Origin of the sequence: Streptococcus sp. 343_SSPC (assembly GCF_001072385.1) — a bacterium.
Taxonomy (GTDB): Bacteria; Bacillota; Bacilli; order Lactobacillales; family Streptococcaceae; genus Streptococcus.
Genome location: NZ_JVKU01000026.1, coordinates 1 through 194,925, shown reverse-complemented (window position 1 = coordinate 194,925; position 194,925 = coordinate 1). Strand labels below are relative to the sequence as shown.

174 protein-coding genes, 1 tRNA gene, 1 other RNA gene and 1 pseudogene are annotated in these 194,925 nt (G+C 43.3%); 27 read left to right on the top strand and 150 right to left on the bottom strand.

Going from position 1 to position 194,925, the window contains the following annotated elements:
• A partial coding sequence (locus ADH27_RS10385) for a hypothetical protein (RefSeq protein ID WP_204372982.1) occupies positions 1–209 on the top strand: 209 nt, incomplete at its 5' end.
• 162 nt (positions 210–371) lie between these two features.
• Here ADH27_RS10385 and rfbB read toward each other — a convergent pair.
• The 7 genes from rfbB to yghU all read right to left on the bottom strand — a co-directional run bounded on the left by rfbB (position 372) and on the right by yghU (position 6,854).
• On the bottom strand, positions 372–1,418 hold the full coding sequence (gene rfbB / locus ADH27_RS08560; protein WP_048717358.1) for a dTDP-glucose 4,6-dehydratase: 1,047 nt from the start codon (positions 1,416–1,418) through the stop codon (positions 372–374).
• A 268-nt stretch (positions 1,419–1,686) separates the two neighbouring features.
• Positions 1,687–2,280 carry a dTDP-4-dehydrorhamnose 3,5-epimerase family protein gene (locus ADH27_RS08555; protein ID WP_006596503.1) on the bottom strand — a complete coding sequence of 198 codons (594 nt, stop codon included), beginning with the start codon at positions 2,278–2,280 and terminating at the stop codon, positions 1,687–1,689.
• A complete protein-coding gene (gene rfbA / locus ADH27_RS08550) occupies positions 2,280–3,149 on the bottom strand; it encodes a glucose-1-phosphate thymidylyltransferase RfbA (RefSeq protein WP_048717356.1) in 870 nt (289 codons plus the stop codon). The genes ADH27_RS08555 and rfbA overlap by 1 nt, the downstream gene beginning before the upstream one ends.
• 260 nt (positions 3,150–3,409) lie before the next feature.
• Positions 3,410–4,501 (bottom strand): NAD(P)/FAD-dependent oxidoreductase, encoded by a 1,092-nt coding sequence (locus tag ADH27_RS08545; RefSeq protein WP_048717354.1) that lies wholly within the window; start codon positions 4,499–4,501, stop codon positions 3,410–3,412.
• A gap of 6 nt (positions 4,502–4,507) precedes the next feature.
• Positions 4,508–5,305 (bottom strand): Nif3-like dinuclear metal center hexameric protein, encoded by a 798-nt coding sequence (locus ADH27_RS08540; RefSeq protein WP_048717353.1) that lies wholly within the window; start codon positions 5,303–5,305, stop codon positions 4,508–4,510.
• Positions 5,292–5,981 (bottom strand): tRNA (adenine(22)-N(1))-methyltransferase, encoded by a 690-nt coding sequence (locus ADH27_RS08535; RefSeq protein ID WP_048717351.1) that lies wholly within the window; start codon positions 5,979–5,981, stop codon positions 5,292–5,294. The genes ADH27_RS08540 and ADH27_RS08535 overlap by 14 nt, the downstream gene beginning before the upstream one ends.
• An 81-nt stretch (positions 5,982–6,062) precedes the next feature.
• Positions 6,063–6,854: a glutathione-dependent disulfide-bond oxidoreductase gene (gene yghU / locus ADH27_RS08530; protein ID WP_048717349.1), complete on the bottom strand. Its 792-nt coding sequence runs from the start codon at positions 6,852–6,854 to the stop codon at positions 6,063–6,065.
• Between the two features lie 138 nt (positions 6,855–6,992).
• On the opposite strand from yghU, the gene add reads away from it, so the two are divergent.
• Entirely contained in the window at positions 6,993–8,012 is a 1,020-nt protein-coding gene (gene add, locus ADH27_RS08525; protein WP_048717348.1) for an adenosine deaminase, read from the top strand.
• A gap of 38 nt (positions 8,013–8,050) precedes the next feature.
• Here add and ADH27_RS08520 read toward each other — a convergent pair whose 3' ends face one another.
• The 5 genes from ADH27_RS08520 to recJ form a co-directional block, all read right to left on the bottom strand.
• Positions 8,051–8,737, bottom strand: coding sequence for a DnaD domain-containing protein (locus ADH27_RS08520; RefSeq protein WP_048717346.1), 687 nt, complete (start codon positions 8,735–8,737; stop codon positions 8,051–8,053).
• Positions 8,738–8,746: 9 nt separating this feature from the next.
• Positions 8,747–9,691 carry a homoserine O-acetyltransferase MetA gene (metA, locus tag ADH27_RS08515; protein WP_048717344.1) on the bottom strand — a complete coding sequence of 315 codons (945 nt, stop codon included), beginning with the start codon at positions 9,689–9,691 and terminating at the stop codon, positions 8,747–8,749.
• A gap of 101 nt (positions 9,692–9,792) precedes the next feature.
• Positions 9,793–10,305 carry an adenine phosphoribosyltransferase gene (locus ADH27_RS08510; protein WP_003002788.1) on the bottom strand — a complete coding sequence of 171 codons (513 nt, stop codon included), beginning with the start codon at positions 10,303–10,305 and terminating at the stop codon, positions 9,793–9,795.
• Positions 10,306–10,460: 155 nt separating this feature from the next.
• Entirely contained in the window at positions 10,461–11,054 is a 594-nt protein-coding gene (locus ADH27_RS08505) for a TipC family immunity protein (RefSeq protein ID WP_048717343.1), read from the bottom strand.
• On the bottom strand, positions 11,054–13,267 hold the full coding sequence (recJ, locus tag ADH27_RS08500) for a single-stranded-DNA-specific exonuclease RecJ (RefSeq protein ID WP_048717341.1): 2,214 nt from the start codon (positions 13,265–13,267) through the stop codon (positions 11,054–11,056). Before recJ ends, ADH27_RS08505 begins: the two co-directional genes overlap by 1 nt.
• 578 nt (positions 13,268–13,845) lie before the next feature.
• Here recJ and ADH27_RS08495 point away from each other — a divergent pair.
• On the top strand, positions 13,846–15,702 hold the full coding sequence (locus tag ADH27_RS08495) for a Cna B-type domain-containing protein (protein ID WP_239681783.1): 1,857 nt from the start codon (positions 13,846–13,848) through the stop codon (positions 15,700–15,702).
• A gap of 221 nt (positions 15,703–15,923) precedes the next feature.
• Here ADH27_RS08495 and ADH27_RS08490 read toward each other — a convergent pair whose 3' ends face one another.
• The 9 genes from ADH27_RS08490 to miaA form a co-directional block, all read right to left on the bottom strand.
• Positions 15,924–17,282: a hypothetical protein gene (locus tag ADH27_RS08490; RefSeq protein ID WP_048717339.1), complete on the bottom strand. Its 1,359-nt coding sequence runs from the start codon at positions 17,280–17,282 to the stop codon at positions 15,924–15,926.
• A 445-nt stretch (positions 17,283–17,727) separates the two neighbouring features.
• On the bottom strand, positions 17,728–18,510 hold the full coding sequence (locus tag ADH27_RS10355) for a hypothetical protein (protein WP_193389726.1): 783 nt from the start codon (positions 18,508–18,510) through the stop codon (positions 17,728–17,730).
• 334 nt (positions 18,511–18,844) lie between these two features.
• Positions 18,845–19,249 carry a GNAT family N-acetyltransferase gene (locus tag ADH27_RS08480; protein ID WP_048717338.1) on the bottom strand — a complete coding sequence of 135 codons (405 nt, stop codon included), beginning with the start codon at positions 19,247–19,249 and terminating at the stop codon, positions 18,845–18,847.
• 1 nt (position 19,250) lies between these two features.
• Positions 19,251–19,961: a class I SAM-dependent methyltransferase gene (locus tag ADH27_RS08475; protein ID WP_048717336.1), complete on the bottom strand. Its 711-nt coding sequence runs from the start codon at positions 19,959–19,961 to the stop codon at positions 19,251–19,253.
• Positions 19,962–19,971: 10 nt separating this feature from the next.
• Positions 19,972–20,727, bottom strand: a complete 756-nt coding sequence (locus ADH27_RS08470) for an SDR family NAD(P)-dependent oxidoreductase (protein ID WP_048717334.1) — start codon at positions 20,725–20,727, stop codon at positions 19,972–19,974.
• A gap of 1 nt (position 20,728) precedes the next feature.
• Entirely contained in the window at positions 20,729–21,658 is a 930-nt protein-coding gene (gene rnz / locus ADH27_RS08465) for a ribonuclease Z (RefSeq protein ID WP_048717333.1), read from the bottom strand.
• Between the two features lie 10 nt (positions 21,659–21,668).
• Complete coding sequence (locus ADH27_RS08460) at positions 21,669–22,289, bottom strand: cystathionine beta-lyase (protein WP_048717331.1); 621 nt, start codon at positions 22,287–22,289, stop codon at positions 21,669–21,671.
• Positions 22,273–23,523, bottom strand: a complete 1,251-nt coding sequence (hflX, locus tag ADH27_RS08455; protein WP_048717330.1) for a GTPase HflX — start codon at positions 23,521–23,523, stop codon at positions 22,273–22,275. Before hflX ends, ADH27_RS08460 begins: the two co-directional genes overlap by 17 nt.
• On the bottom strand, positions 23,510–24,400 hold the full coding sequence (gene miaA / locus ADH27_RS08450) for a tRNA (adenosine(37)-N6)-dimethylallyltransferase MiaA (protein ID WP_048717327.1): 891 nt from the start codon (positions 24,398–24,400) through the stop codon (positions 23,510–23,512). The genes hflX and miaA overlap by 14 nt, the downstream gene beginning before the upstream one ends.
• 83 nt (positions 24,401–24,483) lie before the next feature.
• On the opposite strand from miaA, the gene ADH27_RS09755 reads away from it, so the two are divergent.
• Complete coding sequence (locus ADH27_RS09755; RefSeq protein WP_003002781.1) at positions 24,484–24,654, top strand: DUF3042 family protein; 171 nt, start codon at positions 24,484–24,486, stop codon at positions 24,652–24,654.
• A 318-nt stretch (positions 24,655–24,972) separates the two neighbouring features.
• Here the strand turns inward: ADH27_RS09755 and ADH27_RS08445 are convergent, their stop codons facing one another.
• The 4 genes from ADH27_RS08445 to ADH27_RS08430 all read right to left on the bottom strand — a co-directional run bounded on the left by ADH27_RS08445 (position 24,973) and on the right by ADH27_RS08430 (position 33,289).
• Positions 24,973–25,278, bottom strand: coding sequence for a DUF4298 domain-containing protein (locus ADH27_RS08445; protein WP_048717326.1), 306 nt, complete (start codon positions 25,276–25,278; stop codon positions 24,973–24,975).
• Complete coding sequence (gene addA / locus ADH27_RS08440; RefSeq protein WP_048717324.1) at positions 25,275–28,958, bottom strand: helicase-exonuclease AddAB subunit AddA; 3,684 nt, start codon at positions 28,956–28,958, stop codon at positions 25,275–25,277. The genes ADH27_RS08445 and addA overlap by 4 nt, the downstream gene beginning before the upstream one ends.
• The gene (gene rexB, locus ADH27_RS08435; RefSeq protein WP_048717322.1) at positions 28,955–32,233 is read right to left on the bottom strand and encodes an ATP-dependent nuclease subunit B; all 3,279 of its coding nucleotides are present in this window, start codon (positions 32,231–32,233) and stop codon (positions 28,955–28,957) included. Before rexB ends, addA begins: the two co-directional genes overlap by 4 nt.
• Positions 32,234–32,524: 291 nt before the next feature.
• Complete coding sequence (locus ADH27_RS08430; protein ID WP_048717320.1) at positions 32,525–33,289, bottom strand: CPBP family intramembrane glutamic endopeptidase; 765 nt, start codon at positions 33,287–33,289, stop codon at positions 32,525–32,527.
• 239 nt (positions 33,290–33,528) lie between these two features.
• Here ADH27_RS08430 and ADH27_RS10445 point away from each other — a divergent pair, with 239 nt between their 5' ends.
• Entirely contained in the window at positions 33,529–33,717 is a 189-nt protein-coding gene (locus ADH27_RS10445; RefSeq protein ID WP_239681785.1) for a hypothetical protein, read from the top strand.
• Here the strand turns inward: ADH27_RS10445 and ADH27_RS08425 are convergent.
• The 7 genes from ADH27_RS08425 to ADH27_RS08395 all read right to left on the bottom strand — a co-directional run bounded on the left by ADH27_RS08425 (position 33,629) and on the right by ADH27_RS08395 (position 42,816).
• The gene (locus ADH27_RS08425; protein ID WP_048717318.1) at positions 33,629–34,303 is read right to left on the bottom strand and encodes a potassium channel family protein; all 675 of its coding nucleotides are present in this window, start codon (positions 34,301–34,303) and stop codon (positions 33,629–33,631) included. The genes ADH27_RS10445 and ADH27_RS08425 overlap by 89 nt on opposite strands.
• A gap of 9 nt (positions 34,304–34,312) precedes the next feature.
• Positions 34,313–35,695: a TrkH family potassium uptake protein gene (locus ADH27_RS08420; protein ID WP_048717316.1), complete on the bottom strand. Its 1,383-nt coding sequence runs from the start codon at positions 35,693–35,695 to the stop codon at positions 34,313–34,315.
• A 31-nt stretch (positions 35,696–35,726) separates the two neighbouring features.
• Positions 35,727–36,491 (bottom strand): nucleoside phosphorylase, encoded by a 765-nt coding sequence (locus tag ADH27_RS08415; protein ID WP_048717314.1) that lies wholly within the window; start codon positions 36,489–36,491, stop codon positions 35,727–35,729.
• A 247-nt stretch (positions 36,492–36,738) separates the two neighbouring features.
• Positions 36,739–37,776: a zinc-binding dehydrogenase gene (locus tag ADH27_RS08410; protein ID WP_048717312.1), complete on the bottom strand. Its 1,038-nt coding sequence runs from the start codon at positions 37,774–37,776 to the stop codon at positions 36,739–36,741.
• Positions 37,777–37,865: 89 nt separating this feature from the next.
• Positions 37,866–38,960 carry a ferrochelatase gene (gene hemH / locus ADH27_RS08405; protein ID WP_048717310.1) on the bottom strand — a complete coding sequence of 365 codons (1,095 nt, stop codon included), beginning with the start codon at positions 38,958–38,960 and terminating at the stop codon, positions 37,866–37,868.
• A 319-nt stretch (positions 38,961–39,279) separates the two neighbouring features.
• On the bottom strand, positions 39,280–41,805 hold the full coding sequence (locus ADH27_RS08400; RefSeq protein WP_048717308.1) for an ATP-binding cassette domain-containing protein: 2,526 nt from the start codon (positions 41,803–41,805) through the stop codon (positions 39,280–39,282).
• A 111-nt stretch (positions 41,806–41,916) separates the two neighbouring features.
• Complete coding sequence (locus tag ADH27_RS08395; protein WP_048717307.1) at positions 41,917–42,816, bottom strand: cation diffusion facilitator family transporter; 900 nt, start codon at positions 42,814–42,816, stop codon at positions 41,917–41,919.
• A gap of 144 nt (positions 42,817–42,960) precedes the next feature.
• Here ADH27_RS08395 and ADH27_RS08390 point away from each other — a divergent pair, with 144 nt between their 5' ends.
• Both ADH27_RS08390 and ADH27_RS08385 read left to right on the top strand, forming a co-directional pair.
• Complete coding sequence (locus ADH27_RS08390) at positions 42,961–43,506, top strand: TetR/AcrR family transcriptional regulator (protein WP_048717365.1); 546 nt, start codon at positions 42,961–42,963, stop codon at positions 43,504–43,506.
• A 31-nt stretch (positions 43,507–43,537) separates the two neighbouring features.
• Complete coding sequence (locus ADH27_RS08385; RefSeq protein ID WP_048717305.1) at positions 43,538–43,870, top strand: hypothetical protein; 333 nt, start codon at positions 43,538–43,540, stop codon at positions 43,868–43,870.
• 162 nt (positions 43,871–44,032) lie between these two features.
• On the opposite strand, the gene ADH27_RS08380 is transcribed toward ADH27_RS08385, so the two are convergent.
• The 13 genes and pseudogenes from ADH27_RS08380 to ADH27_RS08320 all read right to left on the bottom strand — a co-directional run bounded on the left by ADH27_RS08380 (position 44,033) and on the right by ADH27_RS08320 (position 57,458).
• Positions 44,033–44,971 carry an AEC family transporter gene (locus ADH27_RS08380; RefSeq protein WP_048717303.1) on the bottom strand — a complete coding sequence of 313 codons (939 nt, stop codon included), beginning with the start codon at positions 44,969–44,971 and terminating at the stop codon, positions 44,033–44,035.
• Between the two features lie 148 nt (positions 44,972–45,119).
• A pseudogene (gene pnuC / locus ADH27_RS08375) lies at positions 45,120–45,614 on the bottom strand (nicotinamide riboside transporter PnuC); the annotation flags it as partial.
• A 134-nt stretch (positions 45,615–45,748) separates the two neighbouring features.
• The gene (locus ADH27_RS08370) at positions 45,749–46,549 is read right to left on the bottom strand and encodes an energy-coupling factor ABC transporter ATP-binding protein (protein ID WP_048717301.1); all 801 of its coding nucleotides are present in this window, start codon (positions 46,547–46,549) and stop codon (positions 45,749–45,751) included.
• A complete protein-coding gene (locus ADH27_RS08365; RefSeq protein WP_048717299.1) occupies positions 46,536–47,372 on the bottom strand; it encodes an ABC transporter ATP-binding protein in 837 nt (278 codons plus the stop codon). The genes ADH27_RS08370 and ADH27_RS08365 overlap by 14 nt, the downstream gene beginning before the upstream one ends.
• Entirely contained in the window at positions 47,348–48,139 is a 792-nt protein-coding gene (locus ADH27_RS08360; protein ID WP_193389728.1) for an energy-coupling factor transporter transmembrane component T, read from the bottom strand. The genes ADH27_RS08365 and ADH27_RS08360 overlap by 25 nt, the downstream gene beginning before the upstream one ends.
• Complete coding sequence (locus ADH27_RS08355; RefSeq protein ID WP_021153833.1) at positions 48,139–48,741, bottom strand: hypothetical protein; 603 nt, start codon at positions 48,739–48,741, stop codon at positions 48,139–48,141. Before ADH27_RS08355 ends, ADH27_RS08360 begins: the two co-directional genes overlap by 1 nt.
• Before the next feature lie 448 nt (positions 48,742–49,189).
• Positions 49,190–50,710, bottom strand: a complete 1,521-nt coding sequence (locus ADH27_RS08350) for an ABC transporter permease/substrate-binding protein (protein WP_048717295.1) — start codon at positions 50,708–50,710, stop codon at positions 49,190–49,192.
• On the bottom strand, positions 50,703–51,431 hold the full coding sequence (locus ADH27_RS08345; RefSeq protein ID WP_048717293.1) for an ABC transporter ATP-binding protein: 729 nt from the start codon (positions 51,429–51,431) through the stop codon (positions 50,703–50,705). Before ADH27_RS08345 ends, ADH27_RS08350 begins: the two co-directional genes overlap by 8 nt.
• Positions 51,432–51,602: 171 nt before the next feature.
• Positions 51,603–52,751, bottom strand: a complete 1,149-nt coding sequence (locus ADH27_RS08340; protein WP_048717291.1) for a DUF4767 domain-containing protein — start codon at positions 52,749–52,751, stop codon at positions 51,603–51,605.
• Between the two features lie 280 nt (positions 52,752–53,031).
• Entirely contained in the window at positions 53,032–53,616 is a 585-nt protein-coding gene (locus ADH27_RS08335; protein ID WP_048717289.1) for a DUF1307 domain-containing protein, read from the bottom strand.
• Positions 53,617–53,743: 127 nt separating this feature from the next.
• Entirely contained in the window at positions 53,744–54,742 is a 999-nt protein-coding gene (gene galE, locus ADH27_RS08330) for a UDP-glucose 4-epimerase GalE (protein ID WP_048717287.1), read from the bottom strand.
• Positions 54,743–54,806: 64 nt separating this feature from the next.
• Positions 54,807–56,279, bottom strand: a complete 1,473-nt coding sequence (galT, locus tag ADH27_RS08325; RefSeq protein WP_048717285.1) for a UDP-glucose--hexose-1-phosphate uridylyltransferase — start codon at positions 56,277–56,279, stop codon at positions 54,807–54,809.
• Between the two features lie 12 nt (positions 56,280–56,291).
• Complete coding sequence (locus ADH27_RS08320; RefSeq protein ID WP_048717283.1) at positions 56,292–57,458, bottom strand: galactokinase; 1,167 nt, start codon at positions 57,456–57,458, stop codon at positions 56,292–56,294.
• A 141-nt stretch (positions 57,459–57,599) separates the two neighbouring features.
• Between ADH27_RS08320 and ADH27_RS08315 the strand changes: the two genes are divergently transcribed.
• Complete coding sequence (locus ADH27_RS08315) at positions 57,600–58,601, top strand: LacI family DNA-binding transcriptional regulator (RefSeq protein ID WP_048717281.1); 1,002 nt, start codon at positions 57,600–57,602, stop codon at positions 58,599–58,601.
• Positions 58,602–58,630: 29 nt separating this feature from the next.
• Positions 58,631–59,572 (top strand): bifunctional biotin--[acetyl-CoA-carboxylase] ligase/biotin operon repressor BirA, encoded by a 942-nt coding sequence (gene birA / locus ADH27_RS08310; RefSeq protein WP_048717280.1) that lies wholly within the window; start codon positions 58,631–58,633, stop codon positions 59,570–59,572.
• Between the two features lie 1,054 nt (positions 59,573–60,626).
• On the opposite strand, the gene ADH27_RS08300 is transcribed toward birA, so the two are convergent.
• The 5 genes from ADH27_RS08300 to udk form a co-directional block, all read right to left on the bottom strand.
• A complete protein-coding gene (locus tag ADH27_RS08300) occupies positions 60,627–60,839 on the bottom strand; it encodes a DUF3272 family protein (protein WP_048690913.1) in 213 nt (70 codons plus the stop codon).
• 38 nt (positions 60,840–60,877) lie between these two features.
• Positions 60,878–62,554, bottom strand: a complete 1,677-nt coding sequence (dnaX, locus tag ADH27_RS08295) for a DNA polymerase III subunit gamma/tau (RefSeq protein WP_048717277.1) — start codon at positions 62,552–62,554, stop codon at positions 60,878–60,880.
• Entirely contained in the window at positions 62,554–63,051 is a 498-nt protein-coding gene (locus tag ADH27_RS08290; protein ID WP_048717275.1) for a GAF domain-containing protein, read from the bottom strand. Before ADH27_RS08290 ends, dnaX begins: the two co-directional genes overlap by 1 nt.
• 150 nt (positions 63,052–63,201) lie before the next feature.
• Positions 63,202–63,873 carry a YoaK family protein gene (locus ADH27_RS08285; protein WP_048717274.1) on the bottom strand — a complete coding sequence of 224 codons (672 nt, stop codon included), beginning with the start codon at positions 63,871–63,873 and terminating at the stop codon, positions 63,202–63,204.
• Between the two features lie 66 nt (positions 63,874–63,939).
• Entirely contained in the window at positions 63,940–64,575 is a 636-nt protein-coding gene (gene udk / locus ADH27_RS08280; RefSeq protein WP_048691384.1) for a uridine kinase, read from the bottom strand.
• Positions 64,576–64,782: 207 nt separating this feature from the next.
• Between udk and ADH27_RS08270 the strand changes: the two genes are divergently transcribed.
• On the top strand, positions 64,783–65,760 hold the full coding sequence (locus ADH27_RS08270; RefSeq protein WP_048717272.1) for a Gfo/Idh/MocA family protein: 978 nt from the start codon (positions 64,783–64,785) through the stop codon (positions 65,758–65,760).
• 1 nt (position 65,761) lies between these two features.
• Positions 65,762–66,850, top strand: a complete 1,089-nt coding sequence (locus ADH27_RS08265) for a DEAD/DEAH box helicase (protein WP_048717271.1) — start codon at positions 65,762–65,764, stop codon at positions 66,848–66,850.
• Positions 66,851–66,882: 32 nt separating this feature from the next.
• Here the strand turns inward: ADH27_RS08265 and ADH27_RS08260 are convergent, their stop codons facing one another.
• The 5 genes from ADH27_RS08260 to ADH27_RS08240 all read right to left on the bottom strand — a co-directional run bounded on the left by ADH27_RS08260 (position 66,883) and on the right by ADH27_RS08240 (position 71,846).
• Positions 66,883–68,253, bottom strand: coding sequence for a polysaccharide deacetylase family protein (locus ADH27_RS08260; protein ID WP_239681782.1), 1,371 nt, complete (start codon positions 68,251–68,253; stop codon positions 66,883–66,885).
• Positions 68,254–68,462: 209 nt separating this feature from the next.
• Complete coding sequence (locus ADH27_RS08255; RefSeq protein WP_023022851.1) at positions 68,463–68,849, bottom strand: VOC family protein; 387 nt, start codon at positions 68,847–68,849, stop codon at positions 68,463–68,465.
• Between the two features lie 250 nt (positions 68,850–69,099).
• A complete protein-coding gene (locus ADH27_RS08250; RefSeq protein ID WP_048717269.1) occupies positions 69,100–70,473 on the bottom strand; it encodes a sensor histidine kinase in 1,374 nt (457 codons plus the stop codon).
• Positions 70,463–71,137: a response regulator transcription factor gene (locus ADH27_RS08245; RefSeq protein ID WP_006596563.1), complete on the bottom strand. Its 675-nt coding sequence runs from the start codon at positions 71,135–71,137 to the stop codon at positions 70,463–70,465. Before ADH27_RS08245 ends, ADH27_RS08250 begins: the two co-directional genes overlap by 11 nt.
• Before the next feature lie 112 nt (positions 71,138–71,249).
• Positions 71,250–71,846: a hypothetical protein gene (locus ADH27_RS08240; protein WP_048717267.1), complete on the bottom strand. Its 597-nt coding sequence runs from the start codon at positions 71,844–71,846 to the stop codon at positions 71,250–71,252.
• 210 nt (positions 71,847–72,056) lie between these two features.
• On the opposite strand from ADH27_RS08240, the gene ADH27_RS08235 reads away from it, so the two are divergent.
• A complete protein-coding gene (locus ADH27_RS08235; RefSeq protein ID WP_048717266.1) occupies positions 72,057–72,599 on the top strand; it encodes a biotin transporter BioY in 543 nt (180 codons plus the stop codon).
• Between the two features lie 53 nt (positions 72,600–72,652).
• Here the strand turns inward: ADH27_RS08235 and ADH27_RS08230 are convergent, their stop codons facing one another.
• The 13 genes from ADH27_RS08230 to truB form a co-directional block, all read right to left on the bottom strand.
• Entirely contained in the window at positions 72,653–75,196 is a 2,544-nt protein-coding gene (locus tag ADH27_RS08230; RefSeq protein WP_048717265.1) for a M1 family metallopeptidase, read from the bottom strand.
• A 131-nt stretch (positions 75,197–75,327) separates the two neighbouring features.
• Positions 75,328–75,981, bottom strand: a complete 654-nt coding sequence (phoU, locus tag ADH27_RS08225) for a phosphate signaling complex protein PhoU (RefSeq protein WP_006596567.1) — start codon at positions 75,979–75,981, stop codon at positions 75,328–75,330.
• 14 nt (positions 75,982–75,995) lie between these two features.
• Positions 75,996–76,754 carry a phosphate ABC transporter ATP-binding protein PstB gene (gene pstB / locus ADH27_RS08220; protein WP_048717263.1) on the bottom strand — a complete coding sequence of 253 codons (759 nt, stop codon included), beginning with the start codon at positions 76,752–76,754 and terminating at the stop codon, positions 75,996–75,998.
• Positions 76,755–76,790: 36 nt separating this feature from the next.
• Positions 76,791–77,594, bottom strand: a complete 804-nt coding sequence (gene pstB / locus ADH27_RS08215) for a phosphate ABC transporter ATP-binding protein PstB (RefSeq protein WP_048689960.1) — start codon at positions 77,592–77,594, stop codon at positions 76,791–76,793.
• A gap of 11 nt (positions 77,595–77,605) precedes the next feature.
• The gene (gene pstA, locus ADH27_RS08210) at positions 77,606–78,490 is read right to left on the bottom strand and encodes a phosphate ABC transporter permease PstA (protein ID WP_006596570.1); all 885 of its coding nucleotides are present in this window, start codon (positions 78,488–78,490) and stop codon (positions 77,606–77,608) included.
• The gene (pstC, locus tag ADH27_RS08205) at positions 78,480–79,391 is read right to left on the bottom strand and encodes a phosphate ABC transporter permease subunit PstC (protein WP_048717261.1); all 912 of its coding nucleotides are present in this window, start codon (positions 79,389–79,391) and stop codon (positions 78,480–78,482) included. Before pstC ends, pstA begins: the two co-directional genes overlap by 11 nt.
• Positions 79,392–79,408: 17 nt before the next feature.
• Complete coding sequence (locus ADH27_RS08200; protein ID WP_048717260.1) at positions 79,409–80,275, bottom strand: phosphate ABC transporter substrate-binding protein PstS family protein; 867 nt, start codon at positions 80,273–80,275, stop codon at positions 79,409–79,411.
• A gap of 130 nt (positions 80,276–80,405) precedes the next feature.
• The gene (locus ADH27_RS08195; protein ID WP_048717257.1) at positions 80,406–81,710 is read right to left on the bottom strand and encodes an RsmF rRNA methyltransferase first C-terminal domain-containing protein; all 1,305 of its coding nucleotides are present in this window, start codon (positions 81,708–81,710) and stop codon (positions 80,406–80,408) included.
• Complete coding sequence (locus ADH27_RS08190; RefSeq protein WP_048717256.1) at positions 81,707–82,480, bottom strand: inositol monophosphatase family protein; 774 nt, start codon at positions 82,478–82,480, stop codon at positions 81,707–81,709. The genes ADH27_RS08195 and ADH27_RS08190 overlap by 4 nt, the downstream gene beginning before the upstream one ends.
• Entirely contained in the window at positions 82,470–82,748 is a 279-nt protein-coding gene (locus ADH27_RS08185) for a UPF0223 family protein (RefSeq protein ID WP_023026658.1), read from the bottom strand. Before ADH27_RS08185 ends, ADH27_RS08190 begins: the two co-directional genes overlap by 11 nt.
• A gap of 1 nt (position 82,749) precedes the next feature.
• Positions 82,750–83,151: a Spx/MgsR family RNA polymerase-binding regulatory protein gene (locus tag ADH27_RS08180; RefSeq protein ID WP_040803090.1), complete on the bottom strand. Its 402-nt coding sequence runs from the start codon at positions 83,149–83,151 to the stop codon at positions 82,750–82,752.
• Positions 83,152–83,278: 127 nt separating this feature from the next.
• Positions 83,279–84,196, bottom strand: a complete 918-nt coding sequence (locus tag ADH27_RS08175; RefSeq protein WP_048717254.1) for a bifunctional riboflavin kinase/FAD synthetase — start codon at positions 84,194–84,196, stop codon at positions 83,279–83,281.
• A gap of 4 nt (positions 84,197–84,200) precedes the next feature.
• Entirely contained in the window at positions 84,201–85,097 is an 897-nt protein-coding gene (gene truB / locus ADH27_RS08170) for a tRNA pseudouridine(55) synthase TruB (protein WP_048717252.1), read from the bottom strand.
• A gap of 181 nt (positions 85,098–85,278) precedes the next feature.
• Here truB and ADH27_RS08165 point away from each other — a divergent pair, with 181 nt between their 5' ends.
• Positions 85,279–86,595 carry an FAD-containing oxidoreductase gene (locus tag ADH27_RS08165; RefSeq protein ID WP_048717251.1) on the top strand — a complete coding sequence of 439 codons (1,317 nt, stop codon included), beginning with the start codon at positions 85,279–85,281 and terminating at the stop codon, positions 86,593–86,595.
• A gap of 37 nt (positions 86,596–86,632) precedes the next feature.
• Here ADH27_RS08165 and ADH27_RS08160 read toward each other — a convergent pair whose 3' ends face one another.
• From ADH27_RS08160 to pcrA, 4 genes are all read right to left on the bottom strand, one after another.
• Positions 86,633–87,433, bottom strand: a complete 801-nt coding sequence (locus ADH27_RS08160; protein WP_048717249.1) for an alpha/beta fold hydrolase — start codon at positions 87,431–87,433, stop codon at positions 86,633–86,635.
• A 32-nt stretch (positions 87,434–87,465) separates the two neighbouring features.
• Complete coding sequence (locus ADH27_RS08155; RefSeq protein ID WP_048717248.1) at positions 87,466–87,909, bottom strand: GNAT family N-acetyltransferase; 444 nt, start codon at positions 87,907–87,909, stop codon at positions 87,466–87,468.
• Between the two features lie 9 nt (positions 87,910–87,918).
• Complete coding sequence (locus tag ADH27_RS08150) at positions 87,919–89,190, bottom strand: DUF2130 domain-containing protein (RefSeq protein WP_009732651.1); 1,272 nt, start codon at positions 89,188–89,190, stop codon at positions 87,919–87,921.
• A 337-nt stretch (positions 89,191–89,527) separates the two neighbouring features.
• Positions 89,528–91,813, bottom strand: a complete 2,286-nt coding sequence (gene pcrA, locus ADH27_RS08145; RefSeq protein ID WP_048717361.1) for a DNA helicase PcrA — start codon at positions 91,811–91,813, stop codon at positions 89,528–89,530.
• A gap of 190 nt (positions 91,814–92,003) precedes the next feature.
• Between pcrA and ADH27_RS08140 the strand changes: the two genes are divergently transcribed.
• Positions 92,004–93,197 carry a cation diffusion facilitator family transporter gene (locus ADH27_RS08140; protein ID WP_048717246.1) on the top strand — a complete coding sequence of 398 codons (1,194 nt, stop codon included), beginning with the start codon at positions 92,004–92,006 and terminating at the stop codon, positions 93,195–93,197.
• A gap of 89 nt (positions 93,198–93,286) precedes the next feature.
• Here ADH27_RS08140 and lepB read toward each other — a convergent pair whose 3' ends face one another.
• The 11 genes from lepB to dnaG all read right to left on the bottom strand — a co-directional run bounded on the left by lepB (position 93,287) and on the right by dnaG (position 105,640).
• Positions 93,287–93,844, bottom strand: a complete 558-nt coding sequence (gene lepB, locus ADH27_RS08135) for a signal peptidase I (RefSeq protein WP_048717245.1) — start codon at positions 93,842–93,844, stop codon at positions 93,287–93,289.
• A 152-nt stretch (positions 93,845–93,996) separates the two neighbouring features.
• Positions 93,997–95,502, bottom strand: coding sequence for a pyruvate kinase (gene pyk / locus ADH27_RS08130; protein WP_048717244.1), 1,506 nt, complete (start codon positions 95,500–95,502; stop codon positions 93,997–93,999).
• 60 nt (positions 95,503–95,562) lie between these two features.
• Positions 95,563–96,576 carry a 6-phosphofructokinase gene (pfkA, locus tag ADH27_RS08125; RefSeq protein WP_048689104.1) on the bottom strand — a complete coding sequence of 338 codons (1,014 nt, stop codon included), beginning with the start codon at positions 96,574–96,576 and terminating at the stop codon, positions 95,563–95,565.
• A gap of 84 nt (positions 96,577–96,660) precedes the next feature.
• Positions 96,661–99,762 (bottom strand): DNA polymerase III subunit alpha, encoded by a 3,102-nt coding sequence (locus ADH27_RS08120; RefSeq protein ID WP_048717242.1) that lies wholly within the window; start codon positions 99,760–99,762, stop codon positions 96,661–96,663.
• A gap of 129 nt (positions 99,763–99,891) precedes the next feature.
• Positions 99,892–99,979 (bottom strand) — tRNA-Ser (locus tag ADH27_RS08115).
• A gap of 132 nt (positions 99,980–100,111) precedes the next feature.
• Positions 100,112–100,459, bottom strand: a transfer-messenger RNA (tmRNA) gene (gene ssrA, locus ADH27_RS09750).
• Positions 100,460–100,535: 76 nt separating this feature from the next.
• Positions 100,536–101,336: a hypothetical protein gene (locus tag ADH27_RS08110; RefSeq protein ID WP_048717241.1), complete on the bottom strand. Its 801-nt coding sequence runs from the start codon at positions 101,334–101,336 to the stop codon at positions 100,536–100,538.
• Positions 101,337–101,345: 9 nt separating this feature from the next.
• Positions 101,346–102,053, bottom strand: a complete 708-nt coding sequence (locus tag ADH27_RS08105; protein WP_006596589.1) for an ABC transporter ATP-binding protein — start codon at positions 102,051–102,053, stop codon at positions 101,346–101,348.
• Positions 102,054–102,209: 156 nt separating this feature from the next.
• A complete protein-coding gene (locus ADH27_RS08100; RefSeq protein ID WP_006596590.1) occupies positions 102,210–102,539 on the bottom strand; it encodes a metal-sulfur cluster assembly factor in 330 nt (109 codons plus the stop codon).
• 198 nt (positions 102,540–102,737) lie between these two features.
• Positions 102,738–103,850, bottom strand: a complete 1,113-nt coding sequence (rpoD, locus tag ADH27_RS08095) for an RNA polymerase sigma factor RpoD (RefSeq protein ID WP_048689399.1) — start codon at positions 103,848–103,850, stop codon at positions 102,738–102,740.
• A gap of 2 nt (positions 103,851–103,852) precedes the next feature.
• Positions 103,853–105,640, bottom strand: coding sequence for a DNA primase (dnaG, locus tag ADH27_RS08090; protein WP_048717240.1), 1,788 nt, complete (start codon positions 105,638–105,640; stop codon positions 103,853–103,855).
• A 238-nt stretch (positions 105,641–105,878) separates the two neighbouring features.
• Between dnaG and mscL the strand changes: the two genes are divergently transcribed.
• The gene (gene mscL / locus ADH27_RS08085) at positions 105,879–106,259 is read left to right on the top strand and encodes a large conductance mechanosensitive channel protein MscL (RefSeq protein WP_048717238.1); all 381 of its coding nucleotides are present in this window, start codon (positions 105,879–105,881) and stop codon (positions 106,257–106,259) included.
• A gap of 102 nt (positions 106,260–106,361) precedes the next feature.
• On the opposite strand, the gene rpsU is transcribed toward mscL, so the two are convergent.
• From rpsU to gla, 3 genes are all read right to left on the bottom strand, one after another.
• Positions 106,362–106,538, bottom strand: a complete 177-nt coding sequence (gene rpsU / locus ADH27_RS08080) for a 30S ribosomal protein S21 (RefSeq protein WP_000048054.1) — start codon at positions 106,536–106,538, stop codon at positions 106,362–106,364.
• A 143-nt stretch (positions 106,539–106,681) separates the two neighbouring features.
• Positions 106,682–106,993: a hypothetical protein gene (locus tag ADH27_RS08075; protein WP_048717237.1), complete on the bottom strand. Its 312-nt coding sequence runs from the start codon at positions 106,991–106,993 to the stop codon at positions 106,682–106,684.
• A 79-nt stretch (positions 106,994–107,072) separates the two neighbouring features.
• Positions 107,073–107,942 (bottom strand): aquaglyceroporin Gla, encoded by an 870-nt coding sequence (gene gla / locus ADH27_RS08070; protein WP_048717236.1) that lies wholly within the window; start codon positions 107,940–107,942, stop codon positions 107,073–107,075.
• Positions 107,943–108,147: 205 nt separating this feature from the next.
• Here gla and ADH27_RS08065 point away from each other — a divergent pair, with 205 nt between their 5' ends.
• Positions 108,148–109,116, top strand: a complete 969-nt coding sequence (locus ADH27_RS08065; protein ID WP_048717235.1) for an NAD(P)/FAD-dependent oxidoreductase — start codon at positions 108,148–108,150, stop codon at positions 109,114–109,116.
• Positions 109,117–109,153: 37 nt separating this feature from the next.
• Here the strand turns inward: ADH27_RS08065 and whiA are convergent, their stop codons facing one another.
• The 11 genes from whiA to cdaA all read right to left on the bottom strand — a co-directional run bounded on the left by whiA (position 109,154) and on the right by cdaA (position 118,928).
• Positions 109,154–110,074 (bottom strand): DNA-binding protein WhiA, encoded by a 921-nt coding sequence (gene whiA / locus ADH27_RS08060; protein WP_048689373.1) that lies wholly within the window; start codon positions 110,072–110,074, stop codon positions 109,154–109,156.
• Complete coding sequence (locus ADH27_RS08055; protein WP_048717234.1) at positions 110,071–111,048, bottom strand: YvcK family protein; 978 nt, start codon at positions 111,046–111,048, stop codon at positions 110,071–110,073. Before ADH27_RS08055 ends, whiA begins: the two co-directional genes overlap by 4 nt.
• Positions 111,045–111,941 (bottom strand): RNase adapter RapZ, encoded by an 897-nt coding sequence (gene rapZ / locus ADH27_RS08050; protein WP_048717232.1) that lies wholly within the window; start codon positions 111,939–111,941, stop codon positions 111,045–111,047. The genes ADH27_RS08055 and rapZ overlap by 4 nt, the downstream gene beginning before the upstream one ends.
• A gap of 111 nt (positions 111,942–112,052) precedes the next feature.
• Positions 112,053–112,430 (bottom strand): RidA family protein, encoded by a 378-nt coding sequence (locus tag ADH27_RS08045; RefSeq protein WP_048717231.1) that lies wholly within the window; start codon positions 112,428–112,430, stop codon positions 112,053–112,055.
• A gap of 16 nt (positions 112,431–112,446) precedes the next feature.
• On the bottom strand, positions 112,447–112,608 hold the full coding sequence (locus ADH27_RS10350; protein ID WP_048717230.1) for a hypothetical protein: 162 nt from the start codon (positions 112,606–112,608) through the stop codon (positions 112,447–112,449).
• A 23-nt stretch (positions 112,609–112,631) separates the two neighbouring features.
• Entirely contained in the window at positions 112,632–113,945 is a 1,314-nt protein-coding gene (gene obgE, locus ADH27_RS08035; protein WP_048717228.1) for a GTPase ObgE, read from the bottom strand.
• A gap of 45 nt (positions 113,946–113,990) precedes the next feature.
• Positions 113,991–114,122 (bottom strand): DUF4044 domain-containing protein, encoded by a 132-nt coding sequence (locus ADH27_RS09745; protein ID WP_006596603.1) that lies wholly within the window; start codon positions 114,120–114,122, stop codon positions 113,991–113,993.
• Positions 114,123–114,315: 193 nt separating this feature from the next.
• The gene (locus ADH27_RS10440) at positions 114,316–115,917 is read right to left on the bottom strand and encodes an Ig-like domain-containing protein (protein ID WP_414717668.1); all 1,602 of its coding nucleotides are present in this window, start codon (positions 115,915–115,917) and stop codon (positions 114,316–114,318) included.
• A gap of 42 nt (positions 115,918–115,959) precedes the next feature.
• Positions 115,960–117,315, bottom strand: a complete 1,356-nt coding sequence (gene glmM / locus ADH27_RS08025; protein ID WP_048717227.1) for a phosphoglucosamine mutase — start codon at positions 117,313–117,315, stop codon at positions 115,960–115,962.
• Between the two features lie 27 nt (positions 117,316–117,342).
• Positions 117,343–118,083, bottom strand: coding sequence for a CdaR family protein (locus ADH27_RS08020; RefSeq protein WP_048717225.1), 741 nt, complete (start codon positions 118,081–118,083; stop codon positions 117,343–117,345).
• On the bottom strand, positions 118,080–118,928 hold the full coding sequence (gene cdaA, locus ADH27_RS08015) for a diadenylate cyclase CdaA (RefSeq protein ID WP_048717224.1): 849 nt from the start codon (positions 118,926–118,928) through the stop codon (positions 118,080–118,082). The genes ADH27_RS08020 and cdaA overlap by 4 nt, the downstream gene beginning before the upstream one ends.
• Positions 118,929–119,109: 181 nt before the next feature.
• Here cdaA and murT point away from each other — a divergent pair, with 181 nt between their 5' ends.
• The 3 genes from murT to ADH27_RS08000 are packed head-to-tail and all read left to right on the top strand — an operon-like array spanning position 119,110 to position 121,538.
• Complete coding sequence (gene murT, locus ADH27_RS08010; RefSeq protein WP_048717222.1) at positions 119,110–120,450, top strand: lipid II isoglutaminyl synthase subunit MurT; 1,341 nt, start codon at positions 119,110–119,112, stop codon at positions 120,448–120,450.
• Positions 120,450–121,238 carry a lipid II isoglutaminyl synthase subunit GatD gene (gene gatD, locus ADH27_RS08005; RefSeq protein WP_048717220.1) on the top strand — a complete coding sequence of 263 codons (789 nt, stop codon included), beginning with the start codon at positions 120,450–120,452 and terminating at the stop codon, positions 121,236–121,238. The genes murT and gatD overlap by 1 nt, the downstream gene beginning before the upstream one ends.
• Before the next feature lie 9 nt (positions 121,239–121,247).
• The gene (locus ADH27_RS08000; RefSeq protein WP_048717218.1) at positions 121,248–121,538 is read left to right on the top strand and encodes a LapA family protein; all 291 of its coding nucleotides are present in this window, start codon (positions 121,248–121,250) and stop codon (positions 121,536–121,538) included.
• Between the two features lie 293 nt (positions 121,539–121,831).
• Here ADH27_RS08000 and ADH27_RS07995 read toward each other — a convergent pair whose 3' ends face one another.
• The 25 genes from ADH27_RS07995 to ADH27_RS07875 form a co-directional block, all read right to left on the bottom strand.
• Positions 121,832–123,019: an MFS transporter gene (locus ADH27_RS07995; RefSeq protein WP_048717217.1), complete on the bottom strand. Its 1,188-nt coding sequence runs from the start codon at positions 123,017–123,019 to the stop codon at positions 121,832–121,834.
• 108 nt (positions 123,020–123,127) lie between these two features.
• Positions 123,128–124,306, bottom strand: coding sequence for an MFS transporter (locus ADH27_RS07990; protein ID WP_048717216.1), 1,179 nt, complete (start codon positions 124,304–124,306; stop codon positions 123,128–123,130).
• Between the two features lie 21 nt (positions 124,307–124,327).
• Positions 124,328–125,203: an XRE/MutR family transcriptional regulator gene (locus ADH27_RS07985; RefSeq protein WP_048717215.1), complete on the bottom strand. Its 876-nt coding sequence runs from the start codon at positions 125,201–125,203 to the stop codon at positions 124,328–124,330.
• Positions 125,204–127,111, bottom strand: a complete 1,908-nt coding sequence (locus ADH27_RS07980) for an ABC-F family ATP-binding cassette domain-containing protein (RefSeq protein WP_048717214.1) — start codon at positions 127,109–127,111, stop codon at positions 125,204–125,206.
• An 82-nt stretch (positions 127,112–127,193) separates the two neighbouring features.
• Entirely contained in the window at positions 127,194–127,565 is a 372-nt protein-coding gene (locus ADH27_RS07975) for a hypothetical protein (protein WP_048717212.1), read from the bottom strand.
• 2 nt (positions 127,566–127,567) lie between these two features.
• The gene (locus ADH27_RS07970; RefSeq protein WP_048717211.1) at positions 127,568–128,287 is read right to left on the bottom strand and encodes a matrixin family metalloprotease; all 720 of its coding nucleotides are present in this window, start codon (positions 128,285–128,287) and stop codon (positions 127,568–127,570) included.
• Between the two features lie 166 nt (positions 128,288–128,453).
• Complete coding sequence (locus tag ADH27_RS07965; RefSeq protein ID WP_185759936.1) at positions 128,454–129,266, bottom strand: DNA/RNA non-specific endonuclease; 813 nt, start codon at positions 129,264–129,266, stop codon at positions 128,454–128,456.
• A gap of 105 nt (positions 129,267–129,371) precedes the next feature.
• A complete protein-coding gene (locus ADH27_RS07960) occupies positions 129,372–129,560 on the bottom strand; it encodes a DNA-directed RNA polymerase subunit beta (RefSeq protein WP_048717208.1) in 189 nt (62 codons plus the stop codon).
• Positions 129,550–130,833 carry a UDP-N-acetylglucosamine 1-carboxyvinyltransferase gene (murA, locus tag ADH27_RS07955; protein WP_048717206.1) on the bottom strand — a complete coding sequence of 428 codons (1,284 nt, stop codon included), beginning with the start codon at positions 130,831–130,833 and terminating at the stop codon, positions 129,550–129,552. The genes ADH27_RS07960 and murA overlap by 11 nt, the downstream gene beginning before the upstream one ends.
• Positions 130,834–130,899: 66 nt before the next feature.
• Positions 130,900–131,130, bottom strand: a complete 231-nt coding sequence (locus ADH27_RS07950) for a DUF1146 family protein (protein ID WP_048717204.1) — start codon at positions 131,128–131,130, stop codon at positions 130,900–130,902.
• A gap of 86 nt (positions 131,131–131,216) precedes the next feature.
• A complete protein-coding gene (locus ADH27_RS07945; protein WP_006596621.1) occupies positions 131,217–131,636 on the bottom strand; it encodes a F0F1 ATP synthase subunit epsilon in 420 nt (139 codons plus the stop codon).
• A gap of 13 nt (positions 131,637–131,649) precedes the next feature.
• The gene (gene atpD, locus ADH27_RS07940; RefSeq protein WP_006596622.1) at positions 131,650–133,056 is read right to left on the bottom strand and encodes a F0F1 ATP synthase subunit beta; all 1,407 of its coding nucleotides are present in this window, start codon (positions 133,054–133,056) and stop codon (positions 131,650–131,652) included.
• 88 nt (positions 133,057–133,144) lie between these two features.
• Positions 133,145–134,026: a F0F1 ATP synthase subunit gamma gene (locus ADH27_RS07935; RefSeq protein ID WP_006596944.1), complete on the bottom strand. Its 882-nt coding sequence runs from the start codon at positions 134,024–134,026 to the stop codon at positions 133,145–133,147.
• Between the two features lie 15 nt (positions 134,027–134,041).
• Positions 134,042–135,547, bottom strand: coding sequence for a F0F1 ATP synthase subunit alpha (atpA, locus tag ADH27_RS07930; protein ID WP_048717202.1), 1,506 nt, complete (start codon positions 135,545–135,547; stop codon positions 134,042–134,044).
• 15 nt (positions 135,548–135,562) lie between these two features.
• A complete protein-coding gene (locus tag ADH27_RS07925; protein WP_048717200.1) occupies positions 135,563–136,099 on the bottom strand; it encodes a F0F1 ATP synthase subunit delta in 537 nt (178 codons plus the stop codon).
• Positions 136,099–136,593, bottom strand: a complete 495-nt coding sequence (gene atpF, locus ADH27_RS07920) for a F0F1 ATP synthase subunit B (RefSeq protein ID WP_023026624.1) — start codon at positions 136,591–136,593, stop codon at positions 136,099–136,101. The genes ADH27_RS07925 and atpF overlap by 1 nt, the downstream gene beginning before the upstream one ends.
• Positions 136,594–136,611: 18 nt before the next feature.
• Positions 136,612–137,328 (bottom strand): F0F1 ATP synthase subunit A, encoded by a 717-nt coding sequence (atpB, locus tag ADH27_RS07915; protein ID WP_048717198.1) that lies wholly within the window; start codon positions 137,326–137,328, stop codon positions 136,612–136,614.
• Positions 137,329–137,360: 32 nt separating this feature from the next.
• Complete coding sequence (locus ADH27_RS07910) at positions 137,361–137,561, bottom strand: F0F1 ATP synthase subunit C (protein WP_023022742.1); 201 nt, start codon at positions 137,559–137,561, stop codon at positions 137,361–137,363.
• Positions 137,562–137,833: 272 nt separating this feature from the next.
• The gene (locus ADH27_RS07905; RefSeq protein ID WP_048717195.1) at positions 137,834–143,773 is read right to left on the bottom strand and encodes a ZmpA/ZmpB/ZmpC family metallo-endopeptidase; all 5,940 of its coding nucleotides are present in this window, start codon (positions 143,771–143,773) and stop codon (positions 137,834–137,836) included.
• 245 nt (positions 143,774–144,018) lie between these two features.
• Positions 144,019–145,446: a glycogen synthase GlgA gene (gene glgA, locus ADH27_RS07900; protein ID WP_048717193.1), complete on the bottom strand. Its 1,428-nt coding sequence runs from the start codon at positions 145,444–145,446 to the stop codon at positions 144,019–144,021.
• Complete coding sequence (glgD, locus tag ADH27_RS07895) at positions 145,446–146,582, bottom strand: glucose-1-phosphate adenylyltransferase subunit GlgD (RefSeq protein WP_048717191.1); 1,137 nt, start codon at positions 146,580–146,582, stop codon at positions 145,446–145,448. Before glgD ends, glgA begins: the two co-directional genes overlap by 1 nt.
• A complete protein-coding gene (locus tag ADH27_RS07890; RefSeq protein WP_048717190.1) occupies positions 146,572–147,714 on the bottom strand; it encodes a glucose-1-phosphate adenylyltransferase in 1,143 nt (380 codons plus the stop codon). Before ADH27_RS07890 ends, glgD begins: the two co-directional genes overlap by 11 nt.
• Before the next feature lie 117 nt (positions 147,715–147,831).
• Positions 147,832–149,733 (bottom strand): 1,4-alpha-glucan branching protein GlgB, encoded by a 1,902-nt coding sequence (gene glgB, locus ADH27_RS07885; protein ID WP_048717188.1) that lies wholly within the window; start codon positions 149,731–149,733, stop codon positions 147,832–147,834.
• 386 nt (positions 149,734–150,119) lie between these two features.
• Complete coding sequence (ptsP, locus tag ADH27_RS07880; protein WP_048689268.1) at positions 150,120–151,853, bottom strand: phosphoenolpyruvate--protein phosphotransferase; 1,734 nt, start codon at positions 151,851–151,853, stop codon at positions 150,120–150,122.
• A gap of 2 nt (positions 151,854–151,855) precedes the next feature.
• Positions 151,856–152,119 carry a phosphocarrier protein HPr gene (locus tag ADH27_RS07875; RefSeq protein ID WP_006596636.1) on the bottom strand — a complete coding sequence of 88 codons (264 nt, stop codon included), beginning with the start codon at positions 152,117–152,119 and terminating at the stop codon, positions 151,856–151,858.
• 431 nt (positions 152,120–152,550) lie between these two features.
• Between ADH27_RS07875 and nrdH the strand changes: the two genes are divergently transcribed.
• The 3 genes from nrdH to nrdF all read left to right on the top strand — a co-directional run bounded on the left by nrdH (position 152,551) and on the right by nrdF (position 156,144).
• A complete protein-coding gene (gene nrdH / locus ADH27_RS07870) occupies positions 152,551–152,769 on the top strand; it encodes a glutaredoxin-like protein NrdH (RefSeq protein ID WP_006596951.1) in 219 nt (72 codons plus the stop codon).
• Positions 152,770–152,901: 132 nt separating this feature from the next.
• A complete protein-coding gene (gene nrdE / locus ADH27_RS07865; RefSeq protein WP_048717186.1) occupies positions 152,902–155,061 on the top strand; it encodes a class 1b ribonucleoside-diphosphate reductase subunit alpha in 2,160 nt (719 codons plus the stop codon).
• 123 nt (positions 155,062–155,184) lie between these two features.
• Positions 155,185–156,144, top strand: a complete 960-nt coding sequence (gene nrdF, locus ADH27_RS07860) for a class 1b ribonucleoside-diphosphate reductase subunit beta (RefSeq protein WP_037608336.1) — start codon at positions 155,185–155,187, stop codon at positions 156,142–156,144.
• Positions 156,145–156,294: 150 nt separating this feature from the next.
• Here nrdF and ADH27_RS07855 read toward each other — a convergent pair whose 3' ends face one another.
• The 12 genes from ADH27_RS07855 to ADH27_RS07800 all read right to left on the bottom strand — a co-directional run bounded on the left by ADH27_RS07855 (position 156,295) and on the right by ADH27_RS07800 (position 170,971).
• Positions 156,295–156,951 (bottom strand): CPBP family intramembrane glutamic endopeptidase, encoded by a 657-nt coding sequence (locus tag ADH27_RS07855; protein WP_048717184.1) that lies wholly within the window; start codon positions 156,949–156,951, stop codon positions 156,295–156,297.
• Positions 156,952–157,231: 280 nt separating this feature from the next.
• On the bottom strand, positions 157,232–159,850 hold the full coding sequence (gene alaS / locus ADH27_RS07850; protein ID WP_048717182.1) for an alanine--tRNA ligase: 2,619 nt from the start codon (positions 159,848–159,850) through the stop codon (positions 157,232–157,234).
• Positions 159,851–159,886: 36 nt separating this feature from the next.
• On the bottom strand, positions 159,887–160,369 hold the full coding sequence (locus ADH27_RS07845) for an LURP-one-related/scramblase family protein (protein WP_006596642.1): 483 nt from the start codon (positions 160,367–160,369) through the stop codon (positions 159,887–159,889).
• Between the two features lie 290 nt (positions 160,370–160,659).
• Complete coding sequence (locus ADH27_RS07840) at positions 160,660–161,601, bottom strand: peptidylprolyl isomerase (RefSeq protein WP_048717181.1); 942 nt, start codon at positions 161,599–161,601, stop codon at positions 160,660–160,662.
• 77 nt (positions 161,602–161,678) lie between these two features.
• On the bottom strand, positions 161,679–162,392 hold the full coding sequence (locus ADH27_RS07835; protein ID WP_048717179.1) for an O-methyltransferase: 714 nt from the start codon (positions 162,390–162,392) through the stop codon (positions 161,679–161,681).
• A gap of 1 nt (position 162,393) precedes the next feature.
• On the bottom strand, positions 162,394–164,196 hold the full coding sequence (gene pepF, locus ADH27_RS07830; RefSeq protein ID WP_048717177.1) for an oligoendopeptidase F: 1,803 nt from the start codon (positions 164,194–164,196) through the stop codon (positions 162,394–162,396).
• Between the two features lie 69 nt (positions 164,197–164,265).
• Complete coding sequence (locus ADH27_RS07825; protein WP_048717175.1) at positions 164,266–165,216, bottom strand: competence protein CoiA; 951 nt, start codon at positions 165,214–165,216, stop codon at positions 164,266–164,268.
• A 310-nt stretch (positions 165,217–165,526) separates the two neighbouring features.
• The gene (locus ADH27_RS07820; RefSeq protein ID WP_048717173.1) at positions 165,527–166,081 is read right to left on the bottom strand and encodes a hypothetical protein; all 555 of its coding nucleotides are present in this window, start codon (positions 166,079–166,081) and stop codon (positions 165,527–165,529) included.
• Positions 166,082–166,221: 140 nt separating this feature from the next.
• The gene (locus ADH27_RS07815) at positions 166,222–167,511 is read right to left on the bottom strand and encodes a D-alanyl-D-alanine carboxypeptidase family protein (protein WP_048717172.1); all 1,290 of its coding nucleotides are present in this window, start codon (positions 167,509–167,511) and stop codon (positions 166,222–166,224) included.
• 80 nt (positions 167,512–167,591) lie between these two features.
• Positions 167,592–168,755, bottom strand: coding sequence for an MFS transporter (locus ADH27_RS07810; protein ID WP_048717170.1), 1,164 nt, complete (start codon positions 168,753–168,755; stop codon positions 167,592–167,594).
• Positions 168,756–168,827: 72 nt separating this feature from the next.
• Positions 168,828–170,162 carry a DUF1958 domain-containing protein gene (locus tag ADH27_RS07805; protein WP_048717168.1) on the bottom strand — a complete coding sequence of 445 codons (1,335 nt, stop codon included), beginning with the start codon at positions 170,160–170,162 and terminating at the stop codon, positions 168,828–168,830.
• 107 nt (positions 170,163–170,269) lie between these two features.
• Positions 170,270–170,971, bottom strand: coding sequence for a glucosamine-6-phosphate deaminase (locus ADH27_RS07800; protein ID WP_048689227.1), 702 nt, complete (start codon positions 170,969–170,971; stop codon positions 170,270–170,272).
• Between the two features lie 203 nt (positions 170,972–171,174).
• Here ADH27_RS07800 and queA point away from each other — a divergent pair, with 203 nt between their 5' ends.
• Together queA and ADH27_RS07790 are read left to right on the top strand one after the other, a co-directional pair.
• Positions 171,175–172,203 (top strand): tRNA preQ1(34) S-adenosylmethionine ribosyltransferase-isomerase QueA, encoded by a 1,029-nt coding sequence (gene queA / locus ADH27_RS07795; protein ID WP_048717166.1) that lies wholly within the window; start codon positions 171,175–171,177, stop codon positions 172,201–172,203.
• Between the two features lie 12 nt (positions 172,204–172,215).
• Positions 172,216–172,686 (top strand): arginine repressor, encoded by a 471-nt coding sequence (locus tag ADH27_RS07790; RefSeq protein WP_048689219.1) that lies wholly within the window; start codon positions 172,216–172,218, stop codon positions 172,684–172,686.
• Between the two features lie 47 nt (positions 172,687–172,733).
• Here ADH27_RS07790 and ADH27_RS07785 read toward each other — a convergent pair whose 3' ends face one another.
• From ADH27_RS07785 to ADH27_RS07720, 14 genes are all read right to left on the bottom strand, one after another.
• The gene (locus ADH27_RS07785; RefSeq protein ID WP_048717164.1) at positions 172,734–174,074 is read right to left on the bottom strand and encodes a dipeptidase; all 1,341 of its coding nucleotides are present in this window, start codon (positions 174,072–174,074) and stop codon (positions 172,734–172,736) included.
• A gap of 19 nt (positions 174,075–174,093) precedes the next feature.
• Entirely contained in the window at positions 174,094–175,608 is a 1,515-nt protein-coding gene (locus tag ADH27_RS07780; protein ID WP_048717163.1) for a YfcC family protein, read from the bottom strand.
• Positions 175,609–175,812: 204 nt separating this feature from the next.
• Entirely contained in the window at positions 175,813–176,757 is a 945-nt protein-coding gene (gene arcC / locus ADH27_RS07775; protein ID WP_048689208.1) for a carbamate kinase, read from the bottom strand.
• Between the two features lie 85 nt (positions 176,758–176,842).
• Positions 176,843–177,859 carry an ornithine carbamoyltransferase gene (argF, locus tag ADH27_RS07770; protein ID WP_048689206.1) on the bottom strand — a complete coding sequence of 339 codons (1,017 nt, stop codon included), beginning with the start codon at positions 177,857–177,859 and terminating at the stop codon, positions 176,843–176,845.
• Between the two features lie 95 nt (positions 177,860–177,954).
• A complete protein-coding gene (gene arcA / locus ADH27_RS07765) occupies positions 177,955–179,184 on the bottom strand; it encodes an arginine deiminase (RefSeq protein WP_006596658.1) in 1,230 nt (409 codons plus the stop codon).
• A gap of 266 nt (positions 179,185–179,450) precedes the next feature.
• Positions 179,451–180,137, bottom strand: coding sequence for a Crp/Fnr family transcriptional regulator (locus tag ADH27_RS07760; RefSeq protein ID WP_048717161.1), 687 nt, complete (start codon positions 180,135–180,137; stop codon positions 179,451–179,453).
• A gap of 144 nt (positions 180,138–180,281) precedes the next feature.
• Positions 180,282–181,334, bottom strand: coding sequence for a serine hydrolase (locus ADH27_RS07755; protein ID WP_048717160.1), 1,053 nt, complete (start codon positions 181,332–181,334; stop codon positions 180,282–180,284).
• 142 nt (positions 181,335–181,476) lie between these two features.
• Positions 181,477–182,949, bottom strand: coding sequence for a helicase HerA-like domain-containing protein (locus ADH27_RS07750; RefSeq protein ID WP_048717158.1), 1,473 nt, complete (start codon positions 182,947–182,949; stop codon positions 181,477–181,479).
• A gap of 254 nt (positions 182,950–183,203) precedes the next feature.
• On the bottom strand, positions 183,204–183,809 hold the full coding sequence (sodA, locus tag ADH27_RS07745) for a superoxide dismutase SodA (RefSeq protein WP_048689195.1): 606 nt from the start codon (positions 183,807–183,809) through the stop codon (positions 183,204–183,206).
• Between the two features lie 71 nt (positions 183,810–183,880).
• Positions 183,881–184,918 (bottom strand): DNA polymerase III subunit delta, encoded by a 1,038-nt coding sequence (holA, locus tag ADH27_RS07740; protein ID WP_048717157.1) that lies wholly within the window; start codon positions 184,916–184,918, stop codon positions 183,881–183,883.
• The gene (locus ADH27_RS07735) at positions 184,896–185,561 is read right to left on the bottom strand and encodes a DUF805 domain-containing protein (RefSeq protein WP_048717156.1); all 666 of its coding nucleotides are present in this window, start codon (positions 185,559–185,561) and stop codon (positions 184,896–184,898) included. The genes holA and ADH27_RS07735 overlap by 23 nt, the downstream gene beginning before the upstream one ends.
• Before the next feature lie 62 nt (positions 185,562–185,623).
• Positions 185,624–187,864, bottom strand: a complete 2,241-nt coding sequence (locus ADH27_RS07730; protein WP_048717155.1) for a DNA internalization-related competence protein ComEC/Rec2 — start codon at positions 187,862–187,864, stop codon at positions 185,624–185,626.
• Positions 187,848–188,531 carry a helix-hairpin-helix domain-containing protein gene (locus tag ADH27_RS07725; protein ID WP_048717153.1) on the bottom strand — a complete coding sequence of 228 codons (684 nt, stop codon included), beginning with the start codon at positions 188,529–188,531 and terminating at the stop codon, positions 187,848–187,850. The genes ADH27_RS07730 and ADH27_RS07725 overlap by 17 nt, the downstream gene beginning before the upstream one ends.
• Positions 188,532–188,634: 103 nt before the next feature.
• On the bottom strand, positions 188,635–189,378 hold the full coding sequence (locus tag ADH27_RS07720; RefSeq protein ID WP_048717150.1) for a lysophospholipid acyltransferase family protein: 744 nt from the start codon (positions 189,376–189,378) through the stop codon (positions 188,635–188,637).
• A gap of 137 nt (positions 189,379–189,515) precedes the next feature.
• On the opposite strand from ADH27_RS07720, the gene ADH27_RS07715 reads away from it, so the two are divergent.
• The 3 genes from ADH27_RS07715 to ADH27_RS07705 all read left to right on the top strand — a co-directional run bounded on the left by ADH27_RS07715 (position 189,516) and on the right by ADH27_RS07705 (position 192,974).
• Positions 189,516–191,855, top strand: coding sequence for a cation-translocating P-type ATPase (locus tag ADH27_RS07715; RefSeq protein ID WP_048717149.1), 2,340 nt, complete (start codon positions 189,516–189,518; stop codon positions 191,853–191,855).
• 98 nt (positions 191,856–191,953) lie between these two features.
• Entirely contained in the window at positions 191,954–192,700 is a 747-nt protein-coding gene (locus ADH27_RS07710; protein ID WP_048689404.1) for a tRNA1(Val) (adenine(37)-N6)-methyltransferase, read from the top strand.
• Positions 192,690–192,974: a GIY-YIG nuclease family protein gene (locus ADH27_RS07705; protein WP_048717147.1), complete on the top strand. Its 285-nt coding sequence runs from the start codon at positions 192,690–192,692 to the stop codon at positions 192,972–192,974. Before ADH27_RS07710 ends, ADH27_RS07705 begins: the two co-directional genes overlap by 11 nt.
• 64 nt (positions 192,975–193,038) lie before the next feature.
• On the opposite strand, the gene ADH27_RS07700 is transcribed toward ADH27_RS07705, so the two are convergent.
• Both ADH27_RS07700 and lacD read right to left on the bottom strand, forming a co-directional pair.
• Positions 193,039–193,677 carry a GNAT family N-acetyltransferase gene (locus ADH27_RS07700; protein ID WP_048717145.1) on the bottom strand — a complete coding sequence of 213 codons (639 nt, stop codon included), beginning with the start codon at positions 193,675–193,677 and terminating at the stop codon, positions 193,039–193,041.
• Between the two features lie 250 nt (positions 193,678–193,927).
• A complete protein-coding gene (lacD, locus tag ADH27_RS07695) occupies positions 193,928–194,908 on the bottom strand; it encodes a tagatose-bisphosphate aldolase (RefSeq protein ID WP_048717143.1) in 981 nt (326 codons plus the stop codon).
• Positions 194,909–194,925: the final 17 nt, after the last annotated feature.

The window sequence follows — 194,925 nt, the reverse complement described above, 5'->3', positions numbered from 1 at the left end:
GGAAGTTTGACGCAGAATCTTTAGATTCTAGGAGAACTTATCTTTTTGACACAATCCGCAGCCTGTGTTCAATTCGTTTTGAACCCCCTCGCTCTTTAATTTCCGGGCTCAGGCTAAAACAGTTTCCCAAACTGTTTTACTCCCAAAACTCCCGAGTGCTTGAAACATTATTGTTTCAAGCACTTTTCTCACAGCGGAAAGTTTTATAACTACATAAATGAATCAAACCATCAAACATCACCTTTTTAAAAAAATTAACTAGTTATTTTATCAAAAAAAGTTTGTATGCATTCTAAAAAACAGTATAGTCTATTTTAAAAATATAGAAAAGCCTCTGTCGACCAGAAATCCTGATCAACAGAGGCTAATTTTTATTTGATCACTTCTTGTGTCTTCGCGTAATTGGCTTCGACAGCTTCTTTTTCAGCTTTCCACCAGTCTTGGTTGTCTGTGTACCACTTGATGGTTTCTTCTAAACCTGCTTCGAAGTTTGTGAATTGTGGTTCCCAACCCAATTCTTCACGCAATTTTGTTGAATCAATAGCGTAACGCAAATCGTGACCAGCACGGTCTGTTACACGGTCGTAAGCATCTTTTGGTTGTCCCATTTTTTCAAGGATGAGCTCAAGCACTTCCTTGTTATTCTTTTCACCGTCAGCACCGATCAAGTAAGTTTCACCAATACGACCCTTAGTAAGAATCGCCCAAACACCAGTTGAGTGGTCGTTGGTGTGAATCCAGTCACGGACGTTCTTGCCTTCACCATAAAGTTTTGGTTTGATACCAGACAAGATATTGGTAATTTGACGTGGGATGAACTTTTCGATGTGTTGGTATGGTCCATAGTTGTTTGAACAGTTTGAAATGGTTGCCTTAACACCGAAGGAACGAACCCAAGCCTTCACGATCAAGTCTGAAGCAGCCTTGGTTGATGAATAAGGGGATGATGGGTTGTATTTGGTTTCTGCAGTGAATTTTTCACCAGGACCTTCCCCATGTCCAGGAAGATCTTCGCGCAATGGAAGGTCTCCATACACTTCGTCTGTTGACACGTGGTGGAAACGAATATCGTATTTACGAGCAGCTTCCAAGAGTGTGTAGGTACCAATGAAGTTTGTGTGGATAAATGGTGATGGGTCATTCAATGAATTGTCATTGTGGCTTTCAGCCGCATAGTGAACGATCGCATCAGCCTTAGCAGCCAGTTGGTCAACCAATGCTGCGTCAGCAATGTCACCCACAACCAATTCAACACGGTCCCCAAGGATTTCTTCGATGTTGGCACGGTTACCTGCGTAAGTGAGTTTGTCAAGGACAATCACATGCACGTCTGGATGGTTGTTGTAGACATAGTGTACGAAGTTTGAACCGATGAAACCAGCGCCACCGGTTACGATGATGTTTTTGTATTCAGTCATTTTTTCTCCAAAAATATTAGTTTTTTAATCGTTCCTTAAATCAATCTTTTTTTAGCTTTCCTTAGGTGAGTACGGACGTCAGCGAACTTCGAAGAAGTTCCATGACTAAGTTTTGAGCCTAGTGTCTCAAAACTTCCGAGCACCTGAAATATTATGGTTCAGGTGCTTTTCTCACGGCGGAAAGCTAAGCATATAGCTCGCTTCGCTCGTTTATAGCAAAGCTAAAAACTATATAATGATGTACTTGATTGTTTTAAGAGCTTCATTTTTACAAATCTTCTGCTTTTAGGGGTTTGACGTCTTTGAGCAATGGGTGGTTCTTATCTGCTTCTGAGACTTCTGCTTCTTCCAAGTTTTCCCATTGGATGTCTAGGCTTGGGTCTGCATAGTTGACAAAGGCATATTTTGGCTTGAGCTCCAATGCCCAGTAGTCATTGACCAAATAGCTGTAGGCTACTTTGTCAGACAAAACTTGGAAACCATTGGCTACGCCACGAGGAACAAAAATCCCTTTAGAGGCATCGATCACAGTTTGATAGGTATTCCCAAATGTTTCACCTTCACGAAGGTCTACCCAAGTGCCAAGAACCTTTCCTTCATCTGCCACAGAGATGTACTTGTCCCAAGGTTCTGCATGCAGACCACGTAATACATGCTTGCGCGAGAAAGAAACGTTATTTTGCAACTTGCCTTCGGCAAAGAAGCTTTCAGGAAATCCAAGAGGAAGCATTTTTTCCTTTTGGAAGTTCTCCTTGAACCAACCACGGTTGTCCCCATGAACTGGAATATCAAACTCCAACAAGCCTGGGATGGCTTCAATCTTGCGGGCTGCTAATTCTTTTCCGAAAAATTGTTCTGTCATTAAGCTTCTCCAATCAAACGGAGCAAGTATTGTCCGTATTCATTTTTCTTAAGAGGTTGCGCCAATTCATGGACTTGTTCTTTGGTGATATAACCCATGCGATAGGCGATTTCTTCAAGGTTGGCAACTTGGACGTTTTGCAAGCGTTGAACAGTTTCGATATATTGAGAAGCCTGCAAGAGACTTTCGTGAGTTCCTGTATCCAACCAAGCAAAACCACGACCCATGAGCTCAACAGAGAGGTCTCCACGCTCCAAATAAGCCTTGTTGACATCGGTGATTTCAAGCTCTCCACGAGGACTTGGTTTGATGTTTTTAGCAATCTCTACTACATCATTGTCATAGAAGTAAAGTCCTGTCACCGCAAAGTTGGATTTTGGATGTTCTGGTTTTTCTTCGATAGAGATAGCATTCATATCTGCATCAAACTCTACCACACCAAAACGTTCTGGATCTTTAACTTGGTAACCAAAGACAGTTGCCCCTTTTTCTTTTGCTTCAGCCCGTTGCAACATCTTGGTTAGGCCATTTCCATGGAAGATATTATCTCCAAGAACGAGGGCAACATGATCGTCACCAATGAACTCTTCACCAATGATAAAGGCTTGTGCTAAGCCGTCTGGGCTTGGTTGCTCTGCATAAGAGAGGGAAATACCAAGTTCAGAACCATCTCCAAGAAGCTCTTCAAAACGAGGAAGATCTTGCGGAGTTGAGATGATCAAGATTTCTTTGATCCCTGCTAACATAAGAGTTGACAATGGGTAGTAAATCATTGGCTTGTCGTAAATGGGCATCAACTGTTTGGAAGCGGCACGAGTCAAAGGATACAAACGAGTACCCGAACCACCAGCTAAAATAATACCTTTCATAATGTTAGGCCTTTCTACGTATTCATTACCCCTATTTTATCATGTTTATATAAAAAAGTCACCTTGCATTTGTGTTGCAAGGTGATGACCGGAGATGAGAGTTGTAGAATTGTTAGCAGTGGTCTTACTCATAATTCAAATAGATTACTGCTCCTTGACTGAGTCGTCTGAAAGCCTTACCTTGTAGTAGAGCCCACTCAACCACTGCGTCTTGCTCGATAATCCAAAGACAATTGAGAGGCTAGGACTTTTGTCCCAGCCTACTTCTTCACATATTGTTCAACTGGATAATCTGCTGGATCTAAGCGTAGGTTTCCTCCTGCCACTAGTTGGGCTAGATGCCAACCAATGAGGGGACCTGTTGTGAGGCCGGACGAACCTAGGCCACTGGCAACATAAATACCAGCTTGATCGGGAAGAGCCCCCCAGAATGGTGAAAAGTCACTGGTGTAGGCCCGTGTTCCCACGCGCTCGCCGACAACTGTCGCTTGAGCTAGTTCTGGATAGTAGGCCAAAGCTTCTGTTTCCATCTGATTTAGCTGAGCTTGATCCACCGTCAGGTCAAAGCCCATCTCATTCTCATGAGTGGCTCCCATACTGATTTTGCCCTTTTGGAAGGGAATGATATCCAGCTCTCCTTCTGGCATGACCACAGGATAGTCATCAGTATCTAGGTCTAGCTGATAATCCCGCAACTGTCCTTTTTGGGGACGGACATCGACTTGGTAGCCAAGTGGCTCGAGCATTTGTCCCAGCCAGGCTCCTGTTGCTAGGATGACTTGGTCATAGTTTTCTCCTGCAATCTGATAGCCATGATCCGAGACTGAGAGAGCAACCTCTTCCTTAATCACTCTTGCCCCACTGGCTTTAAGGAGAGTTTCCGTGAGAAGCGCTCCTTCAACATGAGCTCCACCTGAGGCATAAAGGAGCTGTTCAAAACCATTTAGACCTGGGAATTGCTGGGCCACCTCTTCTTTGTTTAAAATCGCCAAGTCTCCAATCAAGGGAGATTCTTCCCGACGGCTCAGCGCCAACTGATAGAGTTCGTCTAATTTGTCCTCCTTTTTCTTGAGGAGATAGACACCGGTCTGCTGGTAAAAATCTGTTTTAATTCCGTCCTTGGCCAGGTCTTCTACCAATTCTTGGTAAAAATCAGCTCCCAGACGAGCGAGGCGATACCAGGCCTTGTTCCGCCGTTTGGAAAACCAAGGGCTAATAATGCCTGCCGCTGCCTTAGTTGCTTGGCCGACTCCATGGTCATAGACAGTCACATCCACTTGTGCTTCTTTGGATAAATAATAGGCTGCAGTGGATCCTACGATCCCTGCACCGATAATGGCTACTTTCATCATGACCCCTTAGATATGGTAAAAAGGATTGGTGCTAGCTTGACTGCCAATCACTTCAATCTCCCACGCTTCCTCAGCCTTCCACTGATTGAGCTTTTCTACTAGTTTCGAGACAAAGAGAACTTCGATATGGTGCCCTGGATCCAAGGCCAAGAGCCCATCGCTCAGCATGTCTTGAGCCGTGTGGTAGTAGATATCTCCTGTGATATAGACCTCAGCCCCTTTAGCGAGAGCATCCTTATAAAAGGACTGGCCACTTCCTCCACAGATGGCGACACGCGTAACAACCCGATCCAAATCAGTCTGGTCATAACTGACCAAGCGCAAAGCATCTAGTCCAAAAGTTTCTTTGACCTTTTCAGCCAACTGACCAAAGGTTTGGGCGGACACCTGACCAATCCGGCCGATTCCGAGTCCTTCCCCTGTCATGCTGAGGGGCTCTGTATCTTCAATGTCCAAGAGTTGGCAGAACCAATCGTTGAGACCATCTGGGACAATGTCAATATTGGTATGGCTGACATAGACTGCGATATCATGCTTGATCAGGTCAATATAGATCTGATTTTGAGCCCGATCTGCTACCAGATCTTTGATGGGACGGAAAATCGGTGCGTGCTTGACGATGATCAAGTCTACCCCATGGGCGATAGCTTCTGCCACCGTCTGCTCCCGAATATCTAAGGCTACCATGACCTTATGGATGTCTTTATGCAGCGTGCCGACTTGTAGACCACGGACATCTCCCTCCATGGATAGTTCCTGAGGACAGTAGGCTTCATAGCGTTTGATGACTTCACTTGCTAGCATTTAGGACCTCCTTGATTTGTGCGATGCGCTCTTCTAACGATGCTCTGGCAGATTGATTCTCAACTGGGACTTGCTCCAAGGCAAAGGCCAATTTTTCCACTTCCTTGGACCACTTTTGGACAAAGGCTGGAGTTTGTTCCCGCATCAAATAGGGACCAAAGCGCAGTTCCATAGCTGTCAACTCTTGAGAACCCTGTTCCACTACAAGGATCTCATAGAACTTCTCATTTTCTTCCAAGATCGCTTCATCAACAATGCGGAAATCATGGTCTACTAACCAAGCCCGCAATTCATCCTCTCGATTATTGGGCTGGAGGACCAAGCGGGAGACATTGGCTAATTTTTCAAGGCCTGCCGCTAGGATATCCGCAATCAAGCGTCCTCCCATACCTGCAATAGTGATACAAGAAATGCCGTCTGCTGGTTCAAAGGCAGCCAAACCATTGGCCAGGCGGACTTCAATCTTGTCCTCTAAGCCATTATCGGCGACATTTTGCAGGGCAGACTGATAGGGTCCCTCTACCACTTCACCAGCAATAGCAGCCTCAATCTTACCTTCTTGTAAGAGGGCGATTGGTAGATAAGCATGGTCACTCCCCACGTCCAACAGACGCGCTCCAGCTGGGACGAAGCTAGCCACTAAGTCCAAGCGATTTGATAATTTTGTAAATTCCATGTGCTACTTTCTAAACTTTTATTCCATCCCTTAGTATACCATGTTTGCACCATTAAAAAAAGGCGCGACGGCGCCCTTTTCTTATGCATTAATTTCCTTATAGTCCACTTCCAAGCCACGTTTCACAGCTGGGCGATTGGCGATTTTCTCTGTCCAGGCTTGCAAATGCTTGTATTCCTTCACATCTAGGAAAATTCCGGCACGATCCCAGACCTTGTCTTGGGCTAGACGGCCATACCAAGACCAGATGGCAATATCTGCAATGGTATAGTCATCCCCTGCGATATAAGGTTTGGTCGCCAATTCCTTGTCCAGCAGGTCCAATTGGCGTTTGGCTTCCATGGCAAAACGGTTGATGGCATACTCAATTTTTTCAGGAGCATAGTGGAAGAAATGACCAAAGCCTCCACCTAAGAATGGTGCCGCACCCGTCTGCCAGAAGAGCCAGTTGAGCACTTCTGTCCGCTTAGCAGGATCTGTCGGGATTAAATGGCCAAATTTCTCCGCTAGATACAAGAGAATATTGGCTGATTCAAAGACCCGAATGTCTCGGTCGCCTGATTGATCCAACATGGCTGGAATTTTTGAGTTGGGATTGATGGCTACAAAGTCACTACCAAACTGATCTCCCTCACCAATCTTGATGCGATAAGCGTCGTAGCCTGCATCCACTCCCAACTCTTTTAATTCTTCCAGCATAATGGTCACCTTAATCCCATTTGGAGTTGGAAGGGTATAGAGTTGGAAAGGATGATCCCCTTTTGGAAGAGTTTGTTCAAAGCGGGCACCTGCTGTTGGTTGGTTCAAGCCACCCCAGGCTCCTCCCATTTGGTTTGGTGCTTCCCATACTTCTGGTAATTGATAATCTGACATCTCTTTTCTCCTTTGTCTATGTTACTACTAGCATATCAAATCCAGTCGCTACTTTCAAAAATCTGCTACGCTGGCTTTACTTGACATTTCTTGGCAAAATGATAGTATAGAAAAAATACATTTTGAAGGAGAAAAAACATGTCCACGATCGACTTTCATAGTTTGGCAAAGACAGAACTACACTGCCACTTAGACGGTTCCTTGTCTCTTCCGACCATTCGCCAATTGGCAGCCATGGCCAATATTGACCTCCCTGCTAGTGATGAAGAGCTCAAGCACCATGTCACTGCACCTGCCCACTGTGAGAATCTTTTGGACTATTTGGAGGCCTTTGACTACATTCGCCCTCTCCTTCAAACCAAGGAAGCCTTGACCCTTGCTGCTTACGATGTGGCCAAGCAAGCTGCTCTCGAAAATGTCGTCTACATTGAGGTTCGTTTTGCCCCAGAATTGTCCATGGACCAAGGGCTCACTGTCCCAGAAACAATCGATGCTGTCTGTGAAGGACTGCGCCAAGCCCAGGATGAATTTGGCATTGTTGCAAAAGCCCTCGTCTGCGGCATGCGCCAGTCGGATCAAGAACTCACCTCTCGTATCCTAGCAGAAGCCAACCAAGTTAGGGATCAAGATTTTGTCGGCTTTGACTTCGCTGGGGATGAACACCACTACCCACCACAAGCCATTGATGCCCTCATCCAACAGGTTAAAAGTTACAACCGTCCCATGACACTGCATGCTGGCGAGTGCCACTGTCCAGCCAACGTCGCTCAATCCATGGCCTATGGCATCAAACGAAATGGTCACGTGACCTTGCTAGCGGATGAACAAGAGCTTCTAAAAGAGTTTGTGAAAAATGGTGTTACTGGTGAGCTCTGTTTGACTAGTAACCTTCAAACCAAGGCAGCTGCCACTGTGGCGGACTTCCCTTACCTCAAGATGAAGGAAGCACAAGCCCATATCAGCATCAACACCGATAACCGCACCGTCTCTGATACCGACCTGACCAAGGAATATGCCCTCTACCATCGCCACTTCCATACGACGCCAGCTGACTTTTACCAGCACAATGTCGATGCCATCCAAGCTTCCTTTGCTAGTGATGAGGAAAAACAAGAACTCCTAACCAAACTAGAAAAGGCTTACGCGGACTATTTATAAACAAAAAAAGCTAGCACTTTATGAGTGCTAGTATTTTTTTAATCTTTCCACAAATCCATCGCCTGTAAGAAATCATCTGAAACTGTGACATTTTCAGGCTGAAGGGCTTCCCGTTCTTGTTGTTTGATTTTTAATTGTGTCAAACTGGTAATGCCCTCCCGTCGCCAATTGCGCAGGATGGCCTGAATGTATTTCCAGTGAGGTTTGCCATTAAAGACAGCTTCTCTCAAGGCAGCCTTCACAATATCAGGGTCTGTTTGGTCCTGCTTGACTGTCTGCGTCAAATCTTCGATTTCAAATGGCGTCAACAAACGTCCTAACTCCTGCTCAAAAGTTTTGACCAAATTAGCCAGTTCATTTTCTGCTTGCTTATCTTGCCCGCGCTGTGCTACTTCTGTCTTACTTTGAAGCAGGTCATCCAAGCGTTCGAGGGCAATGGTCGCATCAAAAAGAACTTCAATCTCCCCATCTAGCTCAATGGTCCGATATTGGAGCAACCCTTGGTTGGTCAGGCGAGACATGGACTGGTTGACTTCTGCGACAGACTTGCCAATTGCATCTGCAATTTGATTAGGTGTGAGGCTGGATTGGTTGGTCGTGTTTTGCAAATAAAAGAACTGCCAAACCAGAAAATCCTCTGCGTCTTTAAATAAATGCTGATAATGGAAAAGTAAAGCACTTGGTAAAACCAAATTGCCCGACTTAAATGCTTGTGAATATGTCATACTACCCCTTTATAGGTAACCATAAAATGAAATATCTTTTTCTAACTCCTCCAAACGATAAGGAGTTTCTTGGTAAACTGCATAATTGATCCAATTACTAAAGAAGTTGGCTGCCGCTAAGTTCCACCGCATCCGTGGGTCACGACTACTGTCATCCTGATCGTAATAATTCTTCGGAAGATCTGGATTCAAGCCTGCTTTGACATCCCGCTGGTATTCCTTGGCCAAGGTATCACGGTCATATTCCAAATGGCCAAAACTATAGACCTCTCGAAGGTCTGGACTGGCCAGGATGGATAATCCTACTTCACCCCCCTGAGCCAGGACTTGCAAGTTACTCTTCTCTAGCACTTCCTTGAGGGGGACATCTGTATAACGTGAGTGAGGGGCCAAAAAAGCATCGTCAAAGCCACGCATCAAGCGATTCTGCGGATTCATAACTGTTTGCTCATAGATCCCTGATAGCTTGTCGCAGAGGGCTACTTTTTCAATCCCATAGCGGTAATAGAGACCAGCTTGCGCACCCCAACAAAGATGCAAGGTTGAAAAAACATGTCGTTTCGACCAAGCAAAAACCTTTGTTAACTCCTCCCAGTAATCCACTTCCTCAAAGGCTAATTTCTCTACTGGAGCTCCCGTAATAATCAAGCCATCATAATAGTTCTCTTTAATATCCTCGAAGGATTTGTAGAAGACTTCCATATGTTCTGCCGCTGTCGTCTTGGACTCATGGCTGGTCATATAGAGAAAATCCACATTGATCTGCAAGGGAGTATTGGCCAGGAGGCGTAAGAGTTGAGTCTCAGTGGCTACCTTAGTCGGCATGAGATTCAAAATCAGAACATTCATCGGACGAATATCTTGGTGAGTTGCCCGAATATCATCCATGACAAAAATATTTTCTGAGCGAAGAATATCAACTGCTGGTAATTTCTTATCTAAGGTAATTGGCATAAAAAGCTCCCATCTTACAAGTTGTTACCTCTTATTATAAGACAGGAGCATATAGTTTTCAATTATGGTTTTTCTCTATCTAGATATAGCTCTAAACTATATTAGTAATGCATCAAGACCTTGTAATCGTAGTCTCCGATCGCTTCGCGGCCTTTGAGATCATCGAGCTCGATCAAGAAGGCACAACCTGCAACCACTCCACCGAGTTTTTCGATCATTTCGATGGTTGCTTTAACGGTACCACCTGTTGCCAAGAGGTCATCGACGATGAGAACGCGTTGACCTGGTTTGATAGCATCAGCGTGCATGGTTAAGGTATCCACACCGTATTCTTTTTCGTAGTCAGCTGAGATGACTTCACGAGGCAATTTGCCAGGTTTACGAACAGGCGCAAAACCAATTCCCAATTCAAAAGCAACCGGACATCCAACGATGAATCCACGCGCTTCAGGGCCGACGATCATATCGATCTTCTTATCCGTCGCGTATTGAACGATTTCACGAATCGCATAACTATAAGCATTGCCATCTGCCATCAAAGGGCTGATATCACGGAAGGTAATTCCTTCTTGTGGATAGTTCTCAATGCTTGCAATGTAATCTTTTAAATTCATGGTTAACTTTCTTTCATAAAAAATTTTTACATTCCATTATACCATGAATTCTACTAACGTGCATCATTTTTTACTAAATCATTTTCCCACCCTCCTACAAAGAAAGCAAAATCCCACATCCTCAAAAGATGTGGGATTGGATTCGAAAAAATCTCTTACTTCTTTTCTACCAATTCATTGTACTGGATTGTCATATCGCCCAGATTTTTCAAAGAATAGCGCGAGCTACCATTCTTGAACCAGGTACCAAGGATGTATTGTTCAGCGACCTTCTTGCTTTGGTTTCGAAGCCAAGTGAGGTCTTTGCCGTAGGTGGCAAGTTTCTGTAAAAAATCACTCCCCTCGACCGTTTGATCATCCTCGTAAAGATACACTTTTTCTTGAATCAATGCTATTTTTTTAGAATTGTATTTGAAGGTCATCCAAACGTATGCATTTTCGTTTAGATGGTATTCATACCAGTAAACCCATTCAGAACTGTCTCGAAACATCATGACAGATAGGTCTTCCTGACCACCAACGATGTCATCTGAATAGGGATAGGACTGAAATCCTTCATCCTCCTTCCAGATGCGATCACTCCCGATCGTTTCTGTAAAGGGCCTAAACATCAGATAGCGCATCCAGCTGCCATTTTCAGCGTAGTTGATTTCTTCCATGGGATTTCTCAAACTCCAGTAGATCCCCAGCCAATAGAGGGCAAAAAGGATGAAAGGGCTGAGCCAGAGAAATATTTTCTTCTTGTTCATTAAATCGATTCCGTTAAATAGTCATAGATTTCTTGCACAGATCCTAAAGCCATGAGTTCCTGGTCTTTGACCGTCTGCACCAAGTCCTGATAGATGGAACTCGAGGTAATCTCCTTCTTCTCCGCGTCCTTATTGACCGTCATGATGCCATTTTCAATCTGGACAAAGCCTAACTCTTGGAAGATTTGGATCATCTTGATCAACAAAACTTGTGGAATCTTGAGGTAGTCAGATAGTTGGCTGAGCTTATGGCGAATATCAAACTCAGGGAACTGATACAGTGTTTTGTAGAGTTTGGCATACTGATCCCGACTACCATAGCCAGTCAAATAATAGGCCTTGTCTAGGTGATTTTTAAAATAGACCGCTTGGAAGCTCTGTTCTTGGAAGAGGGCTTTTAAGTCAGCCAGGTCATCCGGTATGCGATCGATGACAATGGCAGGAGAATCTTCCCCTTCTTCCAACTGACTAAAGAGGGGAATAGCTTGTGGGAGAGGAGCATTTTTCCCTCGGATATTATAGAGCTGTACTCCTTCTACACGGGCATCCACCACCATCAGTTGCAGGGTGGTCTGTCCATTCCACTGATTGACGGACAAGGATACCACCAACTCCAAGTTTTTCGCTTGGGAGTACTCCAATTCCAAATGGCCCTGACCAAAAGCCACCACATCAAAACGGGCATCGCCTTTTTGAATCTTCAACTTCAGATGGCTATTGCCGGCCCCCATAGTCCGGCTAGACTCAACTTGAAAATCACGAATGTAAAAGACTGGTTTCTTATGGTCCATCCCAAAAGGAGCGAGACGGTCGAAACTCTTCAAGGTATCCAAAGTCAGCTCTTCTAGGTCCAACTCCTCATCCACAAAGAGTGTGGATTTGGCCGTCAGGTCAATCCCTTTTTCTACAATATAGTCAGAAAAAATCTCGGTCAGACGAGGGAGCTTGTCAACTTCCAGAGTCATACCAGCTGCACCCGCATGGCCTCCAAAGGCGATAAAGAGATCACGATGGGGATCTAGGGCTTCAAAAATATGAACACTTTCAGGGCTACGTGCGCTCCCCTTGGCCTTGCCTTGGTCTATGGTGAGGACGATAATGGGCTGATGGAGCTCTTCAAGTAGTCGACCGGCCACGATCCCTAAGACACCTGGATTCCAGCCTTCCTTGGCCAAGATTTGGACGGGAAGACTTGGATCAACCATGGCTTTAGCTTCATCATAGATGGCTTGGACAATTTCCTTGCGCTCTTCATTCTTGGCTTGAATCATCAGCGCAATTTCTAGCGCTTCTTCGTCATCAAAACCTGTCAAGAGTTCAACCGCTGGATTTGGGTCATCTAAGCGCCCCAGCGCATTGAGACGAGGGGCAATCTGAAAACCAACTGTTTCTTCATTTACATCTTGAGGGGCGATGGAGGCCAGCTTGAGCATTTCCTGGAGGCCGATCCGTTGGGTTTGACGAAGGACACCAAGGCCATACTTGACTAGGATGCGGTTTTCATCTGTCAGACTGACCATATCCGCAATGGTCCCAATGGCCACCAAATCAAGGAAATCTAGGGGCACCTCTTCTAGGAGGGAACAAGCCAACTTAAAGGCAACCCCGCATCCTGCTAGGTGCTTGAAAGGATAGTCGGCATCTGGATGCTCGGGATGAATGATGGCATAGGCATCGGGCAAGACTTCTGGCATGGCATGGTGGTCTGTCACGATGACATCTACTCCCATGCTTTGGGCCAATTCAATGGCTTCGTGTCCAGCTACCCCATTGTCCACCGTGATGATGAGGGAAATCCCCTGCTGTTCGATAAAGTACTTGTAGACACTGGCATTGGGACCATACCCATCTGTAAAGCGGTTAGGCAGATAGACGGCTACTTCCGCCCCCATCTGCTCCAGGGTTTCCTTCATGATAGAAGCGGCCGTCATCCCGTCTGCATCATAGTCTCCGTAGATCAGGATCTGCTCATAATCTTCGATGGCCCGTCTGATGCGATCCACTGCCTTGTCCATATCGTGAAGCAGGTAGGGATCATGCAGATCTTCTAGCCGAGGTTCAAGAAAACGATCCAGCGCCTCTTCCGTCTGGATCCCTCGTTCTCCCAGTAACTTGGCTGCAGATGCTTCTAATCCTCTCTTCTTTGCTTGCGCCAAAAAAGTATCATCTGAAAAGGGCGCAGCAAATTGCCATTCATATTTTGACGTGATCATCTCGGTCCTTGTCTCCTGTTTTTCTTATCAGCATATTATAACATGAAAGCCGGGAATCCGGAAAATGAAAGCTAGCTTTGAATCAGTAGGGGTAAAATCTTTTATCCAAGGTCATAAAAATCAAGCTTAGTCCAGCTCCCAAACTGCCTCTGTTACAAGCCTTCTTCCTATTTTTTCTACCTTTTGATCTAACGATAATACTTCCCTATAAAAAAATCTTACTAAATTTTAGTATTTCGTTACAAATTACTTGACACTGCAAAGGATTGTAATATAATATAAGAGGCCTAAAATTATAGGGAAACAAAGCGATCGGTTTTTCAGCCGTCTTGGTTTGAAACTCTTGACTTTATGGCCCTTGGAGTTATTAATTCTGTGTGTGGAAAGGACAATCAGTTTTTTATTTTAAGATGTCACAGTCGACTTTCGCTTTTCTCTGGCTACAACGATGGTCTCTACCATTCAGTCCTAGCAGAAAAACCGTCATAAACATCTAGCCGACTTTTTGTCGGTATAGAACTGGACACGCTTAAAATGTGTGGAAAAAAAGTGATATACTTCCAAACCAGGAAAAAGGAATGGAGGAACAAGTGAAAACTTTCTATAAAAAATTATTCGCGTTTGTAGCAATGATTAGTGTAGTTGCTCTTGGCTTGTCAATCATTAAGCCAGTTTCTGCAGCAACTGTTACACCAACCATTACAAACCTTAAAGCAGATACATCTGGTCAAAAGGTCAATTTTTCTTTTGACTGGGACTTAACAGGTATTTCTGTTAAGGAAGGTGATACGTTTACTATCGACGCTCCAGAAGGTGTCAATATCACCAAACTTGCAACGGAGTCACTTCAAGCAAACGGTGCTGAAGTAGCTACCTTGTCGATGACAGACAAAAAGATTACTTTTACCTTTAAAAAAGCAATCGAATCCATGAACCAAAACGTTAAGGGTGGTTTCTCATACCAAGCAGTGTGGGATAGTACTCCAGGAAATCCTGGAAACAAAACCGCAACTTCTAAAGTTGGTTCAGAATCCGTTGTCATCACTCGTCCTGATGGACCTGGCGTATTTGAATCTGTTTTGAACAAGTACAACCTTACTGGTGACTATGTATCTAAAGAATTCAAACTCGATGCATCAGAAAACTATGCATGGATGAACGTTGGCGATGACTACTACCTTACAAAATGGTTCATCCGTATCAATGGCGATGGTAAAAAACAAGCCATCACAAATCCTGTTGTATCAGATAAAATCCAAGCTTCAGCTGTAGATTACTCAAAAATCACTTTTAAAACACCTGCTAATCACGCTGCAAGTGAATTCTTCGTTGGAACTTACTTGAAACCATCCTTCACATTAAGAAAAGGTGGACAAGTGGTTGCTTCCGGATGGGACTTCTGGCAACATGTGACATTTGATCCAGACGGTAATGGATTTACTGTGAACTTATCAGATGTCAGTGATGTCTTTAAAACAGCTTCAGATGAAGAAATCATTGTTGAATACCAAACAATCATTCCTAAAACAACTATCCGTGTTGATAACAACGCTACCTTGAAAGCTGACGAAATCACAACACCTCAAACAGACCCAGCATTCTGGAACAATACAGAGTTGAAATTCTGGGTATCTGGTGATACAACTGTGACAGTTCAGAAAGAGTGGGTTGGTGACGAAGAAGCTGACCGTAAAGATATCACTGTTCAATTGTATGCTGACGGCAAAGCTTTAGAAGGAATGACACAAACTCTTACAAAAGCTTCTGGTTGGCAAGCAGCATTTACGAAATTGCCAGGTATCAAAGACGGTAAGAAGATTGAGTACTCAGTAGTGGAAACAAATACACCTGAAGGTTACACTTCTAAAGTTGAAAAAATTGATGATGCAAACGTGATTAAGGTCGTCAACACATCAAACAAACCAACTACAACGACTACAACAACCACTACTACTACAACCACTACTACAACAACTACTACGCCTGGTGAGCCTAAGACTACAGTAACTACTACGCCTGATGAGCCTAAGACTACAGTAACTACTACGCCTGATGAGCCTAAGACTACAGTAACTACTACGCCTGGTGAGCCTAAGACTACAGTAACTACTACACCTGGAACTCCTGCTACAACTGTTTCTACAAAGGAGCCTAAGACTACAGTAACTACTACGCCTGGAACACCACCTACACCATCTACAACACCTGAAGGACCTAGTACAACACCTAGTACAACGCCTGAAGGACCTAAAAAGAATGGTTCTACTACCACTACACCTGAAAATCCAACTGGACCGAACGCTGGAGGCAATGGTGGCGGACGTAAGAAACTTCTTCCAAGTACAGGTGAAGTTGTCGCAACAGGTCTTGTTCTTACAGGAGTATTGGTCTTGGCCGGTGCCGTTGTATTAAAACGTAAAATGACTGATAACTAATTCAGTTCAGAAAACTACTATTAGCTTGCACTAGCTCCACCTCCTAGTCACTAATAGCACGAGAGAGAATCACATTCTCTCTCTTTTTTATGAACCTATGACGATAGAATACACTAGAAAACCAAGTCCTACCTCATTCTCATTTTTCTGTCCTAGAGTTTATATAAAAGAGCCTGTGAAAACTTCACTAGGCTCTTTTGTATCTTCACTTATATTCCAGTCTATTTCATATATGGGAATGTTTCTATTATTTTCTTCCTTAATTTTTCATTTTCTATCTTTTCAATATTGAGGACCTTTTGAAATTGGAGCACATCTTGAATCACATGTTCTTGCCCATCTTTTGAAAACTCGGCGGGAATGGTTAAATTTTTAAAAAGATCTCTCCTTATGTATCCTTCTGGTGTTTCTTCGTAAAATATATTCATAAGAGCCAACTCAAAATTAGTACTGTTTTTTTGAGGCTGAGATTTGAAGTATTGAAGAAATTCTTCTTTATTCTGAACAAGGTGCTCTTGCCCATCTATTGAAAAATCAGCAGGAAGCGTGAAATCTTTAACAAATGAATTATAGGGACTTGTTAGTAATTCTAAAAAGGAGAGACGAAACTCTACATCTTCCTCGCCTAAGAAATACAAAACTGAGCGATAGTGATTTTTCAACATCTGATAGGCCTTTGGATAGGCTGCTGCTAGAGATATTTTGTACCTTTCAGTTTCCCTAAAACTTTGATTAAACCTAAGTTGTAATCCTCTAGAAATGTAGTCATTTCCTCCGGAACCAGATAATCTCGTTTTTGGCATAAGAGCGAATGGATGTCTATTCTCAAGTCTCTGTTTTGACTCCGTTTTAACTTCTTCAACACTTTTACCAGAGGAACTCTTTTTAGATATTTTTCCTGTTTTTGCATCAATCAGCCCCTCCTCAACCGGATACTGTGAAGTCTCGTTAAACCCCTCCGTAACAACTTTCATAGTTCCATTTTCAATCACTGCTTTTGATTCCTTGGGTGCTAACATAGTAATAAGAAAGTAGGCTTCATTATCCTCTGTTTCATATATTTCTCCTGAAATATCGAGTGGGATATATTTCTTATTATAGTCACGCACCATTTTAAAGACATCATAGGTTTTAGGTTTTAGTTTTCGATCCTTCGTGTCGTATACATCAATCAACCAATACTCCCCTTCTTTGGGCTCATTGTAGCTTAGATAAGGCGCCGAATCTGGTGCAGTACGATAGCGTGAAAACTTATCACTACTCGCTTTTAACTTATAACTTTCTTGCATGATATAGCGCTCACCACTTGCACCATCATGTGTATTAAGTTGGTACGCAAATTCTGGTTTACCTTTATTAACTTCTTCAATTAATTCTCTCTCATCACCATCGTCCCATTCGATGACTAGTGCTTCCCCGTTATGAATAAATTCATAGTCCTTAATTACTGGCCTCGGTTTCCATTGAACATACTGACGCAATTCTCTTATACGAATTTGTTCTTTGATAGAAGAGATTGATCCAACCACCACGACGAATAAAGTAAATAAAAACAACTTTGACTTAAATAACTTGGGCATAAACAACTCCTCCTATTCACTAGCTCCTACCAACTATTTTACCATGATTCTTATAAAGTGTCAGTGGTTGAAAAAAAGGATTTCTACTCTTGGAAATCCTTGCATTATGTGAATACTGTCTGATAGAAAAACTCAAAGTAAACAAACATGAGACTGGACCGACTCTTCTAGTCCATCAATTCCATCTTTTGTCAGTCAAATAAATAATTGGCTGAGACAAAAGTCCTAGCCTCTCAATTGTCTTTGGATTGTCGAGCAAGACGCAGTGGTTGAGTGGGCTCTACTACGCTGATTTCATCAGCTTTTATAGCCCTACTCAACTGTGCGGAGGTGGGACGACGAAATCGAATTCTAACGAATTACCGATTTCTGTCCCACTCTCATTTAAGTAGTATTATAAACGTAGGTTTGTTAAAGCTTACTAGGTTGCTCAATCATACTCTTTTTAGTTTTGATCTTCTAGTCCGTCCTGTTGATCTTCATAAAAAACAACTTTCCCATCTTTCACTTTGAAGGAGTAACTGAGCGTGTCTTCCGAATCATCTTTATGATTGGAATAGTAGAAACTATAGGAACCATTCGGTAGTTTGCTCGCATCTAGCTTTTTAGCTGCTTCTTCTAGGTCTTGCTCCTTAACGGACACGGCATCATCTACATAAATGGTCATACGGATTAACTCCTGATCGATCAAGGTTTGAAAAGGAATTTGATAGTAGCCGGCAAAGTCTTTTTTCCCTTCTTTGAGATTTTGTCTTGCAATGCTATCTAGGATTTCCTCTTTTTCTTCCTGATAAAAGTTACTTAAAAAGATAGAGAATTCAATTGGAAGGCCGAGAGATTGCTTCTTTATTTCCTTCTCTAGTTTTTCCTCGATATTTTTTATGGATTTCTGCTCTAAAAACACTTTCTTATAGTCTGGAAGAAAAATAATAGATGAACTTGACCAGTCATCATGAAAAGTTGTTTCATTTTCCAATCGTACCGTTTGATCATCGTAGGTTTTCTCAGAGTAGGTGTAGCTTACATGATAAGTTGGGAATTCTAGGGCAGTCCAAGATAACTTGGTGATGGTTACTTTTCCATGAAGACCAGCTTGAGCAAGCTCACTGCTAACAACTTCTTTAGCCTTTTTGTAATCACTCGATGTCATGATCTTACAACTGGTTAGAACCATCGTTAAGAATAAAATGGGAACTAGGAGTAAAAGGGAATAACCTTTGTTTTTCATAGGTCTACCTCCAAAAATAGAAAACTTCCAAAAGTTAGATAGAGGACTATATAGGATGAAAGATTCTCACAAGTTGAATTACTCATCAACGTATTTATTTATCTAGCTCTATTCTACCATTATTTACAAGGAATGTCAGGAAAAACAAGAAAAGAGGCTGGGACAAAAGTCCTAGCCTATTAATTGTTTTTGGATTGTCGAGCAAGACGCAGTGGTTGAGTGGGCTCTACTACGCTGGTTTCATCAGCTTTTACAGCCCTACTCAACTGTGCGGAGGTGGGACGACGAAATCGAATTCTAACGAATTACCGATTTCTGTCCCACTCTCTCTCCGTCAATTACTATAAATCATCCCTGTACAGGCTTGCTCTGAAAGTTCAACAAAGCCCAGGGATTGGTAAAAGGCAAGATTCTTCTCGCTCCGTTCAGTGGCGAGGAGTCGTTGGTAGACAGTGGGAAAGGTCGCTAAAGCCTCTTTTAAGAGTTTCCTTCCGATACCTTGGCGCTGGTGATCTGGTCGTACCAGGAGGTCCTGCACAAAAATGACTGAGTGACCATCTCCTACCAAGCGGATGTAGGCAACGAGCTCTTTCTCATCATAGACGGCCAACTGCCAGAGACTGGCTTTGACAGCTTCTGCTAGCATAGATGGGTTCTTGGTATAATTGGTCCAGCCGACCGAGCTGTAAAGTGCGACTAAGTCTGCCATCGCTGGAATCTCTTGTTTGTACTCTAACATCTTAACTCCTTTTTAAGGTATAGTGCTGGAAGAAGGCTATATCCCGATAAGGGGACTCCTGACAAACGGCCAGCTCCATCTGAAGCATGGACTCTCGCCAGCCTTCTTGGCCTTTGAAGCGATTGTCCTGCAAGGAATAAAAGACACGAATTCCCTGGTAGTCCTGTACTTCGAGGGTTAGATCTTCTACTACTGCACCGAGATCATAGGCCTGTGCCAAGCCCATGGAGTGGGTTTCCAGATTTTGGCCGGCTAAGAGATCAAGCGCCTTCTGAGTATCATTTTCAAAGACGACAGTCTGTAGGACGCGCCCAACTTCATTGTGCTTGACAATGGAGAGCAGGCCACCTGGTTTCAAGAGCCGGGTGAATGCCTTGAGGACAGCCTCGCGATTCCCTACATACTCCAAGACATTGTGGCAGAGGATGACCTCAAAGCTGGCATCTTCAAGACTTGCCAACTGATCCAGACTTCCGACCAGTTGCTGGTAGGGATGGTCTTGGTCCCGCAAGGCCAACATTTCTTCATTTGGTTCCACAGCAAGGACCTCATTGTCTTTCGCTAGGTGGTTGGCCACCAGTCCAAAGCCACTGCCAAAATCAAGCACCCGTTTTCTCTTGATGTCTTTTAATTGAGCAAAAAGAATATCATAATAGATCTGTCCCCAGGGTTGCCGGAGGTTTTCTAAATAAGCTTGAATATTTGCTGCCATCTGGCTCCTCCTATTTGTAATTGAACATTTTGCTGGCTAGCTTGTCCGAGATACGAGGGAAAAGGGTATAGAGCTTGTGGGTCAGGTTCAAGAGCCAAGGCAAATTGAGCTCACGTTTTGCTTTTCCAAAGTGTTTGACAATCTTCTTAGCCACGAAGTCTGGTTCCAAAATATAACGGTCTACAGCCTTGACATAGCTTCCATCGGGGTCTGCCTGGTCAAAGAAAGCGGTCCGAATAGGGCCTGGATTGACCGTCGTCACATGGACACCAAAGGGCATGAGTTCCAACCGCAAGGCGTTAGAAAAACCAATGGCCGCAAATTTGGTCGCCGAATAAAGGCTGGATTTGGCAGTTGCGACGAGACCCGCCATGCTGACGATATTGACGATGTGACCCTTACCTGCTTCCTTCATGCGGGCACCAATTAAGCGTGAGAGATTCATCAGGGCAAAGGTATTGACTTCAAACATGGCATGGATCTGCTCATTGGTAATCTTGTCAAACTCTTCAAAGATCCCATAGCCTGCATTGTTGACCAAGACATCAATCTGCCCATAGCGCTGATAGAGGTCTTCTACCAAGTCTTGGACAGCTGAGGAATCCGTGATATCGATCCCAATGCATACTTTCTTAGGATGTTCAGCATAGACTTGTTCCAGTTTTTCTTGATTTCTGCCTAAGAGAATAAGCCGGTCCTCAGGAAGGAGCTTGACCATTTCCTGGGCTAAGCCTCCACTCGCTCCTGTGATGATGATAGTTCGCATCTTAGATCTCCACTTCTTCCAAGTCCTTGACCACATGGACCTTCTCAAACACAGTCGCGGCATCCTTGCGCAATTGACTGACGTCCTTGGAGAGGAAGCGGGCACTGATATGGTTGAGTAGAAGGCGTTTGGTTCCTGCTTCACGCGCCACTTCTGCCGCCTGCATATTGGTCGAGTGGCCATGCTTACGAGCAATCTTCTCATCGCCCTTGCCATAGGTAGACTCATGCACGAGAACATCTGCATTAACGGCAAGTCTGACGCTGGCATTGGTCTTCCGGGTATCGCCCAGGATGGTGATGATCTTACCAGGTCGAGGGGCGGAGATATAATCCGCAGCAATGATCTTGGTGCCATCTTCCAGGGTAACATCTTGGCCATTTTTGACCTGGCCAAAAAGTGGTCCAAATGGAACCCCTGCTGCCTTGAGCTTGTCTGCGTCGAGGGTCCCTTCCAAATCTTTCTGCATGACCCGGTAGCCGACACAGAAAATGGTGTGATCCAAGGCGTCGGCATAGACCGTGAACTTATCGGTCTCCATGATTTTCCCAAGTGAACCTTCATCGAACTCATGAAAATGGATCTTGTAAGGCAGGCGTGAACCGGAAACTCGAAGGCTGGTCAAGACAAAGGATTTGATCCCAACCGGTCCATAAATCTCTAGATCCGTCTGCTCTTCATTGGCCTGAAAGGCGCGGCTAGAGAGGAAACCTGGCAAGCCAAAGATATGGTCCCCGTGTAAGTGGGTGATAAAGATCTTGCTAACTTTTCGAGGACGGATGCTGGTTTCTAAGATTTGATTTTGTGTCCCTTCTCCACAGTCAAAGAGCCAAACTTCATTGATCTCATCCAAGAGTTTGAGCGCTAGACTTGAGACATTACGAGATTTGGACGGCTGGCCCGCACCCGTTCCTAAAAATTGAATTTCCATTGTATTCTTTCTAACTAATATAGATCATAGCAGTCCGATTCTTCGATCGAACGGCGATTTTTCCTGGGTAGGCCCTAGCTAATTGAGCCAATTCGTCCTGGTTGTAGCCAGTCAGGCGGATGCTCCCATCTGCCAACTCTTCAAGATTAGATAGAGGTGACAATTCCTTGGTCTCCACCACCTCTTGATCGTTCACCGGACGCATCAAGACCAAGCCTTCCTCTTCATAGACCAGGTAGTGAGGAAAGATCTGCGCAATCTCAAACAAGAGGTCCATACGAATGGTTTCTGCTTGCTGGGCAAAGACTTGAGCCAATCCTTTCTCTCGGTAGCAAAATCCATAGGCCTTGCCAGAGAGATTGAGACGGACAAAGGGTTTGTCCTCCTCAAAGCTGGGACTGGTCTGATAGAGTTCAAAGGTCTCAGTGACTTGTTCATAGTAGTCAGTTGCTGCTTCGGGGCTCTTCTTTTGGTAAAGCTCAGCAAAATAGGCATTGATAACACTGGGCGGTGGCGTGATAAACTGGAGCTTTTGCTCTTCTGTCAATCCCGCTAAGACCCGCTCCAAATAGACCTTGTCTAGACTGGTATAGCCTCCATAGCTGAGAGCGATATTAAGATAATCCATGATGATAAAACTCCTCTAGTCTCCATGCATTTTTAGGGGCGATGTAGCCTGTTATGACCTCACCAGTTTCCTCATAGGAACGCTCAGCCAATATGGCAATGGTCTCCAATTCATGGATGCGGTAGGCTTGATCAAAAGGAACCTGAATCGTAAAGGGATGGAAGAGCTCCTGCATCTTTTCAAGCAGAATCTCCTGCAGCTTAGTCCGACTATCGGGATCCTTGGCTGAAACCAGACGATAAGGTGTCTGAGTCGGAGTAAAGTCCGCGACTTTATCAGCTTTATTGTAGAGAGTTAAGCGTGGAATCTCCAGCATCTCCAAATCCTTCATAATCTGAAGAACTGTCTTTTCATGCTCTTCATGGTTGGGATCAGAGGCATCGATGACATGGACCAAGAGATCCACATTCTTGCTTTCTTCCAGGGTCGACTTAAAACTGGTCACCAACTCTGTCGGTAAGTCCTGAATAAAGCCGACTGTATCTGTCAGAGTTACTTGTAGATTGCCTGTTAGATGAATACTCTTGGTGGTCGCATCCAAGGTCGCAAAGAGTTCATCTGCCTCGTATTGGGTCTTACTGGTCAAGGCATTCATAATGGTTGATTTGCCGGCATTGGTATAGCCAATCAAGCCAATCTTAAAGATGGGGGATTCTAGGCGTTTTTCCCGTACCACTTCACGGTTCTTCTCGACCACCTTGAGTTGACGCTCGATATCGGTGATTTGATTGCGGACACTCCGGCGGTTCAACTCCAGCTGACTTTCTCCCGGTCCACGGGAACCAATCCCCCCGGCCTGACGGCTGAGCATGATCCCTTGACCCACGAGACGGGGCAAGAGGTACTTGAGCTGGGCCAGATGAACCTGGAGCTTACCTTCGTGGCTTCGTGCCCGCATGGCAAAGATATCCAAAATCAACTGCATCCGGTCGATGACCTTTACACCTAAGATTTCTTCTAAATTCACATTCTGGCGAGGGGTCAAACGGTTGTTAACGACAACTGTCGAAACCTCATCTGCATCGACCATTTGGGCAATCTCTTCTAGCTTTCCAGAGCCGACAAAAGTCTTGCTATCGTACTTTTCTCTCTTTTGGGTGTAGATCCCTACGACTTCTGCTCCGGCTGTCTTGGCTAGACTGGCCAACTCCTCCATGGACATGTCAAAGTTCTCCATACCTTGGAGCTCGACACCAACAATGAGGACCCGCTCCTGTTTTTTCTCAGTTTCTATCATCTAAAAATCTTTCTATATTTTGAAGAACCCGCTCCTTGAAGCCTTCTTCTCCAATCTGGTAAAAATGAACTGTCATCCGATTGCGAAACCAGGTCAACTGGCGCTTGGCAAAACGGCGCGTATTTTGCTTGAGCTGTTCAAGAGCCTCTTCTAAACTTTGCCCCCCCTTGAAATAAGGAAAGAGCTCCTTGTAGCCAATCCCTTTCGCAGCCTGAACCTCAGGATGGTTGTCATAGAGCCACTGGGCTTCTTCTAACAAGCCCTGCTCAACCATGAGATCCACCCGTCGATTGATGCGGTCATACAAGGCTTGGCGATCATCGTCTAGACAAATGATATAGGGTTCATAGGCTGGAGCTTGATTTTCCAAGTCCTGACCGAAATGGGAGATTTCCAAGGCCCGCATTGCTCGTCTACGATTGATCTGCGGAATTTCAATTCCCTCTTTTGCTACTCGATCAAACAGTTCTTCATCAGTGAGAGGGGACAAGGACTCCCGATAGGCTAGAATGTCCTCGTGGGCAACATCCCCTCCTAGGTGATAGCCTTCTAAGAGACTCTGGACATAGAGGCCTGTCCCTCCAGCAATAATAGGAAGGTGGCCTCGTTCTTGAATCTCCTCGATGGCTTGGCTGGCTTCTGTCACAAAATCGTAGGCTGAGTAAGTATCTGTCACCTCGCGGACATCGATCAGATGATGGGGAGCTGCTGCCTGCTCTTCTGGACTAGCCTTGGCCGTTCCAATATCTAGGGTGCGGTAGACCTGCTGGCTATCTCCGCTGATGACCTCCCCCTGAAAGCGCTGGGCCACCTCGATAGCGAGGGCTGTTTTCCCAACAGCGGTCGGTCCCACTATCACAATTATCTTGTTTTTCATCGTTTTTCCTTGCAAAAATCGCATTTTTTCGTTACCATATATTATAACATAAAAATTTAAAGTTCTAAAAAGGAGAAATTCTCATGGCTAAAGGATTTGGTAAAGGTTTTGTTACTGGTGTTGCTGGTACAGTTGCTGCTGTAGCAGGTGCAGTTTACACATTCAAGAAAAAAGTAATCGAGCCTGAAGAACAAAAAGCAGCTTTCATCGAAGAAAACCGCAAAAAAGCAGCACGTCGTCGTGTATCACACTAATCAAAAGAAAAAACTCCGGGAAACCGGAGTTTTTTTTGTGAATGTAGACAAACTATTTTTACATTACTAGCTAGATAATTTTTTCAAAAAAGTTATTTATTATTTAAGATTTTAAGCAAGTCAAAAACTTTCCGCTGTGAGAAAAGTGCTAGAAACACGATTGTTTCTAGCACACGGGAGGTTTGGAACCTTAGGTCCAAAACTAAGTCATGGAACTTCGTAGAAGTTCGCTGACGTCCGTACTCACCTAAGGAAAGTTTTTCAGAAGAATTTATCTTTAATCTAAAAACTCCGGAAAACCGGAGTTTTTTTGTGTTCTTATCGTTCTTTCAACATCTTGGTGGCAAGGTCTAGCATCTCTACCGCCTTTTGGTAGTGCTCGTCCAACAAATCGTAGACGGCATCTTCCGATAAGACTCCACAGTAGACCTCTTCAGGGAAGTCTGGCTGGTTGGACAATTCGACATCGTCCATGTAGACCTGGCTAGTGTAGTAATCACGAAGGGCGATATAGCTAGACTGGCCAGCTTCTACCCGTTTCAAACATGCTTCGAGCTCTTCGATTAAACCTTGGTAGGTGTTGAGATGGCCTTCCATCTCTTGGATTCGTTCAATTGGAGTCATGAGTTGTCCTTTCTATCTGCTAGAGAAACGACTTGCAACTGCTCGCCACCCAGTAAAATCAAATAGGATTCAACCTGGTCCACAGCATATGAGCGGCGGAGGGCTTCTGCGTAGAGTTCCAGTTGGGCTTGGTAGCGATCCAGCAATTCTTGAGGGTTCCGGTAACGGTCTGTCTTGTAGTCAAAGAGAAGAATCCGATCTTCCAACAGTAGGTAGCCGTCTAAGATCCCCCGGACCACAAAGTCCTGGCCACTAGCTGGATCTGTCTTGAGCATGGCAAAGGGCGCTTCACGATGGACCTTGTCGGACTCTTTTAGCAAGAGTTGGCCCAAGTCGGTCTGGAAGAAGGCCAAAACCTTCTTGAGGTCGATCCGCTTCTTGACAGCCGGACTGGCATTGACCTCTTGGAGGACCATTGCTAGGCTCTCCATGGTTGGAACCGTCGTCAATGGGATCCGTTGCATCAATTCGTGCAGGGCACTACCGACTGCTGCTCCTGTCACAGCTTCTTCCTTGCCAAAGGTTGGAAAGTCAAAGCTTGGTAAGGCAAGATCCGCTTTTTCCATGAAGTCCACTCCTTCGGTATCTTGGATAGGTTCATAGAATTTCTTAATTTGGCTCGGAGTCCGCACACTCGGAAGTTGGATGGCTGCTTGGTACTGGGTGTTGAGCCGGTCCACTGATTCTATGACATCTAAGGCTCGGCGGATCTCATCTGATTGGCGGTTGTCCTTGAGGTCATCAACTGGGAGAGAAGACTTCAACTCCAAGTGACCGATTTGCTCCGGCGTCAAGTCTTGGTCGGTCACAAAGCGGGTCTGATAGGACAAGTGTTGCTGGGCAAAGACTGCCTGGATGGCATAGAGCCAGTCTTGGAAACAATTGATCTCCTTACGAAGGGCTGGACTCAAGCGTCCATTGACACTGGCTCCCCATTTTTTCTCTTCTAACTTATCCTGCCGGCCCTTGCCTACCAGATAGAGCTTGCGCTCTGCCCGGGTCATAGCGACATAGAGGAGGCGCATCTGCTCCGACAAGGCTGCTAAACGAATTTCCTCGTCATTCCGCTGGTAAGGCAGGGTCTCAATGACCAAGCGTACCGACTCGGGAAGTCCCTCTTGATCAGACTCGATGGGGAGATTCGCAACATACTTGATCCCGACCCCATTTTTCCGACTAATGACAGCATTGGTAGATAGTTCCTTGCCGACAAACTTTTTGTCAGTATTGAGGATAAAGACATAAGGAAACTCAAGTCCCTTGCTCTTATGGATGGTCATGAGTTGGACAGCATCCTTAGGAACTGCTTGGGCGACATTGGCCAAGTCGTGTTGGTTTTCCAAAATCTTATCAATCATGGAGATAAAGCGTGGCAAACCTTTGAAACTAGAGCTTTCAAAGTCATTTGCCCGAAGGGTCAAGGCATAGAGATTGGCCTGCCGTTGAGCTCCGTTTGGTAAGGCACCTACATAATCATAATAGTGGCGATCCTGGTAAATCCTCCAAAGCAGATCGTAAAGGGAATGCGTCTGCGCATAGTCACGCCAGGCATCCAGTGTCTCCATAAAGCGGGTGAGCTTCTCTCTCAAGCTGGAATTGATCAAATGAGGAGCACTCCCTGTCTGGTCTAAGGCGTGTTGCAGTTTCTCATAGAGATTCTCTGCCTTCTTTCCTTCAACTCCCTGTAAGGCTAAGCGAGCCAACTGGTCCTCATCAAACTCAAACATGGCTGATTTCATGAGGGCCACCAAGGGATAGTCCTGCAAGGGATTGTTAATGGTCCGGAGGGTGTCCAAAAGGACCATGACTTCAACGGACTGGAGGTAGTTTTCCTCTCCTCCATCTGCAACGATAGGAATCTGATAGGCTTCAAAGGCTGAAAGCACCTTGTCGTTGCGAGTCCGAGACGCCGTCAAGAGTGTGATATCCTTAAAGGAAACCCCTTCTTCGTTGTGGAGGCGGATGATCTCCTTGATGACCAAAAGGACTTCACCTGAGGATAGGCTATCCCCTTCTTGCTCCTCGTCTTCAGCTGCTTCAGCCACATCCTGACTGCCATCGTAAAGCAGGAACTCAGTTTCATAGGCGGGTGTCGGCTCTTTCTTATCCGGATTGCCCGCAATCAAGCGGTGGCTCTGGTCATAGAGAATCTCCCCAACTTCCTCATCCATGAGGCGTTCAAAGACATGATTGGTCGCTTCTAAGACCTCTACGTGGCTTCGGAAATTCTCCTTGAGCAGGATCAACTTACCATCAGCCCCTTCTTCTTGGTAGGCCTTAAACTTATCATTAAAAATCTGAGGATCCGCCTGACGGAAACGGTAGATAGACTGTTTGATATCTCCCACCATGAAGCGGTTGTGGCCATTAGACAAGAGCTCCAACATCCGCTCTTGGGTGTGGTTGGTATCCTGGTACTCATCGACCATGACCTCGTGGTAGCGCTCCTGATAGAGACTGCGGATATGAGGGAATTCTTCAAGGATCTGGATAGCAAAATGGCTGATGTCGCCAAACTCAAAGGCATTTTCCTGCTTCTTGCGCTCCAAATAAGCGGTGGAGAAAGCTTGGACAAAGTCCCTGAGCAAGACCAGCAAAGGTAAGGGTTCATCCTTGAAGCGAATCTGATAGGTTAGCTGGTAGTGCTGGGAAGCTGCTGCCCGCAAGGCTTCGATGCGTTCTTTGCGTTCGTCATTGAAGGCCGTAGCTAGCTCTTTCAGGTCTTCTTTTCGTGTCGTGATGGTCAGGCTTCGTCCTCCGCTGGCACGGGAGATCAAGACCACCCGCTCCAAGACCTCAAAGATGGCTTCCTGGCTCGATTTCTCATTGAGACTAGCGATTAAGTCTTGAATAGCGGTGACATTTTCTTGGTACTTGGCCCCTGAAAAGGCTTGGCCTTCATTAGCCAGGTGGAAGGTAAAGAAAGATTCCAGTTCAAAGAGCTGCTCTTTTACCTCTTGGGCCAACTGGTCCAAGGCTTCATCATAGTCCAGATCTTGATAGCCTTTGAGGAAAGACCCCTCTAGCCAGGCTTGGGGATCCGCAGTGGATTGGAGGAAGTCTACCAAGGCATAAACCTGGTCCTTAAAACCAGCTAGCGACTTGCCCTTTCCTGTAAAGTTCTTGACCAAGCAACTAAAGAGGCGGTCGGTCCCTTGCTCCTCATAAAAGCGCTCAAAGGCTTGTTCAAAACAGTCATTCTTGAGCAAGTACTGCTCGCTCGCGCTTTGGAGGATGCGGAAGGTCGGCGAGAGGCCTAATAAATAGCCATATTTGGAAACCAGGCGCTGCGTGAAGGCATCCATGGTTCCGATATCACTAGTTGGTAATTCTGCAATTTGTTGGGCCAAGTGGTGCTTGAGCTCCTCATCCTGGCTAGCCTTGAGACTTTTCTCCAACTCTTTTTCTAACCGTTCCTTAAGCTCGGTTGCTGCTTTGACAGTAAAGGTTGAGATGAACAATTGCTGGATGGAAATCCCCCGATGCAATTGATCCAGGATCCGTTGAACCATGACGAAGGTCTTTCCAGATCCAGCCGAAGCTGAGACTAGAATATTTGTCCCTGATGAATAGATGGCTTCTATCTGCTCAGGGGTCCGTTTTTGTTCCTTGTCAGACTGGGCCTCCTGGACTTGGAGGTCTTGAATCTGCTTAGGACTTAAAAATTCAATTGGTTTCATTGATTCAATTCCTCCCTCATTTTTTCTATCCAGGCCTGGCGGAGCTTGTCACCGACCGGGCGTTTCTCGTACTGACTTGGATCCAATTTTTCCAAGAAGCGGGCTTGTCCTAGATGAAGATTGGCTTCAAATCCAGTAATCGATTTGTACTGTTCTACATAGGGAGCAATGCTTCGTCCATTTTCAGTATAAGGGTTAATCGCAAAGTTACCCGACAAGATGCCCTCTGCTGCTTCTTGATAGAGATGGGCATTGTAGAGCAAGAGCAGGTCTAGCTCCTCTTGACTCAGGAGCATGGCCTTGTTTTTCTCATAGTTCTCGTCAAGTTGGCTAGCCTGATCTGCCAAGAATAGACCCTTGTATTGCTGGGTTTTTAGAACGGCTTGGACAGCATCATCGACCGCCTTGGTATCCTTGAGAAGCACCAAAGGATCCGTCATCTGCAAGTACATGGCTCCAAAAATCCCCTTGTCAGGATCAAAGTCCTGAAAGTCTTTGATAGAGGACAGATAGGTTGGCAATTGGGAGTTGAGACCGTTAAAGAACTTCTCAAAATTAAACTTGGTCTCACTGGACTTGTAGTCCACCACTCCCAAAGCTCCTGTATCAGACAGCCGGTCAATCCGATCGACCTTGCCCTTGACCAAGAGCGGACGACCATCTTCTAGGGTTAAGAAGGGACGATCTGCCTGGCCGAAGAGAGCTTCTTCTCCAATGGTTTCAATGCGATCATTGTGAGCGAGGACACGTCCCGTTGCCCGAGCGGTATCCAGAAGCAATTCTTTTGAAAAAGCAGCCATGGCATTCTCCTGATAAAGGAGGGCAAACTCTGTCTCCTGGCTGGTTTCGCGAATGGCCTTGTTCAAGCGCTCATCAAAATCTCCTTCTGAAGGATCTTTTAGCACCCGTTCAAAAATTCGGTGCAAGAAATTCCCATGGCTTCTCGCATCTGGTCGCAAGTGCCACTCCTCTTGCAAGCCCAAGACATAGTGGAGATAATAGCTATATTGGTTTTGGTAGTAAGTGTTGAGAGCTGAAGCAGATAAAGACAGAGCCTGACCTTTAGGATAAAGGGCTTCAAGGGTCTCATCTTCTAGGACCTTGGTCGTCAAGTTTTGGCTAATTTGTGGGATGTGCAAGTCTTCTGACGCTAATTTCTTCCGAAGGACACGAATGGCAACCGCCCAGAAGGTCGCTTCTTCCTTGCTCAACTCCTGGTCAATTTCTCCCTGGTGCAATTCAATCAATCGAGCTAAGAGAGCCTGGTAAGAACCCATGTCTTGACTAGAGGCTGTTGCCTTCTTCGAAATGACAGATAAATTGAGGGGGGCCTTGGTCAGCTCGAGCAAGTAAGGGGACATCTTGTCATCCACCTCGTTGACTAAAATAGGACTGGACAAGACCAACTGTTTGGTGGCTGCATTGAAGAGGGACAGGGCGACGAAGCGATTCTTCCGTAAGTTGTCCTGACTGGCAATTTGGAGATTGGCCTGTTCGTCTGAAGCTTGGTTCAAGACCTGGCGCTCCTCATCCGTCAGCAAGGATTGGTCCTTGGCAATCTTAGGGAAGCGCTCCTGGGTCAAACCAATGGCATAGACATAAGGAGCTGATAGAGGTTCGATCAAATCATAAGACTGAACTGTCACCACATCGACAGTCGCTGGAACCGTCCGATAACTTGCCAACAACATCCCTGATAAGAGGATGCTTAGGAAATCATCCAAAGTCACCTTCATCTGTTCAAAAACTTGGGCAAATTGCTCTAGTACATGGCTAAAGGACTTCCAGACTTGATCATAGCGTTCCATCTCCTGCTCTGAACCACGACCGGCCAACTGTTGCATATTTTGAGCCAACTGACCCTCCTGGAAAAACTGGGCAAACTTCTTCAGCAGTCCCTGGCTGGTCTGACTCTTAGTCTTATAAAATTCCTGCAGAGGACTGATCACTTGCTGGCGAATCTGATTGAGACGCTCTAGGTCAAATTTGTCCTGGTGGTTGGCTGTAAAGTCACGAGAAAAGGCAGCCAGACCCTTAATCTCTGCAAAGCGAACATATTGTTCGAAATGGTCGATATCCTCTCGTGTCAGCGTCCCATAGAGCCCCGTCTTCAAGAGATTGACCACATCCTCGGTCAAAAACCGATAGCGACGAAGACGGTCCAAGGATTCCACCCATTGGACCAGGGGATGCTGGGCCATAGATTCGCTCTTTCCGAGATAGAAAGGAATCTGGTACTGGTCAAAGATGGTCTTGAGCTGGAGCTGATAAGCATCCACATCTCCCAAGAGGACCCGAATGTCTTTGTACCGTGCGCCCTCATAGAGGCGCTGGCGAATGGAGCGGGCAACGGCTTCTAGCTCTTCCTTTTGATGATTACAAGTCCAAATCTCTACGGCTTCTCGATCTTGATCAGACAGCTCTACATCGACCTCTGTAAAGTCATAGCGAGCTTCCAAGATCCGCGTCATACGGCTAAAGGCATCCTCTTTTCCTTGACCGACGTAGCTTGGTGTGACCTGGTAGGTCCTAGCCAAGTCTAGCAAGAAATCGACACTGGCCTGGTAGAGATTCCCCTCACGAAAGCTCGAGCGATAGGCTTTCTCACTGGCATAAGCCCCGATAATGATCTCGACGCCCTTGTCATGCAGCAAATGAACTAGGTAGTCCTCCTCAGCTGAGAAACGGGTAAAGCCATCAATCACCAAGGCCAAATCCTTTAACTCCTCATCCAAATCTCCCTTGATAAGGTGAGAGGCAAAACTAGCCAGCTTAGACTCAGACTCAAAGGCGCCTGAAACTAACTGGTCTTGGACAGCCTTCAAGATATGGACCAAGTCTTCTCTCTTTTCCTGATCTGGCAAGGCATCCAAGTCGGATGCTGTCATCTGGGCTGTCTGCAACTCATGAAAGAGCTGGATCAATTGTTGGATAAACTGGGGATCCTTCTTAAGACGTGCATAAACCTTGAGCTCTTCATCCGGCATCTGAGAAAGCACCTTAAAAAAGAGCATGCCAAGACCGATATCATCTAGCGCTTGTTGCTGGTGGTTTTCATTAAGTGTAAAATAGCGTGCCATCTGAGCAAAGCGCGTAATGGTGATGGCAAAAGAAGCCTCCTCGTCTATGAGTTGCAAGACTTTGCGCTCCTTCTCAAAAGATAGAGAGTTGGGCGCGATATAAAAGACCCGCTTCCCTTCTTCAACCAAGCGATTGGCCTCATCCACCAAGACCTGGGTTAAAGGGGTTCGAATATCTGTATAGACTAATTTCATAATGTTTTGATTCCTGTAAAATGATAGTTCTATTATACCATCTTTGCGCCTTTTCTACAGGGATTTTCCCATCATTCAAGAGATTCAAAGCAGATAAAAAAGAGGCTGGGACAAAAGTCCTAGCCTCTCAATTGTCTTTGGATTGTCGAGCAAGACGCAGTGGTTGAGTGGGCTCTACTACGCTGATTTCATCAGCTTTTACAGCCCTACTCAACTGTGCGGAGGTGGGACGACGAAATCGAATTCTAACGAATTACCTATTTCTGTCCCACTCTCTTTTCAACTATTTTTTTAGCTTCCCCAATTGATTAAAAGATAGAGTATGCTAGAGCCAAACATATCGGCCAAAGCATGCATGAGGAAGAATGGCAAAAGGTTTTTGATCACCTTCTTGTAGAGAACATAGTAGAAGAGTCCATAGATAACTCCAATGACCACTGCCCAAAGCAAACCTTGGTAGGTATGGAAGGAAATCCGAATTAAGATCGAATAAGCCAGTGCCCACCACTTGTACTTGTCATTAACAGATGTCATGACTCCCAAGAAGAAGAACTCTTCGTAGAAACCATTCAGCAAGGCATAAGCAATCGCCATGGGACTAAGCGCTAAGAACTTGTGAATAATCTGCATGGGATCGATATAAGGGAGGAGATTGATATTGAAGTAATCGTACTCTCCACTCACCGTTGTCACGATATCCCCAAACAGACCAACAATGGCAAAGATCAAAGGTACCCAAAAGAGGACGGACCATTTAAATCGAATTGGAAGCTGTTTAAAATCGAAATTCCTGAGCAGCAAGTAAGCCAAGGCAAGAGCTAATAAGATAATCTGTAAAGTAAAGTTACTGGAGTAGGCTGCCCCATCCGTTGCTGTATTGGTAGCTGTCTCCGTGGCTGTGCTAACGGTTTGCGCAACTGGTTGAAGACTGGCAAGGAAGAGTTCTGTAGACCAGACAATAAACTGCCCAAACATAATGGCAGTCACAATAGCGATATCATACCATTTGAGCTCTTTTAATGGCTTTTCAGGTCGTATAAATTTAAGAATGTTCATCATTCATCCTTCTATTCCCATGATGGAAGTGTTTTTGATAGTTCTACTATAGTAGAATATGCTTAAAGAAACTTTAATTCTTAGTTAGTAATAAAATGCTATTAGTAAAGAGGCTAGGACTTTTGTCCCAGCCTCTCAATTGTCTTTGGATTGTCGAGCAAGACGCAGTGGTTGCTTGGTATCTTTGTTCGCTTTTTAAGCTCCAAATATTACCTAATGAGGGAAACAAAGTTTCCTTTATCTGCAACCTTCAACAGTCTCCCAGACTGTTGAAGCTGTGCGGAGGTGAGACGACGAAATCGAATTCTAACGAGTTACCGATTTCTGTCCCACTCTCTCTTAGTTCGATTCCTCTAAGAGGGCCTGGATTCTATCCAGATACTGATTATCGGTCACTGCCATCACGCGCACGCCTTCTGGCCAGATAAAGTCGGGACTGATCTGACTTCGCAAAGGCTGGTCTTCCGCATCTCGATAGCCAATAATATTGAGTTGATATTGGTCTCTGATTTCCAAGTCTCGGATGCTTTTTCCTACCCAGCTAGCTGGAACTGTAAACTCGACCACCAGCACTGCTTCATCCAACTGGAAGACTTCAATCCCGTGTTGGAAAAGGATCATCTTAGCTAGGGACATCCCCGCTTCTACCTCTGGTAGGATGACCAAATCAGCCCCAATCTTCTCAAGGACTTCCTTGGTCACTTCATTTTTGACCTTGGCAATGACGTTTTCGACGCCAAGTGCCTTACAGTGCATGACAGCCAGTACACTGGACTCCAGGTTTTCTCCCGTCGCGATAACGACCGTATCACAGTTCCCAATATCTGCTGCATCCAAGAGGTCCAACTCCGTAATATCTCCAACAATTCCAGTTGTAATCATGGATTCATACTGATTAATCACATCTTCGTGATCATCAATTGCAATAATATCCACATCCTGGTCCTGCAGAGTTTTCAGGACACTCTGTCCAAAAATTCCTAGTCCCAGAATTCCAATGGTTCGATTCGCCATGAGTTTCTCCTATCCGATAATGATGTCTGCCTTGGCATACTGCAAGGTATCTGCTTTCTCGGCTTGGTAATTGTTCAAGCTAACCATGAGGGTCAAAGGACCAATCCGTCCGATAAACATGAGGACCATAATAATGGCTAGTCCCGCTCCATTTAAGGTCGAGGTTACATTAGCTGTCACTCCCACTGTCGCTAGAGCGGATACCACCTCAAAGACCAAATAAATAAAGCGTTGGCCATCCGGCGTCACTAAACAGATTCCTAATAGACCCACTAAGAAGGTCAACTGGAAAATCACCGCCGTCCCAAAGGAACGTTGAACAATGTCTGGTGAAATCGTACGTTTTCCTAAATTGGTATGTGGTAGCCCCAATAGTTCCTTCCGAGCCAGGAGCAAGAGGACCAGGAAGGTGGTGATCTTCATGCCCCCTGCTGTCCCGCCTGGTGCTCCACCTAAAAACATCTGCAAGAGATAGACGAAGAGCGTCACTGGTCGGACTGCTGTATAATCTAAGGAAGCAAAACCAGCTGTCCGCATGCTGACGGTTTGGAAAAAGCTGACTAAAATTTTCTCTCCCAAGGGGAGGGCCCCAATGGTTGCCGGATTATCAAACTCGGTCAAGAGACTGGTTACTGTCCCAAAGAGAAGGATCGCAGCTGTTAACCAGAGAACCACCTTGGTATGGAAGCGAAGAGTTCGCCGTCCTGATTGATTGCGGGCCTTGGTGGCTAGGTCAAACCAGACCATGAAGCCCAAGCCCCCAGTAATAATAAGGGCAGACAAGGTCAGATTGACCAACCAATCGGTCTGGAAGCTCATCATACTATCGCCTCCAAAATTATCAAAGCCCGCATTACAGAAAGCGGAAACCGCGACAAAGATAGAGTTAAAGATTCCATGGCCCCAACCAAAGCGAGGAATGAAGCGAATCATGAGGAGCAAGGCCCCCAGTCCTTCGATGGTAAAGGTGGTAATGAAAATAGAACGGACAAAACGGGCCAAGCTCTGGTTATTGCTAAAGCTAAAGCTGTCCCGAATGGTCTGTCGGTCCTTGTAGCTGAGCTTTTGACGACTTTCCATAAAGAAGAGACCGATAAAGGTCAAGATCCCCAGGCCACCGATCTGAATCAAGAGCATACAGATCAACTGCCCCCAAGCATTGTAGGTCGAGGCTACTGACTGGGTAAAGAGCCCTGTCACACAGACCATGGAGACCGCTGTAAAAAGGTGGTCGACATAGCCTGCTTTTGAGCTTGCTTGCTGGACAAAAGGCAGACTCAATAAGAGGGAGCCAATTAAGATAACCAAGAAAAAGCTGAAAAAGATCCTCCTTGCTGGAGACAGACTTTTCATCTTGGACTGCCATTGTTTAAATAATAATTTGACTAACATAGCTTCATTGTACCATAAAAAGAGAATAGACCTACAAGTGAAGAACCATTTCTAGGCACAATTCTAAGGCTTTATCGAATGCTTCAGATCCCCAGTCACGCTGGTCATAATTTTCCAGGTCTGCAAGAGAATCTGCGGTAAATAGGAGCAAGCCCCAAACCGCATCACGAAGCTGGGCTACTGCTGCCAGTGAGGCGCACTCCATCTCCACCACACTACACCCTTCTTCAATGCGATAGGCCACCTTGTCAGGCGTTTCTCGATAAAAGCCATCCGTCGACCAGGTCATGACCTCTTGATAGGGAATTTCTTTTCCTTTTAAGACAGTTTCAATGGCGGTCAATGCACGACTGTCCACTTCCATATAACGAGATGGCGCCACATAATGGTAACTAGCTCCCTCATCTCGCAAGGCTTTTGTTGGGATTAAAAAGGCATTTTCTTCCATGTCTACCAAGACGCCACAGCTACCTGCCGAAATCATCTTCTTCACCCCATAGCCAATTAACCAATCCATGAATTGAGCTGCTGGTGCAGATCCAACTGGCGCTTGGGCTAAGCAGATTTCCTCTCCTTGGTGCTCCATGACATAAACCGGATAGGTCTTGGTAGCTGAGACAAAGCTAGCTACTTGTTTGGCTCCAGCAGCTTTGGCAAAGCGGTCAATCTCATCCTCTAAGAAAGCATAAACGCATTTATCAGGTAAATGCAGGTCTAACCCCTCATGAGTCGGCATAATGACTGCCTGTGGGTTGTCATCAAACTCTAAAATAGGAATTTCATGTTTATGGATCATCAGCTACCTCCAATCTTTGTTTGTAACATTATATAAGTCTATCTAGCCGGTGTCAAGAAGAGATAGCGAAAAGGACGAATTCCCTTATGAGTCAGTTTAAAATGAAAAAGTGATCTTCGCATCAAGGCACTAGACAACAAACAAGAGCGCACCTTCACCAAGAAACAAGTGATGTCGAATTTGAAATAAGCATTTATTTCAAGATTAAAAAAAATTCTAGTAGACATCCTCTACTAGAATTTTTTTGTTAGTCAATGACAATCATAGCCTTGATGGTCTTGCGTTCATCCATGTCTTTATAGGCTTGATCAATCTCGTCCAAGCTATAGCTATGGGTGAAGACGCGTCCTGGATTGATATCTCCGTCAAGCACTGCTTTCAGCAAGAACTGTTTGTCATAAGTTGTTACGGAAGCTGCTCCACCTGCAACAGAAATGTTTTGGGCAAAGGTGGATCCAAGAGCACGGTTATTGTAGTGAGGCACACCGACAAAACCTAAGCGCCCTCCATTGTGAAGAACCCCAAGGGCTTGGTCGACTGCTGCCGCTGTACCGACACATTCAAGAGCGGCATCTGCTCCTCCTCCAAGGATTTCACGGACCTTGGCAATCCCGTCTTCCCCGCGCTCCGCAACAACGGCTGTCGCTCCAAATTCCAGAGCCAATTGTTGACGGTCCTCATGCCGACTCATGAGGACAATTTGCGATGCTCCCCGCATCTTAGCTGCAATCACAGCACATTGACCAACAGCACCGTCACCAATAACAACTACCTTGTCACCTTTTTGCACATCAGCCACACGCGCCGCATGGTAGCCTGTCGGCATGACATCTGCCAGCGTCAAGAAGGATTTGAGCATGGCTTCTGTATAATCAGATGGTTGACCAGGGATTTTGACAAGAGCCCAGTTAGCATACTCGAAGCGCATGTACTCCGCTTGCACCCCGTCAGACCAGTTGCTGCCAATATGTCGGTCACAGGTCCCATCATAGCCAGCACGACAGGCATCACACTCCCCACAACCATGAGTGAAAGGGGCGATGACAAAGTCTCCTGGTTTGACCGTAGTAATGGCCTCACCGATTTCTTCCACAATCCCAATGGCTTCGTGGCCACTATTTTGATGACCCGCTTCAATATCTGGATTGCGGTAGCTCCAGAGATCGGATCCACAGACACAGGTGCGAACGAGGCGGAGAATGACATCATCTGGTGCTTCTATGTGTGGACGCTCCACTTCTACAAGGCCCACTTGCCCAGCTTTTGTATAGACTGTTTTCTTCATAGGAACAACCTACTTTCTATTGCTTACTTACCTATAGTATACACTTTTTATCGAGCTTTAGCCCACTTCCTGATTTAAAACTCCATCATTTAATCATATTTTTTCCCATACTTCTTTTCTAGCATTTTCTTAATCAGATAGGGCATTTTGACATTTTCGCGGCCTCTCTTATCAATCAATTTTCTGACAAAATCGGGCATTTGAATATCTTTTTCTGCTTCCAAAATCTGACCTGTACTTGAAGAAGCTTCCAACTCATCAAAAGTCTCTAGCTGAGGTTGATAGTCACTATAGTCACCATCTATATGAGACTGAATAGTTGACAAAAGGGCTTTAATCAGTCGTGAATCGCTATTTGGCATAGGAGGTCGGTGATAAGCCACTCCGATCTCCTGGCATAGCTCCTTACACTCCACATCATTATCAAAAAGAACTTCAATATGCTCACTAATAAAGGCAATCGGAACAAAAATATAGTGGTTCGGGTGTTCCTTCTCATCATGAAGGTATTCTAAGACATCAGGTTTAATCCAAGGAATACCTATATCACTCTCACTCTGCCATGTATTAGTGTACTGTTCTTCCTTTAGCCCTAAAATCTCCGCAATCAAGCGACTATTGTCATAAATCTGGTCGATATAGGGGTCACCGAAATCTATTGCCAAAACTGGGACACTGTGGGCTGAAAAAATCACCCTAAAGCTGTCATCTCCAATCTTATCTAAAATCTTTTGGATCTCATCAGCCCAATAGTGGAGTAGGTCAGGTTCGCGGTACCAGTCCTTGATAATTTGAAACCTAATCTGCTCACTTTCTAAAAATTTCTCATACCCCATGACAGAATAGTAAGAATAATGAGGCTCTAAAATCAAGCACAAACATTCTTCAATTCCGTCATTCTCCATTTCTTTGATCACATCTGTGATGAAAGGGCGGGAAAATTTGTTGGCAAAGTAAACCGACGCTTGATTTCCAAGAGCAGTAGCAACCATGTCCACTTCTTCTCTAGTTATCCTTTGGAGTGGGGTTCCACCGATTCGGACGTAATTGTCATATAAAGTCTGAATTTCATGTGGTTCAGGACGAACCCCACGGCGTATATTTGTGAAAAATTCCGCTACTCCTTCATAGGTAATCTCTTCTGGTGAACCAAAAGTCATCATCAACACAGCTCTTTTACTCATAATTACTCCTTGTTCTACATTTGTTCTATTTTATCATGAAAAGGCTTACTTTAGGGAACTCTTTTATAAATCATTTGGAAGAAGAAACTAATTTTCTAGGTAAATACACAAGCTATTAAAAGAAATCATTCAAAGAAAGTGGAACAAATATCTTTTTATGTCCAATCCGATACTGTATTATTCTTTGAAAACAACATCTATTTGAAATGACCATCTTTCATGTAAGGAGAGAAGATTTGAATCTCTTTCTAAGAATTTCTACACAATAGAAAAAGTGGATAAAGAAACATTCTTCTATCCACTTTATTGTTTACAGCTTTTATTCGCTACGTAAAGATTCCACTGGGTCTTTCTTTGCGGCGATGCGTGAAGGGATGAGACCTGCCAACATCGTTAATACAATCGAGATACCGATGAGGATGAGCGCTGCTTCCCATGGTAACTGCGCCACGTTCTCCACGTTGGTCATTTTCGCAACGACGGCATTGATTGGAAGTGTTGCAAGGAGTGTAATGGCGATACCGAGCACTCCGGAGATAAATCCTTCGATGGCTGTTTCTGCCGTGAAGATGCGACGGATGTCTTTCTTCGAAGCCCCCATTGCACGTAGGATTCCGATTTCTTTTGTACGTTCGAGAACCGAGATGTAGGTGATAATCGCAATCATAATCGATGATACGATGAGCGAGATGGCTACGAAACCAACGAGTACGGTTGTAATCACGCCCACCATTGTCGTAATGGAGGACATGATGGTTTGAATATCGTCGGAGTAGGCGAGCACTTTGTCGTCTTCGCCGGCGTCTTTTTTCGCCGTGTTATAGGTGTTGATGAAGTCCTTCAACTCTTGTTTTTGTTGGAAGGAAGAGGTGTAGAACTCGATGGCAGCCGGTTTGGATTTGTCGATGACACCCAATTTCGCGAGGTTTTCCTCGTAAGTGGCAGCCGAGTTTTCGTTGTATTGTTGGATGTATTGCGCTTGTTGTTCAGGCGTCAATTTGACCAACTGGATTTTTTCTTCTTCGGTTAAATCAGCCGAATTGAATGGTTTTGGATCTTTGGCAAATTCTTTTCCAGTAAATACATTGATAGTTGGGTTAGCTTCTTGCTCTTTTACGATGTCACTATTTTGAATTTGTTCAGAAGTGTAATCGATAAGGGCGCTTGTATAAGCCACCCCACCAGAAGGAGAGTTCACCCCAGAACTGGTTCCTTCTTTTTGACGAAGAACGCCGACAATTTTAAGCTCGAGGCCATTCTCGATTTGCGTCTTCATATAGGCTTCGTCGTCAATTTTATTCATCCATTGGTTGTTTTCTTTGACGAAGCGGTTCGTGTTGACAACAGCTTTGAAAGTTTTTCCAATGAAATCCCTATACTGATAGGTTTGAGATTTGAGTTCATCCAGTTTCTTCGGATCGTTTAATTCGCTAGGGTCTTTGATGCGTAAGCTATAAAGGAGGAGGTCACTGATTTGGTTCTCTTCATCCACGATCAGGACGATTTCAGATTTATCCTTCGGAAGGCGACCTTCTAGCACATCATATTGCGCATTAAGCATGGCCTCGTCGCTTGAAAGTTGGCTCCAGTAGTCGATGTTTTGCAAATAGCCTTTAATTGTTTGGTTGGCCGTATCGACTTCGTCCGCGAGGTTAGACGGAAGAATACTCTTTGGACCGTTGGAGGTGTCACTGGCGTAAATATAGGGTTGTAAATTGTACTGGTAACGAATATCTTTTGTAAGGGTTGCGACTTCTGAAGCGTGTTTATCCAAGTAAGTCTTGAAGGAAGCGAGGTCATTTTTCCCGATTTGTTTTTTCAATAGATTCGTTAGAAGCGTATTGACACCGAGTTCGTTTTTATCCCTATAAGGCTTTTCACTCAAGTCTGGAGAGGTTGCCATCAGATTACTCTGGTTCTGCTCGCTAATCGTCAGTGGCAAAGAGACGAGAGTGTCTTCTTGCACCTTCTTCACATAGTCGCTCACACCATTTGAGAGGGCCAAGATCAGGGCAATCCCGATAATCCCGATGGAACCAGCAAAGGCAGTCAGAAATGTCCGACCTTTCTTCGTCAATAAGTTATTAAACGAAAGGGCTAGAGCTGTCATAAAGCTCATCTTCGTCCTCGTGAACTGAATGTCACCTTGTTTGGTTTCTTGGGTTGGTTCGTAAGGATTCGAGTCGCTCAAGATGTTTCCATCTAATACTTGTACGATACGAGTGGAGTAGGTCTGTGCCAAATCTGGGTTATGCGTCACCATGATGACCAGACGTTCCTTGGCGATGTCTTTTAATAACTCCATGATTTGAACAGAAGTCTCAGAATCAAGCGCTCCTGTTGGCTCATCGGCTAAAACGACTTTAGGATTATTGACAAGGGCACGCGCAATCGCGATTCGTTGCATTTGTCCGCCAGACATTTGGCTTGGTTTCTTATATAAATGATCTTTTAGGCCAACGCGTTCAAGTGCTTCGATGGCACGCTTCTTACGTTCCGATTTAGAAACGCCAGAGAGCGTCATTGCAATCTCGACGTTTGAGAGTGCCGTTTGGTGACCAATCAGATTATAAGATTGGAAGACGAAACCAATCGTGTGGTTTCTGTAGCTATCCCAATCGCGATCTTTAAATTGCTTGGTTGATTTTCCTTGGATGAGTAAATCACCCGATGTGTATTGGTCGAGTCCACCGATGATATTTAAGAGGGTGGTTTTCCCAGAACCCGATTGCCCGAGAATGGAGACAAACTCGTTCTCGCGGAAATTCATTGAGATATCTTTCAGCGCGTGAAACTCTTGATTGCCTGTATGATATACTTTTGAAATATGTTGTAGTTGTAACATATGCTCGATCCTTTCATAAATGCGAGTAGTATATCACAATTTGAATTTTGAATCAATATATTAAATAGATTTTTTCTAAAATATTCTCAACAAAGGAATGATCAATTTTCATTAATGGTGGTGGTGATCATGTCCGCTCGGACTCTCTATGGCATGGATATCACGTTTATGGCAGGCATGACTAACTTGATCGCTATCCACTTCAATGGTAATATTATGAAAGCCAATGTCCTTTAGATAGTGACGGATAGCTGTTTTACTCGCTTCCATGTCTTCTATCCGCTTGAGACAGACATGAACAATGGCATTTTTCTCCAATCCATCCATGGTCCAGAGATTGAGCTGATTGATACTAGCGACATTGTCCACCTGCTCTAAGCCATTCTTAACTTGCTTGATCTCTACCCCTTCTGGCACAGCATCGAGGAAAATCTTAAGGGTGCTCCAAAAACGAGGAAGGGCTTTGGACAAGATGAAAGCAGAAATCAGAAGAGATAAGAGAGGATCAAGGAAATACCAGTCCGTATAACGCAAAATAATGGCAACGATAATCACAGCTAGCCAACCTAGTGTGTCCTCAAGGAAATGGAGGCTCAGGATGGATTCATTCTTGGTCTGCCCCTTCCGGACAATAAGGCTAGCCGTTAAATTAATAGCAATGGCGATGATGCCCAACCAAAGCATGCCCTTATGATCCACTGGTTGAGGTTCGATAAATTTACTGATATTTTCCAAAATAACGAGAGTGGAACCTGTAATAAGGATGACTGCCGTTAGGATGGCACCTAAGAGGCTAAAACGCTTGTAACCTAGGGAATAGCGACTGTCCTCCTCCCGATTGGAAATACTTTCGAGAAAAGCTGAAATGCCAATAGCCAAGGCATCTCCCAAGTCATGGACAGCATCCGCTAAGATCGCACTGGAGCCAAAGAGCCCTCCAAAGATAAATTCGATAATGGCAAAACTAAAATTTAAGAGAAAGGCTAGCCAAACGGCAAATTTTGAACTCAATTTTTGACCTCCTTTGGTATATGGTATATGGTATAATGGGAATAAATGATTCTCTCACTAGTATTATCTCCCACTTTATTTAGAAAGGATAGAAGCAAACCGTTCTCTGTGTACGTTATTGAACAGTTTGTTCGAATTGTCTATATGAGCCAAACCGATCGACGGATTGCTAAAACAAAAAAAGCGATCTATACATCCTTCTTAGAACTGTTGAATAGCAAAGGCTACCAAGCGATAACTGTTCAAGATATTATTGATCTGGCAGATGTTGGGCGCTCTACCTTTTACAGTCATTATGAAAGCAAAGAACTCTTGCTAGACGAGCTCTGCCACTATCTCTTCCATCATTTATTTGAACGAGAAGCCCATGTCTCAGCAGAAGATTACTTGGCTCATATTTTTCTCCATTTCAGGAAAAACCAGGACCATGTGAGCAGTCTTCTCCTATCAAAAAATGACTACTTTCTCCGCCAGCTCCATAAGGAATTAGAAGCCCATGTCTTTCCGATGGTAGCTGAGGACTTAAAAAAAGGGCATCCCACTATCCCTACCTCTTACCTCAAGCACTTTGTCATCACCAACTTCACTGAAACCCTTACTTGGTGGTTAAAAAAAGGGAAATCTTATAACGAGCAAGAAGTTGTTCGCTTTTATTTAGACATCATGGAAATGACAATTAAACAAAAATAAATCATCCTTATTCTACTAGAAAGGTTATCTTATGAACCTCCTTATTCTTCTTGGTATTTTTACAGCCTTCTTAGCCCTTGCTTTTGCTCTTCTTCATTTCATGGCTAGCCTTTCAGAATTAAGAAATGGCAAAAAGACCCTAGGAAATCGGCTTCTCCTTATTGGGAGTAGCCTTGCCACCGTATCTCTCACACTCTACTTCTTTTTGCCGATTATCGCACTATCTCTTTGGCTGATTGGCTGTGGGTTGATTTGCTACGGAGCCTATTGGAATGGCAAGCACAAAGAAAACTTCCATCCCGCCCACCATGTTATTCGGATTGGAATCGCTCTGGTACTTACTATCTTATTAGCCTTACTATAAAAAGAGCTCAAGTTTATCAATGAAAACTTGAGCTCTTTTAGTATTCTATTCATCATCCAAAATTGCTATACCTTCTACAGTTTATAAAATAAAAAAACAAATGCCAAAAATGACGTTTATTTTTAATCCGAAACAAGGCTTTTGCTTCACTTTTTTAGATGCTCAAGCCATCAACACCATGAGAATAGGGATGACCACCATGGTAGCAAGGGTCGTCTCTGTCACCATAACCGCTGCGTAATCACTATCGGCTCCGTAGAGGTTGGCAACGACCGGGGCATTGGTCATCACTGGCATAGCGGACTGGATGATAAAGACTTGCTTCATCAAACTTGGAAGAGGGGCCCAGTAAACAATGGTCGCCATTAAGAGAGGAGCAACCAGGAAGCGACCTAATAGAATCAGTAGCTGATCTTTTCCCAGAACTAATTGCTTCAGGCCTATATGAGACACTGACAAACCGATAAAGATCATGGATAAGGGAGTCGTTAAATTTCCCAGGTACTGTAAATCACTGGCTAAAAAGGATGGCAACTTTATCTGCAGCATCACCATGACTAGTCCTAAGAGAAAGCCCATTAGAGGAGGAGAAAAGACTTTTTTCAGACTCGTTTTGAGATCAAACTGAGCTTCTCCCTCACCATCTCGTTGGATCAGGTAGGTCCCCAAGGTCCAGAAAAAAGTCGTATTACACATGTAATAGATCAAAACATAGGGAATACTAGCATCCCCGAAAAGGGCTTGGTTAATGGGGAGCCCCACGAAAATGGTATTGGAGTTAAAAAACATAGAAATAAAGAGACCACGGCGCTCCTGTCTCACTGCAAAGATCCTGGCTACTCCTGTCGCTATTCCAAGCAAAATGACCATAGACAAGGCTGGAAACCGCAATGCTGGCAACATTTTTAGGAGGTCAGTTGCTGTGAAACGCTGCGTGATGGTATAGAGCATATAGCAGGGAAGAGCAACTTGAGTGACTAGTTTTGCGATCAGGCCACGTGACTTATCATCAAACCAACCTTTTTCACCGATGACAAAGCCCACTAAAATAATGCCTAGGATGACGAGGATACCTGATATACTCTTAAGAAAGATACCCATGTTCTCTCCTTTTCTTTTTATAAATTTGAACTAGAAAACCCATTATTTTCAAGTCTCAAAAACTACTCTAGTATATCACAAATAGAGCTCGATTTTTCAAACAAAGAGGACCTTCTCGGTCCTCTTGATAAATGGATTCAAATGGTTATTAAGCTTTCTTGGCCGCCTTCGTCCATTGGTACCAACCAACTAGACTGTTGATTAAGTAAATGAAGTATTTCCCTTGAATTTGAAGGCTCTCTCCCCACCAAAGGTAGATAGAGAAAACGTTGGTCGCTGCCCAGAAAATCCACTGTTCACGGTAAACAGCCGTCATCAAGAGTTGGCCGACCCCATTTGTTGCATCCGTGATGGAATCTCGATACGGACGATTGGCCCCAATTGACTGATAAATAAGCCCGAAAACTAACCACCAAAGCACGCTAATTGATAAGTACTTGATCCATCCCACCGCATCCAATTTACGGGCAACAAATTCCTGCTGTTCTTTTTTGAACTGGGCTTGATAGATCCAAGCCAAGAGACCAATTGGCTGCATGATGGTGAAATAGAGAGTTATCAAAACCTCACCGTAGAAGCCTTTTTGAAGGGCAAGCACAAGATAAATGACAGAATTGATCAAACCAAAGAGATAGTTACTGGCAAATCAAATCGAGTTATCTGAGGAAGCACCCGATGATCATGAAACGTTATTAAACACAAAAGTCACCCATGTGAGTTCTTGCCAGAAGCTGAAGTTAATCCTTCAACCTGGAAAACCCTCAGAGGTGACTTTTTCTATACATCTCGATTTTTCTGGCAATAATCATTAACCGATAAATATGTCTGTGAATCACCCAGCGACTCCGCTATGTCCATAATCCGCGGTGGTAGTAATCCCACTCGCTGGACAAGTTCGTGATCGCTGAACAATTCCCGTGGACTGCCGGCGAAGCCAAACTTCCCGTGTTCCATAACATACACCGACTCAAACTCGGCGGCAACCCAATCCATGTCATGGGTGATGGTCACAACTTGGTGGCCCGAATCAGCCAACTGATGGAAAATTGCGGTCAACTTGCGCCGGCTTTCCCAATCAAGCGACATCATCGGCTCATCAAATAAATAAATCGCCGGATCCACTGCCAAAACTGTGGCAATGCTCAACAGCTTGCGTTCCGACAATGACAGGTCATATGGACTTTCAGCTGTTTTATCATCCAAGCCAACTCTTTTTAGAGCCGCTAAAGCCCGCCTCGTAATCGTGTCGTGGTCATCCATGACCTGCGCGACACTCCACTCCACCTCTCGTTGAACGGTCGGGTTGAAAAGCTGATCGTCAGGATTCTGAAAAGTAATCCCAACCTTCAGTAACTTTTCGACTGGTTTAAGATCATTAAAATTTTCTCCATCGATCTTAATCACACCGGTTTGTGGTGTCAGCAAGCCCGTCAACAATTTGAAGAGCGTTGATTTGCCGGCACCATTTTGGCCGACAATCGCCACCATCGGATCGGCGAAGCGTTTGTCTTCAACATCCAAGCTAAAGGACCGTTCCGGATAAGTGAACGTCAGGTGGCTCAGTTCAATTGTGGACATAACGAACCTCCTTCAGATCAGCGTAATTCACCGGATACCGGCCATCAGCCATGTGCCAATCCATTTTTTGAGCAAGTTGCTGGATTGTCGGGGCTGGAATCTGCCAGTCAGCTGCCAAATGATTAAACACCTCACCCGGCCTGCCCTGGGCTACCATTTGACCCTCGTGCAGCACCCACACAACGTCGGCGACTTCGCACAAATCGTCAATTTCACTGGTGACAATGAAGACAGTCGTCTCTTTGACTTGGGCCAGCCATTGGAAAAATTGCCGGCGGCCAAGGGGATCCATCTGACTGGTCGGATCATCCATAATCAAAACAGCCGGATTAGCCACAATCGCCATGGCAATTGCCAACCGCTGGATCTGACCACCGGAAAGGCTCTCGGGACGCAAATTCAGCTGTTCAATCAGCTCCATTTGCGTGGCAACTTCTTCAACCCGTTTTTGAATCAGTCCTTCAGCCATTCCCTGATTAATCAAGTCAAAGGCTATTTCATCGGCAACCGTGTCTGCCAATCCGCTTAGTTGGCCAGCTGGATTTTGCAGTACAACTCCATTCATGGCATTATAAACGGGCCAATTGTCGGACACTCGCTGGCCAAACATGTGCCAGTCGCCCTCAATCTCAGCAGACACAATTTTGGGAATGACCCCTGCCAGCACACGGCACAAAGTCGATTTGCCGGAGTGGCTATTCCCGATAATCCCAACCACCTGGCCGGTATGAACCTCCGCGTTAATCTGACGCAGTTGTGGTTGCTCAGTACCCGGATAACGGGTGGTCAAATTTTCAATTACAATCCGTTTATCTTCGTCCATATCTTCCACCCAATCAATAAAATTGCCAATCCAGTCAGACCAATGTGCAGCATCCGCGACAGGCGATACACGCGCTGGGAGGTTCTGACAGTCCGGTTGAGATTATCAAAACCTCTCAGTTGGAGAGAAATCGACCGCGTCATCGATTGATCCAAGGTCTTAATCACCAATGGAATTAGAACCGGCAGGACTGACTTTAATTTCTGAATCAACGTTTTTTGCGGATTGGTTCCGCGAACTTTTTGTGCCTGCTGGATTTTCCGCATATTGCGCATCATTTCCGGCAAAATATAACACACCGACATCAGAACGTAGACGGTTTTATAAGACAATCCGGACAGTTCCAAATAGGCCGCGTTTTCTGAAATACTCGTGGTCACCATAAAAAAGCCACTGGTCAAAATAATCACCAATACTCGACAACCCAGAGTGGTGGCGTAAATCAGGCCTTCTTTGTAGAACGACACCCCAAGCACAGAAAACAGCACAGTTTGATTCCGACTGTAAAATAACCCTTGGATGATCAGCATGGTGCAAATCAAAAACAGACTGAATCCCAGCGCCTTAAAGATGGTAGAACTCAATTTGGAAAATAACAATAGCAGTGTTGCGACAAGAATTAATCCGGCCTGAAGTAATAAATTCATACTGGCAAAGCTCAACAACGTCATGTCCAAGATGAACAAGAGCTTAGTAATCGGATCGATCACCTGGTACCACTTGAGCTTGACCCGTGGCGCTCCAGAAATCAATGTTTGATCAGTCATCATTTATCACCGCTAAAGAAGTGCACCATCCGCTTCGGCAGCTGGCGATAGATGAAGAATGCCAGGTAGGCCACGCAGACTTTATCCAAAATATCCAAGACAAACTCATCGGTAAATGAGGCCAGCCACACTGGTGCATGATTGGCGACCATTACCGCAAACAATGAGTCACCCCAAGCGATACCGGTCTGACCACCCCAAAAGATGACGTTAAGTGGCGTTGAAATGACAGCTGAAACGATGGCAATAATAATAGCAGAAACAAATACTCGTCGCGCTGACGAGAACCACCCATTGGCGTGCAAAACTCCGACAGCAATCCCAATTCCGATGCTGGTAATCGCATACACGGTTGAAATTGGCGATAAGGTCAGCCCATAGATCACGTTGTTGATGAAACCACTGATGGCACCGGCAACCGGCCCAGCCAACATGCTGGCAAGAAAGGTTCCCAAAGACCCCAGCCAAACGGGCAACTTTAACCCCTCCGCCAAGGCTTTAGCAACATAGTTAATCCCCACGGCAGCGGGAATCAAAGTCATGGTGGCAGCACTTAACTTAAATTTCCACATACTGGTACGATGAATCGGTTCTGTTTTCATAATCTTCTCCTTTTGTTTTTAAAGAGCCGTGTCTGTTTAGACTTTCGGACGCAACGCTCTATAGATTTTTATGCTTGAACTGCCATCATTTTAGCAGAATCACCTTAGTCGACATCGGATCTTCTCCTTAAAAGCACTTGTTCAACAGTTCACAATTAATCATACACCGATTTCATCAGAAGTCAAGAATTTTCTGAATTTTTCTTGAAAACGTTCGGGAATTAAAAAAAAGCTCCTCAAGGCTAGAGGATATTGCCCCTACAAGTCTCAAAAACTACTCTAGTATATCACAAAAAGAGGTGGGCAACATGCCCAACCTCTAGTGGTTTATAAATCATTAATTCTAGTCCTTCTTGCTAACCTTCAACAACTAAATTGATCCGGTTCATGGAGATAAAATTAGAAAGTAACTTAAATAACGTGACTTATATTTCTAGTTTAAGTGACATTATTTCTCAATCATCCCTTCCTGAGTCAAAAAGTCACGCGCCACTTGATTAGCTGACCTGCCTTCTACTCCGACTTGGTAGTTCATCTGGCTCATTTGCTCTGCTGTGATTTTACCAGCTAACTGGTTGAGAATTCCTTCCAATTCTGGATGTTTCTTAAGAAGAGCTTCTTTCATGAGGGGAGCCCCTTGATATGGCGGGAAGAGTTGCTTGTCATCTTGGAGGACCACCAGGTCATAGCGAGCAAGCTCGGCATCCGTTGAGTAGGCATCTGTGATCTGGATATCACCAGACTGGATAGCCTGGTAGCGAAGGGCTGGCTCCATGGTGGAGACTTGTAGATGGAGTCCGTAAACTTTCTGCAAGCCCTTGTTCCCATCCTCTCGGTCATTAAACTCCAAGGTAAATCCTGCCTTGAGTTGTCCTTCCACCTTTTTCAAATCTGAAATGGTCTTGAGGCCATACTCTTGGGAAATTTTCTTAGGGACTGCAACAGCATAGGTATTCTGATAAGCCATGGGTTTGAGCAAGGCCAGGTTGTCTTGTTTCTTGATCCCATCTCGGGCTGCTTGATAGACTGCTTCTGGATCATGGTTGACTTGCGGCGTCGGCTTGAGGAGACTTTCGGTCACGGTCCCTGTAAACTCTGGATAGATTGCAATATCCCCTTTTTTCAGAGCTTCATAGAGGAAAGTGGTTTTGCCAAAATTCGGTTTGACGGTCACTGTCATGTCTGTCTTTTCTTCGATCAAAATCTTGTACATATTGGCTAGAATTTCCGGTTCAGGACCCAACTTTCCAGCGATGACCAGATTTTCTTTTTCCGGTTTGGGAAGAAGACTTGGCGTATAAGAAACTCCCAATCCGAGTACCATGATAGAAAAGGCTGCAAAGATGGTCCGCAATTTGGCCTTTTCCATCCATTTGAGAAGAAGGTTAAAGGCGATGGCTAAGAAGGCAGAAGACAGGGCACCGATCAAAATCAGACTGGCATTATTGCGGTCAATCCCTAGAAGGATAAAGGAACCGAGTCCCCCTGCTCCAATCAAGGCAGCTAGGGTAGCCGTCCCGATAATCATCACAGCTGCTGTCCGAATCCCTGACATGATGACGGGCATGGCCAAGGGAATCTCAAACTTCTTGAGTCGCTCCAACTTGGTCATCCCAAAGGCGATTCCCGCTTCTTCAAGGCTTGGATCAATCCCTTGTAAACCGGTGATGGTATTTTGAAGGATGGGGAAAATGGCATAGATGACGAGAGCTGTCAAGGCAGGAAGTGTCCCAATCCCCATGATGGGAATGAAGAGCCCCAAAAGAGCCATGGAAGGAATGGTCTGGAAGATGCCAGCTACCTGTAAAACCCAGTTGCTGGCTCTCTTGCGTGTACTTAAATAAATAGCCAGAGGGACCGCCAGAAAAATCGCAAGGAGTAAGGTCAGTAATGACAGTTGCAAATGTTGCCCCAGTGCAGTGAGCCAGTCTCCAAAGCGTTCTTGAAAGGTTGCAAGTAGTTTAGACATGGTGAGCACCTCCAAATAAATCCGCAACAAAGTCATTGGCTGGCTGGGCTAGGATGGTTTCAGAATCCGCCACCTGCACAATCTCTCCTTCTTGTAGCACCGCAATCCGATCGCCTAATTTCAAGGCTTCGTCTGTATCATGTGTTACGAAGATAGTTGTCATACCAAATTCTTTGTGCAATTCTTTGGTAAGAGCCTGCAACTGCTTACGGGAAATAGCATCGAGAGCAGAGAAAGGCTCATCCATCAGTAAGATTTTAGGCTCTGCAATGATGGCCCGCACAATGCCTATCCGTTGTTGCTCGCCACCAGATAATTCGCTTGGTAACCGATAGGCATAGTCTGCAGCAGGCAGGCCCACCTTGTCCAAGAGTTCTTCGGCTTTAGAGGCGATTTGTTCTTTTGTCCAGCCCTTCATCTCAGGAATCAGAGCTATATTTTCCGCAACCGTTAGATTTGGAAAGAGAGCAATGGCCTGCAAAACATAACCAGTAGAAAGACGTAACTCCCGTTCATCATAGTCCTTGATCCGTTTTCCATCCATGTATATATTGCCATCAGTCGGCTCCAAAAGACGATTGATCATCTTGAGCATGGTGGTCTTTCCAGACCCTGAAGGACCCACTAACACCATGAATTCTCCATTTTCAATGCGGAGATTGACATCTTTTAAAATGTCCTTATCCGTGTAGCGCAAGGCTACATGTTTATATTCAATCATGTTCTTCCTCACCATCTTCTTAAAAGCTAAGATCCTTATCTCACTTTTTATAAGAGTGTAATCATTATTATAACATTGTAATGCTAGAAATTACATCTGTCAACGATTTTGATTTGAAATCATATATAAGAAAAAGAGCTTGGCTAAGGCCAAACTCTCCATTATGATGGACTATTCTTCTTCTACCAAACGTTTAAACTCCGCTTGGATTTCTGTATTTTCTGTTGGTTTTAAGTACATGGTTCCACCATTAGTCGTCGGTGAATGAAAGACAATCGCTTCTCCCGTATTGGTTATCGCAAAAAAGTAACTATGAACATCCGGATATTTATTCCAATTGCTATAACGCTCTACTATTCGGTACTGGGCATTTCCTAGACCTGTATCCGAGTACTCAGCATTCATTTTCTCACTTGGTCCATCATCCCTAAGTGTGTAGAGGTGGTCAGCACCGACATCTCCTCCTGCGATCCCCTTTTGGTAATTGGGTTGACCAAGTCTTCCCCCCCAGTCCTTTATAAAAGCTTCAAGTTTCGCCGATTTGTTAGCATTCCAAGGAGCTTTGGTAGCCGTTGGAGCACTCATCGAACTGGTAGCAACCTCAAATTCCTGCCAATCAAATCCCCTTAAATCAATTTGATCGGATGCATTTTTTCCAAAATCAGCAGCAATATCATTTGCTTGTATTTGAATCTCTTTTTCTTGGAGGATAGTCGCTTGCTCTTGCTTAGCATTAAGCTGATAAAGAGTTCCATAACCTTGACCCGTACCTGAGGACCAGCTAAGCTCCAGAACCTCTCCTCCTTTATAGACAAGCGCAGCATTTCTTGCTCCACCATGACCAGCAGTAAATCCTTCAGCTAAAAGGACTGGTTTCTCGGCTTTCAAATAATATAGGCCGGTTAAGAAATATTTGCCACTCACATTTAGGTCCGCAATCAGAAGTTCCTCTATCCCATCGTTATTTAAATCTGCAAAGGCATAACGCATTTCATCTGCTTGGTTGACCGCATTTTCAATTGCCCAACTATTGATTGGACGCTCAGTTGCTTGTAAATTTTGATAGAGACTTGCGATGCTTGCTGTATCCTTTGGCGAGGTCAAAATCTTTTGATAATCCTCAAATACAGGCTGGTACAACTTCTTGTAATCCTTTTTCACCTCTTTTTTAGTAACTTTTTTACCGGAAGATGATATAGACGATGTTTCCGAGCTGTTATTCAACTGACTAGAATGTCGAGGAGTTCGTTTGCTACAACCAACCGTAATAAGTCCTGCTAGTAAGAGAATAAAGGCTCCTAACTTCTCTTTTCGTTTCATAAGCTTCTCCTTCTGTGTCATCCTTGATATTTATACTTTTCTCTTTATATTATACCAAAAAAGAAGGCTACACCTGATGATTTGTGTAAAACCTTCTTATTTTATTTGATTTAATTTGGGTTCTTTTGCTCTCGCCAACCTGGATTGTCCTGGATTTCAAGATGCTACTTGATCAAGGCGACCACTTCATTATTGCTTGGAAGACATAATCCTTGTTCACGATTTGGTCATCACTAGCCTTAGCAAAGCGAAAAATCTGACCGATTAGAATATCAAAACATTATTTTTCGACCATACCACTGTTAATGAGACTTTCTTTCGTCACAGAATAACTAACTGTACTGTCATTTAGAGGATTAAAGCCTGGTACGATTTCTTTTAGCTTTTGCAAATCGATTTTCGTGTAATCAATTGTATTGTAGATATAGAAGATACCGTCTTTGTATTCTGATGTCAGTTCAAATCCGTTTCCCATCAGATCTTTGAATTTTTCTTGGCTTATGGCAACGGCTTCTTTCATTTCTTCAAGAGGGTTGTCTCCACCCATTTTTGAAATATTATAATCATCAACCTTTTCTTGTACTAATAAAGTATCTCCCTTGTAATACAAGGTGACGGTTGACTTACCTGCTTCATCACTCGCTTCAAGAACAGTTTTTTGGGCACCTGCTCTTGAGTCTTCTTTTTTAACTTCATCAGTTGATGAATCTTTGGTCTTTGCTTTAGTTGATGATTCAGTTGTCGCTTTTGTCGTAGCTTTAGTGGACGTTTGAACGGTAGATTTTGGTTCCTCTTTTGGTCCGCAACCAACTAGTAGGAGACTAGCTGTTAACAGGATAGTCAGATTTTTTACAGTTTTATTCATTTTGAATCCCTCACTATTTTATGATGTTTAAGAAAATGACTAACGTCTGAAACCAGTCATTTAACAAGATCAACTGTAGATATAGATGTATAAGAAAACCCTCAAAAATGATGTTCGCAGTCCCACCTTATCGATCATTGTAGCCATCTGGGTGGCTGGAATGCCATGCCCAGGCTGTTTGGATGATGGTTTCGATATTATCAAATTTTGGTTGCCATCCGAGGATAGCACGCGCTTTCTCAGAGGATGCGATCAAGGTATCTGGATCTCCTGGTCTGCGATCTGCAATCTCAAGTGGGATCGGATGTCCCGTCACCTTGCGGGCTGCTTCAACGATTTGAAGATTAGAGAATCCAGTCGATGAGCCCAGATTAAAGGCAGTCGATTCATTCCCTTTTCTGAGATACTCCACCGCAAGCAGATGGGCATCTGCCAAGTCAAATGGATGAACATAGTCCCGAACATTGGTCCCATCTGGTGTCTTGTAGTCATCTCCAAAAATAGAGATCTTTTCGCGTTTGCCTTGGGCTACTTGTAAGACGATTGGCAAGAGGTGGGTCTCTGGTCCATGGTCTTCGCCAATCGAGCCGTCAGGCTTAGCACCCGCCACATTAAAGTAACGAAGAGGCACATACTTGATGCCGTAGGCTTGATCAGCCCAGCGCATAATAGTTTCCATCATGAGCTTGCTTTCGCCATAAGGATTGATCGGTTTTTGTGGAGTGGTTTCAAGAATCGGAATCTCTTCTGGAATACCGTAGGTGGCAGCGGTTGAAGAAAAGACGATGTAGTGCACCCCACATTCATGCATGACTTCCAAGAGTTTGACCATGCCAGCTGTATTGTTGTCAAAATATTTCAATGGATCTGCCATAGACTCAGCGACCAGTGAGTAGGCCGCAAAGTGGATGACCGCATCAATATCTGCATGTTCCTTAAAAATCCTGCGCATGAAGTCTTGATCCGCTAGGTCTCCTTGGTAAAAGACGGCATCTGGATGCACCGCTGCACGGTGTCCTGTGACCAGGCTATCGACCACCACGACTTTTTCCTGTCCTTCATTGACCAAGCGGTCTACCATGTGGGAACCAATGTAGCCAGCTCCTCCGAGTACGAGTATTGCCATTTGTTTTCCTTTCGCTTCTTTATCTTCTCTCTTATTGTACCAAATTTCTGCCTCTTCTCCACACTTAAAGTGTCGCGACAAAGCGTCTAAAGGCTGCTTGACCTTCTGCTGTTCGCTTGTAGACACCGGCATCTTCGAGCACGCGCGCAAAGATTTGACCAACTGATTCACGAACAATAGCTTTTGCTTCTGCTTCTTCTGTGATGGATGGGTGAGTGACTTTCAAGTCAGCAGCCCAGTCCTGGTGGTAACTAGCCACACTGCTTTCACGTCCAAGTAGATAGTCTTGAACCTGCTTGAGCTCTTCTTTGAGACGAGGAGGTAAAATCGCCAAGCCCATGACTTCGATTAGGCCGATGTTTTCTTTTTTGATGTGTTGCACATCCGCATGCGGGTGGTAAATGCCATCTTGATGCTCTGGTGAGGTTTGGTTGTCACGGAGCACCAAGTCCAGTTCATAATGCCCATCACGGATCCGTGCAATGGGGGTAATGGTATGGTGGGGCTGACCGTCGGATGCCGCTAAGACTTGCACAGCTGGATCCGAGTAACCTCGCCAGCTTGCTAAAATATGATCTGCCAAGTTAATCAGCTCTTCCTTGTTATCTGACTGCAGACGCAAGACTGACATTGGCCAACGAACGATGCCCACTTGAACCCCTTCGAAGCCAGGAATGGTAAAGGTTTGGTCAAGTTCTGCCAGCTCCATAGGGAAGGTGTGGCGTCCGCCTTGATAATGGTCATGAGTTAGGATGGATCCTCCTACAATGGGTAGATCTGCATTGGAGCCTGCAAAATAGCCTGGAAAAGTCTCTACTATGGTCAAGAGTCGCTCAAAGGTCTTGCGGCTAATGGCCATAGGAACATGCTGGCTATCGAGGAAAATGCAGTGTTCATTGAAGTAGGCATAAGGGGAATATTGAAAGCCCCAGTCATGACCGTCCATGTCAAAGCGGATGATCCGATGATTGGCACGGGCAGGATGGTCTAGGCGACCTTGATAGCCTTCATTTTCAAAACACAGTTGGCAGGCTGGATAATGACTAGCTTTAGCCAGCTTCGCCGCTGCGATGTCTTTAGGATCTTTTTCAGGTTTTGACAGATTGATGGTGATTTCAAGGGAGCCATAGGGAGTTTCTGCCTCAAAAGCGATATTTTGCGCAATCGCCTTGACCTTAATGTAATCATTGCGCTTGGAGAGGGCATAGAAATCTGCAATCGCGTCTTCCTTGGACTGACGATAGGTCTCCTGGAAACGATGATTGACCTGACTAGGACTAGGGGTGATCCAATCCATCAACTCCGCTCCCAAGCTGTCCTTTGCGGCCATGCTATCTTGGATCTTACCATTCGCAACAGCGATTTCCAGCAGCTGATCTTTGAGTGAGATCAAGTCGGCCCGATGAGCTGGGACGTCTAGCCCTTCTTCTCCAATGCGACTCATAACGCGGTTTTTTAGATAAATCCGATCCATCTCTTCATAGTCACTTGCCACAATGACGGCTGTGACAAATGCATCTAATACCAGTTCTGTCATCCTATCTCCTTTTTAATCAAGCACCCGTGTCCCTGCCGCAACCTCTGCAATGTAGAAACTTGGCGCATAGCCAACGATTTCCTCATAGCGTTTGCCGACAGCTTCTTCAAAAGCCTCAACCTTATCTTTGTTAACAAGGGCGATGGCGCAACCACCAAAGCCTGCTCCCGTCATACGAGCACCAAGCACTCCTTCTTGTTCCCAGGCTGTATGCACCAAGGTATCCAATTCAAGTCCAGTTACCTCATAATCGTGTTCTAAGGATACGTGGGAAGCATTCATGAATCGTCCAAAGGCTTCCAAGTCTCCTTCTTCCAGAGCCTTGCGAGCTTGGAGGGTCCGTTGGTTTTCAAGTACCGCATGGCGAGCTCGTTTGATGCGATTTTCATCCTTGATCAAGTAGCTATAGGTATCAAAATCCCAGACATCCAATTCACCCAAGGTTTGGATGTCTAGTTTAGCTTGCAATTCTGAAACAGCTGTTTCACATTCCGCACGGCGTTCATTGTATTTTGAATCAATCAATTCACGGCGTTTATTGGTATTCATAATCACGACGACATTGTCTTTCAAATCAAGGGGCACCAAATCATATTCCAAAGTGTTGGTATCCAGATAAATGGCCCGTTGGTCAGCCCCCATACCGATGGCAAACTGGTCCATGATGCCAGAGTTGACCCCGATAAAATGATTTTCCGTTTGTTTTCCGATCTTAACCAGTTCTACCCGATCCACTTTAAGACCATAGATGGTTTCCGCAATGACGCCCGTCAGCATCTCTAGTGAGGCTGAAGAAGAGAGACCAGATCCATTTGGAATATTACCGTAGACATAGACATCCATCCCCACATCAATGGTGTGACCAGCTTCTTGCAAGAAATGAAGAACGCCTTTTGGATAGTTGGTCCAGTTGTGCTCCTCTTCAAACTGAAGGTTTTCAAGAGGAACTTCAATGATGCCCTTGTCTTCAAAGTTAGCAGAGAAGAAACGAAGAAGCTTATCCTCGCGTTTGCGAGCTGCTCCGTAGGTACCAAGGGTGATAGCTGCAGGGAAGACATGACCCCCGTTATAGTCTGTGTGCTCACCGATTAGATTGATCCGACCTGGTGAGAAGAAGGTATGATCCGCTTCTGCTCCAAAGACTGTTTGAAAAGCGTTCCGAAGTTCTTGAGTATTCATTGCGATTACCTCACTTATATAGTTATTTATCTTTAGTGTAACCCTTTTCATAAAGCAAATCAATTAGTTTACTAAAATTTTAGTAAACTACACTAACCAGGCCAAAGCTATGATATACTAGAAGACAGAAGGAGAAAACTTATGGCTACATTAAAGGATATTGCCAGTCTCGCTAACGTATCCATCGCCACTGTCTCACGTGTGCTGAATCAAGATACTAGTCTTTCTGTAACAGAGGAAACCCGCCACAGAATTTTGACCGTTGCTGACGAACTAGGCTACACCAGACATCAGAAAAGTGGGAACTTTAAGAAAGAAAAACAACAAATTGTCATCATCCAATGGAAAAGTGAAGAGGGAGAGCTGGACGACCTTTACTACTACAACATCCGTTTAGGCATTGAAAAAAGAGCACAGGATCTCGATTATGGCATCCTCCGCTATTTCAATGATATTCCCTTTCGATTAGGAGAGGAACTTGTTGGTGTCCTTTGTATTGGAAAGTTTAGTAGAGTTCAGATTGTCGAGCTAGAAAAGCTAGCCAAGCCTCTGGTTTTTGTCGATAGTAACACTCTCAACCAAGGACATCCTTGTGTCACGACTGAATTTGAAAATGCTGTACAGACTGCCCTTCACTATTTACGAAAGCAAGGGTGTCAAACAATTGGTCTCCTAACCGGAGAGGAAAAAACGACTGACCTATTGGAAAGTATTCCCGATCCTCGGCGAAGAGCCTATCGAAACTATTGTATTGAAAGAAACATTTATCACCCTGAACTCATACTCACAGGTAGTTTTACAGCTCAATCAGGCTACGATCTCATTTCCTCTAAGCTTCAGTCTGGCTCACCTTTACCAGATGCCTATTTTGCTGCGAGTGATAGTTTGGCCATCGGGGCTCTCCGGGCTTTTCAAGAGGCCGGTATTAAGGTCCCTGATGATATCCAACTCATTTCCTTTAATGATACCAGTTTAGCCAAGCAAGTCTTTCCTCCCCTCTCGACCATCACTGTTTTTACAGAAGAAATGGGACGAACCGCTATGGATGTCCTAAATAAACAAGTCCTATCTCCGAGAGAAATACCCACCCTCACTATGCTAGGAACCAAGCTAACTATTAGAGAAAGTACAAAGAATAGATGATCCTCTATCCTTTCAGAAAATAAGAATTTATGAAAACACACGAAATTTTATACCAGACTTTAGCCCAAGCGAAAGACTATGTCAACGGCGAGCAACTAGCCCAAGAAATGGGGCTGTCTCGCACGTCTATCTGGAAGGCTATTCAACGTCTAGAAAAAGAAGGCATCGAGATTGAGTCCGTCAAAAATCGAGGCTACAAGATACTTTCTGGAGACCTCCTAATACCCCAAGTTATCGAGGAGCATTGTCCTCTAACAGTCTCCTATAATACCCAGTGCCAATCCACCCAGCTAGATGCCAAGAATGCCATGGAAGCTGGTGGACAATCTTCTACTCTTTATCTGGCTCCTTTCCAGACAGCTGGTAAGGGACGTTTTGGGCGCGACTACTACTGTCCTTCTCAAGGGGGAATCTACATGTCTCTCCATCTCAAGCCCAACCTCCCCTTTGATCAAGCTCCCGCCTATACCCTCATGGTCGCAGCTGCTATCTACAAGGCCCTGAAAAATCTGGCCTTATTGGATATTGATATCAAGTGGGTTAATGACATCTACTACAAGGGGAAAAAAGTCGGAGGCATTCTGACTGAAGCCATCAGTTCCATCGAAACAGGCCTTATCACAGATGTCATTATTGGTGTGGGCCTCAATTTTGCCATCACTGATTTTCCAAAGGAACTGAAAGACAAGGCAGGGTCCCTCTTTGGTGCCCAGCCTCCCATTTCCCGCAATGAACTGATTGCTGAGATTTGGAAGGAATTTTTCACCACTCCAGAAGAGGAGTTGATCTACCTCTACAAACAACGTTCACTGGTCCTAGGTAAGGAAGTCCGTTTCGAACAAAATCAGACCAGCTACCAAGGTCTGGCCAGAGATATCTCAGACAGTGGACAACTACTAGTCCAACTGGAGGACGGCCAAGAACGCTGGCTCAACAGTGGCGAAATTTCCCTCAAACAGTGGGACCTGTAAAGCAGACCAACAGCTCAAAAAAGAGTCTGAGACAAAACATTTCTCAGACTCTTTTGTGTGAAGACAGATCAAAGCTTTTTAAAATAATTCTTGATATACTCTAAGCATATATCCAGTAAGAATTTGATAAATAATAATACAATTCCAATCTTCACAAACATGTAATATTTAAATGTGTCATCAAATTCATGCACACGGATCGGAAAGGTGAAGATATTAGACGGATTGATAAGAAAATATAGTGAGATACAAATGGATAAAACCAAGGCCACTATAAAAATTTTTTTATGTAATTGCATTTTTTACCTTACCCTTTCTTGTTTTACAACATTAAATACCAATCACCAATTTTATATAGCCTGATTCATTCTTTTCCTCCTCTTTCTAACAGGCTATTTTTATCGTTTTTACATCTTCATCATACACCAATTTCAAATTAATTCAAGTCTGTTTTTCTAATAATATTTATGGTATAATAAACTTTGAATGATAAACAAAAAAACTCAGCAACTATCTTAGTAAACTCTATAAAATTAACTTTTTAGATAACAGCATGATAAACTTAAGGTTCTTAAAAATTCAAGCATTGTATACATAAAAAAACACCCATCGTGTATACTGACCCCAAAAAGTTAGACAATGAATTGACACAAAGGATTTCGTTCTGTATTGCACAGGACTAAGTCCTTTTCTACAACAAAATAGGCTCTATAATTCCGACGTTGGTTTACCCACTACAGAAATTATAGAGACTCTAAAAAAAGTGCCTCTTGATACTTATTTTAGAAAGCAGACAAACTCCTAATTACATAAAGTAGTCAGTTTACTCTTCAAAAAATGACTGCTATTTTTTGAGTCATGTAAGGAAATTAAAAAATTTCCGCTGTGAGAAAAGTGCCTGAAACACAATTGTTTCAGGCACTCGGGAGTTTTGGAACCTTAGGTCCAAAACTAAGTCATGGAACTTCTTCGAAGTTCGCTGACGTCCGTACTCACCTAAGGAAAGTTTTTAAGTAGACTTTATATTCAATCTAAAATAAGCACCTCTCGGTGCTTATTTTTTATACTTATCTCGTTTTTTCTGATTGAGCTGTTGATCGATACTTTCGACCAATTTCCCTAAGATATAGCTGACTTGCAAATTTCTCAGTATCAAGAGAGCCCAGAAGATAGCTGCAAGGTAGCTTTCTCTCATCACTGCATCATTGAAAAAATAGGTTTCAAAGGCTGTAAAGATAGCCATAGTCCAAAATTGACGTTTATTCATATTGATATTCTACCATGATTTTCTGGAAAAAGCACATCCTAGTCTTCCTGAACAGTAATTTTGTCAGAGAGGAAATCGAAACCTTCCGGAATGACAGACTCTTCTGCTACCTCGACTTCTTCCTTGTGACCACGCGCTTTCTTCGAGAATTCCGCCCGGACCTGGGTCCACTCCTCCATGGAAATGGCCAAAATTTCAGGTGAGAATCCGGCTGCATTGCTTAAAATATTGCCAAACATGGTATTGAGGTTATCTCGCTTCATGGTCTGTTCGGCATTAAAGGCAGACTCAAAAGCAAGAATCGCATGGCGTTCATTTGCCGCAACCGGTTGCGAACCAACTAGCAAGGCCTTATCTGCCCCTGCTAAGCTTTCAATAATTTCCCCCCAAGCATTTTGCAGGCGGATGAGATTGTTACGGGCTAAATCTGGATTTTCAACCGCTTCTTGTAAGATGGCTTGAACCTTATTGCGATCCACTCGATAGCCCTTGCTAGACTTCTGAGGACGGGCTGGTACCGACTTGGCTATAGGAGCCCCGCTCCCTACTTGAGCTAACTGACTTTTCAGTAACTCCACTTCACTTTTGAGTTGGTCCATTTGTGCCAAGAAATCTGCTGGAAGAGCCGTTTGACTAGCTGAAGAGCCCTCACCCTTGTATTCTGCCAAGCGAATGGTCATCATCTCTGTATAGATCTTGGGCTGCAGGCTGTTTTTAATATCCGCTAAGCTCCTTGTCGCAAAATCAATCCAAGCAAAGAGGGTGGCTTGCGGAATGGTTAGATTCTGGTTAAATCGTTCACTGACATGGAGATTTTCTCCACCTGTCTGAACGATTAGAAGATCCCGTAAATACTGTAAGAGATCTGTCACAAAGCGGGCCATATTTTTCCCATTATCAAAAATCAGGTTCAACTGGTCCAAGGCAGCTGTTGCATCTTGTGCCGACAAGGCTGCCACATAGAGATCTAAAGCTTCTTGACTGATGGAGCCTGTGATTTCTTCTGCTGTCTCAGTGGTCAATTGGGCACCAGCTGTCAGGCTGAGGGCCTGGTCCAAAATGGACAAGGCATCCCGCATCCCACCTTCTGCCCGGCGGGCAATAATAGCCACAGCTTCTTCTTCGTAATCAATCCCTTCTTTATCCAAAACAGCTTTTAGGTGGTCTTGAATGGCTGGCGTCTTGATGGATTTGAACTCAAAACGTTGAACCCGTGAAAGAATAGTTGCTGGAATCTTGTGCAATTCCGTTGTTGCTAAAATAAAGACCACATTTTCTGTCGGTTCTTCCAAGGTCTTGAGAAGGGCATTAAAGGCTCCCGTTGAGAGCATGTGCACCTCGTCGATAATATAGACCTTATGAGGGGCCAAGCTAGGCGCATAGGTCGATTTATCGCGGATATCGCGGATCTCATCCACCCCATTATTTGAGGCTGCGTCAATCTCGATGACATCCTCTAGACTGCCATTGGTAATGGCTTCACAGATATAACATTCGTTACAAGGCTCTCCCCCTTTTTGATTGGGGCAGTTCATGGCCTTGGCAAAGATTTTCGCCACACTCGTCTTCCCCGTCCCACGAGGGCCAGAAAAGAGATAGGCATGGCTAATTTTCCCCTGTTCGACAGCTTGTCGTAGGGTCGTCGCAATAACCTCTTGCCCTACAAGCTGGCCAAAGGTCTGGCTTCGGTATTTACGATAGAGGGCTTGATACATTAGTCTACTACTCCAAACATCCTAAAATTCCAATTTGTTTTTTCAAGCAAGATGGCTACAAAACGTTCCAAATAAAGGCGATCTAGGTCGTCATAATCTCCCACCCGATCCGAATCTAGATCCAACACTCCCAACAACTGGTCCTTCAAGACCATAGGAACCACAATCTCACTCATGGCCCGACTGTCACAAGAGATATAATTGGCATGCTGGGTCACATCCTCGATGACCAGCGTCTCTCTTTTCTCCGCTGCTTCTCCACAGACACCTTTTCCTAGAGCGATATGGACACAAGATACCTGTCCTTGAAAGGGGCCTAGAATCAACTCTTTTTGATCATAGAGGTAAAAGCCTGCAAAGACGGAATGCGGTAGAGCTTGATTAAGCAAAGCACTGGCATTGGCTAAATTGGCCAAGGCATTGTTCTCTCCTTCTAAGAGAGCTTCTAACTGGGCTAGTAGGAGTTTGTAATTTGATTCTTTTTCTTGCGTATTCATACCCTTTATTATACCAAACTTTGGCTAGAAAATTAAGTATTTACCACGGAGCAAGCCTTGATAAAAAACCGACTAGACATCAGAAGTACCAAGCAATTGTTCTCAATAAAAAAGCCAAGGAGCAAGGTCCCTGACTTTGTAAAAATTCATTTAAGCGTCTCTCCGAACATATTGAATCGCCCGATATGTCAGAAAGATGGTCAGAACAAGGGAAACAAACCAAATTGTCCGAAGTCCATAATATTGGATGAGGAAGGTCGAAAGAATAGCCCCTCCGACAAAACTCCCAATCAAGGAGGTCATAAAGAGGGATTCCCAGAAAAACTCCATCTTGCGCTCCCGCACAAAATTCCCGTAAGCGACCATGGTCTTCTTGAGATTCCCTGTCATAAAGGAATGGTTGTAAGCATAGCCATCGACTTCTCCAAAGGAAATGGCTACAATCCCTAGGCTCAGTCCAAAGAAAGGCACGATCAGAACATTGGGCACTTCTTTTGGCAGAAAGCCTGCCACCAAGGTCGTCAGGACCAAAGGAACTAAGGTACTAAGTCGCCAAACCGAATGGCTAAAGAAGCGCTGAAAGACGGTCATCAAAAAAATCCCGATCATAAAGGCCAACATGGTGGCTAGTTTGACCTCCACATCAGATATTTCATGGCCGATTAACCCCACGGATAGAAAGACCACGTTTCCCGTTTGGCCAGCCGCCAAGGTCCCTCCTCTTTCGATAAAGGTGTAGGCATCTGAAAAACCTGCACACATAGTCAGCAGGCAGGCAAAAGCCTTACTTCTGGAGTGAAACTCCCTTCTTAACTTTTTCATATTTCTCCCTATTTGTCATGGAAAAGAGGCTGGGACACTACTTCCTAACCTCTCTCATTTGTTATCTTATCCTTCACGTGATTCGCTCAAAATCTTCTCAATCTTAGTCGTAATCAAATCGATGGCTACAGTATTGGTCACACCTTCTGGAATGATGACATCCGCATAGCGCTTGGTTGGCTCGATAAACTGATGGTACATCGGCTTCACCACTCCCAAGTACTGCTCGATGACGCTGTCCAAACTCCGACCACGCTCTTCCATATCTCGCTTGATCCGGCGAATGATCCGCACATCATCATCGGTATCAACGAAAATCTTGATATCCATCAAGTCACGAAGACGCTTGTCCTCCAAGACCAAAATCCCCTCAACGATAAAGACATCCTGAGGCTCCTGGCGATAAGTCTTAGCACTACGCGTATGCGCTGCATAGTCATATGTTGGAATATCAACCGGACGTCCAGCCAACAACTCATTGATTTGCTCGATCATGAGGTCTGTATCAAAGGCAAAAGGATGGTCATAGTTGGTCTGAATCCGCTCTTCAAAGGTTAAATGGCTTTGATCCTTGTAATAAGAATCGTGCTCAATCATGGCAATCTTCTCATCCGGGAAGTGGGACAAAATTGCCCGAGAAACACTAGTTTTCCCCCCACCAGAACCGCCTGTTACACCGATAATAATTGGTCTGTTTCGCATCTTCTTCTCCATTTTCTATAATCCTATTTATTCTATCACAAAAGCGGTCACTTGACCACGACTTGAACCATTTTTCTATGGCTTTCATCCAAAATCAAAGAAGGATCTCCTTTCCCCTTCCGTCCCAGTTTGAAAGGCCCATTCCATCTTTTTAGGGTGAAACATGATATAATGAAACCAGTAAATACCTGATTGAAAGGAGCTGCCATGCTAAAACTCGGTATCATCGGCACCAGTGCCATCTCCCATTCCTTCCTGGCTGCAGCTAAAGAAACAGACCAGTATGAGTTAAGAGCGGTCTATTCACGGACCTTGGAGAAAGCTCGTAGTTTCACCCAACCTTATGGACAAGTGGCCCTCTATGATGATCTGATTGCCTTTTTAGATAGTGACCTGGATGTCATCTACATTGCTAGTCCCAATTCACTCCACTATCCTCAGGCAAAGTTAGCCCTTCTAGCTAAGAAACATGTCATCCTTGAAAAACCAGCCGTCACTACTCCCAAGGAATGGGAAGAGTTGGTCAAATTGGCCAAGGAGCACCAGGTCTATCTCTTTGAAGCAGCTCGCAACTATCATGAAAAAGCCTTTGCGACCATCCAAGACTTTCTCAAAGACAAGACCATCTTGGGTGGCCACATGACCTATGCCAAATACTCTTCTAAGATGCCTGAGTTCTTAAAAGGGTCTACTCCCAATATTTTCTCTGACCAGTTTGCAGGCGGAGCCCTTATGGATCTGGGTGTCTATCCCCTCTACTTTGCAATCGGCCTCTTCGGTCAACCTGAATCAGTAACCTATCAGGCGCGGCAATTGCCTAATTCAATCGATTTGAACGGACATGGTAACTTGGTTTATTCTGACTTTGTCATCGGCATTCAAGCCGGCAAAGATGTGACCAGCAATCTTCCTGCTGAAATCTACACAACAGATGGCACCCTCTTTCTGAGTGGCATTGAAGCCGTTAACGAGGCTGTTTTTCAAGACCATTCTGGAAACAGCTACCAGCTTCTAATCACTCCTGCCCCTCATAACATGCTAGAAGAAGCCCAGGCCTTTGCTAGTATGATGACAGAAGGCGACCAGATACTTTACCAGACTTGGCTCCAAACTGGACAGATGGTCCATCAAGCCCTCTATGCTATGCGCCAAGATGCTGGAATACACTTTAAGGACGAAAACTAATATGACACTAGCATTCCCACCGCTCTGGCAAGAGCAACTCAAAACCCTCGGCTTTGAGCAACTCACTGAAATCCAAGAACGCCTCTTTGAGCCGATTACCCAAGGGGAGAACGTACTTGGAGTCAGCCCGACAGGAACTGGGAAGACTCTGGCCTATCTCTTCCCTAGTCTTCTCAAGCTAAAGCCTAAAAAAGCACAACAATTGCTGATCCTCTCCCCCAATACAGAATTGGCCGGACAAATCTTTGATGTCACTAAACAATGGGCAGAGCCTCTTGGACTCAGTGCTCAACTTTTCCTTTCTGGCTCTAGTCAAAAACGGCAAATCGAACGTCTCAAAAAAGGACCCGAAATTCTCATCGGAACTCCAGGCCGTATTTTTGAGTTGATCAAGCTCAAGAAAATCAAGATGATGAATGTCGATACCATCGTTCTGGACGAATTTGACCAACTTTTCAGCGACTCTCAGTATCACTTTGTCGACAAGATTTGTCACTACGCGCCACGAGATCATCAATTTATCTATATGAGTGCAACGACCAAGTTTGATCCAGAGCAAATCGAGCCCAATACCCTGACCATTCAGGTAGAAGGGCAAAGCTTGGACAATATCCAGCACTTCTATATGGAAGTGGACAAGCGAGAAAAGGTCGAACTCCTCAGAAAACTATCCAATGTCGAAGACTTTCGTGGCCTCGTTTTCTTCAATAGCTTGTCCGACTTAGGGAGCGCTGAAGAAAAACTCCAGTACCGAGAAGTTAGCGCTGTCTCACTTGCTAGTGACGTCAACGTCAAATTCCGGAAAGTCATTCTGGAACGCTTTAAGGATCATCAGCTGACACTCCTTCTGGCAACAGATTTGGTAGCGCGGGGAATCGATATCGACTCACTAGAATGTGTCGTCAACTATGAAGTTCCAAGAGATGCCGAAACCTACATCCACCGATCTGGGCGTACCGGACGCATGGGCAAAGAAGGCTATGTCATCACCTTGGTTAGCCATCCAGAAGAATTAAAAAGCTTGAAAAAATTAACCCCTGTTCGTCCTTTGATCCTTAAGGGAGCTCAACTCTATATAGGGGAAGAATAAGAAAATCGTTCGTAGTATTACGAACGATTTTTTTAATTACGATTGTAATAGAGGCGATGAGTTTCCACTTGGTGGTTTAAGAGTTCATCAACCGTCACAATGGTGTAGCCTTGCGATTGAAGGTATTGAATCACAGCTGGGAGAGCATTAATCGAAGTTTGGTGAATATCATGCATCAGGATAATTGATCCTGGTTTGACTTGTTTTTTCACCTCTGCTAAGATCGCTTCGGTGTTATGACTCTTCCAATCCAAGGTATCCACATCCCACATGATAAAGGCTTGATCCACTGCATATTGAATGGCACTATTAATCGAACCATAAGGAGGACGAGTAATCTTCGTTTGCACTCCAGTCACCTTTTGAATCACTTCTTTGGTATCCATGATTTCTTTTTGAGCTGACTCCAAAGGCAACTTAGTTAAGACAGGGTGGTTCCAAGTATGGATCCCGATTTCATGTCCTTCCTGACGGACCCGTTTAGCCACTTCTGGATAGGCAGAGACATTCTTCCCAAGCATAAAGAAAGTCGCTTTAACATGGTACTTGTTGAGGATATCCAGGGCTTGAGGAGTCGTCGATGGATCTGGACCATCATCAAAAGTCAAGGCAACCATCTTAGCGTGACGTTGGGTTTGGTAGGCCTCATAAGCTTCCCGATCTCCAGGATTCAGGCGAGCAGAATCAATCACATCATAGAGCTTCGAAAGGGGCATATCGAAGGTTTCCATGCCCTCAATAGTAACTGGAAGTGTGATAGAAAGAACACCTTGATTGTAGGTGAACTGCCAGCTTGCTATATCACTTGCTGAGACAGCTTGCATCAGCTCTTCAATTCGATCTTCCCCTAACTGTAGGAAGACCAGCTGAGAGCGCAACTCTGTTAAGAGGGTTTCTTTGGCTAGATCAGCATCCGTAAACAATTGGGAGAATTGGAAGACCGTCCCCTCATCCGTTAGATAAAGGAGGGGAAGTTTGTCGATCCCATCTTTGATGAACTTACCGTTTTTCCACTTGTACTGGGTCTTCTTCACCTGATAAGGATGAACCCCGACAAATGGGTCTTCTGAACGTTCAGTATGATAGAACAATAGTTCTTTTGCTTGCTGGTTCTTCTTCTCTTCTTGGGGAAGAGAGCCAACGTCAGCCAAAATTCTCTCTTTGACCACTGCGATAGGTTCTTCGTTATTTTTCGGGTAGTAGGCAGCAACATAAGATTGACCGACCATTCCTTTTTGAAGAATGGTATCTTTGTCTTTTTCAACTGCTTCTTCTTCCTGGATTGCTTTGGAAAACTGTTGATTATAATTTTTGATAGCGCGTGCTTCCTCAATCTTCTGATAAGCAAGATAAATTCCCCCGATGAAAAGGAGGTTGAGGAGGATGAGAATAAGTATTTTCAAGTAGGATTTCTTCATACTCTTATTATAGCAATTTTATCACCAAAAAACAGTAGAAAACTCTAGAATCTAGAAAATAAAACCTAAAATATGGTAGGGAAATTAAAGTAGCTCAGTCCTATCTCCTGTCACTTTGAACCGGCAACTTTCAAGCAGAAAAAAAGAACAGATGTGGTAACACCTGCTCTTTGTCACAAGTTATATGATGCTGATTATAAGGACTTTTCACGAATCACTTCTACTTTGTAGCCATCTGGGTCCACAATAAAGTAATAGTTTGGAAGCGTTCCTGGCAAGCCTTTAGGATCTGTTACTTGGTAACCTTTTTCCTTATGCTCCGCATGAAGGGCTTCAAGGTCTGGCGTACTCAAGGCAACATGGGCAAAGCCATCTCCAATGACGTAAGGACCATGATCATAGTTGTAAGTTAATTCCAACTCATAGTCATCCCCTTCTAAACCAAGATAAACAATCGTAAATTTGTATTCAGGAAAATCTTTGCGACGCAATTCCTTAAAGCCAAACGCATCTGCATAAAAGGCAATTGATTTTTCTAAATTCTCCACACGCAAACAAGTGTGTAACATTTTTGAAGCCATACGACACCTCTTTCTTTTTTTACTATTATACACTAGTCAGGCAAAAATAGCGATTATTTGAAATAGATGAAAAAAGAGGCTGGGACAAAAGTCCTAGCCTCTCAATTGTCTTTGGATTATCGAGCAAGACGCAGTGGTTGAGTGGGCTCTACTACGCTGATTTTATCAGCTTTTACAGCCCTACTCAACTGTGCGGAGGTGAGACGACGAAATCGAATTCTAACGAATTACCGATTTCTGTCCCACTCTCTTACTTGTTTTTCGTTGATTTAGAAGTTGATTTCTTTTTACTATCTGACTTGGTTGCTAGTTTGACCTCGAAAATAGCACCTTTCGGCTTGTTATCTCGAACAGTAATGGTGCCATTAAAGGCTTCCACGATTTGCTTGGCTAAGGATAGTCCTAAACCAAAACCACCCTTTTGACGCGTCCGCGCCTTATCCACTCGGTAGAAACGATCAAATATCCGCTTTTTATCTTCGTCTGAAATCCCTGGTCCATTATCCTCTACCCGAAGATAGAGATAACGATCCTTGAATTGAGCGACAAACCGTATCTTTCCTTCTTCCTCTGTGTATTTGAGGGCATTGTCATACAAAATGGTCATCAGCTGTTTCAGTAGGACCTTGTCAGACACCAGACTCCTTTCGACCTGATTCTCATACTCGAAGATTTTATCATTTTCCTCGGCAATGATTTCATAATTGGCAAAAGTTTGGTCGAAAAAAGAGGGAGGGATTTCACAAAACTCAGGTTTAATCCCATCATCTCGACGGGCTAAGTTTAAGAGATTGGTCGTCAGTAATCGCATATTGCGAACCTCATCCAAAGAGGAGGCGATGTTCTCACTGGATTCCATGATCGTTGCCTCTGGTTTTCGGAACAGGGTTTCCAAACGATTTTGCAAAACTGCTAAAGGTGTCCGCAATTCATGAGAAGCATTTTCGACAAATGCCTTCTGCCGATTCATACTCTCTAAGAGAGGTTTCACACTGATTTTAGCCAGAAAGATACTTGCAAAGAGGGAAATGCCCCAGAAGCAAATCATGACCAAGGCGATTTGGCTCTCGTGTTTTTCACTGGTCTGCTCCAACTGGCTAATATTGGTCATGATCACGGCATATTTCACCCCATCGATATAATCATCAGGGTCAATATCCACCAAATAAGCCCGGTAACTTTCCTTCTGCTTATAATGATTGGTAATTTGAATCTGCTTGATCTTGTTTAAATAGCTGCGACTAAAGGTCACTGTTTTTAGATCCAGGAAACCATTATCCGTCGTCACATTTTCAAAATTATCATTCAAGAGGATGGCTGTACTATTAGAAGTGACCGATGGTCTAGGGCCATCCTCGGGACCAAGTTCATCATCTTCTGGTCGGTCATCATCTGGTTCGTCTCTTCCCATTCCATTTCCTGTACGATTGGCCAAGCTAATAATAGAATAACGATCTTTACTCAGCATCTTTAAATTTTCATCAACCGTTGTATACAGACTTGACCGCATCACTTGAATAATAATCAAGGTCATGGTTGAGAAAATCAAGGTAAAGAGTCCGAAATAGCGGATGAAATAAGAAAAGTCATCCGCATTGACAGTTTTTTTAATTTTATTGAGCATCTTTCAGAATGTACCCCACGCTACGCAATGTTTGGAGATTTTTTGCAAAGTCTGTTCCTTTTAACTTCTTACGAATCTTAGAAACATACACTTCGACAACCGAGATAGTCGTATCGCTATCAAATCCCCAAAGTCGATCAAAGATTTGTGTCTTGGGCAGGATAACATTTTGATTTTGAAGGAAATAGACCAAAAGATCAAATTCTTTACCTAATAGCTCCACTTCTTTCCCTTCAACAAGCGTAGAATTTGTCGAAAGATTAACGGTTACATTCCCATAAGAAAGGGTATTTTCATTGACCTTACCAGAGCGCTTCAGCAATGCTTGGATCCGCATTTTGAGCTCTTCTAGGTAGAATGGCTTGGTCAGATAGTCATCTGCCCCTAACTCAAACCCATGGCCCTTATCGTCCAAACTCTCTTTGGCTGTCATAATCAATACTGGAGTGGAGACACCCTTATCTCTCAATTCTTTCAGAACTTGAAAACCATCTTTTTCAGGAAGCATGAGGTCAAGCAAAATCAAGTCGTAGATCCCACTTTCAGCCTCGTAAAGACCTTCGTCTCCATCAAAGACTTGCATGACATCTGCAAAGTCATCTAAAAAATCAAATACTGAATTAGACAAACCGAGGTCGTCTTCTACTAATAGAATCTTAATCATGTGTACTTCTCCTTCTCATTCTTCCACACAAGGATGATGAGTATTTTCTACTCTATTATAACATGACAAGGCCTTATTCAGTAGCATTCAGATAGCGATTTCAACTTTTTTCTTAGCCTGCTGTCCCTGTCTCATCCTTTGATGAATTGTTTGTATTGCTAGACGATTTTTTCGAAGAGGATTTCTTGGAGGACTTTTTACTCGATTTACCATTTTGTTGCTTGTCTTGTTGACCTTGAGGCCCTCCATTTTGTGGTGGTTGGCCATTCATATCTCCTTGTCCTGGTCCACCGTTTTGGCCATCTTGCGGTGGCATACCGCCTGGTCCTCCACCAAATCCATCTTGTCCTTGACCACCTTGTGGTCCCTCTCCTTGTGGTGGTTGGCCATTCATTTGTCCTTGTCCTGGTCCGCCATTTTGTCCATCAAAACCTTGTGAGTTAGAAGGTCCATTTTGTTCTTGATGATTCCCATGGCTATTTTGTCCTTGAGAATTTTGGGCAGGCTGGTTACTATTTTGTGTAGTTACCGCTGCTTGTTGGCGCTGGGGACTCGTATTGGCTGTCGCCAACATTCCCAATCCAAATCCACCAGTCATCCCAACGATCAGTCCTCCTGTTGCTGCGGCAGTTGCCCACCACTTAGGACTTTTCTTAACGACAATCATTTTTTCAGTTCTTTCTTGCTTATGTTCATTCGAAGCTTGCATTCTTTCAATTCCTTATATATATTTATTTAAACAAGGCCTTTGTTTAGATAGGGATAGTTTACCGATTCTTCCTTAATCGTGACTAAATTTTTTCTTAAACTTTCCTAAAATGAGGATGGAGACAATTGTCACAGCTGAATAGAGGACTTGACAGGCTTGCCTTCTTTTTTGTAGAATAGTTACCATAAAAATAAAGAGAGGTTTACTGTTTTGAAAAAAATAGAATCAATGACATTAATTGCCCTTGGAGCAGCACTGATTGCTGTTCTATCTCCATTTCAAATCCCCCTTGGTCCCATTCCAATCACGCTTCAGACTTTAGCAATCGGCTTGATTGCTAGCATCTATCGCCCTACAGAAGCCACTCTTTCTGTTCTCATTTACCTCCTCTTAGGTGCCATTGGCCTTCCCGTCTTTTCAGGTGGTCACGGAGGCATCAGCGCCTTCTACGGTCCCACTGCCGGATTCCTTTTCTTCTTCCCTCTTCGAGCTTTGGTGACTTCTATCTTTGCTGGCCAAAAGGGACAACCCATTCGTATCTTCCTTGCTAACGCCTTAGGGGAAGTCGTTCTCTTTATTGGGGGGGCCTTAGGTTTTATGCTCATTACCCACCAGAGTTTGGATCTCACCGTAAAACTGGTCGTCCTACCTTTTGTATTACCAGATTTGATTAAGATGACTTTGACAACGATTTTCGCGGTTATACTCTATCGCAATCTCAAACATCTCCCATATTTTAAAAAAGAAAAATAAAAACTCTTAGAGAGGCCTGCAAACCTGCAGATTCCTCTCTAGGAGCTTTTTCTTTATTTCGTTGCTAGAAGGGCTGTTTCAACAGCTGCTTTCTCCCGCTCGATGAGATCGATACGAGCCGCGATTTCTTTGATTCCCATCTTGATATTACGGCTAATCGCCATATCCTCCAATTGAGGCTCAAAGAAGGCCTTGTATTCATTTAACCGTTCACGGGTCTTGAAACAGTTAGCTGGGTAGATGACAAACTTATCAAAGCTCATATCACCACCGAGTGCTTTCTTGATCCAATCCCAGTTTTCACGCGCCCAAGTCCAGGTTCTTCCTTGGGTAAAGTCATGGTGCAAGAAATTGAAGTACCAGCTCATAGCCAAGTCCTGAGGTTTCACCACATCCTTGTTCTTCCACTCTTTCAATAGTGCTTCCAAAGTTTCCTCATCCTTGGTATAAGAAAGGGCAGCAGCCAACTGGCGTTTAAAGTTTCCATCAACTGTCTTCACATAGGTATCCAGATATTGTTGGCTAAGCGCCTTGGTTTCCTGGTGTTTGATTTGGTTGACTAAGATTTGCAAGCGAATGGCAGCTGGAAGTTTTTCCAAATCAGCTGCGTGCGCTTCAAAGATAGCACTCGCTTGTGCTTGTGCAGCTTCATCATTGGCCTTGATCATATTAGCAATCATTAGCTGACGAACTTTTTCGTCTTCTTCTGATTCACCAGGCTTAGCTTCCAGTCCCAAGCGTTCGAAGTTGTAACGGTTCATCCGTTTCAACAACTCATGGAAGGCTACTTCTGTTTCAGTTCCTTCATCCACAAAGAGACTAATTCCGCTCAAGACGCTCGAAACAGCAGAAACAACCAGGAAGGAAGTTTCTTCTGTCAAGTGTTCAATCACTGGCAAGAGGCTTGCATAAGAAATTTGACCACTTTCCGCTAAGAGACGGCGTTCTTGAACCACTTGTAGTTTCGAAGTACTATCCAAGCTAGCAAGGTCAGCAAGAATGTCTTCCAACAATTCCCCACGGTAGTCACTGATATAGTGAGATGTATTTTCTGTATTGAAGCGAAGAGCTCCGCTGTTAGCTGCTTTCAAGGCACTGTAGTTTGGAATTTCTAAGACTTCAGTTTCCAAAGTATCTGGAATACCTGTCCAGTTGCTATTCAATGGAACAACCCACTTACGGCCTTTTTCTTCTCTTTCTCCGATGAAGAACTGCTCTTGACGGATGATCAAGGTATCGTTTTCTACAACAGCTGAGACAACAGGGTATCCTGGTTGCTCCAACCAAGAATCCATAAAGGCTGCGACATCACGACCTGAAGCTTGCCCAAGAGCATCCCAAAGGTCACGACCGATGGTATTGCCGTATTGGTGTTTTTCAAAGTAAATCTTCAACCCTTTACGGAAGGCGTCATCACCTAACCAACGGCGAAGCATGTGCATGAGACGGCTACCCTTAGCGTAAACGATTGCTGGGTCAAAGAGGGTGTTGATCTCGTCTGGGTGTTTCACTTCCACATGGACGGATTGAACTCCATCTGTAGCATCGCGTTTCAAGGCAGCAGGCACACCAGTTGTTTGGAAGTCTTCAAAGATATTCCAGCTTGGTTCGATAGCATCCAAGCTGACATATTCCATCATATTGGCGAAGCTTTCATTCAACCAGAGGTCATCCCACCATTTCATGGTCACGAGGTTTCCGAACCATTGGTGAGCCAATTCGTGAGCCACCACCAAGGCTACTGTTTGACGGCTTTGGGCTGTCGAGTTTTCATCTACAAGGAGATAAACTTCACGGTAGGTTACCAAGCCCCAGTTTTCCATCGCTCCTGAAGAGAAGTCTGGGAGGGCGATATGAAGGGATTGAGGGATTGGATACTTCACACCATAATAGTCTTCATAAAATTCAATGGCACGAACGGCAATATCCAATGAGAAGTCCAAGTTTTCTAATGGGTGAGCTTTGGTAGAGTAGACACCGACTAGGGTTCCATTCTTGGTCTTAGCTGTCACTCCTTGAAGGTCTCCAGCCGCAAAGGCCAAGAGATAAGAAGACATACGTGGAGTCGTATCAAACTTCCAAATCCCTGTTTCTTTACGGTTTTCCACATCGATTTCAGGCATGTTAGAAAGAACAATTTCTCCCTCTTCTTGGTCAAACTTCACAGCCAAATCAAAGGTCGCTTTGGCTTCTGGCTCATCCACACTTGGGAAGGCTTCACGTGCAAAGTGGCTCTCAAACTGAGTAGAGATCACTTCCTTCTTCACACCATCTACTGTGTAGTAAGAAGGATAAATTCCTGTCATATTGTCTGTGATCTTACCTGCATAAGTGAGGGTAAGGTTTACTTTTCCAGTAGCAGGAACTTCGATAAAGACAGCCTCTTCCTCATCATTGACTGTAAAGGCACAGTCCTGCCCGTCTACTTGTACAGTTTCGATGATCAAATCCTTTTGGTGAAGAGAGATGCGAGTCTCTTTTGCTTCTCCTCTAATGATCACTTTCCCTGAGAAAGTTTTACTAGAGCGGTTCAAATCTAAGAATAGATCGTAGTGCTCAGGTACAAATGTATCAATAAAATGTGCAACTGCTTGCATGAGTAACTCCTTCTTCATTTTTTCTCATCTTCTATTCTAACATAAATCCTACTAACTGTAAGGTAAGAGGGGGCAAAACCAGACCTACAAAAAGACAAAAGTCTGAGATCATGACCTCAGACTTACTTTTCTTATAATTCCACAATTTTTCCAGTTTCGAAGTAGACAACCCACTCACAGATATTTTTAGCGTAATCACCAATACGCTCCAAGTAGTTGATGACTTGGAAGTAATCACGTCCAGTAATGATCAAGTCAGGATTATGCTTGATTTCTTCCGTTGCTAACTCTTGAATACGATCATAGTACTCATTAATTTTTTCATCGCGAGTTGCTACTTCATAGGCCGTTTCAACATCCCCTTTTAAGTAGAGCTCCAAGGTTGCTTCAACAAAGTCTTTGACTTCTCGACCCATTTTGCTGATTTCTTCTTCTACAACCTTACTACGAAGTTCTCCCTTCATACGGATGGTTGCTCGAGCGATAGATACCGCATGGTCTCCCATACGCTCAACGTCAGATACAGCTTTTAAGACTGTCATCACCATCCGAAGGTCCTGAGAAACCGGTTGTTGAAGGGCAATCATCTCAAAGGATTTGCGCTCCAACTTCACTTCATACTCATTAATCTCTGCATCATCTTCGATAACCTGACGTGCCAGATCACGGTCATGAGTGACAAAAGCTCGAACCGTGCGGTTGATCTGGGTCAAGACTTCATTTCCCATGGCATAAAACTGGTTATGAAGCTTTTCTAAATCTTCTTCAAATTGTACGCGTAACATTTACTTTCCCTTTCTTATCCAAACTTCCCTGATACATAATCTTCTGTTTCCTTACGAGCAGGGTTCAAGAAGATTTTTGAGGTGTCATCATACTCGATGAGGTCCCCATCCAAGAAAAAGGCCGTTCTATCCGAAATCCGACTAGCTTGCTGCATAGACCGCGTCACCAAGAGCATGGTATAACGATCCTTCAAACCATAAAGTGTTTCTTCAATCTTTCCAGCAGAAATCGGGTCCAAGGCTGAGGTCGGCTCATCCAAGAGGATAATCTTAGGGCTGGTTGCCAATACACGCGCCACACAAACCCGTTGTTGTTGCCCCCCTGATAACCCAATCGCTGAATCATGGAGACGATCCTTGACCTCATCCCAAATAGAAGCATTTTTCAAAGAGGTTTCGACTGCTTCATCCAAGACTTGCTTGTCCTTGACCCCATTGATCATGAGTCCGTATGTGACATTGTCATAGATAGACATAGGGAAAGGGTTGGGCTGTTGGAAGACCATCCCGATTTCCTTACGAAGTTCTACTGTATCTGTCCGAGGACTATAGATATTGTGACCATTGTAAATGACTGTTCCTGTCGTTGTCACCTCATGGTTCAAATCTCCCATCCGGTTAATAGCCTTGAGCAGGGTAGACTTCCCAGATCCAGAAGGACCGATTAAAGCCGTGATTTCTTTAGGGGTGAAATCCAGTGACACACTATTCAGTGCCTTTTTCTTATTGTAATAAACCGACAAGTCCTTGACTTGCAAAATTGGTTCTGTCATGTTTTCATCCTTATGTTGTTTCAATGTTGCCAAATCCTATCCAAAGTGACCAGACACATAATCGTTGGTCGATTGCAGTTTTGCATTTTGGAAGATATTGGCTGTTTTATCATACTCGATCAAATCGCCTAGATAGAAGAATCCTGTATAATCGCTGGCCCGAGCTGCCTGTTGCATGCTGTGGGTCACGATGATAATAGTATAGTCCTTTTTCAACTCGAGCATGGTTTCTTCCAACTGAGCAGTCGCGATAGGATCCAAGGCTGAAGCTGGCTCGTCCATGAGCAAAATCTCTGGTTTAACGGAGATGGCACGGGCAATACAAAGGCGTTGCTGTTGACCACCAGAGAGGGTCAATGCGGACTTGTGCAAGTCATCCTTGACCTGATCCCAAAGGGCTGCTTGCTTCAAAGATTTTTCGACGATTTCGTCCAAGACCTTCTTGTCTTTGACACCTGCCCGCTCGTGGGGGAAGGTAATATTGCGGTAGATGGACTTGGCGAATGGGTTTGGTCGTTGGAAGACCATTCCGATATGCTTTCTCATTTCATAGACATTGATATCTGGACGGTTGACGTCAATCCCTTCGTACCAGATTTCCCCAGTCACACGCGCAATATCAATGGTATCGTTCATTCGGTTCAAACTTCTAAGATAAGTGGATTTCCCAGATCCAGAAGGACCGATCAAAGCTGTGATTTTATTCTTCTCAAATTGCATATCCACCCCTTTGATAGATTCATTTGAACCATAGTAGACATGCAAGTCTTTGGTCGAAAGGACCACTTTTTCTTCAGGAAAAGTAATGATATGTTTCTCATCCCAATTGTACTTTGACATTTCTTCTCCTTTTATGCTGAGGTTAATTTCTTATGGAGGTAAGTACCGAGCTTACGCGCTCCAAAGTTGAAAATCAAAATGAAGATCAACAAGACTGCAGCCGATCCAGCGGATACTTCAATCGCATCTGGAATGGTTCCTTCACTATTGACCTTCCAAATGTGGACCGCTAGGGTTTCTGCTTGACGGAAAATAGAGATCGGACTGGTGACACTAAAGAGGTTCCAGTTGCTCCAATCCAAGGCTGGGGCAGACTGACCAGCTGTATAAATCAAAGCCGCTGCTTCCCCAAAGATCCGCCCAGAAGCTAGTACGACACCCGTAATAATACTTGGCAATGCTTCAGGTACCACCACGTGAATCACGGTTTCCCAACGAGAAATTCCAAGTGCAAGGCCGGCTTCCCTTTGTGTATGGTGGACATTTTGTAAACTATCTTCAATGTTTCGTGTCATCTGAGGCAGGTTAAAGACCGTCAAAGCCAAGGCTCCAGAAATAATCGAGAAGCCATATTGGAACTGCACTACAAAGACCAAATAACCAAAGAGACCGACTACAACCGATGGTAGAGAAGACAAGATTTCAATACAGGTCCGAACCAAATTGGTCAATGGGCCTTTCTTGGCATACTCTGACAAGTAGATCCCTGCCCCTAATGAAAGTGGGAAGGAAATAATCAAGGTAATGACTAAGAGGAAGAAGGAATTATAGAGCTGAATCCCAATCCCTCCACCTGCTTGGTAAGAAGAGGATTTGCTGGTCAAGAAGGTCCAAGACACATGCGGCAACCCTCTAACCAGAATATAGAGAATCAAAGAAGCAAGAATAGTGACAATAATTCCAGCAATTGCATAGAGAACCCCTGTCGCTATCTTATCTATTTTTTTAGCGTGCATAGTTCTTCTTACCTCTTTCTTTCGTAATCAATTTGATAACGCTGTTGAATGCCAAACTCATCAGCAAGAGCACCAAGGCAAGTGACCAGAGAACGTTGTTGTTAACAGTTCCCATAACCGTATTTCCGATACCCATGGTCAAAATAGAAGTCAAGGTGGAAGCTGGCGTTGTTAAAGAATTTGGAACAACCGCTGAGTTTCCGACCACCATCTGAATAGCCAAGGCTTCACCGAAGGCACGGGCCATTCCAAAGACAACTGCTGTAAAAATACCTGAGCGAGCCGCCTTTAAGGTGACATGCCAAATCGTTTGCCAACGAGTCGCTCCCATAGCCATACTCGCTTCCCGATAGTGACGAGGCACTGCCCGTAAGCTGTCTGTTGTCATAAAGGTCACAGTTGGAAGAATCATGACAAAGAGGACAAAGACCCCTGACAAGATCCCAAATCCTGTCCCACCAAAGATGGAACGAACAAATGGAACCACCACTTGCAAACCAATAAATCCGTATACAACAGAAGGAATCCCTACCAACAATTCAATGGCTGGTTGTAAGAGGCGAGCACCCTTAGGAGAAACTTCTGTCATAAAGACTGCTGCACCGATGGCAAAAGGTGTCGCCACCAAGGCTGACAAAAGGGTTACAATGAAGGAACCCAAGATCATTGGCAAAGCACCAAATTCTTTTCCAGATGGATTCCATGTGGATCCGAAAAGGAAACTAAAGACATTGACCTTGTTGACAAAGAAGGTCGATAATCCCTTTTGGGCTACAAAAATCAAAATCAAAGCTACGACAAAGACAATCAAACTCATACAGCAGAAAGTAATGGTTTTACCAAATTTTTCCAACCGAGAATTATTGGACTTTGCGAGCATTTTTTTTGCTACTTCGTTCATGTTTTACCTAATTCTTCTTATTTCTTCGTAATATTACCGTCAAGATCACGGCTGACTTTCATATCATTGATTGGGATATAGCCCATCTTACCAACGATTTCCTGCTGGACCTCATCTGTCATCATGTAGTCCAAGAATTTCTTAGCCAATTTACTTGGCTCTCCCTTGGTATACATATGTTCGTAAGACCAGATTGGCCAGTTATTGTTCACCACGTTTTCCTTAGTTGGTTCATAGCCATTTAACTTCATGGTTTTAACACTATCATCCACGTAGGTAAAGGCCAAATAAGAAATGGCACCTGGAGTCTGGGAAACAATGTTTTTCACCATTCCATTTGAATCTTGTTCCTGAGCTTGTTTTGGATCTTTCCCATTCATGATGATATCATCAAACACAGCACGGCTACCAGATCCTACAGCCCGGTTCACAATGGTAATTTCCAGGTCCTCACCACCCAATTGCTTCCAGTTGGTATATTCACCAGTAAAAATCTTACGCAATTGTTCGGTTGTTAAATCGTCAACAGAAATATTCTTATTGGCAATAATGGCTGTTCCCGCTACTGCTACTTGATGGTCTACCAAGCTAGAAGCATCGATGCCATCTTTTTCTTCCGCAAAGAGGTCACTATTTCCAATATCGACAGCTCCTGATTGGACCTGAGACAGACCTGTACCAGATCCACCCCCTTGGACATTGACAATCTTACCGGGATGTTCTTCTATATAACGATCTACTACCCCTTCAACTAAGGGTTGTAGAGCTGTCGATCCAACAGCTGTAATCGCTTCTCCACGGTCAATCCAAGATGCACAGGCAGATAGAGAAACTGCAAGTGCTACTGTTGCTAGCCCAAGGACTAGCTTTTTGCATTTATTCAATGTAAGTCTCCTTGAATCATAATCAAATATCGTTTAAATTTTATCTCTAAACACTTGGTCATCTTCTAGTATTCTAGCAAGAATCACTCTATTTCCACTATAACATAGAAAGACCGCATTTCCTAATAATTTATCTAAATCTCAGGCCTTTTGGAAAGAAATTTTTCAAGGTACGGCCCGTTACTTTAGCAAAGCCTAAACCATTGCCTCCAGCTAAGACTTGATACCATCCATTGGTATAGTCCTGCTCCAGTTGAATGGTCTCCCCAGCTGCGTACTTGATGAAGTCTTGATCTGATAAGCTGACCGCTTTCTTCACTTGCTCTGGCTTCAGAGCTAGGCCTAAGGCAAAGCTAGGTTCAAAGCGATTTTTCTTGAAGGTTCCAAGGTGCAAGCCATTGCGAGCAATCTTGACCTTTTTCAAATCAGGAAGTCCAACCGGCAATAGATAAAGCTGATCTCCAAAACATTGGTAGAGGCCCTCCAAGTCCATGGCCAAGCAGTCCTTGGCAAAAGCTTGCCACAACTTTTTCTGCTCAGCCGTTAGATTGGAACGGCCTTCCTTGATCTTCTTGACTTCAGGCTCTCCCTGATAATGGAATTTAGCAACAAATTGCCCTTCCCCTTTGAAACGATGAGGGTACATCCGAGCTGTTTCAGGATGGCCGATCCCTTCTACCATGCCATTGATTTTTTCAATCGGTAGCAATTCCAGCTCATATTCGTCTAAGAGCCAAGAGACAATTTCTTCGTTTTCTTCTGGTGCCCAGGTACAAGTCGAATAAACCAGCTGCCCCCCTGGTGCAAGCATCTTGAGGGCATCTGTTAAGATTTCTCTCTGGAGACCAGCACATTGGGCTGGATAATCAGGATGCCAATAGTCCATAGCATCTGGCTGCTTTCGAAACATTCCTTCACCAGAGCATGGTGCGTCCAAAACAATCAAATCAAAATAGGCTGGGAAAACCTTAGCCAAGCGATTGGCTGATTCATTGGTCACCACGACATTACGGGCTCCAAAGCGTTCGACATTCTCGACCAGAATCTTGGAGCGCCCCTTGTGGATTTCATTGGAAACAAGGAGTCCTTGATTGTCTAAATAAGAGAGCAAGTGGGTTGTCTTGCCACCCGGTGCTGCCGCAAGATCCAAGACCTTCATACCTGGTTTTGGATGGGCTACTTGGGCTACCATTTGGGCAGCCGGTTCTTGCGAATAGACCAGTCCAGTGACATGGGCAACGGATTTACCCGACACCTTGCCATAGTAACTCCAAGGCATGCCTGGAATAGGGTCATCTCCACTGATTTGCTCCGCCTTTAATGGATTAGTCCGATAGGCAGATACGGCCGGCTCGTCAAAGGTTTGAAAGAAGGCCTCAGCCTCCTCTCCAAGTAGTTGATCATATTTTTCTTTAAATCCTTGAGGAAAGGTCATGCGTGTGTTCCTTTCTTCAAAAAGGGTTGAATCTCATCTAATTTACAAGTTGGCACCATCATGATGGGCTCCAAGGTCTCATAGTTGGGTTCTTTTCCTTCTAGAGTCAAAACAGAGTAACCTAGGCACTCGCCCATGATGGCTGCTGCTGCATAGTCCCATGGCCAGATATAGCTGAAGTAGCCTAAAATACCACCGGATAAAATCTTGGTAAAGCTGATACCAGCACTCCCATAAACCCGAATTCCTAAGCATTCTGCCCCCAGATCCGCCATGCCCCAAGCGTTGGACTTGAGCATACCAACATTGGAAGCCACTAATAAATCACTAAGGGGACGATTTTGAAAGGGTTGCAGTTCTTGCTCATTACAAAAGACTCCAAAATCCTTTCCACCAAAAAAGAGATGATCCCGCATGACATCATAAATCAAGCCAAACTGGCCAATCCCTTCTTCAAAATAAGCAACCATAACAGCAAAGTCTTCTTTTTGGGTCACAAAATTATTGGTCCCATCAATGGGATCAATCACCCAGACCTTACCGGAACAAATAGGTGCACGAAGATCATCCTCTTCCGCAAAAATGTGGTCTTCTGGATAGGCTTCTAAAATCTTGCCAACCAGGGTTGCTTGCACTTCTTGGTCCATTTGAGTCACCAAATCCGTCGGATTTGTTTTGACTGTGATTGCTAGCTGGTCATGCAGGTGTTCTCTAAGATAGCTTCCTGCTTCTTTGACAATGGTCTTAGCAAATTCTAATTTATTGATCAATCGAAAACCATCCTTCCCCTTTTTCTTTCGCAACTTTGGTTGCACGATAAAGTGAGTAGCCGCTGACCTCTTCAAATTCTTTGCCCAGACGCTTTTCTTCGCCAATACTTGGGACAACTTTCTTAAAGGCCTTATAGGCTTCTAGGTAGATGCGGGCATCTGCCTTTTGTTCGTAGGCTTGTTCAACCTGATTAAAAAAAGAAAGCACCGAAGCAAGCTCTTCAGTGCTCCACGATAAATCGAGTGGGTAACTATAATTCTTATTCATATTAATGGATCTCCGCTCTTAATGTAGCAGATCTTAACTCTTCCTTACGATATCCTCGAGGGAGAAATGCACGGATTTCATCCTCATTAAAACCAATTTGCATCCGTTTCTTATCTAGAATAATTGGGCGACGCAAAAGACTAGGATTTTCCTCAATCAACTTGATCAAAGCAGAAATCGATAAATCCTCTACATCAACATTTAGCTTCTGAAAAATTTTAGAACGAGTTGAAATAATATCGTCTGTACCGTTCTCAGTTAGAGCTAAAATATTACGCAACTCCTCAGTTGTTAAAGGACTCGTCATAATATTGTGTTCCTTAAAAGGAACCTCATGTTTTTCTAACCAAGCCCGGGCCTTTCGACAGGATGTACAACTCGGAGACAAAAATAATGTAATCATGTTCTTCTCTTCTTTTTTTGGACACACTTAGCTGACTCTATTATACAAAATTATTCCGCGCTTGCATAGTGATTTTTTAATTTAGACAAAGAAAATTCTCCCCTTAAGGGAGAATTTCTAACAAAAATTATCTGGTCCATTGACGAGCCAGGATCTCGTCCTGATGCAGTTGCTCGACGAGGGCTTCTACACTGTCAAATTTGACCATTTCTCGAATCTTGTCTAACCAAAAAATCCGAATCGTATGTCCATAAATATCTTTTGAAAAATCAAAGATATTGGCTTCAAAGCGAAGTTCCGTCCCATCAAAGGTCGAGTTTTTCCCTACAGAGGCCATCCCCCGGTGACGTTTCCCTAGCACTTCTACTTCGACGACATAAACACCATCTTGAGGAAGATGGGTGCGATCGATAGGCGCCAGATTGGCTGTTGGAAAACCAATGGTGCGACCCCGTGCATCCCCATGGACTACAATGCCACGACTGGATAAGGGATAACCTAAAAGATCAGCTGCTTCTTTGACCTGGCCAGATGCAATGGCCTGCCGAATACGAGTTGAGCTAATTTTTTCGTCCTGGTCTAGGACAGGTGGAACGACGATGACTTGACCCTTAAAATAGGTTCCCAAATCACTAGCTACTTTCTTGTCGCTACCAAAGCTATAATCAAAACCTGCCACTAAGACACGCGCCCGAAGTGCAGTTAGGTAGGCCGCAACGAATTCTTGGGCCGTATGAGCCGCAAAATCACTGGTAAAATCGATAAGATATAGATCATCGACTCCAAGTTCTTCCATCCGTTTAAAGCGTTCCTCTGGGTTTTGGAGATGGAGGAGTAGTTCTGGTTGGTAACGGGCAAAAGCTAGCTTTGGAGATTCTGGAAAGGTCAAGACAGCTACTCGAAGTCCTTGCTCATCGGCAATGGTGCGAGCTGTCCGAAAGAGCTCCTGGTGCCCTCGATGGAGACCGTCAAAATAGCCCAAGACAAGAACGGTATCTGCTTGAGCTTTTATTTCTTTTTCACTAGTTACATAACAAATGTTCATAAATTTATTGTAACACACTTTCTGTCAGAAAAACCTTGCGAGGTTTGTAAAGTTCTTCCCTTTTCTCCAAAATGGCTACCAATTTCCCTTGGTAAAAAGCAGCCAACTCCCTGGCTTCGCTCTCAACTGGAATAAAGCGTCCCACTTGGACTTCGCCGACCTCTTCTACTGTCAGCTCTACTTTTTCCAGATCTCCGGTGCCAATCTCAAGTGGGCGAAGGAAGCTCAAATCTCCTTGCCCCACTTTTTCAGCCACTTCTTCTAAGGTCAGGGCATCATCCAGTGACAAACCGGCAGCACTGGTTCGTGTTAAGTGGGACATGTGAGCCGCATAGCCCAGTTTTTGACCAAGGTCCACCGACAAGGTCCGGATATAGGTTCCCTTGCTGCATTTAACTCGGAAACGAAAACGGGCTAGACTTTCTTCATAGCTAATCTCACTGGTGCGCGTGAATTCATAAATCGTCACCTGTCGGACAGGACGTTCCACTTCTTCTCCTGCCCGCGCATATTCATAGAGCTTACGCCCATTGACCTTGACCGCTGAATACATAGGCGGCACCTGCTCCATCTCTCCCACCATCTGGGCAATCATACGGTCCACCTCTGTTGCATCTAAAGGTGCTTCCACTGGGGTTCGCTCTAGGACATCCCCGCTGGCATCCTCCGTTGTGGTAGAAAATCCCAAAGTGATTTCGCCCTCATAGACCTTGCCTTCATCTTGCATAAATTCGACCATCCGGGTCGCCTTGCCAACTGCAATCGGAAGCACTCCCACCACATCAGGATCCAGCGTTCCCCCATGGCCAATCTTCTTGGTACCTAAGATTTTTCTCAGTTTAAAAACCGCATCATGGGAGGTCATTCCTGCTTCTTTTTTTAAGTTGATAATTCCGTCCATCTGATTTGCTCTTTCTAACTCATGTGTGACCATCCGGGCCACCGACCCTTTATTATACCATGAAACGAGACTTCTTGTCCCTGTTTCCCCCTTCCTGATGAGCTTCCAAAAAATCCCGTAGCAGATTTCAGACTTTTTAAAATGGGTTTGATACAATAGAAAGCGAAAGAAGGTGTAACATATGTTAATGTATGATGTTATTGTGATTGGATTTGGTAAAGCTGGTAAAACTCTTGCAGCGAAATTATCAAGCCAAGGAAAAAAAGTCGCTCTGATTGAAAAGAGCAAGTCTATGTATGGTGGTACTTGTATCAATATCGCTTGTATTCCAACTAAGACCTTGATCGTCGCAGCGGAAAAAGGCTTGGATTTTGAACAAGCTATGAGTGAAAAAAATGCGGTCACTACTCGTCTCAACGGCAAGAACTACGCAACGATTGCTGGAACGGGTGTAGACATTATCGATGCGACAGCCCGCTTTGTGTCCAACAAGGTCATCGAAATTCAAGTTGGAGATGAAAAGGAAGAATTGACAGCTGAAACCATTATTATCAATACTGGTGCTGTGCCAACTATCCTTCCAATCCCAGGATTGGCTGAAAGTAAATTTGCAGTGGATTCAACCGGTATTCAACGTTTGGAAAACCTACCAAAACGCCTGGGCGTCCTTGGTGGTGGACCAATCGGATTGGAATTCGCCCACCTCTACAATACCTTGGGTAGCCAAGTAACAGTATTGGATGCTTCTGAAGCATTCTTGCCACGGATCGAGCCAAGCATCGCAGCTCTTGCAAAAGGCTACCTGGAAGAAGATGGTATTCAATTCTTGCAAGGCGTTCATACCCAAGAAATCAAAGATGGCCAAAACAGCTTAACCGTTGTAACGGATAAGGGAGACTTCGAGTTCGATATCCTTCTCTACGCAACAGGACGGAAGCCAAACACAGTTGGACTTGGTCTTGAAAACACAGATATCCAAGTCACTGATCGTGGGGCAATCCAAGTCAACCGTCATTTGGAAACCAGCGTCCCTGGTGTCTTTGCAGTTGGGGATGTCAATGGTGGTCCTCAATTCACTTACATGTCACTCGATGACTTCCGCATTGTCTTCAACTATCTCACAGGTGATGGTAGCTACAATCTCGAAACTCGTAACAATTATGCGACAACACTCTTCATTGCTCCTCCACTTGCCCAAGTCGGCTTGACTGAGCAAGAAGCACGTGACAAAGGGCTTCCAGTTGCTGTTAAAGAATTGCCAGTTGCTGCCATGCCTCGTGGACATGTTAATGCAGATCTTCGAGGTGCCTTCAAAGCCGTGGTCAACCCAGAAACCAAAGAAATCCTTGGAGCAACTCTCTTTGGAGAAGCTGCAGGCGAACTCATCAACCTGATTACCATGGCTATGGACAACAAGATCCCTTATACTTACATCGCAAAACAAATCTTTACCCACCCAACCATGGCAGAAAACCTAAACGATCTCTTTGCGATTTAAATAGAATAAAAACACTGGAAAATTTTTCCAGCGTTTTTTAGTTTAAGAATTCACAGACAGCCTCTTGAAATGCTTTATTTTCTTCATAAAGAGCATGCCCAGAATGCTTTAGAATAAGGAGCTGACAACCCGAAATCGCTTTTGCCAGTTCCTTGGATCCGTCCATACCAATCACATCATCTTCAAGCGCACCAAGGATCAGGGTCGGACAATGAATTTCTTTTAAGACCTCAAGGCTATTATGTTCCAGGCAAGACTGAGACTGAATGGCTATTCTATTTTCATCTTTGATTCGCCCCAAGCGACCCATGATATTATAAAGCAACCGCCACTTTTGATAGCTCTTTTGCGTGTAGGAATGCTTGGCAATATCCAGCATGAGATGCTTAAAATTTCCAGATTGACTAAGTTTTTGCCAATGCTCAATTCGTTCTCTAGCAAGTTGACTAGGTTTTGCAGTGGTCACGGCTAAAATGAGCTTTTGAACCTTTTCAGGGAAATCCGCAGCTAGCCATTGGGCAATCATTCCACCTTGTGAAATCCCCATAACATAAGCGGTATCTAGGTTTAGTGTCTCCATTGCTTCTGCTACATCTGCTGCCATATCCCGCGTCGTATAGCCCTGCCTCAGCTCATTGATTCGAGAAAAAACATAGATTTTATATCGCTTAGCAAGGAGACGATAAGAGAAGGAAAAGAGCTGGGCCTTTCCTTTAACGGTCTGAAGCCCATCCCCCAAGCCTGGTATGATCACTAATGGTTGCTTACCTTTACCAAAGGTCACATAGTCCATGCTCTTTTCGTTAAAATATAAGGTTTTCCCTTTTGTTGAAGACATTACTTCGTTCCCTCTACTATTTTTTCCATGATTTATTTAGGTTGAGTTTTTAAATGCAAGGCAAAGCCGGCAGTCACTTTTTCAAATCCAACTGCCTGATAAAACTGATGTGCAGCATTTCGTTCAGCGGTTAATCCACTATTTAAAGCCAGTGCCTCAACTCCTTCTTTTACCGCTTGTTTTTTCAATTCATCGATTAGCCTACTAGCAATTCCTTGTCGTCTTGTTTCTTTTGCAACTGACAAAGCTAAAATACGATAGTAAGATCCATCTGCTTCAAAAAAGAAGAGTTTTGCATAACCTAAGAAACCTAAAATTTCTCCGTTTCTTTCAGCTAGAAGACAGCCATAATGTGGTTGAGAAAGAATCATTTCTAAACGTCGAGACAGCTTAGAAGCGGTCGTTGGATAGCCCAAGTCTTCGTATAAAGACAGTAGGGCTTCAGCATCTTTTATGGTTGCTTTTCGTATCTGCATAGGATCCTCCTATTCTCCTTTCAGAGCATCAAATTTAGCTTTCATGGTTGGATTTTTGCGGGTCAATTTTTTGACTGATACATCATCCAACTTATTATTAGCGAGGCGAAGTTGATTTTCTGATGTGGTCAAGAATTTCTTGACTTCTTCCATCCGCTTGATGGCTTTGTCGATTTCATCGATGGCCTTACCGAAGTTGACGGAGGCTGAATTGTAGTTCTTAGCAAAGGCAACCTTGAAGGCGTCTAGATCTTCTTCAAAGTGGGTGATGTCAATATTTTGCTCACGGATAAGTGCTAGTTCTTGCTTGTATTTAAGAGAGTTAAGAGCCGCATTGCGCAAGAGGGTAATCATGGGCAAGAAGAACTGAGGCCGGATAACATACATCTTCTCATAGACGTAGGACACATCGACAATACCCGAATTGTAGAGCTCGCTATCAGCCTCAAGAAGTGTCACCAGAATAGCATACTCGCAACCTTTCTCCCGCCGGTCCTTATCCAGCTCTTTGAAGAAATGCTCGTTTTTCTTCTTGGTCGCTGTCTCATCGCCTTCATTTTTCATCTCAAACATGATAGAGAGGATTTCTACACCATTTTCATCCACCTCACGGTAAATGTAGTCACCCTTGCTGCCAGTTCTGGCATCATTGTCCTTGCCAAACTCAGCTCGTGGAAACATAGCCATACGATTCTTGTTAAACTCATACTCGCAGTGCTGTTCCAAACTCTCACCAATCATCTTAGTAGACTGCTTAGCTTTGAAATCCTTGTAGAACTCTATGGTCTCGTCTTTCTGCCGCAGCTCTACCTCATAGCGCTCTTTGAGAGAAGTCTGGGCGAGTGCTGCTTCCTTTTCTTGCAAGGCTAGCTGATTCTTAACCTCGTCTCGCTCTTTTTCCAGTGCAGATAAAGTCTTTTGCAGCTGGTTCTCATGCTCCAAGCGCAAGGTGGCCAATTGATTCTCCAGTGCCTGCACTTCTTTTTCTTTCTCTAGCAGGCTTTGGCTAGCCGTTTGCTCCACCTCTTTTTTGGCCAATTCTTTTTCAGTATCAAACTGTTGAATCTGGTTCTGTAACTGGGCAATTTCTTGATCCTTCTTGGCTAACTTCTCTTGTTGCTCATTGAGGGCCTTTTGCTCAGCCAAAGCCAACTCTTGCCGAATCCGCTCATGAATTTCCTTGTCAAACTCAGCTGTCCGTACCTGTGACAAGAGTTCGCTGTATTGACTTTCATTGACTGTAAAGACTTCCCCACAGTTGGGACACTTGATTTCGTTCATAGTATGCCTCTTTCTCTATTCTTAGTATATTATATCATGCCACCTGTAAAATCAAAACCAGCAAACGAGGCTTGCTCCTACTATTTCCCTCCACAATTAAGTTTATGGCAATGAATAGAGTAAATGAGTGCATTTGAGAAAGCAGAACGATGACCATTGAAACTTCCCGCTGTGAGAAAAGCAGGAGAAACAGATTTGTTTCTCCTGCTCGGTAGATTTGAGACGGAAGGCTCAAATCTAAGGTATGGAATCCCAAAGGGAGTCGCTACCGTCCGTCCTCACCTAAGGGAAGTTGATAAAAGGACAAAACCAGCAAGCTAGGCTTACTGGCTTTAGTTTATTTCTTCTCAATCGGAGCAACACTGGCCAAGAGTTTTTTGAGACCCACTTCTGGGAAGTTGATCTTGAGCTCTTGGATATTGCCACTACCAGAGACTTCTAGGACAGTTCCTTCGCCCCACTTCTTGTGAATGGCAATATCACCAATGGCCCAAGCGACACTTTCTTTGGCGCTAGAACGGTTGCTATTGCCAAAGGGGAGGCTTGAGGACGTGAGGGTACTTGGGGCTGCTTGTCTTTTGCGCTCTTGAAGGGCTTGTGACAGGCTCATGCCTTTTCCAAAGGTCGTTCCGCCACCATTGCTATAAGAAGCCTTAAAGCTAGTGTTGGCCGGACGCGCTAATCCTTGGTAGGTTAACAAATCTGAGCTAATTTCATTGATAAAGCGCGTCGGACGGTTGTAGCTGGTCCGCCCAAAGAGCAAACGAGAATTGGCATTGGTCAAGAAGAGAACCTTCTCTGCCCGCGTGATCCCCACGTAAGCCAAACGACGTTCTTCTTCCAACTCATCCGGATCCTCTGCCGCTCGACTAAGAGGAAAGACGTTTTCTTCCATCCCAATCAAGAAGACCACTGGGAATTCCAAACCTTTGGCCGCGTGAAGGGTCATCAAGGTGACTTCTGAGGTCTCTTGCGCTCCATCGTCTGTATCGGCAATCAAGGCTAAGTCGTTCAAGAAACGACTCAAGGTGTCCACACCTGATTCGTCTTCAACAGAATCGCCATTTTCATCAAAATTCTTGGTAACAGATAGGAACTCTTGGATATTCTCGATGCGGGCCTGACTTTCCAGATTTCCCTGATTGGTTAGGGCCGTCATATAACCTGTCTTGTCAAGGACTTCTTCGACCAACTCTGTAATGGTCATCTGGTCCAATTTTTCTCTCAAATCAAGAATGAGATTGGCAAAGTCCCAGATGGCTTGGGCAACCTTTCCTTTAATGCCAGAGAGCATGATATTGGCTGAAGCATCCAGAAGTGAGGTCCCTTGCATTTGGGCAAAATCACGAATCTTATCCACTGTACCTGGCCCGATTCCCCGCTTGGGTTCATTGATAATCCGCTCAAAACTGATATTGTCACTGAGATTAGCAATCAAGTTTAAATAAGCAATAACATCTCGAATTTCCTTCCGGCTGTAGAACTTGGTGCCCCCTACCATGGTATAGGGAATATTGGACTTGAGCAGTGCTTCTTCAATGGTCCGTGACTGGGCATTGGTCCGGTAGAGAACCGCAAAATCACGATGCTTATAGCCAGCTTCGCGACTGAGCTCTTCAATGGTTTTGGCAACAAAGACCGCTTCATCCTGCTCATCATTGGCCCGGTAATAAACAATCTCTTCACCGTCTGCATTTTGGGTCCAAAGATTCTTCGGACGGCGGTTCCGATTATTTTTGATGACGTCATTGGCTGCTTGCAAGATCGTCTTAGTCGAGCGGTAATTTTCCTCTAACAAAACGACCTTGGCATCAGGATAATCCTTCTCAAAGTCCAGGATATTCTGCATATCCGCTCCCCGCCAGCCATAAATAGACTGGTCCGCATCCCCAACGACACAGATATTTTTAAAACGTGAAGCCAAGAGTTTGACCAACTGGTATTGGGCATGGTTGGTATCTTGGTACTCATCCACATGGATGTATTGGAACTTCTGCTGGTAATAGGTCAGCACATCAGGATGCTGGTCAAAGAGACGCAAGGTCAACATGATCAAATCATCAAAGTCCACCGCTTCTGACTGACGGAGTTCCTTTTGGTAAGCCTCATAGCACTTGGCTACGATCTGAGTATACATATCTCCCGCTTGGGCAGCATAGGCCACTTCATCAATTAAGTCATTCTTGGCATTGGAAATAGTTCCCAAAATGGTTCGTTCATTCCATTTCTTAGGATCCAAGTTTAACTGCTTGAGAATACGTTTCATCAGTGTACGCTGCTCACCTGGATCGACAATGGTAAAGTTACGATTGTAACCAATGTGATCCGCATCGCGTCGAAGGATACGCACACACATGGAGTGGAAGGTGGCGATCAAGCAATCTTGGGTGGCTGGATTTAACTGGTAAGCTCGCTCTTTCATCTCCCGAGCGGCTTTATTGGTAAAGGTAATGGCCAAAATATTCCAAGGATTGACCATTTTTTCATCAATCAAGTAAGCAATCCGATGGGTCAAGACACGTGTCTTACCAGAACCTGCCCCCGCCATGATCAAGAGGGGACCTTCTGTCGTTTGGACCGCCTCTGCTTGGCGATTATTCATACCATTCAATAAAGGATTCATCTCATACTCCTCGTTCATTCAATCGTTCTATTATACCACAATTTGCCTCTTTCTCCTTGAGAAAATGGTCGGCTTCATTTGAATTTTAAGCGTAAAAAGTCTATAATGAATCTTTAAGAAGATACGTTTTTCTTTATCAAAGGAAAACGAGGAAACGAATGAAATAAAAACGAAAAGTAAGGAGGGACTCGTGGAAAAATCACAAAGTAATTTAAAACTAGCCGAACGTGGAGCACTGATCAGTATTGTCGCCTACCTGATTCTTTCCGCAGCTAAATTAGCAACAGGCCATCTTCTTCACTCCTCCAGTTTGGTCGCTGATGGTTTTAATAACTTATCCGATATTATCAGCAATGTCGCCCTTCTCATTGGCATTCGCTTAGCCCGCCAGCCAGCTGACCGTGACCACCGGTTCGGTCATTGGAAGATCGAAGATCTAGCTAGCCTGGTGACGTCCATCATCATGTTTTATGTGGGCTTTGATGTCCTACGAGATACGGTTCAAAAAATTCTCAGCAGGGAAACAACTGTTATTGATCCTTTAGGAGCCATTGTTGGAGTTGGGTCAGCCCTTGTCATGTTTGCGGTCTATCTTCATAACCGCACTTTAGCCAAGAAAGCCCAATCCAAGGCCCTCAATGCAGCTGCCAAAGATAACCTGTCTGACGTGGTCACTTCTTTAGGAACCTCTGTTGCGATTGGGGCTAGCGCTCTCAACTACCCCATTGTGGACCAATTGGTGGCCATTGTCATCACCTTCTTTATCCTAAAAACCGCCTACGATATTTTCATCGAATCCTCCTTCAGCCTCTCTGATGGGTTTGATGAAAGTCTCCTGGATAAATACAAGGCGGCTATTCTGGAATTGCCAAAGGTCAGCCGGGTCAAATCCCAACGGGGACGAACCTACGGAAGCAATATCTACCTGGATGTCGTCATTGAAATGAATCCAGACCTCTCTGTTTATGAGAGCCATGCCATTACCGAAGAGGTCGAGCGCCTTCTCAAGGAAAAATTTGGAGTCTTTGACATTGACGTCCATGTGGAGCCAAGTTCTATCCCTGAAGATGAGATTTTGGACAATGTCCTTCTCAAATTAAAGACCTATGAGGAACGTTTGCAGGCTCAACAGGAATACCAAACCCTCCTGGCAGACAACTTCACCCTCATCAATGAGTATGGCCAAGAAAGTCACAAGGAGGACCTGGTCCGTTTGCAGGAAGAACATCAAATTCCGTTTAAGAATTTCGAAATCGAATCCATCAGTCAAAAGACCAAATTGATTCGCTATGAGTTAAATAACCAGATCCACACCAGTCTCTGGCGGCGTCATGAACACTGGCAAAAGGTCTTTCACCAAATTACCAGTAAACAGGAAAAATAGAACTCTCTACCTCAATCTAACAAGAATAAAAAGCTACTGCAATTCATTTCTGCAGTAGTTTTTTTGTAAGAAAAAATAGCCCTTCCGGACTATTCTTCTTCTTTAATAAAACCAAATTTATTTAGGGGGTACAATCTGAAATCGACAACACCTTCAATCTGATCTGCTTGAATATAACCAAATTCACGACTGTCTTTGGTATTGTTGCGATCATCATTTAGGACTAAGTAACTATTACTTGGTACTTTTCCAGCCTTGGTTCCCTTAAATTCTCTAGAGAAAAAATCATTTGTAAAATAATCACCACTTGGTGCCGCCAAATGTTTGGTCTTCATCTTGTCCAAATATGGCTCTGCTGTAGCTACACCATTCAGATAAAAGACATCATCCACATAGCTGACCTCATCGCTCTCTATCGCAATGACACGTCCAAGATATTGTTTCTCTTTTACATGATAGAGGACCAAGTCTGTTCGATCAATTTTCCCCTTTTTAGTCGCTAATACTAAATCATCTTTCTTAACGGAGGCATTGGCCATTTGATCAGATACCCACAATGGTTGAAAAACAAATAGGCGCAAAGTAATGAGTACCAAGCCCAATATTCCAATGATGATAATATTCCGAATCAAATCCCTTTTCGACATTCCTATCCCCCCTTTCAGTTCATCCCATTATACCATTTTATTAGACAATAAAAAAGGCCCACATTCCCAAATTGTCAGAAACTTGCACTAAAAAGAAAAACCTTGCCTCCAAGCTTTTACGCTTAGAGAACAAGGTTTGTTTATTGGTTAGATTAACGTACTGTACGGATACGCATTGTATTTGTACGAACAGCTTCACCAAGTGGCACACCTGCAACGATTACGATATCGTCACCAGATTTTACAAGACCTGCTTCTACTGCTTTACGTTCTGCGATTTCGAACATATCGTCAGTTGATGATGGAGCATCTGTCAACATTGGGATGACACCCCAGTTCAACATCAATCCACGTTCAGTCAATTCATCGAATGTCAATGCCAAGATATCAGCATTTGGACGGTATTTAGAAATCAAACGTGCAGTGTGACCAGTCTTAGTCAAAGTTACAACCAATTTGATGTCCATTGAGTTTGTAGCGTCTTTAACAGCTGAAGCCATAACTTCTGTCTTAGAGTTACGTTCGAATGAATCTGAGTTCAAACGTCCGTATTCGTTAAGAAGAGTTTGAGCGTTCTTATCGATAGTAGCCATTGTGCGAACAGACTCAAGTGGGTATTTACCATTTGCAGACTCACCTGAAAGCATTGTAGCATCAGTTCCGTCGATAACAGCGTTAAATACGTCTGATACTTCTGAACGAGTCGCACGTGGTTTTTCAGTCATTGTTTCAAGCATGTTTGTTGCAGTGATAACAACTTTACCAGCAGCGTTCACTTTTGTGATGATCATTTTTTGGTAAACTGGAACCATTTCGAATGGTACTTCGATACCCATGTCACCACGAGCGATCATGATACCATCAGCTGCTTCAATGATTTCATCCAAGTTATCGATACCTTGTTGGTTTTCGATTTTCGCGAACAATTGAACGTGACCGTTACCAGTTTCTTCACAGATAGCACGAACTTCGTTCACGTCTTTTGCAGTACGTACGAATGAGATCGCGATGAAGTTGATACCTTGTTCCAAACCAAAACGGATATCGTCGTTATCGCGTTCAGCAAGAGCTGGGAAAGGAATTTTTGTGTTAGGGATGTTGACACCTTTTTGTTTAGCGATCACACCGTCGTTTTCAACTTCAACGATGAATTCACGAGTAGCATCGTCTTTTTCTACAACACGAAGACCCAATTTACCATCGTCGATCAATACTTGGCGACCAACTTCAACATCATCGTAGATGTCAAGTGCGCCAGCAACGTTCAAGGCAATCACTTCACGAGTTGATTTGATACCTTGTTTAGTCGCAACGCGAATTTTTTCACCAGTTGTATAAGAGTACTCTTTAGCATCGCCTTCGAACAACTCTGTACGGATTTCTGGACCTTTTGTATCAAGAAGGAAACCAACTTTTTTACCAGCGATTTCTTCTGCACGTTTAACTGTTGCCATACGATCACCTTGTTCTTGGTGGTCACCGTGTGAGAAGTTGAAACGGAAAGTGTTGGCACCAGCTTCGATCAATTTAGCAATGTTTTGTGCTGAAGCTTCAACGTCAAGTTTTTCACCCCAATATCCATCATCACCAAATTTTTTACCACCACGGATTTCTACCGCAGGACCTAAGGTTGCAACGATTTTTACACGTTTGTTCATGATTTCTATGACTCCTTTTAAAATACACTGTCTTTTTAGACAAATTTTAACAAATAAATATTAAATAGAAGATAAGCTACGGTTCAACTCCGCAAGGTTCAAGTCAGCCTTGTGAGGGTTGTTCACTTTGATCTTACCGTCTTCAGTTAAGCTAAAGAGGGCACCTTCTTCTGCACTACCAAGAATTGGGTTTTCCACCATTTGTTCATTGCGGATACCAACAGCTACGCCACCGATACCAGCTTTCAATAACTTAACAGCATGTGCACCCAAACGTGAAGCAAGAACACGGTCACGCGCAGTTGGTGAACCACCACGTTGGATATGTCCAAGTTCTGTTACACGAAGATCGCTTGTATCTCCAGCATCTTTCAAGGCTTTACCAAATTCAGCAGCAGACATCACACCTTCAGCAAGAACGATGATGTTGTGTGTACGACCTTTTTCGTAGCCCTTCTTGATGCTCTCAACGACATCTTCGATAGCAAAGCCTTCTTCTGGAATGATAATTTCATCCGCACCAGAAGCAATACCAGACCAAAGGGCGATATCCCCAGCATTACGACCCATTACCTCGATAACGAAAGTACGGTGGTGACTAGATGAGGTATCGCGGATCTTATCAATCGCGTCCATAACAGTTGTAACTGCTGTATCAAACCCGATTGTAAAATCTGTACCAACGATATCATTATCAATTGTTCCAGGAAGTCCTACAGCTGGGAAACCATGTTCAGTCAAACGCATCGCTCCGTGGTATGATCCATCACCACCGATAACGACAACACCTTCGATTCCATGTTTCTTCAACTGCTCGATCCCTTTTAATTGACCTTCGCGTTCAGCAAATTCAGGATAGCGAGCTGAATGAAGCATCGTTCCACCACGAGAAATAATATCTCCAACTGATGAAGCATCCAATTGATGGATATCACCAGCAACCATACCAGCGTATCCATTATAGATACCAAATACTTCCATTCCTTCAGAAATTGCTTGGCGAACAACTGCACGGATAGCAGCATTCATTCCAGGGGCATCTCCTCCACTGGTTAAAACAGCAATACGTTTCATTTCGATATTTGCTCCTTTTTTTCTTTTACATTCTAAATGATTATAACACAAAGAGGCTCAAATTTCTCCTATTTTCCGTAGATTTTATCGATAAATCGTTTTCATAGCAATACTTGCCAGCTCATTTTCTAACTTCTCGTTTTTCTGGACGGAAACTCCTTTTAATTGAATGGTCTTTTTCTCCTCTTCATAGCGAATAACGACAGGATAAGGACCTGGATAAGCTTTTAAAATATCTAAGACTGCCCGGTCCTCCTGGTGATCAAACAATTGAATCCAAAAACGCTGATTGGTGGCTTCTTCTGCTTCCATTAAAACCATCTGAAGACGATCATCTCTAGATTGCACTTTTCCTTTGAGATAGTAATAGCCCTTCTCTCTTATTTTTGAGCTATAGTGGCGATAAGTATCAGGAAAAAGAGTGACATCCATCTTCTTTTGGAGATCGGAAACTTGTAAAAAGGCCATATTTTCTCCATTTTTGGTTCGGATGGTCCGGATCGATTGAACTTCAACCAGGATAGTGGCCTGTTCTCCTTCGCTTAAAGAGGCGATCGGTCGAGTCGGTTTGCTACTTGCAGCTACAATTTCCACCAGAGGATGTGGGCTAAGACCGACACCAATGACCCTCTGCTCCATTTCATACTTCTCAGCCTTGCTATAATCCTCGGCACCCATCCAGGAATAATTGGCTTCCCCAAACAAACTCCCCAATTCATCCGCAAAGACAAATAGGTTAGGAAGGTTCTGAAGGACTTTTCTGCGATTCTTTTCAAAGCAGTCAAACAAGCCTAATTCTACCAGTGGCGTTAAAAGAGGAAGTTTGTGGTATTGGCTAGGCAAGCGCAAGATAAAATCTTCAATGCTCTCAAAGGGGCGTTGGTCAATAATCCAATAGGCTAGATCTTTTGGAAGACCTTTGATATTTTTCATTCCTAGATAAATCTTCTGATCTTGGAACTTATCCTTATAAGGAATGGTATTAATAGTCAAAGGAGCTACTTGGAAATCAAATTGCAGCGCATCGGTCAAGTAATCACTACTAGAGTAGTTGAGCATAATGTCAAAGAAGACATCTGGATAATGGACTTTAAAGTAAGCCAATTGGAAGGCCAAGGCCGAGTAGGCATAGGCATGGGAACGGTTGAAGCCATAGCCAGCAAATTTTTCCATAATGGCAAAGACTTGCTTGGCTTTTTCTGCACTGTGCCCAAGCGCGACAGCACCTTTGATAAAGTCATCTTCCATCCGATGCATTTCTGCCGCGTTCTTTTTCCCCATGGCCCGTCTGAGGATATCGGCTTTTCCTAGACTAAAGCCAGCAAATGTCTGGGCCACCTGCATGACTTGCTCCTGATAGAGCATGATGCCATAAGTTGGTGCTAGAATGCCTTCCAAACTAGGATCAATCATATCCACCTTCTCTTTGCCATGCTTGCGTTTGACGAAATTATCAATATAGTCACTAGCCCCAGGCCGGTTCAAGGAAGTGGTCGCGACAATCTCCTCAAAACAATTGGGTTGAACCCTTCTAAGCAAACGAATAGCTCCCGCTTGCTCAAACTGGAAGATCCCTTTGGTATTTCCCGCAGCAAACAAAGCAATCGTTTCCGGATCTTCTAGAGGAATATCCTCGATTTTAATATCCTTTTGATATTTTTCCTTTACTGCTTCCTGCATCCGTTGAGCAAAGGTCAAATTTCGGAGTCCTAAGAAGTCCATCTTGAGCAGACCATTTGCCTCAACACCATGGGCATCATATTGGGTCAGATTCATCTCCTCACCCATCTTGATTGGGATTTGATTGGTGAGGTCTTCTCCACTCATGACGACGCCTGCCGCATGAATCGACGTCTGACGCGGTTGCCCTTCAATCCTCTTCGCAATTTCAAAGCCCTTCCGGTATTCTGGGCGACTTTGGATGGCTTGGCGAAAAGCTACATTCTTTTCATAAGCAGAAGCTAAGGTATCCCGTAAGCCAATCCGCTTGGTGAGGTTGGTTAACTCATACTCTGGGGTTCCAAATCTCTTAAAAACATCTCGAATAGCTTGTTTGGCTCCAAAAGTTGAGAAGGTCACGATTTGAGCCACATGAGGACTGCGGTAGCGATTTTTAACATACTGGATAAATTTGGGACGATAGACATCCGGAATATCAATATCAATATCTGGCATGGTATAGCGCTCTAAGTTCAAGAAACGCTCAAAGAGGAGATTGTTCTTAACCGGATCAATCCCTGTGATATCTAAGGCATAGGCTACTAGACTACCAACTGCTGAGCCACGGCCCATCCCCATATAGTAACCTTGACTTCGTCCAAACCGTAATAAATCCCAGACAATCAAGAAGTAGTCATCAAAGCCCATCTGATGGATGACAGCTAATTCATGGCGCAAACGCTCTTGGTAAACCGTCTGGTCCAGCCCCTTGCTTCTCAAGCCCTCCTCAGCCAACTCACGTAATTCCTCGACTGCAGGTTTCTCTGGATTGAAGCGAGGAAGCTTCAATTGCGTATCAATCTCATAATGAACAGCCGCAAGGGTCTTCTCTAGATAAGAAATACTATCTGGATAATTATGAGCAAAGGCCCGCTCCAACTTTTCTGGTGGCAGTAACATCATAGAAGTGTCAACAGCTCCCACTTCTTTCAGACTGCAATTGTTCCGAATGGCATGGAGCATCTGAAGACTCTCCAAATCACTCGTAGAAAAATAGCGGACTGTATGGAGGGGGAAAACAGGACGAGAAAACTGTTTCGCTGGAGTATCTGGAAAGACACCAATCGCAAAGTCTTGGCCCAAGTCTAAATACTCAATCCCTTCAAAATAGGGAATGATGATGGCTAGATCATCCAATAAGTGTTGAAAGGCCGACCAGTCAGTTGTCCCCATCATTTTCATGCTGGAAATCTTGATTAAATGTTTATAACCTACGCTACCTAATGCAACCAAACGGATAGACAAAGGACCCGCTGGTAACACGACTTCCAAATCAAGACCTAGGACAGCACCGATACCAGCTTTTTGGCACTCTTCTAAAAACTCGTAGGCCCCATATAAATTATCTATATCCATGAGACCAATTTGTTGGTAACCCATTTCTTTGGCACGCTGAATATAGTCTCGAATAGAGACTAAACTGTCCATAAAGGTATAAACCGATTTTGTGTCCAGTTGTGTAATCACCTTGCACTCCTTTTCGTCCGTTCTTTCCTTCTATTATACAGGAAATCCGCCAAAGAAGACACTCTTACCCATTGCCAATCCTGCCTAACAAAAAAAAACAGATCAACTGATCTGCTTTCCTTTCTCTAACGGAAGACATGGGATTCGAACCCACGCACGCTGTTACACGCCTACCGCGTTTCCAACACGGCCTCTTAAGCCTCTTGAGTAATCTTCCAAACTAGTATCCATTATACGGAAAAGCGCTCCTCCTGTCAACAAAAAATTTAGGAATCGCTCACAAGATATCATTGCTTGATAGATTTTAAAGAAATAAAAAACGACAAGGATTTGTCGTTTGCATATATAAAAATGGAGCCGGTGGGAGTCGAACCCACGTCCAAACATCTGCCAACATATTTGTCTACAACCATAGGTTATGTATTGCTTTAACAGCTCCTCGACACATAACTCAAGCCTAGGAACTGCGAGTCTATTAATCTCTTATCAAACTGCTAGACAAAGTTTGATCGTATCTCGCTATAATTAAGACCTGTCATCAGACACGAGCAATCCGAATCGGGTCACGCCTGCTGGTTTTTAGGCAGCTAGAGCGTAAGAAGTGTTATTTTTTGCAGTTATATTTAACTGAGCGTTTACGTCGCCACACGAGTTGCAAAATATGCCTCATAATGCCTGTCGAATCCGTAACGACCCCAAAATGATATACTCCAGTGTATCATTTTTTGGGTAAAATGGCAAAAGAAAAAGAGGAATTCCTTCCTCTTTCATTCTTATTGCAAGTTCAATTTGAATTTTGTTACATAATGAACGGTAAAGTACATAGCTACAATTTTTACTAGCTCATAGATATAGGCTGGAATAAAGTTAACAACCAAGATATCACTAAGGGTATCAGAAGACATAGTTGCAGTTCTTGAAAGTTCTGAAATAGATATAGAAGGGAACAATCTTCCAATGATACTGAGTACAACCCAAAGGATAAATCCAAAGACGAAGGCCATCACGATACGATTGTTAATGAAGAGCTGACCCAGTGAGATGGCACAGTAGAGCATTAAAATACCTGAAATAGTCGCTAACACTTGAAATAGCAAGCTTTGCCAAATAAGAGATGACCCAATATGTTCGAACACTGGACCAAGCACATCAAAGATATTCTGTTGTTGAGCAAGACCGATCACTCCTAAGAAAATAAGCAAAGAAAGAATCAAGCTAATAAAACAGAAAATACTCCAGATCAAAGCAGATGTTACTTTTACAAGTAAAACAGTATGAGATCCAGTTGGCAATGTCCAGGTCAAATAACCTTCACGACCAAAAATATTGTTATAAAAACGACGAATAATAATAATATAGTTGGTCAAGGTCAAGCCAATGTAACCTGCAAAAATAACCAGGACAATAATTCCCACAATTGTATAAGTTGTATCTGCTGTATAAGTCGCTGCCCCAGTTATAACACTAGAAGCTAATAAACCAGCAAAAATGGAGAGAATAGCAAGCACACCCGAAATAATGAGATACCACTTATAGGTTGCTTTTAATTCATATTTCATTAATTTCCCAAACATAAGAACCTCCTAATACATTCTAAATTGTTCACGGAAGATCTCATCAATCGATTTACCGTATTGGTTGCGAAGAACAGTTGTGTTTTCATGCAACAGAATACGTCCTTGATTGATAAAGAGCGCTTCATCCAAGACTTGTTCAACGTCCGCAATCAAGTGGGTTGAAATCAATACTGATGAGTTTGGACGACGATTTTGAATGATGGTTCTAAGAATGTAATCACGCGCAGCAGGATCCACTCCACCAATAGGTTCATCAAGAATGTACAAATCCGCTTCACGGCTCATGACCAAAATTAATTGAACTTTTTCCTTATTCCCTTTAGAGAGTTGTTTCAATTTTTGCTCTGGGTGCAAGTGTAAATCATTCAACAGTTGATAAGCACGTTGAGCATTGAAATCCTTATAGAAGTCTTGGAAGAAACGAAGGGTTTCTGAAATTTTCATATTCTCATCCAAATACGTTGTATCTGGCAAATAAGAAACGACTTGTTTGGTTTTTGCAGAAGGTACTTGGCCATGGATGTAGACATTACCAGAAGTTGGTTGCAAGAGCCCATTCACTAATTTAATAATGGTAGTTTTCCCACTTCCGTTTGGTCCTAACAAACCAATGATACGACCCGGTTGAATATTGACACTCACATCACCTAAGGCAATATGTTTACCATACACTTTTTGAACATGGTCTAAGTAGACCAAAGGGTACTGATTCATAATCTTCTCCTTAATTTAATAATGATTCTATTATAACCTTACTAAGAAGTGATTGCAAGATATAATCGTAAAAGAAGGTAGAATGTTCGTACTATTTGACATCCAAACCATCTTCACTAAAAAAAGAGGAACATCTGCCCCTCCTTTAAAACAATTTTATTTAATTCCCAATGCAATCCGCGCATAGCGGCTCATCTTCTCAACAGTCCAAGCTGGATACCAGACCAGTTTCACATCGACCTTGGTCACTTCTTCCATTCCCGTTAAGGCATCATAAATCTGATCCGTCAGCAAGTCTGCCAATGGGCAACCCATGGTGGTTAGGGTCATATCGATTTCTGTTTCACCAGTTTCACCATCAAACCGAATTTCGTAGACCAAACCAAGGTTGACAATATCAATACCTAATTCAGGATCGATGACCTGCTCTAGATTTTCAAGAATACGGTTTTTAATTTGTTCGATTTCTTCTGTCGTATAACTCATTCTTTACTCCTTCTTCACACGGTTCATCCCCATGAAGAATATTTTTATTTACAGCAAGCCCTAGATTCAAAGGGCGCTAGAAAAGGGCACCCGAACCTAGGTTGCTTTTCCATTTCTAGGCAACCGTTAAAAATGTCCACTGGACCTTCCTCGCTTCCGAATTTCTGGGCTCGGGTTAAAAAGATCCACAGGATCTTTTTAATCCTCTATAAAGTCACGTAATGGTTTGCTTCTGCTTGGGTGGCGGAGTTTGCGGAGGGCTTTGGCTTCAATCTGACGGATCCGTTCACGGGTCACGTTGAAGACTTTCCCCACATCTTCCAAGGTCCGCATTTTTCCATCGTCCAAACCGAAACGGAGACGAAGCACGTTTTCTTCCCGATCTGTCAGAGTATCGAGGACTTCATCCAACTGTTCGCGTAGAACCACTCGAGTGGTGTAGTCTACTGGATTTTCAATCACTTCGTCTTCGATGAAATCTCCCAAATGGCTATCATCTTCTTCCCCGATTGGTGTTTCCAAAGAAACAGGCTCTTGGGCAATTTTCAAGATTTCACGCACCTTGTCTGGCGTCATATCCATGCGTTCAGCGATTTGTTCTGGTGTTGGATCTTGTCCCAATTCTTGCAAAAGATTGCGTTGTTCACGAACCAACTTGTTGATGGTTTCCACCATGTGTACAGGAATTCGAATAGTACGGGCTTGGTCTGCAATAGCACGAGTGATGGCCTGACGGATCCACCAAGTCGCATAGGTAGAGAACTTGAACCCTTTGGTATAGTCAAACTTATCAACGGCCTTCATCAAGCCCATATTTCCTTCTTGGATCAAATCCAAGAATTGCATCCCACGACCAACATAGCGCTTCGCAATAGAAACAACCAAACGAAGGTTGGCTTCTGCCAAACGTTGCTTGGCTTCCAAATCACCTTGTTCCACCAAGATGGCCAATTCTTGCTCTTCTTCATTAGTTAAAAGAGGAACGACCCCAATTTCTTTCAAGTACATCCGTACTGGGTCATTGACTTTAGCAGAGTTGCTTCCAAGCAATTCCTCATCCGTCAACTCTGGTTCTTCCTCTTCGTTGTTCAAGACACGCGCGCTTGGATTTCCTTCCTTATCTGTGATGGAAATTCCAGCATCTTGAATCCTTTGCAACAAATCATCAATCCCATCGGCATCCAAGGTAAAAGGAATGACCAATTGATCATTGATTTCATCATCTGTTGCAGTACCACTTTTTTTATGACTACGAATAAACTCTGCAATTTGGACATCTAAAGTTGTGATATCTTTTTGTTCTTTCGCCATTCCTACTCCATTCTTCTTTTTTGAGCGATTAAGCGCTCTAGTTCCAACAAAGCCTGATCCGCATCTCCACTGTGAGAGGCTTCTCGGACTTTCTTTCCTATTTGTTGACTTTCTTTGCGAAGAAGCTCCCGATTTCTCGTTTCTTCCACTTCTTCCAACTCATTCTCCGCTATTTCATCCGGTAAATTTTCTTCTAGCATCAGATACCAGGCCCGTTGCACTTCCTCTGTCTGCTCTGACAAATCTTGCGATGTCACTTCTCCATTTTGACAAAGAAGTTGGTACAAGGTTTGCAAGGCAGGGGTATCAAATGAAAAATCTGTTCGAAGACGATATTCATTCAAAACATAAGGAAAATCCTTCATCCGATGAAGGAGATGATTCTCAGCCCGAACCAGGCGAGGCAGTTGTTTTTGCACGACAGTTGGACTAGCAAGTGGAGCCTGTGTCTGAATTTTCCCTTGCTCCTGACGCTGGCTACGCATCTGAAGTCGACTAGCATTAACCGTCTGTTCTACCTGCAAATAATCAAAGTCGACCAAGAGATCGGCTAATTTATAAATGTAGGTGTTTTGTGCCGTTACAGATGGCGTCTGAGCTATTAAAGGAGCCATTTTTTCGACAAATTCAATCTGCGCCTGCAAATTTTCAATATTGTCTGGCTTCCAATAATCCATGAGAAACTCTACCCGACTGAGACGTGTTTTTTCTAATAAGTCCGCCAAAGCTTGAGGAGAATTCTTATTAAGATACTCGTCTGGGTCCATCTGATCAGGAATCTGGACGACCTCTACCTCCTGTTTTTCCAGGACCTCCAAGGCCTTTGCTGTCGCTAGCCTTCCCGCCTTATCCCCATCATAGGCCAAGATAACCTTTTTGGTAAATTTGCTCAGATGGGCCACATGTTCCTGCGTGAGGGCTGTACCCATGGAAGCAACGGCATTCTCAATCCCAGCTCGGTAGGCTGCGATGACATCCATGAATCCTTCCATCAGATAAAGCTCATGCTTCTTCTTAGCGACCTGCTTGGCCTTGTCCAAATGATAGAGCTCATAACTCTTGTTAAAAAGGAGCGTACTGCGACTGTTCTTGTATTTCCCCTGAGGCTTTGCTCCCTCAGCTGGTTCACGCCAGAGTCGACCAGAAAAGGCAATGACTCGCCCAGTATCATCCGATAAGGGAAACATGATGCGATCTTGAAATGCATCATACATGGTCCCCATATCACTAATATGAAATAAACCTGAGTCGGCCAAAATATTTTCTGAAAACTTTCCAGAAACACTCTGATACAGATAATTCCCTTCTGCTGGTGCTAGCCCGATTTGAAAATGCCGAAGGACCTCATCGTCAAGTCCTCGATCATACAAGTATTGCCGAGCCTCTTCACCCATCTTTGTCGTCATCAGGATGGCATGATAGAACTTGGTAGCCTCTTGATGGATCTCATAAAAGGGCTGTTTCCCATCTGCTTGTTGGGGCCTAGACTGAGATGGAGGAAGAGACTGGACACGAATGCCCACCTGATCTCCGACAATTTGAACAGCTTCCATGAAGGAGACACCACGATAGTCTTCGATAAACTTAAAAACATCGCCTGAGCGGCCACAACCAAAACAATGATAGAATTGTTTATCCTCGACCACATTAAAAGAAGGCGTCTTTTCACCATGAAAAGGGCAGAGACCCAAAAAGTTTCGTCCTGCCTTTGTCAATTGAACGACTTCTCCGATTACATCTACAATATTCACACTGTTTTTAATTTCCGAAATCAGTTGTTTGTCAACCATAAACAGTGCCTCCATTTTACCATAGAATATCATTAACTATTTTAAACTAATTTTTGTCAATTGTAAATCATCCGCATTGATTTTCACCTGATTTTTCCACATTTTTCCCTAGATTTGAAAGCCTTCATTTTCCTTAAATCAACTTTTTTAAAAAATTTGAGCATAATGATTGAATTCGAAAAAAATTTCAGTTATACTATCCTCTGTAAAAAATTATTATGAAAGGACATATTAGGATATGTTAAAAGAATTGAAAGCTTTCCTCCTTCGTGGAAACGTTGTTGACCTTGCTGTTGCTGTGATTATCGGGGCTGCATTTGGAGCTATCGTTACATCATTTGTAAACGACGTTATTACTCCGCTTATTTTGAACCCAGCTTTGAAAGCTGCTGGTGTTGAAAAGATCGCTGAATTGACTTGGAACGGTGTTGCATACGGTAGCTTCTTGAGCGCTGTAATCAACTTCCTTGTTATCGGTACTGTTCTTTTCTTCGTAGTGAAAGCTGCTGAAAAAGCACAAAACTTCGGTAAAAAAGAAGAAGCTACTGAAGAAGAAGCTGCTGCTCCAACTCAAGAAGAGTTGCTTACTGAAATCCGCGACTTGCTTGCAAACAAATAATCAGATAAAAAGATCCGATCTTCTAGCTAGAAGGTCGGCTTTTTTTGTCTTCAATTTTTCTAGAGAAACAAAAAACAGACCGAAGTCTGTTCTTGTATTCAATTAGAATTTTTTACGTTTACGAGCTGCTTCTGATTTACGTTTACGTTTTACAGAAGGTTTTTCATAGAATTCACGTTTGCGTGTTTCTTGAAGAGTACCAGCTTTAGTAACCGCGCGTTTGAAACGACGAAGAGCATCGTCAAGAGATTCATTCTTACGTACTACTGTTTTTGACATGTTTTTCACTCCCTTCAAGTTCAAGATCTACTCTATTCTACACGGAATTCTAAAGATTGTCAAGAAAAAGTTAAAGGAATTCGTTTCTCACCATCATCTTAGCTTCAAAACTAGTCTTGAATTTCAGTTTTGGTAAAATCCTTTTATTCATAACGATCATAAATCCTTGACACTGCTTGTTCGAATTCTTCCAATTCCTCCCAGTAATTCGTTGGGAGATTGCGAATTCTACTTAGATCATTTGGATCAAAATGATAGACCAGATGGCGCAAAATTTGATTTTCTATCCAGCGCACATCTTTCAGCTGTTCGATACTGACTGATTCCAGCCTTTCTAGATACCGACATAAATCCTCGAGTGCTTCCACACGAAAATCCTTCTCCTCATGCAAATAATATAAAAAACTCAAATGATCCGCTCTTCTATTATCTTCTATCAGATTCCTTTCTTTCATCCCTACTCCTTTTATAAAAACGATTTACTCTGCAAAAGATAAAAACACTTTCCGTAGTGCTACGAAAAGTGTTCTGGTCTTACTTATAAAGGTAGCTAAAGAGAGCAATAGCAACGATAGCTGCCAAGATTGGTGCTACAACTGGTACCCAAGCATACCACCATTTTGAATCTCCCTTGTGTTCTCCTAGGACAGATTTTGGAAGGAAGGCGTGAAGCAAACGTGGACCAAGGTCACGGGCAGGGTTCAAACCAGGTCCTGTAGGACCACCAAGTGAAGTCACCAAAGCCATAACGAGGAATCCAAGCGCCAAGTGAGCCACTCCTAAACCAGGAGCATTTGCTTGAGCCAAGGCCAATTTTGCTGCTGTTGAATTTGCATCAAAAATTCCACCTTGCTCAGTAGCAGCTCTTTGAGCTAAGCCAACAATCTCTGCACCGAAGAAGTGTTTTGTTAAACCAAGTGCACCGAAGAAAAGAACGAATGATCCAGCAAACTCGTTGACGAAACCGTTGATGGTTGCCGCTTTACGTGATTCTGGAGTTCCTTTATCCAAGCTAGAAATCGTTGAGAATGTTCCCAAGATATTGTTTGGATTCTCCGTTTGAAGGTAGTAAGGACGGTGAGTCGCAACGACAACCAATTGTCCAAACATGGCTCCAAGAATTTGAGCAACGACGTAGTATATAACATTTTCCCATGGGAAGAGTCCGCTCACTGCAAGACCAATCGTGAAGGCAGGGTTAATGTGGTTACCAGAAACGTTACCAAACATCAAAGCTGGAATCATAACACCCATTCCGTACCCGATTGCAATCACAAGCCATCCACTTTGATGCCCCTTGGTACCCTTCAATTCAACGTTTGCAACAGCACCATTTCCTAAAATAATCAAGAAAGCTGTTGCAATAAATTCGGTCGCAACTTTAACCCAAAAATCAAATTGCATTTTTGAATAATCTCCTTATAAATAAAAATAATAATAATTTATTCTAACAGATTATTGAGGACTTGTAAATAAACCGAACATTATTTTTAAAAAATATATCTCAATCCCCTGATTCATCCTTTTCTATCCTTGTACTTCCTACACTTTCTATTTATCCCCGAATTATGATACAATAGGACTAGTTACACATCACAAAGGAGATCTCATGTCTGAAATCTATGACATTACCATTATTGGTGGTGGCCCTGTTGGGCTTTTTGCTGCCTTCTATGGCCATATGCGTCAAGTAAAAGTGAAATTGATTGATTCCCTTCCTCAATTAGGTGGTCAACCTGCTATTCTCTATCCTGAAAAACGAATCCTGGATGTCCCTGGTTTTACGAACCTAACTGGAGAGGAATTGTCCCAACGGTTGATCGATCAATTAGAAACATTCGATACCGACATTTGTTTGAATGAAACAGTTTTGGACATTCATAAAAACGAGGATCACTTCCTCATTGAAACCAATAAAGGCCAGCATTTCAGTCGTGCTGTCATTATTGCGATGGGTGGTGGTGCCTTTAAACCTCGTCCTTTAGAAGTGGATGGGGCTGAGGAATTCGAAAATGTTCACTACCATGTTTCAAATATCCAACAATATGCCGGCAAACAAGTTGCAATTCTAGGAGGAGGAGATTCAGCAGTCGATTGGGCCCTAGCCTTTGAAAAAATCGCACCGACAACTCTGGTCCATCGTCGTGATAATTTCCGCGCACTCGAACACAGCGTTGAAGAATTGAAGGCTTCTTCTGTCTCTATTCAAACTCCTTATGTTCCTAGCCGTTTAATCGGAGAAAATGGCCGTGCTAGCCATCTGGAAATTACCAAGGTTAAATCAGATGAAACCCAATTAGTCCCCATCGATGAACTCTTTGTCAATTATGGCTTTAAATCATCTGTTGGGAAATTGAAAGAATGGGGCTTGGACCTCCAACGCCACAAAATCCTCGTGAACCGCAAACAAGAAACCAGCCAAGAAGGCATTTACGCTTGTGGCGACTGTTGCTTCTACGAAGGAAAGATCGACTTAATTGCTACTGGTCTGGGCGAAGCTCCTACTGCAGTAAATAACGCCATTAATTACATATATCCAGATAAAAAAGTTCAACCAGTCCATTCGACTAGTTTGTAAGAAAAAACCTTTGAATCAATGATTCAAAGGTTTTTTCTTATAGTTCATCTAGCTCGTCTGCTATCTTATTGATTTTTCGCAAGCGATGATTGACGCCACTTTTGGTTAAGGGAGTTTTCAGGGCATCCGCAATTTGCTGGATGGAATAGTCGGGATTCTGGATTCGAACATAGGCAACTTCCTGAAGCTCGACCGGAAGGCCACCTAATCCAATGGTATCCATGATTTTGACGATATTGTTAATGGTCTTCATACTAGCTGTGACCGTCCGCGCAATATTGGCCATTTCAGCATTATTGGCTCGATTGAGATCATTGCGCGCTTCTCGCATGACCTTGACAGACTCAAATTCTTCCAAAGCCTGCTTGGCTTCTACCAAGATAAGGAAATCAATAATATCCTCTGCCCTCTGCAAATAGGTAACGACTCCTTTTTTGCGTTCGATGGTCTTAGCATCTAACAAAAAGTGTTGCATGAGGTTGGCCAAGTCCTGGGCATGGTCGGAATAAACAGAGCTAATTTCTAATTGATAGCGGCCAGACTCCGGATCCTTGATGGTCCCACTTGCTAGGAATGCGCCTCTCAGATAAGCTCGACTCGCTTCATCTTCTTCTAAAATTCTTGGGTCAATCCCAGTCTCTATACCAAAGAAAGAATCTGCTAAGTGCAGGTCTGCAAGAATCTCTTCGACCTTTTCATCGATAGAAACGGTATAAACGCGATTCTTTTTCAAATTGGTTTTTTGGTGGTGACGAATGTCCGATTTGACCTGATAAAACTCTACAATCAATTCGTAGATATGGCGGGCAATCTTAGCATTCTCCGTGGTCAGAGACAAGCTTAAGCCCCCCATACTCAGACCCAAACTACCTGACATCTTAATCAGAGCAGACAACTCACTTTTCTCAAAGCGGTGAAGGGTCAAGAGCTCTTCTTTTACTTTAATGGTAAAACTCATTTAATCACCTGTACGATTTGCATCAACTCATTTACCACAGCTCCTCCATCATGGAAGGCGCCGCCGTTTTCCAAGCGAAGGAAATTGCTTGAAATAACTCGGGGAACCTGCGATTTTAGACCTGCAAAATCGTGTTCTACTTGAACCAGGTATTCATCAAAGCGATTCGTGTCCATATATTCTTGAGGGACTTTTTCAATATTGACCAAAACAGTATCAATAAACGGCTTCTTCAAGTGTTTATGAAGGACGGAAACATGGTCACTATCGGTAAAGTGTTCTGTCTCCCCACGTTGGGTCATGATATTGCAGACATAAGCGACCTCTGCTTTTGTTTCAAGCAAGGCCTGACCAATTTCTTCGATCACTAGATTGGGAAGGATCGATGTAAAGAGGGAACCAGGTCCTAAAATCACCATATCACTTTCTAAAATCGCATCTACTACTTTTCGACTTGCTTTTGGCGTCTCATCGTTATAGGTATTGGTGACATAAACATAATCAATCATGCCCTCATGATGGGCGATTTCACTCTCACCAGCCACCTCTGACCCATCCATAAAGACGGCATGAAGAGTTAATGGTGTATCACTAGAAGGATAGATTTTTCCTGTCGTATGGAAAAACTTGGTCAGTAATTGCATGGCATTATAGGTCGATCCCTGCATTTCAGAAATACCGGCAATAATCAAATTCCCTAGAGGGTGCCCAGCTAGTGGTCCATCGTCTTCCGCAAAACGATATTGAAAGACTTTTTCATAAAAACGAGGCATGTCTGACATGGCTACTAGCACATTTCGCAAGTCACCCGGTGGTGTCAATTGATGAATATTTTTTCGAAGTTCTCCAGAACTACCACCATCATCCGCTACTGTTACAATGGCTGTAATTTCAACATCTTTTTTTCGAAGGCTGTCCAAAATGACGGAAATTCCTGTACCGCCTCCGATGACGGTCATCTTTGGTTTTCTCATGAACGATTCACCGTTTCTTTCCGTCGGTCTTTGTCGCGATGACTCATATTCACCGTCCAATCTTTCGCTAGATCCCGTCCAAGACGAGCTGCAAAGGCTACTGAACGGTGTTGACCACCTGTACAGCCCACTGCAATCGTCAAAACAGATTTCCCTTCTCGCTTGTATGCAGGCAAGATAGGAGCAATCAAATCGTAGAGATGGCGATAAAACTCCTCTGATTCTTGATGGTCCATGACATAGTTATAGACATCATCATCCAAGCCCGTTTGATTCCGTAGCTCTGGTTTGTAATAAGGATTCGGTAGGAAACGAACATCAAAAACCAAGTCCGCATCTAAAGGCAAACCATACTTAAAGCCAAAGGACATGACTTCAATCCGAAACTCAGGCTGACTATCTTGTCTAGAGAACTGTTCAGCAATCACTTTTCGAAGATTACGAGGAGTTAATTCCGTCGTATCAATGACATTTTGGCTCATGTTTTTTAGCGGAGCCAAAAGTTCCCGTTCCAACGTAATCCCATCCAAGACACGCCCATCAGCTGCGAGTGGGTGACTCCGACGAGTCTCTTTATAGCGCGCAACCAATTCACTATCGGTCGCATCCAAAAAGAGAATTTTAAAATCAATTCCTTCGTGGTTCTCTAATTCGTCCAAAATGGAGCGAATTTCTGCGAAGAAAGACCGGCTCCGCATATCCACAACGAGAGCCAACTTATTGTTGTCCATCGACAATTGAATCAGCTCAATAAATTTCGGCAAGAGAGCTGGTGGCATATTGTCGATGGTGAAATAGCCCATATCTTCAAAGGATTGAATGGCTACAGTCTTTCCTGCACCACTCATTCCTGTCACAATGACCAGTTGAATTGTTTTTTCTGTATCTGTCATCCTAATCACCTTTTCCTTACAAAAAAGGAGGAGACCATCATCTTTCCAGTTGGTCAGTCGATGGCTCTCACTCCAGCATTCTTATTTCCCGAATGCATTCCTCTATTCAGACTATACTTCTGCAATGACTTCAATTTCTACTTTGACGTCGCGTGGCAAGCGAGCCACTTCTACTGCAGAACGTGCTGGAAATTCACTTGAAAATGCTGTTTTGTAGACCTCGTTAAAAGGTACAAAATCATTCATATCACTTAAGAAACAGGTTGTTTTAACCACGTGATCAAAGTCCGTTCCAGCTTCCTCAAGGATAGCAGCAATATTTTTCAACACTTGTTGGGTTTGTTCTTGGATGGTTTCTCCAACAATTTCACCTGTTTCTGGTGAAAGCGGAACTTGCCCACTTGCAAATAAGAGATTGCCCACAATTTTTCCTTGAACATAAGGTCCAATTGCTACTGGTGCTTTGTCTGTGTGAATTGTTTTTGCCATTTTTTTCTCCTGATTCCTAATTTTCACTGGATGTTGCTAATTTTTCCCGTTCTAACCGTAACTTACGGTTGGGATTCAGCTTATTAAAGAGTTCTTCCAATTTTTCTGCATTCCAAACGTCTGCAGCAGAGACAAAATTTCCATCTTTATCACGAAAGGATATAGGTTTATCTCCCATCTTCTTCTCCTCTTTACATCTAACTAGTCAACAAATTCAAATTCAAATTTACCGATCCGAACGATATCTCCGTCTTTGGCTCCACGCGCACGAAGGGCTTCATCGACACCCATTCCACGCAATTGACGCGCAAATTTCATGACAGACTCATCGCGATCAAAATTGGTCATATTGAAGAGCTTCTCTAGCTTATCACCAGACAAGATCCAAGAAGCATCATCATCGCGATTGATCTCGAAGGCTGGTTGGTCCTCATCAAAGCCGTAGTAAACTTCTTCTTGCGCCATATCTTCTTCCGTATAGAGCAAGAATTCTGGTGTTTTGTCTAACAAGTCTGCTGTTGCTTCTAACAAATTATCCAAACCTTGATGCGCCAAACTAGAGATTGGGAAGATCTGCGGCAGGTCATCAAACTCGTCGTAATTGGCGGCCAATTTTTTCTTGAACTCTTTCAAATTTTCCTGGCTCTCTGGCATATCCATCTTATTCGCCACGATAATCTGCGGACGTTCCATCAAGCGAAGATTATAGGTTTCAAGCTCTTTATTGATTTGAACATAATCTTCATAAGGATCACGTCCTTCACTGGCCGACATATCGATGACATGCAAGATGACACGGGTGCGCTCGATGTGACGAAGGAACTGAGTCCCCAGTCCGACCCCTTGGCTAGCCCCTTCAATCAATCCAGGAAGGTCTGCTACTGCAAAGGATTCACCTGACGGCGTCCGAACCATGCCCAAGTTTGGAACGATGGTTGTAAAATGATAGGCCCCAATTTTTGGTTTGGCAGAAGTAATCACACTGAGAAGAGTTGATTTCCCTACTGATGGGAAGCCAACCAGACCAACGTCTGCCAAGACTTTGAGTTCTAATTCGAGTTCCCGTTCCTGACCCGGTTCCCCATTTTCTGAAATCTCAGGTGCTGGATTTTTAGGAGTGGCAAAACGGATATTCCCGCGTCCTCCACGTCCTCCATGGGCAACAATATACTCTTGCCCATTTTCAACCAAGTCGGTAATGACCTTACCAGTCTCAGCATCTCGGACTGTCGTTCCTTGGGGCACTCGCACATAGAGATCTTCTGCTCCCCGTCCGTGCATCCCTTTGGTCATACCCTTTTCCCCATTTTGGGCTTTGAAATGCCGGTTATAACGGAAGTCCATCAGCGTGCGCAGGCCTTCGTCTACAACGAAGATCACATTGCCTCCGCGTCCACCATCACCACCCCAAGGGCCGCCATTGGGAACATACTTTTCACGGCGAAAGGCCACCATGCCATCGCCACCATTTCCAGCCTTGACCTTAATCTTGGCTGTATCTAAAAACATACTCATAGTTTATCGTTTTCCTTTTATAACCAAGTGTTGCTTGGTAGTCCCTTAGTAGGATAGTGCACCCAAAGCTGCAGCAAAGATTGCTCCAACCGTTACAATCAACATAATTACAATGACCAGCATGGTCAATTTTTCAAAGAAAGTTTTTTTGCGTTTTCCGTTGTCTCCAAAAGCCACGTTTTTTACCTCAATTACAATAAATTCATTAGCCCTATTTTACCACGAATAAGGGCATTTTTCAAACATCCACCTCTAGACGTAAGGGTAGCTTTGGATAAAATAAATTTTTCAACCTCCACACTGGTTCAAATCCATTTTTTATCCAGCAAATAAAAAAGACTGGAAAATTCCAGCCTTTTAAAAGCGAGTATTATTTTGTTAACTTCTTAGACCGTAACACAGTAAAGCCAACCGCACAACCCAAGATACCAACTAAGATAATCACAGGCATCATCTTTTCACCCGTATGAGGAAGCACTTTTTTCTTCCCAGTTTTTGGAATATCATTGGTTTCTGTTGTAGCCGGATCGGAAGGTTTTGATGTCGTTGTTGTCGTAGATGAACTTGATGAAGAACTAGAGCTTGATGAAGAGGATGAGCTCGATGAAGAACTAGAACTTGATGAAGAGGATGAGCTCGATGAAGAACTAGAACTTGATGAAGAGGATGAGCTCGATGAAGAACTAGAACTTGATGAAGAGGATGAGCTCGATGAAGAACTAGAACTTGATGAAGAGGATGAGCTCGATGAAGAACTAGAACTTGATGAAGAGGATGAGCTCGATGAAGAACTAGAACTTGATGAAGAGGATGAGCTCGATGAAGAACTAGAACTTGATGAAGAGGATGAGCTCGATGAAGAACTAGAACTTGATGAAGAGGATGAGCTCGATGAAGAACTAGAACTTGATGAAGAGGATGAGCTCGATGAAGAACTAGAACTTGAAGTCGGTGGCGTTTGTTCTTTCTCACCCAATCCTTCTCCAGAACCTGATTCCAATCTTACTTCTCGTGTTAAGCTACGTGGCTCTGGGAAATTGGTTGCTTTCCATGTTAAGGTGTTATGAACGAGATCACCAACTTTTGTACCAGGAGCTACTTTAGTAGAGTATTCGATGTACATTGGCCAATTGTAGTTATCTCCAAAGTCAATTGTAAATCCTGTAATCTGACCAGCTTCATTCTTGTCGAAGACAGCTTTTTTACTGAAATTGTCTAAAACTGGCAGACTTAAAACATGGGCTTCATTTCTAATGCCACCTTCTACTGGACTAAAGCGAACCGCACGGAAACTGCCTTCTACCAGTGTCAAACCATCTCCAAATTGATCCTTAATGACCATGCCACGAAGGATATCTTGACGAGCATTTAAGATAATCCGCCATTTTACAATCGTTGGATCTGTTTGGTCTTGGTAGCCATATTTCATTTCATAGTCACCAGCTTGACCATCCGTTTTTTCGTAGTTTAATGAAAAATCTGTATTGCCAATTTTAAAGGTCAGTGGGGATGTTTTTGTAACAACCTCTGGATCCACTTTCACATCAAAACGCAAAGCTACGCGTTTATTGAGTGGGTGGGAAGCAAAATAATCGTTAAATGTGACCGTTACGGTCTTGTTTGCTGTATTGACAACAGCTTTCCCGACTGTCTGACCATTTGTTTGACCTTCTTCCACCACATCAAATTCGAGAGCTGTATAGAAGGTTAATTCTTTCGGCAAAGCCAAGGTCAGGGTGTCACCTGCTTGAATCGCTTGTGTATCTGGAAAGGCTACATTGATGGTAGCGGACAATTTTTCGTTTGTTAAGACTGTGGTTCCACTGGTTACTGCTTGATTGTCCTTGGTCAGACTAGCTGTTTGCGTATAAGACAGGACTTCTGACGCTTGAATGGTTTGAACAAAAGCATTCGAAAAAATAACTGTAGCAACAAGGGCTAGGGACCACATGATTCGACGTAAATATTTCATATTGACCTCCTCAACTCTCGCTTGGAGAGTTCACTTCTTTATTTAATCTTTAAGACCAATTTCATCTTTGACTACAGCAGCAATTGTATCTACATAGTAATCCACTTCTTCATCAGTCGGAGCTTCTGCCATGACACGAAGAAGAGGTTCGGTACCACTTGGACGCACTAAGATGCGACCATTTCCAGCCATTTCAGCTTCCATCTTTTCAATAATCTCACGAATGGCAGGTACTTCCATAGCCTTGTCCTTCATGCTGTTTTCAACACGGATATTGACCAATTTTTGAGGATAGATGGTAACTTCTGATGCAAGGTCTGATAATGTACGACCAGTTTCTTGCATAATCTTTGTCAATTGTACGGCACTCATCTGGCCATCTCCAGTGGTATTGTAGTCCATGACAATCACGTGACCAGACTGTTCACCACCTAGATTGTAACCAGACTTCCGCATCTCTTCAACTACATAACGGTCTCCGACAGCAGTCACAACCTTGTTAATACCCTTGGCATCCAAAGCCTTATGGAAGCCAAGATTGGACATAACGGTCGTTACGATGGTGTTATCTTTTAAGAGGCCCTTCTCAGAAAGGTAAGTCCCAATGATGTACATGATTTTATCACCATCAACAAGGTCCCCATTTTCATCAACTGCAATCAAACGATCACTATCACCATCAAAAGCCAAACCAATAGCCGCACCAGATTCTCGGACAGCCTCTTGCAAAGCCTCAGGATGGGTCGATCCTACTTGGTCATTGATATTGAGACCATTTGGGCTTTCTCCAATAACTGTCAAACGTGCTCCCAAGTCAGCAAAGACTTGACGGGCGCTCGTAGATGCAGAACCATTCGCAGCATCTAGAGCCACGTGCATTCCTTCAAGCTGGGTTCCAGTTGAAACTAAGTATTCTTGATACTTACGAAGTCCTTCAGGATAGTCCATCACAGTTCCAAGACCTTCTGCACTAGGACGAGGAAGAGTATCAGACTCCGAATCCAATAAAGCTTCGATCTCTAATTCACGGTCATCATCCAGTTTATAGCCGTCATTCCCGAAGAATTTAATCCCATTGTCTAGAGCTGGATTGTGGCTGGCAGAAATCATGACCCCAGCACTTGCCCCTTCAGAACGAACCAAATAAGCTACACCTGGTGTCGCAATCACACCGAGTTTGTATACTTTAATCCCTACAGATAAGAGACCCGCAACAAGCGCACTTTCCAACATTTCACCAGAAATACGAGTGTCTCGTCCTACGAAAACAAGTGGCGTTTCTTTTTCATGTTGACTGAGGACATACCCTCCGTATCGACCGAGCTTAAAGGCCAACTCTGGTGTCAATTCGACGTTTGCTTCTCCACGGACTCCGTCCGTTCCAAAATATTTACCCATTATGATAATCCTTTCGATGAATCTTTATTAATTGCTATTATTTGATGAGGAACTGGATGACGACGAGCTAGAACCTGTCTGTTTCAACTCAACCTTCATGTATAGTTCTGTTGGAGAGATGATGACTGGTAAATCATTTCCCTCGCTATCGACTGCCTTCAAGGAGACGGTTGCCGTGTAGGTATTGTTCAAAAGATCTCCTTCAGGGAAGATGGCTTCCACATGATCAATTTTGGCTAAAGTATCCTGGTCGCTAGTGACAGAGACCTTATCTTCAGAAAAAGTAACATGTGAGAGACTCCAACCTGGGGCAATTTGTTTGTCTGGTATCGTGACGGAAACATCAAACTTTTTCGTCTTTTTCTTACCAATTTTTGCAGTGACTGTTTGAGGCTCGATGGTTGCAGTTAAACCGGAAGGTAAGCCTTCCACCTTTAAGGTGATTTCATGCTGGCCCTCTTTCAAATTGCTCAGATCGGCTACCACTTTAAATTTACGAGTACTAGCCTGCATTTCTGATGCTAAAGCGACACGATTGGACCCTTTCAGAAAGACGGTCACTTCTGAGCTAATCCCACTGACAAAATATTTACTATCGTTGTATTTTACATCAATCGGAATATTGGTAAGAGTATTGGTATAAGTTTCAGAGCTCACTTGGCGTGCACTACTGTTATTCTGGAAATTAACAGAGGTTGCATTGATGAATAAGAGACTTGAGAAAAAGACTGAGGTCACAATGTAGGCAATTTTTCTTTTTGGAATCATTTAATACGTCCTCCAAAAATTCTTGATTTCAAATCTTTTTTTCCTTGATCTTCTGGAATAATGAAGGAACGCAACTCTTGTTCGAATTCTTCGATACTAAGATCGTGTCTAAAGCTCCCATTTCTCGTAATAGAAATCCCGCCCGTTTCTTCCGAAACAACAAAAGTGAAGGCATCACTTACCTCAGACAAGCCAATTGCTGCCCGGTGCCGTGTACCGAACTCTTTTGAAATTCCCGTGCTTTCTGTTAAGGGAAGATAGGCACAAGATACAGCAATTTTATCATTGGTGACAATCACGGCCCCATCATGAAGTGGGGTGTTGGGAATAAAAATATTGATCAGTAGTTCACCTGATACATCTGCATCAAGGGGAATACCTGTGGATATGTATTCTTGAAGGGTTCTACTTCCTTGTATCGCAACCAAGGCACCAATCTTCCGAGGGCTCATATAAGCAACCGCTTTTACATAAGATTGAACCAATTTTTCTTCTGTACTAATCTGGTTGGTTGAGAAAAATTCAGTGGCTCGACCTAATCGTTCTAATCCCGTCCGAATTTCCGGAGAGAAAATCACTACCGCAGCAATGACCCCGTAGGTGATGATTTGGTTGATCAACCAAGAAATGGTCGTTAAACCAATCATATTGGCAATTAACTCAAATAGGAAAAAGGTCAAGACACCACGCACCAAAATCATAATTTTAGTGCCGACAATGGCTTTGATAAAATAATACAGTAACCAAGCCACTAGGGCAATGTCAATAAGGTTGACAACCACACTCCAGGGAGTGGGAAATAAACTGGCCCAATACTGGGGATTTGACAGTTGTTGGATGTTCACGATCTCATACCTACCACTTCTCTTCTAGGCTTTTCGCGCGACTAACCATTGTTGACGCTTACTGGCAACAGCAGGGCTTCTAGCAAATAGATAGCGCGTTCAAACTACTCTACATCATTATATCATGTTTCAACAGATTTTTCTGTAACCTTCTATTGGTTTTTATGATAAAATATGAATTATGAAGATTAAGACTAGTATGGGGCTTATTGCCGGAAAAATGAGTAGTCACCTCCTGCGTATGCTTGGACGTGGCTCTACCCTTCCTGGAAAAATCGCCCTTCAAATTGATAAAGATATTTTACAACACCTGGCCCAGAACTACGAAATTGTAGTTGTCACTGGTACGAATGGGAAAACACTAACAACGGCTCTCACTGTTGGCATTCTTCAGGAGGCTTTTGGACCTATCGTTACCAATCCTAGTGGTGCCAATATGATTTCAGGGATTACGACTACTTTCTTGAACGCAAAAGGTTCTTCTGGTCGTCCAATTGCTGTTCTTGAAATCGATGAAGCCAGCCTGTCTCGGATTTGTGACTACATCACTCCGACCTTGTTTGTGATCACCAATATTTTCCGCGATCAAATGGACCGCTACGGAGAAATCTACACGACTTATCGGATGATCTTGGATGGGATTAAAAAAGCGCCTCAAGCGACTGTTTTGATGAATGGGGATAGTCCTCTTTTCCATACCCTTCCCCTACCAAATCCCGTTCAATATTTTGGCTTTGAGACTGAAAAAACTGCTCCACAGCTAGCTCATTACAACACAGAAGGTATCGTCTGCCCAGAATGTCATGGCATCTTGACCTACCAGTTGAATACCTATGCGAATCTGGGAGATTACATTTGTGAAAGCTGTGGTTTCCACCGTCCTCCTTTAACGGTTGCTGTCGATGAATTGACCGAGCTGACCAATACTTCTTCTCACTTTAAGATCAACGGCACAAACTACCACATCAATATCGGGGGCCTCTACAATATTTATAATGCCCTCGCTGCAGTTGCGGTGGCCCATTATTTTGATGTAAGCCCAGACGTCATTAAGCGTGGTTTCGATAAGAGTAAGGCTGTCTTCGGTCGTCAGGAAACCTTTAAGATTGGGGATAAAGAATGTACCTTAGTCCTGATCAAAAATCCGGTTGGAGCTACTCAGGCTATTGAAATGATCAAACTAGCGCCGTATCCCTTCAGCTTGTCCGTTCTTCTCAATGCCAACTATGCAGATGGGATCGATACCAGCTGGATCTGGGATGCGGACTTTGAACAAATCACCCAGATGGACATTCCAGAAATCAATGCTGGTGGGGTGCGACACTCAGAAATTGCTCGGCGACTTCGGGTCACTGGCTATCCAGCTGACCAGATTACTGAAAATGCAAAATTAGAGGATGTCTTTACCCAGATAAAAGGACAAACTACCCCTCACGCCTATATTTTAGCCACCTATACGGCCATGCTAGAATTCCGTGAATTGCTAGCTCAAGAACACCTGATTGAAAAGGAGATGAATTAATGACGTATACTTCACTACAATCCCCTGATCAGGAAAACTACCAATATGAATTGAGAATTGCCCATCTTTATGGGAATCTGATGAATACTTATGGGGATAATGGCAATATCCTCATGCTCAAGTACGTTGCGGAAAAGCTTGGTGCTCGCGTAACGGTGGACATCGTTTCGCTCAAAGACCGCTTTGATCCAGACCTCTACGACATTGCCTTTTTCGGTGGAGGCCAAGACTACGAGCAGACTATTGTATCCGAGGATCTACCAGATAAAAAAGAAGACATCGAACGCTTCATTCATGACGATGGCGTGGTCCTGGCTATCTGTGGTGGCTTTCAACTTCTAGGACAGTACTACATTGAAGCTTCTGGCAAACGCATTGAGGGCCTTGGTATTATGGGCCACTATACCCTCAACCAAGAAAATAATCGCTACATTGGCGACATCAAAATCCATAATGAAGAGTTCAACGAGACCTACTATGGTTTTGAAAACCACCAAGGTCGGACCTTCTTGGCAGAGGATGAAAAACCGCTAGGTAAGGTCGTCTACGGAAATGGGAACAACAAAGAAGATGGTTGCGAAGGGGTTCATTACAAGAATGTCTTTGGTAGTTACTTCCACGGTCCTATCTTGTCCCGAAACGCCAATTTGGCCTATCGCTTGGTGACAACTGCTCTAAAGAAAAAATATGGACAAGACATCGTCTTAGCGACTTATGATGATATTTTAAGCCTTGAAAAAGCAGAAGAATACGCTGATGTGAAAAGTAAGGCTGAATTAGAAGAATAGGGAGACAAAATGAATAAACGAAAACTACAATATGTTGCACTACTGATTTCTGTACTGCTCATTGCGATTATTTCCTTGGCCAATATGCAAACGGTGACTGTGAACTTTTTGCTGGTCCAATTTAAACTCCCGCTCATCATTTTGATTCTGGTCTGTGTCCTTCTCGGCTCGTTGGTAACTTTCTTAGTCAGCCTTCCAAAAAATTTCTCATTAAAACATGAGTTAAAAGCCGCAAAGAAACAACTAGGACAAAAGATGTCCGGTGAAAAAGAAGAAAAAATCAAACAAATCGAAAACTAAAAGCACCGATAGGTGCTTTTTTGATGTAGACAAACTGTTTTTCATAAAACAACCAAGGTGATGCTGAAAAAAATTTAAGTAGATACTCAATTAGGCTTACTAAAAGTTATACTTAAATTTTCCGCTGTGAGAAAAGTGCCTGAAACACAATTGTTTCAGGCACTCGGGCGTTTTGGAACCTTAGGTCCAAAACTAAGTCATGGAACTTCATAGAAGTTCGCTGACGTCCGTACTCACCTAAGGAAAGGTTCTAACATAACTTTGTCTTTAATCTGAAATCAATCGATGCTTTTTCATGCTGATTTACCTTCTTTTGATTGCAGTTGCTTGGCGACTACTTGAGCTAGGAGTGAAAAGAGGATGACGCCAGCTCCAATCAGGAGAAAAGATTCTACACGGACGCTTGGCAACCAAGTCATCAAGCCCTTGGCGATAGGCATAAAGAGAATGGCTAGGGTAAAAATCGTGCTTAAGACCCTGCCCAGATAGTCTCCTTCTACCTTGGTTTGAACCTGAGTAAAAAAGTGGATGTTAAAAATTGTCATAAAGAGTTCACAGACTAAATTTCCAGAAAAGGAAAGAAGAGGCGGAAGGGGCAAGCCCATCATGAAGACTCCTACTCCTGTTAAAATCAATAAGAAGAGAAGCATCTCCATGCTTGATTTAAATTTATTGGCGATCAAGGCTCCGATGATAGAGCCGATAGCCCCCAATGTTAAGATGGTCGCATAGGCTCCTTTGACCCCATAAAGGCGATTCGAAAAAGGAAGCAAAAACTCAAAAGCCGCAAAAAAGAAATTGACACTGGAAGCCACCAAGAGGAGAAAGAAAATCTCTTTCTGATGCCAGATGTAATCTAGTCCATTTTTCATATCCGAAAAAATATCTTTTCCCGTAAACTGTTTCTTTTCCTGAACCTTGGCTTCTTCTTTCGGAAGGAATGCCACTAGGACAAAAGCGATGAAAAAGGTCAGTGCATCCAGTAAGAGGGTCGCGTGGAGACTGGCAAATTGTAAAACAAGGAAAGAGAATACAGGTGAGCTGACACCGACCACTTGTAAGGTCAACTCCAAGTGGGCATTATAGGTCACAATCTCATCTTTCTCTACAACTTCTGTGATAATAGCTTTATTAGCAGTACGAGAAAATGCAAAGGCAATGGCCTGGACAATATTGGCAACAATCAGGGCTGCAATCATCCAACGATTATTCCTGATTAAGGAAATGCCCAAACAAAGGAGACCACAAACCAAGTCGGTCGTCATCAAAATCTTGCGACGGGAAAAACGGTCTGAGATCACGCCACCAAATGGATTGACTAGAATGGAGGTGACAAGTTCAGAAATCTGATAGATCCCCAACACTGTCTTTCCTACCGTCCCCATCGAGGCCAACCAAACACTGTTCCCATAGTCATAGAGCATATTTCCCATTCGATTGATTGCTCCACGAGCAATCAACTGGATAGTATGTCGATTCATAAAAAACCTCCTTCATTTTCTGAAACTATTGTATCAGTTCATGAAAGAGGTTTTCATTTTGTCCCCTATTTGGGAAAAATAATGGTTTACAAATTTATCAAAGGATCCCTACTGTTCTTTTGATTGAAGCTGCTTAGCTACTAGCTGAGCCAAGAGTGAAAAGAGAATAACCCCAGCTCCAATCAAGAGAAATGATTCCATACGGACGCTTGGCAACCAAGTCATCAACCCTTTGGCGATGGGCATAAAGAGAACAGCCAAGGTATAAATTGTGCTCAATACTCTACCTAGATAATCATCTTCCACCTTGGTTTGTACTTGGGTAAAAACGTGGATGTCGAAAATGGTCACAAAAAATTCACAGACCAGATTTCCTGAAAAGGAAAGATAAGGTGGAAGGGGCAAGCCCATTATGAACACTCCTATCCCTGCCATGATCAGGAAAAACAGGAGAATTCTCATACTTGATTTCATTTTATTGGCAACAAGTGCTCCTAGAATAGATCCAATAGCTCCCAGCGTTAAAATGGTCGCATAAGCTCCTTTGACCCCGTATAGACGATTCGAGAAGGGAAGTAAAAACTCAAAAGCCGCAAAAAAGAAATTGACGCTAGAAGCCACTAATAAGAGAAAGAAAATCTCTTTCTGATGCCAGATATAGTCTAACCCATCCTTGATATCAGAAAAAATATCTTTCCCGGTAAACTGTTTCCTCTCTTGCACCTTAGCTTCTTCTTTCGGAAGGAAAGCCACTAGGACAAAGGCAATGAAAAAGGTCAGCGCATCTAATAAGAGGGTCATATGAAGACTGGCAAATTGTAGAACTAGGAAAGAAAAAACAGGTGAACAGACACTAACAACCTGTAAGACTAACTCCAAGTGAGCGTTATAGGTCACAATCTCTTCTTTCTCTACTACCTCGGTAATAATGGCTTTATTGGCAGGTCGAGAAAAACCAAAGGCAATGGCCTGAACAATATTGGCAAAAATAAGGGCCGCAATCATCAAGCTATCATTTGTGATAAAAGAAATCGCCAAACAAAGTAGTCCACAAACCAAGTCGGTCGTCATCAAAATCTTGCGACGAGAAAAACGGTCTGAAATCACTCCTCCAAAAGGATTCACGAGAATCCCTGTCACTAACTCAGAAATCTGATAGATCCCTAATACCGTCTTTCCTATAGTCCCAATCGACGCCAGCCAGACACTATTCCCATAATCATAGAGCATATTTCCAATTTTGTTAATAGCTCCACGACTAATTAATTGGACCGCATGTCGGTTCATAAAATCTCCTTTATCACTGTCCTATTTAGAACATTCATTTTTTACAAATTTATCAAAGTGTTCTTGATAATAGGCCACCTGCTCTGGCAGTCCCAGCACATCAAAAATGTGCATGGCTTCCCTCATTTGCTGCCGCCCTTCTTCTATTTGCCCCTTTTGATACAGGGCAAATCCCTTGAGATAATGAAAGACATTGCGTTCGTAGAGCTTGATGCTCTTGCCGATAATCTTTTCTACATAGGCTTCAAAATAGCTGGCATTTTCAAAAGAATTGTGTTCTAAACAATGCTGGTAGCAATTCAGGGCTAGAATCAAGACCAGTTTGCGATGGCGACCAATTTCTTTGTAAAAATCTTCACGCTCCATCACTTCTCTCCCAAGGCGAGCAACATAGTCCACATCATAAAAGCTGTAGAGATTGCCAAAGAGGATCAACTCATACATGGTCCATTCTTCCGTTTGAAAGAGGTAATCCGCCACCTTTTCCAGATCAGGTTGCTTCATGGTGTAGCTGGCATCTCTCTGGCAAATCAGGCCTTGTAGCAGGATCCAGTTCAATTCAAAATAGAGGGGATTGGTGGAATGTTTGGCTTTTTCAAGTTGTTCTCTTTGAAGCTTTTGAAAACCCGCAATATCATTTGAATAGTAAAGCGGAATAATCTGAGCCATCAAAGCGACATGCTCATGGTGTTGAAAATTTCTGGCCTTATCCATAAAATTCTCAATCGTCACATGGATATTGTCCAAAATGTCAAAGAAGCGCGACGCAGCCAGATCCGACTCCCCCAATTCAAAACGGGATAATTGGGAGGTCGAGCAGGCCTCTCCAGCAGCTTCTTTTAACGAATAATTTTTACTGATCCGAAATTCACGAAAAACTTTTCCAAGATCGTCCATCTATTCCACCTGCTCTGACAGTTCTGCCCACTCTTCCATGACTGCTTCCTGCTGGACAGTTAGTTGGTCCAGCTCACTTTGGAGTTGTACCAAGTCGGCTGCATCGTTGGTGCTATGCATGGTTTCGGTGATATCTTGGATTTTCTGATCCAGCTCTTCCATCTCTGCTTCCAATTGCTCAATGCGACGAGTGATTTTCCGGAGTTCCTTTTGGTTTTGCTTTTGCAGATGATAGTCATTGCTGGTGACTTCTTTGGCCGAAGAAACAGGCATAGCTTCTGCTTGTGCTGCAGCAAGGGCCTCTAACTCAGCTTTTTTCTCCAGATAATAATCATAGTCTCCTAGGTAAAGAGTTGAGCCCTCTTCTGAGAGTTCCAAGACTTGTGTAGCCACCCGATTGATAAAGTAGCGGTCGTGGCTGACAAAGAGCAAGGTCCCGTCAAAGTCAATCAAGGCATTTTCCAGCACTTCCTTGCTATCGATATCCAAGTGGTTGGTTGGCTCATCGAGAATCAAGAAATTGTTATTCTCCATGGACAGCTTGGCCAAGAGCAGACGCGCCCGCTCTCCACCTGACAGCATGCCGACAGTTTTCTTGACATCATCCCCAGAGAAAAGAAAGGCTCCCAGGCGATTGCGGATCTCCACTTCTGGTGTCAGTTTAAAGTCATTCCAGAGCTCATCCAAGACACTGTTGTGAGGGGTTAGCTTACTCTGTATCTGGTCATAGTAGCCTACCTCGACATTGGCCCCAAAACGAGCTTCTCCCTTGATAAAAGGAATCTGCCCGACAATAGACTTGATAAGAGTAGATTTCCCGATTCCATTTGGTCCTACAATAGCGACCGCATTCATCTTGCGGATATCCAGATTGATGGGCTCTGACAGGATTTGATCATCATAGCCGACGGCTGCCTCTTCTACTGTCAGGACGACATTGCCTGATGTCTTATCGGAATGGAAAGTCATATGAGCAGACTTGGTCCCAGCTTCCGGCTTGTCTAGGCGCTCCATTTTTTCCAACTGCTTACGACGAGACTGGGCCCGTTTGGTGGTCGACGCCCGCACCAAATTGCGATTAACAAAGTCTTCCAGCGCCGCAATTTCTTTTTGCTGCTTCTCGTAGTTCTTAGCTTCAGTCAGCAGTTTTTGCTCTTTTTGCTCCACAAAACTCGAGTAATTACCGACATAGCGGTCCAAGGAATGCTTGGTCAAGTCCAGTGTAATGGTGGCGACCTTATCTAGGAAATACCGGTCGTGGCTGACAATGAGAAGGGCCCCGCTATAATTGACCAGATAGTTTTCCAACCAGGCAATGGTCTCAATATCCAAGTGGTTGGTCGGCTCGTCCAGTACCAAGAGATTCGGTTTTTCCAAGAGCATCTTGGCCAGAGCGAGACGGGTATTTTGCCCACCAGACAGCTCTTCAATCTTCATCTGCCACATGGACTCATCAAACTTGAAGCCGTTTAAAATCGCGCGGATATCTGCCTCATAGGTAAAACCACCTGCCTGACGGAATTCTTCCGATAGACGGTCATAATCCTGCATGAGTTTTTCCAAGTCAGCCCCAGTTTTTTCCCCCATCTCAAGCTCCATCTGCCGCAAAGTTTTCTCCGTTTTACGGAGATCGTCAAAGACATGGAGCATCTCATCGTAGATAGTATTGGACGACTCAAAGCGGCTATCCTGGGCTAAATAAGAGAGAGAAAGGTCCCGCTTTTTATTGATTTCCCCAGAAGTCGGCTCTTCTTCTCCCACCAAGATTTTTAAGAGCGTAGACTTGCCGGCTCCGTTCTTTCCGACCAGGGCAATCCGGTCCCGTTCATCCACTTGCAGGCTGATATTATCAAAAAGAACCTCCCCTGCAAAAGAGCGTTCAATTTTGTTGGCTTGTAAAATAATCATAGTTTCATTTTACCTTACTTTTGAAAAATTGACAATTGAAGAAAAGGCCAAACGCTAGATGCGCTTGACCTGTCCTAACTTTTTAAATAGCTGAGATATTGGAAGCCATTTGGCTGTACTGATAGGCGAGGAAAAGCCCGATGCCAATCACCAGCAAAAGCAAGCCCCATTTGATGACTCCCTTTACAAAGCGAATCACAAGTAGGATCATCATGGAGCCAATCAGCCAAGTGATGGCCGAATGGGAGAAGAAAGCTTGGACGGCTTCCTTATTGTCCCCGAAAAATTGACGGACTCCCTCAGGAGCATAGTTTTCCCAAGCCTGTTGAATGCCTAATTCATGGGAAATTGCTTGCCCTTTTTGGAATAGCCATAGAAAGATTCCAGAGTTAAACACAAAGAGTGCCACTTGTTCTGGAAAGGTTCGAATAAGATACAGTATACGTTTGATCATTCTTACTCCTTGTATAGTTGCCGAACAGCCTCAATATCCCTCTCTTGGATGTTATAAAAGGAACCAGCTGCCTGCATGACGGACTCTTCCTCAGTATGGTCCAAACCGATCGCATGGCCTAGTTCATGCTCAGCTGTGTTTACAATCCGCTGATGGGAATAGTTGTACTGCTTATTAAGTAGGTAATAGCGATTCAAGCGAACGGTCACCCGTTTGAAACGATTGGTTAAAACATTGGTCTGAGATTCGGCCTCACCCGCTGCAGAAACCGTGCTATCATCCATCTCCGTTAAGATAATATCAGCCTCTTCTTCACTGGTGACAAGTTGGAAAGTGAAGGCCCCTGTCTGATTCCAAGACTCAAGAGCTTCCTCATAGGCACGGGTAAAGGTCTCATCCATTTCAGGATCTAGATAAACTTTTGCACTTGCCTGATCCCATCTTGCTCCTGTAGAGGTATGGCCATCTGTTGCTAAGTCCTCTTGAGCAGATGGACTTCCCTGACCCAGTAGAGGACCATCTAGATGAAAGTAAGCATCTACCTGGGTGACAACCGTTTGGGCTGCGCGACTGACCCCATCTATTCCGCTACCGGTTTTGCCACTAAAGAATAAAACACCAACCAGCAAAGCAAAACTAAGGGCGAGAGTCCAAAACAAGCCCCAAACAAGACTCCAAATAACCCGTATTAGAAAACGAATCATGGCTATAATGGTTCTCACAAGTTCCTCCTTTCCTTAGGAAGACCTTTGTTTAGGTCTAGAAGAGGTTTTTTTACCTCAGTTTTCTTAAAATAAGCTAAAGGGTGACGTCATGAAAGGAAAAAGATCCAGTTGACAGCAAAGCCAACCGAATCCTTTTCATCCTGCTTCTTCTTTTATACGCAGCTTAACGATGCACTGTTACTTTTCCAGTACGATAATCCAAACTAATCCCACTCTGGACATTTGGAACAAAAACGTTAAACTCTAGACTGCCATCACTCGATTTTGCTTCAATTTGACTGCCAACTGGTACCAAATCTTCATCTGAAGCATAGTAGAGAGTTACCCGATAACGGACCCGCTTATTTTTATCTAAGGCCTTCCGAACAAGGGTTTCATAGTAATTTTGTCCCGTTGAAAAACTGTCACGCGCTTGGTTGGCCCAAGCTGTTTGAACCGCAATATTTTTAGGATTCGTCATCGAGGCATCAAACCCATCTAAGTTGCCAATCAAGGCATAGCCGAGAAGATGGCCCCGATCAACCGCATGGTCATATTCCCCAGCTAAATTAGTTACTTGGTGCCAGCCAGCGGGAGCCCAATCTACATCCGTCTGTTCCCTTTTTTGGTATTGACGAGTCGCCTTGGTCATCAAAGCATTGGCAACTGTTGGAATCTCTCGTCCTTTTACAGTCTTTGTCTTAGTATCTGCATAAGGGAGACTAGCAACATCCGCATCCAGATTGGTTTTGTTTTGATTAATGATAAAAGCGCCCGCTTCGTTCCATTGAATGTTCTTTCCTAGTTTAGCTCGAACACTATCTGTCAGAACACTCTCCGCTAGTTCCTTACTCGGTGTTGCTTCTTGACTCGAAGTAACAACCGTTTGAACCTGAGAGTGACTAGCGACTGGCTGAGGTTGACTAAAGTAATAGCCACCGATGGAGAGGGCTGCTGCCACCACCAAGCCCAGTAGGGTTTGTCCTGATTTTTTCATTTTAAGTGGTTTCTTTTGATTGTTTGCCACACTGGTTTCCTCTGTTTCTACTGAATGGGAAAGAGCCTGGGATCACGATCTCAAGCTCCTCTTTTTGATAAATAATTACTTACCTGAAAATTTCTGAAGGATTTCCTTCCATGTATCTTGCGAGAGAATGGACCAAGGATCCTTCCCATTGCCAATGACACCATAACCAATGACCAAGCCAAGAGCGAAGACAATCGCTAAGATAGTAAGAACCAATAGGACAATCCCCAATTGTTTTCCGATTGCTTTTAATTTAGTTTTCATCATCATCTTCCTTCACACGACGTACATCTGCTCCAAGAGCCACCAATTTCTCATGGAATTTAAAATATCCACGGTCGAGGTGGGTTAACTTGCTCACTTTGGTTTCTCCCTCAGCCACAAGCCCCATTAAAATCAAGGTTGCACTAGCACGCAAGTCTGTCGACATTACTTCAGCCCCTTGTAAGCTAGCTCCACCTTGGATACGAGCTGTATCTCTCATAATATCTGAATGTAAGCCCATCCGACGCATCTCTTCCAAATGTTGGAAACGATTTTCAAATACTGTTTCAATCATAGTCGATTCACCAGAGGCCATGGCCATCAAAGCAGTGAATTGGGCTTGCATATCTGTCGGGAAGCCTGGATAAGGAAGGGTTTTTACCGTTACTGGTTTCAATTTAGAGACATCTGAGCGAATGCGAATACCATTTTCTTCTTCCGTTACCTCAACACCCATTTCTTGCATCTTAGAGAGAAGAGGGCGGTTGTGTTCCCAAATAGCATCTTCAATTAAAACGTCACCACCCGTCATGGCTGCACCAACCATGAAGGTTCCTGCTTCAATTCGGTCTTGAACAACATTGTGAACCACTCCATGCAAGCGATCTACCCCAACAATCGTCAAAGTTTCTGTTCCAGCTCCACGCACCTTAGCGCCCATTTTGTTTAAAAGAGAAGCCAAATCCACAATCTCAGGTTCGCGGGCTGCATTTTCGATAACAGTAGTTCCATCTGCCAAAGTTGCTGCCATCATGATATTTTGGGTGGCACCTACGGATGGGAAATCCATATAGATATGCGCCCCATGAAGACGATCTGCTTTTGCTTCAATGTATCCAGCTGTTTGAGTAATCTTAGCCCCCATAGCTTCCAAGCCCTTCAAGTGCAAATCGATTGGACGACTACCAATGGTACATCCACCCGGCATGGAAACTTTGGCATGACCATTCCGAGCCAAGACAGGGCCTAAAACGACGATCGAAGCTCGCATCTTGCTGACATATTTGTAAGGCGCTTCTTCTGTTAATGGTTGGGTCGCATCAACGACTACTGTATTGGTCTCCTCATCAAACATAACTTGAGTGTTCAAGCCACGAACGACATTATTCATTGTAAAGACATCAGATAAAACAGGAACATTGGTCAAGGTCGTTGTTCCTTCACTGGCTAAAACAGTTGCTGCTAAAAGGGGAAGGACTGCATTCTTTGCTCCTTCAATCTTCACAGTTCCAACTAGGCGATTTTGACCACCATTTACAATAATTTTATCCATACTTGTTATTACTCCATTTCATTCAGTCACGACTACTATCATACCATAAATTCATTAAAAAAGAAGCTAAAAGTTCCCGTTAAACAACTGCCGACTGAATTCATAAATACTGATAAAGAAGCTACTAGTCAAATAGCCAAGACTAATGCTGATCAATAAAATAAGAAGCCGAATTTTCACAGCTGTTTCGGCACTTACCTTTAAAAAACGCTCCCACTGAACCACCGTTGAAAGAAGGTGGTAGGCGAAGAAAATAAACAATAGGTGACTGCAAAAAGTAAAAATCATTTGAATCATACCTCTATTATACCATAAGAAAAACTTTCCTTTCATAATCTTTAGATTCAAAAAAAGAAGTCAATTTAATCAACTTCTTTCTATTTTTATAATCGATTTCCGACGTTAATCCGGTTAATAGCTCGTTGAAGGGCAATTTTTGCACGACGCTCCATATCAACAGAATGTTGATCTTTGGCTTCTTCAAGGGCTTTTTCAGCACGCATTTTTGCACGCTCAGCCCGGCTAACATCAATGTCTCGAGCGCGTTCCGCCGAATCCGCTACGATGGTAATGACATTATCTGCCACTTCGATAATCCCACCATTCACGGCGATCCAATCAATGTGTTTTTCGTCATCGATCCGACGGACCTTCACTTGGTCTACAGCCAAAACCGCAATGGTATTGATATGACGAGGTAAAATCCCTAATTCACCATCAATTGTCTTGACAGATACAAATGCGGCATGATGATCATAAACCAGTCCATCCGGTGTAACGATTTGGACGTTCATTTGACTCATCTTTCACCTCTTCTTAGAATCCCATTTTCTCAGCTTTCGCAATCACATCTTCGATCGAACCGACACCACGGAAGGCATCCTCAGGCAAGTGGTCATGCTTCCCATCCAAAATTTCCTTAAAGCCACGAACAGTTTCTGCAACCGGTACATAAGAACCTGGTTGACCAGTAAATTGTTCCGCCACGTTAAAGTTTTGAGACAAGAAGAATTGAATACGACGGGCACGAGCCACCAAGGTCTTTTCATCATCAGACAATTCATCCATCCCCAAGATGGCAATGATATCTTGCAGTTCATGGTAGCGTTGAAGGACGCGTTTGACCTCAGAAGCCACTGCATAGTGCTCTTCTCCGACGATGTCTGGAGAAAGGGCACGAGAGCTAGATGCCAATGGATCCACGGCAGGGTAAATCCCTAATTGTACCAATTTACGCTCCAAGTTGGTCGTTGAGTCCAAATGGGCGAAGGCTGTTGCTGGGGCAGGGTCTGTATAGTCATCGGCTGGCACATAGATGGCTTGGATCGATGTAACAGAACCTTTATTGGTTGAGGTAATCCGTTCTTGCAATTGTCCCATTTCCGTTGCCAAGGTCGGTTGGTAACCCACGGCGGAAGGCATCCGTCCCAAAAGGGCTGATACTTCTGAACCGGCTTGGGTGAAACGGAAGATATTGTCGATAAACAAGAGAACATCTTGACCTTCTACATCACGGAAGTATTCCGCAATAGTCAAACCAGTCAAAGCTACACGCATCCGTGCTCCTGGCGGTTCGTTCATTTGTCCAAAGACCATGGCTGTTTTTTCGATAACGCCAGATTCCTTCATTTCCCAGTACAGGTCATTCCCTTCACGGGTCCGTTCTCCAACCCCTGTAAATACAGAGATCCCACCATGCTCTTGGGCAATATTGTGGATCAATTCTTGAATCAAGACGGTCTTTCCAACTCCGGCACCACCAAAGAGTCCGACCTTCCCACCTTTCAGATAAGGGGCCAAGAGGTCAATGACCTTGATCCCTGTTTCAAGAATTTCTTCTGAAGTAGAAAGCTCATCAAAGGATGGAGCTTTTTTATGAATGGATTCACGAGGAGCATCTTCTGGAAATGCTTCTTCCAAGTCAATGGTATCTCCCAAGACGTTAAAGACCCGTCCAAGAGTTTCTTTTCCGACAGGTACAGAGATTGGACGACCAGTGTCCAATACTTCCATCCCACGAGTCAAGCCATCTGTTGATTCCATGGCAATGGTGCGAACGACACCATCCCCAAGTTCAAGAGCTACTTCAAGAACGACTTTTGATTTTTGTTGGTCATTTTTATAGACTACAAGCGCATTATTAATCTCAGGGAGTTTATCGCCCGCAGCAAAAGCTACGTCAACGACAGGACCTACAACCTGAGAAATTTTGCCTAAACTCATGTCATTCTCCTATTCTATTAAGTTTCTAAGCTTATTAATAACTGCGATCAAGCTTATTTTTTTATTGTTAAAATGTGCATCGAATCAACTACTCAAGCGCACTCGCTCCTGCAACAATTTCCGTAATTTCTTGCGTAATGGTTGCCTGACGAGCTCGGTTGTATTGAATGGTCAATTCATCAATTACTTTCTTGGCATTGTCTGTTGCAGTTTGCATGGCCATCATACCGGCAGCATTTTCAGCTGTTTTAGCATCAATAATGGCTCCATAAATCATACTTTCCGCAAACTGTGGAAGCAATTGATCCAAAATCGCATCGCGGTCTGATTCCAACTCCAGATTCAAGATATAATCTTCATCTGCTTCATTGGGGTCCAAGTCAATAATCGGAAGCATTTGCTCTACCCGCAATTGACTGGTCAAACTATTGACGTGGTGATTATAACAGACATACAATTCATCAAACAATTCATTTTGATACATTTGGACTGTCTTATTGATGATCTTCCGCACTTCATCAAAGCTTGGTTGATCCGCTAGGCCACGTAGTTCATAAACCGGCTGAATGCCTCTTGCTCTAAAGAAATCTGCTCCAATACTTCCAATACAGATGACTTCAAAATCCTCACCCGTTGGATGGTATTCTTCCTTCAATTCCATGACTGACTTGAGGATAGAGGCGTTGTAGCCTCCCACTAGTCCACGGTCAGAAGTGATAACAATATAAGCAGACTTTTTGACAGGACGACTCTTTAAAAATGGATGGTACTTAGCATTCTCAGCCTCGTGTCCATGTAAGAGGTCTGTCAATAGTTTACGAACCTTAGATGCGTAAATTTGGAAGTCCTTGGCAGCTTGCTCAGACTTCCCAAGTTTGGCAGCAGATACCATCTGCATAGCATTCGTAATTTGACTGGTATTCTTTGTCGATGCAATTTTATTTTTGATATCATTTAAAGAAACTGCCATCTGCCACTCCTATTTCTATTTGAAACTTGATTGGTTGACAAAGTCAGTAATCACTGCATCCATTGTTTCTTCACTTGGAAGATCTTTGGTCGTACGAATGGTTTCAAAGATTTCTGCATGATGTGCTTCTACAAAGGCAAACAATTCCTCTTCAAAGCGAAGGATATCATCAACTGGTACACTATCCAAGAACCCATGTGTCAAAGCATACAAGATCACCACCTGTTTTTCGACAGTTAATGGTTCATGGACCGGTTGCTTCAAGACTTCTACAGTCCGGCGACCACGGTTCAACTTGGCTTGAGTAGCAGCATCCAAGTCACTACCAAACTTGGTGAAGGCTTCCAACTCACGGTAAGAAGCGAGGTCAATACGGAGAGTCCCCGCAACCTTCTTCATAGCCTTGATTTGAGCTGATCCACCAACCCGTGACACAGAGGATCCCGCATCGATGGCTGGACGAATTCCTGAGTTAAAGAGGCTATCTTGCAAGAAGATTTGGCCATCCGTAATCGAAATCACGTTAGTCGCGATATAAGCGGAAATATCTCCTGCTTGTGTTTCAATAATTGGAAGCGCAGTGATGGATCCACCACCTAATTCATCCGATACTTTCGCAGAACGTTCCAACAAACGGCTGTGAAGGTAGAAGACATCCCCTGGGAAGGCTTCACGTCCTGGCGGACGACGAAGAAGAAGGGACAATTCACGGTAAGCAACGGCTTGTTTTGACAAATCATCATAGACGATCAAAACGTGTTTGCCATTGTACATGAACTCTTCGGCCATCGCAACCCCTGCATAAGGTGCAAGGAATAGCAATGGAGACGGTTGTGAGGCTGATGCTGTCACGACAATGGTATAATCCATTGCTCCATACTTGCGAAGTGTTTCTACTTGTGTCCGAACCGTTGATTCTTTTTGTCCAATTGCGACATAGATACAGATCATGTCTTGATCCTTTTGGTTCAAGATGGTATCGATGGCAATAGAGGTTTTCCCTGTTTGACGGTCTCCGATGATCAATTCCCGTTGGCCTCGTCCAATTGGAACGAGGGCATCAATGGCTTTCAACCCAGTTTGTAGAGGCTCTGAGACAGATTTCCGTTGCATAACACCAGGAGCTGGTGTTTCAACTGGACGGAATTTATCTGTCACGATTTCTCCCAAGCCATCCACTGGCTGACCGAGAGGATTGACAACCCGACCGATTAAGGCATCCCCAGCAGGGACTTCCATGATTTTACCAGTCCGACGGATCGAGTCTCCTTCACGAATATCCGTAAAGTCTCCGAGGATGATAATCCCGACATCTGTCGTTTCCAAGTTTTGCGCCATTCCGTATGAGCCGTTTTCAAAGATCAACAACTCACCACTCATTGCATTTTCAAGGCCATGAGCACGCGCAATCCCATCACCAATATAGGTAACGACTCCGGTCTCTGTGACGTCAAAATTTGGCTGGAAATTTTCAATTTGTTGCTTAATTAAAGCGCTGATTTCTTGTGCGTTAATCGCCAAAATTCACACCACTTTCTATTTCAAATTTGCTTTTATGACTTGCAATTGACGTTTTAGACTGGTATCAAGCGTCTTGTGATTTGCTGAAACCACAAAACCACCAATCAAATCTGGATCCAATGTTTCTTTCAGAGAACGAACTTGAATACCAAATTTCTTTTCAATAATAGGGATCAACTTCTCTTTTTGAGCCTGATCGAGTTCTGCAACCGAAGATACGGTTACTTCGAAACAGTTGCTCACCTGTTGAATTTGCTCCATACTAACTCTGACAATATCATAAAATAAGGCTTCACGATGATTGAGAATAACCACTTCAATCAAATGGTCTAGTAATGCTGAATCCGAGTTTTGGAAAAGTCGCAGACTCTTCGCCTTCTCTTCATCCTCTACACCGATATGAGCTAAAAATGCAGCAAGGCCTGTTTCCTCAAAAACAGCCTTTATTTGACTTAATTTTTCATAAACGTCATCTTGCTGATTTTTTTCAAATACCAATTGAACAAAAGGCTGGGAATATTTCTCAATTACCATTAATTGCTTTTTGTCCATTAGGCATCTCCTAATTCATTTAGGTAGCGATCGATCAGTTGGCGATGGCCTTCAGAGTCCAACTGTTGGCTTAGCAATTTCCCTGCTAAGTTAACGGTTAGATCTGCGACATCCCCCTTGATACTGTTCATCGCTTCTTCTTTATTTTGCGAAATTTCTAATTGCGCTTTTTCTTTCAAGCGAAGAGCTTCTTGGTTAGCTTCACTGAGAATATGAGCCTTATTTTTTTCGGCTGTTTCCTTAGCCGTTTCAAGAATCGTTGTAGCTTCTTGACGACTACCTGCCAACTCTGCTTCGCGTTTTGCAGCTAGTTCCTCAGCCTTTTTACGGGCTGCCTCTGCTTCGTCAATATCGTTGGTGATTTTTTCAGCACGCGCATCCAAAATACTGGTAATATTGCCCCAAGCATATTTCTTTACTAAAAAGATTAGTAATAGGAAGGAACCAGCGATCAGAATAAAGTCACCAATAATGGTACCAATAGTTAAATCCATCTTCTACTCCTCCTCTACTTACTCTTCCTCACCGTTTATTTTTTTACCAATGTACATCGAAGACAACATGGTAAATACATAAGCTTGGATACATGAAATGAAAATCGAAAAGGCTGTCCATAACATGCTTCCAACAAAGGCTGCTGGATACCAATAAAAAGCCAGTTGCGACAAGCTTAGTAACAAGGATGCTAAGACTTCACCAGCAAAAATATTCCCGTAGATCCGAATCGCTAAGGATGCAAAATTGGTCACCTCTTCTAGGAGGTTCATCGGGGTCATAAATCCTGGTGTTGCAAAAGCCTTCAAGTATTCCTTAATGCCTCGGCGACGAATTCCTTCCACATGAGCAATCAGGGTGATCAAAAATGAAAGAGATAGGTCATATCCAAGGTTAGCCGTTGGGGAAGTCCATAAGTTATAACCGTTTGTTGTCTGAATTTTTGCCATCAAGCCAATATTATTGGCTACCAAGATAAAGAGAAAGAGAGAAAACAAAAATAAAGAGTAATCCTTCATATAATGTTCCCCAATGTTTCCCTTGGTAAAACCGATAACAAAATCATAAACCATCTCCAGAGCATTTTGCTTGCCCTTTGGACGAAGGGTCATTTTGCGACTTGCCCAATAGACAAAGGCAAAGACCGTCAAAACAGTTACAAGAGACATGGCAAGTAGGGTCAAATCAAAGGATACTGGTCCAATATTTAGGGTTGGATTCACACTTTCTTCCAAGGTTTGACACCTCCTTTTCTAAATAGAGTTGTCTATTTAATAACGAAGGCCATGGCCAAAGTTACAAAGAAAGTACCTTCGACAAAGGCAACACCAAGGATCAAAAGACTACGCAATTGACCAATAATTTCTGGTTGACGTGATGCAGATTTGAACAGATTGCTCATCATCAAACCTTCTGCAAGTGACACACCAAAGCAGGCTAAACAAAGACCTAAAAATGTTAAATTCATGATGAATTCTCCTTTTATAAATTTTACCTCCTTAGTTTACTCCTAAAAGATATAATAGTCAAATGTTTGCTTAGAAAGAAAACGTTTTACTATGATTCTGTCACCACTTTTAAAATACTTCTTGCCAATAGCGTTCAAAAGATTCTCATTATCTTTAGACACTTTGTCTATTTTTGTATTTCACACAAATTTATATTATTTTCATCAGAAGAGGAGGCATTATTACCAAGGATAGAAAAAACTCACCTGACGAGCAGATGAGCATTTTCTTTCTATTTAAAAATAGAGGTTTTGAAACTGTCTGTTTGTTGCAGCAATTTCTTAAAGACTTTTTCTTTCAGTGAAACCGTATTGTCAAACTTGACAGAGCCGTTACTTAGGGTAGCCTTATCTTTATCAACTGCTTCAGCAAATGCACGTTTCAAGTCTTCATAAGTGCTGTAAGTAGTGCCATCAACTTCAATAGCCTGCATTCCATTTTTGGCACTGGTCACAACTTCATTGAAGTATGCTTTCTTCCAATCTTCAAGGGTAGTGAATCTTCCATCAGAAATCTTCTGAATTACGAAGTCATCTCCTAGAGTGGCAAGTCCAGCTTGTTTGGACTCTTGTTTATACTTGTTTGAAGCATAACCTAGGAATCCTTTTTCATAGCCATAATAGCCCCAAATCCTGAAGGTATTGTGTTTGAAGGACATAGCTCCAGGAGCCCCTTCACTGGTGTTCCCACCATAGATACCTGTCATCATCGGCACAGTCACATAGGCTGAACCAAAGTCAGATGGATTATAGACTCCATTACCAGGACCACGATTGGTCATGAAGTTGTTGGTGATGAGATCATCTACTGTATGTAAGGTGATGGCTTTTTCCTCATCACTCAAAGGACGCACCTTATCAAATTGATTCTTGGTGTTAGCCCCTCGGTATTGCTTGTCAACCTTCTTGAACCAAGCATTGTTTAATGCCTGACTGCCTTTGTTGAGGACGGCTTCCCCTTCTAGGTAATCCAGAAGCATGAGGGTGTCATTATAGCCCTTCATGTAGCGATCAATCTCCTCGCGTGAGGTGAGATTATTTGGATTGGTATTGTACCATTGGTTTCCATCGTTAGGACGTTCATAGGCCATGTTGAGACCTAAGGCCTTGTATTCCCCATTTGGATTGGATACGGATGGTGTTTGGAGCATACCTTGGGCAAAGGCTTCAATATCGGTTCCTTCACGGTGTCTCCAACCACCTAAGTAAACCATGCGGTCATTGACGTGCGTCGTTTCGTGGGTAAAGGCAGAAACCCCAAAGTCACTGATCATATCAGTCACCATAAAGAAGACAGAGTCGTCTTTATATGGGTTTCCGTAAATTCGCGCCACTGCTCCCATCCGCCAATCTGTCGCATGGTAACGATCGGTTGGACCATACAACTCCCGAATTGGAGCGACATCTTTACCACTGTTGGTATGACCATAACGATCTGTACTAATGCCCTTGTAGTTTTGGTTATCAAGGACAGGGGTCGGCACCATATTATTGCTCTTCAAGAGTTGATTGCGTACCTTATCCGTTGCTAGACGTGACCAGAAATCTAGGTAATTCTGTTGTCCTTTAGCCACCTTATCAATTTCGGCTTTGAAGACAGTTCGTTCTGCTTCCGTGTTCTTGCCATATTTCTCGAAGGAACTATAGGCCATGGTATTGTAGGTTGAAATCAAGAACATATGAGCATCTTTTAAGTTCAAGAGTGGCAAGATCATTTTACCGTGAACATCATTGTTTAAGCCCTCATAGGCTCTGTGTTTAGCAGACGCGAATGCTGGATTGGTCGTCTCAGGTTCCACAATATAGACATTGTCTTTGGTTGCTTTGATGAACCAATCATTCAAGTCTGTATCACTTGTAAAGAGCTCCATATTGTATTTCAGGAAGTCATTTAAGTTACCAGAAAGAGTCGATTTAGCCACAACTTCTCGGAAAGCATCGTGGGTACGAGTCCCTTTGATGTAGTCTTCTTTTGAACCAATTTCAATCAAACGGTCTAAAACATCGACATTCTTCCCATAGAAGTCTGGCTTGAACAACATGAGCTGCTTGATATTGAAGTTATCAAACTTAACTCCGTAGTAACGATTGAGGTAAGACAAACCAAGAAGAACAGCGGCCTTGTTGTCATCAACTTTCTTGATAAGGGCCCGTTTGGCAGCCTCATCCGTGTTCAATTGATGGTCTTGGTTTTCAACCAACTGTTTCACAAAGTGAGTCAAATTATCCTTCACCTCTTTGAAGGATTCTTCAAGATAAAGGTTCTTAATGGCATTGACCTTGTTTGGACCAGTTCTACCTAGGTGTGTGTAGATAGGATCTGATTGTAATTCGACGGGATTTAATGTTTCAACAATGGCACTAATGAGATCACTACGGTCCTTGTCAACCATGTTCGGTGTATAAACAACTTCACCGAGCTCCGCTACACTGTACTCTTTGACTTGTTTGACTTTTGAATCTTTCGGTAAAATGCTAAAGATATCTTTTGTCTTATCCGAGTAATGGATCAGAATGTGGTCGGCATCAGCCAATTCTGTCACAAAATCATTGCCCTTCATGGCCGTCACAGACAAGACTTCTTTTGTCAAGAGAGGACTTCCTGCAACCAATTTGTTTCCTTGGTCGACAATCCACTCTTTGTTGTAGAATGGTTGCAGTTTTGCAATATTGCGGTAAGCAAGTTTGCGAGCGGCATCGTAGCCATCAATTTCCTTGTATTGATCGTCTTTGTTAACAAGGTTATTGAGTTTATCTTCAACAGGTTTCGTACTTTCAAATTTATCAGCAGTAATCCCCATTGCTTCAATTTTCTGCTCAGCTTCTGCAAGGGAAATGCTAGGGATTTTACGGGAGTTGTTATAGGTTTTCTTACCTTCACTCACGTCCTCCACACTGTAATTGCGTTTGGTTCTTGAATAGGTGAAGTAATCATCTGCATCGATATCTGAGTGTCCGAAGACCATCTCACCTGTTTTAACTTTCATCATGGTGATGTTGTCTTCAATAGCCCCCAAGGCCCAGTTGGTCCCCAGTAAGCCACCAGATTGGACCGCTTCTTTTAGTTCGATCGAACCTTTAGCAACTGAATTTCTGAGAACTCCTTCTCTACCTAACGTATTGTTATTCCCACCATTTTGAGAAGAATAAACTAAACCTGCAGCTTTTGCTTTATTACCAGTAATTTCAGCATCAACGTAAGCTTTTTCTACGATACCTTTCCAGTTCTCGCCAACAACACCTGCTAGATAACCACCTTTATTCCCAGCAGCGTGTAGTTTCCCGATAAAGGCAACATTACTGACCTTCCCACTACCATCAATTTTATTGATAATACCAGCTACATCGTTGTTTCCAACAACGCTTCCTGTTACTTTAACATTTTCGACAGTAGCATTATTTTTGATGACACCTGCGATTGGTGCTACTCGATCAAATCCAGGCATGTCAATGTTAACATTTTCAAGCAAGAGATTCTTAACAGTACCACCTTCGATGTTTCCAAACAATGGACGCGTAATGTTATGGATGGCATATTTATTCCCATCCGTACTTTCTAAAATCCCCTTGAAGGCATTGGTCACATAGGATTTTCCTACTGCTGGCACATTGGCCGCATTCATATTGCTACCAAGCTTAAAGGTACCAGTCGGATTGGTTTGCATAGCTTTTACAAGTTCGTTGAAATCGTAGTAGACATCTCCTTCATGAGCTTTTGGCTTCGCAATGTAGTGGACATAGTCCTCACTGAACTGCTTATCTGCTGCTCGTTGGATGAGATCAGGTGCTTTAGCAGTCACCTTGTATAATGCTTTTCCATCAATTGTGACTTCTTCGATTTTATCAACGGCCAGTTTTGTAACCTTATTATCATGGGTGGTAACCTTTAAGTAATAAGGTTTCACATCTGAAGGTGTCTCTGACAAGAGGCTACGATCGGTCTCAAGGCCTTGGTCATCCACGCTAATCAGACTGGTTTCCTTGATGTTTTTGACTTCAACTTTTTTAAGGTCAAGTCTTAGTGGTTCTTCTTTGAGAACCTCTTCTTCATCCCCATTTCCACGATCATAGACCATGGTCGTTGCAAGCGTATAATCCTTGTAGTAGTCTAAATCCAGTAAGGCTGCTGCTAAATCAGACTCTGAAAGGGCAAAAGTTTTCACCACTTGATTGCCCTTCTTCAACACCGCCTGCATGGACTTGATGGTCACACCCTCGGGTTTGTCTAAATGATAGGAAGCCCTAGCACTGCGCTTTAATTCTTCCTTATCGACCTGGGTCAAGGTCAAGGTTGGCTTGGCTAGTTCTTTGGTCCCTTTTTGAATGATCCGATCTTGGGCTTGTTCAACTACTTCCTCCGAAACCGTTGGAGCATCCGCAGTTTTTACACCTTTAATGGTCTTATAGACCTTGGTGATTTTCTTCTTCCCATTTCTTCCTGCTTGAGAAACCGTTTCTCTTCCTTTTAGTAAGGTAGCATCTTGTTCGGTTACCGTCTTAAATGGAATTTCCTCAAAAGCAACTTCCTCTATTTGGCCTTCAATCGCCTTGGTCCCACGACTAATTTTTTCTGTCACAGGAGCTTTTACCGTTTCAGTTGTCGTGCTGAGAGGCTCTCCAACTTTCTCGCCATTGACCGTTTTATAGATACGACGAATTTCCTGGCTCCCAGCCTCTCCTTTTTGAAGGATACTTTCTTCATCAGTATAGCGGTCCGCATCTAGTACATATTCAGTTTCATACGGAAGGAGCACCGTTTCTGTTTCTGTAACTGTTCCTTCCGTTATTTGGTAAACTGGGTTCTCTGGCTGAATTGGGGATTCACCAACATGACCTTCCTCTTGCGTGCCCTTGGCTTCGATGACACCAGTATAGGCGGGGTTCTCTGGCTGAATTGGGGATTCACCGATATGGCCTTCTTCCTGCGTTCCCTTGGCTTCGATGACACCAGTATAAGCTGGGTTCTCTGGGTGTACAGGAGCTTCGCCTACATGGCCTTCTTCCTGCGTTCCCTTGGCTTCAACGACACCGGTATAAGCTGGATTCTCTGGCTGTATAGGAGCTTCGCCTACATGGCCTTCCTCTTGCGTCCCCTTGGCTTCAACGACACCGGTATAAGCTGGATTCTCTGGCTGTACAGGAGCTTCACCAACATGGCCTTCTTCCTGCGTTCCTTTAGCAGTTACAACTGGAGCAGGTTGAGGACTTGGTTGAATCTCCTCCTTTGTTCCAATAGCAATAATTTGTGGAACTGCTTCTTTTGTTACAGTTTTTTCAAGTACTTTGCGAACTTCCTGACCATTTACCGTACTCACTTCCGTTAAAACAGTTTGTTCCCCATTTTGCCCAGCTCTTAGAACCGTCGTTTGACCTTTGGCCAAAGTAGGATCTGGTCGTTCTACAGTTTCAAATGGAATACTTTCTGTTGATACTTCAACTTTTGGCTTTTCCACTACAGGGAAACTAGGTCCTTCTTTTGGTGTAACCTGAGATAGAGTCTCCTCTTTCGTTGTAGGTTGATAGAGATCGAAGATTGCCGGCTTTTCTTCAACTTTCACGACAGGCGCTTGCCCATCCAATTTAGGACTAGCTGAATATCGGAGATAGCCGACATAGTCATAACCTTCAATCGGAATGACACCATTGGCTAATTCTTTACTACTTGCAATTGAAAGAGTTTGATTGTAGCTTCGTAATTCAATATTTTGCAAGGCCGCAGCATCGGTAGACAAGAGCAGACTTTGCCCCATGGAACCAATTAATAAAAGTCCCATTACTTTTTTACGATGTTTCTTGGACAGCAAAAGAACTGCAAAGGATGCAGTCGATAAACTAAGCCCCGCAATCGCCAATTCGGTCGTCCCTGTTTGTGGCAGTATACCTTGACTAAGTGTTTTCTTCTTATAGACCAGATAAAAGGTGTCTTCATTTTGATATTCTTCAGGAATAGCACGAATCACCTGAGCTTGTTCCTCAGGAGTCAACTCGCTTTCCGTGACATACCCCATATGAACTGTCGCTTCTGCCGTGAATTGATCAGCTTGTACTGAAGGCGCTCCTAATACACTCCCTGCAAAAAGAAGGGCTCCAATAGCAACCGGACCCACTCCGACGGATAATTTTCGAATCGAATACTTGGTAATCTTTTCAAAAGCTTGTCTTCTTTGTTTCATCCTATAACTTCCTACATAGTAATATTTGTAAATCATAGGAAGTCTCATTTATTTTTGGAAAAGGTCAACACTTTCCCTAAACCAGCTTCCCGTGATTTTTTACCTTTATCTATCTTATCTTTTTTCGTATCTTTTAGCAACTTATTTTACTTAGATTTTTTCCTTTATTTCATTCCCTATATTTTAGTTGCAACTTCTTACTTCCTCAAGAAAAAAACGCCTAAAAATAGGCGTTTTCATTCATCTTATAAGGACTGATAGAGATCCGCATAGTGTTGACTAGCCGTATCCCAAGAGAAATCACGACTCATGGCTTCTCTTTGGAGACCGTACCAAGCATCCTTATCATGAGTATAAACTGTCAAAGCTTGGTCGACAGCCCAATTCAACCAATAACCAGATAGGTTGTTAAAGCTAAAGCCAGTACCACTGCCATCAAGCACATTATAGGCTTGTACTGTATCTCGCAGTCCCCCTACCTCGTGAACCAATGGTAGCGTACCATAGCGCATAGCCATCATTTGAGATAGTCCACATGGTTCAAAACGACTTGGCATCAAGAAAACATCCGAAGCAGCATAGATTTCTTGCGCCAACTGGACATCAAACATAATATTGGCAGAGAGTTTATCTGGATAAGCTTGAGCAAACCAAGAAAAGGCATGTTCAAAACCAGGATCTCCCGTTCCCAAAAGAACGATTTGGATATCCTTTTGTAGAAGGTTGTGGAGTTCTTCAACCACCACATCAAACCCTTTTTGGCGGGTCAAACGAGAAACGATTCCAAACAAGGGAACATCATCACGAACCGGAAGTCCGACACGTTCCTGAAGAGCTCGCTTACTTGCTGCTTTTCCTGATAAATCATCTTTATTGAAATGATAGGTCAAGAGCGGGTCTGTTTCAGGATTGTAGAGGTCTGTATCGATTCCATTCACAATCCCCGTTAATTTACCAGATTCCATGCGTAAGATCTGATCGAGGCCACAACCATATTCAGCTGTTCTGATTTCATAACTATAACTTGGTGAAACCGTCGTCACACGATCAGCATAGAGGATCCCAGCCTTCATCCAGTTTAAGCAATCTTTCCAACGAAGGGTGCCATCTTCATAGCGCTCAAATCCAACTCCAAACAAATCCCATAACATCCCTGGGTCAAACTGCCCTTGGAACTCCAGATTATGGATGGTCAAGACAGACTTAATACCATTGTAAGCTTGAATCCAACGGTATTTTTCCTTAAGAAGGAAAGGAATCATGGCTGTATGGTAGTCATGAGCGTGGATGATATCTGGAATGAAATCTACACGTTCCATCATCTCAAGCGCTGCCAATTGGAAGAAGGCAAAACGCTCCCCATCATCAAAATCTCCGTAGACATGTCCTCTAAAGAAGTACTTTTGATTATCAATGAAGTAGAAGGTAACACCATCTCTAAAAATACGTTTTACCCCAACATACTCACTTCTCCAACCTACCTTTGTAGTAAAGTGTAGCACATCTTCAACTTGGTCGCCAAATTTCGCCTCTACCATATCATAGTAGGGGAGGACGACACGAACATCATGACCTTTTTTAGCCAAGGATTTAGGAAGTGCCCCAATGACATCTCCCAAGCCCCCCGTTTTTGAAAAAGGAGCTCCTTCAGCGGCAACAAACAATAATTTCATTATCCAATATCCTCTGTAATCACAGCACCTTTTTTAATCACAAGAGGTGCTTCTTTGGTTCCACGAATGGTTACACCAGTCTCAACTACGACGCCCTTGTCAAGAATCGCATGCTCTACGACAGCTCCCTCATGGACAACGACTCCCGGGAATAAGAGACTGCTACGAATTTCTGCCCCCTTGTGTAGATGAACACGACGAGAAATGATAGAATCATGCACCAAAGCTTCGACAATGCTTCCTGATGCAAATTGCGAATTCTTAATTTGCGAACCAGGAGCATAGTAAGTTGGCTCTTCATTTTTCACCTTGGTATAAACTTTTTGATTTGGTGAGAAGAGAGACATGAATTTATTGGTTTCCAACATATCCAAGTTAGCGCGGTAGTAGGATTCAACAGAGTGAATATTGGCAATATAGCCAGTGTATTCGAATGCGAATGCTCCATATTCAACCGCTAAATCACGTAAGATATAACGCAATTTTTCTGGATGTTCTTTATGGATTTCTGCTTCTAATTTTTCAATCAACCATGGTGTATCAACGATAAAGATATCCGTTGACATATTATAGAGAGCATCTGGATCTGTTCCATCAAACAACTTTTGTCCACGTACATGATCTGTCTCATCGATTTCTAAAACCGCATTTACTTCAGAGATGTCACGATGATGCATTTTCTTGTAGACCACTGTGATTGGTCTGTCAACGGTATTGTGCAAGTGGAAGACTTGGTTTAAATCAATGTTTACTAAGATATCACAGTTAAGAGCGACTGTCTGGTTCGAACCAGAGCGTTTCAAATAGGTCAATAGTTGCTCATAATATTCCTTGCCAACGTTTGAACTTTCTACTGGAGTGTTGTAGATACCGAGATAGTAGTGGCTCAAAAGAGTTGACAAGCCCCACTCACGACCAGAGCGAATATGGTCAAAGACGGAACTGATATTTTCTTGCTGGAAGATACCAAATACACTACGAATCCCTGCATTAGCGAGGCTAGAAAGCGGGAAGTCAATCAAGCGATATTTCCCATCAAATGGCAGACTAGCAACAGGACGATGATCTGTCAATGACGACATATCATGGAAGCCTACTGTGTTTCCTAAAATGGCTGAATACTTATCAATCTTCATCTGTTGCTACCCCCACTTTTTCGTTATATCCAACGACTTGTACTTCTTCCGTTCCATCGATGACAACACCTTCTGAAACAACTGCTCCTTCACCGATAATAGCACGTTTAATCACAGCACCTTGACCGATAATGGCACCACTCATGATAACAGAATCTTCAACGACTGCACCTTTACGAACTTGTGCTTCCGTAGACAAGATAGAACGTTTTACTGTTCCGTCTACCAAGCACCCATCCACTACCAAGGAATCTTCAATATGGGCATGTTCGCCAAAGAAGTTTGGTGGTGAAATCAAGTTACGAGAATAAATCTTCCAGTGACGATCCCGGCTGTCCAAGGCATTGTTTGGATCAATATATTCCATATTCGCTTCCCAGAGAGATTCAATAGTCCCCACGTCTTTCCAATAGCCATTGAATTCATAAGCATAGACACTTTCTCCAGATTCAAGGTAAGTTGGAATGACGTTTTTACCAAAGTCAGACATATCGATGTCACTCTTCTCTGCAGCCACTAGCATGTTGCGAAGACGAGACCAGTCAAAGATATAAATTCCCATAGAAGCTTTTGTTGATTTTGGCTCTGCAGGTTTTTCTTCAAATTCGACAATTCGATTGTTGGCATCCGTATTCATAATTCCGAAACGGCTAGCTTCTTTTAAAGGCACATCCAATACAGCTACTGTAAGGCTGGCATTGTGATCTTTGTGAGACTGAAGCATGTCGTCATAGTCCATCTTGTAGATATGGTCTCCAGAAAGGATCAACACGTACTCTGGATTGATGCTATCGATGTAGTCGATGTTTTGGAAAATCGCATGACTTGTTCCTTCAAACCAACGATTTCCTTCACTTGCAGAATAAGGTTGAAGGATAGAAACCCCAGTATTAATACCATCAAGACCCCAACTAGAACCATTTCCGATATGGTTGTTTAAGGCAAGCGGTTGATACTGAGTAATCACGCCAACATTGTGGATACCTGAGTTGGCACAGTTGGATAAGGCAAAGTCAATAATACGATAACGTCCCCCAAATTGCACTGCAGGTTTGGCAATGCTTTGAGTGAGTTTTCCAAGGCGAGTTCCTTGCCCACCAGCAAGGATCAGAGCTAGCATTTCATTCTTCATTGATTACTCCTTTTTGGATTGACGAGACCTTCTTCCCACTTCTGAGAAGAGGTGCTGTAACTTCTTCTACAAAGTTAGGAATGGGATCATAGACTGCGATCAGTTAATCACCAACAACTATTTTTTTGTTTTAGACACATTGGAACGAAGTTTACGTTTCACTTTCCATACACTAGCTCCAAGAGCCGGTAAGGTGAAGGTCAAGGTTTGTGGATAATCTTTCCATAATCCCTCTTGAGTCTTCACTTCCTGGTTGTGCTCTTTCCAGACACCTCCCCATTTCTCTAATTCTGTATTCCAAATTTCTTCATAGACTCCAGCAACAGGGACGCCGACTGTAAAGTCCTTGCGCTCTACTGGGGCCATATTAAAGATACATAGCAGATGATTCCCTTTTTTATCCTTACGAGTAAAGGTCAAGACACTTTGATCTCGGTTATCTGCATCAATAATCTCAATACCATCATAGCTATCATCAATTTCCCAGAGCATCTTGTTATCTTTGTAGAATTGATTGAGCTGTGAAGTAAACTCTTGCATCTTGCGGTTCATGTCATCTTCTAGATTGAACCATTCTAGCTGTTCTTCAGACTTCCATTCTAAGAATTGGCCAAACTCTGAACCCATGAAGAGCAATTTCTTCCCTGGGTGACAAATCTGATAGGTCAAGAGGTTTCGCAAGCCAGCGAACTGGTTGTAGCGATCTCCCCACATCTTATGCATGAGACTCTTCTTCCCGTGGACCACTTCATCGTGAGAAAATGGCAACAAGAAGTTTTCCGAGAAGGCATACATAAAGCTAAAGGTCACCAAGTTGAAATCAAATTTCCGATAAATAGGATCTTCCTCGTAGAAGCGAAGGATATCATTCATCCAGCCCATATTCCACTTGTAGTCAAATCCTAAACCACCATACTCTTCTGGACCAGTGATCTTGGTGCCAGATGAACTTTCCTCAGCTACCATGATGACATCCGGATGTTCTGATTTAATCACAGCATTCATCCGTTTAAGGAAATGGATCCCCTCATAGTTGAGATTTCCACCATCAATATTTGGTGTCCATGGTCCACTATCATAGTCTAAGTAAAGCATGTTGCTGACCGCATCGACCCGAATTCCATCCAAATGATAAAACTCAATCCAGAACTTCACACTAGAGATGAGGAAGGATTGGACCTGGTTTTTCCCTAGGTCGAAGTTCAAAGCTCCCCAGCCATAGTTGTGGGCACGATGGTGATCCTGGTATTCAAAGGTTGGTGTTCCATCGTAATAAGCCAAGGCATCATCATTGATGGTAAAGTGTCCCGGTACCCAGTCCACAATCACCCCAATGTTATTCAAGTGACAAGCTTCCACGAAATCTTGAAACTCTTCCGGTGTTCCGTAGGTATGCTCTAAGGCAAAGTAACCCATCAATTGATAGCCCCAACTAAGCCCAAGCGGGTGAGCCATCACCGGCATGAACTCCACATGGGTATAGTTCATTTTTACCAAGTAAGGAATCAAGTCTTCCTTCAACTGAGCAAATGAATAGGGACTTCCATCTTCATTGCGTTTCCATGAACCGGCATGAACTTCATAAATATTTACTGGACGAGATCTAAAGCCAAGTTTTCTCCGTCTCGCCATCCAAAGTCCATCTTTCCATTTCCGTTCCGGAATATCTGTAATAACCGCTCCTGTTCCTGGACGTTTTTCCATGCGGACTGCTAAAGGATCCACTTTCATCAAGCGGTGGCCATTTTGTCTTGTAACATGGAACTTATAGATATCGCCAACTTGAGGTGCAGTTGTAAAAACTTCCCAAACACCAGCTTCGTTTCGCACCATAGGAATTTCATTTTCTTCCCATTGGGTAAAATCACCTACTAGGTGTACTGCCTGAGCATTTGGAGCCCATACACGGAAACTATACCCTTCCACACCATCTACTTGCTCTTTATGAGCCCCTAGATAATGTTGAAGATGAAAGTTCTCCCCAGTTCCAAATGTATACAATGCTTGTTTCGTATCCATTCACTCACCTCTCTCGCTTTTATGTAAGCGCTTCCTATTAGTATTATTCTACTATAAATAGTTGAAATATTCAAGATTTTTTCTTGAATAATACGATGAAAATTTATGAAAAGAATTTGAAACTTCCATTATTTCCCTGAAATTTTCTAAAGTAGATTCATAATTGTTCAGTTTTCAAACTATCTTTCCAATATTATACTATAAAAATAAGTGTAATCAAACCTATTTCCGAAATTTTTTAGAAAATTTAAATTTTTTATTTCGATATAGCGACACCTAGTCCATTTTTGTTCAGCTACTTCATTTAAAGAAACAAATAGACGTTTAAAACAAAAAAGCTACCACCTCTTCCGAGGTGATAACTTTTATCAGATTTTTAACATCAATTAGTCTACGTTCACGTATTCTTTAGAAAGTTCAAGAACTTCTTCCATTGTTGAACATTCAGTAAGAGCGCGGTTAGCGTATTCTTGCATCTTAGCTGTGTCAAGTTTCTTCATCAAGCTACGTGTACGAAGGACAGATGTCGCTGACATTGAGAACTCATCCAAGCCCATTCCGACAAGAAGTGGAACAGCAGTTTGGTCACCAGCCATCTCACCACACATACCAGCCCATTTACCTTCAGCGTGAGCTGCTTTGATCACATTGTTGATCAAACGAAGGATTGATGGGTTATATGGTTGGTAAAGGTATGAAACTTGTTCGTTCATACGGTCAGCAGCCATTGTGTATTGGATCAAGTCGTTTGTACCAATTGAGAAGAAATCAACTTCTTTGGCAAATTGGTCAGCCAACATCGCTGCTGCTGGGATTTCAATCATGATCCCTACTTCGATGTCGTCAGCAACGGCAACACCTTCAGCAACCAATTTCGCTTTTTCTTCTTCCAGAATACCTTTAGCTGTACGGAACTCTGTCAACAATGCAACCATTGGGAACATGATCCGCAATTTACCGTGAACAGATGCACGAAGCAAAGCACGCAATTGTGTACGGAACATTTGGTTACCTGTTTCAGAGATAGAGATACGCAACGCACGGTAACCCAAGAATGGGTTCATTTCTTTAGGAAGATCGAAGTAAGGAAGTTCTTTATCCCCACCGATATCCATTGTACGAACGACAACAGGTTTACCGTTCATACCTTCAAGAACTGCTTTGTATGCTTCGTATTGGTCATCTTCAGTTGGGAAGTCTTGAGAATCCATGTACAAGAATTCAGTACGATAGAGACCAACAGCTTCTGCACCATTTTCGTTCACACCTTCAACGTCTTTAGGTGTACCGATGTTAGCAGCCAACTCGAAGTGTTTGCCATCTGCAGTAACAGTTTTGGCATCTTTCAAAAGTGCCCATTCAGCTTTTTGTTTAGCGTAAGCTTCACCAGCTGCTTTAAATTCAGCGATTTGCTCTTCACTTGGGTTGATAACAACTTCACCAGTGATTCCAGATACAGCCAACACATCACCATCTTTTACAAGATCTGTGATGTTGTTTGTACCAAGAACCGCTGCAATTTCAAGTGTACGCGCCATGATCGCTGAGTGACTTGTACGTCCACCAATATTTGTAACAAAGGCTTTAACGAACTGTTTGTTCAATTGAGCGGTATCGGATGGAGTCAAGTCATGCGCAACCACGATTGCTTCTTCATTGATAGTTGCAGGGTTTGGCAATTTCTTACCAAGCAAGTTTGCAAGAACACGTTTGGTCACGTCGCGAATATCTGCTGCACGCTCTTGCATGTATGGGTTATCTTCCATTCCTTCAAAGATGGTGATAAACATGTCTGTGACTTCTTTTAAACCAGCCTCAGCATTCACCTTCTTCGTGCGAATTGTTTCCTTGATCTGACCAACCATTTCAGGGTCAGAAAGAACCATCATGTGAGCATCAAATACTTGTGCTGCTTCCTCACCAAGGCTCGCTACTGCATTCTCCCGAATAAGAGAAAGCTCGTTCTGTGAAGCTTCAAGAGCTGCATCCAAACGAGCTTCTTCTGCATTTGTATCTTCGACTGAGATCGTTTCAAATGACAAGTCGGGTTGAACAAGTAGATATGCCTTAGCAACGGCAACACCATCAGATGCTGCAATTCCTTTAAGCATTTCTGTCATGTTTATGCCAATCCTTCTTTTTCCATTGTTTCAGCGATTGCTGCAAGAGCATCATCAGCGTCAGCACCTTCAGCTGAAATTACAACGTCAGCTCCTTGACCAACACCAAGGCTCATAACACCCATGATTGATTTCAAGTTAACTGATTTACCTTTGTATTCAAGAGTAATATCTGAAGCAAATTTGCTAGCAGTTTGAACCAACAAAGTTGCTGGACGTGCGTGGATACCTGTTTCTGCCACGATGTGGAAATCTTTAGAAGCCATAGTTTGACTCTCCTTTTAAAATTAGTTTTTGAGTTATCTGTGATAACCCTTACAATTTGCTATTATATCATCTTCTTCATTATTTTTCAAGATTTTTATCACACACTTACTGAAAATACTTACAGGAAGCACTCATTTTTTCTCTTCTTTTAAACTACTTTTTTTACTTTCTTCTATTAAATAAATAGAATTGCTTTCAGGGACACAGTATATAGAATTTTAGGAAAATAGTTCGAATTCCTTTGACTTAAAAAACCTATATTTTATCACGTTTTCCTCAATTTTCACTAATTCTTACAATACTACATATTGTGGTATACTCCGATATAGTTAATTTACGTGCACAATATTTAGTTAAAACTCTTGACAAGGAAAAACCTTTTGTTTATACTAGATACAGATTTATGAATTTAGAGGAGTTAGATCACATTATGGTGACAATTTATTCAAAAAATAATTGCGTTCAATGTAAAATGACCAAACGTTTTTTAGATACCAATCACGTTGAATACCGTGAAATTAATCTAGATGAGCAACCTGAGTTTGTAGACCATGTGAAGAACCTTGGTTTCAACGCTGCACCAGTTATCCAAACGGCAGATGAAGTCTTTTCTGGCTTCCAACCAGCTAAGCTCAAGAAATTATCTTAACATTATCAAACAGGATCTGATTGGTCTAGGGAATGGAATACTGTAGTTCTCGACTACAGTATTCCCCTAGCCCTTTTACTTGTACAGGGGAGCTTGCCTCCCCTTTGTTTTTGAATTAGAAAAAGGAACATTATGGGATTAAAATCACTTGAAGACGTAACCTACTTCCGTCTTAATAATGAAATCAACCGTCCAGTTAACGGTCAAATCATGCTTCATAAAGATAAAGAGGCCTTGGATGCTTTCTTCAAAGAAAATGTTGTGCCAAATACCATGGCCTTTGATTCAATAACGGATAAAATCAACTACCTTATTGAACACAACTATATCGAAACAGCCTTCATTCAGAAGTACCGTCCTGAATTTTTGGAAGAATTGGCCCAATTTATCAAAGATCAAAACTTCCAATTCAAGTCCTTCATGGCTGCCTATAAATTCTATAACCAGTATGCTCTGAAAACAAATGATGGAGAATACTATCTCGAAAGCATGGAAGACCGCGTCTTCTTCAATGCTCTCTACTTTGCGGATGGAAATGAAGAAATTGCTAAAGACATCGCAAATGAAATCATTCACCAACGCTATCAACCGGCTACTCCTTCCTTCTTAAATGCTGGACGTGCCCGCCGTGGTGAATTGGTTTCATGTTTCTTGATCCAGGTAACTGATGATATGAATGCGATCGGACGCTCTATCAACTCTGCCCTCCAACTTTCACGTATCGGTGGTGGGGTTGGAATCTCCCTCAGCAACCTTCGTGAAGCTGGAGCACCGATCAAGGGCTATGAAGGAGCCGCTTCTGGGGTCGTTCCAGTCATGAAACTCTTCGAAGATAGCTTCTCTTACTCTAACCAATTAGGACAACGCCAAGGGGCTGGGGTGGTTTACCTCAATGTCTTCCACCCAGATATCATCGCCTTCCTTTCAACTAAGAAGGAAAATGCCGATGAAAAAGTTCGGGTTAAGACCCTTTCACTTGGTGTCGTCGTGCCAGACAAGTTCTACGAGTTGGCTCGTAAGAATGAAGAAATGTACCTCTTCAGCCCTTACTCTGTAGAGCGTGAATACGGAGTGCCATTTAACTACATCGACATCACTGAAAAATACGATGAGTTGGTTGCTAATCCGAACATCCGCAAGACAAAAATTAAGGCCCGTGATTTGGAAACTGAAATTTCTAAATTGCAACAAGAATCTGGTTACCCATATGTAGTTAACATCGATACTGCTAACCGGGCAAACCCTATTGATGGAAAGATCATCATGAGTAACTTGTGTTCAGAGATCCTCCAGGTTCAAGAGCCAAGCTTGATTAACGATGCTCAAGAATTCATTAAAATGGGGACTGACGTCTCATGTAACCTTGGTTCAACCAACGTGGTTAACATGATGACTTCACCTGATTTTGGTCGTTCGATTCGTGCCATGGTTCGTGCTTTGACCTTCGTTACAGATAGCTCTCATATCGTTGCTGTTCCAACAATTGACCACGGAAATAGCCAAGCTCATACCTTTGGTCTTGGAGCCATGGGACTTCACAGCTACCTTGCCCAACAATTGATCGAGTATGGATCACCTGAATCTGTTGAGTTTACGAGCATCTACTTCATGCTCATGAACTACTGGACTCTCGTCGAATCAAACAACATCGCACGTGAACGGGGCGTTACCTTCCACAACTTTGAAAAATCAGACTATGCCAACGGTAGCTACTTTGATAAGTACACGACCGGAGAGTTTGTTCCAAAATCTGATCGCGTCAAAGAACTCTTTAAGGATATCTTCATTCCTAGTGCAGAAGACTGGGCTGAACTCCGCGATAAAGTCAAGGCAGATGGTCTTTACCACCAAAACCGCTTGGCTGTCGCACCAAATGGTTCTATCAGCTACATCAATGACGTATCTGCTTCTATCCACCCAATCACACAACGGATTGAAGAACGCCAAGAGAAGAAAATCGGTAAGATCTACTACCCTGCTGCTGGTTTGTCAACAGAAACCATTCCTTACTACACTTCTGCCTACGACATGGATATGCGAAAAGTCATCGACGTCTATGCTGCTGCAACTGAGCACGTAGACCAAGGACTTTCACTCACGCTCTTCATGCGTAGTGATATTCCAAAAGGGCTTTACGAATGGAAAACTGAAAACAAACAAACCACTCGTGACTTGTCTATCCTTCGCAACTACGCCTTTAACAAGGGAATCAAGTCTATCTACTACGTCCGTACCTTTACCGATGATGGTGGAGAAGTTGGCGCGAACCAATGTGAAAGCTGTGTCATCTAAGACACTCTGATCCATTGCTACCAAAAAGTCGGTTCGCCGACTTTTTGTGCGGTATTCTAACAATTGTGTTAGAATAATAATGATTGTATGATCGAATGAATTAGAAAAAGAAAGAGATTTCAAATGGAAACTTACTACAAAGCCATTAACTGGAATGCCATCGAGGATGTCATCGATAAATCTACTTGGGAAAAGCTAACCGAACAATTCTGGTTGGATACACGTATTCCTTTGTCAAACGACTTGGACGACTGGAGAAAGCTGTCTAACAAGGAAAAAGACCTTGTTGGTAAAGTTTTTGGAGGTTTAACCCTTCTCGATACCATGCAGTCTGAAACGGGTGTGCAAGCCCTTCGTGCGGATATTCGTACTCCTCATGAAGAAGCTGTCTTTAACAACATCCAATTCATGGAATCTGTCCATGCTAAGTCTTACTCTTCTATCTTTTCTACCTTGAATACCAAGTCAGAAATCGAAGAGATTTTCGAATGGACCAATACCAATCCCTTCCTTCAAAAGAAGGCAGAAATCATCAACGAGATCTACCTCAATGGCACTCCTCTAGAAAAGAAAGTAGCCAGCGTCTTCCTTGAAACCTTCCTCTTCTACTCTGGTTTCTTCACACCGCTCTACTATCTTGGAAACAACAAATTGGCCAACGTGGCAGAAATCATCAAGTTGATCATTCGGGACGAATCTGTTCACGGAACCTATATCGGCTACAAGTTCCAACTTGGATTTAACGAATTACCAGAAGACGAACAAGAAAAACTTAAAGAATGGATGTATGACTTGCTCTACACCCTCTATGAAAACGAAGAAGGCTATACAGAGAGCCTCTATGACGGTGTAGGTTGGACAGAGGAAGTCAAGACCTTCCTTCGCTACAATGCTAACAAAGCCCTCATGAATTTGGGACAAGATCCCCTTTTCCCTGACTCAGCGGATGATGTCAACCCAATCGTCATGAACGGGATCTCAACCGGTACATCCAACCACGACTTCTTCTCTCAAGTCGGAAATGGTTATCTTCTCGGTGAAGTAGAAGCCATGCAGGATGACGATTACAACTATGGCCTATAAGACAAAAACCTTTCCAGATGGAAAGGTTTTTTTGTTTTTTTATGCTAAAAATTAGCCTTGCTGCAGAAGAAACTATCTCAAATAAACAAATCAGTCCTTTCCAGATTTGGAAAGGGCTGATTTGGTAGGTATGTTAGTCCCCATTCTTCTTTATTGAAGCAAGAAGATAAGGAGAGAAGCGATCAGGTTATTTGCTATATGCAGGGCAATGGCATAACGAATATCTTCCTTAGTCAGATACGCTAAAGCGAAAATTGAACCCATTATAAAGTAAATTAGAAATTGCCCTAGACTAGACGGAAGATGGAGAAAAGAAAATAAACTAGAAGAAAGAGCAATATAGAGCAAGGTCTGTCCTAGGGTTTCCTGCTTTGAAAATAGATACTTGGCCATTAAGCCTCTAGTTATGAATTCTTCAATAATGGGAGCAATAAAAATAATATAGAAAAAAACGAAGGCAGGAAATAACTCCAAGAAAAACTCAATACTTCTTTGATTATTAGACGATTCACCCGAGACCAAGGCTTGAAGAGCAATAAAGGCAACTAATAATCCAATGGGTAACCATATCGTGGACGTCAGTTTGGTCTTTTTAACCTCAAGTTTCCAACCCTTTTGGTACCATTTCCACAAACCAAAAATATAGAGAGCAGATACCAAAGCGAATATCAAGAGAATGAGAAGCTCGGAACCTCCCTCAACGAGAACATTCAAGCAACTAGCAAGAATCCTCGAAAATAAAATAAAATGAGAGAAGACCACCAAGGCATACAAACCAACATTTTTCCAGATACTGTTCCCCTTCATACAACACTCCTTTTTCCTTTCGATTCCTATTCCAAGTCTATTTTTTAATTCAATTATCTACTTTTGATTATTTATTATGCTGTCAAACTTAGGATTTTTATGAGGGCCTCGGACTGCACCTTCAAATCGACAATGGAGTAATATCTAAGACACTTCCTTTTTCCTATATATTTATTGTAATGTATTTATCAAAAATTACAAGTACTTCTTAAAAAGTTTTTACAAAGATTTAACAGTTTACCATACAAAAAGACCTACCCGAAGGTAGATCTCTTGTTGCTTACAATTTAGTTGCTACGGCATCCAATAATTCTTGGATTTTCGCTTGGTTGCTTCCTCCTGCCATGGCCATGTCTGGTTTACCACCACCACGTCCATCAACGATTGGAGCCAATTCTTTAACCAAGTTACCTGCGTGGATGTCTTTTGTCTTGCTGGCTACGAGAAGGTTGACCTTGTCACCGATTGCTGCGACAAGAACAAGCACGTCAGAGTAATCTTTTTGTTTCCAGTTATCCGCAAAGGTACGAAGGGCACCTGCATCTGATACAGAAACTTGACTAGCAATGTAACGGTGGCCGTTTGCTTCTTGAACATGTTTGAAGACATCACCTGCCGCTGCTGCTGCAGCTTTTTCCTTCAATTCAGCATTTTCTTTTTGCAATTGACGGAGCTGCTCTTGAAGGCCTTCAACCTTATGAGGAACTTCCTTGAGTTGAGGTGCTTTCAAGGTTGCTGCGACTGCTTTCAGTGCATCTTCTTGTTCACGATAAGCTTCGAAGGCTTCTTTACCAGTCACTGCCAAGATACGACGAGTTCCTGATCCAATCCCTTCTTCTTTGACAATCTTGAAGAGGCCAATCTCAGAAGTATTGCCAACGTGGGTACCACCACAGAGCTCCACTGAGTAGTCACCGATGGTCACAACACGGACTTCCTTACCGTATTTCTCACCAAAGAGGGCCATAGCACCCATATCTTTAGCTGTATCAATATCAGTCTCAACAGTCTTAACTGCGATCGCTTCCCAGATTTTTTCATTGACTTGCTGTTCAATAGCACGCAATTCTTCTGGAGTTACAGCTTGGAAGTGAGTGAAGTCAAAGCGAAGGAATTCCACTTCATTAAGTGAACCTGCTTGAGTTGCATGGTGGCCAAGGATATTGTGAAGAGCCGCATGGAGCAAGTGAGTGGCTGTGTGGTTCTTCATGACACGGTGACGACGATTGCTATCGATCGCCAAAGTGTATTCTTGGTTCAAAGCAAGTGGAGCATGAACTTCAACGGTATGAAGTGGTTGGCCATTTGGTGCTTTTTGAACGTCTGTCACTGTCGCTACGACGTTACCCGCAACATCCAAGATTTGACCGTGGTCAGCAACTTGTCCACCCATTTCAGCGTAGAAAGGTGTTTCCGCAAAGATCAGAGAGGCAGTTCCTTCGGATACAGCTTCTACTTCTGCATTGTCCGCTACAATAGCCACTAACTTAGAAGACAATTGGCTAGCATTGTAGTTGAAGACACTCTCAACAGTGATGTTTTGAAGAGTTTCGTTTTGCATCCCCATTGATCCGCCTTTGACAGCAGATGCACGCGCACGTTCTTGCTGCTCTTTCATGGCTGCTTCAAAGCCTTCACGGTCTACAGTCATTCCAGCTTCTTCAGCAATCTCTTCTGTCAACTCCACTGGGAATCCATAAGTATCGTAGAGTTTGAAGACATCTTGACCAGCGATAACCGTTTGGCCTTTTTCTTTCAAGTCTGCTACGATACCTTGAGCAAAGTGTTGACCTGAGTGAAGGGTACGCGCAAATGACTCTTCTTCGCTCTTGACGATTTTCTCAATAAAGTCACGTTTTTCAAGCACTTCTGGGTAGTAGCTTTCCATGATTTTTCCAACAGTTGGAACCAGTTTGTAAAGGAAAGGCTCGTTGATACCCAATTTTTGACCGTGCATAGAGGCACGACGGAGGAGACGACGAAGGACATAACCACGACCTTCATTTCCTGGAAGGGCACCATCCCCAATCGCAAATGAAAGCGAACGGATATGGTCAGCGATGACCTTAAAGCTCATGTTGTCGCCATCTTGGTCATAAACCTTACCAGACAATTTCTCCACTTCACGGATGATTGGCATGAAGAGGTCTGTTTCAAAGTTTGTCTTAGCCCCTTGGATCACCGCCACCAAACGCTCTAAACCAGCGCCCGTATCAATGTTCTTGTGTGGCAATTCCTTGTACTCGCTGCGTGGTACAGCTGGGTCAGCGTTAAATTGTGACAAGACAATGTTCCAGATTTCGATGTAACGGTCGTTCTCGATATCTTCTGCAAGCAAGCGAAGTCCAATGTTTTCGGGGTCAAAGGCTTCTCCACGGTCAAAGAAGATTTCTGTATCTGGTCCAGAAGGTCCAGCACCGATTTCCCAGAAGTTGTCTTCGATTGGGATCAAGTGACTTGGGTCCACGCCCACTTCGATCCAGCGGTTGTATGAATCTGTATCAGCTGGATAGTAGGTCATGTAGAGTTTGTCTTTAGGGAAGTCAAACCACTCCGGACTTGTCAAGAGTTCATAAGCCCAGGTAATGGCTTCGTCACGGAAGTAATCCCCGATGGAGAAGTTCCCCAGCATTTCAAACATAGTATGGTGACGCGCCGTCTTCCCTACGTTTTCGATATCGTTGGTACGGATGGCTTTTTGCGCATTGGTAATCCGTGGGTTTTCAGGGATGATAGTTCCATCAAAGTATTTCTTAAGGGTTGCAACCCCTGAGTTGATCCACAAAAGGGTTGGGTCGTTTACTGGAACCAAGCTAACAGATGGTTCTACTGAGTGACCTTTGGTCGCCCAGAAATCAAGCCACATTTGGCGGACTTGTGCACTAGATAATTGTTTCATGTTTTCTCCTCTATTTATTGTTTTCTATTGATTGGCTTAGGAGCCATTTTCCATCATTTCTACATAGTCAATGGCAAGACACAAGGAAATCACCAGATTGGCATATTCCTCTTCATAGACGGAAACCTGATAAGTCGACGTCAAGGTAAAGACTTGCTTGCTAATCTCTGCAACCAGCTGGTCGCGATCATCCAATAACTTGAAATCCAAATCCCAGATATTGCCTTCGATGCGTAGTCCTAAATTAGAAATTTCGTACTTATCACGGAGTAAGGTCAGTTTTTTACGGATAAAAAAACTGGAGCCATCCGCTAATTCTACAGTGAATTGAGGTAAGAGGCTAAAAGGCTTCTTCGTGATATGGCTGACCTTCTGGCCTTCCACATCAAATACCGTAAAGGTCTTGGGAATTTTCAAAAATGAACCTTCTACCTGGTATTCTACCATTCCCAGATCATTTTTGATATCAAAGCGTTCCCCTCCAAGTCGAAACTTTTGTTTGACCAGATACGTTTTCATCAGTTTCCTCCTGCAAATCCTTATGAAAACCTTTCTCTTATTAGAAAGGATCTCCGGTAGAAATGCTGAAAAAAAGACAAGCTCACTAACGAAGGGCGAAAAACCGCGGTACCACCTTCATTCAATGAACTTGTCATTCTTCATTCGATTATGTAATTGTTCTATTGAGTAGCAAAATCATTCCTCTTCCATGGCTCGCACCCCCGCCACTTCTCTGAATCTGATTCTAAATGATTTATTCTCAACTATCTCATTATACAGATAAATACAATGCTCGTCAACTAATATCCTTATTTAGAAGATGAGCTATCTTCTGTTGTTGCACCAATATTTTGCATGTATTGGTTGAAGGTTGCCTTGAAGGCATCATCTTTGACCTTGATATTGGCATTTGTCATTGCTTTGGCAATGATGCTACGGATAAAGTTGGCATCATTTTTACGTTCTGCCGTCAGAATTTCTTTCAAGCGTTTTTCGTATTTCTTCCAGTCAGATCCTTTTTCTTCCTTCTTAGTTACTTTAACGATATAGTAGGCACCAGCGCTTTTTTGACTAGCAGGATCAATAACGACATCTGAAATACCATTTACATCAAGCTTAGATGCTGCTTCCTTGACACGGGTTGGAACAGTTGTTGTTCCAGAGTCAAATTTGATTTCTCCACCCTTTTCTTTGGTGCTAGCATCTGTAGAATTTTCTTTGGCAATTTGTGCAAAGTCAGCGCCTTCAGCTTTTACACTTGCAAGAACTTCATTCGCTTTTTCTTCTGAATCCAATTTTATCACATTTGCAGTGATTTCTGGTGTATAGCTTTCAAAGGCTTTTTTATAAGCTTCGTCTGTCAACTCTTTTGAAATAGCTTGGTCAACCGCATACTCTAACAAAAGGTTACTACGGATTTGTTGTTTGTTGGTTTCTTCTGTCAACCCTTGTTGAGTGAGGTAGCTATTGAAGGCTTCACCCAATTGTTTTTTCTGCTCATCAACTTTTTTCTCAACATCTTTGTCTGAGACTTTTGAGCCGTATTCTTTTTCAAAGACTTTATTAATGGTCATTTGGAACAGGTATTGTTGTGCACCTTGGTTATGTTTGATTTCATCATAGAAATCACCAACAGTGATCGTGTCACCCTTCATTGTGACGATATCTTTGTCACTGCCACCTTTTGCACAAGCTGCTAGCGCTACAACGGATAAAAGGGTCACCGCTCCAGCTACAAATTTTTTCTTCATGTTTATTTCTCCATTCTAAAATTCACTGCTTCTATTTTACCACAAATTCAAAAGGATAACTTAAATAAGACTAAAAGCTACTCTTCTGTCGGCAAGGAAATCTCTTCCTCGTTTTTACGGATCATGAGAATGCCATCACCGAGCGGAATCAGACTGGCCGTCAAGCCAGGATGGTCCAAAGTGGCATCAAAAAGACGTTGCAAACCTCGATAGATGGTGCGTTGTCCACGACGAACTTCCATAATATCACGCGCCACATCTCCTCCTTGGAAGATATCGTCCAAAATGACTACTCCCCCAACTTCCAATCGTTTGAGAACTTCTGGAAGAAAGACGATGTACTTAGACTTAGCCGAATCCATAAAAATCAAGTCAAAGCGTTGCTCAATATGCTCCAGCAGGTCCACCGCATCCCCTTCTAAAAGGGTGATTTGCTTGCGCTGGTCAAAACGAGCAAAGTTTTCCTTGGCAAAACCAATCATTTCCTCGTTGCGATCAATGGTCATAATTTTTGCATCAGGTACCTGCTCCGCCATCAAGAGGGCTGAAAAACCAATCGCCGTCCCGATTTCTAAGATCGACTTGGGTTGCATGGTCTGCAAAAAGAGACGAAAGAAAGCAACCGTTTCATGAGGGATGATGGGAATATTTTCCCGTCGAGCAAATTCTTCTAGCTCCTTTAAAGCATCCGTTACCGGCGCTTGGCGCTCCCGCATGAAAGAGACAATTTCCTCCTTGACAACTGGGCGGCGCATATTGTGGTTGGCATTTTTACTGTAAGACTCTACCATCTTAGGCCAATCCTAATTTTTCAACCAGGGCCTCAAATTCATTGAGACGACGTTCAAAGACTTCAAAGGCGGCATTGAGGTAGTCTTCTTTTTCCATATCAACACCCGCCTTGCGGATGACGTTGAGTGGGTAATCTGAATTTCCGGCCTTCAAATACTCTAGATATTTGTCCTTATCTTCTTGTGTTCCATGAACGATTTTCTCAGCCAAGGCAGAAGCTGCTGCAAAACCGGTTGAATATTGGAAAACATAGTAGTTATAGTAGAAATGAGGAATACGAGCCCATTCGTATTGGATTTCTGGATTGTCTTCTTTAGAAAGACCATAGTATTTCTCGTTCAAGTCCGCATAGAGCTCATTCAAGAATTCGCTGGTCAAGACTTGTCCTTCTTGATCTGCTTTATGAATGGCATGCTCAAACTCAGCAAACTGGGTTTGACGGAAGACGGTACCACGCAAACCATCCAAGAAGTGGTTGAGAATGGCAAAACGGGTTTCATCATCTTCTACTTCTGCCAACAATTGCTCAGTCAAGATATTTTCATTGGTTGTGGAAGCAATCTCAGCAAGGAAGATAGAATAATCTCCATAGACATAAGGTTGGGTCTCACGTGTATAGCTAGAATGCATACTGTGACCAGTTTCATGCACCAAGGTGAAGAGGTTGTCCAATGTATCTTGCCAGTTTAACAACATAAAGGCATTGGTATCGTATGAACCACCTGAATAGGCCCCTGAGCGTTTTCCTTGGTTGACATGGACGTCGATCCAACGTTCAGTAAAGGCGCGCTTCACGCGGGATAGGTAGTCATCACCAAGCACCGCCAAAGCTTGCTCAGACTTGGCAAGGGCTTCTTCATATGTGAACTTGTAATCAGTAGAAGATAATGGTGTGTAGACATCATACATCTTCAAATCTTCAATTCCCAAGATTTTTGAGCGGAGTTTCACGTAGCGTTGCAACAAAGGCAAGTGCTTGTTAACCGCTTCTACCAAGCTATCATAGACGCTTTCTGGGATAAAGTTAGCAGAAAGAGCTGCCTCACGTGCACTTGAGAATTTGCGAACCTTGGCATTGTAATTATGGACCTTGACGTTGGTCTGAAGGGTCTTAGCATAGGTATGTTGATACTGTTCGTAGACACCATATAAGGCTTGGTAAGCTTCCTTACGGACTTGGCGGTCCTTAGACTCGACCAAAGAAATATAGTTTCCATGGGTCAACTGCACTTCTTGACCTTGGTCATCCTTCACCATTGGGAAGACGATATCGGCATTGTCCAAAATCTCAAAGGTTTCACCTGCCGCAGCAAAGATTTCACCCGCTCCTGCTAGCAACTCTTCTTCCTTTTGGGAAAGAACGTGCTCTTTGGTTTTGAGCAATTTGTCAAAGTAATGAGCATAAGCTTCTAAGGCAGGGACTTCTTTCAAGAAGTTGGCATATTGCTCTTCGGTAATCTCCATAAATTCTGGTTCGTAAAAGGCAAAGGTCTCCCCTAAAAGGCTATAAAGAGACATCGCTTTTGATTGGAATTCTTGGTATTTGGCTACGCGTGTGTCCTGGTCATTCTTCATATGGGCGTAGACATAGACCTTCTCCAAACGACGGCTCAAGTCCAAATAAACTTCTGTGGTTTCTAATAGGTTGGCTGGAGAAGACAATAAAGAACCTGCAAAATGGGCAGCTTCTTTAATGGCTGCAGCTAAAGCAGTTGCTTCTTCCTCCCAAGCTTGGTCTGTCGCAAAAATGGTCGACAAATCCCATTGGTATTTTTCATCAATTTCATTTCGTTGTTTTACCATTACAAAAATCCTCCAATGCTTCTATTCTAACATAATATTAGCATTTGGGGGTATTTGATTGTCAGAAATTTAAGCTTTCCAGTTCTGATAAAAACGAGGTGAATAAAGAGTCTGCGTCGCTTTCATTCCGGTTTGGAGATAATAGGTCATAAAGTTCTGGTAATAGCTTTGCCAGTCTCCCTTAATCTGGATAAAACGCGAAGACTTCAGTGGCCGACAAAGGGGATAAAAGGATTCCAAGTCTAAGTCCAGAAGATGCTTTCCTTTCAGATAGAGTTGTTCCTGAAGGGCCATCCACTTAGGATGCCGGTAATACAACTGCTGACGAAGATAGTCCTTAAACTGTCGGTCTAGAGGGACCGTCATTCGTTGCAAGCCTTGTTGGGCATAAGGGGTCCGCAAAACTTCTAATAAGCTCCCTCCATAAAAAGGAAAATGTTGAGTCCGATAATGAAGACGCCCTCGCAAGTCTTGATGGATCAAATAGTGGAGCCGAACTTCCTGCTGCTCTAGGTCCAGCTCCCAGAGATGAAAGCCCCTATTTTGGCTAAAATAGACAAAACCTTCTTGCAGAGCTGACAGGCTTTTCTTGAGCCATAAGTTTTTCCCCAATAACCAATAAACTTGATAACCATGCATGCGATAGGCATCGCTCCGTTCTTTTAAACGCTCCATAGACAAGGAACTACATTGCACTTCTAAGGCAATCTTTTGATCTGGAAGGAGAACATCCGCAATCTGTTGGAGAGCTTGCAAAGGACTTTCCACTTCAGCTTGGGTATTTTGTTTGGCCCATCGATAAAGCTCCAACTTTAACTCCAAATGTTCTGGACTCTCCGTTTCATGATGGAAGGGACAAGCCTCTAGGTTGACGTGAGCAAAATGAGGACGCATCACTCGCCCTTTCTTTAAGCGGACTTCCTTTCCACACAGGAGACAGACAAAGGGACCATTTCTTCTCATCGGAACCTTCTCCAAACAATTCCAACGCTGTTGCTTTGCATCAGCCGCAATAAACATGTCATCACCTCCACTTATATAATTCGTAACTGAAGACGCTTATATTAGAGGAGAAAGAAAAAAGAGAGTGGGACAGAAATCGGTCATTCGTTAGAATTCGATTTCGTCGTCCCACCTCCGCACAGTTGAGTAGGGTTGTAAAAGCTGATGAAATCAGCGTAGTAGAGCCCACTCAACCACTGCGTCTTGCTCGACAATCCAAAGACAATTGAGAGGCCGGACTTTTGTCCCAGCCTCTGTTTAGATATGATCTTACTGACATGTATAGAGAATGTTCATTCATCTTAGACGAGACTATTCATAACGTCGGTTATTGATTTGACTCACTCGTTTTCTCGTCTGATGCCGGATCTTGACTTTCCGCTGATGGGGAGGTCCCATTTTCAGATGCTTCAGCTTGTTTTCGAGCTGTTTCAAATTTTTCAACAATGGTTGCACGAGCATCTTCCGGGACATCGGTGTCTTCAGGCCCTATCGTATCCATGGATTCATTAAAACGGGCCTTGCTCGTTTCCATTTTCTCCTTCAAGTTTTTCAGATAAGTCTCATAGGTCTCTTTTGCAGAGCCCGTGAGTGATGCTCCTGCCTCCTCCGAATGAGCAACTGTTCGGTCCATCATCAAAGCATAGAGAGCTTTAAAATCCCCAACGGTTCTGGCATTTTCAAGTTCCTCATCTGTATACAAAACAAAAGGAGATTCTGAGGATCCTTTCAAGCTGGTCACTTTCTTGCCCTTAGAGGTGGTTGAAGACTGGCGTGTACCCTTTACAGACTTTTCACTGGACGAGGTCCCTTCTTGATTTGAGCAGGCTGCTAGCCCAAGCACTCCCATTAAAGCAACCATTGTTAATAGTCTTTTTTTCATACAATCTCTCCTTTTTATCATTCCATTACCATTCTAGCATCAAGCCCGGTTGCCGTCAATTCATATCTGTCCCTTGATTCTTTAAAAAAAGACCAGAGATCAGTCTATCTCCGGTCTATCGATTTATTTGGAAATCTTTTTTATTTTCTCTTATATCTCATGTTAAAGAAAATTCTTAGGAAAATGAAGGGAAGGAAGCAACAGAGCCACATTGGATCCCAGCCTTTTTGACGACTACTCGTGGACTTCTGATGAGCCCCTTCTACTGCGGTTACAGCCTGTGTTTGCTGAATGGATGGAGAAAGAGTTTGCAAGCCATTGGCAATTTGTAGCTGGCCATTTTGAACACTGATCTCTGGATTGGTCCCTCTTTTTACCGTAGCATAGAAGGGTTTGTCTAAGTGATAGGTTTGCCCCTGAATGGTGTGATCCCCCGCCGGCAGAACCTCTTTGTATTCATAATCCTGGTAGAGTCTTTCAATCAGGGCATTTCCAATGACGTGGCGCAGGCTCTCTGCAATTTCTACATCGTAATGTCCAACTCCCATAATGACTTGGACAAATCTCTGGTTCCCACGATTAACCGTCAAGGTGTAATTATAATCCGCAGTCGGACTAGAGCCTGTTTTCAGACCATCCGCTCCCTTTAGAGAATACCTTCCACCTTCTAAAGAATAATTATAATTCTCATGCGTTTCTTCATAATCTGTACCCTCGAAGAGAGTAATCTTAGCATTTTTAGTGTAGTTGAGGATTTCAGGAAACTCATTGACCATGTGATAAGCCAAAATAGCCATATCTCTCGCTGTTGTTTGGTTAATGGCATGTTGATCATAGCGTGTCGGATTATAGTAGCCATCCAAGACTGCAGTTGGGGCACCATTAGGATTGTTCCACTTGGTATTGGTCATTCCAATTTCTTGGGCCCGCTGGTTCATCAAATCCAAGAATTTATCCGGATCTCCTCCAGACACCTTATTGGCAATCATGATGGTAGCGGCACTAGATGAAGGAACAAAAATCATATTCAGGAGGGTCGATACCTTGTATTTAGCACCCGCCACAATGGGACTATTGCTCAACTTCTGGTTTTGCGAAATTGCTACATCCGTTTCTGTCGCTGTAATTTGGGTATCATAATCCAGTTGCCCTTCTTGAATGGCTTTCAGAAGAACATAGACGGACATCAATTTAGCCATACTACCGGAGTCACGAGGAGCATCAATATTATCTCCATAAACAATCGCTCCTGTGTGAGCATCAACAACAATATCGGCCTTAGGACGGAAAAACTCATCCACCGAAGTCCCTGATTTTTCAGTGATTGACATGATGTCTTCTTGTTGGTAAAGATCATCCGCCCTTACGAGCATTGGAAAACATAGGCAACTAAGGGAAAGTGTCGCAAATAAGGCACGTTTAAACTTCATTCTCTCTCATTTCTTTCATCATCATCGTTCTCCATTATAGCATAAGTCCCTCTATTCAGAAACACTATTTCCTAATCTTTTTACTCCTTCATGCTCCCAAAGAGACCCGGAGATTTTCCTTTTGGCATCTTTAAAAAGATACTTAGAAGAAGGACGAGAACCAGGACAGCCACCAAGAAGGAACTCATCATTGAAAATCCACCGTGATCCACAAAGAAAGCTGCTACTGGTTGCAAGAGAATGGTAGCAAGATAGCGGACTCCCTGCAGGATAGCCATTGCTAAGACTAGATCTTTCTTATCCACCTGTTGGGAGATAAAACGTAAGGAGACCATGATCAAGACCATCCCCGTCGTATGCTTGGCCAAGAGGGTGACCAGCACTTTTAAGAAGACCGGACTCGGAAGAGCATAGATGAAATACTGGAGCAAGAGAATCCCCACAGGAAGCAAAATTAGGAGACGCAGGGGCCAATGATCCATAAAACGGTCCGAGAAAAAGATGAGGGGCGCTTCTACTACGACAGATAGGGCCACAACCGTAGACGCTATCTGAACAGGGAGCCCACTATCCATTAAGAGAGCTGGAATATAGGTATGGCCAATATTTCCCACGCCCGACACAAGCCCCATCAGTAATAGGAAAAAGAGATAGGGTCCATTATGGAGCAGAGGACGGATCGAGACAGCTTCTTTTTGTACCCGATTGGTCTTATCAATACGGATAGCCCCTAAAGTAAAGAAACTAAGAAGGATCGTGACCAATACACAATAGTATACCGACTGAGGGCTAAGATGAGCATAGAGCCAACCAGCTAGGTGAGCTCCAGCAGCATATCCTAGCGTCCCCCAAACGCGGATTTTTCCAAAAGCATAAGGACTCTGGGTAGCTAAGATCTCCATCATGGGCGCCGTCCCATTTAGACACAGTAATACCAAGCCATAAAAAATGGTCAACCAAAAGAAGTTAGGGGCCCAGATAAAGCCACCCACTCCTGCCATGAGGACTCCTAAGCTCAAAGTCGTGATTTTAACAATACCAAACCGTTCATTGATATACCCAAACAAGGGCTGGGTAAGCATGGATAGGAAAAAGGCCGTCGATACCAAATTGGAGACCTGACTGGCTGAATACTGTTGGCCTATCAGATAAACAGAGATTAAAGTCGTAAAGAGGGCCGTCGACATGAAGTAAAAACTATATAAAAATAAATAAGCAGGATAGGAATTTCGAAATGCTTTCATAAGTTTCCTTTCAACATGAGAAATAAAAGGCAATGACAAAACCCAACTGGATTTCAGTTGAGTTTTGATCAGTTATTTTTTGTAGCGATCCTGAGCCTTGCGCGCCCGTTCTTTGCGATGAGCTCTTTCTAAATACAGAATCATAGCAAGAATGAAAATTGGAATCAGAATGACCAGGCTTTCAAGAGGAAAATGGAAGGATTTCTCTCTAGCTGGGGCCACCGTACTTTGGGAATCCGATTGACTCACTGCTCCTTCTTTGACTGGAAGTCCATCAGAAATCTTTTCTGATAGGGTCATCAAGCCTGAATCCGCCTCAACCTGTCCATCTTTGACAACGAGTTTTGGATTCTCTTCTCCCTTTTTGACCGTGGCATAAAAAGGTTGATCTAGGGTGTAGGTCTTTCCATCGATGGTCTGAACACCCTTGTCCAACAACTTCTTATAACGATAATCAGCAAAAGCCTTTTCGATCAAGGCATTACCAAATGGATGTCGATAGTATTCACCATCCTGGTCGGACCAATCACCAACTCCCATGACTACGGAGATAATTCGTTGCTCCCCCCGTTTAGCGGTTGCGATATAGTTAAAGGCACCACGTGGACTCGAACCTGTCTTCAGACCATCTACTCCTTCAAGAGCATATCTTGCTCCTGGCAAGGAATAGTTATAGGTATCAAAAGTCTCCTCATAAGGTGTTCCTTGTTTTACGGTCACCTTAGCCTGATTGGTATAACTAAGGATCTCAGGATATTCTTTCACGAAATGATAGACGAGAATCGCCAAATCTCTTGCAGTTGTCTGGTTGGCCGCATCATTTGGATAGTTATAACTGGTATACAAACCTCGGAAGGTTGAAATGGCCGCTCCACTAGGATTGTTCCAAATGGTATTGGTCATCCCCAACTCCTTGGACTTTTCGTTCATCCGCTGAATAAAGGCATCCGCATCGTGGTTAGAAAGGAGATTGGCCAACATAATCGTAGCCACATTGGAGGATGGAACAGCCGTCATGGTAATCAATTCAGAGACTGTATAGTCCACTCCTGCAACGATGTTATTGTTGGAAATCTCATAGATTTTTGACATGGATTGATCCGCAGCCGTTGCAGTGACAACCGTATCTTTGGTAATCTTCCCCTCTTTCATGGTTTCGAAGAGCAGATACAGGGTCATGAGCTTACTCATACTTGCTGGATCCCGCACTTCATCAATATTGTCTCTCCACAAAACATCCCCGGTATTCGCATCGATGACGAGAGAGGACCTTGGTCGATTATAGGCTTGCACATGATCGTTGGGATACATTTTTTGCGCCATATCCACTAGCTCATCCGCCGCGATCGACAGAGGGCGGAGTAGGGATAGAATGACGATTCCTAAAACGAGCAACTTCTTTTTCAAAATATATTTTCCTCAAATATAGAATTTTATCTTATTGTACCATACTTTAATCTATAAAAAAACCTATCTTTCAGGATATTTCAGATAGGTCTCTTTTTTTCAACTGGTTACAGTAAGCTCAAGGCTGCTTGGTCTGCAATAATCACAACATCTGGATGACCTTGAAGGGCACTCGCTGGTAAACTCTCTGTTTTTGGACCATTGACCATTCCTGCAATCGCTTCTGCTTTTGATTCTCCATAGGCAAAGAGAATGATAGACTTGGCAGCAAGAATGTTCGCAATCCCCATTGAGATGGCTTGGGTTGGAACATCTTCAATTTTTTCAAAGAAGCGAGAGTTGGCTTCAATCGTTGATTGATCCAAATGGACCAAATGCGTTTGGCTGTCAAATGGCGTGCCTGGTTCGTTAAAACCAATATGGCCGTTGCGGCCGATCCCTAGAATTTGCAGATCTACTGGATGTTGGGCCAAAATTTCATTGTAATGAGCTGTTTCTTCTTCTGCAGTATCTTCGTTTCCTTTTGGAAGATAGCTAACTTTAAACGGTTTCTCATTGAATAAATTTTCCTGCATAAAGTAACGATAGGATTGAGGATCTTCTCCCGTCAAGCCAACATACTCATCCAAATTGACACTGACCATGTCTGAGAAATCCAAATCACTCTCCCGAATCAATTTATAAAATTCAAGTGGACTACTTCCAGTCGCAAGCCCCAGCGTTTTGGCACCCTGCTCTAACTTTTCTTTTAGCAGGTCAAAAGCAACCTGTCCCCCTTCGATTTGATTAGCTACTTCAATAACTTTCATGATAAATCCTCCGCTTATTTCTTATATTCATTATATGGTATAGACCAATTTTTGTCAAGCGCTTTCTTGATGTTAGAAAAGGATTTTTTACCTTTATCCCTTTAAAATTCGGCTAGTGATTTCCTTTGTTTCACTCTTATTTCATGATATAATGGGGAAGGTTAAATGTAAGAAATAGAAGAATTTAGATACAAGGAGAGAACATGAACACGAATGACTTTGATTTCCACCTCCCCGAGGAGTTAATTGCGCAAACTCCACTAGAGAAGCGCGATGCCTCAAAACTACTAATCCTCAATCGACAAACAGGTCAGATGGAAGACCAGCATTTTGACGCCATTATCAATGAATTAGAACCAGGGGATGCTTTGGTTATGAACAATACCCGTGTCCTTCCAGCTCGTCTCCATGGGGTCAAACCGAATACAGGAGGGCATGTGGAGCTTCTTCTCTTAAAAAATATTGAGGGCGATCAATGGGAGGTTCTTGCTAAACCTGCCAAACGTCTCAAAGAGGGTGGGGTCGTCAGCTTTGGTGATGGACGTCTCCAAGCAACTCTGATCAAGAAGTTAGAACACGGAGGTTGTATCGTAGAGTTTTCTTACCAAGGGATTTTCCTTGAAGTCTTGGAAAGTTTAGGAGAAATGCCCCTACCACCTTACATCCATGAAAAATTAGAAGATCAGGAACGTTACCAGACGGTCTATGCCAAAGAAAATGGATCTGCCGCAGCTCCTACAGCTGGCCTCCATTTCACACCAGAGCTCTTACAAAAGATCGAAGACAAAGGGGTTCACTTGGTTTATCTAACCCTTCATGTCGGACTGGGAACCTTCCGTCCTGTATCCGTCGATAATCTAGACCAACATGAGATGCATTCCGAGTTTTATCAACTCTCTGAAGAAGCCGCCCAAACTCTTCGACAAGTCAAAGCAAGTGGACACCGAATCGTTGCCGTTGGAACCACTTCTATCCGAACCTTAGAAACAATTGGAAATAAGTTTAATGGAGAGTTACAAGCTGACTCTGGTTGGACCAATATCTTTATCAAACCAGGCTATCAGTGGCAGGTTGTCGACGCCTTTTCAACCAACTTCCACCTACCAAAATCAACCTTAGTCATGCTCGTTTCTGCCTTCGCAGGTCGAGAACTCACTCTGGACGCTTATCAACACGCCATCGACCAAGGCTACCGTTTCTTTAGCTTTGGAGATGCTATGTTTATCAAATAAGGAGAGCCCCTAATGAATAAGATCGAAAGTCGCCACCGCCTGATCCGGTCCATTATTTCAGAAAAGAAAATTCGAACCCAACAAGAATTGCAGGACAGCCTGGAAGCGAACGGCATCATCGTGACCCAGTCCACCCTCTCAAGAGATGTCAAATCCTTGAATCTGGTAAAAATTAACGAAGGGGATAGCTCTTATTATGCCATCAATAGCATTGCCCCATCTCGCTGGGAAAACAGACTGCGTTTTTATATGGAAGATGCCCTTGTCATGCTTCGTCCCGTCCAAAACCAAGTGGTCGTTAAAACCCTACCTGGTCTGGCCCAGTCCTTCGGGGCCATCTTAGATGCCCTTGAATTGCCGCAGATTGTTGCAACCGTCTGTGGGGACGACGTCTGCCTTATCATCTGTGAAGACAATCAGGGGGCCTTGGACTGCTTTGAAAAATTGAAAGAATTCACTCCTCCCTTCTTCTTTAGCAAATAAAAGAAAGCTTAGATGGTCTGACCATATAAGCTTTTTTCTAATCTCTATTAAGCTTCCTTGGCTGCTAATCGTCGAATGGTCTCTGCATAGATTTCCATTGCACGATATAAATCATCCAGTTTAGCTCGTTCATTCGCCTGGTGCTCTGTTTGGAGAGCATCAGGGAAGAGGGCCCCATAAGCCACACAATTTTCCATAGTTCGAGCAAAAGTCGCTCCCCCTGAGGACATAGCTGGGGTCTGATCCCCCGTTTCTTCTTGGTAGACCGCCATCAGAGTACTCACCAATGGACTGTCTAGTGGGACGTATAGTGGAGCTACATAATCAAACTCTTCATACTGAAGTTGATAGCTAGTTGCCACCTCACTTAAACGTTTTACCAAGGCCTCCTTATCCGCTAAGACAGGGATCCGAATATCAATCCCGATTTCAGATTGCTGTTCATCAATGGAGAGGGTTGCAATATTGAAGGAAAGAGCACCACTTGGTTCATCTTTGATTTCACCAAAGAGAGCTGCTCCTGTCGCATCTTCCCCAACGGCATCTGCAATAAAGAGAAGGGCTGGATGAGGCTGAATCAAGGAAAGGCTTTCAGCTAAGCCTACAATGGCATTGACACCCTCAGCCGCATCCTTGGAGTGTTTAGACAGACCTAGAATGGTTACTGCTCCTGCTTCTTCTGTATAGTTCACACCACTTTGCTCAATGACTGGTAAGAGTTCCTCTAAGCGTTGCCCACTATAGGTAGCCTTATCTGGCACCACATTGAGGGCACGACCAGCTTCTAAGGGACGATCCTCCCAACCTGGTCCATGGAGCTTGACTTGAAGCAAGCCTTTTTCAGCATAGGTTAATGGGAAGGACGAATCTGGAGCAAAGCCAAGATCTGCTTTTTCTTCTATCTGATTGTAGCGGTTCATACAGCGCCAGAGAGTTTCTTCGTCCGTACCAAATATAAAGCGGATCCGTTTGGTAAATACAACTCCTTGGTCGAGTAGGCTCTTAACTGCGTAAAGCGCCGCAAGCGATGGTCCCTTATCATCTTGTACTCCACGTCCAATCAACCATCCATCTTTCAGAGTCGCCTCAAAAGGTGGCGTTTGCCAATCTTCTAAATCACCGGCTGGAACAACATCCAAGTGACAAAGAACGGCCAGGAGTTCTTTCCCCTGACCGATCTCTGCATATCCATAGTATCCTTCAGGATCTAGATAGGTTTGAAAGCCCATTTCTTGAGCAATTTCTAACGTTTTCTCAAGGACATCTTGGATAGCTTGTCCAAACGGTGTTCCATTTTCACCTTCGTTTAAAACCGAAGGATAAGAAATCAGAGTCTTTAATGAAGCTAGAAAGTCATCTTTGACTTGATTTGTAATTTCAATTTTCATGGAATCACCTCTTTACTTCTTATAGGAATGGAACGAAAGTTCCGAGAAGAAGGAGGGCAATGGTGATCACAATAACGGCAACAACAAGTTTTGCCATGAATTTCCACCAAGTTGCAATGTTGATACGTCCAAGAGCAAGAGCTCCCATTACGATACCAGAAGTTGGTGCGATCAAGTTCAAGACACCAGATGCAGACTGGTAGGCAGTGATAATCAAGCTTGGACGTACATTGACGAATTCTCCCAATGGAGCCATGATACCCATTGTCGCACTGGCAAGACCAGATGAAGATGGGATCAAGAATGACATTGGCAAGTAGAAGATATAAGTCAAGACGATGAAGACTTGAGAAGATAGACCACTGAGTCCTTGTTTACCCCAGTTAAGGATCGTATCTGTAATCATACCATTGTTCATGATAACTTGGATACCACGTGCGATCGCTACGATCAAGGCTACGCTGAGCAAGTCAGCTGCACCAGCCATAAATGAAGAAATGATTTGTTCTTCTTTCAATCCGTAGACAATACCAATCAAGATACCCATAAAGGCGAAGAGCATTGCTCCTTCTGGGAAGTACCAAGTACCTAGGGCTGCAGTTGAGCTACCAACAATCTTACCAACTACTGGAAGGCCTGTTAACCATGTGTTAAAGTTACTAAAAATAGGAACATGGAGACCTTCCCAAGGAATGAAACTCAAGACCATCAAAACAAAGGTCAATACAAAGAGTACAAAGACTTGTTTTTGTTTCTTAGTAAGTGTTGAGTTAACATTGTCATCATCTTCACCAACATTGAAGAATTTCATATCTTCTTCACGAGTTGCATAAGTGAGGGATTTAGTTGGGTCTTTTTGAATCTTATCTGCATACTTGTATACAAACCAAGTGCTAAGACCAGTCAAGACAACCCAGAAGATCAAACGAAGGATGATACCTTCCCCAAGACTAACACCCGCAGTTGAAGATGCGATACCTGTCGCGAATGGGTTCAAGGTAGATGCCAAACATCCAATCTGTGAACCAAGCAAGATAATGGCTACCCCAGTCAAGCTATCAAATCCAACGGCCATCATAACTGGCACAAGGAGAGGATAGAAGGCCATGGTTTCTTCACCCATACCATAAGTTGTACCACCAAGGGCAAACAAAGGCATAAGCACCAAAATCAACATTTTTTCGCGACCCTTGTATTTCTTCACGATAGAAGCAATACCAGTGTCTAGCATACCAGTTTCATTGACTACACCAAGGAAACCACCAACCATCAAGATGAAGAAGGCTACGTCGATCGCTGCACTAGTTCCTTGAATCAAAGATCCTTCTTCAGGAGTCGTTCCTAGCATAGCACGAATCGGTGCCATCAATACATCCCAGATACCTTGAGGGTTTTGAGGTTGTGATTTATACACACCATCGACAAAAGCCCCTGCTGGGATAATCCAAGTCATCACTGCCATAAACGCAATGATGATTAACAATACGGTATAAGATGAAGGCATCTTAAACCCTTTTTTCGCTTTTTCACTCATTTGTTTATCCTCCTAACGCAACAAAGTTTGAGTGAGTCTTTCAAAAGGTTAAACTTTTAGAAAGCGCTTACCTATATGTTTATTTTATCATATTTAAGATTAAAAAACTAGTTTTTCCTAAACTTTTTTAGAAAAAACGAGGGGAGGAACTTTGTACAAACTCCTGTAAATATGGGGTTCACTCCCCTCACTCATGTATATGAATTAGTCTTTTACGATAATCGTTCCACTTTCAGACTCAATCAAAGCGCCAAGGTTTTCAAGTGAAGTGATGACTGCTTTTCCTTCTGGACGACCATTTACAAAGGCAATCGCAGCTTCTACTTTAGGAAGCATGCTTCCTGGTGCAAATTGATCTTGTTTGATGTACTCTTCCAATTGAGCGACATTGACATGTTCCAATTTTTCTTGGTCTGGTTTGTTGTAGTTTACAAAAACATAGTCTACACCAGTCAAAACGATGAAGAGGTCTGCTTCTACTAGTTCAGCCAAACGTTGAGATGCAAAGTCTTTGTCGATAACAGCTTCAACACCAGTCAAGCTACCATTTGCTTCTTTCACAACTGGGATACCGCCACCACCAGCAGCAACAACGACTTGTCCGTCGTTCAACAAGGTACGGATGGTATTGATTTCTTTGATGTCCACTGGTTTTGGTGAAGCAACAACTTTACGCCAGCCACGACCAGCATCTTCTTTGAAGGTTGCTCCTGATTTTTCAGCTTCTGCTTTTGCTTCTTCTTCTGAGTAGAATGGACCGATTGGTTTGCTGAGGTTGACAAAGGCTGGGTCGTTCTTATCCACAACGACTTGTGTCACAACTGAAGCCACATCTTTTTCAATTCCTTCTTCAAGAAGAGCATTTTGAAGAGCGTTTTGAAGCCAGAAACCAATGCTTCCTTCAGTCATTGCAACCAATGAATCCAATGGGAAAGCTGGGTTCTTTTCAGAATCAGCTGCCAAATGTTGGAGCAAAAGGTTTCCTACTTGAGGACCATTTCCGTGAGTGATGATCAAGTCATCCCCATTTTTGATTAATTTTACTAAGTGTTTTGCTGTTTCTACAAGTGCTTCTTGTTGAGCTTTTGCAGAAGGATCAGATGAAAGGATGGCGTTTCCTCCCAAAGCAACGACGATTTTTCTTGACATAGGTTTTCCCTTTCTATAAAAAATAGGGGCAGGACTAAAGCTAGCAGTCCAGCCCCTATAGCTGTTGGTATACGGTTATAAAGTCTTAAACTTTTGGAATGTACAAGTTACCAAGAGTAGCTGCCATCACCGCTTTGATTGTGTGCATACGGTTTTCAGCTTGGTCAAAGTGACGAGCATATTTGCTACGGAACACTTCGTCAGTAACTTCCATTTCTTCTACGCCGAATTTTTCAGCAACATCTTTACCATAAACAGTGTTTGTGTCGTGGAAAGCTGGCAAGCAGTGCAAGAAGATCAAGTCTTCGTTATCAGCTTTCTTAACCAATTCCATGTTTACTTGGTAAGGTTTCAAAAGGGCAACGCGTTCTGCAAATTTGTCTTCTTCACCCATAGATACCCAAACGTCAGTGTAAAGTACATCTGCACCTTTCACAGCTTCGTCAGCATCTTCAGTGATCAAGATATGTGCACCACTTTCTTTTGCGAATCCTTCTGCCAATTCAACAATTTCTTGTTCTGGGAAGAGTTCTTTTGGTGAGAAGATGTGTACGTTCACACCAAGGATAGCACCTGTTACAAGAAGGCTGTTTGCAACGTTGTTACGTCCGTCACCACAGTACACAAGTGTCAAACCTTCAAGGCGTCCAAAGTTTTCTTGAACAGTCAAGTAGTCTGCAAGCATTTGAGTTGGGTGCCATTCGTCAGTCAAACCATTCCATACTGGAACACCTGAGAATTCAGCCAATTCTTCAACCATACGTTGGCTGAAACCACGGAATTCAATACCGTCAAACATACGTCCAAGAACTTTAGCAGTATCTTCTGTAGATTCTTTTTTACCAAGTTGGATGTCGTTTGCACCAAGGTATTCTGGGTGAGCACCAAGGTCGATGGCTGCAGTAGTGAAGGCTGCACGAGTACGAGTTGAAGTTTTTTCAAACAAAAGCGCAATGTTTTTACCAGCTAGGTAGCGGTGTTCAATGTTGCGTTTTTTAAGGTCTTTCAAGTGAGCTGAAAGTCCGATAAGGTATTCTAACTCTGCACGTGTAAAGTCTTTTTCTGCTAAAAAGCTACGTCCTTGGAATACTGAAGTTGTCATTAATTATCTCCTTTTATTATGCATGATAAGATCCTGTCAATCAGTTTAGAGGGCTCAGTTTAGACACTGAGCCCGTCTAACCTGTAGAAGGATGATTAGATTTCTTCACGTTCGAATGGCATTGACATACAACGAGGTCCACCACGACCGCGAACCAATTCACTTCCGCGGATCTTGATCAAACGAAGTCCGTATTCTTCTAATTTCTTGTTGGTAACAGTGTTACGGTCGTATACAACTACCACACCAGGTGCGATTGTAAGAGTATTTGATCCGTCGTTCCATTGTTCACGCGCAGCAGCAACGATGTTGCCATCTCCACATGGAATCAAAGTAACTTTTTCTACACCAAGGTTTTCAGCAAGCAATTCAGCCAAATCACCTTTTTCTTCAACGATCTTCAATTGTTCGTTTTCATAAGTTACAGAGAAGACGCGAAGGTTACCTTGGATTTCTGGGTGGATTGTGAATTTATCGTAGTCCACCATTGTGAATACTGTATCCAAGTGCATGAATTTACGGTTGTTAGCAAATTCGAAGGCCAATACTTTCTTGAAGCCAACGTTCTTCTTGAAGATGTTTACCAACAATTTTTCGATTGATGCAGCATCAGTACGTTGTGAGATACCAACTGCCAATACATCTTTAGAAAGTACCAACTCATCTCCACCTTCGATACGAGTATCTTCTTCGCGGTTGTAAACAAGTTCAACTTTTCCACCGTAAACTGGGTGGTATTTGAAGATGTATTTACCATACAAAGTTTCACGGTTACGTGTATCTGCGTACATGTGGTTCAATGATACTGCATTACCAATTGTCGCAAATGGGTCACGTGTGAAGTACAAGTTTGGCATTGGGTCGATAGCAAATGGATAGTCAGATTCAACAAGGTCTGTCAATCCTTTTGCTTCTTCAGGAATTTCTGGAAGTTCAGCTTTTTGAACCCCTGCCATTGTTTTTTCAACCAATTCTTGGTTGTCTTCAATGCTGTGAAGCAATTCACGGATCGCAATTTTTGTTTGGCGTCCACGAATGTTCGCTTCTTCAAGGTATTCTTCGATGAACTGATCGCGAATTTCTGGAGAAGTCAATGACTCAGCAGCTAACTGTTCAAGATAAAGTACTTCAATACCTTCGTTACGAAGTGCTTCAGCAAATGCGTCGTGTTCTTTTTGAGCATCTTCCAAGAAAGGAATATCATCAAAAAGAAGACGTTCAAGATAGTCAGGCATCAAGTTTTCCAACTCTTTACCTGGACGGTGCAAACAAACTTTTTTCAGTTTTCCAATTTCTGAGAAAACATGAATTGGGTGTGTAGACATCTATAGTCCTCCTTCTTCTTGCGGTTTAGCTTAGCTAATCCCGTTTACAGGTTTTATTTTATCACCAATTGGTACCGCTTTCACAGTCAATCTTCCATTACGAATGCCAATAATCTGACACTTTTTTAAATATTACCCTTGTTTTATGAAAAATGAACCGCTTTCTTTGAATATTTTGCTAAATATATTCTTTTTGCGAGTAAATATTTTTTTATTTGATTTTTGAAACTTTTTAACGTTTTTGACAGAAAATAAAAGAAGCCCTATTAGACTTCTTCAAAACTATCTAAAAAGAATGGAAGATCTAGAAAAGTTAATTTCTTATGCTTGTACTCGATTCTCTCCTCTTCTAGGAGCTTCTTTAACACTTGATTGACGGTTTCTCTCGTCGTCGCAGCTAATCTAGCCAACTCCTTCATACTCATTGGAAAAGGAATAGTTGGCCCATACTTTTGAAAATCCTTACAGAGTAGAGCTAGGGATTGGATCACACGATCACTGGCACTAGCTGCCACCACATTGCGAAGTCGCAACTCCTGGAATTCCAGAATTTTTGAAAGTTTTCTCGTTATAAAGAGAACTTGTTCCATACTGGACTGAACAATTTCTTCATAAAGCTGAACAGGGATACTGAAATATTTTACCGTTGTCATGGAAGTGGCTGTATAGTGATAAGTTGAATCTGCAAACATACCACCATATGGGAAAACAGCTCCTTCTTTGATGTAATCCATATACGAGAAGGTGTCTGAAGAGTCAAACTCCTCAATCCGGACATAGCCTTCCACCACTAAAAAGATCCGATCGCGTTTATCACCAGCAAAAAATAGGATTTGTCCCTTTGGGATTTCTCTATAATGGATTTCTACAGCTAATTTATCAAATTTTTCAACTGGAATTTCAGAGAAAGCTGGATGGGATCGAATCAACTGATAATCTTCTTTTGTAATCATTTTTATTCTTTCTTTAGGTTCTTTAGTTATTATATCATATTTATTCACTGACCTCAAAGAATGTCACCAAGATTTTAACCATTAAACCATATTTTTGCATAGAAAAAACCTTCCCAAAACTATCTTGGGAAAGGTTCTAATTCCTTAATTGACATTTACACGGTGCCATTCATTGATCACATAGCAGAGTTGACCAAGTAAATGAAGACCGTAACCACTGATCTCCGTACTTTCTGGGGTTGTCCCCCCTAGACCAGCTGTAAAAATTGAGATAAGATAAGGAGTTTGTTCGTAAACAATAGCTTCGACATTCAGGGCTTCCGCTACATAACCAGGTTTTTGCTGAATGACTAAATCTGGTAAATACCGTTTGTAGTATTCATTTGGAAAGGACTCTCCGATTAATTCTAGCAAGGTCCCATACTTTTCTTTGTGGTTCCAAAGATAGTCCAAGACTTGAATATAGTAATCAGATGTCGTTTTGTTTTCAGGACTAATGGTTTTTATTTCTGCACGGGATTTTCCATATTTTTTATACTTCTCATAGACATTGTCCATGCCACCAAAGCGGTCGGCCAAGGCATATGCCGGCGTATTTTCTGAATAGACAAGAGAATAACGTTGCATATCTGGAATCGTCATAGCTCCACCAAAGGCAGCTACATAATTATCATGCTCTCCAAGGTACTCGTAGTAAGTATTGGTAATATCAAATTCATCCGTTAAGTTTAATTTCCCTGCATCGACTTCATCCACGACTAACATATTTAGGGGCAGTTTATAAGTACTTCCCGCTGTCATTGGCTGTAACTCATTCATAGAAAATTGTTGACCTGTCGCAGGATTTTTATAGGTAAAGGTAATTTGGGAAGGATCAATACCATACTCAGCCATATAGTCTTGTACAACTTCTACCAAGCCTTTATTGGCATAATCATAGACAAGACCCAAATTTTCCATGGTTTCACGATCTTGATCCATGACGGCTTGTTTCTCCTCAGGAGTTTTGACACGAGGAGGTTGGGGAGGCTGCTTCTCTTGCTTGGACTCAACTGGTTGAGCCGTCGTTCCCTCTTGAGCAAGAGGCGAAGCTGGAGCCTGATGAAGATGAAGGTAACTTAATGCTCCAACTCCTCCTATACATAGTAAAATTCCCAATACAATCATGATCGATCGAACATTAAATATTTTTTTCATATGAAGTTAATTATAAAAGATTCTCTTTAAAATAACAAGGTATTTCTGGATCAGAAAACGATTTCTTCTGGAAGAAACTTTTTTAGCAATCCCGACTGAATCCTTCCTCCTGTTCCTATGAATCCGTCCCCTTTTGACTGTCTTATTTGCGCTTAAAGGATCCCATAATCAATTTAGCAACTTCACGCGCAATGGTACGGAACAAGGAACTGATAAAGGAATCTTTGGCCTTTTCTATACTAGATTTTCGTGGACGGCCCGGACTCCGTTTTTGACTGGCCTTCTCTTCTGCAACTCTGGCCTTTTCTTCCTCTTCCCGCTCCTTTTCCTTCTCTTCTCTAGCAGACTTTTCAGTCAACTTTTCATAAGCTGATTCGTTGTCTACTCGAACAGCATATTTTTGATGGAAAGGAGAGCTGGTAATCAAGGCCAACTGTTCACTCTCGTTTAACAAATCAAAACTCGATTGTGGAGACAAAATATAGGAGCGTTCCACCACACTTGGTTGCCCCTTTTCATTTAGGAAGGAAACGAGAGCTTCCCCTGTTCCCAACTCCGTCAAGACAGTTTCCGTATCAAATTCTGGGTTTGGTCGGAAGCTTTGAGCAGCAACTTTAATAGCTTTCATTTCTTTTGGCGTATAGGCACGCAAGGCATGTTGAACACGATTCCCAAGCTGGGCCAATACAGACTCAGGGAGATCTTGAGGATTCTGTGTAATAAAGTAGATCCCCACTCCTTTAGACCGGATGAGGCGAACGACTTGCTCAACTTTTTCAAGGAAGAGCTTGCTCGCATCATTAAACAAGAGGTGGGCTTCATCAAAGAAAAAGACAAATTTCGGTTTTTCTAGATCTCCAACTTCTGGTAAGGTCTCGAACAGACGAGACAACATCCAGATCAGGAAGGTTGAATAGAGCTTAGGGGAGTTGAAAAGACGAGTCGCTGATAGAATGTTGATGTATCCTCGTCCACTGCTGTCCAATTGCATAAAATCTTGAAGGTCCAAGGCTGGCTCTCCGAAGAATTGATCTGCCCCCTCTTGCTCTAGCACTAACAAGCTTCGTTGAATAGCTCCCACTGATTGTTTACTGATATTGCCATATTGAGCGGAATAGTCTGAAGCATGGTCATAGACTTCCTTCAAAAGACTCTGTAAATCCTTCAGATCAATCAAAGGCCAATTTTTTTCTTTAGCTAATTTAAAGACGATGGCCAAAATCCCTGTTTGTGTTTCATTGAGGTCCAACAAGCGCGCTAGCAAAAGAGAGCCCATTCCTTCAATCGTTGCACGGACCGGATGTCCTGCTTGACCAAAGACATCCCATAAGCGAACTGGAAAAGCTTGCGGTTCAAAAGGATCTGTAATACCAAGTAGTTTATAGCGTTCTTCCATCTTTGGCGTCCATTGTCCTGCTTTGGCAAGACCTGAAAGATCTCCCTTGATATCCGCTAGAAACACCGGAATCCCTTGCTGACTTAATTTTTCAGTTATGACTTTTAGGGTCACGGTTTTCCCTGTACCAGTAGCCCCTGCAATTAACCCGTGGCGGTTGAGCATTTTTAGATAAAGTGGCGTATCCACTGCTCCTTTTGTAATCGTAATACTTATCATTTTCATTCTCCCTTTTGTTGAGGTACAGTTTTTTTCAGAAAAAGTGACACGGCTTCTTTCTTATGTAGGAAGCCTTTCTCCTCACTTTCACATACTCTTCTAGTGTATCATTTTCAGGTATAAACGCAAGAAATATCCCTCCCAAAACAGGAGAATCATTTTACTCTACTTTGAGTAATTCTAAAAATAAAAAGCCTGAATCGAGGGGCTCCTTTAAGTGACCTCTTGATTCAAACTTTTTTTATTATGAAAGCTTATTTAGCTGCTGCATAAAGCTCGTCTACTTTGTTCCAGTTAATCACTGAGAAGAAAGCTTTGATGTAGTCAGGACGAACGTTGCGGTATTTCACATAGTAGGCATGTTCCCAAACGTCCAAGCCCAAGATTGGTTTCTTCCCTTCTGAGATTGGTGTGTCTTGGTTAGCTGTTGAAGTCACTTCAAGCTTCCCTTCTTTGTTCACAACCAACCATGCCCATCCAGAACCGAAACGAGTGGTTGCTGCTGCAGTGAAAGCTGCTTGGAATTCTTCGAATGAACCGAAGGCTTCATCGATTGCTGCTGCAAGTTCTGCTGAAGGAGCTGTCTTTTCAGGAGTCATCAATTCCCAGAAAAGAGCGTGGTTCAAGTGTCCACCACCGTTGTTGATAAGCGCTTGGCGGATATCAGCTGGGATCGATTCTACATCTGCCAACAAAGCTTCAAGGTCTTCACCAATTTCAGGGTGTTTTTCAAGAGCTGCATTTGCATTGTTTACGTAAGTTTGATGGTGTTTATCATGGTGCAAGTGCATTGTTTCAGCATCAATGTATGGTTCCAATGCATCGTATGCGTACGGAAGATCTGGTAAAATAATTGCCATGGAAAATACCTCTATTTCTTTATGTATATAAAAATGATAACGCAATCATCTAATTTATTCAACTATTCTGCTTACACAGATGGGTTGGCCAACTTTAGCAAAGCCAAATCAAATAGATAATCTTTCTCATAGGTTCCCGATTTCATTTGGAAGTCGGTATCAATCAAAAGACAAATCGCCTGCTCCAAATAGCTTAAAGATATCCCTCTACTATCTCTTAGAGCAAATTTGACTTGATAGGGATTTACTTTTCGACCGGTCAGCTCTGATAGGTCTGAAACGATTTGGGATTCTGTTCGTCCCTCTTGCTTCAACAGCTTGACCTGTGTGTAAATACGGAACTGACTCAATAAAATGGCCAAAAGCTTGATTTCATCCTCTCCTTGCAGCCGAAGGTCCTTGACCAAACTGCGGGCTGAATCAATTTGTTTCTTTAGAATCATCTGGATCAGATCAAACAGATTATCCTGGAGTGTCTTTGGAATAGCCTCTTCTATATCTGTGATAGTGATGCTTGAAGCTCCCTTGTAGGTTTTAAGAAACTCCAAGTTTTTCTGAATCTCACTAAAATCAAAGCCAGATTTAATCAAAAGTTGGTCGAAGGCTTGTGAATCAATCGCTAGCCCTAAAGACTTGATCTCTTCCGTGAAATGGGCACGCAACTCCTGCTCTTTTAATTCAGTCGCTTCCAGCAACTGGGCATCCCTTTTTAAGAGCTTGACAATTCTTCGCTTGCTATCCAGTTTTCCTTCCGCAATGACAATCAAGCGAGTCGTTTCTAAAGGTGCCGATAAGTATCCTTCAAAAGACTGCAATTCATCATCTGTCAGGTATCTTTTTTTTGCGGTCGTCACATCGACAAAATGATCCAAAATCACTATTTTTTCATCCGCAAAAAATGGAAGGCTGACCAAGTCAAGCTCAACTTCTGAATAAGCTGTTTCCTTCATGTCAAAATAGGAATAGTTCAAATCAGATGAATCGTAGCCAACTTTCTTTAAAAGTTGCTCTTTCATCCACTCAAACTGACCGATGTCATCCCCTGATAGAACCAGGATTGGAGGAAGGTTCTCGGCACTGATTTTTTTAATTGTTTGTAAAGCCTGCATGTTCTGAAGGTACCTCATTCCACTCTCTAAACTGATGCTGGGTCTGTTCCGATTCCATTTTCTTTTCAAGCGGTGCTTTCTCTAGTGGTGTTGGTGGAGCCGAAACAATCTGGGGAATAGCTGAAAAACTATTGGGATCCACCAAATAGAAAGGCATACTTGGCAATGAGACCACTGGATTTGTCGAAGCAAATCCTTGAGAAGAATTCTGATCCGGTTGTGCAAGTCTAGCACTTGGAAGGACCAGGAGACAAGCCAAGGAGAACAAGCCTGCAAGAGCTAAGACTAGAAAAATGGAAATAGGAGATAAAAGGTAGAGCAAGATAGGGCCTAGAAATAGGAAAATCAACGACCAATGAAAACCTGCATCTCTCAATCGCCGAATGACTACTGCTTGCTGGGGAACAAAAATAAGATAGAGATAAAGGAGAAAAAAGATGCTGAACCAAGCTGAAACGTCCATCCCGGTCAAGGGAATCACGTCTTCCTCTGATTTCGAATTTGAAAAGAGTAAGACCAATTGGTAAATCCAAAATGGACTGGTAAATAGTAAATGCCAGGCTTGGCTAATCCAAAATTCTTTTCTATCTGATCTTCTAGAAAAATCAGCATATTGCATCCAAAACAACTGTAATGATTTCATACTTGTAACCTCATTTCCTTGACTTTATCATAGCAATTTTCAAGCTAGAAATCAAACAGCTCTTATCGAACGGTTTCAATCTTCCACTGATTCCAACCTCTAAAACGAATCGCTCCTTGCTGATCTGTACGAAAAACAGTCATCTGCAACTCTTTAAAACGTTCCAAGGTTTCCCGGTGAGGATGCTGGTAACGATTTTTTTCTCCCGCAGATATCAAGGCAATTTTTGCTTGGATTTGCTTTAAGAAGGCTGGGTGAGAAGAGCCCTTAGAACCATGGTGTCCTGCTTTTAATACATCCACGCGCAGTTGAGGATAGCGAGCTAACAAGGTCTTTTCCCCCTCTTCTTCTAAATCTCCTGTAAAAAGGAAGGTCCAACCATAAAACCGGCCATAGAGGACAAGAGAATCGTTATTACTCCCATCTCCTACCTCTACCGGATAGAGAACTTCTGCACTCCCATCAAAGATCGACAATTGATCCCCAGCCTCTAGTGTTTTTACAGGTAGGTTTAACCGTTTGAGCAAACGGACAAAAGAGTCTTTTTTTAAGCTTCCCTTGGAAATGTTGATTTCCTGAATGCTAACCTTAGCCGCAAGTACTTCCAAATCTCCCATATGATCTGTGTCAGTATGCGTGAGAATCATATGGTCAATCCGGTCAATCCCCCTACTCTTGAGATAGGGAATCAAGGTCCGTTCTGCATTGCTAGTAGACCTCCGCTTCTTCCATTCCTCCTTTTGGCCAAAGTCCACTTTTCCTCCTGTATCAATTAAGATGGTTTTCCCTCGCCAATCACGCAACAAAATACTATCACCTTGACCAATATCAATGATGGTAATCTCATTTTCTAAAGGATGCTTCACGATGGCAAACACTGAGCATACTAAGACTAAAAACAGGTATCGCCACTTCTTAACCTTTCGCATCTCATAGAGACAAGCTAGCAAGCACAATAGTAATATAAAATAGTAAATGCTTGGCTGTCCAAAAACCAAGGATTGACTAGTGAAGCTTGCTAGATACTCCATACTTTTTTCCATCCAGACGAAGAAAGGATTCCAGAAGGTCAAGGGATAAAGAAAAGAAAGGAGAAAGACGACACTCAGTCCTGGCAACAACAGAAGGTCAAATAAGAGAGAAAAAATAAAGGTTAGAGGAAGGGACCAGGGTTGGTATTCTCCAAAGAAAAAAATGAGAAAAGGAAGAACCCCTAGTGTTAACACTAGACTCTCCTTGATGACTTTTCGGATTCCCTCCTTCTCCTCTTCGGAAGAGGTTAGCGTCAATATAAAGGCGTAGGCACAGGATAAGAGACCTCCAGCAGTCAACAAGGAGGATGGTAAAAGAAGGACTAATAAGAGGAGAGTGACCCCCATATTTTCCATTCCTTTGAGCCCAGCCTGGGCTAGGAGTTTCTGTAAGAGGCTTCGAACGACCGAAACCGAAAAGCCTGTCATCCCAGCATAAAGAAGCGAAAATGGATAGAGGAGGTAGGCAACCTTTTCCTGCTCCAATCCCAAGCGGAGAAAGAAGCGCCGAAAGACATCTAAGAAGAAGGCAACCTGCATGCCCGACAAGGCAAACAGATGGATAATCCCCAAGTTCGAATACAGCTGGCTCATTTCTTCAAACTCCACATCTAAAAAACCAAAAAGCAAGCCCGTCATGTAGTGACTCATGGGTTGGGGAAAATGCTGGTGAACCCATACAAGGGCCTTTCGCCTCCAACTAGACAGCAGCCCTATGAAATCTCTAGGCTCAGCAGGTCTCTTTTCAAGAATGTGACTGATTTTCAAAAGGTGATAAATCCCTTGTGTTTTCAGATAAGCCTGGTAATCAAAGCCCATAAAATTACGCTGTTTTGTCGGTGTTTCCAATTCCCCTTTGATCCGTAATTCTAGCCCCTGATTCAGGTGTTTAAAATAAGCTTGTTCTTCCTCTGACTGAAGCTGGTAGAAAACCTGAAAAGTACGGCTACCTGACTTGGCACGAAAGGATAAAGCATCTCCATTCACCTTGATGGTGTCCGGTAAAAGCTGAATGACCCTTGGGACCCTATGATCGCTTGACTCTTGTTTTCCCTGTTCGATCCGGAAAGCAAAACAAAGGGTAAAGAGGGAAAGAAACCCTATGAGGCACAGAAATCGTTTGCCATCGTAGCGTCTTCTAAACAAGATGAAGAAGGCCAGAAGGAAGAACGAAGCGAGCCAGTGTCCCGTGTAGATCCAATAATAGAGAGATAAGACCGGCAGGGTGAGATGAAAGGGATGAATGTTGAGACTTCTAATCCACTGTAACATGCTCTTTTAACTTTTCTAGCGTCTTTTGACCAATCCCAGAAACATTTTTCAGTTCATCAACAGACTGAAATTTCCCTTTTTCCTCTCGATAAGCAATGATATCTTGGGCTCGCTTTTGACCTATCCCTGAAATCGTCTGTAGTTCTGCTTCTGTTGCCGTATTGAGATTGACCTTTCCATCTTTTGACTGCTTTTCGCCACCGGTCGTCCCAGCAGATGCAGATGCGGACGCAACAGGCTCTACCTCCTCTCCATTCTTAGCAACATAGACGATGGACTCATCCTCCAATTTTTGCGCTAAGTTGACGGATTGGCTGTTGGCTTCGTCTGTCATCCCTCCTGCTTTTTGGACAGCATCATAGACCCGGCTCCCCACTGGCAGTTCGTAGACCCCTGCTTGTCTGACAGCTCCCTTCACATCCACCATGATTTTCTCTTGAGAGGAGTCCGTCTTTTCCTCACCCCTCTGTTGAGAGCTAGATGGGAGGCTGGTGTCTTCCTTAGGAGAAGCCTCCTGATCCACCATTTCTAACTGTGAAATGACAGTTTCCGGTGCTTGTGGAGGTTGCTTAGGCCAAAAGAGAAATATTCCTCCCATCACTAGCCCCACAGTAGCCAAACCTAAAAACAGTTTATATTCCTTAATCTTCTCAATCCACGTCTCCATAAATACCCCTTTTATTTTTATTATTCGTAAAAAAACGAAGAAATAAAAAAAAGAATGTCAAAAATCACATGATTTTTGACATTCTTTTTATCTAGAGTACTGCTTAGTCTTTCCGATGCTTGTCCGGATCCCAAACAAAACTAGCGATATAACTAAACAAGAGGGTCAGTAAAGCGACAACCAAGACAAATGGCAACAGTAAAAATTTCAACAAACGGATGAGGATAAAAGGTTTCCGGTCATTGCGGAGTACCTGAGATTCTGCATCTAAGCGATCAAACTCAGCCTGGATTCGTCTTGCAACTTCTTCCACTCCCTCATCATTCATTTTTGCAATATCAGAGATATCAATAGGCTGCCCAAAATTCATGTCAACCCGTTCACAGCTCGCTAGTCCTTTCAAAGTCATTGGACCCGTATAAGTGACAGGCATAATACGTACCTTGGCCATCTTGGCAATCACGGCAACTCCACCCTTAACATCCTGAGAATGACGACTTCCACTTGGAAACATAATCAAGGAACGCTTGCTTTTTTTGAGCATATTCACTGGGTATTTAATCGCTGCTGCACCTGGATTTTCGCGGTCAATTGGGAAAGCCCCGCACATGCGAATCCACCATCCAAAAATCCGATTGGTAAAGAGTTCCTTCTTAGCCATAAAGATAAATTGCTTGGGTTTGGTCGCAAAGGCCATGTAGACAGGATCCCACCAAGTTCGATGAGGAGCTACGAGAATGTAATTTTCCTCTTGACTCGGAATCAGTTCCTTATGATGGTAATGAGCATTTCCATTCAGAACCCATAAAATAAAGGTCACTAAGCCACGTAAATAGGTATAAAACATGCTTTCTCCTTTGATAATTCTCTTGTTTATCCATTATACCGTATCCTTCTCTTCCCCGCAAATCTTTTCAAAAACTTGATGACTCAACAAACCGACTGCATCTAGTCTTTTTCTTAAAAAAATGATATGATGTTTTTATGGAAATGAATGAATTAAAGGGATTAACCCATGAAGAGGTCCGCAAAAAAATACAGCGTGGCCAAACCAACGAATTTAAAGCGAATACCAGTACCAGTACCTGGCAAATCATCAAGCGCAATGTCTTCACCTTGTTTAATGCTTTGAACTTTGTTATCGCCCTCGCTTTGGTTGCGGTACAAGCCTGGAGCAATCTGGTCTTTTTTGCAGTCATCTGCTTTAACGCCTTATCCGGAATTGCTACAGAGCTCCGCGCTAAACGGATGATTGATAAATTGAACTTGATGAGTAAGGAGCTCGTCACTGTCATCCGAGCTGGAGAAGAAGAAACCATTGATCCAGAAGAAATCGTCCTTGGCGACCTGATTAAGCTATCTGCTGGAGACCAAATTCCGAGTGATGCCATCGTTCAAAAGGGAGTTGCTGAAGCCAACGAAGCCATGCTGACGGGAGAAAGTGACTTGGTTCTCAAGGAAGAGGGAGATGAACTTCTATCCGGTAGCTTCTTAGCGAGTGGCCAGGTCTACGCTCGTGTCAAACGTGTGGGGGCCAACAACTATGCTAATAAATTGATGGTAGAGGCGAAAACTCTCAAACCCATCAACTCCCGCATCCTCTACAATCTCGCAAAAATCTCTAGTTTTACTGGAAAAATTATTATCCCATTTGGAATTGCCCTCTTCTGTGAAGCCTTTTTGATTAAACTGCTTCCAATGAAAGATTCTGTAATTACCTCTTCCACTGCCCTCCTGGGCATGTTGCCAAAAGGGATTGCCCTTCTGACAGTGACCTCACTCTTGACAGCCGTGATCAAGTTAGGGATGCGCAAGGTCTTGGTCCAAGAAATGTACTCTGTGGAAACCTTGGCTCGTGTCGATACTCTTTGTTTGGATAAGACAGGAACCATCACCCAAGGAAAAATGACCGTCAAAGGCATTCACTCCCTGTCTGAACACTTTTCTGAAGAAACTATCGAAGTTATTCTCGCTGCCTATATGCAAAATTCTGAGGATAACAACCCAACTGCCCAAGCTATCCGCAAAGCATATGGCGAGTTAGAACACGCTTATACAGCCGAGTCAATCATTCCATTTTCAAGTGATCGAAAATGGGGGGCCATGACCCTGACCAACTTGGGGACCGTTTATTTAGGGGCCCCAGAAATGCTCCTCAAAGAAAATCCTCCAGCGGTATTGGAAGCCCAAGCCCATGGATCACGGGTCTTGATTTTAGCTCGCAGTGTGGAAGCCATCGATATGCATGATTTAACTTTGCCAAGTGATGTAGAAGCAATCGCCGTCATTGAAATCCTCGATCCAATCCGCGAAGGAGCTGCCGAAACCTTGGATTATCTTCGCTCCCAAGATGTAGATCTCAAAATCATCTCTGGTGATAATCCAGTCACTGTTTCTTACATTGCTAAGGAAGCTGGTTTTGAAAGCTATGAAAATTATATTGACTGTTCTAAGATTGAGGACGATGAGTTGGTGGACCTAGCTGAAAGTACAGCTATTTTTGGACGGGTTTCTCCTCATCAGAAGAAACTTTTGATTCAAACCCTCAAGGCTGCTGGTCGTACCACTGCCATGACAGGGGACGGGGTCAATGATATCCTAGCCTTACGAGAAGCTGACTGCTCCATCGTGATGGCCGAAGGCGATCCTGCAACTCGTCAAATTGCCAATCTCGTCTTGTTAAACTCAGACTTCAATGATGTTCCAGAAATTCTCTTTGAAGGTCGTCGGGTCGTCAATAACATTGGACGAATTGCTCCTATCTTCTTTATTAAGACGATCTACTCCTTCATTCTGGCCATTATCTGTATCGCAAGTGCCCTTTTCTTTGACATCAACTACTTGTTGATTTTCCCATTTATTCCGATTCAGATTACGCTGATTGATCAGTTTGTCGAAGGATTCCCACCATTTGTCTTGACCTTTGAACGAAACATTAAGCCAGTGGAAAAACACTTCCTCAAACGCTCCTTGCATCTGGCCTTACCAAATGCCTTGATGGTTGTCTTTAGCGTCTTATTTGTTCGTTTATGGGGAGCTCATCATGGCTGGTCTAGCCTGGATATGTCTACACTTTCCTACTACTTGTTAGGATCTATTGGCTTCTTGTCCGTTATTCGGGCTTGCTTGCCACTCAATATCTGGCGAGGTCTCTTAATCATCTTCTCTGTCTGCGGTTTCTACCTTTCTGCCTTTTACTTGAAAGGTCTGATTGAAATCGGAACATTGACAGCTGTGACCTTCCCAGTCTACCTTGCCTTGATGGCTCTCTTTACGGGAATCTTCATCTTGGCGACCATTTATCAAAAATATGAATTTGATTAAACAACTCTTGGATAAGGATGGAACGAAAGTTCTGTCCTTATTTTTTCTTATCCCTTTCTATGCTTTTCCCCGCCCTCTTTTCATGCTATAATAGAGCCATGAACGATATCGAATTAAAAGACGGCGAACGCGTCAACCAACTATTTTCCAGTGATGTGAAAATCATTCAAAACAGAGAAGTTTTTAGCTATTCCATTGATAGTGTCCTTTTGTCACGCTTTCCCAAGTTGCCCAACCGTGGTCTGATTGTCGATCTTTGTGCCGGCAATGGTGCTGTCGGACTCTTTGCTAGCACGCGCACCAAAGCCACCATCGTTGGAGTGGAGATACAAGAAAGACTAGCAGACATGGCAGAGCGTTCCATCCAATTGAATGGCCTCTCCGACCGCATGTCCATGATTACCGATGATTTAAAAAATTTGCCCCACCATTTCCCTGGTAGTAAAATCGACCTTATTCTCTGTAATCCTCCCTACTTTAAAGTAGACGAGCACTCCAATTTAAATGAGAGCCCTCATTATTTGCTAGCCCGTCATGAGATCACCACCAATTTGGACCAAATTTGTCAAGTGGCCCAACGGACTCTCAAGTCCAATGGCCGACTCGTCATGGTCCATCGTCCGGATCGCTTTTTAGATATCATCGAAACCATGAAACGCTTCAATCTGGCTCCCAAACGGATTCAATTTGTCTATCCCAAGGTCCATAAAGATGCCAACATGCTTCTCATTGAAGCCATTAAAGATGGATCACGGGATGGTCTAAAAATTCTTCCTCCACTGTTCATCCATGAAGAAGATGGAAGCTATACGCCGGAGATTCATGAGATTTACTATGGAAACTAAAGCTTATATGTATGTAGTCCAGTGTGCGGATGGGACCCTCTATACTGGCTACACCACCGATATCGAGCGCCGTATCAAAACCCACAATGCTGGCAAAGGCGCCAAATATACACGTCCCAGACTTCCTGTGACTTTGATCTACCAGGAGTCTTTCCCCGACAAAAGAGCTGCTATGTCAGCCGAGGCACTCTTTAAACGGAAGAGCCGAGAGGAAAAACTGACCTATATCAAGCATCAACAATCCAAGATAGATCCCGAACAAAAAAACACCTAGATGGTGTAACAATCATCTGTTTGCATGCTAAAAGGAGCCCCAAGAGCTCCTTTTTTTAATCAATCTAGGATTCGTCATCAAGGGTCTTCAAAAAAGCCCAATTTCCAACACTTTGTTTACCATAGTCTAGCACCATAGAATCTAATAGGACAAATTCATTTTTTTCATAGAAAAAGACATTTTGCTGGGTACTGGTAATCAAGCCTAGACGCTTACAACCTTTGGCTTTGACATAAGGTTCAATCCCGTTTTGGAGGAAATGACTACCAACCCCTTGTCCCTGAACAGTCGGGCTCACAGCAAACATCATCAAATACCAGTCGAAGTTTCCAGATTTTTTCAAATGTTGCTCCGAACGCTCCACCAGGTCCAGATATTTCATCAACTTCCAAGGGCTAATGTAACGGAATAACTTGAAAATTCCATTTACTAAATAAGAGACCATCGAGAAATCTTTTTGTTGCAAGAGTCCTACAGCTATAATTTCTCCATCTCGTTCAGCAACTAAGCAAGTTTCCCCTTTGATGTAGAGCTTGACTAACAAGGTATGCAATAGTTCAATAAAGGCCGGAAAGTATTCAGGCTTTTTTAAATCTTCTTTAATGACGGTTAAAAACGGATAATTCATAAAAGCATCAGAACAGACTTTTCCAATTAGCTTGTACTCATCTAGCCTTGCTTCTCTATATACGATCCTTTCCATACGCCAACTCCTTCATTCTAATAAGTCCATTATACTGTAAAATACTCTTTTTTTCGATTGCAATGTGAAATTATCACATAAATTCTTACAAATCAGAAGCCATTTGAATAGTGAATGAAAGCTTAATCAGATTTATGAACACTGAGAACCAATTTTTGATGAATGACGGAACTACTCCTGCATAGAAACAAAAAAATAGTCCTTCTAGATTTTTCTAGAAAGACTATTTGATACGTTAGGAACTAAGGAATTAAATACGCTCTTTCCAAGAAGTTGCGACTTGGTCTAAGACTTGGTTGAGCTCTTCAATGTTGCGACGACCTTCTGTACTGAGCCATTCACGAGCTGCTGCTTCGCCATTCTTGATGTAGGCTTCTACAGATCCAGCCCAAGTTGCTCGGCCACAGAGGACTCCATTGAAGTTCGCGCCTGCTTCATGGGCAAAGACAAGGGTTTCTTGGAAGAGTTTGGCAGAAACACCTGCACTCAAGTAGATGTATGGAAGGTTGGTTGCTTCTTCTTGTTCTTTAAAGAAGGCTGCCGCTTCTTCACGGCTATGAACGATTTCACCATCGCCAAAACCTTCAACGTATTTAACATTGACTGGAACTTCTACCTTCAAGACATCGATGTTAAAGCGTGGGTCTGAGAAGACTTTCATAGCTTCGATGACCTTGCGAGGTTTTACTTTCGCATATTCTACAGATCCGGCATCCGCGATTTTTTCATCATAAGCCAAGATTTCAAGGAAGAATGGAATTTCTTCTGCAGCACATTCTGAACCGATGCGTTCGATGTAAGCTTGTTTTTCTTGGTTGAGTTCTTCTGCACTATCCACATCATAGTAGAGCAAGAATTTCACTGCATCTGCACCCTGTTCTTTGATGCGTTTAGCTGACCAAAGGTTGAGGCAGTCTGGCAAACGCTTGGTGCTAGAAGTGTCGTAGCCTGTTTTTTCATAAGCCAACAAGAGACCTGCTTCTGCATCCAAGACCTTAGTCGCTGGAAGGCCATACTCAGGGTCCAAGAGCATAGAAGATGCGAATGGTGTCAATTCTTCAGCCACCAAGACCTTCAATTCTTCCATTTGAGCTACTGTTGGTTCTGTGTCTTGATATTGAGCCATGAGGCGTTTCAAGGCACCACGTTGGTCAAAGGCCAAGGCTGAGATCACACCCTCTTTGGTGCTCAATTTTTCTAAATAGTTGCGTTTTTGTTCTGTTAATACCATCTTATACCTCTTTTACA

Bases quoted from the DNA above. Each gene is read 5' to 3' on its own strand.
- glmM (WP_048717227.1), bottom strand. From the start codon at position 117,315: ATGGGTAAATATTTTGGAACGGACGGAGTCCGTGGAGAAGCAAACGTC.
- rexB (WP_048717322.1), bottom strand. From the start codon at position 32,233: ATGAAATTAGTCTATACAGATATTCGAACCCCTTTAACCCAGGTCTTG.
- nrdH (WP_006596951.1), top strand. From the start codon at position 152,551: ATGGTGACAATTTATTCAAAAAATAATTGCGTTCAATGTAAAATGACC.
- birA (WP_048717280.1), top strand. From the start codon at position 58,631: ATGAAAACACACGAAATTTTATACCAGACTTTAGCCCAAGCGAAAGAC.
- murT (WP_048717222.1), top strand. From the start codon at position 119,110: ATGAAGATTAAGACTAGTATGGGGCTTATTGCCGGAAAAATGAGTAGT.
- ADH27_RS08510 (WP_003002788.1), bottom strand. From the start codon at position 10,305: ATGAATTTAAAAGATTACATTGCAAGCATTGAGAACTATCCACAAGAA.
- ADH27_RS07925 (WP_048717200.1), bottom strand. From the start codon at position 136,099: ATGGACAAAAAGCAATTAATGGTAATTGAGAAATATTCCCAGCCTTTT.
- ADH27_RS08345 (WP_048717293.1), bottom strand. From the start codon at position 51,431: ATGATTGAATATAAACATGTAGCCTTGCGCTACACGGATAAGGACATT.
- rpsU (WP_000048054.1), bottom strand. From the start codon at position 106,538: ATGTCAAAAACAGTAGTACGTAAGAATGAATCTCTTGACGATGCTCTT.
- ADH27_RS08315 (WP_048717281.1), top strand. From the start codon at position 57,600: ATGGCTACATTAAAGGATATTGCCAGTCTCGCTAACGTATCCATCGCC.
- ADH27_RS08505 (WP_048717343.1), bottom strand. From the start codon at position 11,054: ATGAACAAGAAGAAAATATTTCTCTGGCTCAGCCCTTTCATCCTTTTT.
- gla (WP_048717236.1), bottom strand. From the start codon at position 107,942: ATGCAATTTGATTTTTGGGTTAAAGTTGCGACCGAATTTATTGCAACA.
- holA (WP_048717157.1), bottom strand. From the start codon at position 184,918: ATGCAGGCTTTACAAACAATTAAAAAAATCAGTGCCGAGAACCTTCCT.
- ADH27_RS08415 (WP_048717314.1), bottom strand. From the start codon at position 36,491: ATGATCCATAAACATGAAATTCCTATTTTAGAGTTTGATGACAACCCA.
- glgB (WP_048717188.1), bottom strand. From the start codon at position 149,733: ATGGATACGAAACAAGCATTGTATACATTTGGAACTGGGGAGAACTTT.
- ADH27_RS08445 (WP_048717326.1), bottom strand. From the start codon at position 25,278: ATGACTCCAATTGAACGAATCCAAGAGATGGAAGGCCATCTCAACACC.
- ADH27_RS07975 (WP_048717212.1), bottom strand. From the start codon at position 127,565: ATGATCAAACGTATACTGTATCTTATTCGAACCTTTCCAGAACAAGTG.
- ADH27_RS07960 (WP_048717208.1), bottom strand. From the start codon at position 129,560: ATGAAAACTAAATTAAAAGCAATCGGAAAACAATTGGGGATTGTCCTA.
- ADH27_RS08105 (WP_006596589.1), bottom strand. From the start codon at position 102,053: ATGAATCAGTACCCTTTGGTCTACTTAGACCATGTTCAAAAAGTGTAT.
- pstB (WP_048689960.1), bottom strand. From the start codon at position 77,594: ATGTCAAAGTACAATTGGGATGAGAAACATATCATTACTTTTCCTGAA.
- pfkA (WP_048689104.1), bottom strand. From the start codon at position 96,576: ATGAAACGTATTGCTGTTTTAACCAGTGGAGGAGATGCCCCTGGAATG.
- ADH27_RS08320 (WP_048717283.1), bottom strand. From the start codon at position 57,458: ATGAATACTCAAGAACTTCGGAACGCTTTTCAAACAGTCTTTGGAGCA.
- ADH27_RS07905 (WP_048717195.1), bottom strand. From the start codon at position 143,773: ATGAAACAAAGAAGACAAGCTTTTGAAAAGATTACCAAGTATTCGATT.
- miaA (WP_048717327.1), bottom strand. From the start codon at position 24,400: ATGAAAAACAAGATAATTGTGATAGTGGGACCGACCGCTGTTGGGAAA.
- addA (WP_048717324.1), bottom strand. From the start codon at position 28,958: ATGAAACCAATTGAATTTTTAAGTCCTAAGCAGATTCAAGACCTCCAA.
- udk (WP_048691384.1), bottom strand. From the start codon at position 64,575: ATGCGAAACAGACCAATTATTATCGGTGTAACAGGCGGTTCTGGTGGG.
- ADH27_RS07820 (WP_048717173.1), bottom strand. From the start codon at position 166,081: ATGAAAAAAAGACTATTAACAATGGTTGCTTTAATGGGAGTGCTTGGG.
- ADH27_RS07735 (WP_048717156.1), bottom strand. From the start codon at position 185,561: ATGAAATCATTACAGTTGTTTTGGATGCAATATGCTGATTTTTCTAGA.
- queA (WP_048717166.1), top strand. From the start codon at position 171,175: ATGAACACGAATGACTTTGATTTCCACCTCCCCGAGGAGTTAATTGCG.
- obgE (WP_048717228.1), bottom strand. From the start codon at position 113,945: ATGAGTATGTTTTTAGATACAGCCAAGATTAAGGTCAAGGCTGGAAAT.
- ADH27_RS07810 (WP_048717170.1), bottom strand. From the start codon at position 168,755: ATGAAAGCATTTCGAAATTCCTATCCTGCTTATTTATTTTTATATAGT.
- ADH27_RS08175 (WP_048717254.1), bottom strand. From the start codon at position 84,196: ATGAACATTTGTTATGTAACTAGTGAAAAAGAAATAAAAGCTCAAGCA.
- pyk (WP_048717244.1), bottom strand. From the start codon at position 95,502: ATGAACAAACGTGTAAAAATCGTTGCAACCTTAGGTCCTGCGGTAGAA.
- ADH27_RS07790 (WP_048689219.1), top strand. From the start codon at position 172,216: ATGAATAAGATCGAAAGTCGCCACCGCCTGATCCGGTCCATTATTTCA.
- atpF (WP_023026624.1), bottom strand. From the start codon at position 136,593: ATGGATTTAACTATTGGTACCATTATTGGTGACTTTATTCTGATCGCT.
- ADH27_RS08245 (WP_006596563.1), bottom strand. From the start codon at position 71,137: ATGATTAAGATTCTATTAGTAGAAGACGACCTCGGTTTGTCTAATTCA.
- ADH27_RS08300 (WP_048690913.1), bottom strand. From the start codon at position 60,839: ATGAATAAACGTCAATTTTGGACTATGGCTATCTTTACAGCCTTTGAA.
- ADH27_RS07825 (WP_048717175.1), bottom strand. From the start codon at position 165,216: ATGTTTATTGCGGCTGATGCAAAGCAACAGCGTTGGAATTGTTTGGAG.
- ADH27_RS08475 (WP_048717336.1), bottom strand. From the start codon at position 19,961: ATGGCAGCAAATATTCAAGCTTATTTAGAAAACCTCCGGCAACCCTGG.
- add (WP_048717348.1), top strand. From the start codon at position 6,993: ATGTCCACGATCGACTTTCATAGTTTGGCAAAGACAGAACTACACTGC.
- ADH27_RS09755 (WP_003002781.1), top strand. From the start codon at position 24,484: ATGGCTAAAGGATTTGGTAAAGGTTTTGTTACTGGTGTTGCTGGTACA.
- ADH27_RS07755 (WP_048717160.1), bottom strand. From the start codon at position 181,334: ATGAAAAAAATATTTAATGTTCGATCGATCATGATTGTATTGGGAATT.
- ADH27_RS08335 (WP_048717289.1), bottom strand. From the start codon at position 53,616: ATGAATAAAACTGTAAAAAATCTGACTATCCTGTTAACAGCTAGTCTC.
- nrdE (WP_048717186.1), top strand. From the start codon at position 152,902: ATGGGATTAAAATCACTTGAAGACGTAACCTACTTCCGTCTTAATAAT.
- galT (WP_048717285.1), bottom strand. From the start codon at position 56,279: ATGACAGAACTGGTATTAGATGCATTTGTCACAGCCGTCATTGTGGCA.
- ADH27_RS08490 (WP_048717339.1), bottom strand. From the start codon at position 17,282: ATGCCCAAGTTATTTAAGTCAAAGTTGTTTTTATTTACTTTATTCGTC.
- ADH27_RS08000 (WP_048717218.1), top strand. From the start codon at position 121,248: ATGAATAAACGAAAACTACAATATGTTGCACTACTGATTTCTGTACTG.
- ADH27_RS08255 (WP_023022851.1), bottom strand. From the start codon at position 68,849: ATGGCTTCAAAAATGTTACACACTTGTTTGCGTGTGGAGAATTTAGAA.
- ADH27_RS07720 (WP_048717150.1), bottom strand. From the start codon at position 189,378: ATGTTTTATACCTATTTACGTGGCTTAGTGACCTTTATTTTATGGGTT.
- ADH27_RS08065 (WP_048717235.1), top strand. From the start codon at position 108,148: ATGTCTGAAATCTATGACATTACCATTATTGGTGGTGGCCCTGTTGGG.
- ADH27_RS07835 (WP_048717179.1), bottom strand. From the start codon at position 162,392: ATGGTAGAGTCTTACAGTAAAAATGCCAACCACAATATGCGCCGCCCA.
- ADH27_RS08470 (WP_048717334.1), bottom strand. From the start codon at position 20,727: ATGCGAACTATCATCATCACAGGAGCGAGTGGAGGCTTAGCCCAGGAA.
- ADH27_RS08385 (WP_048717305.1), top strand. From the start codon at position 43,538: ATGAACCTCCTTATTCTTCTTGGTATTTTTACAGCCTTCTTAGCCCTT.
- ptsP (WP_048689268.1), bottom strand. From the start codon at position 151,853: ATGACAGAAATGCTTAAAGGAATTGCAGCATCTGATGGTGTTGCCGTT.
- ADH27_RS07800 (WP_048689227.1), bottom strand. From the start codon at position 170,971: ATGAAAGTTATTGAAGTAGCTAATCAAATCGAAGGGGGACAGGTTGCT.
- ADH27_RS08355 (WP_021153833.1), bottom strand. From the start codon at position 48,741: ATGAAAACAGAACCGATTCATCGTACCAGTATGTGGAAATTTAAGTTA.
- ADH27_RS07990 (WP_048717216.1), bottom strand. From the start codon at position 124,306: ATGAACCGACATGCGGTCCAATTAATTAGTCGTGGAGCTATTAACAAA.
- ADH27_RS07760 (WP_048717161.1), bottom strand. From the start codon at position 180,137: ATGATTACAAAAGAAGATTATCAGTTGATTCGATCCCATCCAGCTTTC.
- ADH27_RS08540 (WP_048717353.1), bottom strand. From the start codon at position 5,305: ATGCTAGCAAGTGAAGTCATCAAACGCTATGAAGCCTACTGTCCTCAG.
- pepF (WP_048717177.1), bottom strand. From the start codon at position 164,196: ATGGTAAAACAACGAAATGAAATTGATGAAAAATACCAATGGGATTTG.
- rfbA (WP_048717356.1), bottom strand. From the start codon at position 3,149: ATGAAAGGTATTATTTTAGCTGGTGGTTCGGGTACTCGTTTGTATCCT.
- lepB (WP_048717245.1), bottom strand. From the start codon at position 93,844: ATGTCGAAAAGGGATTTGATTCGGAATATTATCATCATTGGAATATTG.
- ADH27_RS08240 (WP_048717267.1), bottom strand. From the start codon at position 71,846: ATGCAAGCTTCGAATGAACATAAGCAAGAAAGAACTGAAAAAATGATT.
- ADH27_RS07785 (WP_048717164.1), bottom strand. From the start codon at position 174,074: ATGAAAATTGAAATTACAAATCAAGTCAAAGATGACTTTCTAGCTTCA.
- dnaG (WP_048717240.1), bottom strand. From the start codon at position 105,640: ATGGTTGACAAACAACTGATTTCGGAAATTAAAAACAGTGTGAATATT.
- ADH27_RS07710 (WP_048689404.1), top strand. From the start codon at position 191,954: ATGAACGATATCGAATTAAAAGACGGCGAACGCGTCAACCAACTATTT.
- hemH (WP_048717310.1), bottom strand. From the start codon at position 38,960: ATGAGTAAAAGAGCTGTGTTGATGATGACTTTTGGTTCACCAGAAGAG.
- ADH27_RS07750 (WP_048717158.1), bottom strand. From the start codon at position 182,949: ATGATAAGTATTACGATTACAAAAGGAGCAGTGGATACGCCACTTTAT.
- ADH27_RS08400 (WP_048717308.1), bottom strand. From the start codon at position 41,805: ATGTTACAACTACAACATATTTCAAAAGTATATCATACAGGCAATCAA.
- ADH27_RS08055 (WP_048717234.1), bottom strand. From the start codon at position 111,048: ATGAGAAAACCAAAGATGACCGTCATCGGAGGCGGTACAGGAATTTCC.
- ADH27_RS08185 (WP_023026658.1), bottom strand. From the start codon at position 82,748: ATGAATAAGAATTATAGTTACCCACTCGATTTATCGTGGAGCACTGAA.
- ADH27_RS08250 (WP_048717269.1), bottom strand. From the start codon at position 70,473: ATGCTCAATAAAATTAAAAAAACTGTCAATGCGGATGACTTTTCTTAT.
- ADH27_RS08430 (WP_048717320.1), bottom strand. From the start codon at position 33,289: ATGAACATTCTTAAATTTATACGACCTGAAAAGCCATTAAAAGAGCTC.
- ADH27_RS08180 (WP_040803090.1), bottom strand. From the start codon at position 83,151: ATGATTACATTATTTTTGTCTCCGAGTTGTACATCCTGTCGAAAGGCC.
- ADH27_RS07815 (WP_048717172.1), bottom strand. From the start codon at position 167,511: ATGAAGTTTAAACGTGCCTTATTTGCGACACTTTCCCTTAGTTGCCTA.
- ADH27_RS08535 (WP_048717351.1), bottom strand. From the start codon at position 5,981: ATGGAATTTACAAAATTATCAAATCGCTTGGACTTAGTGGCTAGCTTC.
- arcA (WP_006596658.1), bottom strand. From the start codon at position 179,184: ATGTCTACACACCCAATTCATGTTTTCTCAGAAATTGGAAAACTGAAA.
- hflX (WP_048717330.1), bottom strand. From the start codon at position 23,523: ATGATAGAAACTGAGAAAAAACAGGAGCGGGTCCTCATTGTTGGTGTC.
- glgD (WP_048717191.1), bottom strand. From the start codon at position 146,582: ATGAAGATTGATAAGTATTCAGCCATTTTAGGAAACACAGTAGGCTTC.
- ADH27_RS07890 (WP_048717190.1), bottom strand. From the start codon at position 147,714: ATGAAGAATGAAATGCTAGCTCTGATCCTTGCTGGTGGGCAAGGAACT.
- ADH27_RS08390 (WP_048717365.1), top strand. From the start codon at position 42,961: ATGAGCCAAACCGATCGACGGATTGCTAAAACAAAAAAAGCGATCTAT.
- ADH27_RS08425 (WP_048717318.1), bottom strand. From the start codon at position 34,303: ATGGCGAATCGAACCATTGGAATTCTGGGACTAGGAATTTTTGGACAG.
- ADH27_RS08270 (WP_048717272.1), top strand. From the start codon at position 64,783: ATGCTAAAACTCGGTATCATCGGCACCAGTGCCATCTCCCATTCCTTC.
- ADH27_RS08100 (WP_006596590.1), bottom strand. From the start codon at position 102,539: ATGAGTTATACGACAGAAGAAATCGAACAAATTAAAAACCGTATTCTT.
- ADH27_RS07730 (WP_048717155.1), bottom strand. From the start codon at position 187,864: ATGTTACAGTGGATTAGAAGTCTCAACATTCATCCCTTTCATCTCACC.
- argF (WP_048689206.1), bottom strand. From the start codon at position 177,859: ATGACAACTTCAGTATTCCAAGGACGTAGCTTTTTAGCAGAAAAAGAC.
- ADH27_RS08420 (WP_048717316.1), bottom strand. From the start codon at position 35,695: ATGTTAGTCAAATTATTATTTAAACAATGGCAGTCCAAGATGAAAAGT.
- ADH27_RS08155 (WP_048717248.1), bottom strand. From the start codon at position 87,909: ATGCAGATACGAAAAGCAACCATAAAAGATGCTGAAGCCCTACTGTCT.
- ADH27_RS07700 (WP_048717145.1), bottom strand. From the start codon at position 193,677: ATGGAAAGGATCGTATATAGAGAAGCAAGGCTAGATGAGTACAAGCTA.
- ADH27_RS10440 (WP_414717668.1), bottom strand. From the start codon at position 115,917: ATGAAATATTTACGTCGAATCATGTGGTCCCTAGCCCTTGTTGCTACA.
- ADH27_RS08360 (WP_193389728.1), bottom strand. From the start codon at position 48,139: ATGACTGATCAAACATTGATTTCTGGAGCGCCACGGGTCAAGCTCAAG.
- gatD (WP_048717220.1), top strand. From the start codon at position 120,450: ATGACGTATACTTCACTACAATCCCCTGATCAGGAAAACTACCAATAT.
- pstA (WP_006596570.1), bottom strand. From the start codon at position 78,490: ATGCACGCTAAAAAAATAGATAAGATAGCGACAGGGGTTCTCTATGCA.
- ADH27_RS07985 (WP_048717215.1), bottom strand. From the start codon at position 125,203: ATGGACGATCTTGGAAAAGTTTTTCGTGAATTTCGGATCAGTAAAAAT.
- ADH27_RS08545 (WP_048717354.1), bottom strand. From the start codon at position 4,501: ATGATGAAAGTAGCCATTATCGGTGCAGGGATCGTAGGATCCACTGCA.
- ADH27_RS08290 (WP_048717275.1), bottom strand. From the start codon at position 63,051: ATGAATACGCAAGAAAAAGAATCAAATTACAAACTCCTACTAGCCCAG.
- ADH27_RS08340 (WP_048717291.1), bottom strand. From the start codon at position 52,751: ATGAAACGAAAAGAGAAGTTAGGAGCCTTTATTCTCTTACTAGCAGGA.
- ADH27_RS07845 (WP_006596642.1), bottom strand. From the start codon at position 160,369: ATGAAAACGTATCTGGTCAAACAAAAGTTTCGACTTGGAGGGGAACGC.
- metA (WP_048717344.1), bottom strand. From the start codon at position 9,691: ATGCCAATTACCTTAGATAAGAAATTACCAGCAGTTGATATTCTTCGC.
- murA (WP_048717206.1), bottom strand. From the start codon at position 130,833: ATGGATAAAATTATTGTAAATGGTGGTCAAAATCGCCTAGTTGGAACT.
- ADH27_RS07875 (WP_006596636.1), bottom strand. From the start codon at position 152,119: ATGGCTTCTAAAGATTTCCACATCGTGGCAGAAACAGGTATCCACGCA.
- ADH27_RS07945 (WP_006596621.1), bottom strand. From the start codon at position 131,636: ATGAGTCAAATGAACGTCCAAATCGTTACACCGGATGGACTGGTTTAT.
- glgA (WP_048717193.1), bottom strand. From the start codon at position 145,446: ATGAAATTATTGTTTGTTGCCGCTGAAGGAGCTCCTTTTTCAAAAACG.
- ADH27_RS08165 (WP_048717251.1), top strand. From the start codon at position 85,279: ATGTTAATGTATGATGTTATTGTGATTGGATTTGGTAAAGCTGGTAAA.
- ADH27_RS08480 (WP_048717338.1), bottom strand. From the start codon at position 19,249: ATGTTAGAGTACAAACAAGAGATTCCAGCGATGGCAGACTTAGTCGCA.
- ADH27_RS07980 (WP_048717214.1), bottom strand. From the start codon at position 127,111: ATGATTATTTTACAAGCCAACAAAATTGAACGCTCTTTTGCAGGGGAG.
- ADH27_RS08265 (WP_048717271.1), top strand. From the start codon at position 65,762: ATGACACTAGCATTCCCACCGCTCTGGCAAGAGCAACTCAAAACCCTC.
- ADH27_RS08150 (WP_009732651.1), bottom strand. From the start codon at position 89,190: ATGAACGAAATCAAGTGTCCCAACTGTGGGGAAGTCTTTACAGTCAAT.
- atpD (WP_006596622.1), bottom strand. From the start codon at position 133,056: ATGAGTTTAGGCAAAATTTCTCAGGTTGTAGGTCCTGTCGTTGACGTA.
- ADH27_RS08365 (WP_048717299.1), bottom strand. From the start codon at position 47,372: ATGGACGAAGATAAACGGATTGTAATTGAAAATTTGACCACCCGTTAT.
- ADH27_RS08520 (WP_048717346.1), bottom strand. From the start codon at position 8,737: ATGACATATTCACAAGCATTTAAGTCGGGCAATTTGGTTTTACCAAGT.
- arcC (WP_048689208.1), bottom strand. From the start codon at position 176,757: ATGTCAAGAAAAATCGTCGTTGCTTTGGGAGGAAACGCCATCCTTTCA.
- rapZ (WP_048717232.1), bottom strand. From the start codon at position 111,941: ATGACAGATACAGAAAAAACAATTCAACTGGTCATTGTGACAGGAATG.
- ADH27_RS08555 (WP_006596503.1), bottom strand. From the start codon at position 2,280: ATGACAGAACAATTTTTCGGAAAAGAATTAGCAGCCCGCAAGATTGAA.
- pcrA (WP_048717361.1), bottom strand. From the start codon at position 91,813: ATGAATCCTTTATTGAATGGTATGAATAATCGCCAAGCAGAGGCGGTC.
- ADH27_RS08230 (WP_048717265.1), bottom strand. From the start codon at position 75,196: ATGCAAGCAGTTGCACATTTTATTGATACATTTGTACCTGAGCACTAC.
- yghU (WP_048717349.1), bottom strand. From the start codon at position 6,854: ATGTCAGATTATCAATTACCAGAAGTATGGGAAGCACCAAACCAAATG.
- ADH27_RS08380 (WP_048717303.1), bottom strand. From the start codon at position 44,971: ATGGGTATCTTTCTTAAGAGTATATCAGGTATCCTCGTCATCCTAGGC.
- ADH27_RS07780 (WP_048717163.1), bottom strand. From the start codon at position 175,608: ATGAGTGAAAAAGCGAAAAAAGGGTTTAAGATGCCTTCATCTTATACC.
- ADH27_RS10355 (WP_193389726.1), bottom strand. From the start codon at position 18,510: ATGAAAAACAAAGGTTATTCCCTTTTACTCCTAGTTCCCATTTTATTC.
- rpoD (WP_048689399.1), bottom strand. From the start codon at position 103,850: ATGGCGAAAGAACAAAAAGATATCACAACTTTAGATGTCCAAATTGCA.
- ADH27_RS07950 (WP_048717204.1), bottom strand. From the start codon at position 131,130: ATGATTCAAATGATTTTTACTTTTTGCAGTCACCTATTGTTTATTTTC.
- pstB (WP_048717263.1), bottom strand. From the start codon at position 76,754: ATGACAGAACCAATTTTGCAAGTCAAGGACTTGTCGGTTTATTACAAT.
- ADH27_RS10350 (WP_048717230.1), bottom strand. From the start codon at position 112,608: ATGGGAGATAAACCTATATCCTTTCGTGATAAAGATGGAAATTTTGTC.
- ADH27_RS08195 (WP_048717257.1), bottom strand. From the start codon at position 81,710: ATGACCTTTCCTCAAGGATTTAAAGAAAAATATGATCAACTACTTGGA.
- lacD (WP_048717143.1), bottom strand. From the start codon at position 194,908: ATGGTATTAACAGAACAAAAACGCAACTATTTAGAAAAATTGAGCACC.
- ADH27_RS07840 (WP_048717181.1), bottom strand. From the start codon at position 161,601: ATGAAGAAAAAATTTGTAGCTGGAGCGGTGACCCTTTTATCCGTTGTA.
- rnz (WP_048717333.1), bottom strand. From the start codon at position 21,658: ATGGAAATTCAATTTTTAGGAACGGGTGCGGGCCAGCCGTCCAAATCT.
- ADH27_RS08045 (WP_048717231.1), bottom strand. From the start codon at position 112,430: ATGGCAAAAACAATTCACACAGACAAAGCACCAGTAGCAATTGGACCT.
- recJ (WP_048717341.1), bottom strand. From the start codon at position 13,267: ATGATCACGTCAAAATATGAATGGCAATTTGCTGCGCCCTTTTCAGAT.
- whiA (WP_048689373.1), bottom strand. From the start codon at position 110,074: ATGAGTTTTACCATTAAAGTAAAAGAAGAGCTCTTGACCCTTCACCGC.
- dnaX (WP_048717277.1), bottom strand. From the start codon at position 62,554: ATGTATCAAGCCCTCTATCGTAAATACCGAAGCCAGACCTTTGGCCAG.
- ADH27_RS07705 (WP_048717147.1), top strand. From the start codon at position 192,690: ATGGAAACTAAAGCTTATATGTATGTAGTCCAGTGTGCGGATGGGACC.
- mscL (WP_048717238.1), top strand. From the start codon at position 105,879: ATGTTAAAAGAATTGAAAGCTTTCCTCCTTCGTGGAAACGTTGTTGAC.
- ADH27_RS07855 (WP_048717184.1), bottom strand. From the start codon at position 156,951: ATGAAGGGGAACAGTATCTGGAAAAATGTTGGTTTGTATGCCTTGGTG.
- ADH27_RS08370 (WP_048717301.1), bottom strand. From the start codon at position 46,549: ATGTCCACAATTGAACTGAGCCACCTGACGTTCACTTATCCGGAACGG.
- ADH27_RS08160 (WP_048717249.1), bottom strand. From the start codon at position 87,433: ATGTCTTCAACAAAAGGGAAAACCTTATATTTTAACGAAAAGAGCATG.
- ADH27_RS08110 (WP_048717241.1), bottom strand. From the start codon at position 101,336: ATGTTTGGGAAATTAATGAAATATGAATTAAAAGCAACCTATAAGTGG.
- rfbB (WP_048717358.1), bottom strand. From the start codon at position 1,418: ATGACTGAATACAAAAACATCATCGTAACCGGTGGCGCTGGTTTCATC.
- ADH27_RS07910 (WP_023022742.1), bottom strand. From the start codon at position 137,561: ATGAATTTAACATTTTTAGGTCTTTGTTTAGCCTGCTTTGGTGTGTCA.
- ADH27_RS07935 (WP_006596944.1), bottom strand. From the start codon at position 134,026: ATGGCAGTTTCTTTAAATGATATCAAAAATAAAATTGCATCGACAAAG.
- pstC (WP_048717261.1), bottom strand. From the start codon at position 79,391: ATGAACGAAGTAGCAAAAAAAATGCTCGCAAAGTCCAATAATTCTCGG.
- sodA (WP_048689195.1), bottom strand. From the start codon at position 183,809: ATGGCAATTATTTTACCAGATCTTCCGTACGCATACGATGCATTGGAA.
- ADH27_RS07715 (WP_048717149.1), top strand. From the start codon at position 189,516: ATGGAAATGAATGAATTAAAGGGATTAACCCATGAAGAGGTCCGCAAA.
- ADH27_RS07725 (WP_048717153.1), bottom strand. From the start codon at position 188,531: ATGGAGACGTGGATTGAGAAGATTAAGGAATATAAACTGTTTTTAGGT.
- galE (WP_048717287.1), bottom strand. From the start codon at position 54,742: ATGGCAATACTCGTACTCGGAGGAGCTGGCTACATTGGTTCCCACATG.
- alaS (WP_048717182.1), bottom strand. From the start codon at position 159,850: ATGAAACAATTATCTAGTGCACAAGTCCGCCAAATGTGGCTTGATTTC.
- nrdF (WP_037608336.1), top strand. From the start codon at position 155,185: ATGGAAACTTACTACAAAGCCATTAACTGGAATGCCATCGAGGATGTC.
- ADH27_RS08075 (WP_048717237.1), bottom strand. From the start codon at position 106,993: ATGAAAGAAAGGAATCTGATAGAAGATAATAGAAGAGCGGATCATTTG.
- ADH27_RS08285 (WP_048717274.1), bottom strand. From the start codon at position 63,873: ATGAAAAAGTTAAGAAGGGAGTTTCACTCCAGAAGTAAGGCTTTTGCC.
- ADH27_RS08020 (WP_048717225.1), bottom strand. From the start codon at position 118,083: ATGATTCCAAAAAGAAAAATTGCCTACATTGTGACCTCAGTCTTTTTC.
- truB (WP_048717252.1), bottom strand. From the start codon at position 85,097: ATGGACGGAATTATCAACTTAAAAAAAGAAGCAGGAATGACCTCCCAT.
- ADH27_RS07965 (WP_185759936.1), bottom strand. From the start codon at position 129,266: ATGAAAAAATCAGGACAAACCCTACTGGGCTTGGTGGTGGCAGCAGCC.
- ADH27_RS08350 (WP_048717295.1), bottom strand. From the start codon at position 50,710: ATGTCTAAACTACTTGCAACCTTTCAAGAACGCTTTGGAGACTGGCTC.
- ADH27_RS08410 (WP_048717312.1), bottom strand. From the start codon at position 37,776: ATGAAGAAAACAGTCTATACAAAAGCTGGGCAAGTGGGCCTTGTAGAA.
- ADH27_RS07995 (WP_048717217.1), bottom strand. From the start codon at position 123,019: ATGAATCGACATACTATCCAGTTGATTGCTCGTGGAGCAATCAATCGA.
- ADH27_RS08495 (WP_239681783.1), top strand. From the start codon at position 13,846: ATGGAGGAACAAGTGAAAACTTTCTATAAAAAATTATTCGCGTTTGTA.
- phoU (WP_006596567.1), bottom strand. From the start codon at position 75,981: ATGTTACGCGTACAATTTGAAGAAGATTTAGAAAAGCTTCATAACCAG.